The sequence below is a fragment of the Burkholderia sp. MSMB1588 genome (assembly GCF_001546925.1).
GTDB lineage: Bacteria > Pseudomonadota > Gammaproteobacteria > Burkholderiales > Burkholderiaceae > Burkholderia > Burkholderia humptydooensis.
This window is the reverse complement of sequence record NZ_LNJS01000001.1, coordinates 392590-623275: the sequence shown is the minus strand read 5'-3', so window position 1 is coordinate 623275 and position 230686 is coordinate 392590. Positions and strand designations below refer to the sequence as shown.

Below are 230686 nucleotides of genomic sequence, written 5' to 3'. Positions count from 1 at the left end.
AACGCCTGGCCGCCCATCGCGATCGCGCTGCCAAGATCGCCGCTGCGCGCGAGAATGCCAGCGAGCACGCCGAACAGCATCGTCGCGAGCGCCGCGTAGCCGCTCTTCTCGCTTGCGCTGATCATCCGCGCGATGTGCCGCTGCAGCACGTGCCCCATCTCGTGGCCGATCACCGACGCGAGCTCGGACTCCGTCTGCGTCGCCGCGACGAGCCCGCTGTTGATTCCGATGAAGCCGCCCGGCAGCGAGAACGCGTTGATCTGCGGATCGCGCATCGCGAACAGATCGAAATCGGGCATGTAGCCGCCGATGAACTGCGCGGCGGCCGCCGCCGAAAGCTTCGTCGCGACCGAATTCAGGTAGTCGCGCACGAGCCAGTCGTCGAGGTAGTCGGGGTCGCGGCGCACCTCGCGCATCACGCGCTCGCCGAGACGGCGCTCCGCCTGCGGCGTCAGAGAGCCGCCCGAGCCGTCGCCGAGATCCGGCAGTTGCAGCGAGCGAAGCGGCGCGCGCAAACTGGGCGTGCCCGACGCCGGATCGGCGAGCCGGCTGTCCGCGCCGCCATACGTGCCGAACACGCCGGCCGCGATGCCGGACGGCATGATGGACAGCGCGTCTCGCGTGAGCAGCGCGGCGTCCGCAGCGCCGGTGGAGCGCGCGGGCTCGAGCGGCGGCGCATCGCCGCGCGACTGCGCGTGGCCGCCGGGCGGCAGGGCGAGCGCCGCGGACAACAAAACGGCAAACGACGATTTGACGCGCATGGACAAGGATCTGGGCGGCCGTGGCGTAATGGCTCGATGGGGCTGCGTCATTGTAACGGCGCGCCGGCCTCCGCTCGCGCGACGCCGAAGCGCGCCGGACGGGCAGGCGAGCCGCGCTGCTATGATAGACGCCCTCTAACGGAGCACGACATGTCTGGATCAGGATTCACCCACTTCGACGCCGCCGGCCATGCGCACATGGTCGACGTCGGCGGCAAGCAGGAAACGAAGCGCATCGCGGTGGCGCGCGGCGCGATCCGGATGCTGCCCGACACGCTCGCGCTGATCCGCGAGGGGCGCGCGAAGAAAGGCGACGTGCTCGGCGTCGCGCGAATCGCGGCGATCCAGGGCGCAAAGCGCACCGCCGATCTGATTCCGCTCTGCCATCCGCTCGCGCTCACGCGCGTCGCGGTCGATTTCGAATTCGACGACGCGCTGCCCGGCGTGCGTTGCAGCGCGCAGGTCGAGACGCTCGGGCGCACGGGCGTCGAAATGGAAGCGCTGACCGCGGTGCAGGTCGGGCTGCTGACCGTCTACGACATGTGCAAGGCGGTGGATCGCGGAATGACGATCACCGACGTGAGCGTGCGGGAAAAGCGCGGCGGGAAGTCGGGGGACTGGAAGGCGGACGAAGCCGGCGCGTGATGCGGCCGGTCGGCCGCTGATCACGCGCGCCTGGCCTGGTCCAGGCGCACGCGTCGCTCGCGACGTTCAGCGCGCTCGAAGCTTCGAACGACGGTTGCGCCAAGCCGGGACAGCGCCGGATGTCGTTCGCCCGTCACCGCCTGCGTCGGCGCGCTCAATGCGCTCCGACATGCGTCACCGCGACGCCCTCGCCTGCGGCTCGAACACGAACGGCCGCGTCAGCGTGAACGGATACGGCTCGCCGCCGCGCGCGGGCGTCTGCGAGCATGCGATCTTCGACATCGCGTCGACCGCCGCACGGTCCGCCGCGGCGTTCCGGCTGCTCGTCGTCACCGTGACGTTCTCCGTGTTGCCCGACGCCGTGATCATCGCGCGCACGAGTACGGTCGCCCGGCGCTCGAGCGGCTTCGCATTCTCCGGATATGCCGCGACGGGCATCGTGCATTCGAGCTTCGCCGCATCGCGCGGCGCGAACGCCGCACAGCCGGCGAACAGCGACGCGGCAAGGGGAAGCGCCAGGTACGTCGAGTAGGTCTTCATGTTCGTTGCGGTCCGTCTACAGCGTCCGTCGCGCGAATCGACAGCATGCGCGTCACGCGCCGCCGTGCGATTCCGCACCCCGTTACTCGTGGATGTTTCGTCCGCGCGGAGCGCCGGTGTCGGGCGCCGCGCGCGGTCCCAGGCGTTCGCCGCGTTCTGCCGACAGCGCTTACAACAGCGACTTCGCTTGCGACAACACCTTGTCGCACACCTGCTTCGTCAACTGCTGCTTGAAGCTTTGCCCGCCGGCCAGATCGAGCGTACGGCCGTTGCCGGCATCGAGAATCCCGTTCGCGCCGCTCGCATATGCGCTGTCCGACGTGACGCCGCCGCCCAGCTTGCTCATCAGCGCATCCTTGACCGACGATGCGCCGCCGTCGCCGAGATAGTTGTTCTTGATGCAGAACTGCAGCAGGCCCGCGACGTTACCGGTGCTGCCGGGCGTCAGCAGCGCGCCGGCCGACGCCGCGCCGCCGGCGCCGCCGAGATTGCCGAGCGCGCCGGCGATACCGCCCGCGCCGTTGCCGGCGTCGGCGCCTTGCTTGAGAAAATCGCCGAGTTGCGCATGCGCGGTCGAAAACGACAGGATGCTGGCAACCAGGATGCCTGCTGCGGCAATACGATGAGTACGCGTTTTCATGGGCTTTCTCTCAGGGCAGGAAATCGGTCCGGTCGATGGATACCGCGCCCAAGCATACCCGAACGACATCGCGCGCATCCGCTCGCGGCGGCTGGCGAGGCGCGAATGCGGCGAGATTTAACACTGGTTAACGTCATCTGCCATGAGGCGGCGGCGAGGCGGGATGCTCGCGGCGATTTCCAGCCGTGGTCTTGCTGCGATTGCTCGCGTCGGTCGTCCGTAGCGGCAAGGCCGTGCCGCCGCATGCGGCGGTTTCTCGATCGAGCGACGCGTTTCGAGCCGGCCGGCGATCAATCGTCGCTGTCGTCCTCCTCGTCGTCGACCGACAGGTTCGAGGCAGGCGTTCCGTACTTCACGACGAGCGCCGCCTTGAAGGGTTTCAGCGACGGCTGGTCGTCGAGCAGCTTGTACAGCGCGGCGAGCTGCACCGGCCAGTCGTGCAGTTCTTCCGCGAACACGCGCAATCGCTCGACCGTATCGAGCGCGTCGGCCTCGCGGCCGTCGAGCGCCTGCAACACCGCATAGCGGCGCAGCACCGTCTCGCCCGGCAGCAGCGCGATCGCGCGTTCGTGCGCGGCCAGCTTCGCCTGCAAATTGTCGCGCGAGATCGCGAGCAGCGTCGCCGCACCGTAATCGCCCCAAGCACCGAACAGGAACGACGGCTGCTCGCGGTACTGCTCGGCCGGATTCGTGCCGTAATACAGCACTTCGGCGCGCTGGTAGTCGCGCAGCACCGGGTACAGCGACGCGAGCCCCGCCACCGACAGCACCGCGAACAGCGCGAACGCCGCACGGCCCCGCAACACGCGCAGCGGCTTCGTCTCGAGCAGACCGATCACGAACATCACGGGCAGCAGGAAAAACGTGTACTGCTGCGGATACTCGACGAGCGCGTGCATCAGCACAATGCCGACGAGCGCGAAGCCAAATACGCGGCTCTCGGTATGCGGCACGCGCAGCGCGCGCACGAACCACGCAACGAGCGCGACGAGCAGCACGCCGAGGCCGAGCAGGCCGGATTTCGCAAGAAGATCGATGAAGATGTCGTGCGAGTTGTTCGCGATCTCGACGCCGCCCAGCCTGCGCACGAGCTCGAACTGGTGAATCGGGAATTCGCCCCAGCCGACGCCGAGCAGCGGATGCTCGCGGAACATCGTGAGGCCGTACTTCCAGAGCGCGAGGCGCGGCGCGATCTGGCCGGCGTCGCGCATGCGATCGGCGGCGGATTCCGCGAGACCGAGATGGTAGTGGACATTCGCCCAGCGCACCGCGACGTTGACCGCGACGAACAGCGCGCCCAGCACGACGGGAATCGCCCATGCGCGCGCGCGGCTCGCGGCCGGATCGCGCCGCGCCTGCGTGAACGCCATCCAGAAGCCGGCGACGACCATCACGCCGACCTGCAGCCACGGCCCGCGCGACACGGTGAGCGCAAGCCCGGCGGACAGGAGCGCCGACAGCGCCGCCCACGCAAGCGCCGGCATCCGCCGCGTCTGCACGAGATAGAGCGCGCCCGCGAGCGCGAACGCGATATAGGTCGCGAGGTGATTGGCCTGCGCCATGTTGCCGTACGGACGGCGGTCGACGGTCACGCCGTACGACACGACGAACGGCGAGAACGCCGTCTCCAGATGGAACAGTTGCACGAACTGGCAGGCGACTGCGACGATGCCGCCGACGATCGTCGCCCCCGCGATCATCCGCGCGGCCATGTCGACCATGTTCGCGCGCGCGAGCGCATAACCGGCCTGCATCGCGCCGAGCGCGCCCAGCAGGTAGCCCATCGCGAGCCAGTTCATCGAAGGCTGGCGCAGCGGCAGCAGCGCGATCTGCGCAAGCAATACCGCGCCGAATCCGAGCGGCGCGACGAGCGCCATCGGCGCGGCGAACGACTGCTCGGCGCGCTCGGCTTTCACGAGCAGCACGACGCTCGCGCCGAGCACCCAATACAAGGCGAACGCGGCAAACTCGGAATAGAAGGTCGGAATCGGGTACGTGTGGTTCGTGACCGCATACGGCAGGATCAGGGCGACGGCGAGCGCGATCAGCGATAAAGAACGCAGAAAAGAAGAAGGCATGAGCGAACCGGGTATCAGCAACCGGCGCACTATACAAAAAAAACCTCCCGCTGTGCGGGCGCGGACGCCCGACACGCACGGACATCATGCGACGCACCATCGCGGTGCGCGGCCGTCGCCGGACGGCCGCCAGTTCGCGCAAGGCCCGTGCCCGGCAATCGCGCCACTGCGCCGCCGCCCCTTCACGCGCGGCAATCGGGCGGCGCGAGCTTGCCGGCCAGCGTCGGCGCGTCGGTCGGCATCGGTCCGGCGCCCGGCGCGGGCAGCGACGACGACGCCTTGCCGTCCGCAAAGCACTCCCACGTGATCGCCCCCGCCTGAACGACGCCCTTCGACAACGCGACACGCGCCGTCGGCACGTCCGGCTGATCCGGCGACGACGGCACGAGCACGAGCGTATTCGCGCCCGCCGCCGCGACGCGCGTCGTGAAGGCGACGACGATCTGTCCGGAGTCGTCGTCGATCCGGATCGATTCGACGTTGCGCGTGGCGGGCGGCGACACATAGCCGCCCGAGAATCCATTGCCGCTCGCCGCATTCTCGGCGACAGCGAGCCGCGCGGATGCGGCGAGCGCGAGCCCCTCGCCGACCCGGCTGCGCGCGAGGTAATCCTGATACGCGGGGATCGCGTACGCGGCGACGACGCCCACGATCGCGAGCACGATCATCAATTCGATCAGCGTGAAGCCGCGGCCGCGCATCGCGCGCATCGACGCTCGCCGCGCGCGGCGCAGACCGCTCGTCACGCCCTTTTGCCGCCACACGAGCGGCGAAAGCGGCGAAAGCGGCGCAACCGGCGGTAAAACGGAAAGAACTTCGCTCATGACAGGCTCCGAAAACGAAACACGCCTGCCGGATCAGGCAGGCGTGTTGATCGTAGCCAGCGGACGGCAACGCGGGCAGTCGGCCGAACGGCCGACGCCGCGCGTTCGCGTCCGTCAGTGGGAATTCGTCGCGCTCGATACCGCGCGCCGCTTCTTCAGCGCATAGCCGGCGATCACGACGAAGAGCGCGCCCGCGGCGCTCGCGCCATAGATCGCGGCGGGCGTGTCGAGGAGCGGCCAGCGGTCGCCCGCCGGATCGTTGACCATCAGCCCGCCTGCGATCCAGCCGAGCAGCGCCGCGCCGAACGTGATGAAGATCGGTAAGCGGTCGAGCAGCTTGAGGACGAGCGTGCTGCCCCAGACGATGATCGGAATGCTGACGAGCAGGCCGAAGATCACGAGCGCGATCCGATGGCCTGGGTCCGCCTGTTCGGCCGCGCCCGCGATCGCGATCACGTTGTCGAGGCTCATCACCGCGTCGGCGATCACGATCGTCTTCACTGCATCCCACAGCTTGTCGGCGGGCTTGACGTTGTCGTGCGCGTCCTCGGCGGGCGCCATCAGCCGCACGCCGATCCACAGCAGCAGCACGCCGCCCGCAAACTTGAGAAGCGGCACGTCGAGCAGCAGCACCGCGAACGCGATCAGCACGACGCGCAGCGCGATCGCGCCGGCCGTCCCCCACAGCACGCCGCGCACGCGCTGCTGCGCGGGCAGATTGCGGCAGGCGAGCGCGATCACGACCGCGTTGTCTCCGCCGAGCAGGATATCGATGATGACGATCTGGAGAACGGCGCCCCAATGGAGCGAGGCAAAGAATTCGAGCATGAGAGCGAAGCAAAGGGGGTGAGACCGGCGGGCGTCGGCATGCGTTCGCCCGAGCCGGACCGCCCGGCGCGAGCCTGACGAAACGCTTGCGCGAGCATAACAAAAAACGCCGGCGGAACCGGCGTTTTTCGTGGCGATGAAACCGACGTTGCAGCGCGATGCTTACAGCGCCGCCTTCAGCAGGCGGCCCATTTCCGACGGATTGCGCGTGACCTTGATGCCGCACGCGTCCATGATTTCCAGCTTCGCTTCGGCCGTGTCCGCACCGCCCGAGATCAGCGCGCCGGCGTGGCCCATGCGCTTGCCCGGAGGCGCCGTGACGCCCGCGATGAAGCCGACGACAGGCTTCTTCATGTTGTCCTTGATCCACTGAGCCGCCGTGGCTTCGTCCGGACCGCCGATCTCGCCGATCATCACGACTGCGTCCGTATCCGGATCGTCGTTGAACATCTTCATCACGTCGATGTGCTTCAGACCGTTGATCGGGTCGCCGCCGATGCCGACCGCCGACGATTGGCCAAGGCCAAGCGCCGTCAGTTGCGCGACCGCTTCGTACGTCAGCGTGCCCGAGCGCGACACGACGCCGATGCGGCCCTTGCGGTGGATGTGGCCCGGCATGATGCCGATCTTCAGCTCGTCCGGCGTGATCGTGCCCGGGCAGTTCGGCCCGAGCAGCAGCGTCTTGCGGCCTTCGCGGCGCATGCGGTCCTTCACTTCGATCATGTCGCGCACGGGAATGCCTTCCGTGATGCAGATCGCGAGATCGAGATCGGCCTCGACCGCTTCCCAGATCGCCGCGGCGGCGCCCGCGGGCGGCACGTAGATGACCGACACGGTCGCGCCGGTTTCCGCCTTCGCTTCCTTGACGCTCGCGTAGATCGGAATGCCTTCGAAATCTTCGCCGGCGCGCTTCGGGTTCACGCCCGCGACGAACGCTTCGCGGCCGTTTGCGTACTCACGGCAGGCGCGCGTGTGGAACTGGCCGGTCTTGCCGGTGATGCCCTGCGTGATGACCTTCGTGTCTTTGTTGATCAGAATCGACATGTAATGACCTCTGTTCGATCGGCGTCGCGAGAAAAGCCGCGCCGCCATGCGTGTTCAATGTTGCGCTCGGAAAAACGCGGGGCTGCCCCGAGTCCTCCCGCCCCGCTTCGGGGGCCTGGCGCGCAGCGCCAGGTCGCGGGCGCTCGTTACTTGCCCGCAGCAGCCGCGACGACCTTCTGCGCGGCTTCTTCCATGCTGTCCGCCGAGATGATCGGCAGGCCGGATTCCGCAAGCATCTTCTTGCCGAGGTCTTCGTTCGTGCCCTTCATGCGCACGACGAGCGGCACGTTCAGGTTCACGGCCTTCGAGCCCGCGATCACGCCTTCCGCGATCACGTCGCAGCGCATGATGCCGCCGAAGATGTTCACGAGGATCGCCTTCAGGCCCGGGTTCTTCAGCATCAGCTTGAACGCTTCGGTGACTTTCTCGGTCGTCGCGCCGCCGCCGACGTCGAGGAAGTTCGCCGGCTCGCCGCCGAACAGCTTGATCGTGTCCATCGTCGCCATCGCGAGGCCCGCGCCGTTCACGAGGCAGCCGATGTTGCCGTCGAGCGAGATATACGCGAGGTCGAACTTCGACGCTTCGATTTCAGCCGGATCTTCTTCGTCGAGATCGCGGTACGCGACGATTTCCGGATGACGGAACAGCGCGTTCGAATCGAAGTTGAACTTCGCGTCGAGCGCGATCACCTTGCCGTCGCCCGTCAGCACGAGCGGGTTGATTTCGGCGAGCGACGCGTCCGTTTCCCAGAACGACTTGTACAGGCCCTTCAGGATTTCGCGCGCTTGCGGGATCGATGCATCCGGCACGCCGATCTTCTTCGCGAGATCGTCGGCTTCGGCGTCCTGCAGCCCCAGCGACGGCTCGACGGCGACCTTGTGGATCGCTTCCGGCGTCTTTTCCGCAACTTCCTCGATGTCCATGCCGCCTTCGCTCGACGCCATCACGACGACCTTCTGCGACACGCGATCGATCACGATGCCGACATACAGTTCCTTCCTGATGTCCGCGCCTTCCTCGATCAGCAGACGGTTGACCTTCTGGCCTTCCGGACCCGTCTGGTGCGTCTTCAGTTGCATGCCGAGGATCTGGTCCGCGTACTCGCGCACTTGCTCGAGCGACTTCGCGACCTTCACGCCGCCGCCCTTGCCGCGACCGCCCGCATGAATCTGGGCCTTGACGACCCAGACCGGGCCGCCCAGCTCTTCCGCCACCTTGACGGCCTCGTCCACCGAGAACGCCGGCTTGCCGCGCGGGACCGCGACTCCGAATTTCCGCAGGATTTCCTTACCCTGGTACTCGTGAATCTTCATGCGTGATTCCTTCAGTCTGTGAGTTGGCTAAAAAAAGTCGATTGACGATCGCTTCTTCTGACGATTCAAGCGCTCGCCCTCATTCCTTCGCACTGTCCGAGCCCTCGCGCGCGGAGCCGCTCGCGCCGTACCAGCGCGGATAGAACTGCCGAACCGCCTCCCCGTCGAACCGCAGCGCGTGACAGCGGCCGAGCTGGAACGGCGGCTCGTCGGCCGCGCGGTCGCGCCCGGTCGCGCCATCGCCCGACAGCTCGTGCACGTTCCATACGTCGCCCGCGAACGCCTGAATCGCGGCCGTCGGCAACACCGCGCACAGCTCGGTCAGATGCGAGCAGCCGGCGACGCCGGACAGCAGCCGGGACACGTCGCGACGGAAATGGCGGAAGAGATTGAGTCCGATGAGGACGCGGTAGGCGGGTTTGGCTGCTTCGCATTGACCGGGATAGGGCACCCAGTCCGACGACGTGTCGGCGTCGACGATATTCAGCTCCCGATCGATCGTCACGCGCAGCCAGAGTTCGTGGATCGGCAGGCCGTTCGGCCTGACGCTCGACGCAAGCGTCACGTCGCGAGGCTTGTGATCGGTCAGGCAGGCTTCGATGTCCCACAAGCCGTCGGCGCGCTCGTAGGCTTCCGCTCGAATTGCGCGGCGATGGCGCAACTGTCGGGGGACGGGCTCGGGTAGCGGCATGCGGAAAGTGAAGCCGAAGAGGAAACTCGGCGATTCTAGCATATCGTCCACACCGGCCCGGTCTGGCCCCGTGCGGGGTTTCGAGGGTTTTGGGGGGATTGGACGGGGCCTGCAATCGGCAAGGCATCGTGGCCGCTCGCCCGGCCGTTGCAGGACATTCTTGCGAAATTCCCACACCGGCTCGATGTCAGGCCGGCGACGAGAGCCCGCGAGAGCCCGCAAAAACGAATCAGCGAAAACGAGCCGGCGAAGTGGGCTCGCCCCGCTCAATCGCCACCGAATTCGTCGACATCGCCTTTCAGCAGCTTCGCGATCGTCGCACTCGAAAAACCGCGCATCGCGAGAAAACGCGCCTGCTTCGCGCGTTCCGCCGGCGTTTGCGGCGCCGTGCCGAACTTCTTGCGCCAGACCGCCTGCGCGCGCTCGAACTCGCTCTCGCGCAGCCGCGAGCCAACGGACTCGACGAGCGCGTCGCCCACCGCGTGGCGCTTCAGTTCGCTGACGATGCGCGCCGAACCGACGCGCGACGCGCGCCGATGCACGAGACTTTCGGCGAACCGCGAATCGGACAGCCAGTTTTCCCGCTCGAGCGCGTCGAGCAGCGATTCGATATCGTCGCTTTCGTCGGCATACGGCGCGAGCTTGCGCGCGAGCTCCGCGCGACTGTATTCGCGGCGCGACAGATAGGCGACCGCACGCCCTTTCAGCGTGCGTGCCGGACGTTGCGATGCCGACGAGCGTTCCGCATCATCCACATCCGATGTGGACGAATCGGAATGGAAAGGCGATGCGCGCCGCCGCGGCCGGGGCCCGGCCTGGCTCGTGCGCGTATAGACGTCGCCGGCAACCGCCCCCCGCGCCGCGGCGGACGAAACACCCACCGGCGCACGCTGCCGCGCGTCATCGTGCGCATCGAACGATTCATATGGATCGAACGGCTCATCCGATTCGGACGCAACCGATCGCCGAAACGAAACGAGGGCATCGCCGGATGCCCTCGCTGCCGGGCGGCCAGACGGCCGCCCTTCGCCCGAAACCGTCGTGCGCGTTTCGCATTCGGCGTGAGGCTCGCCGGCGGACACCGCCCGCGCACCGCGCGCTGTCTGCTGCGAATCCGCGCCCTGCCGGTTCTTGCGCATTACTCCTCTTCGTCCATGATCTCGGCTGCGGAATCGGCGCCCTGCGGCATCGCGGCGACACCGAGCGACTCGCGAATGCGATTCTCGATATCGCGCGCGATTTCCGGATTCTCGCGCAGGAATTCGCGCGCGTTGTCCTTGCCCTGGCCGATCTTCTCGCCGTTATAGCTGTACCACGCGCCCGCCTTGTCGACGATCTTCGCCTGGACGCCGAGATCGATGATCTCGCCCTGGCGCGAGATGCCTTCGCCGTACAGGATGTCGAAGATCGCTTCGCGGAACGGCGGCGACACCTTGTTCTTGACGACCTTCACGCGCGTTTCGTTGCCTATCACCTCGTCGTTCTTCTTGATCGAGCCGATCCGGCGGATATCGAGACGCACCGACGAATAGAACTTGAGCGCGTTGCCGCCCGTCGTGGTTTCCGGGTTGCCGAACATCACGCCGATCTTCATCCGGATCTGGTTGATGAAGATCACGAGGCAGTTCGTGCGCTTGATCGAGCCCGTCAGCTTGCGCAGCGCCTGGGACATCAGGCGGGCCTGCAGGCCGGGCAGCGCGTCGCCCATCTCGCCTTCGATTTCGGCCTTCGGCACGAGCGCCGCGACCGAGTCGATGACGATCATGTCGATCGAGCCCGAGCGGACCAGCGCGTCGACGATTTCGAGCGCCTGCTCGCCCGTGTCCGGCTGCGAGATCAGCAGCTCCGGCACGTTCACGCCGAGCTTCGACGCATACTGGACGTCGAGTGCGTGCTCCGCGTCGATGAACGCCGCGGTGCCGCCCAGCTTCTGCATCTCGGCGACCACCTGCAGCGTGAGCGTCGTCTTGCCGGACGATTCCGGCCCGTAGATTTCGACCACACGGCCGCGCGGCAGGCCGCCGACGCCGAGCGCGATATCGAGACCGAGCGAGCCCGTGGACACCACCTGGATATCCTCGACTGCCTCGCCGTCGCCGAGCCGCATGATCGACCCTTTGCCGAACTGCTTCTCGATCTGCGCGAGCGCGGCAGCAAGCGCCTTGCTCTTCTCTGCAGTCAGCCCGGAGCCTTTCTTGCTTTCTTCCATGAATCGTCCTTTGCTATGATGAGCAGCGTCTGATACGGACGCACCGGCTTCGACACGGCCAGCAAGCCGTTAGGTGCGCGAATGCAGACACTGTATAAAAAAACAGTGGTTTATGCAAGCCCGCGTTGCAGGCAGGCATCGCCGCATATTTCGGAGACAGCCGCGCGCAGCGTCATTGCCGCGGAGCGGCAATCGGTTGCGCATCATGCGAATTCTCATCGCCGAAGACGACAGCATACTCGCGGACGGCCTCACCCGGTCGCTCCGCCAATCGGGCTATGCCGTCGACCACGTGAGGAACGGCGTCGAGGCCGACACGGCCTTGTCGATGCAGACTTTCGACCTGCTGATCCTCGATCTCGGCCTGCCCAGGATGTCCGGCCTCGACGTGCTGCGCCGCCTGCGCGCGCGCAATTCGAACCTGCCCGTGCTGATCCTGACGGCCGCCGACAGCGTCGACGAGCGCGTGAAGGGGCTCGACCTCGGCGCCGACGACTACATGGCGAAGCCGTTCGCGCTCAACGAGCTCGAAGCGCGCGTGCGCGCGCTGACGCGGCGCGGCGCGGGCGGCGGGCCGACCGTCGTGCGGCACGGCTCGCTGTCGTTCGACCAGGTCGGCCGGATCGCATATGCGAACGGCCGCGTGCTCGACCTGTCCGCGCGCGAGCTCGGGCTGCTCGAAGTGCTGCTGCAGCGCATCGGCCGGCTCGTGTCGAAGGAGCAGCTCGTCGACCATCTGTGCGAATGGGGCGAGGAAGTCAGCAACAACGCGATCGAGGTCTACGTCCACCGGCTGCGCAAGAAGATCGAGCCGAGCGGCGTGCGGATCACGACCGTGCGCGGCCTCGGCTACTGCCTCGAGAAAGCCGCGCCCGCGAGCGACGCGCCGAACGCCGCCGCGCCGCAACCGGCCGAAACCGCCGCGAGCCAGCCGCTGCGCTAGCGCCGTCGACGAGCGAGCGGCCGATGGCCACGCCAGTCCGTTCCGTCCACGCCGCGCGACGCGCGGCCGCCGCGGAGCCCGATACGGACGCCGCGCGCGACGCGCGTTACGAGAACCCGTTCGCGCCGCCGGACGAAACCGACGCCGCCGAAGGCCCCCGCCCCCGCTCGCTATTCGGCGAGATTCTCGACTGGATGCTCGCGCCGCTCCTCCTGCTGTGGCCGATGAGCATCGCCGTCACCTATCTCGTCGCGAAAACGATCGCGAACGGCCCGTTCGATCGCGCGCTCGAGACCGACGCATACGTACTCGCGCGGCAGATCACGCCGGTCAACGGCGTCGCCGAGCTGAGGCTGCCGCAGGCGACGCTCGACTTCCTGCGCGCCGACAACGTCGACAGCCTCTACTTCCAGGTGCTCGGCACGCGCGGCGAGCTCGTCGCGGGCGAAGCCGACCTGCCGCTGCCGCGCGACGACGACCGGCCGCCGCCCGGCGTCGTCGTGTTCCGCGACGATCTGCTGCGCGGCAACGACGTGCGCGTCGCGTACACGACCGTCGCGCTGCCGGGCGCGACGGGCTCGCAGCCCGTGCTCGTGCAGATCGGCGAAACGCTCGACAAGCGCAACGCGCTTGCGAACGACATCATCAAGGGCGTGATCCTGCCGCAATTCGTGATCCTGCCGCTCGCGATCCTGCTCGTCTGGTTCGGGCTGTCGCGCGGGCTCGCGCCGCTCACCGCGCTGCAGGCGCACATCCGCGGCCGGCGCCCGGACGACCTGTCGCCCGTCGAGGCGCGGCGCGCGCCGCCCGAGATCGAGCCGCTCGTCACGTCGTTCAACGATCTGCTCGCGCGCCTCGAGCAGAACATCACGCTGCAAAAGCGCTTCATCGCCGATGCCGCGCACCAGATGAAGACGCCGCTCGCGGGCCTGCGCACGCAGGCCGAATTCGCGCTGCGCCACGAGGTGCCGAACGACGTCGCGCGCTCGCTCGAGCAGATCGCGACGAGCTCCGAGCAGGCGGCGCGGCTCGTCACGCAACTGCTCGCGCTCGCGCGCGCGGAAAACCGCGCGACGGGGCTCACGTTCGAGCCCGTCGAGATCGCGACGCTCGCGCGACAGGCCGTGCGCGACTGGGTGCAGGCCGCGCTCGCGAAGCAGATGGACCTCGGCTACGAAGGCCCGGACGCCGACTCGGAGCCGCTTCGCATCGACGGGCATCCGGTGATGCTGCGCGAGATGCTCGGCAACCTGATCGACAACGCGATCCGCTACACGCCGGCGGGCGGCCGCATCACCGTGCGCGTGCGCGCCGATCGCGCGGCGCGCGTCGTGCATCTCGAAGTCGAGGATACGGGCCCCGGCATTCCGGCAAGCGAGCGCGAACGCGTCGTCGAGCGCTTCTACCGGATACTCGGCCGCGAAGGCGACGGCAGCGGGCTCGGCCTTGCGATCGTCCGCGAGATCGTCGCGCAGCACGGCGGCACGCTGACGATCGGCGACAACGTGTATCAGACGTCGCCGCGCCTCGCGGGCACGCTCGTGCGCGTGAGCGTCGGCTTACGGCGCGAGGCCCCGGAATAACCCTAAGCGAAGCCGCCGCCCGCCTCTCGCCAGAGGCACAGTATCGAAATTTGACAGCAAGTTAAAAGAAGATGAAAGACAAACCAAGATGTAATGCGCAAATTGCCGGCGCGCGATTTTGACGCGGCGAGTCAGTGCGCCGTAAGTTTGCCCTCCAATAATCGACTCGGAGCCGCCCTCCCGAGAGGACGCGCGACCCTATATCAAAATTGGAGACATTCATGGCAACGGTTGGCGGACAAATTGCGCACGCGCCGATGACGGGCGACGAAAAGCGCGTGATCTTCGCATCGTCGCTCGGCACCGTGTTCGAGTGGTACGACTTCTACCTGGCCGGCTCGCTCGCGGCCTACATCAGCAAGAGCTTCTTTTCCGGCGTCAATCCGACCGCGGCGTTCATCTTCACGCTGCTCGGCTTCGCGGCGGGCTTCGCGGTCCGGCCGTTCGGCGCGATCGTGTTCGGCCGCCTCGGCGATCTCGTCGGCCGCAAGCACACGTTCCTCATCACGATCGTGATCATGGGGATCTCGACCTTCGTCGTCGGCTTCCTGCCGGGCTACACGTCGATCGGCATCGCCGCGCCCGTGATCTTCATCGCGATGCGGCTGCTGCAAGGCCTCGCGCTCGGCGGCGAGTACGGCGGCGCGGCGACCTACGTCGCCGAGCACGCGCCCGGGCATCGCCGCGGCTTCTACACGGCGTGGATCCAGACGACCGCGACGCTCGGCCTCTTCCTGTCGCTCCTCGTGATCCTCGGCGTGCGCACCGCGATCGGCGAGGAAGCGTTCGGCACCTGGGGTTGGCGCGTGCCGTTCGTCGCGTCGATCCTGCTGCTCGCCGTGTCCGTGTGGATCCGGCTGCAGTTGAACGAATCGCCGGTGTTCCTGCGGATCAAGGCCGAAGGCAAGACGTCGAAGGCGCCGATCAAGGAAGCGTTCGGCCAGTGGAAGAACCTGAAGATCGTGATTCTCGCGCTCGTCGGGCTGACGGCCGGCCAGGCGGTCGTCTGGTACACGGGTCAGTTCTACGCGCTCTTCTTCCTCACGCAGACGCTGAAGGTCGACGGCGCGAGCGCGAACATCCTGATTGCGCTCGCGCTCCTGATCGGCACGCCGTTCTTCGTGTTCTTCGGCTCGCTGTCGGACAGGATCGGTCGCAAGCCGATCATCCTCGCCGGCTGCCTGATCGCCGCGCTCACCTACTTCCCGCTCTTCAAGGCGCTTACGCACTTCGCGAATCCGGCGCTGGAGGCGGCGACGCAGAAAGCGCCGATCACGGTGATCGCGAATCCGGGCGAATGCTCGTTCCAGTTCAACCCGGTGGGCACCGCGAAGTTCACGTCGTCGTGCGACATCGCGAAGAGCGCGCTCGCGAAGGCGGGCCTCAACTACGAAAACGTCACCGCGCCGCCTGGCACGCTCGCGAAGATCAAGATCGGCGACTCGGCGATCGACACGTACGACGGCAAGGCCGCCGACGCGAAGGACAAGGCGAAGGCGTTCGACAAGACGCTCGCGTCGACGCTGAAGGCGGCGGGCTATCCGGCGAAGGCCGATCCGGCGCAGCTCAACTGGCCGATGACGACGGTGATCCTCGCGATTCTCGTGATCTACGTGACGATGGTGTACGGGCCGATCGCGGCGATGCTGGTCGAGATGTTCCCGACGCGAATCCGCTATACGTCGATGTCGCTGCCATATCACATCGGCAACGGCTGGTTTGGCGGCTTCCTGCCGGCGACCGCGTTCGCGATCGTCGCGGCGAATGGCGACATCTATTCGGGGCTCTGGTATCCGATCGGCGTCGCGCTCGTCACGTTCGTGATCGGGCTGCTGTTCGTGAAGGAAACCAAGGATTCGAATATTTACGCGCAGGATTGAGGAAGGGCGGGCCGGGGCGCGGGTAGTGCCGTCGTGAAGTGGCGGGACGCGGCCGGACGATGACGAAGCGCGCCCGCCCTCGCCGCGACACCCTCCACTTTTTTGAGGAGGTCGACAAAAAGGGCTTGACACGCCCTGGGCCGACCTCCATAATTCGCTTTCTGTTGGCGAATTAGCTCAGTCGGTTAGAGCGACGGAATCATAATCCGCAGGTCCGGGGTTCGAGTCCCTGATTCGCCACCAAATCTCGAAAGCCCTTTGCAATCAGCAGGTTGCAGAGGGCTTTGTCTTACTGGTTTGCCTGTTGGTGTACCTGACCACCAACGATGAACCTGCCAAACCTCACGCAGTCACGACACGCTACCTTCTATCTTCGGCTACAGCGGAACGGTGTAGATTGTCGGGTCAGCCTTTGGACCAAGATCAGTTCAAACGAGAAGGGGGTATGCAAATTGTGGATAATTAGCTGGTTTTCCCGCCCACTCATTGTTGGAATTACTCAGGACGACGGCCAAACCTTCCGCCAGAGCCTTGGGCTGGCATATGGGTGGGCAGGTGCAGCTATTCTGTGTATGTTCTTCTTGCATTTGTCAATCGATACTGCGCCAGGAAAATTCTTCTTGATATTTTTTACCGTATGCGCATTGCCGTGCTTCCTACTGATACGCAAAGTACGGAAGGTTTCTGCGGACCATTCTTACTGAGCACTCGATAAAAAAGCACCCTCGAGGTGCTTTTTTGTTCTTCACAGCCCACTCAAGATGATGGCATTTTTCTTCCTCGTTTTTACAGGTCTATTGGGATCTTTCACCAATTTTGGGCGAACAAAACCCGCCGAACCTTCTGGAAGCCAAATCACCTCACCATGCCTCATGACATAAGTAAGGGGAATCTTTGGATTATTAATATCTTTCCCTCCCCTATCATGCCACTTCTTTTCCCAACTTGAATAATAGAACTCCAAGTGCTTGGGCTTCAAACGATAAATAACCTGCAGCTCAATATTCTTGAATGCCGCAAAATACCAATCCACTTTGCGATACTTTTCAATAATAGCAGGATTCAAGTGGTGGTGGGTCGTGAATTGGTGTTGCAAATCCAAATTCACAGTTTTAATTTCATACTCATTTCCATCTTTATCAACGGCGTCATTCCCTTCCCGAGCCCCGTCAGTGCTAAGCCCAAGAATCATTAGCAACTGGAGATACTTTCCTCCGTTGTCCTGAAAAATGTCGTTTATCTTGTATTTTGACGCCAGGGCTTGGTATTCCCGAATATATGGGAAAAGTCTGTCGAATTTCTGTTTATCAGCTTCTTCTACGGGACTATTCATTTGGCGTCAGTAGCTCTCTGATATCAACACCAAGAGCCACTGCCAGCCGTTCCATGTTATCGACCGTGATGTTTCGCTCTCCTCGCTCCACCGAGCTGACATAGGTGCGGTGAAGATTGCAGAGCTCGGCCAGCTTTTCCTGGGAAATCCCCTGAGAAATCCTGACCTCTTTCATTCGTTTGGCAAAAATGAGTCTGGCTGACATGCTTATTGGTGCATGTTGGAAAGCACCGAGTGTCAGCACTTGACAACTTTGAGTCTACAGACTATAAGTTTCTCCTTGCTCATGTTTCCCCTCTCAGCCACTGATGTTCACAACCCTCAAACAGCCCCCCTTGTACACCACTTCGCTGGGACAGGCCTACCTTGCTGATTCGCTGGACATGCTGGCACAGCTACCAGACAACTCGGTCAATCTGGTGCTGACCTCTCCCCCGTTCGCGCTGCAACGAAAAAAAGAGTATGGGAACAAAGACGAGGTCGACTATGTCGATTGGTTGGCTCAGTTTGCAAAGCTCGTTTTCCAGAAGCTGACTCCTGACGGTTCATTTGTGGTTGACCTTGGCGGAGCATATCGCAAGGGTGTTCCTGTTCGTAGTCTTTACAATTACCGCGCTTTGATTAAATTCTGCGATGAAATTGGCTTTCACCTTGCAGAAGAATTTTTCTGGTTCAATCCAAGCAAGCTACCCTCACCCATTGAATGGGTAAATAAGCGAAAAATTCGCGCAAAGGATTCTGTAAACACCGTCTGGTGGTTCTCCAAGACGGAATGGCCCAAGGCTGACGTTTCTAAGGTTCTGACTGAATATTCAGAACGGATGAAGAAGCTGATTAAAGACCCGGAGGCTTACTACTCCCCTGCCAAGAGACCGTCAGGTCACGATATTGGCTCTGGCTTTGGCAAAGACAACGGTGGGGCGATACCCTCCAACTTGCTTCAAATTCCCAATTCAGAAGCAAGTTCAAAATATTTGAAACTCTGCAAGGAAATTGGAATTCAAGCTCACCCAGCAAGATTTCCAGCCAAGCTACCCGAATTCTTTATTCGTTATTTGACGGAACCGAACGACTTGGTCGTAGATATTTTTGCTGGCTCGAATACAACGGGATTCGTATGCGAACAGGAAGAACGCCGCTGGTTGGCTTTTGAAGAAATACCAGAATACCTGTCCGCTTCTGTATTCCGATTTATGCAAGACGAGCCACTAGATAAAATAAAAGCGGCCTATGAAGATCTAATGGCAGGAAAACCAAGAAATCTTCATACTACCGAACACCAACCTTGGTTAATATGAGAGAAAGCTCCTTCAGGGGCTTTTTTATTATCTATGCACTCAATCGCCGTGCAGGCTCTTCAAGAAGTCTGCCTGTCAGCATCGCACTACGTGCTACGGTACGATAAATTGGTGTCAGGTGTACCTGATGGTGCACCTCTTTTTCATTCCACCATACGAGATGAACTCAGTAAGGCACTGATTTACAACTTGTTTTTTGAGGCAGTGAGGGCTAACTCCTGATTCGCCACCAAATTCTGGAAGGGCTTAGTGCTAGCTAAGCCCTTTTTCTTTACTCCGCAAAAGTAGCTGAAACACCCCTCCGCCATCTCAAAGTCACCTCAATTCATGCCGAGAACTGGGGTCCATACGACCTAAGCGAACCGCTTTCTCGATAGCACCCAAAGCGCGCTACTAGCAAGTCTCGTCAAGCTGGCCTTCCCCCGTTTTCCCGGACGGATTCACTAGCCCCCGTAATACACAGCTCGAACTGAACCGGGCCAAGGAAGTTCAGCGTTGAATGTCGACGGTGCGGGTTATAGAAGCATTCGATGTAGTCAAACACATTGGCCGGTGTCTCGTCGCGGGCGCGATAGACGCTTCGGTTCACGCAATCTGTCTTCAGGGTGCTAAAGAGGCTTTCCATTGCAGCGTTGACCGAGTGTCCCAACAATCGCCTCGACGGCTCATGCCACAGGTAATGCCCTCCTGCCTGAGTAGCGTTTGGAAGTCTTCGCTGGTGTACTGGGCGGATTCAACCGGTTGTCATGGTGTATCAGCCCAACTGGCCGGCCGCGTCGCCAGTGCGCCATCAGCAAGGCGTCTGCAACCATCCGACGCGCACTTCACTCCGGGCCCGTCGCGAAGTAGCCGAGCGCATTTTTAGAATGTCGCGCTCCATCGGGACTCGTTTCAGTTCGCGCTGTAGGCGCTGGACTGCCGAGAGCGCTTCCGTGCGTAACGGCTTGCTAGCGTCCATTCCCATCGCGCCATCTCGCATCAGCCCGACCCAGCGGCGCAACGGGTTGTCGCCGACGCCCAGGTCACGTGCAATTCCGCGTGACGGTCGCACCGAGCTCGTTACACAGCCGCGCCGCTGCGCGCTTAGCTCAAATTCATCAGTGAAGTGTCTTCTTGTTCTGCTCATTTTGTCCTCTTCGAATTACAACAGCTTAGCTGATGCATCCGGGAGAACGGGGGCCAGCCCCATTGCCTTCGAGCATTACAACGAACAGCATCCTCATAGCGCATTGAAATATCGCTCGCCACGCGAGTTCCGACGCAGGACCGAATCATCGACTCAAGTGTAAGGCCGCGTCCGGAGGTACGGGGACAAATCCACCATCGACGATGACACGCTCCCCGGCCATCCGATCCTCGGGAAGCGACCACACCGTATAGCCGATCCCTGCAGAACGACGTGAGGACAGTCGGCACCGACTCATATTGCATATCAGCCTGGCTGTATCGCAATAAATAGGCTCCATTCTGGTGCAGAACGAGTGAATGGATCGGAATTTTCCGCCTTAATCCCACTCTCCATCAAATAGCCGCCAAAAAAATTACTGACCATATCCATTGGCGTTCCTCGATTTCATGACGCCATATACCTTCGGATATCTTCACTCCATCGATTAGATGAATATTATGGCCTTCATGGTTTCGCTGTTATTACCAGATAAGAGCGATAGCGCAAACTCGCCGTGATCAGGCGATTCCCGCCCTTACCCAAATTCAGCAAGCACTAAAAACAAGGTTTCCCCGGCAGATTCCAGAGACGCCAACCGATCACACGTCTACGAGCGAGGTATCTCCATTCGAGTTGTTCCCGCAATAGCGCGGTCGCCGACCGCCCGTCCATTTCACCGAGCTTCATTTCTCGCGATCGTTACCGGAGGCATCCAATGAACCGAGTCCGCAATTCCGGCATCATGCATCCCGCACCTTTCTTCTCCGAATCGGAAGGACTGGAACGCAAGACAAAAATCGACCGATATCTCGACAAAAAAATGGAGGAATGGCGTCAGTCGATTCCCTATGCGTCACACATGAAAGACAAGAATATCAACATGAATTACTATCGCCGCACGTTGATCGAACATGTGTGGCGCATTCGCCTGTCGCGCGCGAGCCAAGCCAAGGCCATCTACAAGATCGCGCAGATTTCGCCGTCGGCCGCCCAGGACTATGCGCACTATCAAGCCGACGAAATGCTGCACGACAGGCTCTACATCCGCGATTGCGAGGCAGCCGGCGTATCGATCGAGGAAATCCTGAACACCGAGCCGTATCTGTCGACCAAGCTCTTCGAAGGCTTTTTCTACTACACCCTCGAGCACGAACACCCGATGGCGCCCGTGGTATCGAACTACCTCGTCGAATACACGCAAGCCAAGCTGCAACCGGACATCGTGAGGAATCTTCAGTCGACGCTCGGTCACGATCTGATCAAGGGGCAAGAGGCACATCTCGTCGTCGACACGCGAGACGATCATTCGATGGAGATGTGGAAGATCCTCAACCAGCTCATCCTCAGCGAAGACGATTACGAGGCCGTATTCAAGTACATCGATGACGTTCAGGAGATTCTTGCGATGTTCTTCCGCGAAATCTACGAAGACACCGTGCTGGCGCCGCAGAAGTCCGCGGCCTGACCGCGACCGGGCGGCAGTGCGCGCCCCGGATGCCGGTTCGTCGGCATCGTCCCTTCCGCCTGCCGGTGCGCCGGCAGGCGGATCGCGTACGCGTTTCCAGAACCGATTCCTCGTTACAAGATCCGTGAAATTCAGATCAATTGGAGGAAGTATGTACTTACGTGTCGAACCGATTAAGACGTTGGGGCGGGATATGAGGGTTCCCGCCTCGAAACCGGAGACCCAGCGCGCAATCGTCGCCGCCAGTCTCGCCCACGGCACCTCGGTCGTGCACAACGACCTGCGCTGCATCGAAACGGAAACGATGAAGGCCGCGTGCCGCAAGCTCGGCGCAACGATCGACGAAACCCCCGATACGCTGACGATCACGGGCATCGGTGGCCGCTTCAGCACCGACGTTCACGTCATCGACGCAAAAGGCTCCGGCCTCGTGTTTCGAACGATGATGGCGTTAAGCAGCATGCGCGGCATTCCGACGATTCTCACCGGTGATGCAACGCTGCGCCGGCGTGTGATGAAGCCGCTGTTCGACGCCCTTCACGCGCTCGGCGCAAACTTCACCTATCTCGGCGACGACGGCAAAGCACCCGTGATCAACTGGGGCAAGGCGCTCGACGGCTCACATTGCACGCTGGCGGGCGACATCAGCTCACAGTTCGTCACCGCGTTGCTGATGACCACCCCGCTCGGGCAGCGCGGCGTCGACATCCGGATCACGCCGCCCGTCCTGTCCCAGTCGTATATCGACCAGACGCTCGATTTCATGAGACTCGCCGGAATCGACGTGCAAGCCAGCCCGGACTACACCGCATACCGCGTATCACCGGGCGGATACCGGGCCTTCGACACGCATATCAACGCCGACTTCACTTCGCTATCCTACCTTCTGATGGCCTGCGCGCTCTTTCCGGGCGTCTATCGGATCGCCGGCATTCAGGAAAAGACATTGCAAGGAGAAAGACTCTTCGTCGACATCGTCGAGGCGCTCGGCGTCCGTCTGCGCTATGCGTCAGGCCACATGCTCGACGTGGACAGCTCGAATGCCGATCTTGAGGGGAATTTCGAATTCGACGTCAGCAGCGGACCTAACATCATTCCGACGCTCGTCGCACTGAGTCTCTTCGTCAAGGGGAAACTGACCGTGCGGGGCGGCTCGGTCACTCGCTTTCATAAATCGTCGCGCATCGAATCGATGGTGGGAGAAGTTCGCAAACTGGGAGCGGATATCGAGATCATTCGTCACCCTGACGGCCACACGGACGGCTTCGTCACGCGCGGCAGGGATCGCTACGCGGGCGGCGTTTCGCTCAGCAGCAACGGCGACCACCGGAACTTCATGTCGCTTTTCGTCGCCGCCTTGCGCTTCGACAACGCTTGCAGCCTCGACGGATATGCCGACGTGTCGTGCTCGTTTCCGGATTTCATCGACCAATTCCGCAAGCTCGGCGTGGAAAGTCTCGCTGCGGCCCACTACTACGTCGCCGCCGCGGACGACTGAATCGACGTTGTTGGACGGCGCCTCACGCGTCGTCATACTTCCTCCCCACCACCTCGGAGATGCCCGTGGACAATCGATTCAAACTCGACGGCAACGATACGCATGCGTCGCAAGCCGACAGCCGCGCCCGATCGCAACGCCACGCGATGCCGTCGGAAAGTTCGTGTACGTCTCCCAAGCACCGTTGGCAACCCACCTCGCAGCCGACGCTGGACAGCGAATCCGGCCAGACTCCTCCGAAACTGTCGTCCCGGCAGCAACAAATCCTGACCTACATCATCCAGGGCTACCAGAACAAGGCCATTGCACGTCTGCTCGGCATCGAAATCGTGACCGTCAAGATGCACATCGGCGTGCTGTTCAAGAAGCTGGGTGTCCGGAACCGCACCACGGCGGCCGTGCGCGGCATCGATCTCATCCGGGACAAAATGGGTGAAGAATCGACCAACGTGTACTGAGCGAGCGCGAGGCTTGCGCCGTCTGCGAATCGTACACACCGTCATCCCTATTTCCCCGAACCCCGACAGACTCGTCCGAGTCATCGCCCGGCCTTCCGCCGAAAGGCCGGATCATTCGAGCCCGGCTTCGACTTCCCATATCGTCGACCACGCGGGGACGAGGCGGCGGCGCGCGGTCCGCCGGGTGCCATCCGACATCGCCCGCCGCGCGCCCCGAACTCGATGCCGCCCCTCGCATGGAATTCACGCAATCCGATAGCGAGCGAGCGCCGCCTGGTCCCATTCGACGCCGCTTCCGGGCGTTTCGCCCGGAAGCGCATTCCCGTCGACGATCCGCATCGGCTCGGCAAGCACGGGATCAGCGTAGTCGTAGTACTGCAACCAGTGCGCGGTCGGCGTGACCGCCATCAGGTGCGCGCTGAATTCCTGATAATTGTGCGTACTGACCGACAGTGACGCCGCATCGGCCAACGCCGCGCCGTGCAGCCAGCGCGACACGCCGCCGATCTTCATCAGATCGAACATCAGCAGATCCGATGCGCCGGCGGCAATGCACTTCGCAAGCTCGCTCGTCCCGAAGCAATTCTCGCCCATCTGGATCGGCGTGATCGTTTCGCGCGCAATGCGCGCATGCCCTGCGTAGTCATCCTGTCGGGTCGGCTCCTCGATCCAGCCCAATCCGAACTCGTCGAGCGCGCGGCAACGGCGAATCGCCTCGTCCAGCGTCAATCCCTGGTTGTAGTCGACGCATAGCATCGACTGCTCTCCGAGCACGGATTTCACCGCTCGGACGACTTCGAGGTCCTGTTCGAGCGTCACGTAGCCGATCTTGATTTTCATCGCGCGGAAACCGCGCGCCAGCGATTGCTCCGCGAGCCGGCAGCTAGCGTCGACGCCGAGCATGCCGATGCTCGAATAAGCCGGAACGGGCTGTGGCGCGCCGCCGAGCGCACGGACGAGCGGCACGCCGAGCGCGCGGGCGTGCGCATCCCAAAGCGCCATCTCGACGCCGGCCACCGCCATGCTGACGAGCCCGGTATTGCCGACCAGATGGAAATACGACTCGAGCAGATCGCGCGCATCAAGCGGGGCGAGCCGCTTTCCTTCGAGCAGCTCGCCGAACGACGCGATCAGCGTCGACAATGGCTTGAGCACGATCGGCGTGAATACGAACAAATAGGCATGGCCCGTCACCCCCTGCTCGGTATGCAGGTCGATCAACACGAACGGCGCGTCCGCGATCAGGCCGCTCGCCGTGCGGATGGGGTTCGACATCGGCAACCGCACCGCGGTGGCCGTCAACTCGCGAAACGTCAATACAGACGACATGCCCCCCTCCCTCGTCTTGCGCGTCGGCCCCGGCTTGGCGACGAGTCACCATGCGCCGGGCGCCGCCGCCCGAACCGTCAGAACTGCGCGCATACGACGATGAGCCCGGAGGTGACGAGCGTCAGCCCCCAGCGCTCGAACGCGCCGAGTTTTTCGCGTAGCAGCTTGCGCGACACCAGATAACTGAACAGCACCTCGATCAGCCCGAGCGTGCGCACATCCGCCGCGCCGTGCAACGCGAGCGCGGTCAACTCCCCGATCGTCGCGAGCGCGCCGACCGTTCCGACCGTCAGCGAAAAACGCCAGATCCGAATGATCGTGAGCAACCCCGAGCGATTCGTCAGCACCAGATATCCGCCCAGCAGGACCGACTGGATCAACTGCGCCCACAGCACACCCCATGCGCCGTTCAGCCACGGCGTAATGCCCGGTTGGTGCAGCGCCGCTGCGCGATAGCCGACCGCCATCAGCGCGAACGACGCCCCCGCGCCCAGACCATAGACGGCGGACAGGCCCAGCCGGCCGCCCGCACTCGCAGCCGCTGCATGCTGCCCAGGTTTCGGACAGGTCAGCAGGATCACGCCGAACATCGCGATCAGCATGCCGAGCATCGAGATCCGGCTCGGCGCTTCATGCAGGACCAGCAGCGAGAACAACGCCACTTGCAACGGTTCGGTCTTCGAGAAAGCCACCGACACGACGAAATTTCGCTGCTTCATCGCCATCAGCAGCAACGCGGTGCCGCCCAGTTGCGCGACCGCGCCGAGCGTCAACCAGCCCGCCCAGGCAGGCGTGACGATGGGCAGCCCGCCCGCCGCCCGCCATAACAGCAGCACCCAGAGCAGCGAAAACGGCAAGCCGTACAAAAAGCGCACCAGCGTCGCCGGCAACGTTCCCGCCTGCTCGGTCAGGCTGCGCTGCGCGGCATTGCGCACGGTGCGCCCGAACGCGGCGCACAGCACGATAGGCACCCACGCCCATTCCCATACGGTCGAGACTTGCAACGGCATCTCCATAGTTATCCGCATGACTCGATCGACGATCGGGTCGTGCAGACAGCCACACCCGCCCGCGTTCCGCATGCTTGCGAACCACGAAACCCGCGTCTTGCGAACGGACTCATTGCGCCCGCTTCCACACCGATATCGGCACGTCGCCGTTCGGACGCGCGACGACGCGATAGCTCAATTCGTCGCCGTTCAGTTCATACGTGCGCATTTGCCGTTCGCCCTCCCAGTTCGGAAATGACGCATGCTGAACATGAAAAGCCAGCGAGTGCGCGGCATGGTCGATTTCGATCGTGCCGAAGTGCGTGCTCGATCCCATCACCGCATCCCTGTATTCGGCATTCGTTCCCGAGCGCTTGTCGCCCGAAACGAAGCGCTTGCGTTCCGCCTTGAATATCTGCACCGAATAACGTCCCTCGCGATCGATCATCATGAGGCCGGACGGCGCGGTGCCGTAATCCCTGGCACGCGTGCCGTCCGGATGTTCGACGTCCGCTGCGACAAGGGTCCAGGTGCCGGCAAGCGACGCCGCAGAATCGCCCGCGGCGAATGCCGCCGGCGTCGCGAATATCCCTGCGGAAATTGCCAGCGCCATTGCCGATTTAATCAGCGTTCGCCCTTCTGTCATGTTCAAACTCCCGAATCGTCATCCAGTCAATCAAAAATCATGTTTCATTCGCACAAAACCGGCTTCCGTTTTTAGACGCAACCATCGCCTCGATAATAGCCAAACGGTTCAGGAAGAAATGCGATAATTCTGCATCGACGCTGCGGGAAAACTGAATCATGTCTCCACCGAATCTCGATATGGATGTGATGCGAACGCTGCTGGCCGCTCATCAATTGGGCAGCCTGAATCGCGCGGCGGAGCGCGTCGGCCGATCCCAATCTGCAATCAGTCAGCAAATCCGCAAGCTCGAGGAGCAAGTCGGCCTGCCGCTGTTTCGCCGCCAAGGGCGCGGACTCGTGCTGACCGACGCGGGCGACGTGATCCTCTCCTATGCGAAACGCATTCTCGACCTCAACGACGAAGCCATACGCTCGGTGCGCGGCGCCGTGCTCGAAGGCAGCGTACGTTTCGGGCTGCCGGGCGATTTCGCGGAAACCTGGCTGCCCGCCGTCCTCGGCGCATTCAAGAAAACCCATCCCGCCGTGCGCGTCGAAGTTGCGGTCGAACCCAATCGCCTGCTGCTCGAACGTCTCGACAAAGGGGAGCTCGATCTGGTCCTCGCCCTCGATCATCAGACGCGCCCCGACGCCGAGCACGTCGCGCGGCTGCCGATGACCTGGATCGGTCCGGCGAACGTCGAACCCCTCTCGAGCTCCGACGGCCCGCTGGACCTCGCGCTCTACAATCCGCCCTGCCTGTTCCGCCGCATAGGCGTGCAGGCGCTCGACGACGCAAACGTCTCGTGGCGGCTTGCCTACACCACCGCGAGCCTGAACAGCCTGTGGGCGGGCGTCGCCGCGGGCCTCGGCATCACGCTGCGCACGGCCGCGGGCATTCCGTCCGCGCTGCGGCGGCTCGGCACGCAGGACGGCCTCCCGGAACTGCCTTCGGTCGACCTTTGCCTGCATGGTGCCCACCGGAAGCTGTCGCCCGCGCTCGATCAGCTCAAGCAGGTCGTGTTGAAAAGCGCCGCCGAGCATCTTGCAGCGTAACGCCCGGCATGGCGACAAGCCGCCGCCATGCCGTCCGCGCGGGCCGCGCCGGTTCCAGGCAGCGCTGTCATGCCGCACCGGCTACCGCTGCCGCGACGGCGGGCATGACCCGCTCGTCGAAGATGTCCGGAATGATGCAGCCGGCGTCGAGTTGATCCACGTCGACGAGGCCTGCCAGCGCGTGCACGGCGGCCAGTTTCATCGCGTCTGTGAAAGCCCGCGCGTGGCTGTCCAGCACGCCGCGGAAGAGCCCCGGATAGGCCAGCCCGCCGTCGATCTGGTTCGGCAGGTCGCTGCGGCCCGTCGCGACGATGGCCGGCGTCGTCCGCAGGTCCGCCGGCAGAATTTCCGGCTCTGGATTCGCCAGCGCAAAGACGATCGGATCGCGCGCCATCGAGCCGATATCACCCGCCGTCACCACCCCCGGCCCCGACACGCCGAGAAACACGTCGGCCCCCGCCAGCAGGTCGCGCAACGTGCCGGTCTCGCACGCGTCGTTCGTATGCTCGGCAAACCACGCCTTCGCGATATTGAGATCGGCCCGTTCGCGATGGATCGCGCCGGCGCGGTCGCACGCGATCAGCCGCGCCACCCCGAGCTGCTTGAACAGCTTCGCGCAGCCGGTGCCGGCCGCTCCTGCCCCCACCATCACAACCTTGATTTCATCGATCCGCTTGCCAATTCGCTTCAGCGCATTGAGGAGCGCGGCACCCGCCGAAATCGCGGTCGCGTGCTGATCGTCGTGCAATACCGGAATGCCGAGCATCGACTCGAGCCGCGCCTCGATCTCGAAGCAGCGCGGCGCCGCGATATCCTCGAGCATCACCGCGCCGAAAGCCGGCGCGATGCGGGCCACGGTATCGACGATCTCGCCGCTGTCACGCGTGTCGACGCAGATCGGCACCGCGTTGATGCCTGCGAAACGGCGGAACACGAGCGACTTGCCTTCCATCACCGGAAGCGCGGCCTGCGGCCCGACGTCGCCGATGCCGGATACGGCCGTGCCGTCAGTCACGATCGCGACGGTGTTCTGGCGAATCGTATAGCGCCGGATCAGTTCCGGGTCGCGATGAATCGCTGCGGCGACTCGGGCGAAACCGGGCGTATAGACACGGGCGAGGTCTTCGCGGGTCTCGATGCCCACTCTGCCCGTCACCTGCAGCTTTCCACCGAGATGCGCCTGAAACGCCGGATGAGATAGATCGATCATGAGCATGAGCTCTCGACTGGATTTGGACTGGATTGAGAAAAAACGCACCCTCCGGCGGCAAGCCGGCGGGCATCCGCTATTCGCGATAGCTGATCCGGAAACGCGCATCTGATTCGCGCTCGAGCAGTTCGACCGATTGCGCGAGCGTCTGTCTGTCGACTGCCCAGAGCGCGTCCATCACGCAGATCGCTCGATCCGAATCCTCGAGGGTGAGCCCCGGCTTGCCGTGCAGCTCGATCAAGTCGGGCGCGCATCCGGCCGGGTCATAGCCGATCGACTCGATCGTGCGGCCTTTTTCACCGTACTTGCTGACGAATACGGTGGCCCGCTGCTCGGCGGGATCGTCGAGGCGCGCGAGCTGCGACACGCGATCGATGAACGCGTGAAGCACCGCGCGCTCGGCGTCGTCCTTCAACAGCAGCGCCCGCAGCCACATCTCGAGCATCGACACGCCGGTCACGCGCTCGGTGCTGGCGTTGATCAGACTGCCGCCCATGCGCGGGTTGACCTCGATGATTTCCCAGCGCTGCTTCGCCTCCCAGTACTTCATCTCGACGTGATACGCGCCCTCCGTCAGACCGATGCGCGTCAGGCATTCGCAGACGAATCGCGCGCCTTCCAGCAAGGTGTCGCGCGGCAATGAAATCGGCGGCGAAATCGACATGCTTTCGAGCGTCGTTCGCCGCCGCCGTTCGACCCGAGCCTTCTCGTGAATGCAAACGACGCGCGGCTGCCCGGACGCGACGAGCTCGAAGCTGAATTCCGGCCCCTCGACGTATTCCTCCGCGAAGAAGCCGTACTTGCCCATGAAGATGGCCGACAGCTTTCGGTCGCCAAGCATCTGCGCGCGCATTCTCGGCAGATCGTCGAGATCGCGCGCGCTATCCAGAATGAAGCATCCGAACGACGCGGCGCCGCGCACCGGCTTGACGAACCAGCGGCGCGACGGGTCCAGATCGAGCCGCGCCGGGTCGCCGTCGGCGTCGGCGTCGGCGTCAAGCGGAATGCACTCGACAGCGCTCAATCCGGCACGGCGGAGAAAGTCCCGGCAGCGAAACTTGTCGAGCCCGAGCTCCAGCGCCTCGCGCGGCGCATCGCGCGTACCGAGCGCGCGATTCAAATCGGCCATCAGCAAGCGATAGCCCTCGAAAGTCGCGATGGCCGCCAGCAGCCGGTATCCGCGCCGCTCGAACGTCCGGACCGCCTCGTCGATGTCGGCCTGCGCAAGCTCGGCGCGCTCGGCGAGCACCCAGTCGTCGAGCAGCGGCTTGTTGCGATCGAACACATCCTGATCGGGCGGCAGCGAACTGATCGCGACGATCGCGATGTCGCGCGTGGCGAGCAGCGCATTCAGCTCGCGCGTAAACGAATTGCCCTGGTGCATCAACAAGACGATCGCGTCCTTCATTGCGCGGCCTCCCCAACCGGCCGACGCGCATCGTGCATTTGCTGATACGCGCGCAGCGCATCGACGAGCAGGCCAGCTCCGTCACGGCACGGATCGACGACGGGCAATCCGGTCTGTTCTTGCAACCGCCGCACTTCGCTACGGTACGCGTCGTCGCTCAGGCCCGCGCTGTTGACGCTGATCGCCACGACCTTCGCTGGCCGTTCGAAAACCGTCAGCGCCTCGTTCAGACGGATCAGCTCCGGAAGCGGCCGAATCTTCGTATTCCAGACTTTCGTGCGCTCGAGCCCGAGCCGGTGGCAAAAGATCAACGCATGCGGCAAACCGCCATGCAGCAGCGCGAGCGCAATGCCGCTCGCGCCGATGTGATTGAGCGATCCCTGCCCTTCGAGCACGACCCAGTCGTTCCCGACGGCCGCGTCGAGCACCACCCGTTCCGCGGCGCCGGCGACGAAATCGCTCGGAATGCAATCGACGACGATCCCGGTGCCGGAGATCAGCATGCCGGTCTGCCCCGTCGCCGCGAATCCGGTGCGAATACCCCGTCGGTTCGCCTCGCGGGTAATCTCGAGCGCCGTGGTCTTTTTCCCGATATTCGAATCGCTGCCGCACGTGTGCGCAACGAAACAGTTCAGCTCGAGCACGCGCGCCTTGTTGAGCTCGAGCGGAACCGGCTCCTTCGTCTCCCAGATCGCGATACCGGCCTCGTCCGCGGCTTTTGCGAGATCGGGATCGGTACGCAGTCTGAAATGGATGCTGTTGATCACATGCAGGCCGCACTGCATCGCGATGCGAATCGGCTCCTTCCAGCCCGGCGGCAATTGCGCGGAATGCAGCCCCTTGCCGATGAACAGCACCTCCGGATCGAATTCCAGCGCGCGCTCGATGTCCGCCACGATCGGGATGTCGCCGCCGTAGCCGATCACCTCCTCCACGCGCTTGCCGGCCTGGGTGCTATCGATCACGGCGAGGCAGCGGTCGGGCCGGTAGCGAAGATACGACGCCGCGACCTTGCTCGTGAACAGTCCGAAGCAACCTTCGGCAAAAACCACGCACTTCTTCGCGAGCAGTTCGGCATGAGATAAGGTTTGCATCCAGAGCCTCCATTGAACGGTCAAACGGAAAAGCGCTTTACGCGGGGACAGTTTCCAGCACGTATTGCGCCCTGATCGCGCTCATCGAAGCGAGCACCTGCGCTTCGCTGTCGCCTTCGACGAGAAAACGCCCGCCCTGCAGGTGCGTATAGCCGCCGCCGGTGTCGGCCAGCATCTCGCCCGCGGCGGGAACCAGCTCGCGATAGAGTCCCGGCACGCGTCCGATCAGGGAAGGTGCCGCGATCACCTTGCGCGGCAGCGGGCCCGGGCGCGGAATCGTCAGCCAGCCGCCGCTCGTGGCCGCCGGCCGCGGCGGCTGTATCGGGCGACCGAGCACGACGTCGACCCACATCCGGAACAGATTGACGCCGAAAACGCGATGCAGGACGTACGGCACGTCGGCGCCCGGCACGCGCGCGCCGATTTCGAGAAAGGTGAGCTCGCCGTTGCGGTCGAACAACTCGAGATGGAATGCCGAACTGCGCAATCCGAGCGCCTGCAGACAGGCGGCCGCAAACGAGCGGCACGCGGCCGTCGCGGGCGATTCGGTCTGCACGATCGAGCCGAGCGGCGCGCCGGATTCGAAATCGAGGCAAGACGAGACATACCGGCTGACCGACGCGAACACGCTCCGCCCGGCGGCATCGACCACGCCGTCCACGTGGAGAATGTCGCCGTCGATATACTCCTCGATCTCGAACCCGCGAAGATCGCTCGTTTCGACGACGCGGCGCCACGCATCAGCGGACGCCACTTTCAGCACGCCTTTGCTCGACGCGCCGCGCACCGGTTTCAGAATCAGCGGGAATCCCAGTTCGAGCGCGCGCGCATCGACGTCGTCCGCTCCGTCACATGCGAACCACGCCGGCACGCGAATGCCCGCCGCCCGCAGCAACCGCTTCATCTCGGTCTTGTCGCGAAACCGGTCGACGTCGTCGGGCCAATGCCCCGGAATGCCGAAATGCGCCCTGACGACTGCCGCCGAATCGAGCAAATATTCCGAAAACGCCAGCACGTGCGTAATCGGCCCGTGGATGTCGATCACGCTCGCCACCCGCTCGAGCAACGCGCCGATATCGTCGAAATCGGCGACGGCATGCACGCGGCTGGGATCGGCCGTAGCCGGCACGCCGCGACGGCCCTCATCGTCGCACAGATAGCTGACATCGCAATGCGGCGCAACGATGTCGTCGTAGCGGCAGAGTTCATGATCCCACTGACGATCGTTCCGATACTGCGGCCAGCGGTTCATCACCAGGACATGCGGATTCATCGCGCCCTCGTCACTTTTGCGCTGCGGCCTGCACGTGCGTCGCGTATCCGCTCGAGCGAGTGTGCAGTTCGTCGGCGAGCAAGTGCTCGCCTTGCTGAAGCGCATAGAGCGAGTTGAAGGCCTTCTCCGTGATCGGCAGCGGGTATTCCCCGGCCTCGCTCAGCGCGACCGGACGGCGCTGCCCGCGCAGCAGATAGGTTCCCGGCTCGTTGTGCGCGGCATGCGGCCCGTAGTAGATCGGCAGCGCGTCGGCGGCGCGGTACGCGGGAATGAAGCAGCGGCGATAGTGTTCCGAGCGATTCGAATCGGAACGATGCAAAGCCTTGCAATGCAGGAAGACCACCGTGCCAGCGCCGCCGGAGGCCGTCATCTCCGTACACCCCGCCGGCAGATTCGCGAGGGCGACCTTGCCGCGAAAATAGCCGTGCTCCGTATGATCGTAGATCGACGCGCGATGCGAGCCGGCCAACACGCGCAGGCATGCATTGTCCTCGCCGGCGTCGTCGAGGTAGACGAGACACGCGACCAGTTTCGGGTTCGTATGCGGATAATAGGAAAAATCCTGGTGCCACTCGACAGGTGAACCAACGCGCGGCCCCTTCATGTTGAGCTTGCTGTGGTGAAAGACGATATCCGGCCCGATCAGCGATTCGAGCCGATCGACGATGCGCGGGTCCTCTTGTATCGCACGAAAGGCGGCGTGGCGCTTCGACGGTTCCCAGATGCGCCGGATGATCGACGGATCATCCGGCTCCAGTTCCGCGACTTCGCGCAAGTCGTTGGCAGCGCCAATGATCTCGGCGATCGCCGCATGCATCGACGCGAGTGCTTCGGCGTCCAGCAAATCGCGGACGACGAGAAAACCGTTCTCGTCGAACGCGGCCACTTCTTCATCGGAAAGGTGAAATGACATGTCGCGCCCTCGCTGAGTAATCGAATCTGACTGTTTGTCCGTCTCGCTGCTTGCCTGCTGGAACCCATCGTATCGCCGCGCCCACCACGCCGACAGCTAGACGAAGGTATAGCGCGCCCGCCGGCACGCAAGCGGGCGGCGGAGAACCGCGTGCAGTCACACGCGCCAAAGACCGCCGAGTCGAGCCGTGGCTTCGCACTCGTCACCCGTCTTTACGAATCGAATCGTGATGAAGCGCCGACGCGCGATGCGCGGGCCCTCAGCCGCGCAAGCGCTGCGGGCCGATAGGCCGATTCGCGGCACACGCGCGAGGCGATGGAGGATCACCCGTGCATGTAAGGTGGCAAGATGCCCGCTTCTTCGAGACGATTGGCGAAACGGCGAAAGCTTGCGCGGGACACTGCGCGCTATATCGCCGAGCCCGTCTCCCACCCGTTTTCGGACCGTAACCGACGAGCGACCGGAGCGCGGAGCTTGGGCGAGCGCCCCGTCACGCGCCGAATCAGAATTCGTCGCGCCGGGCTTTCAACCCACCCACTCCCCCAAAATCAAAGCCCCTGGAATCGACCGATTACCAGGGGCTTCATCTTCACTACTTAGCCAGCCACTTGGCGCAGCTTCTCCGCGCACAAGTCACCACCACCTGGCCGGCATCCATCGAAGCGCCCGCCTGCCGTCATCACTGCCAGCATTCGCGCGATCCGAACCGAACAAGAAGCCCACGCCCGCCACGAGCCCGAACCCCTTGCCAAGCCGGAATCCCGGTCCCCGTACCGGATTCTCGGCTTGCAATGCCGCCCCCCCTCGCCTTCGACCTCGCCCGCAAGTCGCCGCAGGCAAGACGGCAGCGCGCCGCCGCCTCTCTCCAATCGAAGACGAAAGACCTTGCGCGCCGTCGCCGATCGTCGCCCGAAGCGAGCCCGCCGGCGGCGCGCGCACCCCGCGTCAGTTGACCTGCAATTGCCCGCCGCGCCCGAGCCCGCCCTTCACGTCCTGCGCCTTGCAATTGCGCACCGCGACGACGAACTTGTTCCATGCGTCGATGAGAACGCGACCACGGTCGCCTTGCCTTCTGGCGTCGTCGAACTCCCCTCGGCCGCCGCGATCCACACCGCCGAGCGGATGTCGAACAGCGTCAGCATGACGACCGACGCTTTCGTCTTCACACTGCCCGCAAGCATCGACACCGCGCTGTCGCCGGTCAGCCCGCCGATCATGCTGCCGATGCCGCCGACCGGCGAATCGTCGATCGCGATCTGCGGGTCCATGCAGTAATCGGCCGCGACGCGCTGCCCCTTGTGCTGCTTCGAGCCCGCGCGGTATTCGCCGGAATTGCGCTGCAAGCCGGTGATCCGCATCAGGCGCGCGTCGCGCTTCGGATTGCCGATCGACGTGATGACGAAGCGGCTCGACCGCTGCACGGCGAGGCGCAGCAGCGGATCGATGCTCGTCACCTTCGTCGCGCTGCCGAACGGCCCCCACCAGTCCGCATTGCGCCCGCCGTCTTGAGAATGAGTGGGGGGAAAAGATGGTCTTCATGTCGTTATCGATGTCGCTGGTCTTTATTTTCGGCTTGCGCGTTCGTGCGAACCCCGTTAAGCCACCCCGGCAAAGCGCGCGATGAGTTGGTCTCCTGCGATCGCCCCGTTGACGCCGGCACACGGTCAATACCAGGACCAGTCCGTCTGTCGCCAGACGCCGAGGTACGGATAGCCCGAATACCAGTAGCCGTATAGACGTCACGCCATTGCGTGCGTCACTTGCAATCCTCTTCGTCCGCGCGCGTGCGCGCCCATCTCTTCGAGGCCGAACAGATAGAAGACGCCGAGCGCCTGGTAGCTGTCCTGCCGAACGCCGTCGCCGCGGAAGTAGCGCAGGCTCAGGTCGTAAGCCGCCTTCGGCTCGGTTTTCGCGCGCTCCTTCAGCGCCGCGATCCGCGGGCCCTCCTGCTCGGCATCGTCCTTTTTCGACTCATAGGACATCTGATTTTTAAGGCCGATCGAAGCAGCCGTGATCGGCGCATATCCGTGCCATGTCGCTCGCGGACGGATTCTGCGCATACGCGGCCAGCCACAACAGCAGCGACGACGCGAACAAACGGCAGCGCATTTGGGCGTGACCTCGAGTCTTTTTTGAGTTGCAAATTGAAATCGCTCGAACCCGCACCAAGCCATACCGCCCGACGCAGCGGATGCGACGCCGCCGTCATCGGACGCTATTGCACAAGACCTCTCTCAGGTTCCCCTTGTCTAGTCGTTCGGCCCGACGCACCCGTTTTTTCTTTCGCGTCGGAAGCCGACATCGCCATGTATCGCCCGTCATCGGACATGACGCATCGAACAATGGTGACGCAGAACGTCATAATAATGCAGAAAATTGGCATGTCAAGCCAATTCAAACGAAACAAATTTGCATATCACGTCACTTTTGTTATTCTTCCACCAAAATCCACCGAGGAGCGCACCGAAATGACCCATCCCGATTCGGCCAACGCCGACTTGATCACCGCCACCAAAGTCCGCGATCTCCTCACTCGGACGGGCATTGCGCCGCGCAGTCACAACACGACGATCGCCAACATCCTCGGCCTGAGTTTTTCCGTCGTCACGCGCAAGATGAAAGGGCAGATTCCGTGGAATCTGTCGCAGCTTCAGGACATCGCGTCGTACTTCGGCGTGCCGCCCGCGATCCTGCTCGACGACAAGGGCGCCTCGCCGAATCCGGCCGTCGACATGCACGACGCGACGCTCGTCATCGAGACGCGCCGCTTCCGGTGTCGCGCGGCGATCGCGACGAGGACGAGCAGCCAGGCCGATTCGGATTTCGTCGCGCTCCAGTGGCAGGACAGTTGGGTCGTCTACGAAAGGAAGCACGCGCCCGAAGGCCGCGCTTATCCGGTCGACGTGATCGAGCTGCGCTCGAGCGAAAGCAGCACGTACGAAGTGCGGATCGCGGTCGTCGACGACTCGCCCGACGTCGCCGAAACGATCTGCGAGTACTTCGCCGAAAAAGGCGTCGCCGCGATCGCGTATTACGACAGCGCTTCGTTTCGCCAGGCGCTGGCAGTCGAGGACTTCGACGGATACATTCTCGACTGGATGCTCGGCGCGGAAACCGCCGCGCATCTCGTGCGCGGCATCCGCGCGAGCGAAAATGCCGATGCGCCGATCTTTCTGCTGACCGGAAAGATCTCGACCGGCGAGGCGAGCGAAGACGAGATCGCGGAAATCGTGTCGAGCTTCAATGCCCGCTGCGAGGAGAAGCCGGTCAGGCTGCCGATCCTGTTCGCCGAGGTCGCGCGCGCGCTGAAGATTGCGTATCCGCCCAATGCGCAGGCGAGTTGAACCACCACTTTGCGAGGAGAAACCATGCGGATTTCGACGAACTGGATAAAGAGCCTCGCGCTGGCGCTGCTGCTTGGCGTCGCGCTCTCGTCTCACGCTGCCCCGTTCAAGTTCACCGTCGACGGCAACATCAAGCACGCCAATCAGACGGGACGCCGTGCGTATGTCTTTTCCGAAGCGGCGCTGCTGGCGCTGCCGCAGCATTCGATCACGACGTCCACGAGCTGGACGCCGAAGGCGACGTTCACCGGCCCGCGCCTGAGCGACATCCTGAAGACCGTCGGCGCGACCGGCACGCAAATCGAGTTCCATTGCATCGACGAATACACGTTCACGATTCCCGCCTCCGACGCCGACAAATACGGCGTGATCCTCGCGCGGACGATGAACGGCAAGGTGCTCGACAACAACAACTACGGGCCGCTGTGGATCATGTATCCGCGCGACCAGTTCCCCGATGAGCTGAAGACGCCGATCAGCGAAGCGAAGTTCGCATGGCAGATCATCGGACTCACGGTGAAATGAACCAGGTCAAATGGCGAAACGAAAAAATCATCATCACCCTGGGATCCTTGTGGATTCTGGGCTTCGCCGCGTGGGCGTTCCTGCTGTACGACCTGCTCGGAACGTCCGTCAAGGAAGGCATTCTGGAAGGCCCGCGCGAAGGCGTGTTCTGGACCGCCGCGCAATACCGGAACTCGTTCAGCCGGTTCGACCGGCAACTGATTCTCTATGCGGCCCGCCAGGATCGCGACTTCGACAACGTGCTGCTTCAGCTCGACAGCCTCGAGGCGTCGTTCGGCTTCCTCGAGCGGCCGTCCGAAGTCTCCGCGTACTGGCTGAGCATCCCGAAGGCCCGTGACGACATCGCCGGGTTGTCCCGCTTCATGGCGAGCCTGCGTCGCGACGTTCCGGCGCTGCGCGAGCGTCCCGACGAGGCGAAGCGCGTGCAGGAAGACCTCGCCCGGCACTGGCCCAAGGTGAACGCGCTCGCGAATTATTTTCGCGCGATCGAAATGGAGCAGCGCGACTTCACGTTTCATCAATTGAAGGAGAAGCGCCGCGCGATCGTCATGCTGGGCGGCGTGCTCGGCGTCATTCTCGGCGCGCTGTTCCTGCTGCTGTTCTACACGATACGCACGCGCGGCAGTCTGCTCGAGCAGCAGCAGGCGGCGCTCGACGCGGAACGCAAGGCGTCCGATCGCGCATTCGAGATGATCGCCGCGAAGAACGCGTTCCTCGGCATGGTCAGCCACGAACTGCGCACGCCGTTGCAGGCGATCTGCGGTTCGATCGAAGTGTTGCTCGCACGGCCCCAGTCCGACGCGAACATGAAGACGATCAAGCGCCTGCAGAACTCGGCCGCATCGCTCGAAGCGCAGGTGAAGGACCTGACCGACTACATCAAGCTCCGGTCGACGAATCGGTCGGTTCAGTCGGAGACCGTCGAGGTCGCGCCGCTGCTCGCCGACGTTCTCGATCCGCTGCGCGGCAGGATCCGCGACAAGCACCTGGGCGCGGCGCTGCGCGTCGAGCCGCCCGGGCTCGTCGTGAAGTCGGACCGCAAGCTGATCCAGCAGATCGTGTCCAACCTCGTCGAAAACTCGATCAAATACACGCACAGCGGAACGATCGCGATCTCGGCGGAGCTGGCCGGCACGCCTGCCAGTCGAACGATGAAAATCACGGTGCGCGACACCGGCGTCGGCATCGCGAAAAATCTGCTGTCGAAGATCTTCGAGCCGTTCTTTCGCGTGAACGATCCGGGCGTGCGTCATGTCGACGGCATCGGGATGGGGCTCGCGGTCGTCCAGGAGCTCGTCGTCGCGCTGCGCGGGCATGTCGACGTTCGCAGCGCCGTCGGCGAGGGCAGCGAATTCGTCGTCACGCTGCCGGTCGAGCTGCCCGGCAGCGCAGACGCGCCCGATAACGACGCGCAGCCGTCATTGCAGATGCCGCATCGCGATCTGCGCGCGCTCGTCGTCGACGACAACGAGAACGCGCGCGAAACGCTCGGCGCGATGCTGACGGCGCTCGGCATCCAGGTGGATTTGCGCGCCACCGGTAGGGACGGTCTGCGGTGCTTCGGCGAATGCCGGCATGACATCGTCGTGCTGGATCTGGAATTGCCCGACATCAGCGGCTTCGAAGTGGCCGAGCAGATTCGCTGGGCGACGTCGCCCGACGCGGCGGCGAAGACGGCGATACTCGGCGTGAGCGCGTATGAATCGGCGATGCTTGCGGGCGACCACGCGATCTTCGATGCATTCATCCCCAAGCCGATTCATCTGGACACGCTCAGCGGCATCGTGAACCGGCTGCGGCGCTGAAAAGCCGGGCCACCCGCGCCAACGCCCGGCTCCGCCACGCCGCGACGCGCCACTACGCCGCGACCTGCCTGCGCCGCGCCGGCTTCTCGCGCGCCGCGACGCTGCTGCGCCAGTCTTCGCCGCCTTCGAGCGCGGGCGTCGAGTCGAACAGCTCGGCGATCCAGTCGGCGAACACGCGGACCTTCGCAGACAGATGCCGGTTGTCCGGATAGACGATCGAGATCGGCTTCGGCTTCGGATTGAAGCCCGGCAGCACCTCCAGCAGCGTGCCGTCGAGCAGGTGCGGCAGCACCATGAAGAGCGTCGGCTGGATCATCCCGAAGCCTTCGACGCCGCAGGTCACGTAGGCATCCGAATCGTTGACCGTCACGGCGCCGTTCATCCTGACCTCGACCGGTCTGCCGTCGATCACGAACACCCACGGCACAGGCCGCGAACCGTGGCTCGCGCGGAAATTCACCGCATGATGCGCGGCCAGCTCCGCGATCTCCGCGGGCTCGCCGAAGCGCTTCAGGTAGTCGGGCGACGCGCAGGTGACGCGCTTGAGCATCCCGATGCGCCGCGCGACCATCGACGAATCCTCGAGCGGCCCGACGCGGATCATGCAGTCGATCCCCTCTTCGACCGGATCGACGGGGCGATCGGACAGCCCCAGATCGAGCACGATGTCCGGGTAGCGCTGGCGGAAGATCGGCAGCGCGGGAATCACGAGCCGCCGGCCGAGCGAGCTCGGCATGTGCACGCGCAGCGCGCCGCTCGGCTTGCGGTTGCCGACCTGAAAGCTCGCGTCCGTCTCCGCGATCTCGGTGATGATCTTGATGCAATGCTCGTAGTACGCGGCGCCTTCCGGCGTCAGCGACAGCCGGCGCGTCGTCCGATGCATCAGGCGCACGCCGAGCAGCGCCTCGAGATTCTGGATGATCGTCGTCACCGACGCGCGCGGCATCCCGAGCGTCTCCGCGGCCCGCGTGAAGCTGTTCGCATCGACCACGCGGGTGAAGACTTCCATTGCCTGAATGCGGTCCATGCCCTTCCCCTTCGAATCGCCAACGGAACAGAATAGAGCACGCGACGGCCCGGATTCAAGCCGCTTCGCGACTATTCGCTTTCGCCGAATAGTCGGACGTTTCGCACGCCGCGCGTTCGCAACGCACGCGCCGGCTCGGGCGTCGGCGTCGACCTCGGCGATGCTGCGGGCGCGCGCCCGCCCGATCGTTCGCATCTCGAATCAACGCACGAAGCGTAACGTGTGCTCGGCCGGCCCCGGCAGCAGCGGCAGCGGCTCGCCCTTCACCCATGCGTCGTGCCCCGCGAGGAAGAACGGGCTGAGCGGATGCCCGCTCTGTCCGCCCGGCATGTTGAAGAGGCCGCGCTCCTCGTGCCCCGGCGACACGACCATCCGCTCCGATTGCCCGAACTTCGGCGCGGCGACGCGCGGCATGTTCGCGTCGCCCGGCACCGGATCGGCGGGCGCGGACAGCCAGCGTCCGACGAGCGGCACGCTGCGCGCGAACGGATGCGCGATCCGCAGCGTGTTGCGCTCGCCCCAGGTTGCGTCGGCGAGCGGCGCGCCCTTCGCGGTCAGCGCCGCGATCGTCCGGTCGATCGCGGCGAGCTGCACGTCGCGCCAGCTCGCCGCGTCCGCGGGCAGCCACGCGGCCGGCTGCTCGTCGAGCAGCCGCGCGATCACGGCAGGCCAGCGCGGATTCGCCAACGCGTAATCGGCGTCGCGCTGCTGCTTCAGGCGCGCGTCGAGGCCGCCGAACAGCACGTCGTAGAGCCGATACAGATAGCCGCGCGCGAGCGTGTAGCCGACCGAGTCGACGCTCGCCCGCCCCGTCCAGCCGCTCGCGAGCAGCCGGCGGAATTCCGCGCGCGCCGGATGGCCGGCGAGCGCCGCTTCGTCGAGCACGCGCAGCGCCCGATCGCGCCAGGGTGACATGAAAAGCGCGCGATCGTCGAGATCGAGCCGGTACGCGGCGCGCTCGCCGGTGCGCCCGAGCGCCGTCAGGCCGTCGCGCAACTGGCTCGCGCGCGCGCCGAGATCCGCGCCGCCGTCGCCGATCAGCCGGTATGCGTCGCCCGCGAGCTGCCGGTTGTTCGCGGTCCACAACTGGCCGGCCGCCGGATCGACGATGCGTGGATGCGCGTCGGGCGGCAATACCGTCTGCCACGACGGCGCGCCGCCGTTGCCGGACGCGTCGGCCCCGCCCCGCCCTCGCCCTCGGCGATCGGGCAGCGCGCCCGCGACCGTCCAGCCGATGCGCCCCGCGCTGTCGCCGATCACGATGTTCTGCGCGGGCAGGCCCGCCGCGGCGGCGACGCCGATCGCGTCCTCGACGCCCGCCGCATCGATCATTTTCGCGAAGGCGAGATTCGCCGCGCCGCTCGCCTGCGCGATCCAATGCGCCGCGTAGGCCTTGCCGCCGATGTCGCGCACGGGGCCCGCCGTCGTGTCGAGCACGGTCAGCGCGACGGGCGCCGCGCCGTGCACGCGTATCGTCTCGACGGTCTCGCGCGCGGTCTGCCATGCGCCGCCGAGCCTGAAGCGATTCGGATCGCGAACGTCGCGCTCGAGCGGCAGCAGTTCGAGGCAGTCCGCATAGCCGTTCGTGAAGCCCCACGCGATGCGCCCGTTGCTGCCGACGACGACGGCGGGCAAGCCGGGCAGCGTCACGCCGACGACGCGCATGGCCGCCCCCGCGCCGCCGCCCAGCTTGAACATCGCGCGGTACCAGATGTTCGGCAAGCCGAGCGACAGATGCATGTCGTCGCCGACGATCGCTGCGCCGCTCGCCGTGCGGCCGCCCGCGATCACCCAGTTGTTGCTGCCGACCAACGTTTGCGCGTCGACCGACACGCTGCTGATCGACGCCGCCGGCCGCGCGTCGCGCAGCCAGGCCGGCGCGGTCGCGCTCACCGGCGCACCCGGCACGGCGATGCCCGGCGCATCAAGCGGCGCATCAAGCGGCGCGTCGAGCGGCGCATCGAAGCGGCTCGACGCCGGCAGCAGAAACGCGAGCTGCTCGGGCGTCGAATGCGCTTGCAGCCAGCGTCGCGCGAACGCGCGCGACGCGAGCTTGCCCTGCAGGTCGAAGTACATCGCCCAGATCACGAGCAGCGAATCCTCGGGCCGCCATCGCTGTGGCTGCATGCGCAGCAGCGCGTATTCGAACGGCCGCGCGCGCAGCGCGGCGAGCCCGTCGTTCACGCCCTGCGTGTAGCGTTGCAGCAGGCGCAGATCGTCGGGCGGCAAATGCGCGACGGCGGCGGCCGCAAGCGCGCGGAAGCGGTACAGGCGATGGTCGCGATCGACGTCGAGCGCGATCGGCCCGAACAGCTCCGACAGCTCGCCCGCACCGCTTCGGCGCAGCATGTCCATCTGGAAGAAGCGGTCCTGCGCATGCAGGTAGCCGATGCCGTAAGCGGCGTCGAACCGGTCGCGCGCGGCGATCGTCGGCACGCCGAGCGCGTCGCGCTCGGCCGTCATCGGCGCGCCGAGCATGGGCGCGCGAACGTCGCCGTCGAGCTGCGGCAGGCTCGCGCGCAGGTAAGCGGCGGCGCCCGCGATCACAAGCAGCAGACAGAGCAAGATCAGGCCCGACAGGATCTTCAGGCGGCGCTGCATGCGGTTCCGGGTCGAAGCCATGATTTGCGCGAGTCCGTGGGTTGCGCCGGCGCGCCGGCAGGTTGGGCGGCCTTCACCGCTCGTCGATATCGGTCGTCTCGAACCGCTCGATCGCGTCGCGTGCCGTCCGCGCGACCTGCCCCCGAATATTCTGCAGCGGCGGCGCTTGCGTCAAGGCGTCGCGTGCGTTCGCCGCCCGCTTCCGCCCGCCGCGAATATCGGCATTCGACGTTCGCGACCGGTTTCGCATTCGCGCGCCAATCGGACGATAGATAATCAATCGCCGTCTCCGGATGTTCCAATTCGATGACCGCCGCCGGCGCGCTTCGATACCGGCGGAATAACGGTTGCGATAATTCGTGATTGCGCAGACAATCTGCCGGACATGAATCCGGGCCGGACAGCGTCGCCTCCACGATTGCCGCGACGACTGTTTTCAGACATTAAAAATACCTTTCACATCATGCGGCTGCACGATTACGCGGAATGTTCATCCTCGTCGCCCGCCAATCCTGGTTTGATGAAGCGCGTGAAACGCATGCCGATTCGAGCGCGAGGCGGCAATGATGCGGCCATTTGGCGCGTATCCCGGCGATGACGGCAAGGATTTCCCGTTCGCTGCGCCGCGATGCGCCGATGCGATGCGCGCCGACCGGCCTCACCCGGACCGCCTCTTGCCGATGAACGACCTCCTTCCCTACTACGAACGCGAAATCGCGCTGCTGCGGCACTCGGTGCGCGAATTCGCGATCCGCCATCCGAAGATCGCGACGCGCTTCGGCATCGCCGACGGCCAGACCGACGACATGCACGTCGAGCGCATGCTCCAGTCGTTCGCGCTCCTCGGCGCGCAGATCGGCGAGGCGCTCGACGACGAGTATCCGGAGTTCACCGAGGCGCTCGTCGAAACCGTGTGCCCCGACTATCTGCGCCCGTTTCCCGCGTGCTCGATCGCGCAGTTCGACGCGGCTTCGCTGTTCAGCCAGTTGACGGAGGGCGTGACGATCGAGCGCGGCACCACGCTCGAGAGCCGCATCGGCGCGAACCGGTTCCGCACCGCCTACGACGTGGCGCTCGCGCCCGTGTCGATCGTCGACGCGCGCTTTCGTCCGGCGTCGGCCGCGCCGTCCGCCGCGCAGATGCCGCCGTCGTCGGCAGGCATCGTGTCGATCACGTTCGATGCGCTGACCGCGCAGCCGGTGCTCACGGCGCTGCGCGCGCGCAGCCTGCGCGTGCACCTGCACGGCGACGCGCCGCTCGTCGCCGCGCTCGCCGACACGCTCGCGATGCGCACGCCGGCCGCGTTCATCGAGCTCGACGGCGACGGGCGCTGGAAGCCGCTATCGAAGGTGCCGCTCGCGCCCGTCGGATTCGCCGACGAGGACGCGCTGCTCGATCCCGGTCGCAGCGCGTCGCCGTTCCGGCTGCTGATGGAATATTTCGCATTCCCGGCGAAATTCGATTTCGTCGACATCGACGTCGCGCGCATCGCACGCGCGGCGGGGCCGTGCCGGCGCCTGTCGCTGCACTTGCCCGTCGTCGACGTCGCGCCGGATTCGCAGCACGCGCGCGCGCTCGACACGCTCACCGCGTCGAACCTGCGCCTGTTCTGCACGCCGATCGTCAATCTGTTCAGCCAGGACGCGATGCCGATTTCGCTGCGCGACGCCGCGACCGCGTACCCCGTCACGCCGCAGGCGCTGAAATCGAACGGCATCGAGGTGCGCTCGATCGACGCGGTGCGCATCGCGCGCGAAGGCGAGCAAGGCGCGAGCGTCGACGTGACGCCGTACCGCTCGCTGCTGCACGGGCAGCGCGGCCGCAAGGAGCCTGTCCATTGGGTCGCGGCGCGCGACCGCTTCGCGCACGGCGCGCAGCCGGCGGCGCCCGCGGCGCTTGCGCTCGTCGACGCCGACGGCGCGCCCGTCAGGCCGCGCGCCGATCAGTTGAACGTCGAGCTGACCTGCACGAACGGCGACTATCCGCAGACGCTGCCGATCGGCGACGCCGAAGGCGATCTGCTCAACGAGAAGGACAATCTGCCGGGCCGGATCGCGCTCCTGCGCCGGCCGACGCCGGCCCGCCGGTTTGCGCGCGACCACGGCGCGCTGTGGCGCATGATCGCGGCGATGACGCCGCACGCGCTGCTGCTGCAACCGTCGGGGCTCGGCGCGCTGAAAGCGCTGCTCGTCCAGTACGCGACGCGCTCGTCGGGCGCGGTGCCGCAAATCGACGCGATCGCGAATCTCGATCACAAGGCCGCCGTGCGCTGGATGGCCGTGAAACCGATGCCGACGTTCGTGCGCGGCATCGAAATCGCGCTGACGCTGAACGAGGCCGCCTTCGTCACGAGCAGCCTGAAGGCGTTCGTCGACGTGATGGACAGCTTCTTCGCGCTGCATGCGCCGCCGAACGGTTTCATCCAGCTCGTCGTGTATTCGCGCGACACGGGCCGCGAGCTGCATCGATGCGAGCCGCGCAGCGCGATCGCGCAGCTCGTGTAGCGGCGCGTCGTCGCCCGCGCGGCCCGGTCAAGCCGTCACGGCCGTCACACGCGCGCAAACGGCGCCACATCGCGTCCGTTCGCCCGGATCGCGCGCGACGCCCCACTTCCGGGCGCAGCGGCCCTTCAAGCCGCAAGCCGCGCGAAAGCGGAAACGTTGCCGGCGACTGTGGTTTTTCAGAGTCAACCCGTACAGTGACTTGCGCGATTCGGTACTAAACTTATCGAAATGGCCGCGGCACGTGCCGCGGCCCGCCGGGAGACGCCGCCATGAATCGGCCGCTGATTCGGATTGCGCTTCGCCCGACCGGAACGCTGTCGTTCTGGAAGGGATTCAAATGGTCAGTGATCGTGATCGTCGCGATCGCGCTTGCGATCGTCGCACGCCTGGTCCAGATCGAAATCGAAACCTCCCGGCTGCAGGCGCGCTTCTTGTCTGAACTGACGCGCGACGTCGGCTATAGCGTCGACGAAGGCGCGAGCAACCGCATCCGCTTCCCCGACAACGGCCCGTACGACCTGCGCCTCGGCTACGCGCTGCTGCCGTCGTTCCAGGCGCGGCTGCTGTCGCGCGGCTTCGTCGTCGCGGCGCAGGCGCGCGCGTCCGACCGGATGCTGTCGCTCGCCGACGAGCGCCTGTTCCTGCCATACGACGAAAAGGATCAGGCCGGCCTGTCGATCGTCGACTCGACGGGCTCGCCGCTCTTCGACGTCACCTATCCGCACCGCGTATACGGCGACTTCGAGACGATCCCGCCGCTCGTCGTGCAGTCGCTTCTCTTCATCGAGGATCGCTACCTGCTCGACCCGAGCCAGCCGAACCGCAATCCGGCGATCGACTGGGGGCGCTTCAGCCGCGCGCTCGCCGACCAGGGGCTGCGCTTCGTGGACCGCCATCAGGCGACGCCCGGCGGCAGCACGCTCGCGACGCAGCTCGAGAAATTCCGCCACTCGCCCGACGGCCGCACCGCGACGCCGCCCGAGAAGCTCCGGCAGATCGCGTCGGCTTCGGTGCGCGCGTATCTGAACGGCCCGCAGACGATGGGCGCGCGCCAGGCGATCGTCGTTCACTACCTGAACTCGGTGCCGCTCGCCGCGCGCGCGCGCGTGGGCGAAGTCACGGGCATCGGCGACGGCCTCGCCGCGTGGTACGGGCGCGACTTCCACGAAGTGAACCGCCTGCTCGCCGCGCCGGCGACGCCCGAGAACCTCGCCGCGCAAGGCACCGCGTTCCGGCAGGTGCTCTCGCTGATGATCGCGCAGCGCGCGCCGTCGTACTTCCTGAATCGCGGCTACCCGACGCTGCAGCGCCTCACCGACAGCTACCTGCGCCTGCTCGCGACGGGCGGCGTGATCACGCCGGCGCTGCGCGACGCGGCGCTTGCCGCGCACATCGAGCGCAGCGCGGCGCCCGCCGACGCCGACGCGCGCTCGTTCGTCGCGCGCAAGGCGGTGACGTCCGCGCGCTCGCACCTGCTCGGCGCGCTCGGCATCGACAACGTCTATCAGCTCGACCGGCTCGACCTGCGCGCGACCGACACGCTGAACAACAAGGTGCAGCAGGCGGTCGCGGCGGGCCTCGCGCGCGCTGCGACGCGCGACGGCGCACGCGAAGCGGGCCTCTACGGCTTCGAGATGCTGCGCTCGGGCGACGATCCGTCGAAGATCCAGTACAGCTTCACGCTGTACGAACGCCGCAACGGCGCAAACCTGCTGCGTGTGCAGACCGACAGCGTCGACCAGCCGTTCGACATCAACCAGGGCGCGCGCCTGAATCTCGGTTCGACCGCGAAGCTGCGCACGATCGTCACGTATCTGCAGATCATCTCCGAGCTGCACACGCGCTACGCGAACCTGAGCGCGGCCGAGCTCGCGAAGGTGAAGCCCGATCCGACCGACGCGCTCACGCGCTGGGCACTCGACTATCTCGCGCACACGCAGGACCGCTCGCTGCAGGCGATGCTCGCCGCGTCCGTCGAGCGCAAGTACTCGGCGAGCCCGGGCGAGACGTTCTACACGGGCGGCGGCGCGCAAAGCTTCACGAACTTCGACAAGTCGGACAACGGCAGAATCCTGACCGTGCACGTCGCGTTCCAGGCCTCGGTGAACCTCGTGTTCGTGCGGCTGATGCGCGACATCGTCCATTACGAGATGATCCGCACGAGCGGGCCGTCGTCGTCGTGGCTCGACGATCCCGCGCAGCGGCAGCGCTATCTGATGCGCTTCGTCGATTCCGAGAGCCGCGTATACGTGAAGCGCTTCTACGCGAAGTACGCGGGCAAGCCCGACGACGACGCGCTCTCCGCGATGCTCGAGAACGTGCGCAAATCGCCGCCGCGCGTCGCGACGGTGCTGCGCAGCGTCGCGCCCGAAGCGCCGCGCGCGTGGTTCGACGCGAAGATGCGCGGGACGCTGCACGGCACGCCGGCCGCCGCGAAGCTGTCGGACGACGCGCTCGACAAGCTCTACACGAAGTACGCGATCGACCGCTTCAACCTGAACGACCGCGGCTACATCGCGGGCATCCACCCGCTCGCGCTGTGGACGCTCGCGTATCTGCGCAAGCATCCGGACGCGTCGCTCGACGACGTGCAGAAGGCGAGCCGCGACGCGCGGATCGCCTCGTATTCGTGGCTCTTCAAGACGCGCTATCACGCGACGCAGGACCGCCGCATCAAGCGGATGGTCGAGCTGCGCGCATACGACGCGATCGGCGATTCGTGGCGCGCGCTCGGCTATCCGTTCGATCACCTGACGCCGTCGTACGCGGCCGCGATCGGCGCGTCGGGCGATCAGCCGGCCGCGCTCGCGAAGCTCGTCGGCCTGATCGCGAACAACGGCGCGAAGGTGCCGAACGAGCGGATCTCGTCGCTCGAGTTCGCGCACGGCACGCCGTATGAGACGCGCTTCGTCCGCGCGGCCGCGCAGCCGCAGCCGCTGCTGTCGCCGGAGATCGCGAATCAGGTGCACATGCTGCTCGGCGACGTCGTGCAGAAAGGCACGGGGCGCCGCCTCGCGCAGGGCCTCACGTTCCCGGACGGCGAGACGCTGCCCGTGTACGGCAAGACGGGCACGGGCGACCAGCGCTTCAACGTCTACGCGCGCGGCGCGCGCCTCATCGAATCGCGCAAGGTCAATCGCAGCGCGACGTTCGCGTTCTCGCTCGGCGACCGGTTCTTCGGCGTGCTGACCGCCTACACGCACGAGCCGTATGCGGCGCGCTACGACTTCACGAGCGCAATGGCGGTGCAACTGCTGAAATCGCTCGCGCCGGCGCTGCAGCCGCTGATGGCCGCGCCCGCGCAGCCGAGCGCGAACGCCGCCCCTAACGGCTCGCCCGCGCAGGCGGCCGCCCACGGCTGAGCGGCGCAAGACGGCTCCACGCCGCGCCGCGCGCCGCCTTCCGCTGCCTTCAATCGTCAGGACCGGCTTCGGCGGGCGGCGCGTCCTTTCCGCCCGGCTGCGCCCGCTCGCGCGCGCGGCCGAGCAGCGCGCGCACCTCGTCGTCGCTCGTCTGATCGAAGTTCAGATAGAACTGGCCGATGCCCATCAGCCAGTCCGGCCGCATCACGCAGACGATCGCGTCCGCCGCCGCCCTCACCTTCTGCGCGCTGCCCGGCGACGCGACGGGCACCGCCGCGACGAGCTTCGCCGGCTTCCGCGCGCGCACCGCCTCGAGCGCGGCGAGCATCGTCGAGCCAGTCGCGATGCCGTCGTCGACGACGATCACGGTCCGCCCTTCGAGCGCGGGCGGCGCGCGATCGCCGCGATACGCGGCTTCGCGCCGGGCGAGTTCGTCGCGCTCGCGCTCGATCGTGTCGGCGAGCTCGCGCTCGGTCACGCGCATCGCGCGCAGCACCGACTGCTCGAGCAGCACGACGCCGCCCGTCGCGATCGCGCCCATCGCGAGCTCCGGATTGCCGGGCGCGCCGAGCTTCCTCACGATCAGCACGTCGAGCGGCACGCGCAGCGCCTTCGCGACTTCGAACGCGACCGGCACGCCGCCGCGCGGCAGCGCGAGCACGACGACGTCGTCGCGGTTCGCATAATCGGCGAGATGCGCGGCGAGCTGTCTGCCGGCATCGACGCGATCGCGAAAATAATCGTTCATCACGCCTCCTTCGCCGCGGCGCGGACGACGATCTCGCCATCCCGCGGCTCGTTCGATTGCATGCCGACGCGTGCCGACGCATGCCGGCACATGCCTGCGCATGCGACGATCTGCGTCGATGCGCGGCGATTCGCGCAGCCCGTGCGCGCCGCGCTACGCGAGCGACGCGTCGCTCGCCGCCTGTGCGTCGAGCCGTTGCGCGAGCGCCGACAACGCGTCGGTCACGGCGACCGGATACTCGGCCGCGCGCGTGAGATCGCGCAGCGCCGCGGGCAGCGCGTCGAGCTGCGCGCTCGCATGCGCGCGAACGTCGGCGAGGCTCGGCGGCGGCGCGACGCGCTCGCCGTCGATCATCACCGGCTCCAGCAGCGCGACGCCCGCATGCGCCTCGTCGTGCAGCGCGAGGCAATCGCCGTCGAGCACGCCATCGTCGCGATAGCGGCGGAACACCTGCTTGCGTCCGGGCCACGTCGCCTTGCCCTCCGAGCGCTTGCGGCGCGGCACACCCGCGTATTCGGTCAGCTTGTACGCGCAATCCGCATACGGCGCGTCCGCCGACGTGTTCATCCGCGTGCCCACGCCGAAGCCGTCGATCGGCGCGCCCTTCCCGATCAGCTCGGCGAGCCGGTACTCGTCGAGATTGCCGCTCGCGAAGATCGTCACCCGGACGAGCCCCGCGCGATCGAGCAGCGCGCGCACGCGCATCGCGTGCTGCGCTAGATCGCCGCTGTCGAGCCGCACGCCCTTCACTTCGACGCCGTCGCGCGCGAGCTTCCCCGCGACGGCGATCACCTTGCGCACGGCCGCTTCGGTGTCGTACGTGTCGACGAGCAGCATCGCGTTGCGCGGAAACGAACGCGCGAAATGCTCGAACGCGAGCGATTCGTCGTCGTGCGCCTGCACATACGAATGCGCCATCGTGCCGTACGTCGGAATCCCGTAGCGCAAGCCGGCGAGCAGCGTCGCCGTGCCCGCGAAGCCGGCGACGTAGCTCGCGCGCGCCGACAGCAGCGCGGCCTCCGCGCCGTGCGCGCGGCGCAGCCCGAAATCGACGAGCGTCTTGCCCGGCGCCGCGAGCACCGCGCGCGCGGCCTTGCTCGCGACGATCGACTCGTAATGCAGCAGGTTCATCACGCGACTCTCGATCAGTTGCGCCTCGCGCATCGGCGCGGTGATCTGCAGGATCGGCTCGTCGGCGAAGAACACCGTACCCTCGCGCATCGCGCGCACCGAGCCCGTGAAGCGCAGCGATTCGAGCGACGCGAGAAAGCCGCCGCTGAAGAGCCCCGTGCTCGCGAGCGCTTCGATCTCGTGCGCATCGAGCGTGAGGTCCGCCAGATAATCGAGCGCCTGCTCGAGCCCCGCCGCCATCAGGAAATTTCGATGCGCGGGCAGCTTGCGCACGAAGAGCTCGAACGTCGCCGTGCCGTTCATCCCGCAGTCGAAGTACGACTGCAGCATCGTGAATTCGTACAGGTCGGTCAGCAGCGCGCTGTCGCACGCGGGCTTCGTCATCTTCGGGCCCCTGCGGCCGGCCGCCGGCCGTCGCCGAGATGCACGACGAACCACTCGGCCGCGACGCGCGCGACTTCGTCGAGCGTGCCCGGCTCCTCGAACAGATGCGTCGCGCCCGGCACGACGACGAGCTTCGATTCGCCGATCAGCCAGCCGGCCGCGACGCGGTTCAGCCGGAGCACTTCGTCGTCGCGCTCGCCGACGATGAGAAGCGTCGGCACGCGCACGCGCGGCAGCGCGTCGCCCGCGAGATCGGGGCGGCCGCCGCGCGAGACGACCGCGCGCACGACGCGACCGCGCGCGTTCGCCGCGATCAGCGCGGCCGCCGCGCCCGTGCTCGCGCCGAACAGGCCGACGGGCAGCTTGCCGACGTCCGGCCGCTCGCGCAGCCAGTCGAGCGCGCTCACGAGCCGGCGCGCGAGAAACGCGATCGCGAACCGGTACTCGGCCGTCACCGCGTCGCGCCGCTGCTCCTCGATCGTCAGCAGATCGAACAGGAGCGTCGCGAGCCCCGCGCGCTGCAGCACCGCCGCGACTTCCTGGTTGCGCGGGCTGAGCCGGCTGCTGCCGCTGCCGTGCGCGAACACGACGATGCCCGACGCATGCTCGGGCATCGCGAGCATGCCGTTCAGCTCGACTTTTCCGATGGGTATCCGTACTTCCTGAATCTGCATTGCATTCTCCACGTCCGCCTCGCCGTCACGGCGCGGACACCGGCGCCTCGCGCGGATGCCACGCACCGGGCGGCGCGAGCGGTTCGAGCGAGTTCGTTTCGTCGAGATGGAACAGCGCGTCGAACTGTCCCGTGATCGACGACATGAAATAGTGACTGTCGCGCTCCGTCTCCGGCAGATAGATCACGCCGATCGCGCGCTCGAGCAGCGCTTCGCGAAGCGGCTGCGCGACGATCTCGCGCAGCGGCAGGAAAAAGCGGTCGAGCCGCGTCACATGAAACAGATGTTCGTAGCTGTCGGGCAGCGCCGGGCGCATCCATTTCCGCTCGACGTCGCCGTCCCAGCGCGATGCGGCCGATACGTGCCCCGTGTACGCGGTGAAGCCGATCGACAGCGCGCGCTCGCCGAGCGCTTCGCGCACGAGCTGGCCGAGCGTCCATTCGCCGCGCAGATGCATCTCGGTCGCGCGCGCGTCGCCGACGTGCGAGTTGTGCGCCCAGACGACCGCGCGCCCGGCGCAGCCGCAACGCGCGCGATGGCGGCGTAGCGCGAACAGCGTGTCGCGCATGTGCGCATCGCGCAGATTCCACGTGTTCGCGCGCGATCCGAACATCGCGCGGTAATAGTTCTCCGCGTTGACCACGACTTGCGCGTTGTGCTCCGCGAAGAACTGCGCGTCGAGCGCGTCGATGCCGTCCTGCGCGAGATACGCCGCTTCGCGCTCGCGCAATTGCCGCAGTTGCGCGAGCACGTCGGCCGTCGCGGCAGGCCGCGCGCCGGAGGCGACCGCGTGGCCGTATGCGCCCGGCTCGCGCACGTGGTCGAGCGCCGCGTAGCGCTGCCGCGCGAGCTCGGCCTGACCGGGATCGACATCGTCGAGATAGCGGATCACCGCGTCGGCGCAGCGGTACAGGCTATACAGATCGAGCCCGTAGACGCCCGCGCGCGATTGCCGCGGCAGCGTCGCGTTGCGATCGCGCAGCCAGCCGACGAATTCGCGCATCGGGCGATTGCGCCACATCCATGCGGGAAAACGCGTAAAGTCCGCGAGCGCCGCGTCGGCATCGGCCATCGCGGCGTCGCCCTGCACATAGCGATTCACGCGCCACGCGTCGGGCCAGTCGCCCTCGATCGCAATGGTGTCGAAACCGCATTCGTCGACGAGGCGCGCGGTGATCCGCGCGCGCATCCGGTAGAACTCGTCGGTGCCGTGCGTCGATTCGCCGAGCAGCACCACGTCGGCATCGTCCGCCATGTCGATCAACGCATCGAAATCGGCCGCGTCGCCGCGCAACGGGCGCGCGAGATCCCGCACAGCGAGAAAGGGCGTTTTCGCAGGATGCATGAATCGTCTCCGGACGACCGCCGCCCCGTCGCGCGCGTTCGCGGCGGGCCGTCGCGCGACGCCGCGCAGGGCGCGCTGATCGATCATTGTCGACCGCGGTTTCGCCGAAACCTTGCGTTGAGTCAACGATTGCGGCCGCGATCGCGCCGCCGCTCCTGGACGACGCGTCTCTTTCAATTTACGCGCTCCGCGCAGAAGTTGCAGTGCGAATAACCCGATCCGCACACATGCGCCCGCGTCATTTCCGAAGCGCGGTGCGGCGGCCCCGATACGTTTGACGCACATCAAGCCCGCGCGCCGGGCTTTCGCCGACGATGGAGCGCGGCCATTCGAACCGAGGTGGACATGGCGCATCATGCCGACCTGCTCGCCGGCGGACGCCGGCATCTGCGCACGCTCGGGTGGCGCGACGCGGTCGCGCTGCTGCTCGTGCTCGCGCTCATCGTGCTGCTCGGCTCCGGCGTGCGCCAGATGTCGCTGCCGCTCGACATCGCGCGCCCCGAGGCGATTTCGCTGTCGCCGCTCGCGTTGCCGGGTTACGTGCTGCGCACCGTGCTGCGGATGCTCGCCGCGCTCGGCGCGTCGATCGCGTTCACGTTCGCGTATGCGCCCCTTGCCGCGAAGAGCCGCACGGCGGAGACCGTGCTGATCCCGCTCCTCGACGTGCTGCAGTCGGTGCCGATTCTCGGCTACCTGTCGTTTACCGTCGTGTTCTTTCTGTCGATCACGCCCGGCACCACACTCGGCGCGGAACTCGCGGCGATCTTCGCGATCTTCACGAGCCAGGCGTGGAACATGGCGTTCAGCTTCTACCAGTCGCTGCGCACGGTGCCGCACGATCTCGACGAGGCGAGCCGCAGCTTGCGGCACACCGGCTGGCAGCGCTTCTGGCGGCTCGAGGTGCCGTTCGCGATGCCGGGCCTCGTCTGGAACGCGATGATGTCGATGTCGGGCGGCTGGTTCTTCGTCGTCGCGTCGGAAGCGATCTCGGTGGGCGGTCTGCACATCGCGCTGCCGGGCGTCGGCGCCTATGTCGCACGCGCGATCGCGGAGCGCGACCTCGCCGCTGTCGGCTGGGCGATCGCGGCGATGACGATCGCGATCACGCTCTACGATCAATTGTTGTTCCGGCCGATGGTCGCGTGGGCGCACAAGTTCCGCTGCGATCAGACCGTAAGCGGCCCCGCGCCGCGCAGTTGGCTGCTCGATCTGCTCCATCGCGCAAGCCTGCCGCAGCGCGTCGGCGCACCGCTCGGCGCGACGCTGCATCGCGCGGCGCGCGCCCGTCTGTCGCTCGGCGCGCTGCGGCTGTCGACGCGCGAACGCGCGCTGTCGCGGCGCATCGCGCGCATCGTGTGGTTGTCGCTCTGCGCGGCGCTCGCCGTCTATGCCGGCGTCGCGCTCCTGCGGATCGCGGCGCCCGCGCTGTCGTGGTTCGACGTCGTCGACGTCGCGCGCAATGGCGCGCTGACGCTCGCGCGCGTGCTCGTGCTGATCGGCGTCGCGACCGTCGTGTGGGTGCCAGTCGGCGTGCTGATCGGACTGCGGCCGCGCGCGACCGCGCTCGTGCAGCCCGTCGCGCAGTTCCTCGCGGCATTTCCCGCGAATCTGCTGTTTCCGCTCGCGGTGTTCGCGATCGTGCGCTTCGGGCTCGCGCCCGCGATCTGGCTCAGTCCTCTGATGATTCTCGGCACGCAGTGGTACATCCTGTTCAACGTGATCGCCGGCGCGACCGCGTTCCCCGACGATCTGAAAGAAGCCGCGGCGAGCCTGCGCGTGCGCACGCCGACGTGGTGGCGCGAGGTGATGCTGCCCGGCATCCTGCCGTACTACGTGACGGGCGCGATCACCGCATCGGGCGGCGCATGGAACGCGAGCATCGTGTCTGAACTCGTCGTCTGGGGACACACGACGATCGACGCAGCCGGCCTCGGCGCGTACATCGCGCGAACGACCGCGGCGGGCGACTATCCGCGGATCGCGCTCGGCGTCGCGGCGATGTCGCTGCTCGTGATCGCGATGAATCGTCTGATCTGGCGGCCGCTCTATGCGTTCGCGGAACGCCGCTCCCGCCTCGACTAGGTGAGCCCATGCCCGAGCCGACACTCCCCGCCTACGCCCCGCCGCCCGCTTCGGCGGACGATGCGCAGCACGACGCCCGTGCGCCCGTGATCGCGCTGCGCGGCGTCAGCATGTCGTTCGCGAAGCCGTCGGGCGAGCCGCTGCCCGTGCTCGCCGGCATCGATCTGACCGTCCGCGAAGGCGAGATTCTCGGACTGCTCGGCCGCTCCGGCTCCGGCAAGTCGACGCTGCTGCGCGTCGCGGCCGGGCTCGTGAAGCCGACGAGCGGGCGCGTCGAATATCGCGGCGCGCCGCTCGACGGTCCCGCCGCCGGCATCGGGGTCGTGTTCCAGACCTTCGCGCTCTATCCGTGGCTCACCGTCGAGGAGAACGTCGAGCTCGGGCTCGACGCCATCCGCGTGCCGCCGTCGGATGCACGCGCACGCGTGATGTCGGCAATCGAGCTGATCGGGCTCGACGGGTTCGAATCCGCGTATCCGCGCGAGCTGTCGGGCGGCATGCGCCAGCGTGTCGGCTTCGCGCGCGCGCTCGTCGGCGATCCGGCGCTGCTGTTGATGGACGAACCGTTCTCGGCGCTCGACGTGCTGACGGCCGACACACTGCGCACCGATTTCCTCGATCTCTGGCACGCGCGCCAGTTGCCGATCGACGCGGTGCTGATGGTCACGCACAACATCGAGGAAGCGGTGCTGATGTGCGACCGGATTCTCGTGCTCGGCGCGCATCCGGGCCGCATCCTCGCCGAGGTGCCGATTCCGCTCGGCTATCCGCGCAATCGGCTCGATCCGGAACTGCAGCACATCGTCGACGACATCTACGCGGCGCTCACGTCGCGCATCGCCGATGCGGTCGCCGCCCGAAACGGCAAGCCGGGCGTTCCCGCGCAGCGGTTGCCGAACGTGTCGAGCCATCGGCTCGACAGCTTCGTCGACGCATTCGTTGCGCATGCTCGCGACGGCTGCGCGGAATTGCCGCGGCTCGCATCCGCGCTCGCGATGCCGGTCGGCGATCTGCTGCCGCTCGCCATCGCGCTGCACGTGCTCGAGTTCGCGGAGCTGCGCGACGGCGCGCTGCGGCTCACAGCCGCAGGCCGCGTCTACGCGCAGGGCGACGCGAGCGAGCGCAAGCGGCTGTTTCGCGAGCATCTCGAGCACTTCGTTGCGCTCGCCGCGCACATTCGTCAGGTGCTCGACGAGCGCGCCGGCCATCAGGCGCCGCGCGAGCGCTTCGAGCTCGAACTGCTCGACCGGTTGAATCCGCTCGACGCGGCGAATACGCTGCGCGTCGCGATCGATTGGGGACGCTTCGCGGGCCTCTACGACTATGACGACGACGCGCGCGTGTTCCGACGCGACGGGGACGACGCGCGCGGCTAGCGCCTGCTCGCGCTCATGACGCGCTTGCGCCGTCGCTTCGCAGTCCGAGCGTTTTTCGGCCCGATTGAGTTCGATCAAAAGGCGGCGCGGCGTTGCTCGTACAGTGGTTGCAGTGCCTCGTCGCGCGAGTTGCGCCGAGCGGGCCGACGTTCACCATGCCGCCATGCGCGCGGCTCGCACGCATCCGAACGCGGCATCGATGCGCGCACCGGCGCCGCGCGATTCTTCTGGAGATCGATCATGGTTGCAGGTGTCGTGCTGTGGGTCGCCCTCGCGGTGATCTTTCCGACCGTCGTCGTGCCCGCCGCGCAACATGCGGTCGAACACACCATCAGGAAGCAGGACAGGAGCGCGTCAGCGCCGGGCGCATCCGCCGGCGGCGGTGCGCCGGCACAGCCCGCTTCGCCCGACGGCGGCGATTCGATCGGGCATTGACGAATATCGGCTGCGAACGGGTAGCGCCAGCGACGCGAACGCCGCGCGGCCGCACGCAATGCGCGGCAACGCAACGGCGGCCGGCTCGCCGGGCGCGCCGCCCCTCGCAGGCCGCGCGCGCCGCGCCGTTCAGGCCCGCTTGCTGCAAGCGCTAGCGCCCGCCGCATCGAGATGCGCGAGCAACGCCCGCGCCTGCTCGACGACGTCGCTCGCGGTCGGCCGGAACGGAAAGCGCTCGGCCTGCGGCAGGCGAACGAAGTGCGCGCCGCTGCTGCGCGCATAGGCGGGATCATAGTGAACGTCGACGAGCTCCTCGAACAGCTCGCTGCGCAGCCCTGCGTCGAGCATCTCGTGCCACTTGCGGATCCGCGCATGCCCGTGCAGCGGCACGAGCTTCTCGAGCTGGATCTTGAAGAACGCGGTCTGGTCGAACAGATGCCCGTAGTCCTGCAACAACAGCGCGACGCGCTCGTCGCGTTCGGTCTCGATGTTCACGCAATCCGCCGCGTGCATGCCGGTCAGCAGCGCGAGCGGCAGCATGATCGCGCCGATGCGCCGGCTCTCCGCTTCGATGAACACGGGCCGCTCGCGGTCGAAGCCGCGCAGCGCGCCGACGAGCGCCGTGTCGAATGCCTTCTGCGACGGCTGCTCGCTGCTCGGCAGCGCGCCCAGCAGCGAGCCGCGATGCGCGGCGAGCGCCTCGAGATCGAGCGTCTGCGCGCCCGCCTGCGCGAGCGCGTGCAGCAGCCGGGTCTTGCCGCTTCCCGTGTGCCCCGTCAGGACGACGTAACGAAACCCGGCGGGCAATTGGCCGAGCGCGTCGACGACCGAACGGCGGTACGACTTGTAGCCGCCGTCGAGCTGCCGCGCGCGCCAGCCGATCATGTTGAACCAGACCGTCATCGATCCGGAGCGCTTGCCGCCGCGCCAGCAATAGATGAGCGGCCGCCAGTTGCGCGGACGGTCGGCGAACGTCGTGTCGAGATGCGCGGCGATGTTGCGCGCGACCATCGCCGCGCCGACGCGCGTCGCCTCGAACGGCGACACCTGCTTGTACATCGTGCCGACGATCACGCGCTCTTCGTTGCTGAGAACCGGCGCGTTCAGCGCGCCCGGAATATGGTCCTCCGCGTATTCGAGCGGCGTGCGCACGTCGACGATCTCGTCGAAATCGTCGATCTGGTCGAGGGAAACGGGCTGGAGATTCAACGTATCGGGAGCGGCGGGGCCGTATCATCGCTGACGGTGGAAGCGCGATTATCTCACGCGCGGCGCGGCGTCCCGCGCGCCCGCCGGCTGACCGCCCGCCGGCGCCGGCGCGCCCAGGCGCGCGACGAGAAAATCGATCAGCGCGCGGGCGCGAGCCGACTCGCGGTCGCTCGCTGGGAGCGCGCACTCGACATCGAGCGCGCGCGGTGCTGGGCGGGCAAGACGCGGCGGACAGCGAGCCTGCGCCGCAAGCGCGCGACGCGGGCGCCGAGCAAGCGCCCGTCGCGCCATGCGCCGTTGCGGGCCTGCGCGCGCCGCGAACGCACATCGCGCATACAAACCGTGTCTTCCTGCCAGGAGCGCGCGCCGCGGCAGAACCGGCGGCGGCACGCGCTGGCCGATTCACCCCAATCCACGCCGAGTCGATGCGGTCGCCCCGCCGTTCCTCCACCCGCTTCTTTCCCCGCGCGATCGATGCTTCGATTCGCTTGACGCATGCACGCGGCCACCTATCATCCAATGGCTTTCGGTCGGCCGGCCACGATCTTTTCAAAAACAATGACGCGCTTCGAACAACATGCACGCAGTCAAAGAGGGAAACGTATTTCGATTCACGGAAAAGTTTCACTCCTTCATTGCGCAATCAACCAACTTTCGAGAAGCCCATGAAAAAGATCCTCGGAGATCCCGCTTCGCGTGTTCGTCGCCGCGCGTTTCTCGGCGACGTCGCGCGTCTCGCCGGCGCAGGCATCGTCGCCGGGTGGACGCCGATCCGGCCGATTGCCGCACACGCGCAACCCGCGGGCGCGACGCCGCCGAATTTTCCTTCCGGCATCCCGCTCTACAAGCAGGCGTTTCGCAACTGGAGCGGCGAGATCGCGGTCGCGGACCTGTGGACCGCCGCGCCCACGATGCCCGCCGACGTCGTCGCGATCGTCAACTGGGCGGCCGACAACGGCTATCGCGCACGGCCGCTCGGCCACATGCACAACTGGTCGCCGCTCACGGTCGCCGCCAACGATGCGCACGAGCGCACGATTCTCGTCGACACCACGAAGCATCTGAGCGCGGTGTCCGTCGACGCGTCGGCGACGCCCGCGCGCGTCATCGCGCAAGCGGGCGTTTCGCTGGACACGCTGCTCGCGACGCTCGAGCAGCACGGGCTCGGGATGGCGGCGGTGCCCGCGCCCGGCGACATCACGCTCGGCGGCGCGCTCGCGATCGGCGCGCACGGCACGGCGCTGCCGGCGGCGGACGAAACGCGCCCGCCCGGGCATACGTACGGCTCGCTCAGCAATGCGGTGCTCGCGCTGACCGCGGTCGTCCACGATGCATCGTCGGGCCGCTACGCGCTTCGCACGTTCGATCGCGCCGATCCGGACATCGGCCCGTTCCTCGCTCACGTCGGCCGCGCGTTCATCGTCGACGCGACGTTGCAGGTCGGCGCGAATCAACGGCTGCAATGCGAGAGCTTCGTCGATATCCCCGTCAACGAGCTGTTCGCGCCGCCGGGCAAGCGAGGCCGAACCGTCGAATCGTTCGTGCGGCGCTCGGGCCGCATCGAGGCGATCTGGTTTCCGTTCACCGATTATCCGTGGCTGAAGGTCTGGACCGTCCGGCCGAATCCGCCGTCCGGCGCGCGCGTCGTCGATCAGCCGTACAACTATCCGTTTTCCGATTCGACATCGCAGGAATTGTCCGATCTGGTGAGCCGCATCGTATTGAACGGCGAAGTCCAGTTGGCGCCGCTCTTCGGCAAGACGCAGTACACGATCACGTATCTCGGCCTGACGAATCTCTTCGGGCCGCTGACGAATCTGTGGGGATGGTCGCGCTCGGTGCTGCACTACGTGCGGCCGACGACGCTGCGCGTGACCGCGAACGGCTATGCGGTGCTCACGCGCCGCGAGAACGTGCAGCGCGTGATCAACGAGTTCGTCGGCGCGTATCGGCAGCGGATCGCCGACTATCGCGCGGCGGGCCGCTATCCGGTAAACGGCCCCGTCGAGATCCGCGTGACGGGCGTCGATGCGCCCGACGACGTCGGCCCGGGCGCGGTGCCGCCATCGCTGTCCGCGATCCGGCCGCGGCCCGACCATCCCGACTGGAACGCAGCGATCTGGTTCGACATCCTGACGATACCGGGCACGCCCGACGCGAACCGCTTCTATCGCGAAAACGAGCAGTGGATGCTGTCGAACTACAGCGGCGACTACGCGACCGTGCGGCCGGAATGGTCGAAGGGCTGGGGCTACGCGGACACCGCCGCGTGGAGCGACGGCACGATGCTCGGCACGACGATTCCAGATCTGTTCCGGCAGGGGCTGTCGCCCGCCGACAACTGGGACGCGGCGCTGCGCACGCTAGAGCGCTACGATCCGCGGCGCGTATTCTCGTCGCCGCTGCTCGACCGGTTGATGGGCTGACGCGACCCGACGCGCCGTCGGCGCGGGACTCGACATGAAGGCCGCGAAAGCGGCGAGCGGCCCCGTGCTGCAATCGTCGTTCATCAAGCTGCTGCTCGTGCCGCTGCTGACGCTCTGGATCGGCGTGAGCCTCGGCATTCGGCGTCAAGGGCCCTGCGCTCACGATCATCGTGCTGTTCAACTCGCTGCCGTGCACGCCGTCCGCCTACATCATGGCGAAGCTGCTCGGCAAAGACCATCGTCGCGCGGCTGACGCGCAGGCCGCCGCGCGTCCGGCCGCTTCGCTTAGCGCAGACAATATGGAATCCGATCATTTTCTTTCGCCTCCGCGTCGAACCGCAAACGATTGCGCACGCGTTGACCCACATCAAGCAAGCATCATGGATTCCACCCACTCAGCTCTCGCGAAATCGTCCGTAAACCCGATCATGTCGCCGGACTGCGCATTCGCCGCATTCGCGACATACGACGTTCCGGATCTTTTGGAGAAAGCCTTTCATGCGCGCCAATCTTCCAGTGACCCAGCGGGAATACGATTTTCCCGACGATGCGACGCTGATGTCGACGACCGACCCCCAGAGCTACGTCACATACGCGAACGCCGCGTTCGTCCAGGTGAGCGGGTTCGAGCGCGACGACATCCTCGGCGAGCCGCACAACATCGTTCGGCATCCTGACATGCCGGCCGAAGCGTTCGCCGACATGTGGACGACGCTGAAGGCCGGCCGCTCGTGGACCGCGATCATCAAGAACCGCCGCAAGAACGGCGACCACTACTGGGTGCGCGCGAACGCGACGCCCGTGATCCGCAACGCGCAGCTCGTCGGCTACATGTCGGTGCGCACGAAACCGTCGCGCGACGAAATCGAGCGCGCGGAAGCGCTCTATCGCGACTTTCGCGAGCATCGCACGCGCGGCCGGAAGTTTCATCAGGGCCTCGTCGTGCGCACCGGGCTCCTCGGATGGATGTCGCTGCCGCAGACACTCAGCGCGCGCTGGCGCGTTCGCGCCGCGCTGCTCGCGCTCCTCGCCGGCTCCGTATCGACGGCGTTCCTCTTCGGGTTGCACGGCGCGATGCTCGACGGCTTCGCCGCCGCCGAAACGGCGCTGTTGCTGCTCGCGGAGTTCTGGCTCGCCGCGCAGATCACGGCGCCGCTGCAACGCGTTCTGAAGCAATCGCTCGCGGTCGCCGCAGGCCAGGCGGGCGACAACGTCCATTTGAACCGCGTCGACGAGATCGGCATGATCATGCGCGCGGTCAATCAGGCCGGGCTCAATCTGCGCTCGCTCGTCGACGACGTAAGCGATCAGTTGTCCGGCCTGCAGAGCGCGAGCGGCAAGATCACCGCGGGCAACGATGATCTGAGCAGCCGCAGCGAGCAGGCGGCCGCGAGTCTCGAGGAAACCGCCGCGTCGATGGAACAGATGACCGCGACGGTGCGCAACAACGCGGATACCGCGACGCGGGCGAGTCAGCTCGCCGGCTCGACGAGCGACGCAGCCGAAAAAGGCGATGCGGTGGTCGGCAGGGTGGTGACGACGATGGGCGAGATCAGCGCGTCGAGCCGCAAGATCAGCGAGATCATCGGCGTGATCGACAGCATCGCGTTCCAGACGAACATCCTTGCGCTGAACGCGGCCGTCGAGGCGGCCCGGGCGGGCGAGCAAGGGCGCGGCTTCGCGGTCGTCGCGGCCGAAGTGCGCACGCTCGCGCAGCGCAGCGCGAACGCGGCGAAGGAAATCGCGGCGCTGATTCACGACAGCGTGCAGAAAACCGCGGCGGGCAGCGCACTCGTCGATCAGGCGGGCGAAGCAATGAACGATATCCGTTCGCAGGTCGCGCGGGTCGCGGGCCTGATCGTCGAGATCAGCTCGGCGACGCGCGAGCAGTCCGACGGGATCGCCCAGGTCAACGTCGCCGTCACGCAGTTGGACAAGATGACGCAGCAGAACGCCGCGCTCGTGCAGGAATCGGCGGCGACCGCAGATGAGCTGAAGCGCCGCACGCAGCGGCTCGTCGATGCGGTGGCCGTGTTTCGCATGAACGGACGCGCGCATTCGCGCAGAGATGATGCGCGTGCGCCGCAAGCCGGCGCCGAGCACGCGATGCGCCACCGCGCGAGCGTCGCGCGGCCCCGGCCCGCGATGCGCGCGACGCCTGCCCCGTCGCTCACGCCGGCGAGCGCGTCGCCGGCGGACGCCCCCGCACGAGCGACGACGAACACGGAGACGGATTGGCAGACGTTCTGACCGGCGTGCGCCGTGCATTGCGGCGTCGATACGAAAACAGGCGGCGCTCACGCGCCGCCTGTTCGTTTGCGGTCCCGCGCGCCGGATGCACGGCGCGCGGCGAGCAGGCTCGTCGCCACGGCGCGTGCCGCCGCGAGCGCGGCGGCGCCCGGCGATCGATCGCCGTCACTTCGACGCGTCGCTCGCCAGGTGCTTGCGGCTCGCGAGTTCCTGAGCCTGCTGGTAATGCGCCTGGATCACCGGCAAGCCCTTGCGCGCGGCGTTCTTCAACTGCTCGTTGCGGCCCGACGCGATCTCGGCCTGGAACACCGACAGCGCCTTCCGGTTGCCTTCGAGCGCGACCTGCTCGATGTATACCTTGTCGAACGCGTCGCCGCGCAGGTTCTTGATGCTGTCGAGCACGGCCGGGTCCGGATCGTTGTGCGGTACGTCGACGCCGCGCGGGCTCGCGGCGCGCAACGCCTGCGACAGCTTCTCGTTGTCGCTCGCGACGCGTTCGGCGAATGCCTTCACGGCGCGATCGCTCGAGCGCGAATCCGCGATGCGCGCGGCGTCGCGCTGCGTCGACACGGCCTTCGTCGCATCGGCGACGAACGCCTGATCGGCTTCGTGCAGTCGCGTGCCGGCATCGGCGGCCGCCTCGGGACGCGGCTGCGTCGGCGCGGGCGACGGTGCGTTTTGTGCGGATGCGGCGGTCGCGAAGACGAACAGCGCGGCGGCACACACGCCGGCGAGAGAAAAAGCGGAACGGCGAGTCATACGTTCTCCTTAGGGTGAAATTCATCAACGGATCGACGATCGGGGCTGCGATGCTGCGGCCGGGCACGGCGCGGCGAGACATGCGACGCCTTCGTCGCGCGCACCGGCTGCGGACTCGGATGCGGCGCAACCCGTCGAGTGCATTCTAGGAGGTGCGTCGCGACCGAGGTGCAACGATGGTGTCGATTGTGTAACGGGAGGTAAGACGAAAGGCTGCGCGAGCATGCGCGCACCATCTCGGTCGAAATTGTCCTGAAATCGACACGCGCGGAGCCGATGCGCGCGTCCGAAACAGTCGACCCGATTCTTTCGGCTCGCACGCTCCGTTCGCGCGCATCGCGGGGCGCCGCGGGCACACGCTCTAGGTAGGTACGCTAACGCCCCGTTTTTTTAGCTCAAGCGCGCACGCGCGCACGCCGATATCGCAGCTAGCCGATGACAAAAATTGAAGCGGAGGCTTCGTGAACGGACCCGAGGAATCGACAACGACGATCGCGCCGGACGCGCCGCACCCGCGCGGGGCCGATCATGCGCGCAGCGCCGGTTCCGCGCCCGCGGGCGTGGACGGCGGCGCGCCCGCCGCGCCCGTGATCCTGATCGTCGACGACGAGCCGAGCATCCTGTCCGCGCTCAAGCGCCTGCTGCGCACCGCGCGCTACCAGGTCGTGACGGCCGGGAGCGGCGCCGCGGCGCTCGACGTGCTCGCCGCCGGCGAGGTCGACCTCATCGTCTCCGACATGCGGATGCCGGGCATGACGGGCGCCGAATTCCTCGCGCGCGCGCAGACGCTCCATCCGGACACGATGCGCATCCTGCTGACGGGCTATTCCGAGATCGACGCGGTCGTGAGCGCGATCAACGAAGGCGGCGTGTATCGCTACCTGAACAAGCCGTGGGACGATCACGACCTGCTGCTGACGGTCAAGCAGGCGCTCGAGCAAAGACGGCTGCGCCAGGAGGCCGCGCGCCTCTTCGCGCTCACGCAGAAGCAGAACGGGGAGCTCGTCGCATTCAGCACGGAACTCGAAGCGCAGGTGCGCGCGCGCACCGAGGAGATCCGGCAGACCGTGATGTTCCTCGAAGATGCGCAGCGCGACCTGAAGCGCAATTTCATGACGATGATCCAGGTCGGCGCGAACATGATCGAGCTGCGCTGCGGCGTGATGGGCGGCGAATCGCGGCGCATCGGCGAACTCGCGAAGCGGCTCGCGCTCGCGTTCGACATGAGCGAGCTGCAGGCGCAGGATCTGCATTTCGCCGGCCTCCTGCACGGCATCGGCAAGCTGTCGCTGCCGGACGAGCTGCTGCGCAGATCGATCGACCGGATGAGCGCGGAAGAGAGCCGGCTGTTCCATCAGCATCCGTTGCGCGCGCAGATGGTGCTCACGCCCGTCGCGCAACTCAATCACGTCGCGCACATCATTCGCCATCAGTACGAGCGCTTCAACGGACGCGGCACGCCGGACGGCCTCGCGGGCGACGACATTCCGCTCGGCTCGCGCATCCTCGCGATCGCGCGCGACTACGAGGGATTGCAGCGCGGCGGCGTGGTCAATCAGCGCCTGCAGCCCGAACAGGCGGTCGCGCTCATCAAGTCGCAGGCCGGCCTGCGCTATGACCCGCAGATCGTCGATCGCTTCGCCGCGCTCGTGAAGGATCTGGCGACGCTCGGCTGCAACACGCCGTATGCGCGGATCACGGGCGGCCAGTTGCTCGAAGGCATGCGGCTCGCCGACGATCTGCGCACGAGCCGCGGCGTGCTGCTGATGACGAAGGGCAGCGTCGTGTCCGCGCACCAGGTCGCGCTCGTGCGGCGCTACGAGGCGCAGGAGAGCACGCCGTTCACGATCCTGATCCAGACGACGCCGCTCGCCGAAGCCGCGGCCGCCGCCGGGCGCGAACGCTGACGCGCGCGCCGCGCCCGCCGCCCGCCCGCACGCACCAGGAAAGACCGACGCCCATGCACGGAACCTTCGACCTCCCGCTCGTCGCGCTGTCGCTCGCGATCGCGACGCTCGCGTCGTACACGGCGCTCGACCTGAGCGCGCTCATCACGCTCCTCGATCAGTCCCGGATGCGGCGCGCATGGCTCGCGGGCGGCGCGGCCGCGATGGGCACGGGCATCTGGGCGATGCACTTCGTCGGGATGCTCGCGTTCTCGCTGCCGATCCCGCTCGGCTACGACTTCGGCCACACGTTCGCGTCGCTCGCGATCGCGGTGGTCGTGTCGTACTTCGCGCTCAGCGCCGTCACGCGCGCCGCGCTCACGCGCGAGCGGCTCGCGATGGGCGGCGTGCTGATGGGGATCGGCATCGCTGGCATGCACTACACCGGCATGAGCGCGTTGCGGATGCAGCCCGCGATCGCCTACGACTTCACGCTTTTCGTCGCGTCGATCGCGATCGCGATCGGCGCGTCGACGACCGCGCTATGGATCGCGCACCGCCTGAGCAGCGAGAACGAACCGCGCGTGTTCGCGAAGCGGATCGCTGCGGCGGGCGTGATGGGCATCGCGATCACCGGCATGCATTACACGGGGATGGCGGCCGCGCATTTTCCGGCGAACGCGGTGTGCGGCGCGGCGGGCGAGATCAGCGGCGCCTGGCTCGGCGCGACGATCGCGCTCTTCACCGCGACGATCCTGAGCGCGACGCTCGTCGTATCGCGCTTCGACGCGCGCACCGCGTTCCTGCGCGGGATGACCGACGCGCTCGAGGAACTCGTCACGAAGCGCACGAGCGAGCTCGAAGGCGCGCTGCGGCAGTACGAGCGCACGACGCACGTGCTGCAGCGAACGCGCAGGAAGATGGAGCAGGAGATCGACGAGCGCAAGGCCGCGCAGGCGCGTCTCGAGCACGAGAAGGACGAGCAGCGCCGCCTGATTCGGCGGCTCGAGGAAACGCACGTGCAGTTGCTGCAATCGGAAAAGCTCGCGTCGATCGGCCAGCTCGCGGCGGGCGTTGCGCACGAGATCAACAACCCGATCGGCTTCGTCAACGCGAATCTGAACACGCTGAAGAGCTGGGTCCGGGGCCTCCTCGACGTGATCGCCGCGCAGGAAGCGCTGACGGGCACGCTCGCGGCCGACGCGCGCGCGCCGCTCGCCGCGGTGGCGCGCGACGTCGATCTCAACTACGTGCGCGGCGACATCATCGCGCTCATCGACGAATCGATCGACGGCGCGATGCGCGTGCGGCGCATCGTCTGCGACCTGCGCGACTTCTCGCGGCCGAGCGGCGACGCGTGGGCATTCGCCGATCTGCATGCGAGCCTCGAAAGCACGCTGAACGTCGTCCACAACGAACTCAAGTACAAGGCGGACATCGTGCGCGAGTACGGCAGCCTGCCGCTTGTCGAATGCAACGCCGCGCAGTTGAGCCAGGTGTTCATGAACCTGCTCGTCAACGCCGCGCAGTCGATCGGCACGCACGGCACGATCACGATTCGCACGACGCACGACGACCACACCGTGTCGATCTCGATCGCCGACACGGGCGCGGGCATTCCGGACGACGTGATCGGCAGGATCTTCGATCCGTTCTTCACGACGAAGCCGGTCGGCCAGGGCACGGGGCTCGGGCTGTCGATCTCGCACGGCATCGTCGAGCATCACGGCGGGCGCATCGACGTCGAGAGCCGCGTCGGCCGCGGCTCGACGTTGACGGTCACGCTGCCGATCCGGCGCAAGCCCGGCCCGGCCGCGCAGGCAGCCGCGCGCGACGGGGCGTGCGGCGCGGCGCGCGCGGCCGAGCACGCCGCCGCGCCGGCGGCGCCGCTTACGCGCGGTGCGGCTTGCTGAGCACGATCGTCTCGAACAGCTCGTATTCGGCCGTCGGCTTCTGGTCTGCGCCCGGCGCGTGATAGTAGTTCACGGTGATCGTCGAGTGACCGCCGTGCTCGCCCGGCTCGTAATCGAACACCGCGATCCCGTAGCCCGTGCCCGTGTCGCGCCGCGCGGACCAGATCGCGTCCTCCACGGCGTCCGCGCCGTGCCGCACGAACGTGTTCGGCGCCGTGCCCGGCACCGGCCGGTTCGGCTTCGTGAACACGCGCGCCTGCGGCAGGCCGGTCGCCGGATTCTCGCCGTACACGTCGAGCGGCGCGCTCGTGCCGCCGCCGCCGAGGATCATGTGGATCGTGCCGTGCGACGTGTCGAACTTGCCGTCGGCCGGGTCCGTCGTGACGATGGGGCGCGGCTGCAGCGTGTCGACGACCTCGCCCGTCGCCGCGTCGACGCCCGCGCGATGATTGCACCCGCGCACCGGGAAGCTGCGCTCGTAGTCGTGATCGTGGCCGCACAGCACGAGGTCGACGCCGTAGCGGTCGAACAGCGGCAGCCACGCTTCGCGAATGCCCTTGTCCGAGCCGTTGCCCGTCTTCGACGAGCTGAGCGCGTCCTGATGCATCTGCACGACGATCCAGTCGACGTCGCGATCGTGCGACGCGCGGCGCAGCGTTTCCTCGAGCCAGCGCGTCTGCTCGCCGCGGCTGTAGCCGCGCACGTAGAGCGACGTGCCGGGGGCGATCGCCTCGTTGCCGGTGCTCGCCGCCGGCACGAGCGGGTTCGGGCCAGCGACGAACGCGGCCGCGTCCTGATAGACGACGTCGTCCGCGTCGAGCGACACGAACAGCACCGCGCCGACGCGGAAGCTGTACCAGCGGCCCGAAAAGCGCGTGCCGTTCTCCGGCAGCGTGTAGCGCGCGAGATACGAATCGAGGCCCTGCGCACCGTTGTGGAACTCGATCTCGTGATTGCCGGGGCACGGCATCCACGGGCGGTTCGCGGCGGACGCCTGGTTGTTGTTGCCGAAGTCGCGCCACACGGCCGGCTGATGCGCGGGGTTCAGGTTCGCGTAGCAGAGATCGCCGTTCAGCAGATGAAAGAGCGGCTGGAAGCGCTCGACCGCCTGCACCGCGAAGCGGCTCTGCGGCGACGACAGCACCCAGCCCGTGTTCGGCGTGGCCAGGTCGCCGTAGCTCGTCCAGCGAAACGGCGCGCGGCCGTGCGGCGCGGCCTCGAAGCGCGCGGCGAACGGCTGCGCCGCGTTGCTGTCGTTGTCGGCCGTGACCTCGTAGCGATAGACGGCGCCCGGCTTCAGGCCGCGCAGCCGCGCGTGATACGTGAACACGACTTCGCCGTTCAGGCCATCCGTGTACGTGCGCTGCACGCCGTGGACGGTTCGCCACGCCTCGTTCGGACCCGCGAAGCGCACGCGCGGGTTCGTCGCGGCCGCGAGCGACGCCCACGACACGACGATCTCGTGCGCGTCGGCGTCGCCCCAGGTCAGATGAATCTGCTCGGGGGTGCCGTCGGGCGCGGCGGCCGCCGCGCGCGTGGCCGCGAGTCCGCTCGCGGCGGTCGCGAGCCCGGATACGCCCGCGAACTTGAGAAAGCCGCGGCGCGAGACGGCGCAAGTATGCTCGGTCGGCGGTGCATCGGGGGCTGGCTTGTTCGGCATGGTTTCGTCCGATTGTCGGGGGTCTGCGGGGAAGGAACGACAGCGAACGGCGGTTGCCGCGCGCGTCAGCGCCGACACCTTATGACGGGATGCGTGACGCGACGATGTCAGCGCATCGCGCGAGCGCGGAGCGCGTCCGCGCGCGGCGAACGTGACGAACGTGACGAACGTGACGAACGCGACGAACGCGCCCGCCGCGCAGACGGCCGCGCCGCAAGCCGCGCCGAAGACCGTCTACGAAGACCGTCTACGTCGCGCCGATGGATTGCCTGCAGGTGCGCACGAACCCGAACGAGCCGTGGCGGCATTGGTACAGCGGCATCGAAGGCAACGATTACCGCCCCGGCTACGAATACCGGCTCGAAATCGCCGAATGCAGGGCGCCGAATCCGGCCGCCGACGGCTCGTCGATTCGCTGGGTGCCCAAGCGCATCGTCCGGCAGCAGCCGCGTTGGGCCGGACGATGCGAGACCGCGGGCGCGGCGCGCGTCGAAGCATGCCGCGCGCGCCGCCCGATGCGCTCAGAGCGCGCGTCCGTCGAAATGCCGGACGCTCACCGCGTCGAGATCGATGCCGTCGACGCAGCGAAGGTTGACGGCCGCCATCGCGTTGCCCTTCGGGTCCGTGCCTTCCGCAAACGGATGAATCCCGCAGGTCGGGCAGAACCGATGGCGGATCACGTGCTTGTTGAACAGATAGGTCGCGGCGTCTTCATCAGGCGTCTTCAGGCGAAACGCGTCGCGCGGCACGAACCACAGCAGCGAGCCCTTGCGCATGCACATCGAGCAGTTGCACGCACACGCGCCGTCGATCTCCCCTTCCACCTCGAACCTGACCTTGCCGCAATGGCAACTGCCGGTGTAAAGCATGATCGCCTCCCTGGATCGGTTCCGACGCGGCGGCGCGGCGGCGCCGCGTCCGGACGACCGGCCGGTGGCGTACGGTAACGCCCGGCCGGGCGAATCGCAACCGCTGAACGACGTGCGACGTGCGCGAAAGCGACAATTCGCACCCGACCCGAGTCGCGCGATCCCGCGCAAACCCGCGAAGCGCCGCGCCGCCGCGCTCACTATGTGCACAACGGCGCGATCGATACTACTTTCGCGCGACGTCGCTGTACGATTCACGCATGATTCAAGCCGACAGACAGGAGACACCCGCCATGAAAATCACCCGCCTCGAAACCTTCGTCGTGCCGCCTCGGTGGCTGTTCCTGAAGATCGAGACCGACGCGGGCATCGTCGGCTGGGGCGAGCCGATCGTCGAAGGCCGCGCGCACACGGTCGAGGCGGCCGTGCACGAACTCGCCGACTACCTCGTCGGCCAGGACCCGCTTCGCATCGAGGACCACTGGCAGGTGATGTACCGCGCGGGCTTCTACCGCGGCGGCCCGATCACGATGAGCGCGATCGCGGGCATCGACCAGGCGCTGTGGGACATCAAGGGAAAGCACCACGATGCGCCGGTGCATGCGCTGCTCGGCGGCCCGGTGCGCGACCGGATCAAGGTGTACTCGTGGATCGGCGGCGACCGGCCGAGCGACGTCGCGAACAACGCGCGCGCGGTCGTCGAGCGCGGCTTCCAGGCGGTGAAGATGAACGGCTCGGAAGAGCTGCAGATCATCGACACGTTCGACCGGGTCGACAAGGTGATCGCGAACGTCGCGGCGGTGCGTGACGCGGTGGGCCCCTACGTCGGCATCGGCGTCGATTTCCACGGCCGCGTGCACAAGCCGATGGCGAAAGTGCTCGCGAAGGAGCTCGATCCGTACAAGCTGATGTTCATCGAAGAGCCCGTGCTGTCGGAGAACGCCGAGGCGCTGCGCGACATCGCGAACCACACGAGCACGCCGATCGCGCTCGGCGAGCGGCTCTACTCGCGCTGGGATTTCAAGCGCATCCTCGAAGGCGGCTACGTCGACATCGTGCAGCCCGACGCGTCGCACGCGGGCGGGATCACCGAGTGCCGGAAGATCGCGGCGCTCGCGGAAAGCTACGACGTCGCGCTCGCGCTGCACTGCCCGCTCGGGCCGATCGCGCTCGCCGCGTGCCTGCAGCTCGACGCGGTCAGCTACAACGCGTTCATTCAGGAGCAGAGCCTCGGCATCCACTACAACCAGGGCAGCGATCTGCTCGACTATCTTCGCAACCCCGAGGTGTTCCGCTACGCGGACGGCTTCGTCGCGATTCCGCAGGGGCCGGGGCTCGGCATCGACGTCGACGAAGAGAAGGTGCGCGAGATGGCGAAGACCGGGCACCGGTGGCGCAATCCGGTGTGGCGGCACGCGGACGGCAGCGTCGCCGAGTGGTGACGATGCGAGCGGTTGATCGGTTGATCGACTGATCGGCAAATCAGCGGATCGCATTTCGGCGGCGGGCGACACGCCTCGCTGCCGATGGCCGATGGCCGATGCCCACCCTGCCCGCCCCGCCCTCGCTCCAGGCGAGCGCTCCGCGTCAGCCCGCCGCGATCGGCGCGGTGAACGACAGCACCGCCGCCGCGACGAACACGCCGATCATCGCGAGCGCCTCGAGATGCAGCACGTTGCGGAACGTGTGCGCGTCCTCGGTCGATGCGGTGCGGCGCAGCCGCGGCAGCGCCGAGAAGCGATTGAGCGCCGCGAGCACGAGCGCGAGCGCGACGAGCGCGAGTTTGAGCAGCAACACTCGGCCCCACGTGCTGCCGTCGAGCGCGGCGAAATCGCCGCCCGTGCCGCGGATCGTGTTGAGCGCGCCCGTGACGACCACGAACGCGAGCGCCGCGATCGACGCGCCCGACAGCCGCTGCGCGATGCGGATCATCGCGCCGCGCGCGATCGACGAGCCGAGCGCCGGCAGCACGGCCATCCCGCCCGCGATCACGAGCCCGCCCCAAGTGGCCGTCGCGGCGACGTGCACTGTCTGCACGCCGACCGCGGCCGAGAACGCGCCCGAATCGGCCGCGTGCCCGAGCGACGCCTTGCCCGCCGCGACGACGAGCGTCGCGAGCGCGAGGAGCGCGCCCGCGAGCGGGCCGCCCGGCCGCGCGAGCGCGACGACGAACAGCAGCAGCGCGCCGCCGCACAAGACGGCCCACGCATGCCCGACGTGCGTTTGCGCGAGCACGACCGGAATCGCGCCGAACGCGCCGCGCAGGCCCGCGCCGCTCATCGACGCGGCCTGGTAGACGAGCCAGCCGACGTCGGCGAGAACGAGCACGGCCGCCGCGACGGCGAGCGAGCGCAGCGACTGGCGCCACGCGGGATGCGACGGCGCGATCACGCTCTTCGCGCCGTCGTTCGCGAGCCACGCGCCAAGGAGCGCGGAGCCCACCGCGACCGCGAACGCGACGTCGCCGAGCGCGGCGAGCGCCGCCTGGCCGAACCAGAGGCTGTCGAGCTTCATCGCGCACCGCCCGCGCCGCGCGCACCGGATACGGCCCCGACGCGCCGCGCGCGCAAGGCATGAAAGGATTGGCCGTTGTTTTCAGGCAAACAGGAAAAAGAAGACTTCATCGACTCGCATGAAAGGAAAGAAATCGGCGGCGGCGCATCGGCCATCCGCCCCGATGCCGCGCCCCCCGGAAGTGTACGGGCTTCGCCGCCCGCTGCGCAGCTTGTCCGGCATTCGGCCGGGTCCCGAGCGCCATTCGCGCGTCATATTGTCGCAACCCGACCACGGCTTGGAACCGTGCCCTCCGCGTCAAATAGCCGCCATTACCCATCGATGATAGAATTCCGCGTCGCAGCAGCCCGGCTGCCTGCCCCTCGTTAGTTCTTGCCGTCATGCCGAGCCGATCGGAGCCCGGTCAGGTCCCCGACGAATAACAATGGAGTCCCGTGTGTCTTCTAGACGCCTTTTCCGTCCGCTGCTCGCCGTTGTGTTGATGGGCGCAGCGGGCCTTCTGAGCACTGCGCACGCGCAGACCAAGCCCACCGAGCCGGCCGCCGCGAAGGCGCCCCTGAAGGCGCCCGACTCGATGGCGGAGCGCGTGCGCGGCTGCACGGCCTGTCACGGCACGCACGGGCAGGGCACCGACAACGATTACTTCCCGCGTCTGGCAGGCAAGCCGGCCGAGTACCTGTACAACCAGCTCGTGAACTTCCGCGACGGTCGCCGCAAGTACCCGCCGATGAACTATCTGCTCACGTACCTGAGCGACGATTACCTGCGCGAGATCGCCGAGCACTTCTCGGAACAGCGTCCGCCGTACCCGGCGCCGACGAAGCCGACGGCGCCCGCCGCCGTCGTCGAGCGCGGCAAGCAGCTCGCGCTGCACGGCGATCCGGCGCGCAAGCTGCCCGCGTGCGTCGCGTGCCACGGCACCGCGCTGACCGGCATGCAGCCCGCGATTCCAGGTCTCGTCGGCCTGCACAGCGACTACCTGAGCGCGCAGATCGGCGCGTGGCGCTCGGGTACGCGTCATGCAAAGGCGCCCGACTGCATGCACGACGTCGCGAGCAAGCTGTCCGACGAGGACGTGACCGCCGTGACCGCGTGGCTCGCCGCGCAGCCGGCGCCCGCCAACCCCGTGCCGGCCCCGGCCCGCTCGATGAAGACTCCGCTCGCCTGCGGCAGCGAACCGCAATAAGGCAAGGGAGACAGACACAATGAAACGCAAGTCCCTGTTTGCACTCTCGGCTGTCGCGATCGTCGCGGCAGCGGCCCTCGTGCCCGTCCTGTGGCCGGGCAACGACACGCTGCACGGCAATGCCGCCGTCGCCGCGACGCCCGCCGACCAGGCCGCGCTCATCAAGAAGGGCGAATACCTCGCGCGGGTCGGCGACTGTATCGCGTGCCACACCGTGCGCGGCGGCAAGTCGTTCGCGGGCGGCCTGCCGATGGCGACGCCGTTCGGCACGATGTACACCCCGAACATCACGCCGGACGATCAATACGGGATCGGCAAGTGGACGTCGGACGACTTCTACCGCGCGATGCACACGGGCCGCTCGAAGGACGGCAGCCTGCTCTATCCGGGCTTCCCGTTCGCGAGCTACACGAAGGTCACGCGCGCGGATTCGGACGCGATCTACGCGTACCTGCGCTCGGTCGCGCCCGTCAACGCGCCGAGCCGTCCGCACGAGCTGCGCTTCCCGTTCAACAACCGCAACCTGCTGATCGGCTGGCGCACGCTGTTCTTCAAGGAAGGCGAGTACAAGCCGGACCCGACGAAATCGGTCGAATGGAACCGCGGCGCGTATCTCGTCGAAGGCCTCGGCCACTGCTCGATGTGCCACACGTCGATCAACATGATGGGCGGCCCGGTGAGCTCGGCTGCGTTCGCGGGCGGCCTGATCCCGCTGCAGAACTGGTACGCGCCGTCGCTCACGAACGACAAGGAGCTCGGCCTCGGCGACTGGCACGTCCAGGAGCTGTCCGACCTGCTGCAGGCGGGCGTGTCGCACAAGGGCGCGGTGTTCGGCCCGATGGCGGACGTCGTCCACAACAGCCTGCAGTACATGACGGACGAGGACACGCGTGCGATGTCGACTTACCTGAAGTCGATCCCGCAGAAGGCCGAAGCGCCGAAGAACATGCAGTACGAGCCGTCGCAGCAGTACGGCACGACGCTCCTCGAGCACGGCAAGAAGATCTACGCGGACAACTGCGCGACTTGCCACGGCGCGCAGGGCGAAGGCAAGCCGACCGCCTACCCGCCGCTCGCGCAGAATCGTTCGATCATGATGGAATCGGCCGTGAACCCGATCCGCATGGTGCTGAACGGCGGCTATCCGCCGAGCACGCTCAAGAATCCGCGCCCGTATGGGATGCCGCCGTTCGCACAGTCGCTGTCGAACCAGGAAGTCGCGGCGGTCGTCACGTACATCCGGATGTCGTGGGGCAACAACGGTTCGCCGGTTTCACCGCAACAGGTGAGCGACCTGCGTTCCGCGCCGCTCGACTGAGTATCGGGTGACGCTAACGGGGCGCGGCTGCGGGAAACCGCGGCCGCGCCCTTTTGTTTTTCCGGCGACGTCCGCTTTCCGCGCGGGCCGCGCGAGGACGCCGCCTTACCAATAATCAAGAGTTTCTATGTCTTTCGCTTCTCTCGGACTCGCCGAACCGCTCGTGCGGGCCGTCAACGAGCTGGGCTACACGCAGCCCACGCCGATCCAGGCTCAGGCCATTCCCGCCGTGCTGGGCGGCGGCGATCTCCTCGCCGGCGCGCAGACGGGCACCGGCAAGACGGCCGGCTTCACGCTACCGATCCTGCAACGCCTGCACGCGTTCTACGCGGAGAACCGCAGCGCGCGCCGCGCGGTGCGCGCGCTCATCCTCACGCCGACGCGCGAGCTCGCCGCGCAGGTCGAGGAAAGCGTGCGCGCGTACAGCAAATACGTGAAGCTGCGCTCGACCGTGATGTTCGGCGGCGTCAGCATCAATCCGCAGATCGACGCGTTGAAGCGCGGCGTCGACATCGTCGTCGCGACACCAGGGCGCCTGCTCGATCACATGCAGCAGAAGACGATCGACGTGTCGAGCCTCGACATCCTCGTGCTCGACGAAGCCGACCGGATGCTCGACATGGGCTTCATTCACGACATCAAGCGCGTGCTCGCGAAGCTGCCGGCGAAGCGCCAGAACCTGCTGTTCTCGGCGACCTTCTCCGACGAGATCAAGTCTCTCGCGGACAGCCTGCTCGATTCGCCCGCGTTGATCGAAGTCGCGCGCCGCAACACGACGGCCGAGACGATCGCGCAGAAGATCCACCCGGTCGATCGCGACCGCAAGCGCGAGCTGCTCACGCATCTGATCCGCGAGCACAACTGGTTCCAGGTGCTCGTGTTCACGCGCACGAAGCACGGCGCGAACCGGCTTGCCGAGCAACTGGCGAAGGACGGCATCAGCGCGATGGCGATCCACGGCAACAAGAGCCAGTCGGCGCGCACGCGCGCGCTGTCTGAGTTCAAGAACAGCACGCTGCAGGTGCTCGTCGCGACCGACATCGCCGCGCGCGGGATCGACATCGATCAATTGCCGCATGTCGTCAACTTCGATCTGCCGAACGTTCCCGAGGACTACGTGCACCGGATCGGCCGCACCGGCCGCGCGGGCGCGAACGGCGAAGCCGTGTCGCTCGTGTGCGTCGACGAGAAGCAGTTGCTGCGCGACATCGAACGGCTGATCAAGCGCGAGATTCCGCAGGAAGTGATTCCGGGCTTCGAGCCGGATCCGAACGCGAAGCCGGAGCCGATCCAGCGGCGCGGGCAGCGCGGCGGAAACGGCGGCGGCAGCAGCGGCGGCGCGGGCAGCGGCGGTCGCGGCAATCGCCCGCCGCGCGCGGCGGGCCAGCCGCAGGCGCAGCAGGGTCAGCCCGCCGCGCGACGCGACGGCGGCGCGCAGGCGAAGCCCGCCAAGCCGCAACAGGCGCGCGGCGGCAGCGGCCGCCCGGCGGGCAACGGCAATTCCGGCAATTCGAACGGCGGCGGCGCGCATGCGAACCGCAACCGTCCATCGCGCAGCGGCCAGCGCGGCCACTGAGCATCGTGCCGGGCGGGCCGCGCGTCGTTCAGCGCCTGAGCTGCGCGATCTGGCGCGCCCAGCGCGCGAGCACGGCCGGCGCGTCGGCTCCGGCGAGCTCGAACGCGATGCCGGACGTCAGGCGCGCATAGCCGACCCGCTGCGCTTCGCCGCCGACGAGCGTGGCCGTGAAGCGCGCAAGCCTGTCGTCGGACGAATCGGACGAATCAAACGAATCGATGTGCAGGCGCGCCTGATGGAATGCGTCGTCCGCGACGAACGCGAGCGTCGCGTCGGGATGCACGGCGAGCGCGCGCGCGGCACGCGACTGCGGCCATAGCGAGAAGCGCAGCGACCGCGCGTCGGGCGCATACAGCTCGCCCGCGCTCAGCAGCGTCGTGCGCGGTTGCGGCGGATCGTTGCTGCGATCGACGACGACGAGCGACGCGGTGAAGCCCGCCTTGCCGGCGAGATCGTCGCCGTCGAACAGCGCCAGCGCGGCGCGCGGCCACGCGTCATACGTCGTCCGTTCGAGGGTGCGTCGGTCCGGATCGGTCACGGGGTTCTCTCCTGCTGCGCGTCGCGTCGAGTGAAACCCGCAGCATACCGCGCGACGCGCCGCCGGCATTCAGCGAAAGAACACGTGCTGCGTGAGCTTCGTCAGCGGATAGTGAACGCCCGGCTGGATCTTCGCGGGCAAGTCGAGCGGCTTGAGCAGCATCTTCACGCACATGTCGGCGGAAAGATAGCGCCGCACGAGCGCGTTCACGCGCGCGGTGCGCTCGCGGCAATACGCGGAATCGCCCACGCGGTCCGGATAGCGGATCGCGAACACGTGCCGCAGCGCGATCTCCGAATCCTCGCTCTTGATCTCGAGCACGCGCCGCGTCAGCGCGCCCAGCACCGCGAGCCGGCCATTGCCCTCGACCTTGTTGTACTTCTTGAAGTAGCGGAAGAAATGCTTGTAATGGCGGACTTCGTCGGTGCGGATGTTATCGGTGATCTCCTTGAGCACGGGCTCGTCCGAGCACTCGTTGATCGCGCGATAGAGCGTCGCCGTGCCCGTCTCGACGACGCAGCGCGCGACCATCTCGAGCGCGCGCGTCTTCTCGAACGCCTCGACCGAACAGGTTTTCGAATACTCTTCGAAGAAATTCGCGAATGCGAGATCCCAGTCGAATTCGGGCCACACGTGCGCGATATACGCCTTCAGCGCGCGGCCGTGCTGCAATTCCTCGTGTTCCCATTCGGCGTTGAGCCACGCCGACACTTCGGGATCGTCGTCGAAGAATTGGCTCAGATTGCTCGTGTAAAGATCGGAGCCGCTTTCGATGAACGACGCCGCGCACAGCAGCAGCAGCAGATCCTCGTTCGCCGCGGCGCGCTGACGGTCGATACGCGTCAGGTCGATGTCTTCGATGCGCCAGGGCATCTCTCGCGTGGTATCGGAATCAGCCAGCATGTTTCGCGCTCCCAAACGCTGCTTCGCATCCGGACGGATCGCGCGGCGCTCGGCTCGCGATCCCGCCGCATGCGGCGCGTTGAAATCGGTTATTCGACACGTCCGGCCATCTTAGCCGGACTTTTTTGATCGTGCTTCAAAGCACTGACCTTAACCGGCAATCGCAGTTCCACAGCAATCATCACGCAATATTAGACCCGTAGTTCGAAAAGGCGAACGAAATCGAAAGCCTCCTTTGAAATGCCTTTCGATATCGTTTCGCCTGCAACGAACCGCGCGCGCCGGTACGCGTCAAAAGCCCGCCGCGAGGCCGTCGCGCCGGCTGTCGCTCGCCGCGACATAGCCGCGGTCGGGCTCGTCGCGATCGAGCCGCCGGATGAACTGGCCGGCGCCGAAGTCCATGTAGGGATCGTCGATCGCCTGGATCGCATGGCCGCGCGCGGCGAGCGCAGCGACGACGGACGCATCGAGCGTCGCCTCGACGTCGAGCGAAAACGACCGGCTCACCTTCCAGCGCGGCGCGTCGCACGCGGCCTGCGGCTGCTGGCCGTAGCCGAGCATCCGCACGATCGTCTGCAGATGGCCCTGCGGCTGCATGTCGCCGCCCATCACGCCGAAGCTCATCACCGCGTGCCGCACGCCGTCCGCCTGCTGCGTGACGAACGCCGGAATGATCGTGTGGAACGGCCGCTTGCCGCCTTCGACGACGTTCGGCGACGTCGGGTCCATCGAGAACCCGCAGCCGCGGTTCTGCAGCGCAATCCCCGTACCCGGCACGACGAGGCCCGAGCCGAAGCCCATGTAGTTCGACTGGATGAAGCTCACCATCATCCCGCGCTCGTCGGCCGCCGACAGATAGATCGTGCCCCCCGCGCGCGGCAGGCCGAACGAGAAATGCGTCGCGCGATTGACGTCGATCAGCTTCGCGCGCGCGTCGAGATACGCGTCGTCGAGCATCTGCGCGGGCGTGACCGCCATCGCGCGCGGATCGGCGACATGGCGATGGATGTCGGCGAACGCAAGCTTCATCGCCTCGATCTGCACGTGCTGCGCATCCGCCGAATCGAGCGGCAGGTCGTCGAGACCGAAGCGCTCGACGATGCCGAGCGCGATCAGCGCGGCGATCCCCTGCCCGTTCGGCGGGATCTCGTGCACCGTGTAGCCGCGAAAGTCCTTGCCGATCGGCTCGACCCACTCGGGCCGGTACGCGCGCAGGTCGTCGGCCGTCAGCGCGCCGCCGCCGTCGCGAAAGAACGCGGCGATCGACTCGGCGATGCCGCCTTCGTAGAACGCGCGCGCACCTTCGGCGGCGATCGTGCGCAGCGTCTTCGCGTGGCCCGGCAGTCTAACCAGTTCGCTCACCCCGGGCGCGCGGCCGCGCGGCATGAAGGTTTCCGCGAAGCCCGGCTGGCCGTTCAGATCGGGCACGGCGGCCGCCCACTTGTGCGCGACGATGGCCGCGACCGCGTGCCCGCGCTCCGCGAGCTCGATCGCCGGCTCGAGCAGACCGGCGAACGGCAGCGAGCCGAACTTCGCGTGCAGCGCTTCCCAGCCGGCGATCACGCCGGGCACCGTCACCGTATCCCAGCCGCGCATCGGCTGCCGCGCGAGGCCGTTGCCCGCCTCGCCGTGCCGCCGGCGAAAGTAGTCGACGCTCCATGCGGCGGGCGCGACGCCCGACGCGTTCAGGCCGTGCAGCTTCGCGCCGTCCCAGACGAGCGCGAACGCGTCGCCGCCGAGGCCGCACGACACCGGCTCGACGACGGTGATCGCGGCCGCCGCGGCGATCGTCGCATCGACCGCATTGCCGCCCTTCCACAGCATCCTGAGCCCCGCCTGCGCGGCGAGCGGATGCGATGTCGACACGACGTTGCGCGCGAACACCGGCACGCGCGTGGTCGGATACGGATTGCGCCACGAGAACGGCGCGCCGGACATGTTCGAATGAAGATTCATCGCACGCACACTGTAAACAGGACCGAAACGGACATTCCAGCGCGATTGCGCGGTCCCGACAAATTCATTTGTCACATGAATCGATGCATGGACAGCATGAATCGAGTCTAGACCGAGACCGGCGCGAACAGCCCTTACAATGCGGATTGGCCGTCCCCGTTTCCCGTCCCACCGAGCCGAATCGAAATCCGCGAACATGACACGAGACCCCCGCCTCACCCTGAATGCGCGTCAACAGGAATTGCTCGAATGGGTGCAGCGCGACGGCTTCGTCACTGTCGACGATCTCGCCGCCCATTTCAACGTGACGCCGCAGACGATTCGCCGCGACGTCAACTGGCTCGCCGACCTGAACCTGCTGCGCCGCTACCACGGCGGCGCGAGCCTGCCGACGAGCTCGGAGAACGTGTCGTACACCGCGCGCCAGCGGATGTTCCACGACGAGAAGCGCCGGATCGCGGCGCTCGCCGCGTCGCACATCCCCGATCAGGCGTCCCTCTTCATCAACCTCGGCACGACGACCGAGGAAGTCGCGCGCGCGCTGAACCGGCATCGCGGCCTGCGCGTGATCACGAACAACCTGAACGTCGCGAGCATGATGAGCGGCTATCCGGAATGCGAGGTGCTGATCACGGGCGGCATCGTGCGGCCGTGGGACAAGGGCATCGTCGGCGAGCTCGCGATCGACTTCATTCGCCAGTTCAAGGTCGACTACGCGATCATCGGCACGTCGTCGATCGAAAGCGACGGCACGCTGCGCGATTTCGACACGCGCGAGGTGCGCGTCGCCGAGGCGATCATCCAGCATGCGCGCACCGTCTATCTCGTCACCGACCATTCGAAGTTCGGCCGCCCGGCGCTCGTGCGGCAGGGGCATCTGAGTCAGGTCCACGCGCTCTTCACCGACAAGCCGCTGCCCGACGTGATGGCCGAGACGATCGCGCAGGCGGGCACGCAGGTCTACGTCGCCGACTGAGCGGCCACCCGCGCGAACGGCGCCGCGTGATGCTGCGTCGCACCCAAAACTTCAAGTGAAATCAAGAAATTGCCGCATCGGTGCAACCGCCTGAGGATTTCCTTGATGTCAATCAGAAAATTATCGGGGTGCGATTTGTAGATGCCGGCGCGCTTGACTACACTCCAAATCCCCGGCGCGGTTGCGCGCGCGCGTGCAACCGGGGCGACGTCAATAACGCCAAGGCCGGGACAGCGGCTTTTCCCCCCACGCCTTCCCTTGCTGGGTCACTCGACCGGACATTTGCGCCCGGGACAGTACGGTTGTCATGGAGAGAACGATGCTAAGTCCGCATGAATTCGCCACGCTGTTGCTTGTGAAGGATGCGCCCGACCAAGCCGACATGGACCGCGACGAACTCGACGCGTTGCTCGAGCAGCAACTCGTGAAGCTGGAAGCGCTCGGCTCCGGCAGGAAATACTGCGTCACCGAAATCGGCGACGCGGCCCTGCGATCGATCAAGCTCCGCTATTCGTGATGTTCCGGGCGCAAGGGCGCGGCCCGTGCCAGGCAGCGCCCTTGCGGCCCACTCCTCTCCCGCCTTTCAACCGCCGCGCAGCGACGGGTCCACCGCCGCGCGCCAACTGAGCGCCTGTGCGCGCGCGTCGTTGAGATAGCTCACCCAGCGGCCGCGCTTGGCCGGGTCGGTGCTCGTCCCGAGCACCGCGTGACGTTGCGCGAGTTCGTTTTCGAACGCGCAGAAACGCGCATCGGTCAGCTTGCCGTGGCGCTTCGCGACCCACGCATCGAACACCGCCGAATAGACGGACCGCGCGTCGTCCCCGTAATCGCGCACGTCGCCGCAACCGCGCTGCAGCTCCGCGAACGACGGTCCGCCCCAGCTACCGAATCCGGCCGGTACGCCCGCACATCCGGCCAGCAGCGCGAGCGCGCCGGCCGCGATCATCGTACGCATCAGTATCCCCTCGCTCGTTGGTCAGCCGCCAGTATCGTCCGGGAACGTGCGCGGCGCCACCCGACCCTCAAAAGCGAACTTTACTTTTTCGATTATGTTCGTTAAATTTCGAATACGAACATTTCTGGTTCGCTCATTTTCTGTCATACGAACGTTAGGATCAGCGGGTGACTCAACAGAATCGTTACGATCTGCTCGTCGTCGGCGGCGGAATCAACGGCGCAGGCATCGCGCGCGACGCGGCCGGCCGCGGCCTGTCGGTACTCCTTTGCGAACAGGACGACCTTGCGTCGCACACGTCGTCTTCGAGCACGAAGCTGATCCACGGCGGTCTGCGCTACCTCGAGTACAAGGAATTCGGGCTCGTGCGCAAGGCGCTGCAAGAGCGCGAGACGCTGCTGCGCGCCGCGCCGCACATCATCTGGCCGCTGCGCTTCGTGATGCCGCACATGCCGAACCTGCGCCCCGCGTGGCTCATCCGGATCGGCCTCTTCCTGTACGACCATCTCGCGAAACGCGAGCTGCTGCCCGGCTCGCGCGGCATCGACATGCGCCGTCATCCGGCGGGCGCGCCGCTCGTCGATTCGATCAAGCGCGGCTTCGTCTACTCGGACGGCTGGGTCGACGACGCGCGGCTCGTCGTGCTGAACGCGCTAGACGCGCAGGAGCGCGGCGCGCGCATCCTCACGCGCACGAAGCTCGTATCGGCCGAGCGCCACGACGGGCAATGGCATGCGCGGCTGCAGCGCGCCGACGGCTCGACGCTCGACGTGCGCGCCCGCGCGGTCGCGAACGCGGCGGGCCCGTGGGTCGGCGAAGTGCTGCACGGCGCGCTCGGCCGCGGCGCACAGCACAGCGTGCGGCTCGTGAAGGGCAGCCACATCGTCACGCGGCGCCTGTTCGATCACGACCACGCGTACATCTTCCAGAATCCGGACAAGCGGATCATCTTCGCGATTCCGTACGAGCACGACTTCACGCTGATCGGCACGACCGATGTCGAATACCGCGACGATCCGTCGCGCGTCGCGATCGACCGCGACGAAACGCGCTACCTGTGCGAGTCGATCAATCGCTATTTCAAGCGTAAGATCTCGCCCGCCGACGTGTGCTGGACCTATTCGGGCGTGCGCCCGCTCCTCGAGGACGAGAACGCGGACAACCCGTCCGCCGTCACGCGCGACTACCGCCTCGAGCTAGACGGCGGCGATGGCGCGCCGCTCCTGTCGGTGTTCGGCGGCAAGATCACGACGTTCCGCAAGCTCGCCGAAGAGGCGACCGACATGCTGGACGACGCGCTCGGCGCGTCGCGCGGCGCATGGACGGCGGGCGTGCCGCTGCCGGGCGGCGACATCGCGAACGCGCGCTTCGCGCCGTTTGCCGAAGCGTTCGCGAAACGTCACCCGTGGCTGCCCGCCGCGCTCGCGCGCCGCTATGCGCGCGCGTACGGCACGCGCGCCGAGCGCGTGATCGGCCAGGCGAAGTCGCTCGCCGGGCTCGGCGCCGAGCTCGCGCCCGGTCTCTACGAAGCGGAATTGCGTTATCTGCGCGACGCCGAATGGGCGAGCTGCGCGGACGACGTGCTGTGGCGGCGTTCGAAGCTCGGCCTGCATGTCGCGCCGGGCACGCTCGAGCACGTGACGGCCGCGCTCGACGCCTGGTTCGGCGCCGCGCGCGAAGCGGCGAGCGCCGCGCACTGACCGGCGCGCACGACGCCGGCAACGACGCGCGACGCACGACGGCAGGGAAGCATCAGGAATGCGCCGCGCCCGCGGCGCCAATCACAACTACGTACGGATGGAGATGAGACACATGCAGGATCAGTACATCCTCGCGCTCGACCAGGGCACGACCAGTTCCCGCGCCATGTTGTTCGACCGACAAGGCAACATCGTGTCGATCGCGCAGAAGGAGTTCGAGCAAATTTATCCGCAGCCAGGCTGGGTCGAGCACGATCCCCAGGAGATCTGGTCGACGCAGGCGGGCGTCGCGGCCGAGGCCGTCACGCGCGTCGGCCTGAACGGCACGGCGATCGCCGCGATCGGCATCACGAACCAGCGCGAGACAACGATCGTCTGGGATCGCGAGACGGGTCATCCGATCTACAACGCGATCGTCTGGCAGGACCGCCGCACCGCCGATTTCTGCGACCAGTTGAAGGCGCAGGGGCTGAGCGAGAAGGTGCGCGCGAAGACGGGCCTGCCGATCGATTCGTATTTCTCGGCCACCAAGATCCGCTGGATTCTCGACAACGTCGAAGGCGCGCGCGAGAAGGCGCGCCAGGGCAAGCTCGCGTTCGGCACGGTCGATAGCTGGCTCGTCTGGAACTTCACGAAGCACGAGCTGCACGTAACCGACGTGACGAACGCGTCGCGCACGATGCTCTTCAACATCCACACGCTCGACTGGGACGACGAGCTCCTCGACGCGCTCGAGATTCCGCGCAGCATGCTGCCGGAAGTGCGCGCGTCGTCGGAGATCTACGGGCCGACGAAGACGACCGTGTTCGCATCGAAGATCCCGCTCGCCGGCATCGCGGGCGACCAGCAGGCCGCGCTCTTCGGCCAGATGTGCACGAGCTCCGGCATGGTGAAGAACACCTACGGCACCGGCTGCTTCCTGATGATGAACACCGGCGAGACGCCGATCGAATCGCAGAACAACCTCGTCACGACGATCGCATGGCAGGTCGACGGCAAGGTCAACTACGCGCTCGAAGGCAGCATCTTCATCGCGGGCGCGGTCGTGCAATGGCTGCGCGACGGGCTCGGGATCATCAAGAGCGCGGCGGAGATCGAGGCGCTCGCGGCCAGCGTGCCGCACACGGACGGCGTCTATCTCGTGCCGGCGTTCGCCGGCCTCGGCGCGCCGCACTGGAACGCGCGCGCGCGCGGGTCGCTCTTCGGCGTCACGCGCGGCACGACGTCCGCGCACCTCGCGCGCGCGGCGCTCGATTCGATCGCGTACCAGTCGCTCGACGTGCTGAAGGCGATGGAAGCCGACTCGGGCATCCGCATCGGCGAGCTGCGCGTCGACGGCGGCGCGAGCGCGAACAATCTGCTGATGCAGTTCCAGGCCGACCTGCTCGGCGTCGACGCGGTGCGCCCGCGCATCACCGAGACGACCGCGCTCGGCGCCGCGTATCTAGCTGGCCTCGCGATCGGCTACTGGCAGAACGTCGACGAGCTGCACAGCCAATGGCAGCTCGAGCGCCGCTTCGCGCCTTCGATGCAGCGCGAACAGGTGGGCTCGTGCCTCGCCGGCTGGCAGCGCGCGGTGCGCGCGGCGAAGGCGTGGGCGGACGACACGCAGTAAGCCCGTTCGTTCGGCATCCGTATCGATCACATTTCAACGACACATTCACAACAATCAGGCGGGCCGCGCGACGCAAGCCGCGAGCCCGCCATACCGGTAGAGAGACACATCATGTCACCATATATCGCGGAGTTCATCGGCACGGCTCTCCTCGTGCTGCTCGGCAACGGCGCCGTTGCGAACGTGCTGCTCGCGAAGACCAAAGGCAAAGGCGCGGACCTCATCGTCATCGTGATGGGTTGGGCGATGGCGGTATTCGTCGCGGTCTACGTGACCGCGTCGTTCTCCGGCGCGCACCTGAATCCGATCGTCACGATCAGCCTCGCGCTCGCGGGCAAGTTCGCCTGGGCGAAGGTGGGCGGCTATATCGCGTCGCAGATGCTGGGCGGCATGGCGGGCGCGTTCCTCGTGTGGCTCGCGTATCGCCAGCACTTCGCGAAGGAAGCCGATCCCGATCTGAAGCTCGCCGTGTTCTGCACGGCGCCCGCGATCCGCAGCGTCACGCACAACGTGCTGACGGAGGCGATCTGCACGTTCGTGCTGATCCTCGGCGTGCTGTATCTCGCGTCGCCGCAAGTCGGCCTCGGCGCGCTCGACGCACTGCCCGTCGGCCTGCTCGTGCTCGGCATCGGCATCTCGCTCGGCGGCCCGACGGGCTACGCGATGAGCCCCGCGCGCGACCTGTCGCCGCGCATCATGCACGCGCTGCTGCCGATTCCCGGCAAGCGCGACAGCGACTGGCGCTATGCATGGGTGCCGGTGCTCGGGCCGCTCCTCGGCGGCGTGCTCGCGGCGAACCTGTACCTGTATCTGCATACGACGCACTGAACGCCGCGCGGCCGCGCGCCGCGCCGCAACCCTTCCGCCGCAGGTCGGCGGCACCCCGGCCCCCTCGCTCGGCGACGCGCGAGGGGGTTTTCGTTTCCGGCGCGCGCCGCGCCGAAACGATTCGAAATCGTTTCAAAGACCTCGCCCCGATTTGACATTCAATTACATTCTTATAAAAAAGGGTTTTATATCGCCCAATCCGAACATTATGTCGCCAAATCAAATATACAAAATCCATCTGAAGTAAAGTTAATCCTGGCATTTTTATCAGTTGTCAATTTCCCTAATTGAACTGATCCCCCGCCATCAAAATAATCAGCAAACCAATCGATACCAATATTTCCGGCCTGCGCACGTCGATCGATTTGCGCAGGCCGGCGTGAATCGGCCCGGACAAAATCAGTGTCGCATCGATTCCAGTGTTCGCGATGACCCGGTAACCCCTATCCTGAAGGATTGCCATGATCGCAAGACCCGTTGCATCGAATGTGATTTGCCGTCCCCTCGGCTCGCCACGCGAGCCGGCCCTCGCAATCGCGCCGCCCGCCGCGCGCACGCGCGCCGCGTCCCGGCGCGCCAGCCTGCCACCATCCTGATCCCGTCGATTTCGCCTGGCTTCGCCGTGCTGTTCGCGTGAACGCGAACGGCTGGCCGTGTTGCGGCACGGCGAATCGGCTGCCGGTTTCATTCAAGGCCCGCTTCGATACGCGGGAAGGCGGCGCTCGTCCTCAATGATTCAACTCACGCGCCGCACAAGCCTGACATTCGGAAAATCGTCAAAGGAGGCCATTAGTCACCTCGACTCAATCAATCACGCGATATCGCGCCCATCCATTCCTGTTTTCACGCCATTCATTTGCGAGCAAAAACCATGTCCACCATCGATACGAGCGAATTCCGGAAAACCGTCTTCAGCCCCTCCTTCTGGGAGGACAAGATGGGCTACGCGCGCGGCAAGCGGGTCGGCAATCACGTATACATCGCGGGCTGCGTCGCGTCGGACGGCAGCGCCGCCGTGATCGGCAACGACGCGTACGAGCAGACCGCGTTCATCATCGACAAGATCGAAAAGTACCTGAACGAGCTCGGCGCCGAACTGAGCGACGTCGTCAGCACGGTCACGTACCTGACGGGCTTCGAGCACTTCGACGACTACTGCCGCGCGTTCAGCGAGCGCTTTCGCGACATCCGCCCGGTCAACACGACGGTCGCGGTGAAGTCGCTCGTCGAGCCCCGGCATTACGTCGAGATCACCGCGACGGCGATCGTCGGCGACTGACTTTCCGATACGAGGCAGCCATGAGCCACGCAACCGTCTACCCGAGCGGCGCACTCAAGGGCGCCGCGACGCTTCCCGCGTCGAAGCCGCACGTTCAGCGCGCGCTGCTGCTCGCGCTCCTGAACGGCAGAACGACGCGGATCGAGAACGTATCGTGGTGCGCGGAGACCGAACTGCAGTTCGCCGCGCTGCGACAGTTCGGGCTCACCGTCGTCGAGCGCGGCGACACGTCGCTGACGCTGCGCGGCGTCGGCGGCGACGTCGAGGCGAGCGGCACGATCGACGCGGCCGGCTCCGGCATGCTCTTCAGGATGAGCGCGGCGCTCGCCTCGCTGTCGGACAGGCCCGTCACGATCCGCTGCAACGATTCGCTGTTCAGCCGCGACAGCGTGTTCGACGACAGCTTCTTCTCGCATCTCGGCATCGACGCACGCCGCCAGGCGGGCAATCTCGTCACGATCTCGCGCCAACCGCATCCGGAGCGCCTTGCGCTCACGACGCGCAAAAGCACGCAGTTCATCTCGTTCGCGCTGTTCGTCGCGCCGTTCTCGGCCGAGCGGACGCTGCGCGTCGCCGACGACGGCAGCCAGGCCGGCTACATCGACATGACGATCAAGGCGATGTCGCTGCTGCACGGCACCGTGGTTCGCGCGCCGGGCAGGCTGGTAGCCGGCGAGTATCGCGCCGACGACATCGTCATCGGCATCCCGACCGATTTCACGTCGCTCAGCTATCTGGCATCCGCCGCGCTGAGCGTCGGCGCGCCGAGCGCGATCGACATCGCGAATTACCGGCCGGGCGATACGCTCAACGAAGAGGCGCTGTTCGACGTCTATCGCGCACTCGGCATCCGGCTCACCCGCGACGACGTCCGCCATACGCTGCGGATCGAATGCGAGCGGGACCGCGCCGCGCGGCGCGCGCCGCGCGAGCTGTCGCTGCACGAGCTGCCGTCTGCCGCGACGAACATCATCGCGGCCGCATCGAATCTCGGCGATTCGATCCGCTTCGGCGGCGTCGACGGCATCAACAACCACAAATGCCAGCGCGCGTTCGTGATCAACGAGAACCTTCGCGCGATGGGCGGACGCAGCGCGCTCGTGTTCAACGACGTCGGCCGCTTCGACAAGATCGACGTGATGAGCGACGGCCCGCTGCAAGGCGGCGCCGAGCTGCCGAGCTATCGCGATCACCGGATCTGCGCGGCGAACATCGTCGCGGCGCTCGGCGCGCGGCGCAAATCGGTCGTCCGCGACACCGACAAGCTCGACGACGGATTTCCCCGATTCATCGACACCCTGAGGACGTTGGGCGCCGAAATCGCCTAGCCGGCCGGCCCCTCGCCCATTCACGATTACGGAGTAGCCATGACCACCAGCGAACGTCTCCAGCCGTCGTTCGTCGAAGTGAAGAACACTTCGACGCTGAGCGGCACCATCGACCTTCCCGCGTCGAAGAGCTCGTCGACGCGCGCGCTCCTGACCGCGGCGCTCACGCCCGGCATCAGCACGATCCGCAACGTCGCGACGGGCTTCAACTCGAACGCGATGAAGCACAACTGCGAGCGGCTCGGCGCGTCGTTCTCGAGCGAGGGCGACACGACGGTCGTCAAGGGCGTCGACGTGGTGCACGTCGATCGCAAGATCGTCTTCGATCCGGGCAACTCCGGCGTCGTGCTGCGCCTGCTGATGGGCGTCGCGGGCTACCTGCCGGACACCGAGTTCGTCACGCAATACCGCTATTCGCTCGGCGTGCGCTCGCAGGCGGAGATGGTCGCCGCGCTGCGCCGGCTGAACGTCGAATGCGAAGCGGTCGGCCCCGAGGCCCGGCTGCCGATCAGCATCCGCTCGACGCGCGAGCTCGGCAGGCATACCGAAGTGTCGTGCAAGAAGAGCTCGCAGTTTCTGAGCGGCCTGCTCTATCTCGGCGCGATCGGCGAGCGCGATCTCGAGATCGACGTGGTCGATCACATCACCGCGCCGTCGATGGTGCACACGACGATCAACAATCTCGCGCACGCGGGCGTCGCCGTCGAGTACGACGCGCCCTTTCGCCGCTTCTTCGTGCCGGGCCGCGACCGCTTCGAGCCGTCCGAATTCACGGTCGGCGCGGACCCGGCGAGCACGGCCGCGATCCTCGCGCTGTGCGGCTCGCTCGCGTCGGACGTCACGCTCAATGGCTTCTTCGAGGAAGAGCTCGGCAGCGGCGCGGTGATCCGCTATCTGACCGATACCGGCACGCTGATCGACGAGCTGCCCGGCAACCGTATCCGCATCCGCGGCGGCGCGTCGATCCGCGCGCAGGACTTCGACGGCTCGCTCGCGCCGGACGCGGTGCCCGCGCTCGCCGGCCGCGCTGCATTCGCTGACGGCACGAGCACGTTCTACAACATCGAGCACATCCGCTACAAGGAATCGGACCGCATCTCGGATTTCCGCCGCGAGCTCGACAAGCTCGGCGTGCGCTCCGAGGAGAAGGTCGATCAGTTGATCATCCACGGCAATCCGCGCGGCTACCGCGGCGGCGCGGTCGTCGACGGCCACTACGACCACGGGCTCATCATGGCGCTCACGACGATCGGCCTGCACTGCGAGCATCCGGTGCTGATCAAGGAGCCGCATCACGTCGGACAGACGTATCCCGACTACTTCGCCGACATCGGCTCGATCGGCGCGAACGTCGACGAGCTGATCTATCCGAACGTCGCCGCGGCGCGTGCGTGAGCGCCGGCCGCGCCATCGAATCCACTCACGAGAGAAAAGACATGTGCGGAATTGGGGCAATTTTCAGCACGCAGCGCGCGGCGGTCGACGGCATCGAGCGTTCGCTGACCGCGTTGATGTCGAAGATCGCGCACCGCGGAGACGCGTCGCGCTTCAACGAGAATCTGATTCGCGAACGCTTCGGACTGGCGACGAACCGCCTTGCGATCGTCGAGCGCGACCATGCGCGCCAGCCGGTGTCCGATCACGAGCGCGACCTGCACGTCGTGCTCAACGGGCAAATCTACAACTACAAGGAATTGCGCGACGAGCTCGCCGCGCGCGGCCACCGCTTCAGCCACGCGGGCGACGCCGAAGTGCTGCTGCGCGCGTACATCGAGTACGGCCCGTCGTTCGCGACGAAGCTCGACGGCATGTTCAGCTTCGTGCTGTTCGACAACCTGAACGGTAGATTCCTGATCGGGCGCGACCACGTCGGCATCAAGCCGCTCTATTACGCGCAGCGCGACGGCGTCTGGCACGTCGCGTCGGAGCTCAAGGCGCTCACGCACGTGAACGCGCGGATCGAAACGCTCGCGCCCGGCACGCTGTTCGACGGCCAGGAAACGATCAGGTACGTGTCGTACGACAACAGCCATCCGGTGAGCCGCGACAGCTTCGACGAAGCGAAGGCGCGCGTGCGCGCGCTGCTTGAGAATTCGGTGCGGCGCCGCGTCGACACGGACCTGCCGATCTGCGTGATGTTCAGCGGCGGCATCGACAGCGCGATCGTGCTGCAGCTCGCGCATCGCCATCATCCGGACGTGACCGCGATCTCGTTCGGCCTGCCCGGCTCGAACGACATCGAGATCGCGCACCGCTACTGCGCCGAGCACGGCATTCGCCACGTGATCTACACGTTCACGAAGCAGGACCTGCTCGAGAACATCGACGACGCGGTCTATTACGGCGAATTCTTCGAGAAGATCGACGCAATCGATTCGACAATCGCGCATTTCGGCTACTACATCGCGAACAAGCTCGGCTTCAAGGTGGCGCTCTGCGGCGAGGGCAGCGACGAGATCTTCGGCGGCTACGATCTCTTCAAGACCCACGCGCAGCCCGGCGCGCTGTCGCTCTATCGGCTCAACAACCTGCACCGGACCGATCTGCAGCGCGTCGATCGCGCGAGCATGCGCAACACGGTCGAGGCGCGGGTGCCGTTCATGGACGCCGAGCTGATCGATTACGTGCTGAGCCTCGACTTTTCCTACAAGCTGCACCGCGGCGTCGAGAAGCACATCCTGCGCGAGGCGTTCCGCGACGTGCTGCCGGACTACATCATCGATCGCCCGAAAATCCGGATGCCAGACGGCAGCGGCGTGAAGAACGTCATCATCGATCACATCGACAGTCTCGGCGACGCCCCGCCCACCGACGCGGCGAGACGGCTCGGCGAAATCGGGCTGTCCGACCGCTCGGCGCTCTTCTTCGCGCAGAAGTATCTGGACTGTAACTTCCCGTTTCCGACGCAGCGGTTCAAGCAGGCCGGCAAGGATTTTTCGGAATCCGGATATTTCAACTTCATCTCGTGACGCACGGGCGCGGAGAACCGCGCGCCGCCCGCGTCGCGGCGGCGGCCGCGCCGTCGCGCCCGCCCGGGGAATGCCCATGAAGACCTTTCTGTTCGTCGAAGCCCGCCCGATCGAATGCGCGGGCATCGGCTACATCCGTTCGCTCGGCTACGCGCCCGTGCTGTTCACGTCGATGCACGCGAGGAACAAGGTGCTGTTCGACGACCTCGATCTGAATCTCTTCGACGCGGTCCATCACGTCGACACGCGCGACGCCGGCGCGATGCGCGAGCGCATCGACGCGTTGCGGCTGCCGGTGGGCGCCGTGCTCGGCTGCTACGACGACGTGATGATTCCGGCGTCGGAGCTCGCCGACGCGCTCGGTCTGCCGCATCCGTCGCTGGCCGGGCTGCGCAACGCATACGGCAAGGCGCGCGTGCGCGACAAGCTGCGAGAGCACGGCTACCGGCAGCCGGGATACCAGGTGCTGTCGGCCGACCGCTTCGCGCCGCGCCCCGACATCGGCTTTCCATGCGTGCTCAAGCCGCTGCGCGACGCGGGCGCTTACGGCGTCAGCCTGTGCACGAACGAGGCCGACTATCGCGCCGCCGTCGAGCGCTTCCGCTCGGGCGAGGGCGTGTCGATGCTCGGCACCCGGCACCGCGAGTTCCTCGCCGAAGCCTTCGTCGAAGGGCCCTTCTACGGCGCGGAGCTGCTGCACAACGGCGGCCGCTGGCACGTGCTCGGGATCAACCGGATCTTCGTGTCGCCGCACGACAGCCTGTGCATGACGGGCATCTCGCATCCGTCCGATCTGCCCGCCGTCGACAAAGAAGCGATCGCGGACGAGATCGTCGACTGGGTGAACCTGCTCGGCCTCGCGGGCGGCGCGCTGAACGTCGAATTCATCCTCGCGGAAGCCGGGCCGGTGCTCGTCGAGATCAACCTGCGGATCGCGGGCGCGCGCGCCGTCAGGCAGATCGCGCTGACGACGGGTATCGACATGGTCGGGCATCTGATAGATTTCGTCTGCGGAATCGATCGGCCCGTCGCGCCGCGAGAGCCCGCTCGCTACGACTTCGTCGCGGACGCGTTCGTGTTCGCGCCGGCGGCGGGCGTCGTGCGCGACGTGACGTTCGCGCCGGGCAATGCGCATTACGTCGCGAGCGGCTTCCGGAAGCTGCCGCTCGAATCGACGTGCGCATCGAGGAATTTCGGCTCGGTGATCGGCTACGTGCTCGCGCACGGCCGAACCTGCGACGAAGCGATGCGCCACGCGCGCGCGCTCGCCGACGCCGTGCGCGTCGAGCTCGGCTGAGCCGCGCGACGCGCAAGCGCCGGCACGACGATGGAAGATCGAAAGACACACGATAGACAGACGAGGGAACGACATGGCGATTCTGATGGGCTTGCTGTCGGCACTGTGCTGGGGCAGCACCGATTTTCTCGCGGGACACGCGGCGCGACGCGTCGGCGTCACGAAGTCGCTGTTCTACAGCCAGTCGTTCGGGTTCCTGATCCTCACCGCGTCGCTCGCGCTGCATCCGTCTTCGCTGCGCATCGCGACGATCGACGCGGGCTTCGGCGTCGGCATCCTCGCGGCTGTCTGCAACCTGATCGCGATGGCCGCGCTGCTCAGGGCGCTCGCGATCGGCAAGGCGTCGGTCGTCGCGCCGATCGTGTCGCTGTACGGCGCGGTGACGACGATCCTGTCGCTCGCGACCGGCCAGTCGATCACGCAATTCGCGATCGCGGGCCTCGCGCTCTGCATCGTCGGCGCGAGCCTCGCGAGCATCTCAAAGTCAGCGGACGGCAAGACGGAATCGCCCGCGTCGATCGGCTTCTCGCTGCTGTCGGCCGCGATGTTCGGGCTCGGCTTCTGGCTGCAGGGCGCGTTCGCGGTCAAGAGCCTGGGCGTCGTCAGCGCGCTGTGGATCTATTACCTGACGGCCGTCGTGATCCTGTTCGCGGCGCTCGCCCGCGCGCGCAACCTGTCCGCGCCGCCCGGCTCGATCGTCCTGCTGATCCTGTCGATCAGCGTGTTCAGCCTCGTCGGCTTCTTCTCGCTCGCATACGGCTCGACGACGGGACACGTCGCGATCGTCACCGTATTGAGCTCGCTCGCGAGCGGCGTCACGGCGCTGCTCGGCTTCTTCGTGCGCGGCGAGCGGCCGAGCGCGCTGCAATGGGTGGGCATCGCGACGATCATCGCCGGCGTCGTGATGCTGAAGATCACGCCGCAAGCGCTCGCGGCGGGCGTAGCGGCGTAGCGGCGGCGCGCGCGAACGAGCGCGCCGCACCGCACGCCGCGCGGCCCCTGCCCCCGCCGCCTTCGACAAACCGCGCCCGCCGCCGGCAAAGCACGTATCATGGCGCTTCGTCGCCTCACCCTTTTTGTTGTCCCTATGCTCGACCACCTCATTTGCGACTGCGACGGCGTGCTCGTCGACAGCGAAGTGATCGCCGATCGCGTGCTGTTCGACACGCTGTCGGCCACGTTCCCCGCGATCGATTTCGCGGCCGACGCGAAAGCCGCGTTCGGCCAGCAGACATCGCGCTTCCTCGCGGGTCTCGAAGCGCGCCACGGCATCGCGATGCCGGCGGATTTCCTCGATACGATCGAGCACAACATCGAGATCGGACTCGCGCAATGGCTCGCGCCGATCGCGGGCGTGCGCGACGCGCTGACAAGAATCGCGCTGCCCGCCGCCGTCGTGTCGAACAGCCGGCTCGAACGCGTGCGCAACTCGCTCAAGCGCGCGGCGCTCACCGACGTGTTCGGCGAGCGCGTGTTCAGCGCCGAGCAGGTCGCGCGGCCGAAGCCCTATCCGGACGTGTATCTGCACGCGGCGCGCACGCTCGGCGTCGAGCCGGCGCGCTGCGTCGTCGTCGAGGACAGCGTATCGGGGCTGAACGCGGCGCGCGCGGCCGGCATGAAGACGATCGCGTTCGTCGGCGCGAGCCACATCCCCGGCGGCTATGAAGACGCGCTGCGCAAGATGGGCGTCACACGGATCATGCGCTCGATGGACGAGCTGCCCGCGCTCGTCGAGGCGGGCGTGCGCGGCGAATTCGGCGACGCGCAGTCGTAGCTGGGCGGAGCCGCTTCGCGTGCGGCGCGGCTCGCGCGCCGCACGCGGATCGCGTATCGCCCGCCGAACCGGAGCCGATCAGGCAACATCCTCGCAGCACGCGTCGCGTTCCCGCTCGCGCTCGCGCAACGACGCGAGCCGTTCGCGAAACTCGACGAGCTCGGCGATCGTCAGCATCGGCAGCCCGTGTTGCGCGGCGAACCGCTCGACATCCGCGCCGCGCGTCATCGTGCCGTCCGGATTCATCAGCTCGCACAGCACGCCGGCGGGCCTCAGCCCGGCGAGGATCGCGAGATCGACGGTGCCCTCGGTGTGGCCGCGCCGCGCGAGCACGCCGCCCGGCGCCGCGCGCAGCGGAAACACGTGGCCGGGGCGCACGATGTCGTGCGGCTTGGCATCGTCGGCGATCGCCGCGCGGATCGTCGTCACGCGATCGGCGGCCGACACCCCCGTCGTCACGCCGGCGCGCGCCTCGATCGACACCGTGAACGCGGTGCCGTTCTTGCTCTCGTTCAATTGCGCCATCGGCGGCAGCTCGAGCGCGCGCACCTTTTCGTCCGTCAGGCACAGGCAGACGATGCCGCTGCACTCGCGGATCAAAAGCGCCATCGTCTCGTCGGTGAGCCGCTCGGCGGCGACGATCAGATCGGCTTCGTTCTCGCGGTCGTGATCGTCCTGCAGCACGACCGCGCGCCCTTCACGCAGCGCGGCGAGCGCGGCGGCAATGCGCGGCGGCGGCGGTTCGGCATCGAGCAACGGGAAATCGGAGAAAGCGTCGGCAGGCGCCGACTTCGAAGGCAACGGAAACGACATGATGTGAAACGCTCCTCGCGGAAAAGATTGGGGCGAAAAACGTTTCAGGGCTCAGCAAACAGACAGCGCGACGCCGCTTCCGCACCGCGCGCATGACATCGCGCGCGCCGCGGACGAGGCTGGGCGCACATGACTATCTGCACATCTTCTTTCATCCGGACTATGACCGTCGGCTCTGGCATCGGACCAGATCTGCTGACCCCGCGCATCGCGCGGGCGCTCGCGGGCTCGCCGGCAACATGCCGGCCTACCGCCGGTGGGGAATTTCGCCCCGCCCTGAAGACGCACTGATTGCCGGACGAACCGGCCGGTGAAGCATACAACAGCTACGGATTCGCCGCAGCGGGAACCCGACAAGGCCCTACTGACGAATCCGTCTAAACCGCGCCGCGCGCAGGCGCGCTGCGAATCGCGACATCACGTCACGCCGGCACGTGCCAGCGCGGCGGCACTTCGGCGTTCACCGTCACGCGGAACGCGCGCGCCTCGGTGTCGCCCGGGTTGCGCAGCGCGTACGGCTGATCGGCGTCGAAGACGATCGCGTCGCCCGTCGCGAGCAACTGGCGGCGATCGTGGATGCTGACTTCGAGCGTGCCTTCGCTGACGACGAGATTCACGCTGGTGCCGGGCGCGCGCGGCGCGCCGGGCTCGGTGTGCAGGGGCGCGATCCGCAGTTCGTGGAACTCGGCGACTGCGGGCTCGCCTTCCGGATACAGCGCGCGCGCGGAGAAGCGCCCGTTCGAGCTGACGACGCGCACCGCGCGCTCGGCGCTCAGATGCTCGAAGCCGTTGACCGCATGGCGGCGCAGGAACGCGGCGACCGACACCTTCAGCGCGGCCGCGACCTTGCAGAGCACCTTGATCGACGGCACGCTGCGCGCCGATTCGATCTGCGCGAGCATCGCGCGGGACACGCCGGAGAGCCGCGCGAGCGCGTCGAGCGACAATTGGCGTTCCGCGCGCAGCCGCGCGAGATTCACGCCGACGAGCCGCTCGAGCGCATCGAACGACGCGTGCGACGCATCGGCGTCGGCCGCCGCAGCGGCATCCGGTGAAGACACATCGCGCACAAGCGCCAACGGTGAATGCATGACGTCGCCTCCAGGGCCCGAGCGGGCCCAGCGGTTTCAGGTGAGGCAAAGACTAACATCCGCTACGGGGCCATCAAACAAAGTTATCTTCACACTGTTATCAGGATCGCAGAGGACCGCGTTTTGCAATGCGTCATTGCGCTGTTGCAGCCGCACCCGATGAGACGCGCGTATCGAGCCGCGCGGCGAGCACCGTGACCGCGAGCGCGGCGAGCGTGACGACGGCCGCCACCCAAGGCAGCGCGTCGAGCGGCACCCCGTGCGAAAGCGCGACGCCGCCCAGCCATGCGCCGCCCGCATTGCCGACGTTGAACGCGCCGATGTTGAGCGTCGACGCGAGATTCGGCGCGTGCGCGGCCTTCTCGACGACACGAGACTGTAACGGAGGAACCGTCGCAAAAGCAGCGCCTCCCCAGACGAACACGGTGACGGCGGCCGCGGCGGGCAGATGGCTCGTCTTCGCGAACACCGCCATCACGGCGATCAGGGCGACGAGAATCGCGATCAGCGACGGCATCAGGGCGCGATCCGCGAGCCGGCCGCCGATCATGTTGCCGACCGTGAGCCCGGCGCCGAACAGCACGAGCACGAGCGACACCGCGTGCGGCGAGAAGCCCGTCACGTCCTCGAGGATCGGCGCGATGTAAGTGAACACGACGAACACGCCGCCGAAGCCGAGCACCGTCATCGCGAGCGCGAGCCACACCTGCGGCTCCTTGAGCACGCGCAGCTCGCGGCCGAGCGCCGCGCCCGCCGCGTCGCGCTGCTTCGGCACGAGCGCGGCAATGCCGGCGAGCGCCGCGACGCCGAGCGCCGCGACGATCCAGAACGTCGCCCGCCAGCCGAGCGTCTGACCGACGAAGGTGCCGAACGGCACGCCGAGCACGTTCGCGAGCGTGAGCCCCGTGAACATCAGCGCGATCGCGCTCGCGCGCCTGTCGACGCTCACGAGTGACGCGGCGACGACCGCGCCGATGCCGAAGAACGAGCCATGCGCGAACGACGTGACGACGCGCGCGATCATCAGCATCCCGTAGCTCTGCGCGAGCGCGCACAGCACGTTGCCGGCGATGAAGATCGCCATCAGCAGTTGCAGTGCGGCCTTGCGCGGCATCCGGCTCGTCAGCACGGCGAGGAGCGGCGCGCCCGCGGCGACGCCGAGCGCATAGCCGCTCACGAGGAGGCCGGCGGACGGCAGCGTGACCGCGAGGTCGCGCGCGACGTCGGGCAACAGGCCCATGATGACGAATTCGGTGGTGCCGATGGCGAACGCGCTGATCGCGAGCGCGAGTAACGGTAGAGGCATGAGACGCTCCGGTGCGGGACGGACGCGGCGCGACCCATGCCGCACCGCATCAAAAAATCTGACGAGCGCGCATTGTCCCGAATCCGAAGATTTTTGATAATTGGCGTAGCATTTGAATCATTTTCAAAAATTATCTGGAAATAGCATGGATCAACTGGGCGACATCCGCTTGTTCGTCGAGGCGGCGGAGCTCGGCAGCCTGTCGGCCGCCGGGCGCAAGCTGAACCTGACGCCCGCCGCAGCGAGCGCGCGGCTCGCGAAGCTGGAGGCGCAAGTGTCGACGCGCCTGTTCGAGCGCTCGACGCGGCGGCTGCGGCTCACCGACGAGGGCCGCCTATACCTGAACTGCTGCCGGCAAGCGCTGCGGGCGCTCGACGACGCGGACGCGATGCTGCAGGAAGGGCGCAACGTCGTGAGCGGCAAGGTGCGGCTGTCGTCGACGGCGGATTTCGGGCGCAATCAACTGCTCGACTGGCTCGACGAATTCAACGCGCGCTATCCGGACGTGACGTTTTCGGTGACGGCATCGGATTCGTCGTCGAATCTGTGGCAAGACGAGATCGATCTCGCGATCCGCTTCGCCGCGCCGCCCGACGGCGCGCTGATCGCGCGGCGGCTCGCGGCGAACCGGCGCGTGCTGTGCGCGTCGCCCGCGTTCGTCGACAAGTACGGCTCGCCGAAGGAGCCGCTCGATCTGGCCCGCTTTCCATGCAACGTGATCACGGTCGCGTCGGGACCGATCAACGTGTGGCGCTTCACGCGCGGCGACGACACGCAGACCTACACGGTGCCGCTCGCAACCGCGCACGAGACGAACGACGGCGGCCTCACGCGCGAATGGACGATCCGCGGTTACGGAATCGCGCTGGAATCGATCTGGGACATCGCGCGCGACGTCCGCGCGGGCCGGCTCAAGGTGCTGCTGCCCGAGTGGCGGCACCACGACGCGCCGCTGCACGCGATCTATCACAGCAAGCGTTACATGGCGCCGCGCGTGCGGGTGCTGCTCGATTTTCTCGTCGAGCGCTTCGCGCGGGAGGAAAAGGCGCTCGAGGATCTGTTGAACGCGTGCCGGTGACGCCGGGCCAGCCTGCCCCGCCCGGCGGGGCCTGAAAAGCTATAATGGAAAGCTTTCCCGGCGGCATCTTCCCGTACGCAGCGCGCGCATCGCGCGGCTGGCGGCGCGCTGATCCGTCCCCCTGATTCATTTTGAACGACGCCCCCAGGTCAACCACTGCGAACGGCGAATCCTCATGACCAAGAAAGTTTACGTAAAGACCTTCGGCTGCCAGATGAACGAGTACGACTCCGACAAGATGGTCGACGTGCTCAATGCGGCCGAAGGGCTGGAGAAGACCGACACCCCGGAAGACGCGGACATCATCCTGTTCAACACCTGCTCGGTGCGCGAAAAGGCGCAGGAGAAGGTGTTCTCCGATCTCGGCCGCGTGCGCGAGCTGAAGGAGGCGAAGCCGGATCTGCTGATCGGCGTGGGCGGCTGCGTCGCGAGCCAGGAAGGCGCGTCGATCGTCGCGCGCGCGCCGTACGTCGACCTCGTGTTCGGCCCGCAGACGCTGCACCGCCTGCCGCAGATGATCGACGCGCGCCGCGAAAGCGGCCGCGCGCAGGTCGACATCACGTTCCCGGAGATCGAGAAGTTCGATCACCTGCCGCCCGCGCGCGTCGAGGGCCCGAGCGCGTTCGTGTCGATCATGGAAGGCTGCTCGAAGTACTGCAGCTACTGCGTCGTGCCGTACACGCGCGGCGACGAAGTCTCGCGCCCGCTCGACGACGTGCTGACCGAGATCGCCGGCCTCGCCGATCAGGGCGTGCGCGAAGTCACGCTGCTCGGCCAGAACGTGAACGCCTACCGTGGAAAATTCGGTGGCGCGCTGCCGGCGGGCGCGCACGACGTCGCCGATTTCGCGACGCTGATCGAATACGTCGCCGACATCCCCGGCATCGAGCGGATCCGCTACACGACGTCGCACCCGAAGGAATTCACGCAGCGCCTGCTCGACGTCTACGCGAAGGTGCCGAAGCTCGTCGACCATCTGCACCTGCCCGTCCAGCACGGCTCGGATCGCATCCTGATGGCAATGAAGCGCGGCTACACGGTGCTCGAATACAAATCGTTGATCCGCAAGCTGCGCGCGATCCGCCCGAACCTGTCGCTGTCGACGGACATCATCGTCGGCTTCCCCGGCGAGACCGAGGCCGACTTCGACAAGACGATGGCGCTCGTGCACGAGATGAGCTACGACACGAGCTTCTCGTTCATCTACAGCCCGCGCCCCGGCACGCCGGCCGCGAACCTCGCCGACGACACGCCGCGCGGGGTCAAGCTCGAACGCCTGCAACATCTGCAGGCGACGATCGAGGAGAACGTCGCGCGCATCAGCCAGTCGATGGTCGGCAGGGTCGAGCGGATCCTCGTCGAGGGGCCGTCGCGCAAGGACCCGAACGAGCTCGCGGGCCGCACCGAGAACAACCGGGTCGTGAATTTCCCCGCGCCGCTCGCGGCGCACTCGCGCCTGATCGGCCAGATGATCGACGTGAAGATCAATCACGCGTATCCGCACTCGCTGCGCGGCGAGCTCGTGCTCGCGCACGACGGCGCGAGCGCCGCCACGCACTGACGCTACAGGAACCCGACGCCACTTTGAAAACTGCTCAAGCACTGGAATTCACCGCGCCGCGCGACGACAACGCGCGCCTCGCGAATCTCTGCGGCCCGCTCGACGAAAATCTGCGGCAGATCGAACAGGCGCTCGACGTGACGCTCTCGCGGCGCGGCCACCGGATCGCGATTCGCGGCCGCGGCGCGAGAACCGCGCTCGTGGCGCTCGAGAACTTCTACAACCGCGCGCGCGATCCGCTGTCGGTCGACGACATCCAGCTCGCGCTCGTCGAGGCCCGCCATCCGGGCAATCCGCGGCGCAGAGGCAACGGCGAAGGCGAAGGCGAAACCGAAGCGCTCGACGTGCGCTTTCGCGGCGATCCGGACCATCCGTTCGACGAGCCCGTCGTGCACATCGGCGAAGAGCCGCACGCCGACGAAGCGGCGCCGAAGCTCTACACGCGCCGCGCCGATCTGCGCGGGCGCACGCCCGCGCAGCGCGAGTATCTGAAGCAGATCCTGTCGCACGACGTCACGTTCGGCGTCGGGCCGGCGGGCACCGGCAAGACGTATCTCGCGGTCGCGTGCGCGGTCGACGCGCTCGAGCGCGACCAGGTCAAGCGCATCGTGCTGACGCGCCCGGCCGTCGAGGCGGGCGAGCGGCTCGGCTTCCTGCCGGGCGACCTCGCGCAGAAGGTCGATCCGTACCTGCGGCCGCTCTATGATGCGCTGTACGACCTGCTCGGCTTCGACAAGACCGCGAAGATGTTCGAGCGCCAGATGATCGAGATCGCGCCGCTCGCGTACATGCGCGGCCGCACGCTGAACCACGCGTTCATCATCCTCGACGAGGCGCAGAACACGACGCCCGAGCAGATGAAGATGTTCCTCACGCGGATCGGCTTCGGCTCGAAGGCGGTCGTCACGGGCGACACGAGCCAGGTCGACTTGCCGCGCGGGCACAAGAGCGGGCTCGTCGAGGCGCAGCAGGTGCTCTCCGGCGTGCGCGGCATCGCGCTCACGCGCTTCACGAGCGCGGACGTGGTCCGGCATCCGCTCGTCGCGCGGATCGTCGAGGCTTACGACGAGTTCCACGCGCAGCACAAGGACGAATAAGCGGGGCCGAGACGGGCGAGCCGGTCCGGTCGGGCGGCCGACGCGGTCGGCGGACGGCCGCGGTCGCGCGACGCGCGCGACGCGCTCGGCGGGCCGCGCGTTCCATGCGCCGTGTCCGCTTTGCGCCGTTCGTTCAGGCGCTTGATCATCGGAGCACGGGCCCATTTGGGCCCATTGGGCCGATAGGGCCAATGGGTCACTTTGATCGCCGGGATGTCCGATCGATCGTTCGCCGTTCGCATTGCAACAGCATCGATCAGAACCGCGCAGCCGTGGGTGATCATCGGATTCCGAGCTACACGGCGCCATGCTTGCCGATCCCGCGTCGTTCCTTCGACAACCGCGCGCCGGCCGGCGCCGCGCCCGGGCGATGCTCTCCAGCCGGGCGACGCGCACGCGCGACGCATATCGGCGAACCGTCGACCGCGCATCGGCCATTCGCGTCGCAAAAAGCCTGCCGCCACACCGCCCGCCGGCATCCCGAACGGCCCCGCGCCGGTCGCTCGCCGGCCTGCGGCGATCGGCGAAACGCCCTCCGGACGCTCGTCCGTTTGGTGTATCCTCAACCGCGTTCAAACCGACGTCAGCGTGATGAAATCGTCCCGTTCCTCCAAGTCCGTACGCGCCGAAGCGGCGCAACCCGAGTTTCCCCGCCTGTCGCTGTTCGATGCGAAGGGCAAAGTCAGGACGGTCGAAGCGCAGGCGCTGCGCGTCGATTTCGCCGACGGCCGCAGCCTGACGTTCGACCTGTCCGGCAGTTCGGGCGACGCGGCCGTCGCGATCGTCGCGCAGCACGCGGACCCGTCGCGGCGCGCGACGATCGCGCTGCGCCCCGAGCACTACGATAGCGTGACGGTCGAAGCCGGCGCCGACGAGAACCCCGGCTTCGCGCACGACGAGGCGGGCGACATGGGCGAGGCGGGCGAAGACGCGCCGGACCGCGAGCCCGAGCTCGATCTCGCGGTTCAGTACGGCGACGAGATCGGCGACGCGCAGCGCAAGCCGCTGCCCAAGCGCAAGGTGATCGCCGAATGGCTCGAACCCGCGATCTTCTCCGACGCTCAGTTCACCGTGCGCTTCGTCGGCGCCGACGAAGGGCGCGCGCTCAATCACAGCTATCGGCACAAGGACTACGCGACGAACGTGCTGACCTTCGCGTACGGCGAGGAGCCGGACGGCGTCACGGTCGCGGATCTCGTGCTGTGCTGCCCCATCGTCGAAAAGGAGGCGCGAGAGCAGGGCAAGACGCTCGTCGCGCATTACGCGCATCTGCTCGTGCACGGCGCGCTGCATGCGCAGGGCTACGACCACGAGCGCGGCGAAGAAGACGCGGCCGAGATGGAAGCGCTCGAAATCGACATCCTCGCGAAGCTCGGCTTCCCGAATCCGTACCGCTGATTGGCGCCGCGCTGACCGCTCCGCCGCCGTGAACCGCTCCGCCTCCACCCGCTGCCCCTATCCTCCGTCGCTCGGCGAGGCGCGCCACCTGAGCGACGACGAGCTCGCGGCATCGCTCGACGCGACGCTCGCCGGCTGGGATCGCACGAGCGACCTGTGGCTGTTCGGCTATGGCTCGCTGATCTGGAACCCGGGGATGCCGGCCGTCGAGGCACTGCGCGCGAAGGTCCACGGCTACCACCGCGGGCTCTACCTGTGGTCGCGCGTGAACCGCGGCACGCCCGAGCAGCCTGGGCTCGTGCTCGCGCTCGACCGCGGCGGCTCGTGCACGGGGCTCGCGTTCCGGCTCGCCGGCGGCACCGCGGTGGCGCACCTCGAAGCGCTCTGGCGGCGCGAGATGGCGATGGGCTCGTACCGGCCCGCATGGCTGCCGTGCGCGCTCGTGGGCGGCGAGCGGGTCCGCGCGCTCGCGTTCGTGATGCGGCGCGACGTGCCGACCTACACCGGCAAGCTGACCGACGACATCGTGAGAGCCGTGTTCGGCTGCGCGAGCGGCCGCTACGGCACGACGCTCGACTACGTGAGCCGCACCGTCGATGCACTGCGCGACAGCGGAATGCCCGACCGCGCGCTCGAAGCGCTGCTCGCGCGCTGCCGGTAGGTGCCGGTAGATGCCGGTAGCCGCCGGAGGCTGAAGCGTTCGAAGCCATCGGCCGTCGGCGAACGCGAACGCGGACGGCCAGTGCGACGAGCGGCCGCGCGCGCCGCATCGCATCCGCCGCTTTTTTTCCAACGCTGCCCGCGCAGGCGTTTCTGCGCTACGATGGAAGCGCGCCCGAGGCCGCGCCGCCCGGCCGGAACCGCGCGACACGCCGCTTCGGCCAGCGCGCCCGCCCGTCGACACGGACGCGCCACGACCTTGGTGTATCCTTGCCTATTCCGTGACAGCGCGCTCCCGATTCGCGGGGCGCACCACCATGAACGATTCGTATCCCAGTCGAAAATCCGCCGACAAACCGCCTGAAAAACGCTCACTGCTCGAGCGTCTGACCGACTTCATCTCGCCCGAGCCCGATTCGCGGGCCGAGCTCCTCGAAATCCTGCAGGATGCGCACGAACGCAACCTGATCGACGCCGATTCGCTGTCGATGATCGAGGGCGTGTTCCAGGTGTCCGACCTGTGCGCACGCGACATCATGGTGCCCCGCGCGCAGATGGACGCGCTCAACATCGCCGACAAGCCCGAGGACTTCATCCCGTTCGTGCTCGAAAAGGCGCACTCGCGGTATCCGGTATACGAAGACAACCGCGACAACGTGATCGGCGTGCTGCTCGCGAAGGATCTGCTGCGCTTCTACGCGGAAGAGGAATTCGACGTGCGCGGGATGCTGCGCCCCGCCGTCTTCATCCCCGAATCAAAGCGGCTGAACGTGCTGCTGCACGACTTCCGCGTGAACCGCAACCACCTCGCGATCGTCGTCGACGAATACGGCGGCGTCGCCGGCCTCATCACGATCGAGGACGTGCTCGAGCAGATCGTCGGCGACATCGAGGACGAATACGACTTCGACGAGGAAGCCGGCAACATCATCGCCGCGCCCGACGGCCGCTACCGCGTGCGCGCGCTGACCGAGATCGAGCAGTTCAACGAAACGTTCGGCACCGATTTCCCCGATGACGAAGTCGACACGATCGGCGGCCTCATCACGCACCATTTCGGCCGCGTCCCGCATCGCGGCGAGAAAGTGCGCCTGGGCGACCTGCTGTTCGAGATCCAGCGCGGCGACGCCCGCCAGATTCACGTGCTGCTCGTGCGCCGCGCGCCGCTCGCCGGCCGGCGCAGCGGCTCGGCTGGCGAAGACTGACGCGCCCACGCCTCCCCACCCGCTCCTTCGACGCAACGCATGGCCGAACCGATCTCGACCCGCTCGCAATCGAGCGTCTCCGCAACGGCCGCCGGCCGTGCGCTGCCCGTCTGGCACTATCCGGCCGCGCTCCTCGCCGGCGCGGCCAACACGCTGACGTTCGCGCCGACGCCGCACGGCGGCTGGCTGCAGCTCGTCGTGTTCGCATGGCTGTTCGCGCAACTGACGCGCACGACGAGCTGGAAGCACGCGGCGGCCACGGGCGGCGCGTTCGGCTTCGGCAACTTCATCACCGGCATCTGGTGGCTCTACATCAGCATGCACGTGTACGGCGAGATGGCCGCGCCGCTCGCGGGCGGCGCGCTCGTGCTGTTCTGCCTGTACCTGTCGATCTATCCGGCGTTCTCGGCGGGGCTCTGGTCGTTCTGCGCGGGGCACGCGCGAAACGGCAAGGCGGCCGACCCGCGTCCGTTCTCGCCGACCTGGCACGGCGCGTTCGCGTTCGCGAGCGCGTGGGCCGTCGGCGAATGGCTGCGCGGCAACGTGCTCACCGGCTTTCCGTGGCTCGCGAGCGGCTACGCGCAAGTCGACGGGCCGCTCGCCGGCTACGCGTCGATCGTCGGCGTCTACGGGATCGGCTGGGTGCTCGCGCTCGTCGCGGCGCTCGTCGTGCAGGCGATCGTCCGCGCGCGTGAAAGCGGCCGCAGCCGCGGCAACGATCGCAACAGCGGCGGCGGAAACAGCCGAATCGACGCGCCGGCCGGCATCGCGCCGCATGCGCTGCGCGCGCCGCGCGTCGCGGCGCCGGCGCTCGCGGCCGCCGCGCTCGTCGCGCTCGGCCCGCTGCTCGCGCTCGTGCCGTGGACCGTGCCCGCGAACGCGCCGCTCACGGTGCGCCTGCTGCAAGGCAACGTGAAGCAGGACATCAAGTTCGAGGAAGCGGGCATCAAGGCGGCGATCGCGATGTACCAGAAGATGATCACCGAGAAGCCCGCCGATCTCGTCGTCACGCCCGAGACCGCGATCGCGGTGCTGATCCAGGAACTGCCCGAGCCGTTCGCGCGCGCGGTGCGCAATTTCAGCGACGCGACCGACACGGCAGTGCTGTTCGGCGCGGTCGGCGGCACCGTGACGGACGACGGCAGGATCGTCGACTACACGAACAGCCTGTACGGCGTGACGCCGCATTCGCGCGACATCTACCGCTACGACAAGCATCATCTGGTGCCGTTCGGCGAGTTCATCCCGTGGGGCTTTCGCTGGTTCGTCGACCTGATGAAGATGCCGCTCGGCGATTTCGCGCGCGGCGCGCCCGTCCAGCAGCCGTTCATCGTGCGCAACCAGCCGGTGATGGCCGACGTCTGCTACGAGGACATCTTCGGCGAGGAGATCGCGGCGACGATCCGCGACAACCCGGTGTCGCCCGGCGTGCTCGTCAACGTGACGAACCTCGCGTGGTTCGGCGACACGATCGCGCTCGACCAGCACCTGCAGATCGCGCGGATGCGCTCGCTGGAAACGGGCCGGCCGATGCTGCGCGCGACGAACACCGGGATGACGGCCGCAATCGACGCGCAGGGCCGCGTGATCGGCCGGCTGAAGCCCTTCACGATCGGCTCCCTCGACGTGCGCATCGAGGGCACCGCCGGCCGCACGCCGTACGTGACGAGCGGCAACGCGACGGTGCTCGCGCTGTCGCTGCTGCTGCTCGCATTCGGCTTCGCGTTCGGCCCGGGGCTGCGCCGGCGCGGCTGACGCCTGCCGCACGAGCCGCGCGCCGCCGCTCCGCGTTCGACGCCCGCGTGTTTTCCGGCGATTTCCCCGCCCGCGCACGCGCATGGAGGCGGCCCCACCCCGTTGCGGCCGCACCCGCCCGCCGATCCGGTAAAATTACGCGTTTCAGCACAGACCCAAGCCGCGCGCCGCGCGAGCTGCCGGCGCGGCGCTCACCGCCGCCGCCGTCTGCCCGAAGCGGAGCGCCCGGCGCCACGAAGGCCTCTCATGCTTACGTTTCAGCAAATCATCCTGACGCTCCAGTCCTATTGGGACAGGCAGGGTTGCGCCCTGCTCCAGCCGATCGACATGGAAGTCGGCGCCGGCACGTCGCACGTGCACACGTTCCTGCGCGCGATCGGCCCCGAGCCGTGGCGCGCCGCGTACGTGCAGCCGTCGCGCCGCCCGAAGGACGGCCGCTACGGCGAGAACCCGAACCGCCTGCAGCACTACTACCAGTATCAGGTGGTGCTCAAGCCGGCGCCGGAGAACATCCTCGACCTGTACCTCGGCTCGCTGGAAGCGCTCGGCTTCGACCTGAAGCAGAACGACGTGCGCTTCGTCGAGGACGACTGGGAGAACCCGACGCTCGGCGCGTGGGGCCTCGGCTGGGAAGTGTGGCTGAACGGGATGGAAGTCACGCAGTTCACGTACTTCCAGCAGGTGGGCGGCCTCGACTGCAAGCCCGTGCTCGGCGAAATCACGTACGGCCTCGAGCGCCTCGCGATGTATCTGCAGAAGGTCGAGAACGTCTACGACCTGATCTGGACCGAGTGGGAAGAGCCGGGCCCGAACGGCCCCGAGTTGCGGCGCCTCACCTACGGCGATGTCTACCACCAGAACGAAGTCGAGCAGTCGACGTACAACTTCGAGCACGCGAACGTCGAGCTGCTGTTCACGTTCTTCAACAGCTACGAATCCGAAGCGAAGCGGATGATCGAGGCACAGCTCGCGCTGCCCGCGTACGAGCTCGTGCTGAAGGCCGGCCACACGTTCAACCTGCTCGACGCGCGCGGCGCGATCTCCGTGACCGAGCGCGCCGCGTACATCGGCCGCATCCGCGCGCTGTCGCGGCTCGTCGCGCAGGCGTACTACGATTCGCGCGAGAAGCTCGGCTTCCCGATGATCGGCAACCCGGTGCCGGGCGTGCCGGGCCTGACCACCGACGCGCAGGAGGCCGCGCAGCCCGCGTGGGCGCCGCCGCTGAAAGCCGAACGCAAGATCGATCAGGACTGACGAGATTCTTCACACCATGACGCAAAACCATTCCGCATCCCTGCTCGTCGAACTGCTGACCGAAGAGCTGCCGCCGAAAGCGCTCGCGCGCCTCTCCGACGCGTTCGCCGAAGGCATCGCGCAGCGCCTCGCCGCGCGCGACCTGATCGAAGGCGAGCTCGCGTTCGAACGCTACGCGACGCCGCGCCGCCTCGCGGTCGTCGTCCAGAACGTGCGCGCCGTCGCGCCCGAGAAGCAGGTCCGCGAAAAAGTCCTGCCGGTATCGGTCGCGCTCGACGCCGAGGGCAAGCCGAGCGCGCCGCTCGCGAAGAAGCTCGCGGCGCTCGGCCACCCGAACCTGTCGATCGCCGATCTCGAGCGCGCGCACGACGGCAAGGCCGAAGCGTTCTTCGTCAATTACGCGGCGCCCGGCGCGACGCTCGCCGACGGCCTGCAGGCCGCGCTCGACGAAACGCTCGCGAAGCTGCCGATCCCGAAGGTGATGACCTATCAGCGCCCGGACGGCACCGACGTGCAGTTCGTGCGCCCCGTGCACCGCCTGACCGTGCTGCGCGACGATCGCATCGTGCCCGTCACCGCGTTCGGCATCGACGCGGGCGACACGACGCTCGGCCACCGCTTCCTGTCCGACGGCCTCGTCGCGATCCAGCACGCGAGCGCCTATGCGGACACGCTGCGCGAGAAAGGCCGCGTGCTCGCGCACTTCGCGGGCCGCAAGGAAGCGATCCGCACGCAGCTCGAAGCGAACGCGAACGGCGACCAGGTCGTGATGCCCGAGGCGCTCCTCGACGAAGTGACGTCGCTCGTCGAGTGGCCGGTCGTCTATCCGTGCCGCTTCGAGGACGAGTTCCTGCAGGTCCCGCAGGAATGCCTGATCCTCACGATGCAGACGAACCAGAAGTACTTCGCGCTCACCGACGCGGCGGGCAAGCTGCGCTCGCGCTTCCTGATCGTGTCGAACATCGGGACGAAGACGCCGAGCGAGATCATCGAGGGCAACGAGCGCGTCGTGCGCCCGCGTCTCGCCGACGCGAAGTTCTTCTTCGAGCAGGACAAGAAGAAGCCGCTCGCCGAGCGCGTGCCGCTCCTCGCGAACGTCGTCTATCACAACAAGCTCGGCTCGCAGCTCGCGCGCGTCGAGCGCCTCGAAACGCTCGCGGGCGAGATCGCGCCCGCGATCGGCGCCGACGCGACGGTCGCGATCCGCGCGGCCCGCCTCGCGAAGGCCGACTTGCTGACCGACATGGTCGGCGAATTCCCCGAGCTGCAAGGCACGATGGGCACGTACTACGCGCGCCACGACGGCGAGCCGGAAGACGTCGCGATCGCGTGCAGCGAGCACTACCGGCCGCGCTTCTCCGGCGACGCGCTGCCGGCGACGCCCGTGTCGACCGCGGTCGCGCTCGCCGACAAGCTCGAGACGATCGTCGGCATCTGGGGCATCGGCCTCGCGCCGACGGGCGAGAAGGACCCGTTCGCGCTGCGCCGCCACGCGCTCGGCGTGCTGCGCCTGCTGCTCGAAAAGCAGTTGCCGCTCGATCTCGTCTGGCTGCTGCGCACCGCGTACGAACGCTTCGCGGCGGTGCCGGGCGTCGCCGAATCGACCGACGCGATCTACGCGTTCTTCGTCGACCGCCTGCGCGGCCTGCTGCGCGAGCGCGGCTACACGGCGGGCGAAGTCGACGCGGTGCTGAGCCTGAACCCGACGCGCCTCGACGACATCGTCGCGCGCCTCGACGCGGTGCGCGAGTTCACGCGCCTCGCGGAGGCCGAAGCGCTCGCGGCCGCGAACAAGCGGATCTCGAACATCCTGAAGAAGTCGGAAAGCAGCGCGAACGGCGCGGTGCAGCCGGCGCTCTTCGTCGAAGCGGCCGAGAAGGCGCTCGCCGAGCAGCTCGCCGACGTGACGCCGCGCGTGCAGTCGCAGCTCGAGGCGCGCGCGTACACGGGCGCCCTGTCCGCGCTCGCCGCGCTGCGCGCGCCCGTCGACGCGTTCTTCGACGGCGTGATGGTCAACGCCGAGGACCCCGCGCTGCGCGCGAACCGGCTCGCGCTCCTGTCCGCACTGCATCAGCAGATGAACTGCGTCGCGGACATCTCGAAGCTCGCCGCCTGAAGGCCCGGAGCCACGCGATGCCGATCAGTCTCAGCAAGAAGCTCGTCGTCCTCGATCGGGACGGCGTCATCAACGTCGATTCGGAGGCGTTCATCAAGTCGCCCGACGAATGGGTCGCGCTGCCCGGCAGCCTCGAGGCGATCGCGCGGCTCAATCACGCGGGCTACCGCGTCGTCGTCGCGACGAACCAGTCGGGCATCGGCCGGGGCCTGTTCGACATGGCGACGCTGAACGCGATGCACCTGAAGATGCATCGCGCGGCGGCCGCGGTCGGCGGCCGGATCGACGCGGTGTTCTTCTGCCCGCACACGGCCGACGACCATTGCGATTGCCGCAAGCCGAAGCCCGGGATGATGAAGCTGATCGCCGAGCGCTTCGAGATCGATCCGGCGTATACGCCGGTCGTCGGCGATTCGCTGCGCGACCTGCAGGCGGGCGCGGCGCTCGGCTTTCGGCCGCATCTCGTGCTGACGGGCAAGGGCAAGAAGACGCTCGCCGCGGGCGGGCTGCCGGAAGGCACGCGCGTGCACGACGACCTGCGCGCGTTCGCGCTCGATTTCCTTTCCGAAGAACACGAGTGATGCCAGCCCGCGCGCATCCTCCCTCACCGTAACGTCACGCCGATGCGCTTCGTCCGCTCCCTGCTGCTGCTCGTCTATTTCATCGTCTATACGGTGCCGTACGCAACCGCGTGCTTCATCGCGTTCCCGTTCCTGCGCCCGAACGCGCGCTACTGGATGGCGGTCGGCTGGTGCAGGTCGACGCTCTTCGCCGCGCGCTGGCTCACCGGCATCCGGTACCGCGTCGAAGGCTACGAGAACCTGCCCGACGGCCCGGCCGTGCTGCTGCCGAAGCATCAGTCCGCGTGGGAAACGATCGCGCTGCCCGCGCTGATGCCGAAGCCGCTCTGCTACGTGTTCAAGCGCGAGCTGCTGTACGTGCCGTTCTTCGGCTGGGCGCTCGGGATGCTGCACATGGTCCACATCAACCGCAAGGACGGCAAGAACGCGTTCGACTCGGTGATCCGCCAGGGCCGCAAGCGGATGGCGGACGGCGCGTGGGTCATCATGTTCCCCGAAGGCACGCGCACGCCGGTCGGCCGCCAGGGCAAGTACAAGACGGGCGGCGCACGCTTCGCGCTCGGCGCGGGCGCGCCCGTCGTGCCGATCGCGCACAACGCGGGGCGCGTGTGGCCGCGCAACTCGTTCACGAAGTACCCCGGCACCGTCACGGTGTCGATCGGCAAGCCGATCGACACGCAGGGCCTCACCCCCGACCAATTGAACGATCGCGTCGAGAACTGGATCGAAGCGGAAATGCGCCGCATCGATCCGGACGCGTACCGGCACGAGCGCGACGGCGCACGCGGCGCCGAGCGCGCGTCCGACGCCGCGCATCCCTGAAGTCAAGCGAGTTTCACCCATTGCGCACTGCCAAACGAAGCGAACTGATGCCGAAGCGTCCCAGGCCACGGCCGGCCGTCGTGGCTCTCGATCACCGCCAGCTCGACCTGCCGCTCTTCGACGGGCCGGCCGCCGCGCCGCCCCCCGCTTCCCCTTCCGCCGCGCCGCCCGCCTCGCCCGTCCCGCCCGCGACGCCGCCCGAGGCCGACCGCTCCCGCCGCCGCACGCTCGCGCTCGACGGCCGCGTGCTCGAATACAAGCTGAAGCGCTCCGCGCGCCGCACGATCGGCTTCGCGATCGACGGCAACGGTCTCACGATCACCGCGCCGCGCTGGGTGACGCTCGCCGACATCGAAGCGGCGATCGCCGAGAAGCGCCGCTGGATCTTCAACAAGCTCGCCGAATGGCAGACGCGCGCCGAGCAGCGCGCGCTGCCGCAGATCGACTGGAAGGAAGGCGCGCAGATTCCGTATCTCGGCAGGCCCGTCAGCATCGTGCTCGCGTCGGCGAAGGGCGCGCTCAGCTTCGATCCGGTTGCCGCGACGCTGGAGCTCGGGCTGCCCGCGCACGCGAGCGAGCAGCAGATCAAGGATCGCGTGCAGGGCTGGCTGCAGGGCGAGGCCAAGCGGATCTTCGGCGAGCAGCTCGCCGTGTATGCGCAGAAGCTCGGCGTCACGTATTCGATGTATGCGCTGTCGTCGGCCGCGACGCGCTGGGGCAGTTGCTCGAGCGACGGCAAGATCCGCCTGAACTGGCGGCTCATCCACTTCCCGATGTCGATCGTCGACTATGTCGTCGCGCACGAGCTGTCGCATCTGCGCGAGATGAACCATAGCCCGGCGTTCTGGCAGACGGTCGAATCGATCTTCCCGGAATTCCGCGAAGCGCGGCACACGCTGAAGCACCATCCGCCGGAGCTGCTGCCGGCGCTCTGAGCAGCGCGCGCATGCATGAGCGCACGCGCGCCCAAACGCAGGCCGGCGCGGGGCGCCGCGGCGCCCCGCGCGGCGAGACAGCGCTCAGTGAGCCTTGCGCTGGATGAACTCGATCTTGTAGCCGTCCGGATCTTCGACGAACGCGATCACCGTCGTGCCGTGCTTCATCGGGCCGGCTTCGCGCGTGACCTTGCCGCCTTGCGCCTTGATCTGCTCGCACGCCTTGTACGCGTCTTCGACCTCGAGCGCGAGATGGCCGAAGCCCGTGCCGAGCTCGTACGATTTCGTGTCCCAGTTGTGGGTGAGCTCGATGACCGTGTGGTCCCGCTCGTCGCCGTAGCCGACGAACGCGAGCGTGAATTTCCCGTCCGGATAGTCTTGGCGGCGCAGCAATTTCATGCCGAGCAGCTCGGTGTAGAACTTGATCGAGCGGTCGAGATCGCCGACTCGCAGCATCGTGTGAAGCAAACGCATGATGGGTACTCCGTGGGGACTTGCTTGAACGTGCGAATGTACCAGACCCGCGCGATTTCCGCCGGGCGCCGCATCGCCCATCCGCGCGGCAGGGACGATGCGCGGCGCGCATGTCGATCGGTTAAGATCGTCGCGTCGGGCAGCCCGGCAGCGCATGCGCGCCGCCCGGCGCGCCACGCGACGAGGCCGCAGGGCGCGCGCCCGCGGCGAATCGAACCGCTCTTTCCACCACTCTTTCCGACAGCCGAGTCCGTCGGCTTGCAAACCGTGCGAACCTGCTTCCTGGTCTTCCTGAAACCGAGCCTGCCCACCGGGCGCCCGGCCGCCGGCACGTCCGCGGCTCGCGCCGCCTTCGGGAGCGCCCGATGAGCGCCGTCGCCGGCGCGCCGGCGCGTCCGTCGCTCGATCTGCGCGCGATCGGCGTGATGGTCCTGCTGTGCGCGATCTGGGGCTTTCAGCAAGTCGCGATCAAGAGCGCGACGCACGCGATCCCGCCGATGCTCCAGGCCGGACTGCGCTCGGCGATCGCGGCGCTCGGCGTATGGGCGTGGGCGAGCGCGCGCGGCACGTCGCTCTTTCGCGCGGACGGCACGTTCGCGGCCGGCATCGTCGCGGGCACGCTGTTCGCGGGCGAATTCGTCTGCCTGTTCTTCGGCCTCACGCTGACGAGCGCCGCGCGCATGGCGATCTTTCTGTACACCGCGCCGTGCTTCACCGCGCTCGGCCTTCACCTGTTCGCGCCAGGCGAGAAGATGCGCCGCCTGCAATGGTCGGGCGTCGCGATCGCGTTCGCGGGCATCGCGGTCGCGTTCGCCGACGGTTTCGCGCGGCCGGCCGCCGGCGGCGCATCGGCGCTCGCCGGACTCGCGGGCGACGCGCTCGGCGTGCTCGGCGGCGTGATGTGGGCGGCGACGACGGTCGTCGTGCGCTCGACGCCGCTCGCGCGCGCGAGCGCGAGCAAGACGCTGTTCTATCAGTTGACCGTGTCGTCGGCGGTATTGCTCGGGCTCGCCGTCGTCACCCGCCAGACGACGTTCGCGAACGTGACGCCGCTCGCCGTCGCGAGCCTTGCGTATCAGGGCGTGATCGTCGCGTTCGCGAGCTATCTCGCGTGGTATTGGCTGCTCACGCGCTACAGCGCGGCGCGGCTCTCCGTGTTCACGTTTCTCGCACCGCTCTTCGGCGTGAGCTTCGGCGTGCTGCTGCTCGGCGACGCGATCGGCCCGCGCTTCGTCGCGGCGGCGGCGCTCGTGCTCGCGGGCATCGCGCTCGTCAACGCGCCGCCGCGCGGCGGTCGCAAATAGGCATAGGCGAAGCGGGAAACGGCGGCGCGATCGCCGACGCCGGACGAGCGATCCCGCGACGCGTCGCCCGCGCGGCGGCCCATCGCTTTCAGCGGCCCGCCCGCGCCGCGCCCGCCGCCTGCGCGACGCGCACGTACTCGTCGACCCCGACGTCTTCCGCGCGGCGCGCGAGATCGAAGCCGAGCGCATCGAAATCGACGAGATCGCGATAGCCGCCGAGCGTGTTGCGCAGCATCTTGCGGCGCTGCGAGAACGCGGCCGTCACGACTTCGCCGAGCACCGCCGGATCGACGGCCGGCAGCTCGTGCGGCGCATGCGGGATCATCCGCACGATCGCCGAATCGACCTTCGGCGGCGGCTGAAACGATTCGGGCGGCACGTCGATCAGCTTGTCCATCACGTAGCGGTACTGGAGCATCACCGACAGCCGGCTGAACGCCTTCGTGCCCGGCTCGGCGACCATCCGCTCGACGACCTCGTTCTGCAGCATGAAGTGCTGGTCGATCACGACGGGCGCAAACGCCATCAGATGGAACAGCAGCGGGCTGGAAATGTTGTACGGCAGGTTGCCGATGATCCGCAGGGACGGCTGGTCGCCCGGCCGCGCGAGCGAGCCGAAATCGAATGCGAGCGCATCGCCCGCGTGCAGCTCGAGCAGTTCGCCGAAGCGCGCCTTGAGGCGGCCGATCAGATCGCGGTCGAGCTCGACCGCATGCAGCGGCGAATCGGGCGTCGCGAGCCGCGCGATCACGGGCCCCGTGAGCGCGCCGAGGCCCGGCCCGATCTCGACCATCCGCTCGCCGCGTTCGGGACGAATCGCCGCGACGATCGCGTCGATCACGCCGTGATCGACGAGAAAGTTCTGCCCGAAGCGCTTGCGCGCGAAATGCCCTTGGTGCTGTCTGCTGTTCGACATCGAAAGATAGAAAAACGGATGACGCGAAAACTCAGGCCGCGCGCCGATGGCGCGCCATCGTCACCGCGGTGTCGATGGCCGCGACAAGGCTGCCCGGATCGGCGCGGCCCGTGCCGGCGAGATCGAGCGCCGTGCCGTGATCGACCGACGTGCGGATGATCGGCAGGCCGAGCGTGACGTTGATGCCCTCGCCGAACGTCGCGTACTTGAGAACCGGCAGCCCCTGATCGTGGAACATCGCGAGCACGCAATCCGCGTGCTCGAGGTGGCGCGGCTGGAACAGCGTGTCGGCCGGATACGGGCCGCGCGCGTCGATGCCCGCCGCCCGCGCGCGTTCGAGCGCAGGCCCGATCACGTCGATTTCCTCGCGGCCTAGATAGCCGTTCTCGCCCGCATGCGGATTGAGGCCCGTCACGAGGATGCGCGGCGCGGCGAGGCCGAAGCTGCGGCGCAGGTCGCGATCGACGATCGAGAGCGTGTCGACGAGGCCGTCGATCGTCAGCGCGGCCGGCACGTCCTTGAGCGGCAGGTGCGTCGTCGCGAGCGCGACGCGCAGCGGCCGCTCGCCCGTGCCCGCGAGCATCATCACGACGCGCGGCGTGTGCGTGCGCTCGGCGAGATATTCGGTGTGGCCGGTAAACGGCACGCCGGCGTCGTTGATCGTGCTCTTTTGCAGCGGCGCGGTGACGATCGCGTCGTATTCGCCTGCGAGCGCGCCGTCGATCGCCGCATCGAGCAGATCGAGCACATAGCGCCCGTTCGCCGGATTCAGCTTGCCCGCTTCGGCGGGCGCGGCAAGCGCGCGATGCGCGACGGCGACATGCGCGTTCGCGACGTGCGCGTTCGCGACATGCGCGTTGGCGACATGCGCGTTCGCGCCGCCCGCCGTCACGCGCGCCCAGTCGACGCCCGCCGCCGCCGCGCGCTCGGCGATCAGGCTCGCGTCGCCGAGCACCGTGAAGTGCGCATCCGGCCAGCGCGCCGCCGCGTCGGCGAGCGCGCGGGCCGTCAGCTCGGGGCCGACGCCGGCCGGCTCGCCGGTCGTGATCGCAATGCGCAGCGGCTGCGGACGGGCGGACATGATGCGCCTATGTGCCTACTGGACGACGGGCAGCTTGATCTGCACGTACGACGAGTCGCGCAGCTCGCGCAGCCAGTCGGAATACGCCTGCTCGGCCTTGCGCTGGCCGATCGCCTGGCGCGCGATGTCCATCTGCTGCTGCACCGAGCCCTCCGCGTCGCGGCGGCCGAGCACCTGGATCAGGTGGTAGCCGTACTCGGTGCGCACCGGGTTGCTGACCTGGCCGTCCTGCAGCGTGTTCATCGCGCGCTCGAATTCGGGCACCGTCTCGCCCGGGCTGATCCAGCCGAGATCGCCGCCCTGCGACGCCGAGCCGTCCTGCGAGTAGGTGCGCGCGAATTTCTCGAAATCGCCGCCCGCCTCGATCTGCCGGCGGATGTCGATCAGTTGCTGGCGCGCCTGCGATTCCGACTTGCCTTCGCCGACGCGCAGCAGGATATGGCGCACGTGCGTCTGCACGATCTTCGGCGACGCGGCCGGATTCTGGCTCGCGCGGCGCTCGACGAGGCGCACGATCTCGAAGCCGTCCGGCACGCGGATGAGCGTCGGGTTGACCTCGCCGGGACGCAGCTTCGACACGGCGTCGACGACGTCGGACGGCAACGACGACGGCGACTTGAAGCCGAGATCGCCGCCCTTCTTCGCATCGTCGGCTTCCGACTGGCTCTTCGCGAGCCGCTCGAAATTGGCGCCCGACGCGAGCGCCTGCTGCAGCAGGCCGTCAGCCTTCTTCTGCGCGGCGTCGATGTCGGCCTGCGGCGCGTTGGTCGGCGCCTTCACGAAGATGTGCTCGAGCCGCAGATCCTGCTGCGAGCCCGCGTTCGGGCCGCGCTGGCTCGCGATGTAGCTCGCGACCTCGGCGTCCGACACGGTGATCTTGCTGTCGACCTCCTTCTCGCGCAGCTTCGAGAGCATCAGCTCGGTGCGCGCGTCGCGCACGAACAGGTCCCACGGCACGCCCTGCGCCTCGATGCGCGCCTTGTACTGGTCGAGCGGCATGCCGTTCGCCTGCGCGAGACGGCCGAGCGTCGCCTGCACGGTCGCGTTGTCGACGACGATGCCGTCGTCCTTCGCCCGCTGGACCTGGATGCGCTCAAGCACCATCTGGTTCAGCACCTGCGCGCGCAACTGGTCCGTCGGCGGCACGGGCGCCTTCTGCTGCTGCAGGCGGCGCGCGATCAGGCCCACGCGCTGATCGAGCTCGCGCCCGGTGATCACGTCGTTGTTGACGACGGCGACCACCTCGTCGGCGAGCGACGCGCCCTGCGCGCGCAGCGCCTGCGCGGACGCCGGCGGCGCGACCGTGATGAGCGACGCGACCAGACCGGATGCGACAGCCGCGAAGCGAAGGGTTTTCTTCATTGCCACAGGTACTCCATTGAAAGCGGGCTGCGCAAACGCCGCTCGCCGCGAACGCCTCGTCGGCGGTTAATCGTAATTGCTGAAACGCGACAGCGGCGCAGGCGCGGGCGGCAGCGGCGTGTAGCCCTGCACGCCGGCGCGGAACGCCGACACGAGGCCGTTGTCGATGCTCGTCAGCCCCTTGAGCACGAGTTGCGCGAGCACGCGGGTCGACGAATGCTGCTGCCCCGACGAGTTCACGCCGTTCGCGTAGCGCTGGATGCCGACGCCGAACGCCCAGCAGTCGGCATCGTACTGGAAGCCGACGAGACCGTCGACAACCCGGCTGCTCGCGAGATCGTAGTTGAAGCGGCCCACCGTGTAGAGCCGCCGCGTGAGCGGCCACTGCGCGGACACGAGGATCTGGTTGATCGGCTCGTTGCTGAGCGTCGGATTCTGCCGCGTGTAGCGGTAGCCGACGTTGATCACGCGCCGCTCGCCCGGGCTGTAGCCGAAGCCGACGCTCGACTTCACGAGCTGGTTGTTGTCGACGTTGTACTGGAACGCCGTCTCCGACGCGAAGCCCGCGCCGAGCTTGACCGACGCGCCGAGGATCAGGTCCGAGTGCCGCGCGGTCGCGGGCGCCTCGGTCGGCAGAAGCGTCACGCGCTGATCGGTGAAGTAGTACTGCTGCGCGATCACGAAGCGCGCGCGCTCGTCGCCCGTCGTCGGATTGATGAAGCGGGTCGTGAGCGCGGCCGTCAGGCGGTTCGCGTCGGCGATCCGGTCGTTGCCGACGAACGTGTTCGGCGTGAAGATCTCCGCGAGCCCGAAGTCCGACACGGCCGTGTCGAAGAGCGGCGCGTTCGACTGGTTCCGGTACGGCGTGTACACGTAGTACAGGCGCGGCTCCAGCGTCTGGATGAAATCCTGGCCGAACAGGCGCACCGAGCGGTCGAACACGAGCCCGGTGTCGAGGCTGAGCGTCGGAATCGAGTACGTGAAGCGCTTCGCCTGATCGGGCACGCCGCCCGTCGTCGTCGTCAGGTCGTACGACGCGATGTGCAACTGCGCCTTCGGCACGAAGAAGTAGCCGGGACCGTAAAGCCCGTACGACACGTACGGGTTGAACATCACGCGGTCGCCTTCCGGCTGGTCGGCCGTCGTGATCCGGAAGCGCGAATAGTCGGCTTCCGCGCCGAAGTCGAAGCCGCCGACGTTGTATTTCGTGTACTTCACGTTCAACTGCGGCTCGCGCCCGTACGGCGCGATCGACGGCGCGAGCGTCTGCCAGTGCTGGTAGCGCCCGAGCACCGACCACGGCCCGTTGTTGTACGTGAGGCCGGCTTCCTGCTGGTAGACGGTCTGGATCCCGTTCAGGAACTGGTTCGTCGAGCCCAGATCCTCCGGATACGTGTTGTCCGAGACCTTGTTGTAGTAGATGTAGCCCGCGAAGCCGTTGCCGAAATTCTGCTGGTGCTGCCAGTAGATCGCGTAGCGGTTGCGCTTCGCGACACGGTCGTCGGGCAGGTATTCGCCCGTCAGCGTCCCCGAGTAATTCGTCGACAGGTAGCGGAACGTCGCCTGCGTGAAGATCCCGCGCTTCGAGATGACGTGCGGCGTGATCGTCAGGTCGCGGTTCGGCGCGATGTTGAAGTAGTACGGCAGCGCGAGCTCGAAGCCGCTCGACGAATCGAGCGAGAACGTCGGCGGCAGGAAGCCGCTGCGCCGCTCGCCCGACAGCGGAAACGTGAGCCACGGGCTGCCGAAGAGCGGCACGCCCTGGAAGAACAGCACGCCGTTGCGCGCGACGCCCTCGTCCGCGCCCGTATCGAAATCGAACTCGCTGCCCTTGATGTACCACGCCGGATTCGTCGCGCACTGGCAGCCCGTGTACGTGCCGTTGGTGAACACCGAGCGCTCGCTGTCGAGGAGCTGCACGCGCTCGGCGCTGCCCGAGCCGCCCGTCGCCGTGAAATGGTACTTCGGCGTCGTCATGAAGCCCTGGTTCGCCTCGACCTTCAGATGCGCCTCGGGCCCCGAGAACGTCGTGCCGCCGTTGGCCACCGTGACCTTGCCGTACGCGTCGGCCATGTCGGTGTCCTGATCGTAGTGGATCGCATCCGCCTTGACGACCGCGTTGCCGCGGCGGATCTCGGCCGAACCCTTCGCGGCGAGATCCTGGTCGGCGGTGCCGCCCGTGTGATCGGCGAGCACGAACGTCGCGGGCTTGCCGCCCTGTTTTTGCGGATGCTCGTCGAGCTGCGGCGCGAGGCGCAGGTCCCACGGCGAGCCGAACGTCTGCGGCTCGGCCGCGACGCCCGACAACTGGGCCTGCGACACCGCCGGCACGAGGCCCGGTACGGCCAAAAGCGCGACCGCGAGCCGTTTTTTGCGCGGCGCGGCATCGCAAGCTGGGACGAGCGGGAATAACGTTTTAGGCGGCATCTATCGTTCGGCGAATCGCCCCCTGTCAAGCCCGGCCTCCGCATGCCGCGCCCGCGCAATCGAACCGTGACTGCGGCTTCGCGCATACCGGGGGAAACGGGCAAACGGACGGCGTGGCGGGCTGCGGGCCCGCGCCGGCGGGAATTGACACGGGACGCGTCAAAAAAGTCGTGGGGTATTATATGGCAAGACGTTCCCCCTCCCCGACTTTCAATGACGCAGCCCCCAGCCGATCCCCGTCTCGCCCGCCTCGCCGCCTGGCTCGCCACTTTCGCCGACCGCTACGCGCTCGACCTCGCGTCGCTCGCCCCGGCGTCCGCCGACGCGAGCTTCCGCCGCTATTTCCGCGTCGCGAGCGCGGCCGCGCCGGGCGGCACGGCGATCGCCGTCGACGCGCCGCCGCCCGAGAAATGCCGCGAGTTCGCGCAGATCGCGCAACTGCTCGACGCGGCCGGCGTCCACGTGCCGAAGGTGCTCGAGCACGACTTCGATGCGGGCTTCATGCTCGTCACCGATCTCGGCACGCGCCCGTACATCTCGGCGCTCGACCCGGCGGCGCCCGCCGCCGCGCGGCCGCTGATGCGCGACGCGCTCGACGCGCTGATCCGCTGGCAGCTCGCGTCGCGCGAGGGCGTGCTGCCGCCGTTCGACGAAGCGTTCCTGCGCCGCGAGATGGAGCTGATGCCCGAATGGTACGTCGGCCGGCATCTCGACAAGACGCTGTCCGACGACGCGCGCGGCGTGCTCGAGCGCACGTTCGCGCTGCTGATCGCGAGCGCGAAGGCGCAACCGCAGGGCTACATGCTGCGCGACTTCATGCCTCGCAACCTGATGATCGCGGAGCCGAACCCGGGCGTGCTCGACTTCCAGGACGCCGTGTACGGGCCGCTCACGTACGACGTGGTGTCGCTCATGCGCGACGCGTTCATCAGTTGGGACGAAGCGTTCGAGCTCGACTGCTTCGCGTACTACTGGGAAAGAGCGAAGAAGGCGGGGCTGCCCGTCGAGCCGGATTTCGGCGAGTTCTACCGGCAGCTCGAATGGATGGGCCTGCAGCGCCACATCAAGGTGCTCGGCCTGTTCGCGCGCATCAACTACCGCGATCACAAGCCGCACTATCTCGCCGATCTGCCGCGCTTTCTCGGCTACGCGCAGCGCGTCGCGCTGCGCTACCGGCCGCTCGCGCCGTTCGCGCGGCTCCTCGACGATCTCGAAGGCAAGACGGCCGACGTCGGCTACACGTTCTGAACGATGACGCACACACTCGATACGGCGATGATCTTCGCCGCCGGGCGCGGCGAACGGATGCGCCCGCTTACCGACACGACGCCGAAGCCGCTTCTCGTCGCGGGCGGCAAGCCGCTGATCGTCTGGCAGATCGAGCGGCTCGCCGCGGCGGGCATTCGCACGATCGTCGTCAACCATGCGTGGCTCGGCGCGCAGATCGAGGCCGCGCTCGGCGACGGCTCGCGCTGGGGCGTGCGGCTCCTGTATTCCGCCGAGCGCGAGGCGCTCGAGACCGCGGGCGGGATCGCGCAGGCGCTGCCGCTCATCGAGGGCGGCGGCGGGCCGAAGGTGTTCGTCGGCGTCGCGGGCGATATCTATGCGGACTTCGATTACGCGGCGCTGCGGGAGCGTGCAGCCGCGCTCGCCTCGGCATCCGAGCCCGGCATGCATCTCGTGATGGTGCCGAACCCGCCGTTCCATCCGGCGGGCGATTTCGCGCTCGACGGCAGCGGCCGGCTGTCGCTCGACGGCGCCGCGCGCGTCACGTTCGGCAGCATCGCGCTGTACGACACGCGGATGTTCCGCGATCTGCCCGCCGGCACGCGCCGCGCGCTCGCCCCCTATTACCGCGAGACGATCGCCGCGCGCCGCGCGACGGGCGAGCTCCACACCGGAGCGTGGGAGAACGTCGGCACGGCCGCGCAACTGGGCGAGCTCGATGCGGCGTTGAAGGCCGCCCGCTGAGAGCGCCGGCCCGGTCGCTTCGCCGCCGGATCGACCGGCTCGCCGAAACGCGCGGCGTCGTCGCCCGTCCCGCCCCGCTTCGTCAAACCTCTTCCGCCGCCGCGCCGTCGGCCGCCGCGCGCTGCTGCTGCAACGCCCACATCTGCGCGTAGAGGCCGTCCGCGCGCAGCAGCTCCGCGTGCGTGCCGCGCTCGACGATGCGCCCGTGGTCCATCACGATGATCTGGTCCGCATGCACGACGGTCGACAAGCGGTGCGCGATCACGAGCGTCGTCCGGTGCCGCGCGATCTGGTCGAGCTCGTGCTGGATCGCGCGCTCGGAACGCGAATCGAGCGCCGACGTCGCCTCGTCGAACACGAGGATCGGCGGATTCTTCAGGATCGTCCGCGCGATCGCGACGCGCTGCTTCTCGCCGCCCGACAGCTTGAGCCCGCGCTCGCCGACGGGCGTGTCATAGCCCTTCGGCAGACTCTCGACGAACGAGTGGATGTGCGCGGCGCGCGCGGCCGCGATCACCTCGTCGCGCGTCGCCGACGGCCGGCCGTACGCAATGTTGTAGTAGATCGTGTCGTTGAAGAGCACGGTGTCCTGCGGCACGATGCCGATCGACGCCCGCAGCGAATCCTGCTTCACGTCGCGAATGTCCTGGCCGTCGATCGTGATCGCGCCGCCCGTCGCGCGATCGAGATCGTAGAAGCGGAACAGCAGGCGCGACAGCGTCGACTTGCCCGAGCCGCTGTGGCCGACGACCGCGGTCGTCGAGCCCGCCTCGATCGTGAAATCGACGCCGCGCAGGATCTGCCGCGACGGCTCGTAGCTGAAATCGACCCGCTCGAAACGCACTCGCGCGCCGCTCACCTTCAGCGCGCTCGCGCCGGGCGCGTCGTCGACTTCGCGCGCGGCCGACAGCAGCCCGAACATCCGGTCCATGTCGGTCAGGCTCTGCTTCAGCTCCCGATAGACGACGCCGAGGAAGTTGAGCGGAATGTACAGTTGCAGCATGAACGTGTTGATGAGCACGAGATCGCCGAGCGTGAGCCTGCCCGCGAGCACGCCCTGCGTCGCGCGCCACAGGATGAACACGAGCCCCGTGCCGATGATCGCCTGCTGGCCGAAGTTCAGGAACGACAGCGAATTCTGCGAGCGGATCGCCGCCTTCCGGTAGCGCTTCAGGTTTTCGTCGTAGCGCTGCGTCTCCCATTCCTCGTTGCCGAAGTACTTGACGGTCTCGTAGTTGATCAGCGAATCGATCGCGCGCGAGTTCGCCCGCGAATCGAGCTCGTTCATCGTGCGGCGGAAATGCGTGCGCCACTCGGTCACCTTCACGGTGAATGCGATGTAAGCGACGAGCGCGGCGAACGTCACGTACGCGTAATACGCCTCGTACTTGACGACGAAGAAGCCGAGCACGAGCCCCACTTCGACGAGCGTCGGCAGGATGCTGTACAGCGAATACGAGATCAGTTGCTGGATGCCGCGCGTGCCGCGCTCGATGTCGCGCGACATGCCGCCCGTCTGCCGCTCAAGATGAAAGCGCAGCGACAGGCCGTGCAGATGCCGGAACACCTGCAGCGCGAGCCGCCGCACCGCGCTTTCCGTCACCTTCGAGAACAGGATCTCGCGCAGCTCGGTGAAGAGCGACGTCGACAGCCGCACGAGCGCATAGGCGATCACGAGGAGCCCGACGCCGCCCGCGAGCACGACGGTCGCCGACTGCTCGGCGCGGCCGAGCGCGGTCAGATGCTGGACGGCCGCGAGGCTGTCGACGATCCGCTTCATCACGACGGGCACGCCGAGGTTCGCGACCTTCGCGCCGATCAGGCACGAAAGCGCGAACGCGACGCGCCATTTGTAGGCGCTCAGGTACGGCAGCAGCGAGCGGATCGTCTGCCAGTCGTTGCGCGGCCCGGTCGCGGCGGGCGCGGGCTCGGAGGAAGCGGGATAGCGGCGCATGGGGAGTTCGTGGGTTCGCTTCGTCGGTGAAAGTGGGCGTGTCGGGCTTTCCTGGCCGGCCGTCGATGCGGCGCGCATCACGCTACGCGGCGGCGCGTGCGCGGCGAGGCCCGGCCTGCGAGGCCCGGCCTACGCGGCCCGGCCCAAATCCACACTTTCTCGTACAATTTCAGAACTCTGTATTGTCTCAGAAGCCGGTTCACGCCGCTGTCCGCCGCATCTCCGGCGACGGCCGCCGAATACGCGCAAGCCGGCCGCTTTTCTTACAAGATGGAAGCTTCAACCATGACCGATTCGCCCATGCAACTCCCGCAAAAACCGCCCGCGCTGCGCGTCGTCCCGCAACCGTCCGACGCGAACGTCCACGGCGACGTGTTCGGCGGCTGGATCATGGCGCAGGTCGACATCGCGGGCTCGATCCCGGCGAGCCGCCGCGCGAACGGTCGGGTCGCGACGGTCGCGGTCAATTCGTTCCTGTTCAAGCAGCCGGTGTTCGTCGGCGATCTGCTCAGCTTCTACGCGAGCATCGTGAAGACGGGCAACACGTCGGTGACGGTCGACGTCGAGGTCTACGCGCAGCGGATGAGCCTGATGAGCGAGATCGTCAAGGTGACGGAAGCAACCCTCACCTACGTCGCGACCGACGCCGATCGCCGCCCGCGCGCGCTGCCGCCGCTCGAATAAGCGCGGCGCACGCACGCGCGCATCGCAAGGCGGCGCTTGCCGCCGCCCCTCGCCCGCTCAGTGCGCGGCGAGGCCGAACTCGCGCATCGCGGGAACGAAGTCGTGGTTGAGCTTCGGCTTGCGCGACAGCTTCGCGAGCACGTAGCGCTGAAACGGCGTGAGCGTCGACCACTGCGAGGCGGACGGCGCCGGCAGGCCGGCGAGCCCGCTCTGCGCGACGAGCGCGTCCGGCACGGCATCGGCGCTGCGCCATGCCGGATGCTCGTCCGGCTGGAACCAGGTCGGCTCGACGTTCGCGTGCGTGCGCAACATCTCGAACAGCGCATGATCGAAATTCGGCTCGATCACGACGTCTTCGTCGGCCGGAAAGCGCGCGAGCAGCCTGCGATCCTCGAGCGGCAGCATCTGCCACTGCTCGAGCGAGATCCTCAGCCCGAAACGGTCGAGGTTGAAGCGGACGATCATCGGAATGTAGGTCAGATCCTCCGACGATTCGATTTCGAAATTGAACAGCAACGGCGCGTCGCTCAGTCCCATGTTTGCACCCACTATGACGTTTGCCGGCACGTTTGGCCCGTGTGGAGTATTTTAGAACCTTCGCAGGCATCGAGCGTGCCGCCCGGCGTCGCGCCCCGCTCGCCCGTCCAGCCGTCCCATCGAAGGAGCCCCCCGTGAGTCTGTCCGAAACCGTCGAACCCAGCGGCATCGTCGAGCTTTCGGTGCGCAGGCGGCGCGGCGACGCGATCGAGGCGGCCGTCGACCGCGTCGGCCAGGAATGGCCCGTCGCGCTCGTGTTCAACGGCATCTCGCACGCGGTGATGATGTGCACGCCGCGCGATCTGGAAGCGTTCGCGGTCGGCTTCGCGGTGTCGGAAGGCATCGTCGGGCGCGGCAGCGACGTGAAGGACATCGAGGTCGCGCTGCACGGCGACGCGCCGCTGCCGCACGCCGAAGTGCAGTTGACGGTCGTCCAGCAGGCGTTCGCCGCGCTGAAGGAAAAGCGCCGCGCGCTCGCGGGGCGCACCGGCTGCGGCGTTTGCGGGATCGAAAGCATCGATCTGCTCGATCTCGTGCCGCAGCGCCTGCCCGATACCGGCTTTCTCGCGCGCCTCGCGCCGGATGCGATCGCACGCGCGGCGCGCGAGCTTCCCGCGCATCAGGCGCTCACGCGGCAGACGGGCGGCCTGCACGCGGCCGCGTGGTGCGATGCGTCGGGCGCGATCGTCCATGCGTTCGAGGACATCGGCCGCCACAACGCGCTCGACAAGCTGATCGGCACGCTGACGCTCACGCGCGCCGACATGACGAACGGTTTCGTGTTCCTGTCGAGCCGCGCGAGCTACGAGCTCGTGCGCAAGTCGGCGCGCGTCGGCATTCCGATGGTCGCGACGATCTCCGCGCCGTCGTCGCTCGCGATCGAGATCGCGCGGCAGGCCGGGCTGCGGCTCGTGAGCTTCTGCCGCGAGGCGGGTTACGTCGATTACGGCACCGCGTAGCGCGCCGCCGCCGCGATCGCGCTCAGTCGAACTGCCGGAAATCCGGCTTGCGCTTCTCGAAGAACGCGGTGATCGCCTCGCGCACTTCGGGCGAGCGCAGCATCTCGCCGAACTGATCGCCTTCTTCCGACATCCGCGCGGCGATTTCCGCGCCGCTGCCCTTCTTGAGGAACGCCTTCGTCGCGCGCAGCGACGAAGCCGGCAGCGCGACGAGCTTCGCCGCCTGCTGCGCGGCGAACGCGTCGAGGTCCGCGGCGGGCAGCACGCGGTTCACGAGGCCGATCCGGTGCGCCTCGAGCGCGTCGAACGGCTCGCCGAGCAGCAGCTTCTCCGCGGCGACCTGATGGCCGGCGAGGCGCGGCAACAGCAGGCTCGACGCCGCCTCCGGGCACAGGCCGAGTTGCGTGAACGGCAGCGACAACTGCGCGGTATCGGCCGCGTAGACGAGATCGCAGTGCAGCAGCATCGTCACGCCGATGCCGACCGCAACGCCCGCGACCGCCGCGACGATCGGCTTCTGCGCGCTCGCGATCTGGCGCAGGAACTGGAACACGGGCGCGTGCTCGTCCTTCGGCGGCGCCTTCATGAAATCGTCGAGATCGTTGCCCGCGCTGAAGTTGCCGTCGCTGCCGCGAATCAGGATCGCGCGCACCGACTTGTCGTCCTGCGCCGCCGCGAGCGCATCGGCCATCGTCTGGTACATCGCCGCCGTGATCGCGTTCTTCTTCGCTGGGCGCGCGAGCGTGATCGTCAGCACGCCGCCTGCGTTTTCGACCTGGATATCCATTTGAGCCGTCTCCATGACTGTTTTCATTCGATCGACAAAAAAACGGTGCGCGAGCCCGCCGCCCGCGCACCGTCGTCATGCGTCGCGCGCGCCGATCAGAGCCGCTCGATGATGCCCGCCGCGCCCATGCCGGTGCCGACGCACATCGTCACCATCCCGTACTTCAGGTTGCGGCGGCGCAGGCCGTGCACGACCGTCGACGCGCGAATCGCGCCCGTCGCGCCGAGCGGGTGGCCGAGCGCGATCGCGCCGCCGAGCGGGTTGATCTTCGACGGATCGAGGCCGAGATCGCGGATCACGGCGAGCGATTGCGCGGCGAACGCCTCGTTCAGCTCGATCCAGTCGATGTCGTCCTGCTTGAGGCCCGCCGCCTTCAGCGCGGCCGGAATCGCTTCCTTCGGGCCGATGCCCATGATCTCCGGCGGCACGCCGCGCACGGCGAAGCTGACGAAGCGCGCGAGCGGGGTCAGGTTGAACTGCTTGAGCACCTTCTCCGACACGACGAGCAGCGCGCCCGAGCCGTCCGACGTCTGCGAGCTGTTGCCCGCCGTCACCGAGCCCTTGTTCGCGAACACCGTCTTCAGCTTCGCGAGCCCTTCGAGCGACGTCTCCGCGCGCGGACCTTCGTCGAGCGAGATCTCGCGCGTCTTCGTTTCGATTTCGCCCGTCGCGAGATTCGGGAAGCGCTCGACGATCGCGTACGGCGCGATCTCGTCCTTGAACTCGCCCGCCTGCTGCGCCGCGAGCGCCTTCCGGTGCGATTCGACCGAGAACGCGTCCTGGTCTTCGCGGCTCACCTTCCACTGCTCGGCGACGCGCTCGGCCGTCAAGCCCATCCCGTAAGCGATGCCGAAGTCTTCGCTGCGATCGAAGATGTGCGGCGACATCGACGGCTTGTTGCCCATCATCGGCACCATGCTCATCGATTCGACGCCGGCCGCGAGGATCGCGTCCGATTCGCCGACGCGGATGCGGTCCGCCGCCATCGCGAGCGCGGTGACGCCCGACGCGCAGAAGCGGTTCACCGTCACGCCGCCGACCGTGTTCGGCAGGCCCGCGAGCAGCGCACCCATCCGCGCGACGTTCAGGCCCTGCTCGGCCTCGGGGATCGCGCAGCCGACGATCGCGTCTTCGATCAGCTTCGTGTCGAATTGCGGCACTTGCGCGATCGCCGACTTGATTGCGTGGACGAGCAGTTCGTCCGGGCGCGTGTTCCTGAATGCACCGCGGGGCGCCTTGCCGATCGGCGTGCGGCTTGCGGCGACGATGTATGCGTCTTGCAACTGTTTGCTCATTTCAAGCTCCTGTCGACCGGAGTGGTGCTTGAGCGCTCACTCCGCTCCCATGCAAAGTTGTCCGCTCGGCTCGATCAGTTGCGAACCGGCTTGCCGGTCTGCAACATGCCCATGATCCGCTCCTGCGTCTTCTGCGTGCCGAGCAGCTCGACGAACGCGCGACGCTCCAGCGCGAGCAGCCATTCCTCGTCGACCGTGCTGCCGGCCTCGACGTCGCCGCCGCAGACCGCTTCCGCGATCCGGCTCGCGATCAGGAAGTCGTGATCGCTGATGAAGCGGCCGTCGCGCATGTTGACGAGCTGGGCCTTGATCGTGGCGATCGCCGAGCGGCCGGCCACCGGGATTTCCTTCGCCTTCAGCGGCGCGCGATAGCCCGCCGCCGCGAGGCCGCGCGCTTCCTTCTTCGCGACGTCGAGCAGCTCGAACACGTTGAACACGATCGTGTCCGACGGCTTCACGTAGCCCATCGCGCGCGCTTCGTGCGCGGACATCGACACCTTCGCCATCGCCGCGTTCTCGAACGACTTCGTCAGGAACTTGAGCAGCTCGCTCGTCATGCCCGCCGCCGTCGCCGCGTCCGCCGCGCGCAGCGCCGCTTCCTTCAGGCCGCCGCCCGCCGGCACGAGGCCGACGCCCACTTCGACGAGGCCGATGTAGCTCTCGACGTGCACGACGCGCTTCGCGCTATGCAGCATCAGCTCGCAGCCGCCGCCGAGCGCCAGGCCCGACACCGCCGCGACGACCGGCACGTTCGCGTACTTCACGCGCAGCATGCCTTCCTGGAACTTCTTCACGAACGGCTCGATGCCCTTCGCGCCGCCCATCATGAACGCGGGCATCGCCTCTTCGAGGTTCGCGCCAGCGGAGAACGGACCGCCCGGATTGCCGAGCTTGAGCGAGCTCGGCTGCCAGATCACCACGCCCTTGTAGTCCTTCTCCGCGAGCGTGATCGCCTGCACGAGGCCGTCGATCACGCTCGGGCCGATCGTGTTCATCTTCGACTTGAACGACACGATCACGACGTCGTCCTCGCCCGCGCGGTCGTCGACCCATGCGCGCACCGAGTCCGTCTCGAACAGCGTCTTGCCGAACGTCTTCGGGTCGCGCCCCGCTTCGCCGAACACGGGCGCGCGGAACACCTGCCTGTCATAGACGGACAGCGCCGAGCGCGGCACGAAGCGCTTCGCCGCTGCCGACCACGAGCCTTCGGCCGCGTGCACGCCGCCCTTCTCGGCGACGGCGCCTTCCAGCACCCACGCGGGCAGCGGCACGGTTGCAAGCGACTTGCCGGCCGCGATGTCTTCCTGCACCCACTCGGCGATCTGCTTCCAGCCCGCCGCCTGCCAGTCCTCGAACGGGCCCTGGCTCCAGCCGAAGCCCCAGCGGATCGCGAGATCGACTTCGCGTGCGTTGTCGGCGATCGATTCGAGGTGGATCGCGATGTAGTGGAACACGTCGCGGAAGACCGACCACAGGAACTGCGCGTGCGGATGCTGCGTCTCGCGCAACAGCTTCAGGCGCTCGGCGGGAGGACGCTTCAGGATGCGGCCGACGGTCTCGTCCGCCTTCGCGCCGGAGTCGACGTAGGTCCCCGTCTTCGCGTCGAGCACCTTGATCGCCTTGCCTTCCTTCCGGTAGAAGCCGGCGCCCGTCTTCTGGCCGAGCGCGCCCTGCTCGACGAGCTTCGCGAGCACGGCTGGCGTCCGGTAGACCGGGAAGAACGGATCGTCGGCGAGGTTGTCCTGCATCGTCTTGATCACGTGCGCCATCGTGTCGAGGCCGACCACGTCCGCCGTGCGGAACGTCGCCGACTTCGCGCGGCCGAGGCGGCTACCCGTCAGGTCGTCGACTTCGTCGAAACGCAGGCCGAATTTCTCGGCTTCGACGATCACGGCGAGAATCGAGAAGATGCCGACGCGGTTCGCGATGAAGTTCGGCGTGTCCTTCGCGCGCACGACGCCCTTGCCGACGACGCTCGTCAGGAACGTCTCGAGCTGGTCGAGGATGTCGGCTCGCGTGTGCGCGGTCGGGATCAGCTCGACCAGGTGCATGTAGCGCGGCGGGTTGAAGAAGTGCACACCGCAGAAGCGCGCCTTCAGCTCGTCGGCGAAGCCGTCGGACAGCGTCGTGATGGACAGGCCCGAGGTGTTGGTCGCGAAGATCGCGTGCGAAGCGATGTGCGGCGCGACCTTCTTGTACAGGTCGTGCTTCCAGTCCATCCGCTCGGCGATCGCCTCGATCACGAGATCGCATTCGGCGAGCTTCGCGATGTCGTCCTCGTAGTTCGCGGCTTCGAGATACTTCGCGTCGTCCTTCACGCCGAACGGCGCGGGCGACAGCTTCTTCAGGTGCTCGATCGCCTTCAGCGCGATGCCGTTCTTCGGGCCTTCCTTGGCGGGCAGGTCGAACAGCAGCACGGGCACGCGCGCGTTGACGAGATGCGCGGCGATCTGCGCGCCCATCACGCCGGCGCCCAGCACGGCGACCTTGCGAATGTTGAAATTGCTCACGGGACTCCTCCGGATTGAGCCGCGCGGCGCCGGTCGTAAGGGCGCGCGCGGCGTGTGAGTGCGAATAATCGGTCGTTCGGACGGCGCGCGTCAGAACAGCGCTTCGTCGATTTCCATCATCGTCTTCGCGCCGGCGCGCGCGAGACGAATCGACGACGCCGTTTCGGGCAAGAGGCGCGCGAAGTAGAAGCGCGCGGTCGCGAGCTTCGACTTGTAGAACGGATCGCCCGACGCTTCCTTGTCGAGCGCGATGCGCGCCATCCGCGCCCAGAAGTACGAGAACACCAGGTGACCGACGGTGCGCAGATACGGCACGGCGGCCGCCCCCACCTCGTCCGGGTTCTGCATCGCCTTCATGCCGATTTCCATCGTCAGCTTCTGCACCTTCTCGCCGATGTCGGCGAGCGGCGTGATGAATTCGGACATTTCGGGCTTCACGCCTTCCGCTTCGGCGAACTCGGCGACGATCTTGCCGAACTTCTTCAGCTTCGCGCCCATGTCGCCCAGCACCTTGCGGCCGAGCAGGTCGAGCGCCTGAACCGAGTTGGTCCCTTCATAGATCATGTTGATCCGCGCGTCGCGCACGTACTGCTCCATGCCCCACTCGGAGATGAAGCCGTGGCCGCCGTAGATCTGCATCGCGTGGTTCGTGCACTCGAACGCGTTGTCGGTCAGGAACGCCTTGATGATCGGCGTGAGGAGCGCGACGAGATCCTCCGCTTCCTTGCGCACCGCTTCGTCGGCGTGCGACAGCGCCTTGTCGATCTGCAGCGCCGACCAGTACGTGAACGCGCGCGCGCCTTCCGCGTACGCCTTCTGCGTGAGCAGCATGCGGCGCACGTCCGGGTGGACGATGATCGGATCGGCCGGCTTGTCCGGCGCCTTCGGGCCCGTCAGCGAGCGCATCTGCAGGCGCTCCTTCGCATACGTGAGCGAGTTCTGGTAAGCGACTTCGGTGAGGCCGAGCCCCTGCATGCCGACGCCGAGGCGCGCGGCGTTCATCATCACGAACATCGCGTTCAGGCCCTTGTTCGGCTCGCCGATCATCCAGCCCTTCGCGTTGTCGAGGTTGATCACGCAGGTCGCGTTGCCGTGGATGCCCATCTTGTGCTCGATCGAGCCGCACTTGACGCCGTTGCGCTCGCCCGGCTCGCCCGACGCGTCGGGGACGAACTTCGGCACGATGAAGAGGGAGATGCCCTTCGTGCCCTTCGGCGCGTCCGGCAGGCGCGCGAGCACGAGGTGAACGATGTTCTTCGAGAAGTCGTGTTCGCCGCTCGAGATGAAGATCTTGGTGCCGCTGATCGAATACGAGCCGTCGCCGTTCGGCTCGGCCTTCGTGCGCAGGATGCCGAGGTCGGTGCCGCAGTGCGGCTCGGTCAGGCACATCGTGCCCGTCCATTCGCCCGACACGAGCTTCGGCAGGTAGAGCTTCTGCAGCTCGGGCGCGCCGTGCGCGTGCAGGCATTCGTACGCGCCGTGCGACAGGCCCGGATACATCGTCCATGCCTGGTTCGCCGAGTTCAGCATTTCATACAGCGCGTTGTTGACGAACGCGGGCAGGCCCTGGCCGCCGTAATCGGGATCGCAGCCGAGCGCGGGCCAGCCCGCCTCGATGTACTGCTGGTACGCTTCCTTGAAGCCCGTCGGCGTCTTCACGACGCCGTCGCCGACATACGTGCAGCCCTCGCGGTCGCCGACCTGGTTGAGCGGGAAAAGCACCTCCGAGCAGAACTTGCCCGCTTCCTCGAGCACCTGGTTGATCGTGTCGGCGTCGAGATCAGCATGCTTGGGCATCTGCTTGACCTCGGCTTCGACGTTCAGAAGCTCATGCAACACGAATTGCATGTCGCGCAACGGCGCGGCGTACTGTCCCATGACTCTCTCCAAGATATGGCAATCGGCTCGAGCTCCCCCGACGGCGGTCGTGCCGCCGCTAACGGCTCTCGCTCTGGTACGAAACAATCGTCTTTTCAAGCGCGGCCCACGTGAGCCGCACCGCATCCGGCTGATGCAGGAAGCGTGCGTCGTGGTGCAGGCCGAGCGTGAAGCTGTACAACTCGAAGAGCATCAGGTTCGGATCCGTGTCCGGGCGCAGATGCCCCTCCTCCTTCGCTTGCGAAATGGCGCGCAGCAGCGCGGCGCGCCACGCTTTCACGCTCGCGATCAACTGCTCGCGCACCGCGCTGTCCGGGCGATCGTCGTATTCGACGGCGCCGCTGATGTAGATGCATCCCGTCGTCACCTCCTGGATGCGCTTCTCGATCCAGCGCGCCAGCATCGCCCGCAGGCGCGGCAAACCGCGCGGCTCGCGCAGGCTCGGAAAAAACACCTCGTTCTCGAAACGATGGTGGTACTCTCGCACGACCTCGACCTGCAAATCGTCGCGCGACCCGAAGTGCGCGAACACGCCGCTCTTGCTCATCTGCATGCGCTCGGCCAATAGGCCGATCGTCAGACCCTCGAGCCCGTCACGGCTGGCAAGGTCCAATGCTGCTTCGAGTATCGCGGCACGCGTCTGTTCGCCTTTTCGCATAGCTTTTAATAACCGTTCCAGGTGATCGAATAAAATCGAACGGCCGTACTATTATTGAGTGCGGCCGGCGGCGAAACAAGGAAATTATTAGAAATCGGTTTCTAACCGTCCCCGCTATTTTGCAGGGTCGCGCGCCTTTGGAGGAGGCCCTGTGCAGGCCGCGGCGCGCCGCATGTGTAAGCGAATGCTTAGTCGTATCCGCCGACCGTCAGCAGCTTCATCGCACCCCGGTACGCGTTGTACGCGAACCAGTTCAGAAACCGCTCGACGGCGGGCCGCGCCGCGTAGAGCGCGGGGTCGATCTCGCGGCCGTCGGCGAACGCGACGCCGATTGCGTCGCGCAGCGCGGCCGTCTCCTCGCGGTGGCGCACGAGCACGACGTTCGCCTCGTTGTTCAGCATCAGGCTGAGCGCGTCCAGATTCGACGAGCCGACGGTCGCCCAGTGATCGTCGATCACCGCGACCTTGCCGTGCAGCATCGTCTTGTCGTATTCGGCAACGCGCACGCCCGAGCGCAGCAACGCATGATAAAGGAACGGCACCGCCATATCGAGCGACGCGAATTCGTTGCGCCCGAGCAGGATCCGCACGTCGACGCCGCGCCGCGCCGCCCCGGCGAGCGCGCGCCGCAGCTTGCGCCCCGGCAGGAAGTAGGGATTGGCGAGCAGGATCGACCGACGCGCGCGGCCGATCGCCGCGAGATACGCCTTCTCGATCGTCCTGCGGTTCACGACGTTGTCGCGCGCGACGAACGCGACGCTCGGCTCGGTCACGACGCGCAGCGCGCCCGCCTTCACCCAGCGGTGGCTGCGCATCCAGCGGCGAAAGCGCGCGGCGAACGCGGAGCCGTCGACGCCATGCGGCAGGTATTGCGCGTAGCGCTTGTGGCCGACGGCGATCCGTTGCCACTGCACCTCGAACGCGGCGCGCACGTCGGCGACGGCGGGCCCGTTCAGCTCGAGCGCGAAATCCCAGCGCGGATACGGCAGGCGCTCGCCGTTCTGCTCGAAGTCGTCGACGATGTTGATGCCGCCGCAGAACGCGTAGGCGTCGTCGATCACCGCGAGCTTGCGGTGCGTGCGCGAGAAACCGAAGCGGCCGAACAGATAGGGGTTGTAGATCCGGTGCTCGACGCCCGCGTCCGGCCACGCGCCGAAGAGCGGCAGGCGCTCGGTGCCGATCCCGTCGGTGATGACGCGCACGTGGACGCCGCGCGCGGCCGCGCGGATGAGCGCGTCGGACACCGCGCGGCCGACGGCGTCGTCGCAGAAGATGTAGGTTTCTAGCGCGACGCGCTCGCGCGCGGCGTCGATCCGTTCGATCAGCGCGGGGAAGAACGCCGCGCCGCCGTCGCAGAGGCGCACCGCGTTGCCGGACGTGAACGCGAGCCGCGCCGCGGAACCGCGCTCCTGCAGGAACATCTGCCGCAGTTGCGCGAGACGGTGCCGGGTCCGGCCACTCATGCGGCGCGCGACGCGAGGCGCTCGGGCAGTTGCAGGATCGCTTCGGCGTTCGACGGCGAGTAGCAGCGCGCGGCCGCTTCGCGGTAAGGCAGCCACAGATGATCGGTGTGCTCGCGCGGCGACAGCGTCACGTCGACGCGCGCCGGCACTTCCAGGCTGAACCAGTGCTCGGTGTTGCGGGTGACGCCGGGCGCGTAGCGGTGCAGGTACTGCGGATAGATCGTGTACTCGATCGCGTGATGCCAGTCGACGAGCGCGGCCAGCGCAATGCCGGGGCTGCCGACGACGATGCCCGTCTCCTCCGCGACCTCGCGCGCGGCGGCCTGCGCGATCGGCTCGTCGGGCGCGTCCTTCGAGCCGGTCACGGACTGCCAGAAGTCGGGCTGATCGGCGCGCTTGATGACGAGCACGTCGAGCGCGGGCGTATGGATTACGACGAGAACGGATTCGGGGATTTTCGGTGGTTTCGTCATCGGGATGTCATCGGCGCCAGCCCGCCCGACGCGGCGGACGGCGCGGCATCGTCAAGAAAACCATGGGTCGACTGTACCGCAAAAAACGAAAAGGGCGCGCGCGCCCTTTTTTGTGGTCCTTTTCGGCGTCGGCCGAAGCCGGCCGTCGCGCCGAGCGCGAGCCGAGCCGGCATCCCGATTCGGCCGCAGCCGGCGCGCGGCGGCGTTACGCCTTCGGCTGCTCCGGCTGGCGCAAGCGGATGTGCAGCTCGCGCAACTGGCGCTCGTCGACTGGGCTCGGCGCCTGCGTGAGCAGACACTGCGCGCGCTGCGTCTTCGGGAACGCGATCACGTCGCGGATCGAATCGGCGCCCGCCATCATCGTGACGATGCGATCGAGGCCGAACGCGATGCCGCCGTGCGGCGGCGCGCCGTACTGCAGCGCGTCGAGCAGGAAGCCGAACTTCGCCTGCGCCTCCTCCGGGCCGATCTTCAGCGCGCGGAACACCTTGCTCTGCACTTCTTCGCGATGGATACGCACCGAGCCGCCGCCAATTTCCCAGCCGTTCAGCACCATGTCGTACGCCTTCGCGAGGCAGCGGCCCGGATCGGTCTCGAGGTATTCGAGATGCTCGTCCTTCGGGCTCGTGAACGGGTGGTGCGCGGCGACGTAGCGCGCATCTTCGTCGTCGTACTCGAACATCGGGAAGTCGACGACCCACAGCGGCTTCCAGCCCGCCTCGACGAGGCCGTTCGCGCGGCCGAACTCCGAATGGCCGATCTTCAGGCGCAGCGCGCCGAGGCTGTCGTTGACGACCTTCGCGCGGTCCGCCGCGAAGAAGATGATGTCGCCGTCTTCGGCGCCCGTGCGCTCGAGGACCGCCGCGATCGACGCGTCGTGCAGGTTCTTGACGATCGGGCTCTGCAGGCCGTCGCGCCCCTTCGCGCGCTCGTTGACCTTGATCCACGCGAGGCCCTTCGCGCCGTAGATGCGCACGAATTCGGTATAGCCGTCGATGTCGCCGCGCGTGAGCTCGCCGCCCTTCGGCACGCGCAGGGCCGCGACGCGGCCGTCCTTCGTGTTGGCCGGCGTGCTGAACACCTTGAAGTCGACGTCCTTCATCGCATCGGTGAGCTCGGTGAACTCGAGCTTCACGCGCAGGTCGGGCTTGTCCGAGCCGAAGCGCGCCATCGCCTCCGAGTGCGGCATCACCGGGAATGTCGCGGCGAGCTCGACGCCGATCGTCGTCTTGAAGATGTGACGGATCATGTCCTCGAACAGATCGCGGATTTCCTGCTCGCCGAGGAACGACGTCTCGCAGTCGATCTGCGTGAATTCGGGCTGGCGGTCCGCGCGCAGGTCTTCGTCGCGGAAGCACTTCGTGATCTGGTAGTAGCGGTCGAAGTTCGCGACCATCAGCAGTTGCTTGAACAACTGCGGCGATTGCGGCAGCGCGAAGAACTGGCCCGCGTTCACGCGCGACGGCACGAGGTAGTCGCGCGCGCCTTCCGGCGTGCTCTTCGTGAGCATCGGCGTTTCGATGTCGATGAAGCCCTGTTCGTCGAGGTACTTGCGCGCCTCGATCGCGACGCGGTAGCGCAGCCGCAGGTTGTGCTGCATCTGCGGGCGGCGCAGGTCGAGCACGCGGTGCGTCAGGCGCGTCGTCTCCGACAGGTTGTCGTCGTCGAGCTGGAACGGCGGCGTGACAGACGCGTTCAGCACGTCGAGCTCATGGCACAGCACTTCGATCTTGCCGCTCGTCAGGCCGGCGTTGATCGTGCCTTCCGGACGGCTGCGCACGAGACCCTTCACCTGGATGCAGAACTCGTTGCGCACGCCTTCGGCGGCCGCGAACATTTCGGCGCGATCCGGATCGCACACCACCTGCACGAGACCCTCGCGATCACGCAGGTCGATGAAGATCACGCCGCCGTGATCGCGGCGACGATGGACCCAGCCGCACAGCGACACCGTCTGGCCCAGCAGGTGTTCGGTCACGAGACCGCAGTATTCAGTTCGCATCGACATGATGTTTGCTTTCTTTCGTAGTGATCAACGGGAAGAGCCGCACTCTCTCCCGGGCATTACATCGGCGGCTCGACGGGACGGCGCGCCGGCGCGGCAACGGGCGCCGGGGGCGCGACGACGCCCATCGAGACGATGTACTTGAGCGCGGCGTCGACCGACATGTCGAGCTCGACGACCTCGCTTTTCGGCACCATCAGGAAGAAGCCGGACGTCGGATTCGGCGTCGTCGGCACGTAGACGCTCACGTGCTCTTCCTTCAGGTGATTGACCACGTCGCCGCCGGGCGTGCCGGTCAGGAACGCGATCGTATAGGAGCCGCGGCGCGGATACTCGATCAGGAGCGCCTTGCGGAATGCGTTGCCGCTGCTCGACAGCAGCGTGTCCGACACCTGCTTCACGCTCGTGTAGATCGGCCCGACGACGGGAATGTGCCGCACCACCGCGTTCCACCAGGTGACGAGCTTCTGGCCGATGAAATTCTGCGTCGCGAGCCCGACGACGAAGATGAACGCGAGCGTGAGCACCGCGCCGATCCCCGGCAGCCGGAAGCCGAACAGCCGCTCCGGCTGCCACGCCGCGGGCAGCAGCAGCAGCGTCTGGTCCATCGTGCCGATGATGAGCCCGAGCACCCACAGCGTGATCGCGAGCGGAACGAGAACCAGGAGTCCGGTCAGAAACACCGATTTGAGGGTCGTCTTTTTCATCATCTGCCGTCGAAAAATCGCGCCGGTGCGTCAAGCGCGGGACGCGCCGCCGACACGGGCGGCGCGGCGGTCACGTACTGCTCGCGGGCGCGGCGGCAGGCGCGGGCGCGGACGCCGCCGGCGCGCTCGCCGCGCTGTCCGCCGCGGCGGCGGGCGCCGCCGACTGCTCGCCGCCGGCCTTCTCGCCGCTCGCCTTCTCGCCGCTCGCGGCGGGCGCGCCCGCGCCGCCGCGGAAGTCGGTCACATACCAGCCCGAGCCCTTCAATTGGAACCCGGCGGCCGTGACTTGCTTGCGAAACGCGTCCTTCCCGCATTCCGGGCACTGGGACAGCGGTGCGTCGCTCATCTTCTGAAGCACATCTTTCGCGTAACCGCACGCTTCGCAACGATAGGCGTAGATCGGCATGGTATTTTCCCGCAGAAACAATAACCGGTATAAAAGGCTTGCAAAGCCTTGAATTATAGCCGAAAGGCGGACGCCTTCCCCGGTCCGCGCGGGCGCACCGCTACGAGCGGCGCCACGCGAGCCAGCGCTCGCGTCCGGCGAATACCGGCAGCGAATCGGCGGCGGGCTCGTCCTCGACGAGCGCGAAATTCGGCGAAAGGAGCGCGTCGAGCTCCGCGCGCTCGATTCCGAACGGCGGCCCCTTCGGCGTCGCGCCGACGAAGAAGAAGCCGGCGAGGAAGCCGCCCGCCGGCAGCAGCTCGGCCATGCGCCGCGCGTAATCGGCGCGGCGGCTCCTCGGAATCGCGCACAGGAACGCGCGCTCGTAGATCCATTGCGGGACGAACGGCGGCGCGTACGCGAAGAAATCGGCCTGCTCGACGAGCGCGGCGTCTTCGCCCAATTCGCGGCGCGCGGCCGCGACCGCCTGCGCGGAAAAGTCGATCGCGCGCACGGGCCAGCCGGCGCGCGAGAGCCAACGCGCCTCGTACGCGCTGCCGCAGCCGGGAATCAGCACCGGGCACCGCGGATGCCGTGCGGCGAACGCGGCGAACGCTTCCGGCACGCGCGCGCTGTCCCACGGCGTCACGCCCTGCTCGAAGCGCTCGTCCCAGAACGACGCTTCGCCCGGATCGCGCGACGTGAAATTCGCGACGGACGGGGCAGGCGCCACGGAAGACGGTGCCATCGCGGCCTGCGCGGCCGCGGACGGCGGATTTGCCGATTGCGCATCGCCCGCCGCGTGTCCGGCCGCATCACGTTTGTTCGCTTCGCTCGTCATGCCGTCGCTTCGCCTCGCAATTCGTCCTTCATTCGCTCTTCGCCCGCCCACCGCGCGCCGCTCATCGACGGCGTCCGCGTTCCGGCGGCCCGCGTCGCGCGCTCCGCCGCGATCTCCCCCGCTGCTTCAGCCGCGACATCAGCCACCATACGCGACGATGATCAGCACCCGCGCGATCACCGCGCCCGCGCCGACCGCGATCCCGAACACGAGCAGCGCCTGCAGCAGCCGATTGGTCCGCCGCTGCTCGACGAGAATCTGCCGGATCAGATCGTCGCTGATCGCGCGCGGCGTCTCATGGTGCGAGACGAGCGCCTGATGCACGAGGCGCGGCAATTGCGGCAGCGTCTTGCTCCATTGCGGCGCCTCGACCTTGAAGCGCTCGTACCAGCCGCGCAGCCCGATCTGCTCGGTCATCCAGCGCTCGAGGTACGGCTTCGCGGTCTTCCACAGATCGAGCTCCGGATCGAGCGAACGGCCGAGCCCTTCGACGTTCAGCATCGTCTTCTGCAGGAGCACGAGCTGCGGCTGGATCTCGACGTTGAAGCGGCGCGACGTCGAGAACAGCCGCATCAGCACCTGGCCGAGCGAGATGTCCTTCAGCGCGCGATCGAAGTACGGCTCGCAGACCGCGCGGATCGCGCTTTCGAGCTCCTCGACGCGCGTATCGGGCGGCACCCAGCCGGATTCGAGGTGCAGCGTCGCGACGCGGTGATAATCGCGCTTGAAGAACGCGAGGAAGTTCTGCGCGAGGTAGTTCTTGTCGAAATCCGACAGCGCGCCGACGATCCCGAAATCGAGCGCGATGTAGCGCCCGAAGTGCTTCGGATCGAGGCTCACCTGGATGTTGCCGGGATGCATGTCCGCGTGGAAGAAGCCGTCGCGGAACACTTGCGTGAAGAAGATCTCGACGCCCTCGCGCGCGAGCTTCGGAATGTCGACGCCCGCCGCGCGCAGCGTGTCGACCTGGCTGATCGGCACGCCCGTCATCCGCTCCATCACGAGCACGGCGGGCGTCGAGTAATCCCAGAACATTTCCGGCACGAGCAGCAGATCGAGCCCCGCGAAGTTGCGGCGCAACTGGCTGCCGTTCGCCGCCTCGCGCATCAGGTCGAGCTCGTCGTGCAGGTACTTGTCGAATTCGGCGACGACCTCGCGCGGCTTGAGCCGCCGGCCGTCCGCCCACAGGCGCTCGGCCCAGGTCGCGATGTCGCGCATCAGCGCGAGATCGGAATCGATGACGGGCAGCATGTTCGGCCGCAGCACCTTGACCGCGACCGCCCTGCCCTTGTGCTCGCCCTGCTTGAGCTTGGCGAAGTGCACCTGCGCGATCGATGCGCTCGCAACGGGCTCGCGCTCGAACTCGTCGAACAGCGCGTCGATGCGCGCGCCGAGCGACTTCTCGACGATCGCGATCGCGACGGCCGAATCGAACGGCGGCACCTGATCCTGCAGCTTCGCGAGCTCGTTCGCGAAATCGACGGGCAGCAGATCGCGCCGCGTCGACAGCACCTGGCCGAACTTCACGAAGATCGGCCCGAGGCTCTCGAGCGCGCGGCGCAGCCGCACCGCGGGCGGATCGGCGAAGCGCCGGCCGATCGTCGTGATGCGCAGCAGGAACTTCACGCGAGGGTTCTCGATGCGCGACAGCATCACCTCGTCGAGGCCGAAGCGGATGACGGTAAAGACGATTTTGACGAAACGGAAAATGCGCATGCCTTCCGGCCCTCAATGCGCGCGTCGCGAGCTGCCGCCCGCGCGCGCGTCGATTTTTTGCTCCAGTCGTTCGATCCGCTTCTCGACGCGCGCTAGCGCGTCGCGAGCCCGCGCGAGCCCGGCGTCGAAATCGGCGAGCTCGCTCGTGCGCACGACCTGCGGGTTCTCGTCGAACCAGTATTCGGCGATCGAATCAAGTACGTTGCGGCCCGTGCGGCGCGCATGCGCGCCCGCCGAACGGGCGACCGTCGCGATCCGGTACGCGGCCGCGTCGCCGACGATCTTCGCGAGATCCTCCTCCGGCTCCCAGCGCAGGTGCTCGGCGAGCTTCGCGATCTGCGTCGCGAACTCCGCGTCGCCGTCGATCTTCACGTGCTTCATCACGGCAGCCTGCCCCCCTTGCAGGAACGCGGCCACCGCGTCGAACGCGCCGCCGCCGGCGCTGCTCGACAGCGCGATTGACACGTCGAACTGGCGCGCGTCGTGCGCCTCGACGGCGGCGAGATAGCCGTCCGGCTGCACGAGCAGCACGAGCGTCACGGGCGGGACTTCGAGCCGGGCGGTCTTGCCGGCATAGGGAATCAGACGATCGCGCGCCCAGGATTCGCGGGCGAGCAGGTGATTGACGGCGGCTGCAAAAGGCTTGGCGGCAAAGGTCATCTGGGTGGCAATGAAAAGCCCGCGCAGGCAGGGCGCCGGCGCGGGCTTCTATTGTAACGTCGGTTCGGGCGCGACCTCGCGAGGCGCAACGCGCGGCACGACTTCCGTCAGTGCGCGCTCACCTGCTGAATGCCCGCGAGGAGCCAACCCTGGCTGCCCGCCTTCGACAGATTCCACACCTCGTTGAACGGCTCGGCCGCCGCGCCCTGCGTCTCGCGGATCAGGCCGTGGAAACGCACGCTCGCGAAGTGCTCGCCGCCGCGATCCTCCACCGCGAGCAGCTCGGCGCCGAGCTGCACGACGTCCGTCTGGTTCGCGCCCGCGCCGCGGCCGTCGAGGTCGATCTTCACTTCGGCGAACATCTCAGGCGTCGTGAACTCGCGGATGTCGGCGAGGTTGCCCTCGTCCCACGCGGCCTGCAGGCGCACGAAATAGACCTTCGCGTTGCGCAGGAACGCTTCGGTGTCGAAGCCCGCCGGCACCGCGGGCGCAGCAGCAGCCGCCGCCGTCGTCGCCGCGGCCGCGCCGCCGAACACGCGCTGCGCTTCGCCTGCGTACGCGCTGCCCGAGCCCGGGAACGCGTCGTTCTGCGCCGCCTGGCGCTGAACGCCCGCGTCCTGGCGGTAGCCGTCATGGCCGTGGTTCAGCGACGGCTGACCGCCCGCGTAGGCCGGCTGCTGCGCGCCGCGCCGGTTCATGAACTTGCGGACAAGCCAGATGCCGACCATCGCAAGGAGCGCGATCACGATGACGTTCGCCATTATGCTGGCGAACGCGCCGCCGAGACCGAGGTGCGACAGCAGCGCCGCGATGCCGAGGCCGGCCGCGAGACCGGCGATCGGGCCGAGCCAGCGCGAGCGGTTCGGCTGCGCGGCGGGCGCCGGCTGCTGGCGCGGCGCCTGCGTGGGCGCGGCCTGCTGCATCGGCTGCTGCGCGGGCGGCGTCGCCTGGCGCTGCTGCAGCGTCTGCGACTGGCGGCCGAAGCTGCGGCCGCCGCCCATGCGCTTCGCTTCGGCGTCGAGCGACGCGAACGTGCCGGCGGCGAGAAGACCGACCATCAAGAACGTGCCGATTCGTCGCGCCAACGACTTCGGCTCTTTGCTGCGGTTGAACGACGAACGCGATACGAACATCCCGGCCTCCAAGCTGAAAGTAAAATGTATGGATGGAACCCCTTAATACTTGGTTCCCACGTGTAAAGCTACCACGCCACCTGACAAATTGTAATATTTGACGGCATCGAGGCCCGCTTGTTCCATCATCGTCTTCAGCGTCTCCTGATCCGGATGCATCCGGATAGATTCAGCAAGATACCGGTAACTGTCGGCATCTTTCGCGAACTTGTCGCCAAGCCACGGTAATACTTTGAAAGAATAGACGTCGTACGCTTTCTTCAGCGGCGCCCAGACTTTCGAGAATTCGAGCACCATCACGCGGCCGCCCGGCTTCGCGACGCGGCGCATCTCGGCGAGCGCCGAATCCTTGTGCGTCATGTTGCGCAGGCCGAACGCGACCGTGACGACGTCAAAGTAGTTATCCGGGAACGGCAGCTTCTCGGCGTCGCAGAGCAGCGACGGCGTGACGACGCCCTTGTCGAGCAGGCGGTCGCGGCCGACGCGCAGCATCGATTCGTTGATGTCGGTATGCCAGACCTCGCCCGTCGGCCCGGCGGCCTTCGCGAACGCCTTCGTCAGATCGCCCGTGCCGGCCGCGATGTCGAGCACCTTGCCGCCCGGGCGCACGTTCGCCTGCGCGATCGTGAACGCCTTCCACGCGCGATGCAGGCCCGCCGACATCAGGTCGTTCATCAGATCGTAGTTGCTCGCAACCGAGTGAAACACCCCCGCGACCTTCTTCGCTTTTTCGTTTTCCTCGACGGTCTCGAAGCCGAAGTGGGTTTTGCTCATCGCGTTGATCCTCTATCAATGGCAAACGGCGCCGCCCGGCGCCGTCGTTCAGTGGTGGTGGCCTCGCGGTAGCGAGTCCGCCGGCATCGGCGCGTCTCGCTCGACGCCCGCCGCCTTCAATTTGTCGAAATATTCGCGCCAGAGCGCGTCCTGCCGGGTCGCGAGTTCGTACAGCAGCTCCCACGAGTAGATACCCGTCGAATGGCCGTCGGAAAACGTCGGCTTGAGCGCGTAGTTGCCCACCGGCTCGAGGGCGGTGATCGTCACGTCGCGCTTGCCCGTCTGCAGCGTCTCCTGGCCCGGACCGTGGCCGCGCACCTCGGCCGACGGCGAATACACGCGCATCAGCTCGAACGGCACGCGAAAGCACTCGCCGCTCGGATACTGCAGCTCGAGCACGCGCGACACCGCGTGCACGACGACGCCGGACGGCACGGGCGCCGCCGCCTGCCCGCTCATGCCCGCCCCCCGTTCACCGCCTGCTCGATTTCCTCGTGCACGGCGTTGTGCAGGAGCGTCGCCTGCGCGGCGCGCAGCCGCAGCAGCGCATCGGACACCGACCGCTGGCGCGGCGCCCAGATCGGCTGCGGGAAGTGCGCGTCGTTCGAGAAGCGCGGAATCACGTGCCAGTGCACGTGCGGCACCTGGTTGCCGAGGCTCGCGAGATTCACCTTCGCCGGCTGCATCACGCGCCGCACCGCCTTCTCGACCGCATAGACGATCCGCATCAGATGCGCGCGCCCGGCCTCGTCGAGATCGGAAAACTCGGCGACGTGCGCGTGCCAGATCACCCGGCAGAAGCCCGGGTAATCGGTCTCGGTCGTCGCGAGGACGACGCGCACCGCATCGTCCTTCCAGAGCACTTCGCCGCCGTCTTCGCGGCAGAATACGCAATCCATCGTCAATTCCTTCACTGGTGGAACGTTCGTCACCTTACACCAGCACGCGCTCGATCCCGCCGTTGTTCGCGCGCGCGACGTAGTCGGCCATCCAGTTTTCGCCGAGCATGTGACGCGCGATCTCGACGACGATGTAGTCGGCCTCGATGTCCGCGTCCTCGTTGTAGCGCGACAGGCCCTGCAGGCACGCCGGGCAGCTCGTCAGGATCTTCACGTCGGACGCGCCCGCGGCCGCACCGTTCGCGCCATTCGCGCCGTTGCCCGACACCACCGGAATGTTACGCAATTTGGCGGCGCCCTTCTTGATCTCTTCCTCCTTTCGGAAGCGGACCTGCGTCGACACGTCCGGGCGCGCGACGGCAAGCGTGCCCGATTCGCCGCAGCAGCGATCGTTCTTCTCGATCCGGTAGCCGTCGTGCTGCGCGCCCATCAGCTCGTTGACGAGCTTGACCGGGTCCATCGTCTTGATCGGCGTGTGGCATGGATCGTGATACATGTAGCGCGTGCCCGTCACGCCGTCGAGCCTCATTCCCTTTTCGAGCAGGAACTCGTGGATATCGATGATCCGGCAGCCCGGGAAGATCTTGTCGAATTCGTAGCCGGCGAGCTGGTCGTAGCAGGTGCCGCACGACACGACCACCGTCTTGATGTCGAGGTAGTTCAGCGTGTTCGCGACCCGATGGAACAGCACGCGGTTGTCGGTGACGATCTTTTCGGCCTTGTCGTACTGGCCCGAGCCGCGCTGCGGATAGCCGCAGCAGAGGTAGCCCGGCGGCAGCACGGTCTGCACGCCCGCCTCCCACAGCATCGCCTGCGTCGCGAGCCCGACCTGCGAGAACAGCCGCTCGGAGCCGCAGCCGGGGAAGTAGAACACCGCCTCCGAATCGACGGTCGTCGTCTTCGGATTGCGGATGATCGGCACGATCTTGTTGTCCTCGATGTCGAGCAGCGCGCGCGCCGTCTTCTTCGGCAGGTTGCCCGGCATCTTCTTGTTGACGAAGTGGATCACCTGCTCGACTGCGGGCCGCTTGCCGGTGGTCGACGGCGGGTGCGCGGTCTGCTTCCGCGCGACCTTCTTCAGCACGTCGTTCGCGAGGCGCTGCGCCTTGTAGCCCAGGCCCATCATCACCGCGCGCGTCGCGTTGATCGTCTGCGGGTTCGTCGCGTTCAGGAAGAACATGCCGGCCGCGCTGCCCGGGTTGAACTTCTTCTTGCCCATCTTGCGCAGCAGGTTGCGCATGTTCATCGTCACGTCGCCGAAGTCGATCTTGACGGGGCACGGCGTCGCGCACTTGTGGCAGACGGTGCAATGATCGGCGACGTCGTTGAATTCGTCCCAGTGCTTGATCGACACGCCGCGGCGCGTCTGCTCCTCGTACAGGAACGCCTCGACGAGCAGCGACGTCGCGAGGATCTTGTTGCGCGGGCTGTACAGCAGGTTCGCGCGCGGCACGTGCGTCGCGCACACCGGCTTGCACTTGCCGCAGCGCAGGCAGTCCTTCACCGATTCGGCGATCGCGCCGATGTCGGACTGCTGCATGATGAGCGATTCGTAGCCCATCAGGCCGAAGCTCGGCGTGTACGCGTTGCGCAGATCCGCGCCTTCGAGCAGCTTGCCCTTGTTGAAGCGGCCCTGCGGATCGACGCGCTGCTTGTATGCGCGGAATTCGGCGATCTCGTCGTCGGTCAGGAACTCGAGCTTCGTGATGCCGATCCCGTGCTCGCCGGAGATCACGCCGTCGAGCGAGCGCGCGAGCCTCATGATCCGCGCCACCGCCGCGTGCGCGTCCTGCAGCATCGCGTAGTTGTCGGAGTTCACCGGGATATTCGTGTGAACGTTGCCGTCGCCTGCGTGCATGTGCAGCGCGACGAACACGCGGCCGCGCAGCACCTGCTTGTGGATCGCCTGCGCCTCGTCGAGGATCGGCTTGAACGCGCCGCCGTTGAAGATCTGCCGCAGCTCCGCGCGGATCTCCTGCTTCCACGACACGCGCACCGTGCGGTCCTGCGTCACGTGAAAGACGGCCGCGTCCGGCTGCGCGTCGACGCGATCCGCGAACTTTTCCGCGAGCGCCTCGTAGCCGAGCGTGACGAGATAGTGCTGCGCCTCGCGCAGCGGCATGTCGAGCTTCTCGCGCAGGAATTCCCAGCGCGCGCGCACGCGCTTGAGCAAGTCGAGCGCCTGCTGCACGCGGTCCTCGAGCAACTCGGCGCTCGGAATCTCGCTCGCGTCGTCGCTCTTGCCGAGCGGCAGGTTGCCCGCGGTGAAGAACGCCTCGAGCGCGTCGACGAGCTGCAGCTTGTTCTTGATCGACAGCTCGATGTTGATCCGCTCGATGCCGTCCGTGTACTCGCCCATCCGGTTCAGCGGGATGACGACGTCCTCGTTGATCTTGAACGCGTTCGTGTGCTTCGCGATCGCGGCGGTGCGGCTGCGGTCGAGCCAGAAGCGCTTGCGCGCCTCCGCGCTGACGGCGACGAAGCCTTCGCCGCTCTTGCCGTTGGCCATCCGCACGACTTCGGACGTTGCATGCGCGACCGCGTCGGCGTCGTCGCCGACGATGTCGCCGATCAGCACCATCTTCGGGAACGCCTGGCGCTTGCTCTTCGTCGCGTAGCCGACCGCGCGCAGATAGCGTTCGTCGAGGTGCTCGAGGCCCGCGAGGATCGCGCCGCCGCGCTTCGACGTCTCGAACAGGTAATCCTTGATCTCGACGATGCTCGGAATCGCCTCGCGCGCCTGGCCGAAGAATTCGAGGCAGACGGTGCGCGTGTGCGCGGGCATCTTGTGCAGCACCCAGCGCGCGGACGTGATGAGGCCGTCGCAGCCTTCCTTCTGCACGCCCGGCAGGCCCGCGAGGAACTTGTCCGTCACGTCCTTGCCGAGGCCTTCCTTGCGGAAGCGCCGGCCTTCGATGTCGAGCGTCTCGGCGCGCAGCAGCTTCTCGCCCGGCGCGCGCGCGCCGTCGAACCACTTGAGCTCGAAGCGCGCGACGGGGATGTCGTGGATCTTGCCGAGGTTGTGCTCGACGCGCGTGACTTCGAGCCAGTTCCCTTCCGGATCGACCATCCGCCACCATGCGAGGTTGTCGAGCGCGGTGCCCCAGAGCACCGCCTTCTTGCCGCCCGCGTTCATCGCGATGTTGCCGCCGATGCACGATGCGTCGAGCGACGTCGGATCGACCGCGAACACGTAGCCCGCCGCCTCGGCCGCCTCGGTCACGCGGCGCGTGACGACGCCCGCGCCGGAGAATATCGTCGGCACCTTGTGCGCGACGCCCGGCAGCTCGGTCAGCTCGACGGCGCCCAGTTGCTCGAGCTTCTCGGTGTTGATGACGGCCGAGAACGGCGTGAGCGGCACCGCGCCGCCCGTGTAGCCCGTGCCGCCGCCGCGCGGAATCACGGTCAGGCCGAGCTCGAAGCACGCCTTCACGAGGCTCGCGATTTCCGCCTCGGCATCGGGCGTCAGCACGACGAACGGATATTCGACGCGCCAGTCGGTCGCGTCCGTCACGTGCGACACGCGCGCGAGGCCGTCGAAACGGATGTTGTCCCTTTGCGTGCAGCGGCCGAGCACCTTCGTCGCTCGGCGGCGCAGCTCCGCCATCTTTTCGAACTCCTGCGCGAACTCGTCGACCGCGCGCTGCGCGGCCGCGGCGAGCATCTCGACGCGCGCGGCGCGTTCGCGGCCCGCCGTGTCGCCGTGCTCGGACAAGTCCGCGCGGCGGCGCTTCTCGATCTCGGACAGCCGGTGGTTCAGCGCCTCGACGAGCAGCGCGCGCCGCTTCGGATTGTCGAGCAGGTCGTCCTGCAGATACGGATTGCGCCGCACCACCCAGACGTCGCCCAGCACCTCGTACAGCATCCGCGCCGAGCGGCCCGTGCGGCGCTCGGCGCGCAGCTCGTCGAGCGCGGCCCACGCTTCGCCGCCGAGCAGGCGGATCACGATCTCGCGATCGGAGAACGACGTGTAGTTGTAGGGAATTTCGCGCAGGCGCGGAGCGGGGTCGGCGGCGACGGCGGCTGCCGCGCCGTGCGGATCGAAAACTTGCGGTGCGTTCATGTTCGGACGATTCGGAGGCCGGCGCGCGACGAAGAGGCGCGAAACCGGCAAGCGCGTGGCGCGCGATTTTGGGGAAATCTTCTGTTACCAGGCGCGCGGAGGCCTGGCGGCGCTCGGTACCGTCACCACGATCGCGCGCAGCGCGCGTGCCGTTGCGCCGCGGGACACGCTGCGCGCGGCGACGGCTTCAAAAGGACGATCCGAGACTGCCTTTGCATCTTCCGATCCTTGATTCAAAACGAAATTCTAACTCAGGTTGGACGAACGCGTTAATCGTTGGCGCGGCAGTCGAATGGCGCGTCGAACCGGCCGGCGCCCCCGAGCGGCGGGCATTTGCGACGGATCGCGCAGCGCGGCGCGCCGGTCTTTCAGTCCGCCGACGGCGCGCCGCGCGCGCCCGATTCGCCGTCCGGCCGGTCGCTAGCCGTTCGGTCGAGGCCGAAACAGCGAGGGTTGGCGCTATCATTGCCTTTTTTCTGCCGCATCCACGCTTTTCGCACCCTCTCATGGCTTCCCACGATTATCTGAAGAAAATCCTGACCGCCCGGGTGTACGACGTCGCGCTCGAAACCGAGCTCGAACGCGCGCGCAACCTCTCCGCGCGGCTCAACAACGCCGTCTACCTGAAGCGCGAGGACAACCAGCCGGTGTTCTCGTTCAAGCTGCGCGGCGCGTACAACAAGATGGCGCACATCCCGGCCGGCGCGCTCGCGCGCGGCGTGATCACCGCATCGGCGGGCAACCACGCGCAGGGCGTCGCGTTCTCGGCCGCGCGAATGAACGTGAAGGCAGTGATCGTCGTGCCGGTGACGACGCCGCAGGTCAAGGTCGACGCGGTGCGCGCGCACGGCGGGCCGACCGTCGAGGTGATCCAGGCGGGCGAATCGTACAGCGACGCGTACGCGCACGCGGTGAAGGTGCAGGCCGAGCGCGACCTCACGTTCGTCCATCCGTTCGACGATCCTTACGTGATCGCGGGCCAGGGCACGGTCGCGATGGAAATCCTGCGCCAGCATCAGGGGCCGATCCACGCGATCTTCGTGCCGATCGGCGGCGGCGGGCTCGCGGCGGGCGTCGCCGCGTACGTGAAGGCGGTGCGCCCCGAGATCAAGGTGATCGGCGTGCAGACCGACGATTCGTGCGCGATGAAGCAATCGCTCGCGGCGGGCAAGCGCGTCGAGCTCGCCGAGGTCGGGCTCTTCTCCGACGGCACCGCGGTCAAGCTCGTCGGCGAGGAGACGTTTCGCCTCTGCGCCGCGTATCTCGACGACGTCGTGACGGTCGACACCGACGCGCTCTGCGCGGCGATCAAGGACGTGTTCCAGGATACGCGCAGCGTGCTCGAGCCGGCGGGCTCGCTCGCGGTCGCGGGCGCGAAGCGATATGCGGAGCGCGAGGGGATCGAGGGCGAGACGCTCGTCGCGATCACGTCCGGCGCGAACATGAACTTCGACCGGATGCGCTTCGTCGCCGAGCGCGCCGAGGTGGGCGAGGCGCGCGAGGCCGTGTTCGCGGTGACGATCCCCGAGGAGCGCGGCAGCTTCAGGCGCTTCTGCTCGCTCGTCGGCGAGCGCAACGTGACCGAGTTCAACTACCGGATCGCCGATGCGCGATCGGCGCACATCTTCGTCGGCGTGCAGATCCGGCGGCGCGACGAAACGGACGAGATCGCGCGCAACTTCGCCGCGCACGGCTTCACGACCGTCGATCTGTCGGGCGACGAGCTGTCGAAGCAGCACATCCGCTACATGGTGGGCGGCCGCTCGCCGCTCGCGCGCGACGAGCGGCTGTTCCGCTTCGAATTCCCGGAGCGGCCGGGCGCGCTGATGAAGTTCCTGTCGTCGATGGCGCCCGACTGGAACATCAGCCTGTTCCATTACCGGAACCAGGGCGCCGACTATAGCTCGATCCTCGTCGGCCTGCAGGTGCCGCAGGCGGACCACGCGGAATTCGACCGCTTCCTCGCGGCGCTCGGCTATCCGTTCTGGGAAGAAAGCGGCAACCCGGCGTATCGTCTCTTCCTGTCGTAATCCGTCCATTCCATACGATATGAACCCCGACCACTCCCCGCTCGGCAAGGCGACCGTCTACTCGAACCAGTACGACGCGTCGCTGCTGTTTCCGATTCCGCGCGCGCGCGCGCGCGAGCAGATCGGCATCGGCGCGCAGTTGCCGTTCTTCGGCACCGACATCTGGAACGCATACGAGCTGTCGTGGCTCAATGCGCGCGGCAAGCCGCAAGTCGCGATCGCGACGTTCTACGTGCCGGCCGAATCGCCGAATATCGTCGAATCGAAGTCGTTCAAGCTGTATCTCGGCTCGTTTGCGCAGACCGCGTTCGAATCGCTCGACGCGGTGCGCGACGCGCTCAAGCGCGACGTGTCGGCCGCGTGCGGCGCGAACGTGACCGTGCGGCTCGCGACGCCCGCCGAATTCCGCAAGCTGCAGATGGACGAGCTCGACGGGCTGTCGCTCGACCGCCTCGATCTCGAAGCCGACGTCTACGAGCCCGATCCGTCGTTCCTCACCGCATCGCACGACGAAGCGCCCGTCGAGGAAACGCTCGTCACCGATCTGCTGAAGTCGAACTGCCCGGTGACGGGCCAGCCCGACTGGGGCAGCGTGCAGATCCACTACGTCGGCGCGCCGATCGATCACGCGGGCCTGTTGCGCTACATCATCTCGTTTCGCAACCACACGGGCTTTCACGAGCAATGCGTCGAGCGGATCTTCGTCGACATCCTGCGCGCGTGCAAGCCGGTGAAGCTGGCCGTCTACGCGCGCTACACGCGCCGCGGCGGACTCGACATCAATCCGTTCCGCACGAACTACAACCAGCCGATGCCGGACAACGCGCGCACCGCGCGGCAGTGACGCAGACGGCGCCCGCCGCGCGCCGCATCACTTCGCCGGCGTCTTGTACGCGATGCAGTCGACCTCGACCTTGCAGTCGATCACCATGCTCGACTGCACGCACGCGCGCGCGGGCGGATGCTCGCCGAAGTACGAGATGAAGACCTTGTTGAACGACGCGAAATCGCGCGCGTCGTCGAGCCACACGCCGCAGCGCACGACGTGCTCGAGGCCGTAGCCGGCTTCCTTCAGGATCGCGATCACGTTCTCGATCGCCTGCTTCGATTGCGTGACGATCCCGCCCTCGACGACCTCGCCGTTCACCATCGGCGTCTGGCCGGACACGTACAGCCACCCGTCCGCCTCGACCGCGCGCGCGAACGGCATCACCTGGCCGCCCGTGCCCTTCGCTTCGCCCACGCCATATCGCTTCATCGTTTCACTCCTTCGTTTCGTTTGCCAACACGCGCCGCCCGCGCGATGCGGGCGACGCGCGACGTTTGGTCACGCTCGCGCGCCGAATCGACCGCGCGCGCCGAATCCGTCGATCGACGAGCCCGCTCAGAACGCGTCGTGCGCCGTCGCCGCGGCCCGCGCGCCGCGCGCGACGAAGCGGCCCGCGCGCTCGCCCGTCGGCGCGCCGTCGCAATACGACAGCACGCCGTTCACCCACACGGCCTCGATCCCGTGCGCCGGCTGCTGCGGCTGCTCGAACGTCGCCGCGTCGCGCACGCGGTCCGCATCGAACAGCACGAGGTCCGCGTGATAGCCGACCCGCACTTCGCCGCGCTGCGCGAGCCCGAAGCGCCGCGCGGACAGCGACGTCATCTTGCGCACCGCCTCTTCGAGCGAAATCAGTTGCTCGTCGCGCGCGTAGTAGCCGAGCACGCGCGGGAATGCGCCCCAGAGGCGCGGATGCGGCAGCGGATCGTTCGGCAGGCCGTCGGAGCCCACCATCGTCGCCGGATGCAACAGGATTCGCCGCACGTCGTCCTCCGACATGTTGTGATACACGGCGCCCGCCGGCTGCAGCCGGCGGGCCGCGTCCCGCTCGGGCACGCCCCACTCCGCCGCGATCGCCTTCAGCAGCTTGCCCGCCATTTCCGGATGCGGGTCGGACCACGTGATCGTGATGTCGATGTCGCCCGTCGCCTGCTTGATGTCGAGCGTCGACGAGCTGCGGCTGTACGGATAGCAGTCGCAGCCGACGGGCTGGATGCGCCGCGCGCGTTCGAGCGATGCGAGCACGTCGGCGCTGCGCCCCCAGTTCGCCGGCCCCGCGCACTTCAGATGCGAGATCACGACGGGCACGCGCGCGTGCCGGCCGACGCGGTATGCCTCGTCCATCGCGTCGAGGATCGCGTCGAACTCGGTGCGCATGTGCGTCGTGTAGACGGCGCCCGCGTTCGCGAGCGGCTCGGCGAGCGCCATCACTTCTTCGGCCGGCGCGGCGAACGCCGAGCCGTACGCGAGCCCCGAGCTCAGGCCGAGCGCGCCGTGCGCGAGCGCTTCTTCGAGCTGCGCGCGCATCGCGGCGATTTCGGCGTCGGTCGCCGCGCGGTCGAGCCGGTCCATCTGGTTGTTGCGCAGCGCGGTATGGCCGACGAGCGCCGCCACGTTGACGGCCGGCTTCGCCGCGCCGAGCGCGTCGACGTAGGCGGCGAACGTCGGATAGCGGAACGCCGCGCGCGCGCCGAGCAGGTTCATCGGATCGGGCGGGTCGCCATTCAGCGCGACGGGCGACGCGCTGATTCCGCAGTTGCCGACGATCACCGTCGTCACGCCCTGCGAGATCTTCGGCAGCATCTGCGGCGCGTCGATCACGTGCGTGTCGTCGTGCGTGTGCACGTCGACGAAGCCCGGCGCGAGCGCGCGGCCGTTCGCCTCGACCACCTGCTCCGCGAGCCAGTTCGTCAGGTTGCCGATCGCGACGATCCGGTCGCCGCGAATCGCGACATCGCGCTCGACGCGCGGCGCGCCCGTGCCGTCGTACAACTGCGCGCCGACGATCAGCGTATCGGCCGCTTCGGGATGCGAGTGCATGTCAGTCTCCTAACGGTTGGCGGTCGCCGCCGCCGCGGTGCAGGTCGAGCGCGTGCTTCATCCGGCGCAGCGGCTCGCGGCAGTCGTCGCCCAGGCGCAGCGCGACTTCGGTGACGAGCACGTCGAGCGCCATCAGCATCGCGTAGCGCGACGTCGACGGCTTGAAGATGAAATCGGTTTCGAACGCGACGACGGGAATCAGGTGATCGGCGAGCTGCGCGAGCGGCGACGCGGGCGCGGTGAGCGCGACGAGCGTCGCGCCGTAGCGCTTCGCGAGCGCGCAGCTTTCGAGCTGCTCGGGGACGCGCCCCGACACCGACAGCGCGACGACGACGCAGCCGGGCGCCGCGGTGGCCGCGACCATCCGCTGCAGCAGCGCGTCCTGGTAGGTCGCGACCGGCCGGCCGAAGCGCACGAGGCGAAAGCGCAATTCGTCGGCGAGCGCGGTCGAGCCGCCGCCCTGCCCGTACACGTAGATCATGTTCGCCGTGGCGAGCGCGGCGGCGGGCGCGTCGAACGACGTCTGGCGCAGCAACCGGTGGTTGTGCTCGAGCGCCACCTGCACGTCTTCGTACACGCGCGAAACGGGCGTCTCGTCGCGCCGAGCATCGGCTGCGGCCGGGGTCAGAAAGCGCTGGCCGACCGCGGCGGCCTGCGCGAGCCGCAGCTTGAGCTCGCGCACGTCGCGGCAGCCGACCGCCTTCGCGAAGCGCGTGACGGTGGCGACGCTCACGCCTGCTTGCGCGGCGAGCGCGCCGATGCTCGCGTGCGCGGCCTGCGTCAGATCGCCGAGGATCAGCGCCGCGACCTTGCGCTCGGCATCGCGCAACTCGGGCGCGCACTCGGCGATCCGGGCGACGATGTCGAAGGCGGGCTGCTCGGCGGACGGCGTCATGAGGCGGCGATCGGTTGAGATCGGTTGAGGGTGACGGCCGGTGCGAACCATCGCGTTAATAAATAACATTACCGAGGCGATGCTACTTTCTGTACTATCGCGAAGTCAACTTCGCATCGATACATATGGACGATGGAGCGAGATAAGATGAAAGTTACAAACTATCAGGAAGCGACGATCGATCCCTTCGGCAAGGGTCTCGGCAACGTGCCGAGCGCGAGCGTGCCGCTGTCGGACGCGGGCCGCCTCGAATGGAACCTGCTCGCCGAGGACGTGAGCCTGCCCGCCGCCGTGCTGTACGCGGACCGGATCGAGCACAACCTGAAGTGGATGCAGGCATTCGTCGCCGAATACGGCGTGAAGCTCGCGCCGCACGGCAAGACGACGATGGCGCCGCAGTTGTTCCGCCGCCAGCTCGAGACGGGCGCGTGGGGCATCACGCTCGCGACCGCGCATCAGACGCGCGCCGCGTACCACGGCGGCGTGCGGCGCGTGCTGCTCGCGAACCAGCTCGTCGGCCGGCACAACATGGCGATGATCGCCGAGCTCTTGACCGACCCCGATTTCGAGTTTTTCTGCCTCGTCGATTCGGTCGACGGCGTCGAGCAGCTCGGGCGCTTCTTCGGCGCCGCGGGCAAGCCGCTCAACGTGCTGCTCGAGCTCGGCGTGCCGGGCGGGCGCACCGGCGTGCGCGACGACGCGCAGCGCGACGCGGTGCTCGCCGCGCTCGCGCGCCACGCGGGCGTGCTGAAGCTCGCCGGCATCGAGCTGTACGAAGGCGTGCTGAAGGAGGAAGGCGAGATCCGCGCGTTCCTGCGGCGCGCGGTCGAGCTCGTGCATGAGCTCGCCTCAGCCGGCCGCTTCGCGCACGCGCCGGCGCTGCTGTCGGGCGCGGGCTCCGCGTGGTACGACGTCGTCGCCGACGAATTCGCGCAGGCGGCCGCGGCCGGCGTGATCGACGTCGTGCTGCGCCCTGGCTGCTATCTGACGCACGACATCGGCATCTACAAGAAAGCGCAGACCGACATCTTCGCGCGCAACCCGATCGCGCAAAAAATGGGCGAAGGCCTGCTGCCGGCGCTGCAGTTGTGGGCGTACGTGCAGTCGATCCCGGAGCCCGAACGCGCGATCGTCGCGCTCGGCAAGCGCGATTCCGCGTTCGACGCGGGCCTGCCGGAGCCGGCGCGCCACTTCCGCCCGGGCGCGGGCGGCCTGCCGCGCGACATCGCGCCGGGCGAAGGCTGGGAAGTGACCGGCCTGATGGACCAGCACGCGTACCTGAAGATCCCGGCGGGCGCGGACCTGAAGGTCGGCGACATGGTGTCGTTCGACATCTCGCACCCGTGCCTCACGTTCGACAAGTGGCGGCAGTTGCTCGTCGTCGATCCGCAGTACCGCGTGACCGAGGTGATCGAGACGTACTTCTGACGTCGGCGCTCAGGCGGCGCGGGCGGTCGGGCGCACGAGCGGCCGACCGCCCGCGCGACGCGGCCGCGCCCTCCGTCACACCCGCTTCACGCACCCGTCATCAGCAGCCCGGCAGCCCGGAGTACACTGCCCGTTCGTCCTGGATCATCCGATGTCGTTCAACAGGAGAAGGTCATGGCAGCAAAGAAGATTCTGTTTCTGACGGGCGATTTCGCCGAAGACTACGAGACGATGGTGCCGTTCCAGGCGCTCCTCGCGGTCGGCCATCACGTCGACGCGGTATGCCCCGGCAAGCGCGCGGGCGACAAGGTGAAGACGGCGATCCACGATTTCGAAGGCGACCAGACCTACACGGAAAAGCCCGGCCACCAGTTCACGCTGAACGCGACGTTCGACGACGTCGACGCGACGGGCTACGACGCGCTCGCGGTCGCGGGCGGCCGCGCGCCCGAGTATCTGCGGCTCGACCCGAAAGTGATCGCGCTCGTGCGCGCGTTCGCCGAAGCGAAGAAGCCGATTGCGGCAATTTGTCACGCCGCGCAGTTGCTCGCGGCGGCCGACGTGATCCGCGGCAAGCGGATCTCGGCCTACCCGGCGTGCGCGCCGGAAGTGCGGCTCGCGGGCGGCGAGTATGCGGACATTCCGGTCGACGCGGCCGTCACCGACGCGCCGTTCGTCACCGCGCCCGCGTGGCCCGCGCATCCCGCGTGGCTGTCGCAATTCCTCGCGCTGCTCGGCACCCGCATCGAGCTCTGAGGGCCGGCACGCGCGGCGGCGGCATGTCGCCGCGCGGCCCGCGCTCTCCTTCACTTCGCGCCGGCTTCGGCGACGCGCGCCTCCAGCATCGTCAACGCGCCGGACAGCGCATTGAGCGCGTCGTCCGGCAGCGACGCCATCGTATCGTGCAGGAACGCGTTGCGGCGCGGCAGGCACGCCTCGAACGCCGCGCGCCCGGCCTGCGTGAGCTTCACGTTCGTCACGCGATTGTCGCGCGCATCGGCTTCGCGCTCGATCCAGCCGAGCGTCTCGAGCGTCTTCAACTGGCGTGTGAGCGCACCCGGATCGACGCGCAGCAGCTCGACGAGCCGCTTCTGCGACGACGCGCCGCCGTGCTGCTCGAGCGCGACCATGATGCGCCAGCGCGGCAGCGGCTGGCCGACGTGCGCCTCGAACGCGGACATGAACGCGCGGTACGTGCGTCCGAACTGCTGCAAGATCGCGATGCGGTCCTGTTCTTCCATGCGCTGACTTCGGCTCCGGTAGGCGTGAATGAGGTAACGAAGCGCCCGCTCACTCGGCGACGACGGTCGGCTCGAGCTTGCGGCGCAGCTCGACGGGCGGCACGCGGCGGCTTTGCCACACCGCCGCGAGCGCGACGAGCGCGCCGACCGCGATGCCGATATGGATCGCGCCGACGAGCGATTCGCGCGCCGCTTCGAGCAAATGGGCGCCATGATGCCCGGCGCGCACGAGTTCGTCCACCACGCGCGACTGCGCGGCGCGGTCGATCAGCACCTGCGGATCGGCGAGGCGCGCCTGCCAGCGCAGCGCGCCGTCCGCGGCGAGCGCGTCGCGCACGCCGCTCGCGTAGAGCTGGTTGACGAGCGTGCCGGTGAGCGCCGTGCCGACCATCCCGCCCACCATCCGCAGCGACTGCAGCAGCGCGGTCGCGATCCCGAGATGCTCGCGGCCCGCCGTCTGCTGCGCGAACACGGTCAGGTTCGGCAGCACGAAGCCGAGGCCCACGCCGCCCGCGACCATCAGCGCCATCAGCGCCCAGCCGGGCGTCGCATGCGTCGACGCGACGACGCCCGCGCACGCAATCGCGAACAGCAGGAAGCCCGCGTGCAGCATCGCGTTCGGGCGGCGGATGCGCGTGATCACGCGGCCGTTCATGATGCTGCCGATCGTGATGAACACGACGAGCGGCGTGATGACGACGCCCGCCTGCTGCGGCGACATCCCGAAGCCGCCCTGGAACAGCAGCGGCGCGTAGAAGAGCAGCGAGAACATCGCGAAGCCGGCGAGGATCGCGAGGATGAAGAGCGCGGACAGCGCGCGGTTCGAGAACATGTCGAACGGCAGAATCGGCTGCGCGCAGCGCTTCTCCCAGCGCCACAGCGCGGCGGCGCCCGCGAGCGCGACGACGATCAGGAGCGTCGGCCAGCCGCCGATGCCGTACTTCGGCAGCCATTCGACGAACAACTGCATCGCGCCGAGCGTCGCCGCGATGAGGAGCGCGCCCGGCCAGTCGAGCCGCATCCTGGCCGTGTGCTCGACATGCCGCAGGTGCGGCAGATAGCGCCAGACGAAGAGGAGCGACAGCAGGCCGACCGGCAGGTTCACGTAGAACACCGCGCGCCAGCCGTAGTGCTGCGTCAGCACGCCGCCGAGCGACGGCCCGACCGCGTTCGCGATCCCGAACGCCGAGCTCATCAGCACCTGCCAGCGCAGCCGCACGACCGAATCGGGAAAGAGGTCCGGAATGCACGCGAACGCGGTGCCGACGAGCATCCCGCCGCCGACGCCCTGCAGCGCGCGCGCGAGCACGAGCGACAGCATGTCGTGCGCCATCCCGCACAGCATCGACGCGCCCGTGAACACGGCGAGCGATGCGATCACGAACGGCTTGCGCCCGTAGTAATCGCCGAGCCGCCCGAAGATCGGCACGGTGATCACCGACGCGAGCAGATACGACGTCGCGACCCACGCGTACAGGTCGAAGCCGCGCAGCTCGGCGACGATCGTCGGCAGCGCGGTGCCGACGACGGTCTGGTCGAGCGCGACGAGCATCGTGACGAAGGAAATGCCGAGCATTGCGAGCAACGATTCGCGAAACGGAAGGACTTGCCCGCTCGAATGGTGGGCGGCGGTATGGACAGCCATCTTTTGTTCGTGCAACTTTTGATGCGTCAACGAATCGAAAATTCTATCATGCATCAGGTAATCTAGCCGGCGCCCCCATGCGATGCGCGCGCCGCGAAGGAGTCAGATGGAACCGCTCACAATCGTTGCCGGGCCGACGCTGTCGGCCGCGGATCTCGACACGCTGCGGCGCGCGAAGCTCGCGCTCGAAAGCCCGTCGCTGACGATCAAGCTGACGAGCGTCGTCGGCGCGCCGGTCGAGAAGATGATCGGCAAGCTGCCCGGCTTCGCGACCGACAAGATCAACGACGCGACGCAGCTCGCGCTGCGCAAGTGCCTGCACATCGCGCTGCGCACGCTCGGCAAGTCGGGCGGCGTCGCGAGCGAGGGCGAGACGCCGGGCAAGCCGAGCAACCTGCTGCACAAGCTCGCCGTCGCGACGACGGGCGCGGCGGGCGGCGCGTTCGGCCTCCTCGCGCTGCCCGTCGAGCTGCCCGTCACGACGACGCTGATGTTCCGGTCGATCTGCGACATCGCGCGCAGCGAGGGCGAGGATCTGTCGAGCGCCGAGGCGCAGTTGCAATGCCTCGCGGTGCTCGGGATGGGCGGCGGCTTCGGCCCGCTGCCGGGCGCGGGCAAGACGGGCGGCAAGACGGCCGGCGAGCCGCGCGAGCGCGACGGGCACGAGAGGCACGGCGAGCACTGGGAACACTGGGAGCACGACAAGGAGGAGGAAGACGCCGACATCGGCTATTTCGTGCTGCGCGGCGCGCTCGCGCAGGCGGTGTCGAAGGCGTCGTCGGAAATCGCGTCGAAGGGTTTCGCGACGCACGGCTCGGCCGCGCTGCTGCGCCTCGTGCAGTCGATCGCGTCGCGCTTCTCGGTGCAGGTGACTGAGCAGATCGCCGCGAAATCGATTCCGGCGATCGGCGCCGTGCTCGGCGCGACCGTCAACACGCTCTTCATCGACCATTTCCAGCAGGCCGCGCACGGCCACTTCGCGGTGCGCCGGCTCGAGCGCAAGTACGGGCAGGCGGCCGTGAAGGCGGCGTATCAGGCGATCGACGCGTCTGCCGTGCGCTGAGTCGCGCGCTCAACCGCGATGCGCCGCACGAACGCGGCCGCGCGCTCGAGCGCGCGCGCCGATTCGGGCACGAACGGCACATAGATCTGCCAGACGTGCGGCATCTGCGGCCATATCTCCAGTTCGACGTGCACGCCCGCCGCGCGCGCCTTGTCGGCGACGCGCCGCGAATCGTCGAGCAGCACCTCGGTGCTGCCCGCCTGGATGAAGAGCGGCGGCAATCCCGTGAAATCCGCGTACAGCGGCGACGCATGCGGATGCGTGCCCGGCGTGTCGCCGAGATACAGGCGCGCCGCGCGGCCGAGCGCCGCGCCTGCGAACATCGGGTCGAGCCCGTCGTGCGAGCGCAGCGTGTCGCCCGTCGCGGCGAGATCGGTCCAGGGCGAGAACAGCACGGCGCCCGCGGGCAGCGGGTCGCCCGCGTCGCGCAGCGCGACGAGCGCCGCAAGCGCGAGGCCGCCGCCCGCCGAATCGCCGCCGAACACGATCGACTCCGGCGGCGTGCCGGCGGACACGAGTTGCCGGTACGCGGCGAGCGCGTCGTTCAGCGCGGCCGGAAACGGATGCTCGGGCGCGAGCCGATAGTCGAGCGAGAACGAGCGCACGCCGGCGTGCTTCGTCAGCGCGAACACGAGCGGGCGGTGCGTCTGCGGCGAGCAGAAGTAATAACCGCCGCCGTGGAAATACAGCAGCATCCGGCTGTGCTGCGCGCGGCCCGGCATGGCGTCCGCGCGCTCAAGCCATTCGCCGCGCAGCGGCGCGTCGCCGGCGCCGTAACGCTCGCGCAGCCGCCAGCCGGCGGGCGGACGGCGCGGCACGCGCATCCGCAGCTTCGTCAGCCGCCGCGCGCGCGCCGGATCGATCACGGGACGCTGCGTCTCGGGATGAAACTGCCGGCGCAGCAGCCAGCACGCCACTTTGCTCTGCCAACTCATCGAACGCACTCCCAACCGGAAGAATGTGACGATACTACGTGCGTTCCGGCGCGCGCCCGTCGACCGGGTCCTCTAAATCCGGCCGCGCGGCTCAGTTCGCCGGCTGCACCTGGCCGCGAATCTCGCCGCCCGGATGGGCTTTCGTATGCACGTTGAAATACCACTTGCCCGCCATCAGATCGCCGACCTGCTCGTCCGTCAGCGCCTTCTCGCCGACGATCGGGCTCGCGAGCGCATCCTTCGGGATCGGCACCTGCACGCCCGCGTTCTGCCCGACGGGCGCCGGGCCGTGGAAGTGCGCGGCGGTCGCGGGCCCCGTCAGATCGCGGTATGTGGCGTGCCAGCGCAGCGTATGGGCTGCCGTGTCGTAGGTCGCGTCGAGCGCGCCCGATCCCTTGCTCGTCGTCGGCGGCACTTCGCTCGACGGCTGCAGGCTCGCGACGAGCTTCACCGTTTCCGCCCGCGCGACGCCCGCCGCGCACGCGCACACGAGCACCCCGAATCCGATCCTGCGCAATGTCAACATGAATCCTCCTTGCGATCGCCGAACAGGTTGCGCGAACGGGCATGCCGTCCGCTCGACACCCGATGGTAGACGATCTTGCACGCGCGGCACCCGGCGCGAAGCGCTTCGCCGTTCGCGACGCGGCGGCGCGACGTCGCGCCGTGCCGCTTCCGCCGGCCGTTGCACGGATGCCGGCGGGCGGCACACCACGGCCAAGAATAGAGCTTTGCACGAAACCCTCTGAATCCGCATCCGGCGTTTCGCTACACTGCTTCGCACACAGTTGCTTGTTTCCTTCCGTCCGAAGGAATATCTGCGAGTTTGAAAGCGGCCTTCGGGCCGCTCTTTTTTTGCGCGGCGCGGACAGCCCGCGTGGCGGCTGCTCGGCGTGCGCGATCCGCGGTTTCGTCGCATCGCGCGCGATGAGCGAGATCAGCCCCGGCGCGCGCGCATCAACGCGCATATCACCGATTTACGAGACAATCGGCCTGTTCGGATCGAAACAATGCGAAAAACCGTGCCGTTTCTTCGTTCGCTCTCTCCGCTTCTTCGCGTCGCCCCGCCCTGTCGGCTGCTACTTGGAAGCGCGTCGTGCGTGTGCGCGCTGGCGGCAACGCCTGCGCACGCGCAGGAATTCGCGCTGTTCGGCGGCCTGCTCACGGGCGGCGGCGGTCACAGCTACGCGTGGGCATTCGACTATCAGGAAGGGCTCGGCCGCTACGCGGCCGCGGGCTTCGCCTGGTACAACGAGGGACATATTCCGAATCACCATCGCGACGGCCAGGCGGTCCAGCTCTGGGGGCGGCTGCCGCTGCGCGAGAACCGCTTCGTGATCTCGGCGGGCGTGGGCCCTTACCGGTATTTCGACACGATCCCCGCGACGGAAGGTCGCGGCTATTCGAACTCGCACGGCTGGGGCATGCTGATGAGCGTGCGCGCCGCGTACTACACGTCGCATCGCTGGCTCGCGCAACTGCAGGTGAACCGGACGCAGGTATTCAGCGGGCCGAACACGACGTCGCTGATGTTCGGCATCGGCTATCAGCTCGACGCGCCGGACACGCCAGGCCCGCGCGACTACGCGGCGAGCCGCGCGGGACGCGTCACCGCGAACGAAGTCACCGCGATGCTCGGCGAGACGATCCTCAACAGCCGGCGCTCGCCGACCGCGCTCGGCGGCAGCATCGAATATCGACGCGGCGTCGCGAAATACGTCGACTGGACGGCCGCCTATCTATACGAAGGCTCGAAGCAATCGGTGCGCCGCAACGGCATCGCGTCGCAATTCTGGCTCACGCGCGCGTTCCTCGACGACAAGGTCGCGCTGTCCGCCGGCGCGGGCGCCTACCTGCCGCTCAACGAGCGCGACATCCGCGGCCGCTCCGGCGAAGGCGGCGGACGCGTGTCGGGCATCGTGTCGATTTCGGCGAGCTACCGCTTCGACGATCGCTGGCTCGCGCGCATCACGTGGAATCGCGTCGTCACGCGCTACGATCGCGATACCGACGTGATTCAGGCCGGGCTCGGCTACCGCTTCTGAAATCCTGCCCGGCTCCCGCGGCGCGACGTCAATCGAGCGCGCGCAGCACGCCGATCAACTGCTTCGCGGCAACGTCCCAGCGATACCGCGACGCATGCCTTCGCCCTTTCTCCCGCATCTCGCGCCGCAGCTCGGCGTCGCCCATCAGTTGCACGATCGTCGCCGCGATGTCGACCGCGTCGTGCGCGTCGCAATACAGCGCGGCGTCACCGCACGCCTCGGGCAGCGACGCCTCGCGCGACACGATCACCGGACACCCGCAATACATCGCCTCGAGCGGCGGCAGGCCAAATCCTTCGTATAGCGAAGGAAACACGAAACAACCGGCGTTCTCGTACAGCGCCTTCAGCTCGCCGTCGCTGACATATCCCGCCCACGCGACGTTGTGCGCGCTCGCGCGCTCGCCGAGCGCCGATGCGCCGAAGATCCTCACGTTGCTGCCGCCCGCGATCACGAACCTGAGCTCGGGGCGCATGCGCTCGAGCCGCGCGATCGCGTCGAGCGTGCGCACGAGATTCTTGCCGGGCGCAAGCGAGCCAACGATCAGCACGTAGCCGTCGTAGGCAAGGCCGAGCCGCTCGAGCACCGCCGGATCGCTCGCGATGCGGCCGAAGTGATCGACGCCGGACACGATCGTCGATACGTCGGTCGGCGCAACGCCCAGACGCGCGACGATCCGTTCCTTCGAGAAGCGCGACACCGTCAGGATGTGCCGCGCGCGGCGCTTGAGCATCCAGAACGCGAAGCGATACCAGAGCCTGAACTTGAGCGAGTAGCCTTGCGGAAAGTCAAACACGGCGACGTCGTGAATCATCACGACCTGATTGCGCTTGAAGAGCGGCCCGACGTTGCACAGGCTCACGAGCGTCTGCCCGCGCGTCGCGAACGGCAGCGCGAGCTGCTCCCACAGCGCGCCGCGCAGCCGCGGCACGACGCGGCGCGCAACCGCGGGCGGCAACGCGTCGCTCGCATGATCGCGCGGCACGACGAGCGTCGGGTTGCGCTCGCCCGGCAGCAGGCGCGCGAGCGCCGACGTGAATTCGTGCGCGACGCGCTGCACGCCCGTCAGACGCTGCGACGTGAACTTGCCGTTGATCGCGACGGGCTTCGGCAACGCCGCCATGCCCGAACGGTCGCCGGCGAACGCGGCGCGCGGCGGCGCATCGCGCAACGCGCCCGCTGCCTGCGACGCGCTCGTCGTCATTGCATCGAAGTCCTGATGATTGCGCCGCACGTTCGGCGACGGCCTGGATAACGGGGAAGACAGCTTCATGGCGGCAGCAGCGGCGTGACGGCACCCGGTTGACGGGCGCATCCGCGACGTTCGCGGATGCGCGCTCTATGCGTTCAAGTGTCGCCATTCCCCCGCGCGCAGTCTGTGCGCTCCGTCGCACAACGCGGCGCGCGGCGCGCGTATGACGCCGTGCGCCGCGATCGCGCGCGTCAGCGGCCGCGGCTCACCGACCAGATCAGATAGAACGATTCTGCGGTCGGCAGGATCTGCGAGAGCATCCGGTTGAAGCGCGCGGCGGGCGCCGTGCCGACATACACGACGTCGAGCGGCTTCATGTCGAACTCGGTCGCGAGCATCAGTGCGTCCACCTGCGTCATGTCGAGACGGAACACTTCGGGCTTGTTGCGCTCGGGCGCGTAGCTGACCTTCTTCAGGCCCTCCTGCAACGCGCTCTGCACGCCCGGCGCCTGCGCGAGCGGCGGATTCGGATGGCGAATCACGATCACCTGGCGCGGATTCGCTCCCATCGGGTCGATGCTGCCCGCCGCGCTCAACGCGTCCGCGAGCGAGAGCTGCCCCTGGTTCATGTAGACGGTTTGCGGCTTCGGCACCTCGCCCATCACGAATACGCGGTTCTGCGTGCGATCGGGCACGTGGACGATGTCGTTCGCCTGCAGCACGATGTTCTGGCGCAAGTCGCCGCGATTCAGGATGCGGTTCACGTCGATCGTCATCACCTGATCGCCGCGCGTGACGAGCACGCGCTGCAGATCCGCGTCCGGGTTGCCGCCGCCCGCGCGGTTGATCGCATCGACGACGCGCAGATGCGAGCCCGTCAACGACAGTTGCCCAGGGTTCTTCACGTCGCCCGTCACCTGCACGCGCTGACTGCGATACTGCGTCACGCGCACGTCGATCTGAGGATTCCTGATCTGTTTGTTCAGGCGCCGAGACAGCAGTGCGGCGATCTGCACGGGGCTCATCCCTTCGACACGCACGCGGCCGAGCGTCGGAAAGAAGATCGTGCCGTCGGCGGCGACGCGCTGGCCCGGCGAGTCGACCTCGCCTTGCCCGTTCGTGCCGAATGCGCTGACCTGCTGCGGCAGCACGCCGCCCAGGCCGCCCGATGCCTGCAGCGTGCCGATGTCGGCGAGCGGCGACGTATCGGCGAGCGTGCCGTTGCCGCTGCCGCGCGTGAGCTCGGGGTGATCCCACACGACGATGCCGAGCACGTCGTCCGGGCCGACGCGATAGTCGCCGGGAGCGGTGGGCAGGCTTTGCGCGATCCCCGCTTCCTTCGCGCGCGTATCGGCCTCGTCGGCCTGCTTGAGCGTATAGACGAGCTGCGGCGTGATCAGCCTGACGTCGTACACCGTCGAATCCGTCGGTGCGCTCAAATTGTCGTTCATGCGGCTCGAATCGAGCGCCGGTCCCGGCGCCAGCGCACAGCCCGACAAGGCGAGCGCCGCGGCGCTCGCCCATGCTAGGGTCTGTTTACATACGGAACGTGCATGCGAATGCCCGAAATCGCCCGTAGGGCAAGAAGCGAGGAGCGCGGTTTGGCCGAGCCAAACGCCCCGAAGGAAGTCCCCTTGGGGGACAAGCGACGAGCGACGCCGCCCTACGGGCGATTTCGGGCATTCCCCTGGAATGGATTCCAAGTTTGGGGTTGCCACGAGAACGGCCGCTCGCCGCGTTGCGCTCCTTGCGAATACGTCCAGTATTCGCAGCGTCGCGCGCCTCGCGAGCGGCCGTTCTCGTGGCAACGCATGCACGTTCCGTATGTAAACAGACCCTAGGGGCTTGAACATCTTGTCGTTTCTCCTTGGTAGCGTGGTCGTCGAAAAAGGATGCCGCGCGTTCGCAGCGAACGCGCGCCGGCTCAGAACGCGTTGCGGCCGACGAATCCCTTGACGAGCGTGATCAGGATGATCTTGATGTCGAACCAGAAGGTCCAGTTCTGCATGTAGAAAAGATCGAACTTCACGCGCGCGGCCATCTTCTCGACCTTGCGCGTCTCGCCCCGATAACCGTTCACCTGCGCCCAGCCGGTGATGCCGGGACGCACGCGATAGCGGTACATGTAGCCGTCGACGAGCTCCTTGTAGATGTCGTCGTGCTCGATCGCGTGCGGACGCGGACCGACGACGGACATCTGGCCGAACAGCACGTTGAAGAATTGCGGCAGCTCGTCGAGCGACGTGCGGCGCAGGAACGCGCCGACCTTCGTGATGCGCGAATCGTTGCGCGACGCCTGGCGCACGACGCCCGCCGCCTCGGCATGCACGCGCATCGTGCGGAATTTCAGGATCTCGAACTCGCGGCCGTCGACGCCCTTGCGCTTCTGCCGGAACAGCACAGGCCCCGGCGACGAGAACCTCACCGCGAGCGCGAGCGCCGCGAGAATCGGCGACAGCGGAATCAGCACCGCGAGCGCGAACAGGCGATCGAAGATGAACTTCGGCCAGAGCTGCGGAATCGACAGCGGGCTCGTCGCGAGATTGATCGCGGGCATGCCAACGACCTGCGTGACCGAGCGGTTGAAGAACGTGATCCCGCGCACGTCGGGCAGGAAGCGCAGGTTCACGAAATCGTGGCGAAACTCGCGCACGATCCGCTGAATCTGACGCTCGTGCGACAGCGGCAACGCGAGCCAGATCTCGTCGATCGCGCCCGCGCGCACGCGGCGCTTCAACTCGCGCAGATCGGAGACGCAGGACACGCCGCCCACGCGCGCCTCGGCATCGGCCGTGCGCACGCTGTCGTCGAACACGCAGACAGCCTCGTAGCCGTGCGACGGCGACGCCCGAAGCTGCTCGAGCACCGCGCGGCCGTAGACCTCGGAGCCGACGATCGCGACCGCGCGCGGCTTCGCGCCCGTGCGACGCAGGCCGTTCAGCACGCCATGAATCGACGCCTTGCCAAGCAGCAACACCGCGCCCGACATCAGCATCGTCCGGCCGAGCCACGCGAGCGACACGTCGGCGTCGCGCTGCAGCAGCAGCGTGAAAGCCCCGGCGATCGCCGCGACGCCGAGCCAGCCGAGCAGCACGCGCGACAGCGTGCGATACGACATCTGCTCGCGCGCGCCGTCATAAACGCCGATCGCCGGAAAGACGAGCAGCGTCAGCGCGCACAGCAGCGCGATGGCCGTGCGCTGCTCGTCCGACACGGCGAGGACACCGCCGTCGTACAGCATCTGTGCGAGCAGCGCGCCCGCCGCGGCCAGTGCGACATCGAGCAGTTTGTTCAAGAGTCCCGACATTACCGAATCTCCGCGTTCCGTGTTCCGCCGTCTCAAGCCGCTGAGCGCACTGCGCCGTGATAGCCCGCGACGCGCAGCGGCCGGCCTTCCGCCGGAATCGGCTGCGGCGCGTGCGCATCGCGCCTCGCCTCGAGGATGAGGCGGTTGAATTCGCCGCGTATCACGCCGTAGCACTCGCACGCGCGCGCTTCGAGGCCCTCGCGGTCGAGCACCGTGATGTGGCCGCGGCGCTGGCGAATGAGCCCCGCCTCCTGCAGCTTGCCCGCCGCCTCGGTGATGCCCTCGCGCCGCACGCCGAGCATGTTCGCGATCGTCTGCTGCGTGACCGCGAGCTCGTCGCCTTCGACGCGGTCGTGCGCGAGCAGCAGCCAGCGGCTCAACTGCTCGCTGACGGAGTGATGACGGTTGCAAAGCGCGCCGCGCGCGATCTGCGTCATCGCGGCTTGCCAATAGCGCAGCATCAATTGGAAGGTATCGAGCGAACGGTCGAACTCGCGGCGGAATACCTGCGTCGGCACGCGGTACGCGTAGCCGCCGCTGCGCACTTCGATGCGGCCCGACGCGCCGCCGCAGCCGTAGTCGGCGAGCGTCGACACGCCGACGACGCCTTCGCAGCCGACCGCGGCGACTTCGACCATCGCGCCATCCTCCATCAGATACAGCACGGACATCATCGCGGTGGTCGGGAAATACAGGTGGCGCATCGGCTCGTCGGTTTCGCAGAGCAACTGAGCGCTCTTGATCTTCACGAGCTCGAGATGCGGCGCGAGTGCGCGAAGGCTGTCATCGGCGAGCGAACCCAGCAGTGCGTTGGCATGAAACCCATTGTTCTGATGAAGCATGATCGTGTCCCGGTTTGTCGGCGCCGCTCCACTACGGCGCAGGATTCCGTTTCGCAAGACACGGTCACGGCAAGAATCGATGTTCCCCGGAATCGTGTCGGCGGCCCTTCTGGTCGTCCTCTTACACACTGACGCACCACCCTCTTGGCGGGGGCGAAAACCCTTAAGCGATTAACGTGCCAATTGGTACGGTTCCTTAATATGCAAAGGCATTGGCCGGACAATTCTTATCCAGATATTTATTCGCCAATCGAAAACGTCTCATTCGCGGACACTTTGATACAGATCAAGCGACAGCAGGTGTCTCATCTAACAGTTTCGTAATCTTTACGTCACCCTTGCCGCTTGACGCTTAGCCCTTCAGGCTCAACGATTGGCGCACCTTTACAGACGGCGATGGAATGACGCGACCATTTCATCTCAATAAAACCCGCGTTCGCAGCGGTTCTTTTCAAACTGTCTCAAAGGTGAGCCAGCGAAAATCGGACACATTCTGTCATCCAGCCCACACAACGCTCGCAAGGCATTGATTAAAAAAGATTTAACAAAAACACAAAAACCTGACCAGGCACCTCGGCCATGAAGTAGCAAAAATTTCCCCTCACTCCATCACAATCGGAAATAAATACCGAAAAGCGAGTGTCGACGACATTGAAAAGACACAAACCCGCTTATTCCTTTGCAGGCATTTAAATCTTCGTGCTGAAATTTAGGAAAACTCCTAAATGTCAAAATTTGTGAGATTCGCATTTCACGCAAACCTCAAAAAATCCACCGTGATAATCTGAAACAGGATTTTCAACGTCAAGCAGAATTAACAAATAAAAATCGTACCTGTCTAGTCGGGCAGGTGTGGTTGCGCGCGGCGCCGGCCAGGCGCGGCGCAGTTGCTCCGGATCGTCGATCCGGGAAGGACAAGCCGTGACTTACCGTGAACACAAAGAACCGGCGACGAGGGCCGGAGGCATCATCGAACTGCCGCACCGCACCGACGCAAACCGCTTCCTCGCGTCGCTCTGCGCCGCCGAGCGCGCGACGCTCGCGAGCCATCTGCAACTCGTGCACGTGAAGTCGGGCCAGGTGCTGTGCGAACCGGGCATGCCGCTCGAGCACGTCTATCTGCCCGTCACGACCGTGATCTCGATCCAGTACGCGTCATCCGACGGCATGACGCTCGAGATCGCGGAGATCGGCAACGAAGGGATCGTGAGCCCGCAGCTCGTCGGCACCGACGGCGCGACGCCGTGCCGCGTGATCACGTGCCGCGACGGCTTCTCGTACCGGCTCGGCGCGCGCGTCCTGTCGAACCTGCTCGAGGAATCGGCGCAGATGCGCCAGGCGATCTTCCGCTGCACGCACCTGCTGATGGCGCAAGCGAAGCAGATCTCGTTCTGCAGCCGCCACCACGTGCTGAAGAACCAGCTTTGCCGCTGGTTCCTGCTCGCTTACGACCGCTCGCGCAGCGTCGAGATCCAGGTCACGCACAGCATGCTCGCGCAGATGCTCGGCGTGCGTCGGGAAACCGTCACGGACGCGGCCGGCGACATCCAGAAGATGGGACTGATCCGCCAGTACCGCAGCTCGATCATCCTCGTCGACCTGGGTGGGCTCGATGCGCAATCGTGCGGATGCCATACGATCATCCGCGAAGAAATGAAGAAGATCCTGTCCGCGCCGACGGACGCATCCGGCGCGCTCACCGAATTGCGCAGCTAACCCCGCTTCACATTCCGCTTCACACCCCGCTGTGCGCCGCGCGCTCGCAGCGGCGCGCACCTTGCACGACACCTTCCGCGGCACCGCCGCCGCATGCGCGGCGCACGGCGTGGCGCTTGCGCGCGGCACGCGACATCGTCGGTTAGGTGCCGAACAGAACCCGCGCATGCCCGATGGTCTACTAGACGCTATACGCCACGCGGGCGTCTTGTGTCTCGCCCGCAGGTACGGGGACCCTCATCCAAGCCGGAGCCGCCAGATGAAAAACGAATTGAGAACAATCATCAAGGACGTCGCGCATCTCGAAGCGTCGATCGATCACATCGCGGACAGCGACGATCTGTACGAAGCAGGTCTGTCTTCGCTGAACACGATCCAACTGATGCTCGCCATCGAAAAGCACTTCAACATCGAAATTCCGGACGAAATGCTGAACCGTCAGCTATTCCAGAGCATCGACTCGCTCGCCGGGGCCGTCACGCAACTGCAGTGTGCCGAGCAATCCGCATGAAGCGCTTCGATGCCGAAACCGGCAACGCGCACGTTGCCGCCGTCGAATCCGTGCTCGCCGACGATCACGCGTTGAACGAAGCCGCGCGCCGCGTCGCGCAGGTCGCCGCGCGCTTCGCCGACGCGGTCGACCGTGACGCGCGCTTTCCGACCGAAGCGGTCGATGCGATGCGCGAGGAGCGCCTGCTCGGCGCGCTCGTGCCGGCCGAGCTGGGCGGCCGCGGCGCGTCGCTCGCGGCCGTGGCCGCCGCATGCCGGATCATCGGCCAGGCGTGCTCGTCCGCCGCAATGATCTATGCGATGCACCAGACGCAAGTGGCGAGCATCGTCGATCACGCGCTGTCGAGCGACTGGCATCGCCGCTTCGCCGAGCAGCTCATCGAGCGCGAATGGCTGCTCGCGTCCGCGACGTCCGAAGAGGACGTCGGCGGCAATCTGCGCAACAGCCGCTGCGCAATCGAAGCGGACGGCGACATGTTCACGCTCGCGAAGCTCGCGCCGACGATCTCGTACGGCGCGCAAGCCGACGCGATCCTCGTGACCGCACGGCGCGATCGCGAAGCTCCCGCCGCCGAGCAGGTGCTCGTCACGCTGCTGAAGGAAAATGCGACGCTCACGCGCCGCAACGGCTGGGACACGTTCGGCATGCGCGGCACCTGCAGCGAAGGCTTCGCGCTCGACGCGCGCGGCTATTGCGAGCAGATCTTCCCGGTGCCGTTCGCGCAAATCGCCGAGCGGACCATGGTGCCGACGTCGCACATTCTGTGGGCCGCCGTGTGGACCGGCATCGCGAACGACGCGTTCCTTCGCGCACACCAGTTCTTCCGCGCGCAGATGCAAAAGCAAGGTGGCGCGCTGCCGCCGTCCGGCCGCCGGATCGCGGATGCGCTCGCGCTGCTGCAGGCGATGCAGGCGCGCATCGACGGCGCGCTGCGTCTGCACGAGCACAGCGCGTCGCGCTCGTGGACCGCGACGATGGCGCAGGCGGCAGAGATCAACACGCTGAAGACCTATGTGTCGACGACCGCGCTCGACGTGGTCAGGCACGCGGCGATGATCTGCGGGATGGCGTCGTACAGGAACGGCACGCCGTACACGCTCGGCCGCCACATTCGCGACCTGCATTCGGCGCCGCTCATGATCAGCAACGACCGCATCGAGGCGAACACGGCCAACCTGCTGCTCGCGCTGCGTCCCGCCACGCTTGAGAGAGAGATTTGAACGACATGACCCATCCTTCCGTGCGCGCGGCCGACGCGGCCCACGCGCCCATCGATCGCGACGGCGTGAACAAGCTGCGCGACGAGCTCGTCGAAGCGGGGCTGCTGATCTCGACGGGCATCCAGGGCCTGTTCGGCCGCAGCGAGAAGTTCGAGCGCGTCGTCGACGCGCTCGATGCCTACATCACGCGCCTCGGCGCCGACCAGCATGCGGAAGTGCTGCGCTTTCCGCCTGCGATGAGCCGCCCCGAATTCGAGCGCAGCGAATATCTGAAGAGCTTCCCTCAGCTCGCGGGCACCGTGCACAGCTTCTGCGGCAACGAGCACGATCATCAGCGCGTGCTGCAATGCCTCGACCGCGGCGACGACTGGACCGAGAGCCAGAAGCCGACCTACGTCGTGATGACGCCCGCCGCCTGCTATCCCGTCTATCCGGTCGTCGCGCAGCGCGGCGCGCTGCCCGCGGACGGCCGGATCGTCGACGCGTTCTCGTACTGCTTCCGGCACGAGCCGTCGCTCGATCCGACGCGCATGCAGTTGTTCAGGATGCGCGAGTACATCCGGATCGGCACGCCCGAGCAGATTCTCGCGTTCCGCCAGGACTGGATCGAGCGCGGCACGCGGATGATCGACTCGCTGCGGTTGCCGAACAGCATCGACCTCGCGAACGATCCGTTCTTCGGCCGCGGCGGCAAGATCGTCGCGAGCAGCCAGCGCGACCAGAACCTGAAGTTCGAGCTCCTGATTCCGATCGAATACGACGGCCGCCTGACCGCATGCCTGAGCTTCAATTACCACATGGACCACTTCGGCCTGCTGTGGGGCATCAAGACCGCGGATGCCGCGGTCGCGCACACGGGCTGCGTCGGCTTCGGCCTCGAGCGCCTGACGCTCGGCCTCTTCAGGCATCACGGCCTCGATCCGCACGCATGGCCGCAGGCGGTGCGCGACGTACTGTGGGGACATCGATGAGCAGCGCCCTGCTCGACGCGCCGGCAAACGGCGCGTCGCTCGAAGAAATCTTCACCGACATCCGGCATCGCGTGCGGCACTACCGTCCGCACGCGCTGCACGGGCCGCAGATGGTCTGGAAGCAGACGAACTGCTACGTCGATCTGTGGATCGAGGTGCTCGGCTGGTGGGGATTCAATCCGTATGCGGCGCTGCCGTTTACGATCACACTCGACTTCGAGGGCGACCAGTTCTCGTTCTTCAAGTTTCCGTTCGAGGATCTCGAGACGCTGTACGGGATCGTCGTGCAGGAACACGCGATCTTCGAGCCGGCCGACGTGCACGTCGAGCACCAGGTCGCGCGCGGCAACCTGATGCTCGTCGAAGTCGACGCATGGTATCTGCCCGACACGCGCGGCAACAGCTACCAGGCCGAGCACACGAAGACGACGATCGGCATCGACGCGATCGATCGCGAACGCCACCGCGTCGGCTACTTCCACAACAGCGGCTACTACCTCGCCGAAGGCATCGATTACGACGGCCTGTTCGGCAAGCATGGGCCGGCTCACCTCGTGCCGTACGTCGAACGCGCGAAGCGGCAGTTCAAGCCGCTCGAAGAGCGCGAGCTGTGCGACGCGTCGCTCGCGCTGCTCGCGCGCCATCTGAAGCGCCGGCCGGCGTCGAATCCGATCGCCGCGTTCCGCGAGCAGCTCGCGCGCGACGCGAAGACGATCGCGTCGCAACCGATCTCGTACTTCCACGCGTATTCGTTCAACACGCTGCGCCAGCTCGGCGCGAACTTCGAGCTGTTCGGCCGCTATCTGCGCTGGCTCGAAGCGAGCGGCTGCGGCGGCCCGATCGACATGCTCGTCGCCGCATGCGACACGATCGCCTCCGAATCGATGGTGCTCGAATTCCGCCTCGCGCGCGCGAGCGCACGCGGCAAGGAGGAGCGCGGCGAAAGCAGTCTCGACATCCTCGAGCGCGCATACGCGTCGCTCGTCGACGGTGTCGCGCGAATCGCGCCGCCCGGCAGGGCCGAGCCGAATCCGCCGTTCGGCACGCTGTACGTGCCGCCGAGGCCCGTCACCGCGGTCCGATGAAATCCGCGCCGGATCGCATGGCGCGCGGCGCCGCCCAATGGACGTTGATCGCGACGCCCGCCGGCGCGATCGCGCGACCGAGCGAGCTCGGCGAAGCCGGCTGGTGCGCCGCGAGCGTACCCGGCACCGTCGCGCAGGCGCTCGCCGCCGCGCGACGCTTCGATCCCGCGCATCCGTATCCGCTCGGCGACAGCGACTACTGGTATCGAACGACGCTGCACGGCGCCGGGCCGCGCATCGTTCGCCTGAACGGCCTCGCGACGATCGCCGAGGTCTGGCTCGACGACACGCTGCTGCTCTGCTCGGACAACATGTACGTCGCGCACGATGTCGCCGTGACGCTCGGCGGCGCGAACCGTCTCGCGATCTGCTTTCGCTCGCTCGACCGCCATCTCGCCGCGCACCCGCCGCGCGGCCGTGCGCGCTGGCGCACGCGCCTCGTCGATGCGCCCGCGCTGCGCGGCGTGCGCGCGACGTTCCTCGGCCGGATGCCGGGCTGGTTTCCGGCGATCGAGCCGATCGGTCCGTGGCGCCCGATCGACATCGTGAATCCGGCCGGCGCGCCGACGATCGTGCGCGACACGCTGCGCGCGACGCTCGACGGCCGCGACGGCGTGCTCGACGCGACGCTCGAATTCGCCGCGCCGCTTCCGGGAACGACGCGCGCGCAGCTCGTCTGCGGCGCATACGCGGCCGCGCTCGAAGCAACCGGCCCGCGCAACGCGCGCGCAACGCTCAGGATTCCAAACGTCACGCCGTGGTGGCCCCATACGCACGGCGAGCCCGCGTTGTACGACGTCGGCGTCGAAATCGGCGGCGCGACGATTCCGCTCGGGAAAACGGGCTTTCGCACGCTCGCCGTCGAGCGCGGCGACGACGGCCGGGGCTTCGCGCTGTCGATCAACGGCACGCCGTTCTTCGCGCGCGGCGCGTGCTGGACGAGCGCCGACCCGGTCGGCCTGCACGCCGATCCGGCCGCCTACCGCCGCGCGCTTTCGCTCGCGCGCGACGCGGGCTGCAACATGATCCGCGTCGGCGGCACGATGACCTACGAAGCCGACGCGTTCCATGCGCTCTGCGACGAGCTGGGCCTGCTCGTGTGGCAGGACTTCATGCTCGCGAACTTCGACTACCCGTCGGACGACCCGCGCTTCGCCGAAGCGCTCACGCGCGAGGCCGAGCAGTTCCTCCGCCGGCACGCGGCGCGCCCGTCGATCGCCGTGCTGTGCGGCGGCAGCGAGATCGCGCAGCAGGCGGCGATGGTCGGGCTCGCGCCCGACGAGCGCCGCGTGCCCGCCACCGAGCAATGGCTCGCCGAACTGTGCGCCGCGCATCGGCCCGATGCGGTCTACGTCAGCGATTCGCCGCACGGCGGCGTGCTGCCGTTCGCGCCGCGCGAAGGTCTGACGCATTACTACGGCGTCGGCGCGTATCTGCGGCCGCCCGAGGACGCACGCCGCGCCGGCGTGCGCTTCGCGAGCGAGTGCCTGGCGTTCGCGAACGTGCCGTGCGATGCGACGCTCGCGTCGATCGGCTCGCCCGCCGCGCACGAGCCGGCCTGGAAACGCGCGGTGCCGCGCGATCCGGGCGCACCCTGGGATTTCGACGACGTGCGCGATCACTACCTGCGCACGCTGTACGGCGTCGAGCCCGCGCGTCTGCGCAGCTTCGATCCCGCCCGCTATCTGACGCTGTCGCGCGCGATCGTCGCCGATCTCGTCGCAGAGACGCTCTCCGAATGGCGGCGCGTCGGCTCGTCGTGCGCGGGCGCGCTCGTCTGGCAGTTCCAGGACGTGATGCCGGGCGCGGGCTGGGGCCTCGTCGACGCGCACGGCCGGCCGAAATCCGCATGGCATGCGTTCCGGCGCGTATCCCGGCCGCGGCAGATCCTGCTGACCGACGAGGGGCTCAACGGCCTCGACGTGCACGTGCTCAACGACGCGCCGGCGCCGCTCGACGCCCGCATCGAGCTCGTCGCATTGCGCGACGGCAAGACGCCGATCGCGCGCGCGAGTCGCACGTTGCACGTCGGCGCCCACGCGGGCGAATGCGTGAATTCCGCCGACCTGCTCGGCCGATTCTTCGATTTCACGTATGCGTACCGCTTCGGCCCGCGCGAGCATGACGTCGTGATCGCATCGCTATACGCGGCCGACGGCGCACTGCTGTCGCAGGCGTTCCACTTCCCCGAGCGCACCGCGCCGACCGTGTTCGAGCGCGGCGACATCGGCCTCGAAGCGAGCGCCGCGTACCGAGACGGCCGCTGGCACGTCGACGTGCAAACGCGCACGTTCGCGCGCTACGTGCACGTATGCGCGCCGGGCCTCCTGCCCGACATCGACTGGTTTCATCTCGCGCCGGGTGCCGCCGCGCGGATCGAGCTCGCCGCCGACCCTCATTCCCCCGCTTCCGACAACAGCCTGCCCGACGCGTCCGCGCTTCGCCCCGCGCCGCCCGCGATCGAGGTGCGCGCACTCAATTCCAACAAGACCATTCGCCCAAGGATAGAAAATTGAGACCAGTTCGATTCGACGATTGCTTAGGATGGCTTCATGAAGGGCGCACGCGACGCGGCGCCGTGATCTGCGAGGCGCTCGGACACGAGTCGCTGTGGACGCACAAAGTGGTCCGCGCGCTCGCCGAGCGCCTCGCCGGCGAAGGCATGTGGGTGCTGCGCTTTCATTACCCGTGCACTGGCGATTCGGCGGGCGACGATCTCGCGCCGGGGCGGCTGCCCGCGAGCGTCGCGAGCGTGCGCCGCGCGCTTGCGGTGCTGCGCGAGCACGCGCCGCTCGACGACGTCACGCTCGTCGGCCTGCGCGCGGGCGCCGCGTTCGCGATGCTCGCGCTCGCGGGCGAAGACGCGCCCGAGGTCGACGCCTTCGTCGCGCTCGCGCCCGTCGTGCGCGGGCGCGCCTATCTGCGCGAGCTGTCGGTCGTGCAGAAGCGCTGGCTCGACACGACGCCGCCCGCGATTCGCGAGCAGCACCATGAGGAGCCGTGGCTGAACATCCTCGGCCATCGCTACCCGGCCGATTTCGTCGCCGATCTGAAGCACGTCGATCTGAGCGATGCAGCCGCGACGACGGCCGCACCGCCGCGCGCCGCGCTGCTTGTCGACACCGGCTACGGCGACAGTCCCGCGCTGCGCGATGCGCTCGTCGCGCGCGGCGTGCCGACGAACATCGAGCCGTTCCCGGAATGGGCGAACGCGTTGCAGGAAGGCGCGCGCTCGCGCGTGCCGCTCGCGGCGCTCGAATCGGTCGCGCGCTGGATCGGCCATCGCGAGCGGGCGGCAACGCCGGAGCCGATCGCGGCCGATCGCGGCGCGCACGCGGCCGCCGCGCGCGCGCCGGAAGCCGCGCCGCCGATCGTGTTCGCATTCGACGGCATCACCGAAACGCTCGTCCACGTCGGCGCGAAGCGGCTCGTCGGCACGCTGTGCGAGCCCGTCGTGCCCGCGCGCGCCGGCACGCCGTGCCTGCTGATCGCGAACACCGCGGCCAATCCGCGCAGCGCGGACGGCCGCATCGGCGTGCGGCTTGCGCGCACGCTCGCGCAGCGCGGCATCGCATCGCTGCGAATCGACATCGAAGGCATCGGCGACAGCGGCGCGCGTGCGCCCGACGATCAGGCCGACGTGCTGTATTCCGATCGCGCGATCGCGGACGTCGCCGCGGCCGCCGACTGGCTCGGCGCGCACTGTCGGCGGCCGGTCGTCGCGTTCGGCGTGTGCTCGGGCGCGTTCGCCGCGCTGCACGCGGCCGCGCACGCGCATGTGGCCGCAGGCGTGATCGCGGTCAACCTGCCACGCTTCATCTGGCCGCACGGGCTCACCATCGCCGAAGCCCGCAAGCAGCAGACGAACTCCGCGCGCGGCTATCTCGCGTCGATGCGCGACTGGAACAAATGGCGCCGCCTGCTGCGCGAAGGCCGCGACCTGCGCCCGGTGCTGAGCGCGCTGCGCCGCCATCTGACGTCGCGCCTGAGCGAGCCGGCCGCACGCCTCGCGGAGCGGTTCGGCCGCCGTCCGAAACCCGATACGCCGCGCGGCCTCGTCAGGACGCTCACCGACCGGAACGTCCACACGATGCTCGTCTACGGCGAGTTCGATCCCGGCGTCGACGAGCTGAGCCGTTACTTCGGCTCGCCGCGCCGCGCGTTCAGGCGTTCGCCGCTCGTGAGCGTCACGATGATCCGCCTGCTCGATCATTCGGTGTACGGCGCGTCGGCGGCCGACATGATCATCGGGCTCTGCATCGATACGTTGACGGAATGGAACGACCGGACGCGCGGCCCGCAGCCGCGGCAGCGGCCGGCCGGCGCGCGGCGCGGCGCGGCGCACGCGGCCTCCGCCGATGCGGCCGCGTCGCCCTGACGGCGACGCTCGCGCGCCGCTTTCGCCGCGACGCGCCGGCGTTTCAATTGGTGGACGTTGCAGCGCTGCGCGGACGCTCGATGCCGTATGCCTGCATCCATCGATACAGCGTCGCGCGCGAGATGCCGAGCTCGCGCGCGGTGCCCGCGAGGCGCCCGCGATTGCGCAGCAGCGCGAGCTCGATCACTTCCCGCTCGATCGATTTGCGAATCGCGGCCACTGACAGCGGCGCGACCTCGGTGCAATGGTCGAGCTCGAGATCGTGCGCGGTGACGAGCCGCCCTTCCGCCATCACGAGCGCGCGGCGCACGCGATTGATGAGCTCGCGCACGTTGCCCGGCCAGTCGTGCTTGTAGAGCGCCGAGATCGCATCGGTCGAGAAGCCGCGCACGCGGTGCCGCGCGTCGGCGCGAAAGCGCTCGAGCATGTGCCGCGCGAGCAGTTCGATGTCCTTGCCCCGCGCGCGCAGCGGCGGCTGATCGACGCGCAGCACGCACAGCCGGTGATACAGGTCCGCGCGAAAGCGCCCTTCGGTCATCGCGCCGCGCAGATCGACGTGGGTTGCCGACACGATGCGCACGTCGACGGGCACCGGCTCGCTGCCGCCCAGCCGATGGATCGTGCGCTCCTGCAGGAAGCGCAGCAGGCTCGCCTGGCTTTCGAGCGGCAGATCGCCGATCTCGTCGAGCAGCAGCGTGCCGCCGTTGGCCGATTCGACATGGCCGATCTTGCGCGTGGTCGCGCCGGTGAACGCGCCGCGCTCGTAGCCGAACAGTTCGGATTGCAGCAAATGCGGCGGAATCGCGCCGCAGTTCACCGCGACGAACGGGCCCGCGCGGCGCGCGGAATGCTGATGGATCGCGGCCGCCGTGAGCTCCTTGCCGGTGCCCGTCTCGCCCGACACGAGCACGGGCGCGTCGGTGCGCGCGATCCGGCGCACCGCGTCGAACAGTTGCAGCATCGCGTCGCAGGTGCCGATCATCCCCTGATCGGCGGACGCGATGGGCGCCGTGCTCGGCGCGAACAGGCACTCCATCCCGTACGCATGGCCGACCGCGTCCGCGATCCGCTGATGCGACGCAGGCAGCGTGATGTAGTCGAAGCAGTAATCGCGCAGCAGCGTGCGCACGTCCGGCGCGCTCGCCTGATGCGCTTCGACGAGCGCGACCCACGCGACGTTGCGCAGCGACGCACAGACGGCCGCGACCGCGTTCATCTCGTCGATCGACACGGCGCTCAGATCGAGAATGCCGCCCGTAACCTCGCCCGCCGTCATGCGCACCTGGTTCGCGTTCGTGACGACGGAGATCTTCCACTCGCGGCGCGCGAGCTCCTTGCGCAGCAGCGTCGATGGCTGATGCGTCCAGTAAATCAATGGTCGCTGTCGGATAGATCCCCGGGAGAGACCTCCGATGATCGCGCTAGTCGTCATTGGCGCCTCCGATCATGAACTGACTGTGTGACTCGACGAATTCGTGTATGGGCGAAAGCCGACGATCGTCTGCCTACCGGCAATGCAGCGCGAGATGGGAGGGTGTCGCGCCCCGCCCGTACACGATGCCGGGACGCGCCCGCTCGTATCGTTCGGGAGCGCACGTGAGATGCCTCGCTGGTCTCTGATTGAAGGTTAGATTTCGCAAAGAAAGCGGCGACGTATCGTATCGGCCGCGTTTCTGCACATGCGGCGCGCCGCGAGATCGGCAAGCAGCCTCGGACAAGCGGCGCAAGGTCCGCTCCGACAGCCGCGACACGCGTCGAATCGCCCGCGTCGCCGGGCTCGTTGAACTCGTCCGGTCGGATTGCGCGGCACGCCGCGCGATCTTTTTCACCTCGCTCTCTCAGGATGGCTTTACTGCGCTTACTGCGTCGCGCTCAAGAAGCGGACTGTCGAAGTCACTCTACCATTCACGCTCTTTTGCCATCGAATTCCCGCCCGTGATTTGACCATCGTTGACCATTTATTGGGCAACCGCCACGGTTCGTATTGGACATTTTCACCCTGTTTAGTCATTGTCGCGCAGCCGCTCCGTAATGTTTGTGTATGAATGAAACAAATCCTCCAGACCAGCCGTTTCCTGCCCGGCATTATTGAGATAAGACGCGTGTGCGATTCGCCGGGTCGAATTCGTCGAATGCTTGCGTCAGCGTCCAAGACGCGGTTCGTCTACATCGCTTGAACGAGGCCCTCGGGGTCAGCGCGCATCGTCGAGCCAGACGCGGCTCCATTCAGCGACCTTCGGCGCCGCATGCGAGATCCACGCGCTCACGGGCGCGCTGCGCCCGTAGCACGACACGGCGATCGTGCAGGCCACCGCGGCGAACATGATCGTCGATCGCGAAACGCGCGCCGCGCGCCGCGCAGCAACGGCACTTGCACTTGCACTTGCACTTGCACTTGCACTTGCACTTGCACTTGCACTTGCACTTGCACGCGGATGCGCTATGCCGATGCCGCACTCACGCCGCGACATCGGAACATTCCGAGCCGCATGCGCGCTGCCCGCCTGCATGCCGCCGGTGCCGCGCAGACATCTCGCCGTCGACACCGCGACAGCCGCACCAAGCAGCCAGCCGGTCACGATCTCGGACCACGAATGAAAGCCGAGCAGCACGCGCGATATGCCGATCGCGAGCGCGAACGCGAGCCCCGCCGCGATCGCGCGCCGCACATGCGCATCGCGCACGCAGATCGCCGCAACGAGCGGATACACCGCCGCGCCGAGCATCGTGTGCCCGCTCACGCCGGTAAAGCGCCAGGCGGCGATGCCGATTCCCCAGCCCGCGTAGACGAATTTCGTCATCGCGACCACGCCCACCGCGCAAGCGAAGCCGAACGCCCAGGCGAGCGCGGCGCGACGGCGGCCGGTCGCCGCGAGCCAGCTCAACACCGCGAAGGCGAGCGGCGCGGTGAGAATCGGATCGCCGAAATTGGTCAGCAGAAAGAGTAATCGCATCACGTCAGATCGAAGAGACGCCCGTGCTCAGATGCGCGCGAGCGTTTCGTTCCGGGAAGCGCCGTGCGGCACCGTCGTCGCATCGCGTTCGGCGGGTGCGTCGCCCGCCGCGACGCGCGATTCGAGCGGCGCGTCCCGCATCGTCTCGCCCAGTTCCGCCTGCAACGCGGCGTAGCCCTCGAGCACGAAGCGCGAGAACGCCGAGCGGAACCGCGCCGCGCTGAACCGCTCCGCGTTCGCGCGGCACGCATGCGGATCGAACGTGCCCGCCGGCATCGCCTCGAACCGGTCGATCGCATCGATCAGCGCGCCGCATGTCTGCTTCGCATAGAAGAGGCCCGTCGGCGCCGCGCCCGTCGCACGCACCGATTCGCAGACGCCGCCCTTGCCGTACGCGATCACGGGCGTGCCGCACGCCTGCGCTTCGACGGGCGAGATGCCGAAATCCTCTTCCGCGGCGAACACGAACGCTTTCGCGCGCTGCAGATGGTCGTGCAGCACGTCGAACGGCTGGTAGCCGAGCAGCGTGACGTTCGGGCCCGCGAGCGAGCGGATCTTCGCCGCCTCCGGCCCGTCGCCGATCACGATGAGCCGGCGCGACGGCATGTGCGAAAACGCCTCGACGATCAGGTCGATCCGCTTGTACGGCACGAGGCGCGACGCCGTCAGGTAGAAGTCGTCCTTCGTGTCGCGCAGCGCGAGATGATCGACGTCGACGGGCGGATAGATGACCGTCGCGTCGCGCCGATACGTCTTGCGAATGCGTCGCGCGACGAAGCGCGAATTCGCCGCGAGCAGATCGACCCCGTTCGCGGAGCGCGCATCCCAGTTGCGAATGTAGTGCAGCAGCGTGCGCGCGAGCGCCGACTTCACGCCGCGCGCGAGCCCCGCCTCGTTCAGGTATTGATGCTGCAGATCCCACGCGTAACGCACGGGCGAATGCACGTAGCTCGCGTGCAACTGGTCCGGGCCGTTCAGCACGCCCTTCGCCACCGCATACGAGCTCGACAGGATCAGGTCGTAGCCGGACAGATCGAACTGCTCGATCGCGAACGGGAAAAGCGGCAGATAGCTGCGGTATTTGCTGCGCGCGAACGGCAATGTCTGGATGAACGACGTATGCACCGGCCGGCCGCGCAGGCATGAGCGGTCGTCGAGAAAATCGACGAGGCTGTAGATGTCGGCCTGCGGAAAGCAGTCGATCATCTGCGCGAGCACACGCTCCGCGCCGCCATACACCACCAGCCAGTCGTGAACGATTGCTACCTTCAAACAGAAAGTCCTTTCGATGTGCGCTTGGGCGCGTCGGATCGAACGCGGGTTGCGTCGTCAGCGAGCGTCGCGAGTGGCACGGTGGCGCGTCGTCATCGCATCGCGGCCATTATCCGAACAAGCATGCACGCCCTATGTGCGCGAGCGCACATTACGCAAGGATCGACGCCGCGGCTCGTGTGCGCCGCACACATCGGCGGCGCGCCGCACGCCGCGCTTCGCTCGTCACGCGCACGGTACGCTTTCGAACAGAACGGCCCAGGGTCCGCTCGTATCTTTGCGATCATAGGCCGCATCGGAAACATCTCTCATGTCGCGGCGCACCAAACCCGCGCCGCACGACGCGGCACGCGGCCCAGAAACGAGGAATCTCCATCATGGACTGGACATGCTGCGAATTCAGGCATCTGAGTTCGAACGAGCTTTACATGATCCTTCGCGCACGCAACGCAGTCCTCGTCGTCGAGGATGCGCACACGCATCTCGACATCGACGGCAAGGACGAATTCGCGATCCACGTGTTCGCCGCCGACAAGCGCGGCGAGCAGCCGTCGATCGCCGCATACGCGCGCCTGCTGCCCGGTGACGACATCGACCCCGAAACGACGATCGACAAGATCCTGACGAGCGCCGCGCATCGCGACGATCGCACGATCGACGCGCTGATCGAGCACGTGCTGGCGGCCGCGCACGCGCGCTGGCCGGATGCGCCGGTGCGCGTGCAGGCGCCCGCCCAACACGAAGGCTTCTACAACCGCTTCGGTTTCCGCAAGGTCGACGGGCCGTATCTCGAGCATGGCGCGCCTTACGTCGGCATGCTGCGCGCGGCGAGCAGCCCGTCGGAGGCCGTGCGCAATCTGCTCGATCTCGTCGGCACCGCGCCGAATGCGAGCGCCGTCGCCGCGACCGCGGCGCGCAAGGCGCGCCAGGCCGACGCCGAATCCACCACCGAAGGCGAGCGCTACGCGTTCGCCGGCCGGCTGCCGGCCGATTCCGGAATGAACCGATGACCGATCTCGCCACGAACCCCACTTCCACCGCGCCGCGCGACGCGCTGCCGCGCATCCTGCCCGTGATTCTCGCGGGCGGCTCCGGCACACGCCTCTGGCCGCTGTCGCGCGAGCACCATCCGAAACAACTGATCGACCTGATCGCCGACGAATCGCCGCTGTCCGCAACCGCGCGCCGCCTCACGGGCATCGCGAACGCCGAGCTCGCCGACACGCTGCTGCTCGTCTGCGGCGAGCAGCATCGCTTCACGAGCGCCGCGCAAGTGAGCGCGCGCGGCCTGAACGCGCGCATCCTGCTCGAGCCGGACGCACGCAACACGGCGCCCGCGCTCACGCTCGCCGCGCTCGAAGCGCTCGCGCATCACGACGACCCCGTGCTCGCGGCGATGCCCGCCGATCATGCGGTGTCCGATGCGCGCGCGTTCCAGGACACGGTCGCGCAGGCGGCGCGCTACGCGCAGGACGGCGCGATCGTCACGCTCGGCGTGCTGCCGCGCCGCGCGGAAACGGGCTACGGCTACATCAAGGTCGGCGCGCCGCTTGCGGACTCGAACGGTGCCGAAGGCGGCCACGCGATCGACAGCTTCGTCGAGAAACCGCACCAGGAACTCGCGCAGCAATACCTGCAATCCGGCGACTACTGGTGGAACAGCGGCATCTTCGTCGTGCGCGCATCGACGTGGCTCGCGGCGATCCGCGCGCTGCAGCCGGACATGCACGCGGCCTGCGAAGCGGCGTGGCGCAACGGCGCGAACGACGGAGCGTTCTTCAGGGCGGATGCGGCGGCATTCGCCGGGTGCCCGTCCGATTCGATCGACTACGCGGTGATGGAGCGCCTGACGGGCGCGCGCTCGCTCGGCATCCCGGGCGTGATCGTGCCGCTCGCGGCCGGCTGGTCCGACGTCGGCTCGTGGGATGCGATCTGGGAACTGCTGCCGAAGGACGAAGCGGGCAACGTCGCGCGCGGCGACGTGCTGTTCGAAGGCACCGAAGACAGCTTCGCGCGCTCCGAAGGCCGGCTCGTCGCGTGCGTCGGGCTCAAGGACGTGGTCGTCGTCGAGACGCCGGATGCCGTGCTCGTCGCGAACAAGCATCGCGTGCAGGACGTGAAGACCGTCGTCGCGCGCCTGAAGTCCGGCCAGCACGATCAGGTGCGCGATCACCGCAAGGTGCAGCGCCCGTGGGGCTACTACGATTCGATCGATCGCGGCGAGCGCTTCCAGGTGAAGCGGATCGTCGTCGATCCGGGCAAGCAGTTGTCGCTGCAGATGCACTATCACCGCGCCGAGCACTGGATCGTCGTGCGCGGCACCGCGAAGGTCACGCGCGGCGACGAGACGTTCCTGCTGAGCGAGAACGAATCGACGTACATCGCGGTCGGCGCGGTTCACCGCCTGGAGAACCCGGGCAAGATTGCGCTCGAGATCATCGAGGTTCAATCGGGCGACTATCTCGGCGAAGACGACATCGTTCGCTTCGACGACCGTTACGGCCGCGCGAGCGCGCAACCCGCGCCCGATGCGGCGAAGCCGGCAGAGGCCGGGCCCGCGCCATCCGCCGAGCCTGCGCGCGCGCTCGGCGAGCACTGAAAAGCGCGGGCGGACCCGCCCGCGCCGTTTCGCATGAAAGTACTCGTCATCAACGATTTCGCCCGCAAGGGCGGCGCCGAAGAGGTCTACCGGACATCGGTCGACGTCCTGCGCGCGCAGCCGGGCGTCGAAGTCGCGACGTTCGACGAGCGCGCGTTCGAAGGGGCCGCGAGCGGCGCGGCGCGCGCGTGGAATGCACCCGCCGCGCGCGCGCTCGCGGCCGTGCTCGAACGCGAGGCGCCGCAGCGCGTGCTCGTGCACAACTATCACAACCTGCTGTCGCCTTCCGTCGTGCCGGCGATCGCGCGCTACAAGCGGCGCACGGGCTGCCGCGCGTACCTCACGTGCCACGACTACCATCTCGTCTTCTACAACCCGAACCTGCTGACCTACCCGCGCGGCCGCGCGACGCCGCTGCCGCTCGACGCGCTCGCGCGCGGCGCTCGGCTCTTCGAGCGATCGAGCCCGCGCGGCGCGCTGCACGACGCGATCAAGAAGCTGCACTGGCACGCGATCGACGCGCTCGTGCAGCCCGCCGACGCGTTCGATCTGCTGCTCTGCCCAAGCCCGTACATGCGCGACGCGCTCGCGCAGCGCGGCATCGCGCGCACCGCGCTGCTGCACAACCCGGTCAGCACCGCGCTCGCGCCGCGCGAGCCGAAATGCGCGGACCGCGAGCGGCTCGATCTCGCGTTCGTCGGCCGCATCGATCCGGAAAAGGGCCTCGACGAATTTCTCGAACTCGCGAGCGCGTCGCGCTTCGAGCGCATCGCGAGCGTGACCGTGTACGGCGACGGCGCTCAGCGCGCGATGCTCGAGCACAAGTACGCGGATCTGATCGCGGCCGGCCGGTTGCGCTTCGCCGGCCGGCTCGATCACGCGCGGCTCTTCGTCGCGCTGCGCGAGCACGATGCGCTCGTGCTGCCGTCGGTGTGGGCGGAAAACGCGCCGCTCGTGATCGTCGAGGCGGCGATGATCGGGCTGCCCGTGCTCGTCCACGACGTCGGCAGCCTGTCGAGCTTCGGCGACGAGATCGGCAACAAGATCCGCTACGCGCGCAACGACGCGAGCCTCGCGCACGCGCTCGACGCGTTGCGCGCGCATCTGCGCGACCCGCGGCGCCGTTACGACTGGTCGCTCTACACGCGGCAGCATTACGCCGAACGCCTGGCCGCGCTGCTGCAACTGAGCGCCGACGAAGCACGGGAACTCGCGCCGCAATGCGATTGATCGATCCGGTTCACCTCGCCGCGCGCGCCACGAGCGCGCGCGGCACGATGTCGCCCATGCGACGCGAAGGCCACGCATGACGACCGTCCGCAAGAACTTCCTGCTGCTGATGACGCTGCAGATCTCGACCTATGTCGTGCCGCTCGTCACGCTGCCGCTCCTCACGCGCGTGCTCGGCCCCGAGGCATACGGGCAGTTGTCGTTCGTGCTCGCCGTCATCACGTACTTCATCAATTTCACGAACTACAGTTTCGATCTGACCGCGACGCCGCGCGTCGCGCTCGCGCACGACGATCTCGCCGCGCGCTCGAAGATCTTCTGGGCGACCTTCGCCGCGCAGGCCGCGATCACGGTGGCCGGCTTCGCGATCCTGCTCGCGCTCACGTTCGCGATCGGCCGGTTCGCGATTGACCGCACGCTGCTCGTGATCGGCTTCGGCATGACGGTGGGCGCCGCGCTCACGCCCGGCTGGTATTTCCAGGGCATCCAGAAGCTGCGCATCTACAGCGTCACGCTGTTCGCGTGCCGCGCGCTCAGCGTGCCGGCGATGTATCTGTTCGTGCGCTCGCCCGCCGACCTGATCGACGCGGTCGCGATCAACGCGGCCGTGCCGCTCGTGTGCGGCGCGCTCGTGTTCGGCTATCTGATCGCGCGGCGCGAAGTGGCGTTCGTGCGCATCGGCGCGGCCGACGTCGCCGCGTCGCTCAAGGGCGGATGGCAGGTGTTTCTCGCGTCGACATCGGTCGCGTTCTATGCGTCGACGAACACCGTGCTGCTCGGCTTCGTGTCGGGCAACGTCGCGGCGGGCTACTTCGCCGCGGGCGACAAGCTGATCCGCTCGGCGATCAGCCTGCTGCAGCCGCTGAAGGCGGCCGCATATCCGCACGTCAGCTATCTGATGCATCACGCGCGCGAGGACGCGATGTCGTTCCTGCGCAAGCTACTCGTCGTGCAGGGCGCCCTGGTGCTCGCGATCTCGCTCGCGATCTTCGCGCTCGCGCCGCTCGCCGTGCACATCCTGTACGGCCCGACCTATGAGCCGACCGTCGGCGTGCTGCGCTGCATGGCGTTCATTCCGTTCATGGCCGGCATGACCGACCTGTTCGGCGTGCAGACGATGCTGCCGCTCGGCATGAAGAGCGCATTCAGCCGCGTGCTGATTTCATCCGGCGTGCTGAACGTCGCGCTGCTGCCGCTGCTCGCGAAGTTCTTCGCCGAGCAGGGCGCGGCGGCCGCCGTGCTGATCGCGGAGACCGCGGTTGCCGCGACGCTCGCATACGTGCTGTATCGCAAGCGCGTGTCGATCTTCGCGCGGCCTGCGCCGCGTCCCGCGTCCCGCGGGTGACGGCTGTCGGCTGGCAATCGGCAAGCGGCAATCTACAACCAGCGCACGATAACCGCTCGCGCCTCCGAGCGCGGCGCTACGAACGCGCCGCCTCGCGCCACGGCACGGGCCGCCCGATGTAATAGCCCTGCGCATAATCGACGCCGAGCGCGGCGAGCTTGCGCAGCGTCGCCGCGCTGTCGACGTACTCTGCAATCGTCTTGCAATTCATCGCATGCCCGATGTCGTTGATCGACGCGACGATGTCGAGTCTCGCGGCGTCGTTCGCGATGCCCGTCACGAAGCTGCCATCGATCTTCAGGTACTCGACGGGCAGTTGCCTCAGATAGCTGAGCGACGCCATCCCGGAGCCGAAATCGTCGAGCGCGAACCGGCAGCCGAGCGCCCTCAGTTCGTGCATGAAGCGCAGCGCGCCGGCCAGGTTCGCTATCGCGGCCGTCTCGGTGATCTCGAAACAGATCAGCGCGGGCGCGACGCGCGTCCGCGCGAACTGTTCGAGCACGTAATCGAGGAAACGCTCGTCGCCGATCGAGATCCCCGAAAGATTGATCGCGTATTCGCTGAAGCGCCGGCTGCGCGTGCGCGCGAGCGCGTCGAGCACCGTGCGCACGACCCAGCGGTCGATATCCGTCACGAGCCCGTAGCGCTCGGCCGCGCGAATGAAAAGGCCGGGCGGCGCAACGCCTTCGCGCTCGCCGAGCGAGCCCATCCGCAGCAGCAGCTCGCCCCGGTTCGCGCGTGGCAGGCTGCTCGCGCCCTGTGTCGCGGTATCGATGATCGGCTGCACGTACAGGCAGAAATCGTCGTATTCGAGCGCCTGCCTCACGCGCGCGCACCACGACACGTCGCTGATGTGGTGCGCGAGCGCGCGATCGTGCGGATCGGCCAGTTGCACGCGGTTGCGTCCGCGCGCCTTCGCGACGTCGCACGCGATGCCGGCGAGACGCACCGCATCCTCGACGCGCGGCGCGCGGTCCGGCGCGCCGAGCAGCGCGACGCCGACGCTCGCCGTCACCGAGAACGGCTGACCGTCCCAGACGAACACGAAGCCGTCGACGCTCGCGCGCAGGTGCTCCGCCGCGCACACGGCCGATGCTTCGTCACCCGCGTCGAGCAGCACGCAGAATTCGTCGCCGCCGAGCCGCGCGACGACGTCGGCCGACGCCGCGCACGACACGAGGCGCGCGGCGAGCGCGGCGAGCATCGCGTCGCCCGCCGCATAGCCGCACGTGTCGTTGACGATCCGGAAGCAATCGAGATCGACGAACAGCAGCGCGACCGGCCTGCGCACGTTTGCCGCGCGCGCGAAAGCGACGTGGCGTTCGAACTCGGCGCGATTCGGCAGACCGGTGAGCGGATCGTGCGTCGTCTGCCACGCGAGGCGGCGCACGAGATCGTGCTCGGTCGCGAGGCTCTTCAGCACGAGCACGCGGCCGCGGCCGCACGCGCGCGGCGCTCGCCCGGACGGCGGCGCGATCGACGACGCGGTCGCGCGCACGGCGATCGCGCCGCCGTCGGCGCGGTACAGCGTCGCGTCGTAACTGCCGCCGTCCTCGAGACCGCCGAGCGGCGCGTCGGCCGATGCGGCCGAGCCGGATGCATCGAACGAATCGAACGAATCGGACGCGCCTGACGAACCGGCCGAGCCGGCCGCATCGCCGCATGTGCGCGACAGCCGCAGCGCCGACACGAGCGGACGGCCGCGGCAATCGTCGGCGAGCATGCCGATCAGCCGCTCCGCCGCCGGATTCAGGCATTCGACGCGCCCTGCCCGGCCGGTGAAGATCACGCCGTCGCCGACCGCGACGAGCGCCGCGCGCGCTCGCGCTTCGCTCATCGCGAGCGCGCCCTCCGCTTCGCCGAGGCGAAGCGCGAGCCGCCTGATCCGGAACACGGGCAGCAGCGCGAGCGCGATCATGCCGAGCAGGCTCAAAGCAAGCACGATGGCTGCCGGTTCGCGAAACGTCGAATCGATCATGTCCAGGTACGATTGCGATTGTGGGACCGCCGCGGCGCCGGCTTCGGACGGTCGCGGCGTCGTGTTCTGCGCAGCGTGCGGCGCGTCCGCCACGCTTGCATCCGCCGTGCACGTCGCGTCGTGCGCGCGCCGTTCGCGCATGCCGATCGGGCCGAACACGCGCTCGATCGCATCGAAGTCCGGCGGCGCGTCGCCGCGCGCCGCTTCGGCGGATGCCTCGCCGACGCCCTCGGCAATGAACGCGCAACCTGTCAAGCGCGCGCCGATGCTCGTCGGGATCGCGACCGGCGCACGGCTGCGCGCGATGCCGTGCAACCCGGCGGACAGCAGCGCCGCGCCGAGCAGGGCCGCCGCCAGCGCGCTCGGTCCGCAAGACAGTCGACTGGGGACGGAAGCCATCGATGCATCACCGAAAGCGATAAGCCGCGAACATTTCGAGCGCGCATTCGATTAATCGATTCGAAATTCCGATGCCAAATCGATTCCGATTTGCGCCGATTCAACCTGATTCGATCATCCACGACATCGTGATGCGAGTGTGTGGGCTGGATGACGCAATTCATTTCGGATCGATGCGCGCCCTACGTGGCGCGCGCCTTTCACGACTAAGCGTTTCAGGCTTGCCGTTCCGGCATGTATCGAATGAAAATGAAGCGTCGGGTTAGTCCTTGCCCATGCCTGTTCATAATCGAGCGAAATCGAAATTCAAAACACAAATCATCAAATTTCGATTCCGAATGCAGGCGCTCCGGATCAATTGATTCCTGATATTTGAAGTCAATCCGGCGAACGATTTTGATCAGAACAATCGCCGCATCCGCATTCAGCTCCGGTAACCCGGATCGATCCAGTCGACGATCCGCCTGCCTTCGTCGGGCAGCGCCGCGTGAAGCGCCCTCGCGCGGCGCGCGCAAGCCCGGCGGCGGGCCCGCGCTACAGGAACAGCAGCGAGCGGTTGAGTTCATCCTCGTCGCGCGGCCGCTCGCACCAACGCTCGGCGACGGGCACCGAATACAGCCGCTGCGCGCCGAAGCGCGGCCAGAAGTGGCACAGGCCGGGCGCGATCACCTGCACGACCGGCAGGCCGATGTCGGGCCGCGTCTTGTCGACGACGAGCGTATCGATGCCCGCCGCGGACAAGCGCGCGACGCAATCCTCGATGTCGCCCTTCAGATCGCTGGCGCCGTGCGACGCCCGAGAAGGCGCACGCGTCGGCGGCAACGCGGGATCGGGATGAAGGAAGGCGTCGCCCGGCAGCTTGTCGACATCCCAGGGCGGCGGCGCCGACGCGCCGACGTCGAGCAGTTGATTCACTTCGGTGAGCGCGCGCTGTAACGCGATCCGGCTGTCAAGCTGACAGCCGAAGCCGATCGAGTAGCGCCCTGTCGCCGTTTCTCGCGCCAGCGCGACGAACACCGGAATGCGCAGGTCGTGCGTGATGTCGAGCGCCCACAAGCGCCAGCCGAGCGATGCATAGTCGGCGACGAGCGCGTCGAAGTACGGATCGCCGAAGCTTTCGATGTCGACGGCCGGCCGGCGCAGCATGTTGTACCACCAGATCGCGACCGCATCGCGCTCGACGAGTTCGAGCAGGCCCTGCAGGATCGCCTCCTCGATGCACGCGCCCGCCGCGCAGCCGTTCGGGTTGTGTATGCAATACGCGGTGCCGCTCGCCGCGGGCGTTTCCGCATAGCAGTACGCAAGCGGCACGAGCCGCCGCGCGCCCGTCGCGATCGACCAGGCGGGCGTCCAGTCGATCACGCTGTCGCGCGCGAAGCGCCGCGGCACCTGCTTGCGCGGGTCGTCGGTCGTCGCGTTGTGGCGCTCGCGCCGCTCGAACTGGCGATCGCTGTATTGCTGCAGCGCGTTGACGTCGATCGGCCCGCCGCCCGGCGGCGCGTGCGCGGAAAGCTCCGCGAGGCTGCCGCGCAGCGTCGCTTCGTCGCCCTGATACACGCCGCTGAAGCGTTCGAGCGCCTCGGCGAGCGCGCTTGCGCGCGCCTGTGCGTCGCTCGCGCCCTTGCCCGAGCACAGCTTGTCGAAACGGTTCTCGCGCGGCGCGCTCGGCGGGCACACCAGGTAGCCCGCCACATAGACGTGCCGCATGCCGGCGTTGCGCCCGGGCATCGGATGCAGATACGCGATCGGGCCGCTCACCGGAGAAATCAGATGTCCGTAGCGTTTGAAGAGCTCGGCGGCGGCGAGCGTCCGATAGCCGCCTTCGCGGCGCGCGCCCGCATCCGCCGATGCAAGCGCCACCGGGCGCTCGGCCTGCTCGCGCATCCATCCCGCCTTGCCGCAACGCGGACACTGCGGCCGCCTCACGACGCGATGCGCGGCGGTGGCAAGCGTATCGACGCGCAGCGACACGATGTGCGCGCCCGCATGGCGGCGGCGCTGCGCATTCACTGCGATCTGCTCGACGAACGACGCGACGACGGCCGCGACGGCGGCGGCGCTTGCGCGGCTATGCGCGCCCGGCAGGCGCGCCGCGTCGCTGCCGTGCAGGCGCGCGAGCAGCGTCTCGACCGGGTGGTTCAGCGCGGTCCAGTAGCGCACGCATTCGATGCAGGGCGGCGCATCGGCGCCGGCATCGGCGTCCGCCGCCCGCGCCGGTGCCGGTGCCGCGGGCGCACCGAGCAACGGCCCCAGCAGCGGCTCCACGCGATCGGGAACGGCGACGAGCAGCGCGCCGCCGCGCGCCGCCGCGCGTTCGGCGGCCTCGACCAATTCGGCGCGCTCGTAGCTGTCCGCGAGCGCGACCGTCAGCGGCGCGTCGGGCGCGACGCCGATGCCGCAAGCGGCGAATGCGTCGAGCTGCGCGCGCGGGTCCACGCCGAACGCCTCGACGGCGACCGAGAGTCGCGATTCGAGCTCGCACGCCGCATCGCCGTCGACGCCCGTGCGCTCATAGAAGCCGATGGCGGCATCGCGCTCGCCGGGCGCGTCGGCGCGCACGTAGCCGCGCCGCACGAGGTGATCGAGCGCGGCGAGCACCTCCCATTGAGAAAACCGCGCGGCGAGCGCCGCGAACGTCTGCGCGATCGTCAGGCGCTCGCGCATGCACGCGGCGAGCGCGGGAAACACGTCGCCCGGCAACACCGAGCGCCTGAATTCGTCCACCACATACAACGCGCCGGAACCGGCGTCGCGCACCAGCAGATGCGGCTTGAAACGCAGCACGCGCGAGAAGTCGTCGAGCATCGTCCCCCCGTAAGGGATACCGCGATTGACATGCGCGGCCCGGCCCGCGCGCGCGATGCGCCGGGCCGCGCCGCAGGCCGCCGTATGAACGGCTCAGCAGCAGGTGAAGAGATAGGCGGGCCCGGCGTCGTTGTATGCGGCGAGCGCGATGCCTTCTTCGGCGAGGTTCGCGGGCTGCTTCGGAATGCCGACGCTCAACGTGTTGGCGGGCAGATTCCAGCGCTGCCGTTTGGCATCCCAGCCATAATGAGGCTCGCTCGCCGGGACTTCGGCGACCTTGAGATTCAGGATCCACGGGCAGCGATAGTCGAGATAGCGTTCGAGCGCATCGAGCGGATCGGCGAGCAGATCCCGCTTGAATTCCTCGTTCTCCCACGACAGCGCGATCGCGCGCAGATAGACCTCAGGGAATTCGAGCAGCGATTGGTGGGTAGGGACGGCGTTGTTGTCGGCCATGTCAGATCTCCTTGCGGTCCGGTCCAAACAGACTGATGTGCCTCGCGTTGTACGCGGCGAGCGCGGCCGCGCGCTGCTCCGGCGGCGGCGCCGGCGGCAGCACGAGATCGAGGCCGTTGACCTCCTTCGTCGTCCACCCGCCGTTCGTGAGCGGCGTCCACGTCGCGCTGTCGTCGTGCACCTTCAGATGCATCTTCATCGGGAACCGGTAGTCGAAACGCTTGTACAGCGCGTCGACCGGATGCGCGATCAGATCCTTGCGAAACTGGGGATCGTGCCACGCCGCCGCGATCGCCTGCACGATCACCGCGCGGTACTCGAGAAACTGGTCATACGTCGGAATACTGGGGCTTCGGTCTGTCATTGCTCTTCTCCAGTGGTTGATCGGAGTCCTCGTTGCAGCTCGCGCAGCTCCGCCTGCGCTTTCTTCACGATTCGAGCCATGCCGCTCTGCCGCGCGACGGCGGCGGCCCGCGCGCACAACGCATCGACCTCGTCGGCCGCGCGGCGGCCGTGCGCGTCGCGCACGCAGCGCGCCTTCTTGAGCAGCAGCTCCGCGACGTAATGGCGCTCGTCCATCGATTCGGCGAGCGCGAGACATTCGTCGAGCGTCGCGATCGCGGCGCGCGCGTCGCCGCGATCGGCTTCGATGTCGGCGACGACCGACACGTAATACGTGAGACCGAGCAGGCATCCCGACACGCGCAGCGCGTCGACGTTCGCGCGCGCCGCGTCGCGATCGCCGTCGCACCACGCATGCAGGACGGCCGCGTAGCGCTCGACCGCGTTGAGCCCGTAGCAGCGCGACAGCCGCAGCACCGCGTCCGACGTCGTGCGCGCGCCGTCGCGGTCGCCCGCGCATTGCTGCATTCGCGCGAGATACATCATCGTCAGGCCAATCGTCGGCAGATGATCGCTGCAGGTCGCGAGTTCAACCGCGTCGTGCGCGAGCGCGAGCGTGCGCGGGACGTCGTCGTCGATGCCCCACAGCACGCACGCGCGCGCGGACAGCGCCCACGCGCGCGTATCGAGGCCGAACGTGCGCCGATGATCGCCGTCGCGGCGCGGGTCGTACGCGGCGAGCGCCGCGTCGAACGCGTCGAGCGCGGGCGTGTAGTGGCCGTCGATCCAGAGCGCCATGCCGCGCAGCGTATCGGCCGCGACGCCGAGATCGGCGCGCGCCGACGCGCGCGCGAGCGCCGACAGTTGCGCGCCGATACGGCGCACCGCCTCGCGATCGCCGGCGACGTGGTGATACACCGCGACCGTCCACAACGCGCTCGCGGCCGCCTTCGCGTCGCTCAGCTCGCCGACGCGCGCCAGCACGCGGTCGGTATGCTCGCGCACGCGCGGATCGCCCCAGCCGTCGCGCGCCATCTGCGCGTGCGCGAGCGTCAGGTCGATCGAGACGGCGTCCTCCTGCTGCCCCGGATAGTCGCAATGCAGCAGCCAGCCGCGCACCGCGCTCGCGTAGCGGATCGCGTCGTCGTGCAGCGCGCGAGCGAGCGCGTGGCGCGCGGCCTCGATGCCGTGCGGCACCGCGTCGGCGAACGCGTGCGCGCGCGCGAAATGGTCGGCGATGTTCGCCGAGCGCGCCGCCGGATCGCCGGCCGCGGCGCGCGCGAGCAGCGCGTGCGCGACGCGCCGGTGGTGCTCGCGGCGCATCGCGGCCGGCATCGATTCGTACGCGGCCTCGCGCAGCAATGCGTGGCGGAACACGTACGTCGCGCCGCCGATCCGGTGCTGCGCGTACAGCACGCGGCCTTCGAGCAGCCGCCGCAACCGGTCGTCGAGTTCCGCGCCCGCGTGCGGCGACGCATCGGCGAGCAGCCGCGCGTCGACTTCGAGGCCGATCGTCGCGGCGAGCTGCACGGTGTCGAGCGCGTCGTCCGCGCGTTCGAGCGCAAGCTCGAGCGTCTCGCGCAGGCTGCCCGGCAGCGGGCAGCGCCCCGCTTCCGCGAGATCCGGCAGACGTCCGCTCGCCGTCGGCACGACGCCGCCCTCGGCGAGCGCGCGGATCGTTTCCTCGACATACAGCGGCACGCCGCCCGTGCGCTTCACGAGGAAGTCGAGCGCCGCGCGGTCCGCGCCCGCGTCGGGCATCAGCGACACGATCAGATTGCGCGTCGCGGCGGCCGGCAGGCGGCGCAGCATCAGCCGCTCGGTGCCGCGCCGCCAGCGCTCGAGCTGCTCCGGCCGCGACGTCAGCACGACGCACACCGCCGCGCACGCCGGATGACGCGCGAGCGCGTCGAGAAAATCACCCGTCGCGCTGTCGCACCATTGCACGTCGTCGACGATCAGCAGCACCGGGCCACCGCCGCCGAGCGAGCCGAGCAGTTGGCACAGCACGTCGAAGAGCGCCTGCTGCTGCCGCGCGCCCGACCAGCGCAGCGTATCCGCGCCGCCCGGCAGGCCGAGCCACGCGGCGAGCGTCGCGCGCGCGGACGCGCGATCGCCGTCGAACGCTTCGAGCATCCGGTCGAGCGCGTGCGGATCGCCCGCGTCGAGCTGCCAGTGCGCGCGCACGAAGCGCAGGATCGGAAAGAGCGCATGGTTCGTCTGCTCGGGCAGGCACACGCACGCCGCGCACGCGCCGCGCTGCGCGCGCACCATCTCGCGCAGCGCATGCACGAGCCGCGACTTGCCGATGCCCGGCTCGCCGACGATGAGCGTCGCGCGCCGCCACCCGCGCGTGCCGCCCCCCGCCGCGCGCATCGCATCGCGCCACGCGCGCGCGAGCGCCGCCTGCTCGCGGTCGCGGCCAACGATGGGCGCCGCGTCGCCAAGCTCGAGCGATTCGAACGGCCCGCGCTCGTAGCGCTCGCCGAGCAGCTCGCGCACCGGCTGCGGCGCGGCGCCGGGCGCGGCGAACACGAGCGGCGTCGCCGCGGCGTCGACGTGGCGCTCGAGCGCGCGCGCCGCCTCGTCGCTCAGCAGAATGCCGCCCGGCGGCGCGATGCGCTGCAGGCCGACCGCCGCGCTCGCAATCGCGCCGCCAGACGCGCCGCGCGCGTTCGCGAGCGCGGTGCCGACGTGGATCGCGCCCGCGATCTCGATCCGCCACGCGGGCGCGGGCGCGGGCGCACGCGCGCCGTCGTCGTCGTTGTCGTAGGCGGACGAGCGCGGCGCGCCCGTCGGCGGCCCCGCATGCCGCGTCATTTCGAGCGCCGCGCGACACGCGCGCTGCGCGGGACGATCGATGCCTTCCGGGTAGCCGAAGTAGAACAGCAGCGTGTCGCCGAGCGCGCCCGCGACGTGGCCGCCGTAGCGCACCGCGATGTCCGAGCAGCGCGTGAGCCACTGCGCATGGTAGGCGTCGAGCGCTTCCTCGGCCGCCGCCGCGTCGTCCGGCTGCGCGCCGGTCGCGACGATCGCGACGCGGCAGCAAAGCGCCGTGACCTGCCGGCGCCCGACGGGCGCGTCGAGCGCGATCGTCCTGCCCGGCTCGCGATACGCGGCGCCCGGCTCCGCCTGCGCGCGCCGCCCGTAGCGCAGGCCGCCGACGAGCGCCGGAAAGTGGATCGCGCGAAACCGGCCCGCGAGCGCCTGCGCGGATTCCGCGCGCTGCCGGGGGTCCTTGTTCAGCGCATCGCGCAGCACGTCGCCGAGCGGGTGCGCGGCGATCGCGGGCGGCAGCGCGACGTCGACGGGGCTCAGATGCTGATACAGGACGTCCGCGATGCTCGCGCCCTGCATCACCGGGTGCCCGGTCAGGCACTCGATCACCATCAGGCCCCACGCGTAGAAATCGCTCTTCGCCGTCGGCGGCTCGCCGCGCAACTGCTCCGGCGCGCAATACTGCGGCGAGCCGAGCACCTCGGCCGTCGCGGTGAGCGTCAGCTCGTCGGCCGCGTGCGCATCGGGCAGCAGCGCGCCGATCCCGAAGTCGAGGATCTTCGCGCACGGCTCGCCGTCGAGCGTCGTCACCATCACGTTCTGCGGCTTCAGGTCGCGATGCACGACGCCGTTCGCATGCGCGTGCGCAAGACCGTCGAGCACCTGCGCCATCAGCGTGCCCGTCGTCTCGGCGGGCAGCGCGCCGTCGGCCGCGAGCAGCGCGCGCAACGTGCGGCCCGCGACGTGCTCGAACACGGCGAACAGCAGGCCGTCCGGCGTCTCTCCGCTGTCGAGCAGCGCGACGACGTGCGGATGCGACAGCCGCGCGCACAGCGCCATCTCGCGGCGAAAGCGCGCGCGCAGCCGGGTGCGCTCGCGCGCGCCGCTCGGCGCGTCCTCGCGCAGCAGCTTGATCGCGACGCGCTGCGACGTGTCGAGCCGGATCGCCTCGTGCACGCGGCCCGCGCCGCCTTCGCCAAGCACGGCGCCGAGCCGGTAGCGATGCTCGCCTTGCAGTTCGTCGCCGTCGCCGGGCAGCAGCGGCGCAAGCGCGCGCGGCGAACGGCGATTGCCGGTGCGCGCGCGTTCAGCCAGAACGGGAGCAGACATGTAGCGCCGCTCAGCCGAGCGCGGCGGGCGAGACGAACGCCACCGCGCCACGCACGAGCGGATCGGGCAGCGGCGCTGAAGCGTCGGCCTCGGCTGACTGGCATTCGAGCCGGTCGCCGCGCACGACGCGAAATGCGAGCGCGCCGAAACGCACGCTGCCCCGGCGGCGCTCGACGAGTTCGGGAGAGCCCGGAGACAGGAGCGGCAGGAACTGCGTGCGGGCGCGGTGAATCTGCACGTTGACGTGCGATTCGTCGAGGCCGAGCATCCGCGCGAGCACGTCGAGCTCGATCCAGCCTTGCGACGCCGCGTCGTAGCCCGCTTGCGCGTCGGCGAAGCGCGCGCGGGCGAGCGTCACGAGGCAATAGTGATGGGCGCGCGCGCCGAGATCGACCGCGCCGCCGCGCGCGTGCAGCGTCGCCGTCACGTGCTCCTCGTCGCGGCTCACCGTGAAGTCGACGCGCTGCGGCAGCGTCGCGATCTGCGTCGCACGCGGCAGCGCGGCCGTCACGTTGCGATGCGCGAGCACCAGTTGCCACGCGAATTCGCCGCAGATCACCGCATCGCCGTCGTGCAGCACGCGCGCGGGTGTCGTGTCGTTGCAGAGCCAGTCGCCCTGCGCGGAGCGGCTGACGGTGAGCGCGGCGCCCGGCAGCGCCTGCGCGCGATCGAGCGCGATCGGCTGCGCGGGCGAGCGCAGCGGCCACAGCATGTCGACGGGCTCGCCCAGCTCGCGCGCGCGCCAGCGAACCGAGCTGGCGCTGCCGAACTGGATCAGATCGCCGTCGCGCAGCACCACCCATTCGCCTTCGCCGACGAATCGCCCGGACACGAACGTGCCGTTGCGGCCGTGATCGTGCAGTTCCCACCGCCCCGCCGTCCAGCAGATGCTCGCGTGAATGCGCGACACATACGGATCGGCGATGACCGTGTCGCAGCGCTGCGGATCGCGACCCAATACGTGGCGTGCGCGCAGCAAACCGGCTTCCCCGGAAAAACCGTTTTCCAATAGCGCCATTTCGTCGACCCGCGTAAAAAATGCACGACGTCCGGCGGCACCTCCAAAGGACGTCGTGCGTGTTTTATGTGAATGATTGATGGTCGAATATCAGATTCTGTTGAATCATAGGCAAGCGCCGCATCGCCGACAAGACGTAATTGGGTGTAATGGATTTTGGCGATCGTCTCGCCTAGTTTTTGTTTCACCGGTACATCCGTATGCCGGTCACGATTCAATATTCCGAAAATGTTACGGATATCTAGCGTTTGGAGACCGCCATGGGATTCTATGGACCCGAGCCGTTCGAAAAAGCGACCGCCACCTACGTGTGGCTGGGCCTGCGCGTACCCGGCGCCCTCATCGTCGAGGTCGACGGCAACGCGCCGCGCTTCACGACTGGCATTCAACTGGTACGCGATCCGCGCTTCGTCGGCGGACTGAAGATCGACGTGATGGGCTGGACGGGACCGCTGTCGAGCGGCACGCAGCCGTACAGGGTGCGACATACGTTCCAGGGCGTATTCCACCCGACGATCGTCGTGCACGGCAGCAACAAGACCGAGGTCGTCGAGGTCAGGCAGATCCCGCACGAAGAAGCCGACGCGTTCCTGCAGGCGCTCGACGCCGCGTGAACGCGGCGCGCCGGCCGAATCGGAGCCGGCCGACGCAGCCCCACCGCACTCCGAATCGTTTGCACGACAACTGAAGACGAATTCCGTCGAAACCAGAAAATCGTCAGACAACAACAAGCGAACGAAAGCGCCCGGCATCCGGAAACGGATCGCCGGGTCTTTTTTTATCGATTTCCGATTACATTCGCAGCTCGTGAATGCCGCGCTCGAATATCGAGATAAGAATGGAAGTCGTGCGTCGTCATATTTAAATGCGTTTCGATCCCGATGCCAAACGGCTGAATGCGCCGGTCAAATCGAATTCATTGTCGACTGTCACAGTCAATGAATTTGGCAATCCAAAGCGGAAGTTGCGCGTCGATATATCCGACTGCGTTACGGCGCGAGACAGCGAAAGCGATTTCGAATCGGACCGAAGTCGCGGCGTGCGCCGCCTGGCTCGACGCCAAAGAATAGCCGCCGTCCGCGATCCGCCGCACGCCGCACACCGCCCGTAATCGCCTGTAATGGATTTCGCCCCGCCGCCGCCATACCGTTCGTTTCACCGGCACCGCCGCATGCCGCCAACGACGCTTCTTTCGACTGATGACGCTGCGCCCAGCAGCGCGCGGAGACCAACATGAGTTCGTCGGACATCATCCAGCCACGCCAGGTCCTCGTCTCGATCGCGAGCGCAACGGCCACGTATACGGCGTTGAGCCCGCACGTGCCGGGATTCCTGCACATTGTCGCGGAAGGCGAGGCGCCGCTTCACGTGGGCAACATCCATCTCGCGCACGATCCCGGTTTCATCGGCGGGGTGCTGCTCGAGGTCGTGGGCATTGCGGGGCGCCCGTCGCCGACGGTGAAGAAGTACCGGACGCCGGCTTGCTCGTTCGAAAGCCGGTATCACAAGGAGATCTTCATTCGCGGTGCGAACGGAATCATTCCCGTCAAGGTCGGGCTGTTTCGCCACGAAGCCGTGCAGGCGGCCGAGGCGACGCTCGACGCCGAGTGAGCGGACGAGCGCCGCCCTTGCGCTTCGATTTCCAACAGGGAACAAAACATGAACCAGGAGCTGCTCACGCACATTCGGGCCGACCAGCTCGACGGCAGCATTTTCGCCGTGTCTTGCCAAGCGGTGACGATCGGCCCGGTCACGGTGGAGTTCCGCACCAGTGCGGAGCCTCCTTCCGCGACGGCCGAGCTGCACATCTCGCGGCAGTTGGTCGGCGGCTGCACGGTGAACGCCGCGCATCCGAGCGGCAAGTGCGGGGGCTCGGTCGGCAAGTTGAAAGCCGAAGTCGATCTGACGCTCGACGTGCCGGGTGGAAAGCTTGACTACAAGCTGACCGTCTGCGCGCCGATCATAGGAGGCACGAGCAAGAGCGGCACGCTCAGCCTGTGACCCGTCGAACGAGGGCCGGCTGACTGCGAACCGGCCGCCGCGGCGATCCGCGGCGGCGGCAAGCGGAGCGCGCGCGACGGACATCGGCTTCGGCAAATCGTGCGCCGTCGATTCGAAACGGCGCCCGGCGGACAGCGTATCGTCCGGCCGGAATAAAAATGCGTTCGGTAGCACCTTGGAGTCGTTTCGCGATAACGCAAGCATTCCCGATCGAATGCGACGGGATCGACAGAACAACAAGCGCGCAAACGAGAAACCCGGTGGTCCGGTCGGGCCGCCGGGTTCTGTTTTGGGGCGGGCGGCGACGCGATGCGCTGCGGCTCATGGATGACGGCGTGCGCTCCTGGTTTCGCTTCGCCGCTTGGGCCGCCGGATGGCGAGCGACCCGATCCGTTCGGATGCCGATCGAATGCACGCGACTGATTGCGGCAGATCAAATCGTCGCGGGCGAGCTTTCTTATGCTCGATGTCGAGTGCGATCCGGTGATGCGATCCGATCTTGCGCGGGTTTGCGCAGTCTCGCCGGATAGATCAGACGAAATGCCCGCATCGATGCGAACGCTCGAACCCGGACGAATGAGGTCCGCGGTTTCGGTCGACCCGCGCGATTGCGCATCGAGCCGGATTCGAATGGATTCGAGCCGGAATAGAACCGGATTCGCGGATGCGAGCTATCGGCATCGCCTCGCTCATCACGTGCGACCGGAGAAACATCATGGCTCTGCCACGAAGCTATCGGGAATTGACCGGCGAAGTCGCGACGCAAATGCGCGCGCTGCGCAAGACGCAACCGGGTCTGATGTCGGCGTTCGGCGCGCTCGCGGCGGCGGGAACGAAAGAAGGCGCGCTCGGGAAGAAAACGCGCGAACTCGTCGCGCTCGGCATCGCGATCACGTCGCGCTGCGACGATTGCATCGGGTTTCACGTGCAGACGCTCGTGAAGCTCGGCACGACGCGCGAGGAATTCGAGGATCTGCTCGCGACGGCGGTTTATATGGGCGGCGGGCCATCGATGATGTATGCGGCGCATGCGCTGACGGCGTTCGAGGAATTTGCGGCTTGATGGCGGCAATCGGCGGGAGCGGCCGCCCGAATACGCTTCGGCTACGTCGTCCGTATCCGCGCGGATCGTCCATTCGACAATGAGCGCGGAACGATCGGGAGTCGGTAATTGCCGCCCGACAATACGCACGCCAACCTGCGCGTCTCGGCTCGGCATCGACGCCGTGCGAGCGACGTCTCCGCATTGGATCGAGTGGACAGCGAATGGCTGCTTTGGATCGGTCACAGTCTTGCATTCACACTAAACACGGCCTCCACAAAAAACCCATCGCCTGCTCCGCCAAGAAAGAACACGAGAAGAAGCCACCCGCGGCCACGATTTCCGATACCCACCTCCGACAATCATCAAGCTCCCCTATCCCCCGGACCGCCCCACAGCGCTAAACTAGGGTTGCTTACGCCGGAGAACACACCATGATTCCTCCCGACCCTGAAAGCACCTTCCGCGGCTTGCCGTTGACGCCCGAGCAGAACGCTGAAGTAAGGCATTACATCAAGGTTCGCGCGCAGCGCGGTCAACCGTGGGATACGCCGGAATTGGAAGCGATGATTCGCGACATGATGCTGCCGCCGGAGGACGACTCCAACGAATCCGATTTCCTGTCGGACGAGACGCGGGCCGTTGCCGAACGCGCGATGTCGTCGGTGGATGACGAGATGGACCCCATCGAGGCGCGCGAGGAATGGCGAGCGGCAATGGAAGCGGAAAGCATGAAGGGCTTGCGTCGATAACGGCTTTTCCCGCTTCGCGAAGTCATCGGGCCATGACATGACGCACGGCGCGCCGCCATGCGAGTCGGCGAACATCGATCGTCGGCCGCTGCCGGCGCGCACCCATCGAACGTAGAGCGTCGAACGCACGGGAGGAAGACCATGCGACTGATCGAAACGAGCGAGCACCACGCCTATCTCGCGGCGCTGCACAGCCGCGGCCTGTCGGGCAACGACTTCGCGCTTCGCGAAACGGACACGACGGACCCGAAGAGCGACGAGAACATTGGGCAAATGGGCTTCGTCACGATCACCCGGCGCTCGACGCACGTGACGAAGGAATACCCGCTCGGCGACGCGAGCGATTGGCTTCGGCACTTCAAGCAGGATCTCGAAGCGGGCGCGTTCGACTGAAGGGGCGAACGGGCGTCGCCGTCGCGCGACGGCGGCCCCTTCCCGCATCGATCGGCTCGCCGCCACCGCTTCGGGCCGCCGGCCAACCGGCCATCGACCATTACCCGTCCGCTCGGCCGAACGCTCCCGCGACGTCACCGTCCATCCCGCCGGAACACCAGCACGCCCATCGGTCCCGCGAGCCGCGGCGGATGCTCGCTGGCCGCGCGCACGACATGAGCGCTGGATGCGAACGACCTCATTCGGGCAGGCGGATCGGACACCGGGTGAGGCATACTTCGCGACGCCGCCCGCGATCCAATCGGCAGCATGATCGCCCACGACGCTCCGCTCATGAAATCCCGGGAGACCGCTCGGACGAGCGAGGCCCCCTTACTACCGCGCAAGGAATTCCGACAATGGAAATACGCTCGATAGCCTACGAATGTGAAGGGACCAAGCTGACGGGGTACTTCGCCGACGGCGCGCCAAGCACGAAGAAGCCCGCCATTTTGATCGCACACGAGGCTTTCGGAATCAACGACCATGTACGGGCAAGAACGAGACGCCTGGCCGAACTCGGCTATGCCGCGTTCGCCCTCGATATGTATGGCGCCGAGGGATTTTCGATGCCGGAGGCGATCAGACGGCATATCGCATTGATGTCCGCGCCGGGACTCATGTACGCCCGCGCAAACGCTGCGCTCGGGGTCCTGATGGAACAGCCCGGAGTGGATCGGGAGAGGGTCGCGGCAATCGGCTTTTGCCAGGGCGGCATCAGCGCTCTCGAACTCGCGCGTGGCGGGGCCCCGATTCGATGCGCGGTCGGCTTCCATCCTGGTTTGATGCGTCCGGCAGGCAGCCAGGATCAGCCGCTCCACGCCAAGGTCCTGATGATGATCGGCGACCAGGACCCCGATGTGCCGGCGGAGGATCGGGCCGCGTTCGCCGCGGAAATGCAGGGAAAGCGGGTGGACTGGCAGCTTCATCTCTTCGGCGGAATTGGGCACGCTTACACGAATCCGGACTCGGACCGGTGGAACAAACCCGGCTACGGCTACAGTCCCGCCGCAGACAAGCGGGCGTGGGCGATGATGCTCGCGCTTTTCGACGAAGTGTTCGGCGCGGCCGCCATCGGCAAGGCGTGAATTCCGGGGCTTTGAGGCGCTGCCGAGTTCGTGTCGCCCATTCGAACAACGCGGACCGGAACGACGTGGCGCGCGGGGACCCGCTCCATCCGTGGTCGGGCGTCCCGCAAGCCCGTCCCGTCCGTATCCCGCCCAAGCCCAAGCGTGATGTTCTTCGGCAGGCCGATCACCGCGAGACGGGCGACCGCGGCCGCATGATATGAATACTTCGGCGTCGGCTCCAATATGTTTCGAGCGAACGAGGTTATTCACTTGAGCGTCGATCAGAATGCCGTTTCGATATTTGGAGTCGCCGGTTCAGCCGTCTCTCTTCTAGCGGCCATTCCGTATGGGCTCGCGATATACAGGCGTGAAATTCGCCCCCATCTTTTCACGTGGCTGATCTGGTCGATCGTAACGGCCATTGCCGCCGCCGGGCAATTCGTTGCGGGCGCCGGCCCGTCCGCGTGGTGTACGGCGGCAATTGCCGCCACATGTTTTCTTACCCTCGTGGCCAGCATTTTTCGCGGCGACAAAAACTGGACGCAATCGGATTGGTTTTTTCTTGCCGCCGCCTGCTCGGCTGTTCCGATTTGGGTATTGGCCAAAGACCCGACGGTTTCGATCTGCCTCGTGACGCTCATCGAGCTTGCCGGCCTCGGCCCGACGATCCGCAAGACTGCCCGGGCCCCGTGGAGCGAAAGCCTCACCTATTTCGCATTGTGTGTCGTCAAATATGCGCTGGCGGTGATGGCCCTGGAAAAGTGGACTGTCGCGGTCGCGTTTTATCCGGTCGTCAACATCGTGGCGTCGGTCAGCATCTGCATGCTGATAATCGCGCGGCGCCGCTCGCTGCCGAGAGCAACGGCGAAAACCCGCGGGTGATCGGAAGCGCATTGCCGGTTGTCCATCCCGCGTGCAACAGGGCAACCGATGCCGCGCCAATCCGTGACGGGTTCCACGATCTTCATCAGCCGAGCCCTCGCGATTCAGCGCAGGCGATGTTGACGATTTCTTCGCGACAACGCCCGCCCTGAGCGGCCCGCCGGTCGAGGTTGCGGGTCGAACGACGCCCTGAAACTGAAATACAAAAAGAAAACCCCGCCAAAAGGCAGGGTTGAGCTTTACAGCGTTTGGTTAACGAGACCTCAGAACGGAATATCGTCATCCATCTCGTCGAACCCGCCGCCCGCCGGCGCGCTCGGCCGGCTCGCGCCGCCGCCGCCACCACCACCACCGCCGCTGCGCGCACCCGTGCCGCCGCCGCCCGACGCGCGGCCACCGCCGCCGCGCTCAGTGTCGCGGCCGCCGCCGTAACCGCCGCCGTAGCCGTCGTCACCGCCGCCGCCCGAGCCGCCGCGGCCGCCGAGCATCTGCATCTGGTCGGCGACGATTTCGGTCGAGTAGCGGTCCTGGCCGTCCTGGCCTTGCCACTTGCGCGTGCGGATCCGGCCTTCGATGTACACCGACGAGCCCTTCTTCAGATACTCGCTGACGATCTCCGCGAGGCGTCCGAAGAACGCGACGCGGTGCCATTCGGTCATTTCCTTGAATTCGCCGGACGCCTTGTCCTTGTAGCGGTCGGTCGTCGCAAGGCGGATGTTCGCCACCGCGTCGCCGCTTGGCAGATAACGCACTTCGGGATCGGCGCCGAGGTTGCCGACGAGAATGACCTTGTTGACGGATGCCATGTGTTTCTCCAGTTGATTCGATGCCAAACAGCGCGGCAAAACCGTTCACGGCTTCATCGGCCCGGCGTGTGCCGGACCGGAGCACGCCGCGCGCTTCGAAGGGCGTTCGCGTGTCAGGCTTTGCGCGGCGGCTGTTTCATGCCGGCCGCGATTATAAGCCACACGGCTACCAGCGCCGAACACGCGAAAAACACCGCGTTCGCGCCGCCGTGCTTCAGCAGCACGCCGCCCACGACGCCGCCGAGCGCAAGCCCGATCGACTGCGTCGTGTTGTAGACGCCCGTGGCCGCGCCCTTGCGCGAACCGGGCGCGAGCTTCGACACGAGCGACGGCTGCGACGCCTCCAGAATGTTGAAGCCCAGGAAGTAGACGAACAGGATTGCCGCGACAATCAATATCGTATGCGTTGCCACGCCGAGCAACAGTTGACCGATCAGGATAGCCGCAATTCCGCCCATTAGCACGGGCTTCATCTTGCCCTGTTTTTCCGCGACGATGATGGCCGGCACCATCATCACGAACGCGAGCCCCATCACCGGCAGATAGACCTGCCAGTGCGACGCGACGGGCAGCCCGCCGTCGACGAGCAGGCGCGGCACGACGAGGAAGAGCGCGGTCTGCGTCGCGTGCAGCACGAGCACGCCGAAGTTCAGGCGCAGCAGCTCGACGTTGCGCAGCACCTCGGCGAACGGCGCGGGCACGTGCACGGGTCGCGGCGCATCCGGCACGACCCACAGCACGACGCCGATCGCGACAACCGACAGCGCGCCGACGATCGCGAAGAGCCCGCTCATCCCGACCCAGTGGAACACGATCGGCGCGCCGACGATCGCGACCGCGAACGACATGCCGATCGAGCCGCCCACCATCGCCATCGCCTTGGTCCGGTTGTGCTCGGACGTCAGATCGGCGATGAACGCGAGCACCGCCGACGATACCGCCCCCATTCCTTGAATGACCCGGCCGACGATGATCCACGTGATGTCGTGCGCGAACGCCGCGACGAAGCTGCCGAGCGCGAAGATCAAAAGGCCCGCCGCGATCACCGGCTTGCGCCCGAACTTGTCCGACGCCCAGCCGTAAAAGATGTAAAGGAGCGATTGCGTGACGCCGTAAGCGCCGAGCGCGACGCCGACGAGCACGACGTTCTCGCCGCCGGGAATCGTCTTCGCGTAGACGGAGAACACCGGCATGATCATGAAGAGACCGAGCATGCGCAGCGCAAAGATCGCCGCGAGCGACGTGGTCGCGCGCAACTCGGGCGCGCTCATGCGAGTGGAGGTAGCGGACGGATTGGACATCGGGCGTGTGTTCGATTGAATCGGTGGTCCGCCCGCTGCCGGACGGCGGAAGATCCGGGGCCGGCCGCCTGCCGCCGCGCGCCGCCCCGCTGCGGCCCGGGCGTCGCGAAAGCCCGCTGCCGGAGGGCGCGGGAATTGGTTGGGAGCCTGAAACGACGGACTCGAAAAGTCGTTATAGTAGCAGGTTTGGTTCTCTCGTCTTCCGCCGGGTTCATGGAACAAATTCGTATCCGTGGGGCGCGCACCCACAACCTGAAGAACGTCAATCTCGACCTTCCGCGGCACAAGCTGATCGTGATCACCGGCCTCTCCGGCTCGGGCAAATCGTCGCTCGCGTTCGACACGCTGTACGCCGAAGGGCAGCGGCGCTACGTCGAAAGCCTGTCGGCGTACGCGCGCCAGTTCCTGCAGTTGATGGAGAAGCCCGACGTCGACCTGATCGAGGGCCTGTCGCCCGCGATCTCGATCGAGCAGAAGGCGACGTCGCACAATCCGCGCTCGACGGTCGGCACCGTCACCGAAATCCACGACTACCTGCGGCTTTTGTACGCACGCGTCGGCACGCCGTACTGTCCGGACCACGAAATTCCGCTCAAGGCGCAGAGCGTGTCGCAGATGGTCGACGCGGCGCTCGCGCTACCCGAGGAAACCAGGCTGATGATCCTCGCGCCCGTCGTCGCGAACCGCAAGGGCGAGCACGCGGAGCTGTTCGACGAGATGCAGGCGCAGGGCTTCGTGCGCTTTCGCGTGCGCTCGGGCGGCGGCGCGGCGAACGAAGGCGTCGCGAAGATCTACGAAGTCGATTCGCTGCCGAAGCTCAAGAAGAACGACAAGCACACGATCGACGTCGTCGTCGATCGCCTGAAGGTGCGCCCGGACATGAAACAGCGGCTCGCCGAATCGTTCGAGACCGCGCTGCGGCTCGCCGACGGCCGCGCGATCGCGCTCGAGATGGATACGGACCACGAGCACCTGTTCAGCTCGAAGTTCGCGTGCCCGGTGTGCTCGTACTCGCTGCAGGAGCTCGAGCCGCGCCTCTTCTCGTTCAACAACCCGATGGGCGCGTGCCCGGAATGCGACGGCCTCGGCCAGATCACGTTCTTCGATCCGAAGCGGGTCGTCGCGCACCCGTCGCTGTCGCTCGCCGCGGGTGCGGTGAAGGGCTGGGACCGCCGCAACCAGTTCTACTTCCAGATGCTGCAAAGCCTCGCGGCGTTCTACGATTTCGACATCGACACCGCGTTCGAGGACCTGCCCGAGAAGATCAGGAAGATCCTGCTGTACGGCTCCGGCAAGCAGACGATCCCGTTCTCGTACATCAACGAGCGCGGCCGCACGACGATCCGCGAGCACGTGTTCGAGGGGATCATCCCGAACCTCGAGCGCCGCTACCGCGAGACCGATTCGGCCGCCGTGCGCGAGGAGCTCGCGAAGTACCAGAACAACCAGCCGTGCCCGTCGTGCGACGGCACGCGCCTGCGCCGCGAGGCGCGCTTCGTGCGCGTCGGCCAGGGCGACTACGCGCGCGCGATCTACGAAGTGAGCAGTTGGCCGCTGCGCGACGCGCTCGGCTACTTCGACGGCTTGACGCTCGACGGCGCGAAGCGCGAGATCGCCGACAAGGTGATCAAGGAAATCGTCGCGCGGCTCACGTTCCTGAACAACGTCGGCCTCGATTACCTGTCGCTCGAGCGCAGCGCCGAGACGCTGTCGGGCGGCGAGGCGCAGCGCATCCGGCTCGCGTCGCAGATCGGCTCGGGCCTCACGGGCGTGATGTACGTGCTCGACGAGCCGTCGATCGGCCTGCACCAGCGCGACAACGATCGCCTGATCGCGACGCTCAAGCACCTGCGCGACCTCGGCAACTCGGTGATCGTCGTCGAGCACGACGAGGACATGATCCGCACGGCCGACTACGTCGTCGACATGGGCCCCGGCGCGGGCGAGCACGGCGGCAAGGTCGTCGCCGAAGGCACGCCGAAGCAGGTCCAGGCGAACGGCGATTCGCTCACGGGCCAGTATCTCGTCGGCAAGCGCACGATCGAATATCCGGACGAGCGGATCGCGCCCGATGCGCAGCGGATGCTGCGCATCGCCGACGCGCACGGCAACAACCTGAAGAACGTCGATCTCGATCTGCCGGTCGGCCTGTTGACCTGCATCACCGGCGTGTCGGGCTCCGGCAAGTCGACGCTCATCAACGACACGCTGTACAACGCGGTCGCGCGCCACCTGTACGGCTCGGCGACGGAACCCGCGCCGCACGAGTCGGTCGAGGGCCTCGAGCACTTCGACAAGGTGATCAACGTCGATCAATCGCCGATCGGCCGCACGCCGCGCTCGAACCCGGCCACCTACACGGGCCTGTTCACGCCGATCCGCGAGCTGTTCGCGGGCGTGCCCGCGTCGAAGGAGCGCGGCTACGATCCGGGCCGCTTCTCGTTCAACGTGAAGGGCGGCCGCTGCGAGTCGTGCCAGGGCGACGGCGTGCTGAAGGTCGAGATGCACTTCCTGCCGGACGTCTACGTGCCGTGCGACGTGTGCCACGGCAAGCGCTACAACCGCGAGACGCTCGAAGTGCAGTACAAGGGCAAGAACATCAGCGAAGTGCTCGACATGACGGTCGAGCACGCGCACGAGTTCTTCAACGCGGTGCCCGTCGTCGCGCGCAAGCTGAAGACGCTGCTCGACGTCGGCCTCGGCTACATCCGGCTCGGTCAGTCGGCGACGACTCTGTCGGGCGGCGAGGCGCAGCGCGTGAAGCTGTCGCTGGAGCTCTCCAAGCGCGACACGGGCCGCACGCTCTACATTCTCGACGAGCCGACGACCGGCCTGCACTTCCACGACATCGCGCTCCTGCTCGAGGTGATCCACCGGCTGCGCGACCAGGGCAACACGGTCGTGATCATCGAGCACAACCTCGACGTGATCAAGACGGCCGACTGGGTGATCGACCTCGGGCCGGAAGGCGGCGCGGGCGGCGGCCGGATCATCGCGCAGGGCACGCCCGAGCAGGTCGCGAAAACGAAGGCGAGCTTCACGGGCAAGTACCTCGCGCCGCTCCTCAAGCGCCAGAAGTAAGCGGGATGCGGCCGTCCGGGCGAACGCCGGCGGCCGCTCCGGGCGCGCGACGCCAAATTCCTCCTTACAAGATCCTAATATTCAGGTCGATAATCGTTGCTATACTCGCGGCGATACAAGGTTACGCCCGCTTGCGGCCACAAGCGCGCCGAGTAGCCTCCGAATACAGGGATAGTCATGGAGAAGCAATCTGAGCCGACGCGCGAGCCGCAAACGCGGGAACCGCACTTGCGCAGCGTCCGGCTGACGAGCGATTTCAGCCTGCCGAAGCTTTCGGCAATCGAGATCGGCAGCTACCTCCTCGCCCTCCTCGGCCTGTGGCTCGTCCTGCACCTGAAGCTGCTCGGCGGCCTCCTCGCCGGCCTCCTCGTCTATCAGCTCGTCCACATGATCGCGCCCGCGATCGAGCGCCACATGTCGAGCCAGCGCGCGCGCTGGCTCGCGGTCGTGCTGCTGTCCGCCGCGATCGTCGGCGGCCTCGCGGGCCTCACGATCGCGGTCATCGAGCACTTCGAGCACACGGTGCCGAACGCGCAGAACCTGCTCGGCCAGGTGATGCAGATCATCGACCAGGCGCGCACCCGCACGCCCGAGTGGATATCGAACCTGCTGCCCGTCGACGCCGAGCAGATGCGCGCGAAGGCGACGGGCCTGATGAGCAAGCACATGGATCAGTTGCAGCAAGGCGGCAAGAGCGTCGCGCGCGGCTTCGGGCACGTGCTGTTCGGGATGATCATCGGCGCGATGATCGCGATCGGCGTCGATCGCCACAAGCTGCGCCAGCCGCTGTCGACCGCGCTCGTCACGCGGATCTCGCGCTTCTCCGACGCGTTCCGCCGGATCGTGTTCGCGCAGATCAAGATCTCGGCGCTCAACGCGTTCTTCACCGCGCTCTACCTGCTCGTCGCGCTGCCGCTCTTCCATCAGCGGCTGCCGCTGTCGAAGACGCTCGTGCTCGTCACGTTCATCGCGGGCCTGTTGCCCGTCGTCGGCAATCTGATCTCGAACACGCTGATCGTCGCGGTGTCGCTGTCGGTCAGCATGGGCACCGCGATCGCGTCGCTCGTGTTCCTCATCGTGATCCACAAGCTCGAATACTTCCTGAACGCGAAGATCATCGGCGGCCAGATCGAATCGCGCGCGTGGGAGCTGCTGCTCGCGATGCTCGTGATGGAGGCCGCGTTCGGCGTGCCCGGCGTGATCGCCGCGCCGATTTTCTACGCATACGTGAAGCGCGAGCTGATCTACCTGCGGCTCATCTGAGGCGCGGCGCGCGCCGCGCGGCCTCGCTCAGCGAAACACCACCGTCTTCGTGCCGTTCAGCACGATTCGGTGCTCGACGTGCCACTTGACCGCGCGCGCGAGCGTCACGCACTCAACGTCGCGGCCGACGGCCGTCAGCTCGTCCGGCGTCATGCTGTGATCGACGCGCTCGACTTCCTGCTCGATGATCGGGCCTTCGTCGAGATCGGTCGTCACGTAGTGCGCGGTCGCGCCGATCAGCTTCACGCCGCGATCGAACGCCTGGTAGTACGGCTTCGCGCCCTTGAAGCTCGGCAGGAACGAGTGATGGATGTTGATCGCGCGCCCCGCGAGCCGCTCGCACATGTTCGGCGACAGGATCTGCATGTAGCGCGCGAGCACGACGAGATCGGCGGCGTGCTCGTCGATCACCTCGAGCACGCGCGCCTCCTGCGCGGCCTTCGCGTCGGCCGACGCGCCCGCGGCGAGCGGGAAGTGATGGAACGGGATGTCGTAGCTCGCGGCGAGCTGGTAGAAGTCCTTGTGATTCGACACGATCGCCGGAATCTCGATCGGCAACTGGCCCGTGCGGTAGCGGAACAGCAGGTCGTTCAGGCAATGGCCGATCTTCGACACGAGGATCACGACGCGCGGCTTCACCGATGCGTCGTGCAGCTCCCAGCGCATCGCGAACTGCTCGGCGAGCGGCGCGAACTCGGCGCGCAGGCCATCGAGCGCCGCCGCGGCATCCGCGCCGCCCGCCTGCCCCGCATGCACGCGCATGAAGAATTCGCCGGTGCGGCTATCGCCGAACTGCGCCGAATCGAGGATGTTGCTGCCGCGTTCGAGCAAAAAGCCCGAGACCGCGTGAACGATGCCGCGCCGGTCCGGGCACGACAGTTTCAGGATAAAGCTGTGATCGGTCGACATGACCGCTACTCCCTTCTCAAATCTTCTGAACAATGCGATGCGCGCGCGCCGCGCTCAGCCGGGCGGCGGCGGCGCGAACAGCGCGTCGATTCCGTGCGCGTCGTCGGGCGAAAGCGCGCGGTGGCGCAACAGGCTGTCGAGCATCGCGAGACTCGCGTCGACGGTGGCTTCGCCCGCGCGCAGCCACGCGACGATCTCGCCCACGCCGGCGAGCAGGTGCTCGGCGACTTCGCCGTCCTGATTGCGGGGCGCGAAATCGCGCGGCAGCGGCAGGTCGTAGACAAAGATCTGCTCGGCCTGCGTGCCTTCCGGCAGCGAGCACAGCACGTACGCGACGCGGCCGGGAATCGCGCGCGCGGCGAGCTCGGCCGGAATGCCCGCTTCTTCCCAGCATTCCTTCGCGATCGTGTCCTCGATGCCGAGCCCCCAGCCGATGCCGCCCGCCACGACGTTGTCGAGCATGCCCGGATCGGTCGCCTTCGTCGCGCTGCGGCGGCCAAGCCACATCGCAAGCGGCGCCGAAGGCGCATATTCTACGACGCCGTTCAGATGCACCGCGTACGTCATCGTACCGAAGAAGCGCGACGCGGCCCGCTCGATGTAAGCGAGCGGCGGATCGTCGAAGCGGTTGCGGATCGCGTAGATCTCGTCGCGCCAGCCGACGATCGCGCCTTCGGCCGCGAGCGCGCCGATCGGGCTCGCGAGCGCCATGCTGCGCGCGTCGACGCTGTCGTAGCGCGCGGCGAGCTCGACGCGCCCCGCCGGAAACTCGAACACGTCGGGCCAGCGCGCGAGGCGCGCGACGTCGCCGCGGCGCAGCCAGCCCACCTGCCGGCCCGCGATCCAGAACGGCACGTGCGCGGCCGGATCGAAGCGGCGCGCGGCGGCAATGCACGGAAACGTCATCGCGCCGCTCCTCAGTCCTTCAGCGCGACGCGCAGGCCGAGCGCGACGAACGTCGCGCCCGCGAGCCGGTCGAGCCACACGCCAACCCGCGGCCGGCGCTTGAGCCACACGCCGATCGCGCCCGCGCCGACGCCGAACACCGAGAACACGACGGCCGTCTGCGCCATGAAGAGCGCGCCCAGCTCCAGCATCTGCAGCGCGACGGGCTGCGCGCCGCGCGGATCGACGAACTGCGGCAGGAACACAACGAAGAACAGCGTCACCTTCGGATTGAGCAGATTGCCGATCACGCTCTGGCGGAAGATCGTCGACAGCGGCTGCGGCGCGCGCTCGTGCGCGGTCGCGAGGCCCTTGCTGCGCAGCGCCTTGAGGCCGATCCAGATCAGATACGCGCCGCCCGCGAGCTTGAGCAGGTGAAACGCGACGGGCGACGAGCGCAGCAGCGCGGCAACGCCGAACGCGGCGAGCGTCGTATGGAACAGCACGCCCGACGCGAAGCCGAGCGCCGCGACGATGCCGGCCGCGCGGCCCTGCGAGATGCCGCGCGCGAGCACCTGCAGGTTGTCGGGGCCGGGCGCGACGGTGATCGCGATCGACGTCGCGAGGAACAGCATGAAGTTCGGCATCGTGAGCTCGCTTGAATCGGTGGATGAGTAGGCCGCGTTCGGGCGGGCGCGGGATGGAACCGCGGCCGGGCATCCGGTGCGCGGTGGCGCGCCGCGCTCAATGTCCGGCGAATCCGGTGACCGTGTAGAGCGACAGGCCGGCCCCGCGCAGCAGCGCCGAGCCGCCGAGATCCGGCAGGTCGACGATCGCCGCGCCCTCGACGACCACGGCGCCGAGCCGCTCGAGCAGGTTCTTGCCCGCCATCATCGTGCCGCCCGTCGCGATCAGGTCGTCGACGATCACGACACGGTCGCCCGGCTTGCACGCGTCTTCGTGGATCTCGACGGTCGCGGCGCCGTATTCGAGCGCGTACGATTCGCGCTGCGTCCGGTACGGCAGCTTGCCGACCTTGCGGATCGGCACGAAGCCGACGGACAGCTCGTACGCGACGATCGGCGCGATGATGAAGCCGCGCGCGTCGAGGCCCGCGACGTAGTCGAGCTTCGCGTCGACATAGCGCTCGACAAACAGATCGACGAGCACGCGCAGCGCCTTCGCGCTTTGCAAGAGCGGCGTGATGTCGCGGAACATCACGCCCGGCTGCGGCCAGTTCGGCACCGTGCGGATGCGGCTGTGAATGAACTCGACGGGATCGAGCTGCGCGTCCGACGACGTGGACATCATGGAACTCTCCGAAAAAAACGGCGCCGGAATCTCGCGCCGTTCGTCGATCGCTCGACAACTCAACAATCAGCGGCCGCGCGGCGTCACGCCACCACGGTCGATCCGCCTTCGCGCCGATGGCGCGACAGCCGCTCCTCGGCCTCCGCGAGCGCCTCGGGCAGCCCGCGCAGCACGACGATGTCGCTCGCGCGCAGCTTCGTCTCGGGGTCGGGTTCGACGCCGCGAATCCCGTGCCGGCGGATCGCCGTCACCTCGAGGCCGAGCGCGAAAAGCCCCAGCTCGGCGAGCGAGCGGCCGACCGCGTCCGAACGCGCGTCGACGGGCACCGATTGTAGCCGCACCTGCTCGTGGTCGTCGTCGTCCGCGTCGTCGGCGCCGCGGAAGTAGCCGCGCAGCAGGCTGTAGCGCGCGTCGCGCATCTCCTCGACGCGCCGCACGACGCGCCGCATCGGCACGCCCATCAGCACGAGCGTGTGCGACGCGAGCATCAGGCTGCCTTCGACGATCTCCGGAATCACCTCGGTCGCGCCCGCGGCGAGCAGCCTCTCGAGATCGGCGTCGTCGACCGTGCGCACGATCGCGGGCAACGTCGGCTCGAGCTCGTGCACGTTGTGCAGCACGCGCAGCGCGGACGGCGTGTTCGCATACGTGACGGCCACGGCCGCCGCGCGATGGATGCCCGCCGCGAGCAGCGACTCGCGGCGCGCGGCGTCACCGAACACGACCGATTCGCCCGCCGCGGCCGCCGCCGTCACGCGGTCCGGATCGAGGTCGAGCGCGACGTACGCGATCCCCTCCTGCTCGAGCATCCGCGCGAGATTCTGCCCGGCGCGGCCGTAGCCGCAGACGATCACGTGGCCCTTCTGCTTGATGCTCTGCGTCGCGATCCGCGTCATCTGCAGCGATTGCTGCATCCATTCGGCGGCGGACAGCCGCATCACGATCCGGTCCGCATTCTGGATCAGGAACGGCGCGGCGAGCATCGACAGCAGCATCGACGCGAGGATCGACTGCAACAGCGTCGCGTCGACGAGATGCCGGTCGAGAATCAGGTTCAGCAGCACGAAGCCGAATTCGCCCGCCTGCGCGAGCCCGAGCCCCGTGCGCATCGCGACGCCGGGCGTCGCGCCGAACGCGCGCGCGAGCGCCGTGATCATCACGCTCTTGAGCAGCACCTGGCCGGCGAAGAACGCGAGCACGAGAAACGGATGCCGCCAGATCACGCTCGGATCGAGCAGCATGCCGGTCGTCACGAAGAACAGGCCGAGCAGCACGTCGCGGAACGGCTTGATGTCCTCCTCCACCTGATGCCGGTACGGCGTCTCGGAGATCAGCATCCCCGCGATGAACGCGCCGAGCGCGAGCGACAGGCCGAAGCGGTCGGTGATGAACGCGGCACCGAGCGTGACGAGCAGCAGGTTCAGCACGAACAGCTCCTGCGAGCGCCGCCGCGCGACGACGTTCAGCCACCGCGTCATGAAGCGCTGGCCGACGATCAGGAGCAGCGCGAGCGCGACGACGATCTTCACGGCCGCGAGCCCGAGCGACATCGCGAGATCCCTGGACGATTCGCCGCCGAACGCGGCGATCACGATGAGCAGCGGCACGACGGCGAGATCCTGGAACAGCAGCACGCCGAAGATGTTGCGGCCGTGCTCGGTCTCGATCTCGAGCCGCTCGGCGAGCATCTTCGAGACGATCGCCGTCGACGACATCGCGAGCGCGCCGCCGAGCGCGACGCTGCCTTCCCACGTGATATGCATCCAGCGCTCGAAGAGCGCGCCCAGCGCGAGCGCGATCGCGATCGTGCCGAGCACCTGCGCGAGCCCGAGCCCGAACACGAGCCGGCGCATCGCGCGCAGCTTCGACAGGGAGAACTCGAGGCCGATCGAGAACATCAGGAACACGACGCCGAACTCGGCGAGATGCTCGGCGCGCTCGAGGTCGGCCGCGAAGCCGAGCGCATGCGGGCCGACCACGATGCCGACCGTCAGATAGCCGAGCATCGGCGGCAGGTTCAGCGAACGGAACACGACGACGCCCGCCACCGAGGCAAGCAGCAGCAGAAGCGTCATTTCGAGCGGGGAAATCACGGGCAAAGCGTCCTCGTTCGTCGACGGCGCCGCGAAACGGACGCCGGGTTGGGCCGGGAGACTACTCGAAAAGGTGGGCGCAAGGGGCCCGGCGCGGCGAACAAACGCCTTTGCTATACTCCGCGCATGATAGCGAAAATCAATGATGATCGGGCGCTCGCGCTCGCCCGCGACGTGCTCGACATCGAGGCGAACGCCGTGCGCGCGCTCGCCGGCCAGCTCGACGGCGAATTCGTCGCCGCGGTCGGGCTGCTCCTGAATTGCCGGGGACGCGTCGTCGTGTCCGGCATCGGCAAATCGGGGCACATCGCCCGCAAGATCGCGGCGACGCTCGCGAGCACCGGCACCCCCGCGTTTTTCGTCCATCCGGCCGAAGCCAGCCACGGCGACCTCGGCATGGTCACGAAGGACGACGTGTTCATCGCGATCTCGAACTCCGGCGAATCGGAGGAGCTCGTCGCGATCCTGCCGCTCATCAAGCGGCTCGGCGCGAAGCTGATCGCAATGACGGGCCGCCCGGCATCGAGCCTCGCGACGCTCTCGGACGTCCATCTGAACGCGGGCGTCGCGAAGGAAGCCTGCCCGCTGAACCTCGCGCCGACGGCCAGCACGACGGCCGCGCTCGCGCTCGGCGACGCGCTCGCCGTCGCGGTGCTCGACGCGCGCGGCTTCGGCTCCGACGATTTCGCGCGCTCGCACCCCGGCGGCGCGCTCGGCCGGCGCCTGCTCACGTATGTGCGCGACGTGATGCGCACGGGCGACGAAGTGCCCGCCGTGCCGCTTGGCGCGACGCTCTCCGACGCCCTCTTCCAGATCACCGCGAAGCGCATGGGCATGACGGCCGTCGTCGACGACGCGGGCCGCGTGGCCGGCATCTTCACCGACGGCGACCTGCGCCGCGTGCTCGAGCGCGACGGCGATTTCCGCCGGCTGCCGATCATCGACGTGATGACGCACGATCCGCGCACGATCGCGCCGGATCACCTCGCCGTCGAGGCGGTGGAACTGATGGAGCGCCACCGGATCAACCAGATGCTCGTCGTCGACGAGCACGGCGCGCTGATCGGCGCGCTCAACATGCACGATCTGTTCTCGAAGAAGGTGATTTGATGTCCGCGCCCCCTGCCACGGCGGCCGAACGCGCGAGCCGCGTGAAGCTGATGATTTTCGACGTCGACGGCGTGCTGACCGACGGCGGCCTCCATTTCACCGCAGCGGGCGACACGACGAAGTCGTTCAACACGCTCGACGGCCACGGCGTGAAGCTCCTCGGCGAAGCGGGCATCGCGACCGCGATCATCACCGGCCGCCGCTCGGAAGCCGTCGCCGCGCGCGCGCGGGAAATGCGCATCGCGCACCTGCATCAGGGCGTCGAGAACAAGCTCGCCGTGTTCGGCGAGCTGCTGCGCACGCTCGGCCTCGAGCCCGCCGAGTGCGGCTACATGGGCGACGACTGGCCCGACCTCGCGGTGATGCTGCGTTGCGGCTTCGCGGCCGCGCCGGCGAACGCGCATCCGGACGTGATCGCGCGCGCGCACTGGGTCGCCGAGGCCCGCGGCGGCCACGGCGCGGTGCGCGAAGCGTGCGACGCGATCCTGCGCGCGCAGCGCCGCTACGACGCGCTGCTCGCCGCCGCCTGCGGAGCCTGAGCGGATGGACGGCAAATTCCGGCTGACCTCGCTGATCCCGCTCGTCGCGATGGCGGCGCTCGCGGGCGGCACGTACTGGCTGCTGCAGGCCACGCTGCCGCCGCCCGGCGAGGCGCTCGTGCGGCCGAAGTCGCACACGCCCGACTATTTCGCGAACAATTTCTCCGTCACCGAGCTCGACCAGACGGGCTCGACCCAGTACCGGCTGACGGCGGCGGGCCTCGTCCATTACGAAGACGACGAGACGAGCGAGCTCGCGCAGCCGGCGCTGCGCGCGTTCCAGCCCGGCAAGCCGACCGTGACCGCCACCGCGAAGCGCGGCGCCGTCAACGGCGACGTGTCGATCGTCGATTTGTATGACGATGCGCGAATCCTGCGCGCGGCGGGCGCGGGCGACCCGCCGATGCAGGCGGATTCCCAGCATTTCCGGGTGTTGGTCAACGACGATGTGATCGAGACCGAAAAGCCGGTTAAACTTCAGCGCGGCCTGTCGATCGCGAACGCCGCCGCCGGGATGAAGTACAACAACGTCACCCGGGTCATCGAACTTTACGGCAACGTGCGCGGCACGATCGCCGCTTCCGACACGTCCGGCGGCGCTGCTGGCCAACCCAAGTAACTCACCACGCGGGACTGCATGAACGAATCGTTCCCTTGTTTATTTCCGAGCGGCGCACGCCGCGCCGCGCGCGCGTTGGTCGCGGCGGCGCTCGTCGCGGCGCCGCTCGCGGGCGTCGCGCCCGCAGCCCACGCCGAGAAGGCCGACCGCGACAAGCCGATCAACGTCGAAGCGGACAACCTCACCTATGACGACCTGAAGCAGGTCACGGTCGCCACCGGCAACGTCGTCATCACGAAGGGCACGATCCTGATCAAGGGCGATCGCGTCGAGGTGCGCCAGGACCCGCAGGGCTACCAGTACGCAACGGCGACGGCCTCCGGCAAGAAACACGCGTCGTTCCGCCAGAAGCGCGAGGGCCTCGACGAGTACATCGACGGCGACGCCGAGCGCATCGACTACGACGGCAAGCAGGATCTGACCACGCTCACGACGAACGCGACCGTGCGCCGCCTGCAGGGCCAGTCGACCGTCGCCGACACGGTCCACGGCAGCGTGATCACGTACGACGGCCAGCGCGACTTCTACACGGCGCGCGGCGGCAAGGACGTCGCCGGTCCGGGCAACCCGGGCGGCCGCGTGCGCGCGATGCTGACGCCGAAGAACGGCGGCCCCGCGCCGCTGTCAGGCGGCCCCGCGCGGCTCGCGCCGTCGAACGACGTCCAGGGAGCGCCGAACCCGTGAACGCGCTCCCCAATCGCCAACCGGCCGGCACGTCGAGCTCGCTCGTCGTGCGCAACCTGAAGAAACGCTACGGCTCGCGCACCGTCGTCAAGGACGTGTCGCTCGACGTGAAGAGCGGCGAAGTGGTCGGCCTGCTCGGTCCGAACGGCGCCGGCAAGACGACGTCGTTCTACATGATCGTCGGCCTCGTGCCGCTCGACGCGGGCGACATCTCGCTGAACGGCAGCCCGATCAGCCTGATGCCGATCCACAAGCGCGCGTCGCTCGGCCTGTCGTACCTGCCGCAGGAAGCGTCGGTGTTCCGCAAGCTGACCGTCGAGCAGAACGTGCGCGCGGTGCTCGAACTGCAGCACGACGACAACGGCAAGCGGCTGTCGAAGGACGAGATCGGCGCGCGCACGGAAGCGCTCCTCGAAGAGCTGCAGATCGCGCACCTGCGCGAGAATCCGGCGCTGTCGCTGTCGGGCGGCGAGCGCCGCCGTGTCGAGATCGCGCGCGCGCTCGCGAGCAACCCGAGCTTCATCCTGCTCGACGAGCCGTTCGCGGGCGTCGACCCAATCGCGGTGCTCGAAATCCAGAAGATCGTGAAGTTCCTGAAGCAGCGCAACATCGGCGTGCTGATCACCGATCACAACGTGCGCGAGACGCTCGGCATATGCGATCACGCATACATCATCAGCGACGGCTCGGTGCTCGCGTCCGGCGCGCCGAAGGAAATCATCGAAAACGAAAGCGTGCGGCGCGTCTACCTCGGCGAGCACTTCCGCATGTAGGCGGCGCGGGACACGATCCCGCGGCCGCCCGCTCCCCGGCGCGATCCGCGCCGCCTCACCGCACGCCCGGCTCGCGCCGCGCGCGCTCGCCCCGCGCGCCGAGCGTCATCCCGAATGCCTCAACGCGCCGCCCTCGTGGCAAACTTCCGGTACGACTCCCTTTTTGCCATGAAAGCCAGTCTCCAACTTCGCCTGTCGCAGCATCTCGCGCTCACGCCCCAGCTTCAGCAGTCGATCCGGCTGCTGCAGTTGTCGACGCTCGAACTGCAGCAGGAAGTCGCGACGGCGATCGCGCAGAACCCGCTGCTCGAAAGCGACGACGACTGGATCGCGAGCCCGTTGCGCGTCGCGGCCGACGGCTCGGTGATCGCGCAGACGCCCGCGCCGTCCGCGCCCGAGCCGATGGCGGGCGCGTCGAACGGCACGACTGCGACGAATGAGCGCACCGAGCGCGACGAAGCCGCCGGCGTCGACGAATACGACAGCTATTCGGCCGACAGCGGCGACGCGAACCAGTGGAACCTCGACGATTTCGGCCGCTCGCCCGCCGCGTCCGACGACGACGATCTGCCGCCGATGCAGATCCACGAAACGTCGACGTCGCTGCGCGATCATCTGATGGCGCAGTTGCGCGTCACGCAGGCGAGCCCGCGCGATCGCGCGCTCGTCACGTTCCTGATCGAATCGCTCGACGACGACGGCTATCTGACCGCGTCGCTCGAGGAAGTGCTCGCCGATCTGCCCGAGGAGCTCGAAGTCGACGTCGACGAACTGAATGCGGCGCTCGCGCTCGTGCACAGCTTCGATCCCGCGGGCGTCGGCGCGCGCTCCGCATCCGAATGCCTGAAGCTGCAACTGCTGCGCCTGGATCCGTCCCCGACGCGCACGCTCGCGCTCGATATCGTGTCGCAGCATCTCGAGCTGCTCGCCGCGCGCGATTTCACGCGCCTGCGCAAGCAACTGAAGGCGACCGACGACGAGCTGCGCGACGCGCACGCGCTGATCCGCTCGCTCGAGCCGTTCCCCGGCGCGGCATACGGCAAGGCCGAAGCCGATTACGTGGTGCCCGACATCATCGTGAAGAAGACCGGCCAGAACTGGCAGGCGGAACTCAATCCGGAAGTGGTGCCGAAGCTGCGGATCAACCATCTTTACGCGAACATCCTGCGCAACAGCCGGGGCGATCCGAGCACGGGATCGCTGAAGCAGCAGCTTCAGGAAGCGCGCTGGCTGATCAAGAATATTCAGCAACGATTCGAGACGATCCTGCGCGTCGCGCAGGCGATTGTCGAACGTCAGAAGAATTTCTTTGCGCACGGCGAAATCGCGATGCGCCCCTTGGTTTTGCGGGAAATAGCTGATACGCTGGGCCTACACGAATCGACTGTCTCCCGTGTGACAACCGGCAAGTACATGCTGACCCCGTTCGGCACGCTTGAATTTAAGTACTTCTTCGGATCGCACGTATCGACAGACACCGGAGGCGCCGCGTCGTCGACAGCGATCCGCGCCCTCATCAAACAACTGATAGGAGCCGAAGACCCCAAATCCCCTCTTTCGGACAGTCGCATAGCCGAGCTGCTAGCGGAACAAGGGTTCGTGGTCGCGCGCCGCACGGTTGCCAAATATCGCGAAGCCCTCAAGATCCCGGCGGTGAATCTGCGCAAGTCTCTGTAGCCCGTCGCCACACGGCGGGCGTTTTCCGGCCGCCGCATCGTCGACGGCAAAGCCGGCCGACCGATGCTTGCTCACCACGAGCGTCGGCAACAGAATCGGCAGGCATGCCGCCTCTATGCGGAAGGTGGTCATTAGCTTGGAGAAGCACTATGAACCTGAAGATCAGTGGACACCATCTCGAAGTCACGCCTGCTATCCGCGAATACGTGATCACCAAGCTCGACAGGGTGCTACGCCATAGCGATCAGGTCATCGATGGCGCAGTGATCCTCACGGTCGACAACCACAAAGAGAAGGACAAGCGGCAAAAGGCGGAAATCACGCTGCATCTGAAGGGCAAGGATATCTTCGTCGAAAGTGCGAACGGCGATTTGTACGCGGCGATCGATCTGCTGATCGACAAGCTCGACCGCCAGGTCGTCAAGCACATGGAGCGCCTGCAGACGCACACGCACGAGCCGATCAAGCACCAGCAGGCTGCCGAACAGATCGAGCTGCCGCCGCAATGATCGCGGCGCGACAGCGCCAGCCGAACCGCCCGCCTCGACGGGCGGTTTTTTATTGTGCAAACCGCTGCGGCGCGACGCGGATGCGCCGCGCCCCGAGCGATTCCCGACGTTTTGCGCGGTGCGCGGCGCCGTCTGCAGTGCTCTATAATGTCTCGGTTATTATCGGGGGCGATGAGCCGGTTCGCCGCGCTTCACAGGTCTCCGTCGCCTAACGCCGTCCTTTTTGACCGACATGGAAAATCAGTCCGCCGCGAGGAGACCCCAGGCCGCCCCTACGCCTGCCAACATGAATCGCCTAGCCAAAATCCTGCCTCTGGAGAACGTCGTCATCGATCTCTCCGTCACCAGCAAGAAACGCGTCTTCGAACAAGCCGGCCTGATCTTCGAGAATCAGAACGGCATCGCCCGCAGCACCGTCACCGACAATCTGTTCGCGCGCGAGCGTCTCGGTTCGACGGGCCTCGGCGAGGGCGTCGCCATTCCGCATGGCCGGATCAAGGGGCTCAAGCACCCGCTCGCCGCTTTCGTGCGGCTCGCCGAGCCGATCCCGTTCGAAGCGCCGGACGGCCAGCCCGTGTCGCTGCTGATCTTCCTGCTCGTGCCCGAGCAGGCGACGCAGGCGCACCTCGAAATCCTTTCCGAAATCGCCCAGTTGCTGTCCGACCGCGACACGCGCGAGCGTCTGCATACCGAACCGGACCGCGACGAGTTGCATCGACTCCTGACTCAGTGGCAACCTTAGGCTGATCGGGGCGGTTCGTTCCCCATTGCGTCGCGGCCCGCGCCGCCGAGCCGAGCCGCCCGCCGCCGGGCCGGCGCCGCAACCGTCGTTGCAGCGCCAGGGCGCCGGCTCCTTGGAGTGACGGACTCATGGATACGTCCAGCATCAACGCCCAGAGCATCTTCGACGACAACGCAGCCATGCTGAAGCTCAGTTGGCTGACGGGGCATGAAGGCTGGGAACGCGGCTTTTCCGCCGACACGGTGGCGAACGCGACGTCGAGCGCCGATCTCGTCGGCCACCTGAACCTGATCCACCCGAACCGGATCCAGGTGCTCGGCGAGGCCGAGATCGACTACTACCAGCGCCAGACCGACGAAGACCGCTCGCGCCACATGGCCGAGCTGATCGCGCTCGAGCCGCCGTTTCTCGTCGTCGCGGGCGGCGCCGCCGCGCCGCCCGAGCTCGTCCTGCGCTGCACTCGCTCGTCGACGCCGCTCTTCACGACGCCGATGTCGGCCGCCGCGGTGATCGACAGCCTGCGCCTGTACATGTCGCGCATCCTCGCGCCGCGCGCGACGCTGCACGGCGTGTTCCTCGACATCCTCGGGATGGGCGTGCTGCTGACGGGCGATTCGGGCCTCGGCAAGAGCGAGCTCGGCCTCGAGCTGATCAGCCGCGGCCACGGGCTCGTCGCCGACGACGCGGTCGACTTCGTTCGACTTGGCCCCGATTTCGTCGAAGGGCGCTGCCCGCCGCTGTTGCAGAACCTGCTCGAAGTGCGCGGCCTGGGCCTTCTCGACATCAAGACGATCTTCGGCGAAACCGCGGTGCGCCGGAAGATGAAGCTCAAGCTGATCGTCCAGCTCGTGCGCCGGCCCGACGGCGAGTTCCAGCGGCTGCCGCTCGAAAGCCAGACCGTCGACGTGCTCGGCCTGCCGATCAGCAAGGTGACGATCCAGGTCGCGGCGGGCCGCAACCTCGCGGTGCTCGTCGAGGCGGCGGTGCGCAACACGATCCTGCAACTGCGCGGCATCGACACGCTGCGCGATTTCATGGATCGCCAGCGCCTCGCGATGCAGGACCCGGACAGCCAGTTCCCCGGCAAGCTCGTGTAACCCGCGCCGGCCTCGCGCCCGCCACGCTCGCGCAACGAGCCGGTGCTATGATGAAACGTCAGGATTTCCTCTTTCCATGCGCATTGTCCTCATCACCGGCATCTCCGGCTCAGGCAAGTCCGTCGCGCTGAACGCGCTCGAGGACGCGGGCTACTATTGCGTCGACAACCTGCCGCCGCACGTGCTGCCCGAGCTCGCCCGCTACCTCGCGAACGAAGGCCAGAACCGGCTCGCCGTCGCGATCGACGCGCGCTCGAGCGCGTCGCTCGACGAAATGCCGGGCCTCATCCGCGCGCTGTCGCGCGAGCACGACGTGCGCGTGCTGTTCCTGAACGCGAGCACGCAGGCGCTGATCCAGCGCTTCTCCGAGACGCGCCGCCGCCATCCGCTGTCGGGCTCGCCGTCGCACGACGCGGACGTCGGCCTTCTCGTGTCGCTCGAAGAGGCGATCGAGCGCGAGCGCGACCTCGTCGCGCCGCTCGCCGAATTCGGCCATCAGATCGACACGAGCAATCTGCGCGCGAACGTGCTGCGCACGTGGGTCAAGCGCTTCATCGAGCAGAAGAACGACGATCTCGTGCTGATGTTCGAATCGTTCGGCTTCAAGCGCGGCGTGCCGCTCGACGCCGATTTCATGTTCGACGTGCGCGCGCTGCCGAACCCGTATTACGACCATGAGCTGCGCCCGCTCACCGGGGTCGACCAGCCGGTCGTCGCGTTTCTCGACGCGCTGCCCGTCGTCCATCAGATGCTCGACGACATCGAGTCGTTTCTCGTCAAGTGGCTGCCGCATTTCCGCGAGGACAACCGCAGCTACCTGACGGTCGCGATCGGCTGCACGGGCGGCCAGCATCGGTCGGTGTTTCTCGCGGAGACGCTCGCCGCGCGTCTGTCGCGGCAGGCCAACGTGATCGTGCGGCATCGTGACGCGCCCGTCGCCGTGGACGCGTCGTCGCGGCTCGTGACCTAGCGCCGCTCACTTTTCCCGGGCCCGCCATGTCCTCTCTGTCGACCACGCTCATCGATTTGCCGCTCTTCCCGCTGCATACGGTGTTGTTCCCGGGCGGGCTGCTGCCACTGAAAGTCTTCGAGGCGCGTTATCTGGACATGGCGCGCGCATGCCTGCGCGACGACGCGCCGTTCGGCGTGTGCCTGCTGAAGAGCGGCCCGGAAGTCGCTCAGGAAGGCGAAGTATCGGTGCCCGAAACGATCGGCTGCATGGCGCGGATCATCGAATGCGATACCGGCGAATTCGGCATGCTGTTGCTGCGCACGATCGGCACGCAGCGCTTCGAGTTGCTGTCGCACCGGGTCGAGGCGAACGGCCTGCTCGTCGGCATCGCGGAGCCGATGCAGGACGACATCCCGCTCGAAGGCGACGACGCGCTCGCGCAGTTCGGCGCGTGCGCGGAGGCGCTCGACCGGATCGTCGAAGTGCTGCGCAAATCCGAAGCCGAGCTGCCGTTCGCGGAGCCGTTTCGGTTCGACGACCCTACGTGGGTGTCGAACCGGCTCGCCGAAGTGCTGCCGCTCGATCTGCGCGCGCGGCAGAAGCTGATGGAATTCCCCGATGTCGGCGCGCGCATCGATGCGGTTCATCGGGAGTTGAATCGTCACGGGTGGTTGTAGGCGCGCCGCGCCGGAAACGGCGGCGCCATTCGCTTCCACTTCGGCCCCCGCGCGGCCACCCCGCCTGCCGCAGTTACAGCGCCTACAGCAACGACCCGCTCAACCCGTCGAGCAATTTGCGCACGGGCGCGGGCACGCCGTACGCGTCGAGCTTGTGGAGCGCGACCCATGCGGTCTCGTCGTCGGCCGCTTGCAACGCGCCGCCCGCTGCGCCGTCGAGCTCAGCGAGCCGCGGCTCGATCTCGAGCTTGAAATGCGTGAACGTATGCGTGAACGGCGCGAGCGGCACGAGCGCCGCGCCGCCGAATTCGCGCGCGCGCCGCGCGAGCGCCGCGTCGCCGTCCGCTTCGGGCAGGCTCCATAAGCCGCCCCAGATGCCCGCGGGCGGGCGCCGCTGCAACAGCACCGCGTCGCCGTCGCGCAGCACGAGCATCCACGTGCGGCGCGTCGGCACCGCCTTCTTCGGGCGCGCGGCGGGCAGCTCGCGCTGCCGGCCGCTGCGATCGGCAACGCAATCGCCCGCGAACGGGCAGCGCGCGCAATCGGGCTTGCCGCGCACGCAAAGCGTTGCGCCGAGATCCATCAGGCCCTGCGTGTACGCCGTGACGTCGGCCTGTTCGGCCACATCCGGCAAGAGCGCCTCGGCAAGCGCCCACATCTCGTTCTCGACGCGCTTGTCGCCCGGAAAGCCTTCGACGCCGAACACGCGCGCGAGCACCCGCTTCACGTTGCCGTCGAGGATCGTCGCGCGCGCGCCGAACGCGAACGACGCGATCGCCGCGGCCGTCGAGCGGCCGATGCCCGGCAGCTCGGCGAGCGCTTCGGGCGAGCCCGGGAACGCGCCGCCGTGCAGCTCGACGACCGCCTGCGCGCAGCGGTGCAGATTGCGCGCGCGCGAGTAGTAGCCGAGCCCGGCCCAAAGCGCCATCACGTCGTCGATCGGCGCGGCCGCGAGCGCGGCGACGTCCGGATAACGCTCGAGAAAGCGCACGTAGTACGGCACGACGGTCGACACCTGCGTCTGCTGCAACATGATCTCCGACAGCCAGATCCGGTACGGATCGCGGGTGTTCTGCCACGGCAGGTCGTGGCGGCCGTGCTTGCGCTGCCAGGCGATCAGCGTCGGCGCGAAGGCCGCGTGAAGCGGCGTGATGACGGGCGGCGCGGGAGGAATGCGGGGCGGTTTCAAGTTCTTAACGCTGACAATTCGGACAGAAATAGGTGGATCGCTGCCCCTGGACGATCTGGCGGATCGCCGCGCCGCAGACGCGGCACGGCTCGCCCGCGCGATCGTAGACGAAGCAGTCGAGCTGGAAATAGCCGCTCTCGCCGTTGCTGCCGACGAAGTCGCGCAGCGTGCTGCCGCCGCGCTCGATCGCGGCGGCGAGCGTCGCGCGCACCGCGTCGGCGAGCCGCTCGTAGCGCGGCAGCGATACGCGCCCCGCCGCCGTGGTCGGCCGGATGCCGGCGCGAAAGAGGCTTTCGGACGCATAGATGTTGCCGACGCCGACGACGATGTCGCCCGCGAGCAGCGCCTGCTTGACGGACACCGTGCGCCCGCGCGTGCGCTTGAAGAGGAGCGCGCCCGAGAACGCGGCCGAGAACGGCTCGACGCCGAGGCTCGCGAGGAGCGGATGCGCGTGCACGTCGCCCGCGTCGCGCGGATGCCAGAGCACCGCGCCGAAGCGGCGCGGATCGCGAAAGCGCAGCACGAACTCGTCGAAGATCCAGTCGACGTGATCGTGCTTCGCCGGCGCGGGCGGCGGCGCGTCGTTCGGCAGCACGCGCAGCGTGCCCGTCATGCCGAGATGGACGATGAACCATCCGGCGTCGACTTCGAACAGCAGGTACTTGCCGCGCCGCTCGACGCGCAGCACCTCGCGCGACCTGAGCAGCTCGGCGAAGCCGGCGGGCACGGGCCAGCGCAGCATGGCGGTGCGCACGTCGACGCGCTGCACGCGCCGCCCGGCGACGAACGGCTCGATGCCTCGGCGCGTAACCTCGACTTCCGGCAACTCTGGCATGTTTTACGGGTCTCTATCTGGCTGATGGCGATGGTGCGCGTATTGTAGCGAGCGCGTTACAATCGGCTGAAACATTGAACGGATTTCCATGACCTTGCCCTCGAAGCTGTCCCAGAAGCGCCTTGCCGCTGCGCGCGGCCCGCGCGCCGTTCCGGTGCGCCGCGCGATCGGCGCTGCGCTCGTCGCGGCGTGGGCGCTCGCCGCATTCCCCGCTCACGCGCAAGACGACGCAGGCGACGAAGCCCCTCAGGGCGCATTCGCGTCGACGCTGCCGGAAGAGCAGAAGGATCTGCCGAACGTCGCGCTGACGAGCCAGATCGTCTACCAGGTGCTCGCGGCCGAGGTCGCGCTGCAACGCAATCTTCCCGCGCCCGCGTACCAGACCTACCTCGCGCTCTCGCGCGACACGCGCGATCCACGCATGGCCCAGCGGGCGACCGAGATCGCGCTCGCCGCGCAGAGCCCGGCGGACGCGCTGACGGCCGCGAATCTGTGGCGCGAGTATTCGCCGGGCTCGCAGCGCGCCGCGCAGGTCGACGCCGCGCTCCTCGTGCTCGGCGGCAAGCCGGCCGAGGCGCAGCCGATGCTCGCGCAGGAACTCGCGCGCGCGACGGGCGACAGCCGCGGCCAGGCGATCATCGCGCTGCAGGCGCTGCTCGCGCGCGGACCGAACCGCGTCGGCGGCCTGACGGTGCTTCAGGATCTGCTGAAGAACGACATGAACCGGCCGGAGGCGCGGTTCGCGATCGCGCGCCAGCAGCTCGCGACCGACGACAAGGACGGCGCGACGCAATCGCTGAAGGAAGCGCTGCGCATCAAGCCCGATTATCTGCCGGCGGCGCTGATGCTGTCGCAGATGGGGCCGGACGAGCGCGCGGCCGGGGTTGCATCGTTCGAGAAGTTCGTTCAGCAGAATCCGAAGTCGCGCGACGGCCGCCTCGCGCTCGCGCAGTTGTATCTCGCCGACGATCGCCTCGACGACGCGCAGAAACAGTTCGACGCGATGCGCCGCAACGATTCGAGCGACCCGACGCCGCTGATGGCGATCGCGCTCATCAAGATCCAGCAGAAGCACCTCGACGACGCGACCGCGTATCTGAAGCAATACGTGAAGGTCACGCAGAAGAAGCCGGGGGCGGACGTCGGGCAGGCGTACGTGTATCTCGCGCAGATCGCGCTCGACCAGAACAACGAGGCGCTCGCCGCGCAATGGCTCGACAAGGTCGACGAATCGAGCCAGCAATACGTGCCCGCGCAGGTCACGCGCGCGCAACTGCTGCAGAAGCAGGGCAAGACCGACGAAGCGCGCAAGCTGCTCGCGAACCTGCAGGCGTCCGATCCGCGCGACGCCGCGGTGATCGCGCGCACCGATGCGTCGATCCTCTTCACGTCGAGACGCTACAAGGAGGCCGCGGACCGGCTCGCGCAGGCGGTCGAGGATTTCCCGGACGATCCCGATCTGCGCTACGACTACGCGATGGCGTGCGAGAAGATCGGCCAGTACACGATGATGGAACAGCAGTTGCGCCTGCTGATGCGCGCGCAGCCGGACAATCCGCAGGCATACAACGCGCTCGGCTATTCGCTCGCCGACCGCAACCTGCGCCTGCAGGAAGCGAGCAAGCTGATCGAGAAGGCGAGTTCGCTCGCGCCGAACGACGCGTTCATCATGGACAGCCTCGGCTGGGTCAAGTACCGCCTCGGCGACACGGCAGGCGCGACGACGATCCTCAAACGCGCTTACGACCTGCAGCCAAACGCTGAAATCGGCGCGCATCTCGGCGAAGTGCTGTGGAAGAGCGGCTCGCGCGACGAAGCGCGCGCCGCGTGGCGCGCCGCGCAGAAGCTCGAGCCCGACAACGACACGCTCGTGCAGACGCTCAAGCGCCTTGAGGTAAACGGACTTTGATGACGATGCCGCGTTTTGCCCGGCCGCATGCGCGCAGCGCGCGCGGCTTCGCCCTCGCCGCTGCGGCCGCGGCCGCCGTCGCGCTCGCCGGCTGCGCGACGCAGCCGCAGCGCGCGCCCGTCACCGCGCCGAACGCGCTGCAGACCGAGCAGAATCGCGCGTACACGGGCCGCTTCGCGGTCCAGTACCACGATCAGCTCGGCTATCCGCGCAACGTCTACGGCAATTTCGACTGGCAGCAGCAAGGCACGAACGTGTCGCTCGAACTGCGCAACCCGCTCGGCCAGACGCTCGCGATCGTGAAGTCCGCGCCGGACGGCGCGTCGCTCGAATTGCCGAATCGTCAACCGCAATTCGCGCCCGACGTCGGCGAGCTGATGCAGCGCGCGCTCGGCTTCGCGCTGCCGCTCGACGGCCTGCGCTACTGGCTGCTGCCGACGCCGTCGCCCGCAACGCCCGCGACGACGGTGCGCGATCCGCAGGACGGCACGCGAATCAAGGAAATCCGCCAGGACGGCTGGACCATCGATTACCTCGCATACGCCGACGCGCCGGCCGCCGGCGTGAAACGCATCAACCTGGTGCGGCAGACGCCGCCCCTCGACATCAAGCTCGTGCTCGACCGCTGAACACGCGCTTTTGCCCGACCAAGCTGCCTTAGCATGACCGATACGACCCGCTCGCTGCGCGACTGCCTCGCCCCGGCGAAACTGAACCTGTTCCTGCACATCACGGGCCGCCGCCCGGACGGTTACCACGAGCTGCAAAGCGTGTTCCAGCTACTCGACTGGGGCGACACGTTGCATTTCACGCTGCGCGACGACGGCAAGGTGTCGCGCAAGACCGACGTGCCGGGCGTGCCCGAGGAAACCGATCTCGTCGTGCGCGCGGCGTCGCTGCTGAAAGCGCATGCGGGCGTCGCGGCGGGCGTCGACATCGAGATCGACAAGCGGCTGCCGATGGGCGCGGGCCTTGGCGGCGGCAGCTCGGACGCGGCGACGACCTTGCTTGCGCTCAACCGCCTCTGGAAGCTCGACTTGCCGCGCGCAACGTTGCAATCGCTCGCAGTGAAGCTCGGCGCCGACGTGCCGTTCTTCGTCTTCGGAAAAAATGCATTCGCAGAGGGTATCGGGGAAACGCTACAAGCTGTAGAATTACCGGCTCGCTGGTTCCTGGTTGTGACACCACGGGTTCACGTTCCGACAGCAGCGATTTTTTCCGAAAAATCGTTGACAAGAAATTCGAAACCCATCACAATTACGGACTTTCTTGCACAGCGAAACTGCACTGCAGGATGGCCAGACAGCTTCGGCCGGAATGACATGCAGCAGGTTGTGACAAGCAAGTACGCGGAAGTTGCAAAGGTGGTCGAGTGGTTTTATAATCTGACCCCCGCGCGGATGACCGGCTCTGGAGCAAGTGTGTTTGCGGCGTTCAAGAGCGAGGCTGAAGCAGAAGCGGCGCAAGCCAAACTGCCGGCCGGCTGGAATAGCGCAGTTGCCGAGAGCTTGGGTGAACATCCATTCTTCGCTTTCGCGTCATAAAGTTTCGCTTCACCGGATGGCCTACACTTCCGATGGAGCTAAAAGTTTAGTGTAGGGGAGTCGCCAAGTTGGTCAAGGCACCGGATTTTGATTCCGGCATGCGAGGGTTCGAGTCCTTCCTCCCCTGCCAAAATTTCTTTCCCGCATTTCCCGCCTAAGCCTGAAGCAGGTGCACGATGAGCAGCCATGACGGCCTGATGGTTTTTACTGGCAACGCCAATCCCGCGCTTGCTCAGGAAGTCGTCAAAATTCTTGGTATTCCCCTCGGCAAAGCGATGGTCAGCCGTTTCTCCGACGGCGAGATTCAGGTCGAAATCCAGGAAAACGTGCGCGGCAAGGACGTCTTCGTCCTGCAATCGACGTGCGCGCCGACGAACGACAACCTGATGGAACTGATGATCATGGTCGATGCGCTCA

At 67.4% G+C, this 230686-nt stretch carries 196 protein-coding genes, 2 tRNA genes, 7 pseudogenes and 1 riboswitch (2 of these 206 running past the window's edge); of the genes and pseudogenes, 102 read left to right on the top strand and 103 right to left on the bottom strand.

Features of this window, described 5'->3' with window-relative positions; all coding sequences use genetic code 11:
- Nucleotides 1-761 carry the 5' portion of a M48 family metalloprotease gene (locus tag WS92_RS14545; protein ID WP_059931263.1) on the bottom strand. The gene continues 958 nt to the left of window position 1, outside the view, so the window shows 761 of its 1719 coding nt (coding positions 1-761); the start codon lies at nucleotides 759-761; its stop codon lies beyond the left edge, outside the window.
- A gap of 150 nt (nucleotides 762-911) precedes the next feature.
- Between WS92_RS14545 and moaC the strand changes: the two genes are divergently transcribed.
- A complete protein-coding gene (gene moaC / locus WS92_RS14540; protein ID WP_009911355.1) occupies nucleotides 912-1406 on the top strand; it encodes a cyclic pyranopterin monophosphate synthase MoaC in 495 nt (164 codons plus the stop codon).
- A 174-nt stretch (nucleotides 1407-1580) separates the two neighbouring features.
- On the opposite strand, the gene WS92_RS14535 is transcribed toward moaC, so the two are convergent.
- From WS92_RS14535 to recA, 10 genes are all read right to left on the bottom strand, one after another.
- Nucleotides 1581-1946 (bottom strand): TonB family protein, encoded by a 366-nt coding sequence (locus WS92_RS14535; RefSeq protein WP_059931261.1) that lies wholly within the window; start codon nucleotides 1944-1946, stop codon nucleotides 1581-1583.
- 169 nt (nucleotides 1947-2115) lie between these two features.
- Nucleotides 2116-2586: a YjjA family protein gene (locus tag WS92_RS14530; RefSeq protein WP_015601045.1), complete on the bottom strand. Its 471-nt coding sequence runs from the start codon at nucleotides 2584-2586 to the stop codon at nucleotides 2116-2118.
- 290 nt (nucleotides 2587-2876) lie between these two features.
- A complete protein-coding gene (locus tag WS92_RS14525) occupies nucleotides 2877-4664 on the bottom strand; it encodes a PglL family O-oligosaccharyltransferase (RefSeq protein ID WP_059931259.1) in 1788 nt (595 codons plus the stop codon).
- Between the two features lie 182 nt (nucleotides 4665-4846).
- Nucleotides 4847-5365 carry a type IV pilus assembly protein PilA gene (gene pilA / locus WS92_RS14520; protein ID WP_061083893.1) on the bottom strand — a complete coding sequence of 173 codons (519 nt, stop codon included), beginning with the start codon at nucleotides 5363-5365 and terminating at the stop codon, nucleotides 4847-4849.
- 237 nt (nucleotides 5366-5602) lie between these two features.
- Complete coding sequence (locus WS92_RS14515; protein WP_059931254.1) at nucleotides 5603-6316, bottom strand: TerC family protein; 714 nt, start codon at nucleotides 6314-6316, stop codon at nucleotides 5603-5605.
- A gap of 162 nt (nucleotides 6317-6478) precedes the next feature.
- Complete coding sequence (sucD, locus tag WS92_RS14510) at nucleotides 6479-7360, bottom strand: succinate--CoA ligase subunit alpha (protein ID WP_009911351.1); 882 nt, start codon at nucleotides 7358-7360, stop codon at nucleotides 6479-6481.
- Between the two features lie 146 nt (nucleotides 7361-7506).
- Complete coding sequence (gene sucC, locus WS92_RS14505; protein WP_258006876.1) at nucleotides 7507-8688, bottom strand: ADP-forming succinate--CoA ligase subunit beta; 1182 nt, start codon at nucleotides 8686-8688, stop codon at nucleotides 7507-7509.
- Between the two features lie 64 nt (nucleotides 8689-8752).
- Nucleotides 8753-9364, bottom strand: coding sequence for a DUF2889 domain-containing protein (locus WS92_RS14500; RefSeq protein ID WP_059931252.1), 612 nt, complete (start codon nucleotides 9362-9364; stop codon nucleotides 8753-8755).
- A gap of 266 nt (nucleotides 9365-9630) precedes the next feature.
- Nucleotides 9631-10503 carry a recombination regulator RecX gene (gene recX / locus WS92_RS14495; RefSeq protein ID WP_059931250.1) on the bottom strand — a complete coding sequence of 291 codons (873 nt, stop codon included), beginning with the start codon at nucleotides 10501-10503 and terminating at the stop codon, nucleotides 9631-9633.
- Nucleotides 10503-11573 carry a recombinase RecA gene (gene recA, locus WS92_RS14490; protein ID WP_015600328.1) on the bottom strand — a complete coding sequence of 357 codons (1071 nt, stop codon included), beginning with the start codon at nucleotides 11571-11573 and terminating at the stop codon, nucleotides 10503-10505. Before recA ends, recX begins: the two co-directional genes overlap by 1 nt.
- A 205-nt stretch (nucleotides 11574-11778) precedes the next feature.
- On the opposite strand from recA, the gene WS92_RS14485 reads away from it, so the two are divergent.
- From WS92_RS14485 to WS92_RS14470, 4 genes are all read left to right on the top strand, one after another.
- Nucleotides 11779-12516, top strand: coding sequence for a response regulator transcription factor (locus tag WS92_RS14485; RefSeq protein ID WP_015601581.1), 738 nt, complete (start codon nucleotides 11779-11781; stop codon nucleotides 12514-12516).
- 23 nt (nucleotides 12517-12539) lie between these two features.
- Entirely contained in the window at nucleotides 12540-14099 is a 1560-nt protein-coding gene (locus tag WS92_RS14480) for a sensor histidine kinase N-terminal domain-containing protein (protein ID WP_059931248.1), read from the top strand.
- 221 nt (nucleotides 14100-14320) lie between these two features.
- Nucleotides 14321-15979, top strand: coding sequence for an MFS transporter (locus WS92_RS14475; RefSeq protein WP_015600611.1), 1659 nt, complete (start codon nucleotides 14321-14323; stop codon nucleotides 15977-15979).
- Between the two features lie 166 nt (nucleotides 15980-16145).
- Nucleotides 16146-16222, top strand: a tRNA-Met gene (locus WS92_RS14470).
- Nucleotides 16223-16724: 502 nt separating this feature from the next.
- On the opposite strand, the gene WS92_RS32195 is transcribed toward WS92_RS14470, so the two are convergent.
- Both WS92_RS32195 and WS92_RS35820 read right to left on the bottom strand, forming a co-directional pair.
- Nucleotides 16725-17312 carry a restriction endonuclease gene (locus WS92_RS32195; RefSeq protein ID WP_171845222.1) on the bottom strand — a complete coding sequence of 196 codons (588 nt, stop codon included), beginning with the start codon at nucleotides 17310-17312 and terminating at the stop codon, nucleotides 16725-16727.
- Nucleotides 17305-17517 carry a helix-turn-helix domain-containing protein gene (locus WS92_RS35820; RefSeq protein ID WP_061083862.1) on the bottom strand — a complete coding sequence of 71 codons (213 nt, stop codon included), beginning with the start codon at nucleotides 17515-17517 and terminating at the stop codon, nucleotides 17305-17307. Before WS92_RS35820 ends, WS92_RS32195 begins: the two co-directional genes overlap by 8 nt.
- A gap of 103 nt (nucleotides 17518-17620) precedes the next feature.
- On the opposite strand from WS92_RS35820, the gene WS92_RS32190 reads away from it, so the two are divergent.
- Complete coding sequence (locus WS92_RS32190; RefSeq protein WP_082743646.1) at nucleotides 17621-18610, top strand: DNA-methyltransferase; 990 nt, start codon at nucleotides 17621-17623, stop codon at nucleotides 18608-18610.
- A gap of 406 nt (nucleotides 18611-19016) precedes the next feature.
- On the opposite strand, the pseudogene WS92_RS36590 reads toward WS92_RS32190, so the two are convergent.
- Nucleotides 19017-19425, bottom strand: a pseudogene (locus WS92_RS36590) (IS3 family transposase); the annotation flags it as partial.
- 372 nt (nucleotides 19426-19797) lie between these two features.
- On the opposite strand from WS92_RS36590, the pseudogene WS92_RS37180 reads away from it, so the two are divergent.
- The 4 genes and pseudogenes from WS92_RS37180 to WS92_RS14450 all read left to right on the top strand — a co-directional run.
- Nucleotides 19798-19899, top strand: a pseudogene (locus tag WS92_RS37180) (integrase core domain-containing protein); the annotation flags it as partial.
- A 594-nt stretch (nucleotides 19900-20493) separates the two neighbouring features.
- Nucleotides 20494-21243, top strand: a complete 750-nt coding sequence (locus WS92_RS14460; RefSeq protein ID WP_006024676.1) for a hypothetical protein — start codon at nucleotides 20494-20496, stop codon at nucleotides 21241-21243.
- A gap of 151 nt (nucleotides 21244-21394) precedes the next feature.
- A complete protein-coding gene (locus WS92_RS14455) occupies nucleotides 21395-22741 on the top strand; it encodes a 3-phosphoshikimate 1-carboxyvinyltransferase (RefSeq protein WP_043282023.1) in 1347 nt (448 codons plus the stop codon).
- A gap of 65 nt (nucleotides 22742-22806) precedes the next feature.
- Nucleotides 22807-23199: a response regulator transcription factor gene (locus tag WS92_RS14450; protein WP_059931293.1), complete on the top strand. Its 393-nt coding sequence runs from the start codon at nucleotides 22807-22809 to the stop codon at nucleotides 23197-23199.
- 243 nt (nucleotides 23200-23442) lie between these two features.
- On the opposite strand, the gene WS92_RS14445 is transcribed toward WS92_RS14450, so the two are convergent.
- The 4 genes from WS92_RS14445 to WS92_RS36995 form a co-directional block, all read right to left on the bottom strand.
- Complete coding sequence (locus WS92_RS14445) at nucleotides 23443-24528, bottom strand: enolase C-terminal domain-like protein (RefSeq protein ID WP_059931246.1); 1086 nt, start codon at nucleotides 24526-24528, stop codon at nucleotides 23443-23445.
- Nucleotides 24529-24605: 77 nt separating this feature from the next.
- Complete coding sequence (locus tag WS92_RS14440) at nucleotides 24606-25544, bottom strand: EamA family transporter (RefSeq protein ID WP_009916521.1); 939 nt, start codon at nucleotides 25542-25544, stop codon at nucleotides 24606-24608.
- A gap of 103 nt (nucleotides 25545-25647) precedes the next feature.
- A complete protein-coding gene (locus WS92_RS14435; protein ID WP_141668035.1) occupies nucleotides 25648-26169 on the bottom strand; it encodes a lipocalin-like domain-containing protein in 522 nt (173 codons plus the stop codon).
- Between the two features lie 31 nt (nucleotides 26170-26200).
- Nucleotides 26201-26323, bottom strand: coding sequence for a hypothetical protein (locus tag WS92_RS36995; protein ID WP_268907190.1), 123 nt, complete (start codon nucleotides 26321-26323; stop codon nucleotides 26201-26203).
- Here WS92_RS36995 and WS92_RS14430 point away from each other — a divergent pair.
- The gene (locus WS92_RS14430) at nucleotides 26322-27197 is read left to right on the top strand and encodes a LysR substrate-binding domain-containing protein (RefSeq protein ID WP_015601957.1); all 876 of its coding nucleotides are present in this window, start codon (nucleotides 26322-26324) and stop codon (nucleotides 27195-27197) included. The two genes, WS92_RS36995 and WS92_RS14430, sit on opposite strands and share 2 nt — an antisense overlap.
- Nucleotides 27198-27264: 67 nt before the next feature.
- Here WS92_RS14430 and WS92_RS14425 read toward each other — a convergent pair whose 3' ends face one another.
- From WS92_RS14425 to WS92_RS37175, 7 genes and pseudogenes are all read right to left on the bottom strand, one after another.
- Nucleotides 27265-28413, bottom strand: coding sequence for an NAD(P)-dependent malic enzyme (locus WS92_RS14425; RefSeq protein WP_059931242.1), 1149 nt, complete (start codon nucleotides 28411-28413; stop codon nucleotides 27265-27267).
- Nucleotides 28414-28483: 70 nt separating this feature from the next.
- On the bottom strand, nucleotides 28484-29815 hold the full coding sequence (locus WS92_RS14420; RefSeq protein ID WP_059931240.1) for an ATP-grasp domain-containing protein: 1332 nt from the start codon (nucleotides 29813-29815) through the stop codon (nucleotides 28484-28486).
- Nucleotides 29812-30909, bottom strand: a complete 1098-nt coding sequence (locus tag WS92_RS14415) for an N-acetyltransferase DgcN family protein (protein ID WP_059931238.1) — start codon at nucleotides 30907-30909, stop codon at nucleotides 29812-29814. Before WS92_RS14415 ends, WS92_RS14420 begins: the two co-directional genes overlap by 4 nt.
- Before the next feature lie 37 nt (nucleotides 30910-30946).
- A complete protein-coding gene (locus WS92_RS14410; protein ID WP_059931236.1) occupies nucleotides 30947-32182 on the bottom strand; it encodes an ATP-grasp domain-containing protein in 1236 nt (411 codons plus the stop codon).
- Between the two features lie 10 nt (nucleotides 32183-32192).
- The gene (locus WS92_RS14405; protein WP_006024663.1) at nucleotides 32193-33095 is read right to left on the bottom strand and encodes a phytanoyl-CoA dioxygenase family protein; all 903 of its coding nucleotides are present in this window, start codon (nucleotides 33093-33095) and stop codon (nucleotides 32193-32195) included.
- Nucleotides 33096-34040: 945 nt separating this feature from the next.
- Nucleotides 34041-34594, bottom strand: a pseudogene (locus WS92_RS14400) (hypothetical protein); the annotation flags it as partial.
- A gap of 165 nt (nucleotides 34595-34759) precedes the next feature.
- Nucleotides 34760-35204: pseudogene (locus tag WS92_RS37175) on the bottom strand (sel1 repeat family protein).
- A 359-nt stretch (nucleotides 35205-35563) separates the two neighbouring features.
- Between WS92_RS37175 and WS92_RS14390 the strand changes: the two are divergent.
- The 3 genes from WS92_RS14390 to atsR are packed head-to-tail and all read left to right on the top strand — an operon-like array spanning nucleotide 35564 to nucleotide 38769.
- Nucleotides 35564-36439 (top strand): helix-turn-helix domain-containing protein, encoded by an 876-nt coding sequence (locus WS92_RS14390; RefSeq protein WP_059931230.1) that lies wholly within the window; start codon nucleotides 35564-35566, stop codon nucleotides 36437-36439.
- Nucleotides 36440-36463: 24 nt separating this feature from the next.
- Complete coding sequence (locus WS92_RS14385) at nucleotides 36464-36964, top strand: putative pterin-binding protein (protein ID WP_006024658.1); 501 nt, start codon at nucleotides 36464-36466, stop codon at nucleotides 36962-36964.
- On the top strand, nucleotides 36961-38769 hold the full coding sequence (gene atsR / locus WS92_RS14380; protein ID WP_059931228.1) for a hybrid sensor histidine kinase/response regulator AtsR: 1809 nt from the start codon (nucleotides 36961-36963) through the stop codon (nucleotides 38767-38769). Before WS92_RS14385 ends, atsR begins: the two co-directional genes overlap by 4 nt.
- 52 nt (nucleotides 38770-38821) lie before the next feature.
- Here atsR and WS92_RS14375 read toward each other — a convergent pair whose 3' ends face one another.
- From WS92_RS14375 to WS92_RS35810, 3 genes are all read right to left on the bottom strand, one after another.
- The gene (locus WS92_RS14375) at nucleotides 38822-39796 is read right to left on the bottom strand and encodes a LysR family transcriptional regulator (protein WP_059931226.1); all 975 of its coding nucleotides are present in this window, start codon (nucleotides 39794-39796) and stop codon (nucleotides 38822-38824) included.
- A gap of 201 nt (nucleotides 39797-39997) precedes the next feature.
- On the bottom strand, nucleotides 39998-42418 hold the full coding sequence (locus WS92_RS14370) for a penicillin acylase family protein (protein WP_059931224.1): 2421 nt from the start codon (nucleotides 42416-42418) through the stop codon (nucleotides 39998-40000).
- A gap of 52 nt (nucleotides 42419-42470) precedes the next feature.
- Complete coding sequence (locus tag WS92_RS35810; RefSeq protein ID WP_156442988.1) at nucleotides 42471-42677, bottom strand: hypothetical protein; 207 nt, start codon at nucleotides 42675-42677, stop codon at nucleotides 42471-42473.
- Nucleotides 42678-43077: 400 nt separating this feature from the next.
- Here WS92_RS35810 and tssF point away from each other — a divergent pair, with 400 nt between their 5' ends.
- Nucleotides 43078-44901 carry a type VI secretion system baseplate subunit TssF gene (gene tssF, locus WS92_RS14365; protein ID WP_059931291.1) on the top strand — a complete coding sequence of 608 codons (1824 nt, stop codon included), beginning with the start codon at nucleotides 43078-43080 and terminating at the stop codon, nucleotides 44899-44901.
- A gap of 269 nt (nucleotides 44902-45170) precedes the next feature.
- Entirely contained in the window at nucleotides 45171-48263 is a 3093-nt protein-coding gene (locus WS92_RS14360; RefSeq protein ID WP_059931222.1) for a transglycosylase domain-containing protein, read from the top strand.
- A gap of 49 nt (nucleotides 48264-48312) precedes the next feature.
- Here the strand turns inward: WS92_RS14360 and WS92_RS14355 are convergent, their stop codons facing one another.
- The 4 genes from WS92_RS14355 to WS92_RS14340 all read right to left on the bottom strand — a co-directional run bounded on the left by WS92_RS14355 (nucleotide 48313) and on the right by WS92_RS14340 (nucleotide 52545).
- Nucleotides 48313-49011 carry a phosphoribosyltransferase gene (locus WS92_RS14355; protein ID WP_009911333.1) on the bottom strand — a complete coding sequence of 233 codons (699 nt, stop codon included), beginning with the start codon at nucleotides 49009-49011 and terminating at the stop codon, nucleotides 48313-48315.
- A gap of 153 nt (nucleotides 49012-49164) precedes the next feature.
- Nucleotides 49165-50526, bottom strand: coding sequence for a nicotinate phosphoribosyltransferase (locus tag WS92_RS14350; protein ID WP_059931220.1), 1362 nt, complete (start codon nucleotides 50524-50526; stop codon nucleotides 49165-49167).
- Nucleotides 50523-51200 carry a dienelactone hydrolase family protein gene (locus WS92_RS14345; RefSeq protein ID WP_015601239.1) on the bottom strand — a complete coding sequence of 226 codons (678 nt, stop codon included), beginning with the start codon at nucleotides 51198-51200 and terminating at the stop codon, nucleotides 50523-50525. Before WS92_RS14345 ends, WS92_RS14350 begins: the two co-directional genes overlap by 4 nt.
- A 25-nt stretch (nucleotides 51201-51225) precedes the next feature.
- Nucleotides 51226-52545, bottom strand: a complete 1320-nt coding sequence (locus tag WS92_RS14340; RefSeq protein WP_059931289.1) for an erythromycin esterase family protein — start codon at nucleotides 52543-52545, stop codon at nucleotides 51226-51228.
- 345 nt (nucleotides 52546-52890) lie between these two features.
- Here WS92_RS14340 and WS92_RS14335 point away from each other — a divergent pair, with 345 nt between their 5' ends.
- Nucleotides 52891-54627, top strand: coding sequence for an ABC transporter permease (locus tag WS92_RS14335; protein ID WP_059931218.1), 1737 nt, complete (start codon nucleotides 52891-52893; stop codon nucleotides 54625-54627).
- A gap of 110 nt (nucleotides 54628-54737) precedes the next feature.
- Complete coding sequence (locus tag WS92_RS14330; protein WP_059931287.1) at nucleotides 54738-56003, top strand: ABC transporter ATP-binding protein; 1266 nt, start codon at nucleotides 54738-54740, stop codon at nucleotides 56001-56003.
- A gap of 74 nt (nucleotides 56004-56077) precedes the next feature.
- Here WS92_RS14330 and WS92_RS35805 read toward each other — a convergent pair whose 3' ends face one another.
- Nucleotides 56078-56245, bottom strand: coding sequence for a hypothetical protein (locus tag WS92_RS35805; protein ID WP_171845221.1), 168 nt, complete (start codon nucleotides 56243-56245; stop codon nucleotides 56078-56080).
- Between WS92_RS35805 and WS92_RS14325 the strand changes: the two genes are divergently transcribed.
- Nucleotides 56244-56438 carry a hypothetical protein gene (locus WS92_RS14325; RefSeq protein WP_015600233.1) on the top strand — a complete coding sequence of 65 codons (195 nt, stop codon included), beginning with the start codon at nucleotides 56244-56246 and terminating at the stop codon, nucleotides 56436-56438. The genes WS92_RS35805 and WS92_RS14325 overlap by 2 nt on opposite strands.
- Nucleotides 56439-56567: 129 nt before the next feature.
- Here the strand turns inward: WS92_RS14325 and mnmH are convergent, their stop codons facing one another.
- Entirely contained in the window at nucleotides 56568-57647 is a 1080-nt protein-coding gene (mnmH, locus tag WS92_RS14320; RefSeq protein ID WP_006024643.1) for a tRNA 2-selenouridine(34) synthase MnmH, read from the bottom strand.
- A 48-nt stretch (nucleotides 57648-57695) separates the two neighbouring features.
- Nucleotides 57696-57806: pseudogene (locus WS92_RS36580) on the bottom strand (LysR family transcriptional regulator); the annotation flags it as partial.
- A 506-nt stretch (nucleotides 57807-58312) separates the two neighbouring features.
- Between WS92_RS36580 and WS92_RS14310 the strand changes: the two are divergent.
- Nucleotides 58313-60073: a cholesterol oxidase substrate-binding domain-containing protein gene (locus WS92_RS14310; RefSeq protein ID WP_059931216.1), complete on the top strand. Its 1761-nt coding sequence runs from the start codon at nucleotides 58313-58315 to the stop codon at nucleotides 60071-60073.
- Between the two features lie 498 nt (nucleotides 60074-60571).
- A complete protein-coding gene (locus tag WS92_RS14300) occupies nucleotides 60572-62323 on the top strand; it encodes a methyl-accepting chemotaxis protein (RefSeq protein ID WP_059931212.1) in 1752 nt (583 codons plus the stop codon).
- A 165-nt stretch (nucleotides 62324-62488) separates the two neighbouring features.
- Here the strand turns inward: WS92_RS14300 and WS92_RS14295 are convergent, their stop codons facing one another.
- Nucleotides 62489-63082, bottom strand: coding sequence for a DUF4142 domain-containing protein (locus WS92_RS14295; protein WP_009911317.1), 594 nt, complete (start codon nucleotides 63080-63082; stop codon nucleotides 62489-62491).
- 461 nt (nucleotides 63083-63543) lie between these two features.
- On the opposite strand from WS92_RS14295, the gene WS92_RS14290 reads away from it, so the two are divergent.
- Nucleotides 63544-64989 carry a response regulator c-di-GMP phosphodiesterase, NosR family gene (locus WS92_RS14290; protein WP_059931210.1) on the top strand — a complete coding sequence of 482 codons (1446 nt, stop codon included), beginning with the start codon at nucleotides 63544-63546 and terminating at the stop codon, nucleotides 64987-64989.
- Nucleotides 64990-65042: 53 nt separating this feature from the next.
- Nucleotides 65043-66881 (top strand): histidine kinase, encoded by a 1839-nt coding sequence (locus WS92_RS14285; RefSeq protein ID WP_059931208.1) that lies wholly within the window; start codon nucleotides 65043-65045, stop codon nucleotides 66879-66881.
- Here the strand turns inward: WS92_RS14285 and WS92_RS14280 are convergent.
- Nucleotides 66859-68541, bottom strand: coding sequence for a purple acid phosphatase family protein (locus WS92_RS14280; RefSeq protein WP_059931206.1), 1683 nt, complete (start codon nucleotides 68539-68541; stop codon nucleotides 66859-66861). The two genes, WS92_RS14285 and WS92_RS14280, sit on opposite strands and share 23 nt — an antisense overlap.
- 178 nt (nucleotides 68542-68719) lie before the next feature.
- Here WS92_RS14280 and WS92_RS32155 point away from each other — a divergent pair.
- Nucleotides 68720-69005, top strand: a pseudogene (locus tag WS92_RS32155) (DUF4377 domain-containing protein); the annotation flags it as partial.
- A gap of 57 nt (nucleotides 69006-69062) precedes the next feature.
- On the opposite strand, the gene WS92_RS14275 reads toward WS92_RS32155, so the two are convergent.
- Nucleotides 69063-69410, bottom strand: coding sequence for a GFA family protein (locus WS92_RS14275; RefSeq protein WP_015602258.1), 348 nt, complete (start codon nucleotides 69408-69410; stop codon nucleotides 69063-69065).
- 293 nt (nucleotides 69411-69703) lie between these two features.
- Between WS92_RS14275 and dgoD the strand changes: the two genes are divergently transcribed.
- Complete coding sequence (gene dgoD, locus WS92_RS14270) at nucleotides 69704-70852, top strand: galactonate dehydratase (RefSeq protein ID WP_009911311.1); 1149 nt, start codon at nucleotides 69704-69706, stop codon at nucleotides 70850-70852.
- 145 nt (nucleotides 70853-70997) lie between these two features.
- Here dgoD and WS92_RS14265 read toward each other — a convergent pair whose 3' ends face one another.
- Together WS92_RS14265 and WS92_RS35800 are read right to left on the bottom strand one after the other, a co-directional pair.
- Nucleotides 70998-71924, bottom strand: a complete 927-nt coding sequence (locus WS92_RS14265) for a CopD family protein (protein ID WP_015600761.1) — start codon at nucleotides 71922-71924, stop codon at nucleotides 70998-71000.
- Between the two features lie 81 nt (nucleotides 71925-72005).
- Nucleotides 72006-72146, bottom strand: coding sequence for a hypothetical protein (locus WS92_RS35800; RefSeq protein WP_167359303.1), 141 nt, complete (start codon nucleotides 72144-72146; stop codon nucleotides 72006-72008).
- Nucleotides 72147-72348: 202 nt separating this feature from the next.
- Between WS92_RS35800 and WS92_RS14260 the strand changes: the two genes are divergently transcribed.
- From WS92_RS14260 to WS92_RS14250, 3 genes are all read left to right on the top strand, one after another.
- Nucleotides 72349-73110: a c-type cytochrome gene (locus WS92_RS14260; RefSeq protein WP_009911308.1), complete on the top strand. Its 762-nt coding sequence runs from the start codon at nucleotides 72349-72351 to the stop codon at nucleotides 73108-73110.
- A 19-nt stretch (nucleotides 73111-73129) separates the two neighbouring features.
- On the top strand, nucleotides 73130-74428 hold the full coding sequence (locus WS92_RS14255) for a c-type cytochrome (RefSeq protein ID WP_015600703.1): 1299 nt from the start codon (nucleotides 73130-73132) through the stop codon (nucleotides 74426-74428).
- Between the two features lie 127 nt (nucleotides 74429-74555).
- A complete protein-coding gene (locus tag WS92_RS14250) occupies nucleotides 74556-76004 on the top strand; it encodes a DEAD/DEAH box helicase (RefSeq protein ID WP_059931204.1) in 1449 nt (482 codons plus the stop codon).
- A gap of 28 nt (nucleotides 76005-76032) precedes the next feature.
- Here WS92_RS14250 and WS92_RS14245 read toward each other — a convergent pair whose 3' ends face one another.
- The 3 genes from WS92_RS14245 to WS92_RS14235 form a co-directional block, all read right to left on the bottom strand.
- Nucleotides 76033-76542, bottom strand: coding sequence for a hypothetical protein (locus tag WS92_RS14245; RefSeq protein ID WP_059931202.1), 510 nt, complete (start codon nucleotides 76540-76542; stop codon nucleotides 76033-76035).
- Nucleotides 76543-76611: 69 nt separating this feature from the next.
- A complete protein-coding gene (locus tag WS92_RS14240) occupies nucleotides 76612-77445 on the bottom strand; it encodes a ferritin-like domain-containing protein (RefSeq protein WP_009911302.1) in 834 nt (277 codons plus the stop codon).
- Between the two features lie 291 nt (nucleotides 77446-77736).
- Nucleotides 77737-79383, bottom strand: a complete 1647-nt coding sequence (locus tag WS92_RS14235) for a gamma-glutamyltransferase family protein (RefSeq protein ID WP_059931285.1) — start codon at nucleotides 79381-79383, stop codon at nucleotides 77737-77739.
- Between the two features lie 214 nt (nucleotides 79384-79597).
- Here WS92_RS14235 and WS92_RS14230 point away from each other — a divergent pair, with 214 nt between their 5' ends.
- Entirely contained in the window at nucleotides 79598-80377 is a 780-nt protein-coding gene (locus tag WS92_RS14230; protein ID WP_009911299.1) for a DeoR/GlpR family DNA-binding transcription regulator, read from the top strand.
- Between the two features lie 319 nt (nucleotides 80378-80696).
- Nucleotides 80697-80894, top strand: coding sequence for a phage tail assembly chaperone (locus WS92_RS14225; RefSeq protein ID WP_009911297.1), 198 nt, complete (start codon nucleotides 80697-80699; stop codon nucleotides 80892-80894).
- A gap of 66 nt (nucleotides 80895-80960) precedes the next feature.
- On the opposite strand, the gene WS92_RS14220 is transcribed toward WS92_RS14225, so the two are convergent.
- Nucleotides 80961-81332: a hypothetical protein gene (locus WS92_RS14220; protein ID WP_059931200.1), complete on the bottom strand. Its 372-nt coding sequence runs from the start codon at nucleotides 81330-81332 to the stop codon at nucleotides 80961-80963.
- Between the two features lie 167 nt (nucleotides 81333-81499).
- Between WS92_RS14220 and glpD the strand changes: the two genes are divergently transcribed.
- The 3 genes from glpD (at nucleotide 81500) to WS92_RS14205 (ending at nucleotide 85475) form a co-directional block, all read left to right on the top strand.
- Complete coding sequence (glpD, locus tag WS92_RS14215; RefSeq protein ID WP_059931198.1) at nucleotides 81500-83032, top strand: glycerol-3-phosphate dehydrogenase; 1533 nt, start codon at nucleotides 81500-81502, stop codon at nucleotides 83030-83032.
- 112 nt (nucleotides 83033-83144) lie between these two features.
- Nucleotides 83145-84647 carry a glycerol kinase GlpK gene (gene glpK, locus WS92_RS14210; protein ID WP_059931196.1) on the top strand — a complete coding sequence of 501 codons (1503 nt, stop codon included), beginning with the start codon at nucleotides 83145-83147 and terminating at the stop codon, nucleotides 84645-84647.
- Nucleotides 84648-84758: 111 nt separating this feature from the next.
- Nucleotides 84759-85475, top strand: a complete 717-nt coding sequence (locus tag WS92_RS14205) for an MIP/aquaporin family protein (protein ID WP_006024617.1) — start codon at nucleotides 84759-84761, stop codon at nucleotides 85473-85475.
- A 283-nt stretch (nucleotides 85476-85758) separates the two neighbouring features.
- Here WS92_RS14205 and WS92_RS32140 read toward each other — a convergent pair whose 3' ends face one another.
- Nucleotides 85759-86163, bottom strand: coding sequence for a hypothetical protein (locus tag WS92_RS32140; RefSeq protein ID WP_231755910.1), 405 nt, complete (start codon nucleotides 86161-86163; stop codon nucleotides 85759-85761).
- A gap of 183 nt (nucleotides 86164-86346) precedes the next feature.
- On the opposite strand from WS92_RS32140, the gene WS92_RS14195 reads away from it, so the two are divergent.
- The 7 genes from WS92_RS14195 (at nucleotide 86347) to WS92_RS14165 (ending at nucleotide 94122) form a co-directional block, all read left to right on the top strand.
- Complete coding sequence (locus WS92_RS14195) at nucleotides 86347-86754, top strand: RidA family protein (protein ID WP_059931192.1); 408 nt, start codon at nucleotides 86347-86349, stop codon at nucleotides 86752-86754.
- 20 nt (nucleotides 86755-86774) lie between these two features.
- Nucleotides 86775-88082, top strand: a complete 1308-nt coding sequence (locus WS92_RS14190; protein ID WP_006024613.1) for a 3-phosphoshikimate 1-carboxyvinyltransferase — start codon at nucleotides 86775-86777, stop codon at nucleotides 88080-88082.
- Between the two features lie 39 nt (nucleotides 88083-88121).
- Nucleotides 88122-89477, top strand: coding sequence for a 3-phosphoshikimate 1-carboxyvinyltransferase (gene aroA, locus WS92_RS14185; RefSeq protein ID WP_059931190.1), 1356 nt, complete (start codon nucleotides 88122-88124; stop codon nucleotides 89475-89477).
- Nucleotides 89478-89518: 41 nt separating this feature from the next.
- Nucleotides 89519-91051, top strand: coding sequence for an asparagine synthase (glutamine-hydrolyzing) (asnB, locus tag WS92_RS14180; RefSeq protein ID WP_059931188.1), 1533 nt, complete (start codon nucleotides 89519-89521; stop codon nucleotides 91049-91051).
- A gap of 76 nt (nucleotides 91052-91127) precedes the next feature.
- The gene (locus tag WS92_RS14175; RefSeq protein ID WP_015601288.1) at nucleotides 91128-92348 is read left to right on the top strand and encodes an ATP-grasp domain-containing protein; all 1221 of its coding nucleotides are present in this window, start codon (nucleotides 91128-91130) and stop codon (nucleotides 92346-92348) included.
- A 73-nt stretch (nucleotides 92349-92421) separates the two neighbouring features.
- Nucleotides 92422-93300, top strand: coding sequence for a DMT family transporter (locus WS92_RS14170; protein WP_059931186.1), 879 nt, complete (start codon nucleotides 92422-92424; stop codon nucleotides 93298-93300).
- Nucleotides 93301-93435: 135 nt separating this feature from the next.
- Nucleotides 93436-94122, top strand: a complete 687-nt coding sequence (locus WS92_RS14165) for an HAD family hydrolase (protein WP_006024608.1) — start codon at nucleotides 93436-93438, stop codon at nucleotides 94120-94122.
- A gap of 78 nt (nucleotides 94123-94200) precedes the next feature.
- Here WS92_RS14165 and ribB read toward each other — a convergent pair whose 3' ends face one another.
- The 3 genes from ribB to WS92_RS14150 all read right to left on the bottom strand — a co-directional run bounded on the left by ribB (nucleotide 94201) and on the right by WS92_RS14150 (nucleotide 97332).
- Nucleotides 94201-94935: a 3,4-dihydroxy-2-butanone-4-phosphate synthase gene (gene ribB / locus WS92_RS14160; protein WP_059931184.1), complete on the bottom strand. Its 735-nt coding sequence runs from the start codon at nucleotides 94933-94935 to the stop codon at nucleotides 94201-94203.
- A 139-nt stretch (nucleotides 94936-95074) separates the two neighbouring features.
- Nucleotides 95075-95223: riboswitch (FMN riboswitch) on the bottom strand.
- A 134-nt stretch (nucleotides 95224-95357) separates the two neighbouring features.
- Entirely contained in the window at nucleotides 95358-96026 is a 669-nt protein-coding gene (locus tag WS92_RS14155; RefSeq protein WP_009911291.1) for a helix-turn-helix domain-containing protein, read from the bottom strand.
- Nucleotides 96027-96159: 133 nt separating this feature from the next.
- Nucleotides 96160-97332 (bottom strand): MFS transporter, encoded by a 1173-nt coding sequence (locus WS92_RS14150; protein ID WP_015601882.1) that lies wholly within the window; start codon nucleotides 97330-97332, stop codon nucleotides 96160-96162.
- A 145-nt stretch (nucleotides 97333-97477) separates the two neighbouring features.
- Between WS92_RS14150 and WS92_RS14145 the strand changes: the two genes are divergently transcribed.
- The 12 genes from WS92_RS14145 to WS92_RS14090 all read left to right on the top strand — a co-directional run bounded on the left by WS92_RS14145 (nucleotide 97478) and on the right by WS92_RS14090 (nucleotide 111794).
- Nucleotides 97478-98410, top strand: coding sequence for a LysR family transcriptional regulator (locus WS92_RS14145; RefSeq protein ID WP_009911288.1), 933 nt, complete (start codon nucleotides 97478-97480; stop codon nucleotides 98408-98410).
- A 175-nt stretch (nucleotides 98411-98585) separates the two neighbouring features.
- Complete coding sequence (miaB, locus tag WS92_RS14140; RefSeq protein WP_059931182.1) at nucleotides 98586-99971, top strand: tRNA (N6-isopentenyl adenosine(37)-C2)-methylthiotransferase MiaB; 1386 nt, start codon at nucleotides 98586-98588, stop codon at nucleotides 99969-99971.
- A gap of 23 nt (nucleotides 99972-99994) precedes the next feature.
- On the top strand, nucleotides 99995-101068 hold the full coding sequence (locus WS92_RS14135; protein ID WP_015600092.1) for a PhoH family protein: 1074 nt from the start codon (nucleotides 99995-99997) through the stop codon (nucleotides 101066-101068).
- 591 nt (nucleotides 101069-101659) lie between these two features.
- Nucleotides 101660-102466, top strand: a complete 807-nt coding sequence (gene ybeY, locus WS92_RS14130) for an rRNA maturation RNase YbeY (RefSeq protein ID WP_059931181.1) — start codon at nucleotides 101660-101662, stop codon at nucleotides 102464-102466.
- Between the two features lie 28 nt (nucleotides 102467-102494).
- Nucleotides 102495-103127, top strand: a complete 633-nt coding sequence (locus WS92_RS14125) for a gamma-glutamylcyclotransferase (RefSeq protein ID WP_059931179.1) — start codon at nucleotides 102495-102497, stop codon at nucleotides 103125-103127.
- Between the two features lie 316 nt (nucleotides 103128-103443).
- Entirely contained in the window at nucleotides 103444-104331 is an 888-nt protein-coding gene (locus tag WS92_RS14120; protein WP_015600400.1) for an HlyC/CorC family transporter, read from the top strand.
- Nucleotides 104332-104370: 39 nt separating this feature from the next.
- On the top strand, nucleotides 104371-106086 hold the full coding sequence (gene lnt / locus WS92_RS14115; protein ID WP_059931177.1) for an apolipoprotein N-acyltransferase: 1716 nt from the start codon (nucleotides 104371-104373) through the stop codon (nucleotides 106084-106086).
- A 246-nt stretch (nucleotides 106087-106332) separates the two neighbouring features.
- A complete protein-coding gene (gene glyQ / locus WS92_RS14110) occupies nucleotides 106333-107340 on the top strand; it encodes a glycine--tRNA ligase subunit alpha (RefSeq protein WP_006024596.1) in 1008 nt (335 codons plus the stop codon).
- 16 nt (nucleotides 107341-107356) lie between these two features.
- Nucleotides 107357-109456, top strand: a complete 2100-nt coding sequence (gene glyS, locus WS92_RS14105; protein WP_006024595.1) for a glycine--tRNA ligase subunit beta — start codon at nucleotides 107357-107359, stop codon at nucleotides 109454-109456.
- 17 nt (nucleotides 109457-109473) lie between these two features.
- Nucleotides 109474-110037 carry a D-glycero-beta-D-manno-heptose 1,7-bisphosphate 7-phosphatase gene (gmhB, locus tag WS92_RS14100; protein WP_059931175.1) on the top strand — a complete coding sequence of 188 codons (564 nt, stop codon included), beginning with the start codon at nucleotides 109474-109476 and terminating at the stop codon, nucleotides 110035-110037.
- Between the two features lie 42 nt (nucleotides 110038-110079).
- Nucleotides 110080-110859, top strand: coding sequence for a lysophospholipid acyltransferase family protein (locus WS92_RS14095; protein WP_059931173.1), 780 nt, complete (start codon nucleotides 110080-110082; stop codon nucleotides 110857-110859).
- A gap of 47 nt (nucleotides 110860-110906) precedes the next feature.
- The gene (locus tag WS92_RS14090; protein ID WP_043282012.1) at nucleotides 110907-111794 is read left to right on the top strand and encodes a M48 family metallopeptidase; all 888 of its coding nucleotides are present in this window, start codon (nucleotides 110907-110909) and stop codon (nucleotides 111792-111794) included.
- An 84-nt stretch (nucleotides 111795-111878) separates the two neighbouring features.
- Here the strand turns inward: WS92_RS14090 and gloA are convergent, their stop codons facing one another.
- Complete coding sequence (gene gloA / locus WS92_RS14085) at nucleotides 111879-112268, bottom strand: lactoylglutathione lyase (RefSeq protein ID WP_009911274.1); 390 nt, start codon at nucleotides 112266-112268, stop codon at nucleotides 111879-111881.
- Between the two features lie 365 nt (nucleotides 112269-112633).
- Here gloA and WS92_RS14080 point away from each other — a divergent pair, with 365 nt between their 5' ends.
- Nucleotides 112634-113572, top strand: coding sequence for a DMT family transporter (locus WS92_RS14080; RefSeq protein WP_006024590.1), 939 nt, complete (start codon nucleotides 112634-112636; stop codon nucleotides 113570-113572).
- Between the two features lie 88 nt (nucleotides 113573-113660).
- Here the strand turns inward: WS92_RS14080 and rsmA are convergent, their stop codons facing one another.
- The 4 genes from rsmA to WS92_RS14060 all read right to left on the bottom strand — a co-directional run bounded on the left by rsmA (nucleotide 113661) and on the right by WS92_RS14060 (nucleotide 119358).
- Nucleotides 113661-114488, bottom strand: coding sequence for a 16S rRNA (adenine(1518)-N(6)/adenine(1519)-N(6))-dimethyltransferase RsmA (gene rsmA / locus WS92_RS14075; protein WP_059931171.1), 828 nt, complete (start codon nucleotides 114486-114488; stop codon nucleotides 113661-113663).
- Nucleotides 114489-114519: 31 nt separating this feature from the next.
- Nucleotides 114520-115569, bottom strand: coding sequence for a 4-hydroxythreonine-4-phosphate dehydrogenase PdxA (gene pdxA / locus WS92_RS14070; RefSeq protein ID WP_059931170.1), 1050 nt, complete (start codon nucleotides 115567-115569; stop codon nucleotides 114520-114522).
- Between the two features lie 15 nt (nucleotides 115570-115584).
- Nucleotides 115585-116931: a peptidylprolyl isomerase gene (locus tag WS92_RS14065; RefSeq protein WP_059931168.1), complete on the bottom strand. Its 1347-nt coding sequence runs from the start codon at nucleotides 116929-116931 to the stop codon at nucleotides 115585-115587.
- A 66-nt stretch (nucleotides 116932-116997) separates the two neighbouring features.
- Nucleotides 116998-119358 carry an LPS-assembly protein LptD gene (locus tag WS92_RS14060; protein ID WP_015600383.1) on the bottom strand — a complete coding sequence of 787 codons (2361 nt, stop codon included), beginning with the start codon at nucleotides 119356-119358 and terminating at the stop codon, nucleotides 116998-117000.
- A gap of 213 nt (nucleotides 119359-119571) precedes the next feature.
- Here WS92_RS14060 and WS92_RS14055 point away from each other — a divergent pair, with 213 nt between their 5' ends.
- Both WS92_RS14055 and murU read left to right on the top strand, forming a co-directional pair.
- Nucleotides 119572-120606, top strand: coding sequence for an aminoglycoside phosphotransferase family protein (locus WS92_RS14055; protein ID WP_015600743.1), 1035 nt, complete (start codon nucleotides 119572-119574; stop codon nucleotides 120604-120606).
- A 3-nt stretch (nucleotides 120607-120609) separates the two neighbouring features.
- The gene (murU, locus tag WS92_RS14050) at nucleotides 120610-121329 is read left to right on the top strand and encodes an N-acetylmuramate alpha-1-phosphate uridylyltransferase MurU (RefSeq protein WP_015600985.1); all 720 of its coding nucleotides are present in this window, start codon (nucleotides 120610-120612) and stop codon (nucleotides 121327-121329) included.
- A gap of 82 nt (nucleotides 121330-121411) precedes the next feature.
- Here murU and WS92_RS14045 read toward each other — a convergent pair whose 3' ends face one another.
- The gene (locus WS92_RS14045) at nucleotides 121412-123283 is read right to left on the bottom strand and encodes an ABCB family ABC transporter ATP-binding protein/permease (RefSeq protein WP_006024583.1); all 1872 of its coding nucleotides are present in this window, start codon (nucleotides 123281-123283) and stop codon (nucleotides 121412-121414) included.
- Between the two features lie 285 nt (nucleotides 123284-123568).
- On the opposite strand from WS92_RS14045, the gene WS92_RS14040 reads away from it, so the two are divergent.
- Nucleotides 123569-123967, top strand: coding sequence for an acyl-CoA thioesterase (locus WS92_RS14040; protein ID WP_009892921.1), 399 nt, complete (start codon nucleotides 123569-123571; stop codon nucleotides 123965-123967).
- 57 nt (nucleotides 123968-124024) lie between these two features.
- Here WS92_RS14040 and WS92_RS14035 read toward each other — a convergent pair whose 3' ends face one another.
- Complete coding sequence (locus WS92_RS14035) at nucleotides 124025-124504, bottom strand: nitrate reductase associated protein (protein WP_009911269.1); 480 nt, start codon at nucleotides 124502-124504, stop codon at nucleotides 124025-124027.
- A 134-nt stretch (nucleotides 124505-124638) separates the two neighbouring features.
- Here WS92_RS14035 and fdhD point away from each other — a divergent pair, with 134 nt between their 5' ends.
- Nucleotides 124639-125463 (top strand): formate dehydrogenase accessory sulfurtransferase FdhD, encoded by an 825-nt coding sequence (gene fdhD / locus WS92_RS14030; RefSeq protein WP_059931166.1) that lies wholly within the window; start codon nucleotides 124639-124641, stop codon nucleotides 125461-125463.
- Nucleotides 125464-125485: 22 nt separating this feature from the next.
- Here fdhD and WS92_RS14025 read toward each other — a convergent pair whose 3' ends face one another.
- From WS92_RS14025 to WS92_RS13940, 18 genes are all read right to left on the bottom strand, one after another.
- Nucleotides 125486-126250, bottom strand: coding sequence for an enoyl-CoA hydratase (locus WS92_RS14025; protein ID WP_009911268.1), 765 nt, complete (start codon nucleotides 126248-126250; stop codon nucleotides 125486-125488).
- Nucleotides 126251-126345: 95 nt separating this feature from the next.
- Complete coding sequence (locus WS92_RS14020) at nucleotides 126346-127545, bottom strand: acetyl-CoA C-acyltransferase (protein WP_059931164.1); 1200 nt, start codon at nucleotides 127543-127545, stop codon at nucleotides 126346-126348.
- 74 nt (nucleotides 127546-127619) lie between these two features.
- Nucleotides 127620-130055, bottom strand: coding sequence for a 3-hydroxyacyl-CoA dehydrogenase/enoyl-CoA hydratase family protein (locus tag WS92_RS14015; RefSeq protein WP_015601101.1), 2436 nt, complete (start codon nucleotides 130053-130055; stop codon nucleotides 127620-127622).
- Between the two features lie 90 nt (nucleotides 130056-130145).
- Nucleotides 130146-131933: an acyl-CoA dehydrogenase C-terminal domain-containing protein gene (locus tag WS92_RS14010; RefSeq protein WP_006024576.1), complete on the bottom strand. Its 1788-nt coding sequence runs from the start codon at nucleotides 131931-131933 to the stop codon at nucleotides 130146-130148.
- 58 nt (nucleotides 131934-131991) lie between these two features.
- Nucleotides 131992-132591, bottom strand: a complete 600-nt coding sequence (locus tag WS92_RS14005; protein WP_004189774.1) for a TetR/AcrR family transcriptional regulator — start codon at nucleotides 132589-132591, stop codon at nucleotides 131992-131994.
- A gap of 188 nt (nucleotides 132592-132779) precedes the next feature.
- Nucleotides 132780-134054, bottom strand: a complete 1275-nt coding sequence (gene clsB, locus WS92_RS14000) for a cardiolipin synthase ClsB (protein ID WP_059931162.1) — start codon at nucleotides 134052-134054, stop codon at nucleotides 132780-132782.
- Entirely contained in the window at nucleotides 134051-134527 is a 477-nt protein-coding gene (nudB, locus tag WS92_RS13995) for a dihydroneopterin triphosphate diphosphatase (RefSeq protein WP_015600145.1), read from the bottom strand. Before nudB ends, clsB begins: the two co-directional genes overlap by 4 nt.
- A gap of 205 nt (nucleotides 134528-134732) precedes the next feature.
- The gene (gene aspS, locus WS92_RS13990) at nucleotides 134733-136535 is read right to left on the bottom strand and encodes an aspartate--tRNA ligase (protein WP_006024571.1); all 1803 of its coding nucleotides are present in this window, start codon (nucleotides 136533-136535) and stop codon (nucleotides 134733-134735) included.
- A gap of 56 nt (nucleotides 136536-136591) precedes the next feature.
- The gene (locus tag WS92_RS13985) at nucleotides 136592-137242 is read right to left on the bottom strand and encodes a DUF502 domain-containing protein (RefSeq protein ID WP_006024570.1); all 651 of its coding nucleotides are present in this window, start codon (nucleotides 137240-137242) and stop codon (nucleotides 136592-136594) included.
- A gap of 67 nt (nucleotides 137243-137309) precedes the next feature.
- Entirely contained in the window at nucleotides 137310-137645 is a 336-nt protein-coding gene (locus tag WS92_RS13980; protein ID WP_059931159.1) for an FmdB family zinc ribbon protein, read from the bottom strand.
- A gap of 100 nt (nucleotides 137646-137745) precedes the next feature.
- A complete protein-coding gene (locus WS92_RS13975) occupies nucleotides 137746-138465 on the bottom strand; it encodes a methyltransferase domain-containing protein (RefSeq protein WP_059931157.1) in 720 nt (239 codons plus the stop codon).
- Between the two features lie 138 nt (nucleotides 138466-138603).
- Nucleotides 138604-140181, bottom strand: coding sequence for a ubiquinone biosynthesis regulatory protein kinase UbiB (gene ubiB / locus WS92_RS13970; RefSeq protein ID WP_006024566.1), 1578 nt, complete (start codon nucleotides 140179-140181; stop codon nucleotides 138604-138606).
- Between the two features lie 12 nt (nucleotides 140182-140193).
- Nucleotides 140194-140841 carry a ubiquinone biosynthesis accessory factor UbiJ gene (locus WS92_RS13965; RefSeq protein ID WP_015600432.1) on the bottom strand — a complete coding sequence of 216 codons (648 nt, stop codon included), beginning with the start codon at nucleotides 140839-140841 and terminating at the stop codon, nucleotides 140194-140196.
- 107 nt (nucleotides 140842-140948) lie between these two features.
- Complete coding sequence (locus tag WS92_RS13960) at nucleotides 140949-141974, bottom strand: TIM44-like domain-containing protein (protein WP_059931155.1); 1026 nt, start codon at nucleotides 141972-141974, stop codon at nucleotides 140949-140951.
- Between the two features lie 42 nt (nucleotides 141975-142016).
- Nucleotides 142017-142748: a bifunctional demethylmenaquinone methyltransferase/2-methoxy-6-polyprenyl-1,4-benzoquinol methylase UbiE gene (ubiE, locus tag WS92_RS13955; RefSeq protein ID WP_006024563.1), complete on the bottom strand. Its 732-nt coding sequence runs from the start codon at nucleotides 142746-142748 to the stop codon at nucleotides 142017-142019.
- Nucleotides 142749-142796: 48 nt separating this feature from the next.
- Nucleotides 142797-143207: a gamma-butyrobetaine hydroxylase family protein gene (locus WS92_RS13950; RefSeq protein ID WP_006024562.1), complete on the bottom strand. Its 411-nt coding sequence runs from the start codon at nucleotides 143205-143207 to the stop codon at nucleotides 142797-142799.
- Nucleotides 143204-143647 carry an HIT family protein gene (locus tag WS92_RS13945; RefSeq protein WP_009911259.1) on the bottom strand — a complete coding sequence of 148 codons (444 nt, stop codon included), beginning with the start codon at nucleotides 143645-143647 and terminating at the stop codon, nucleotides 143204-143206. The genes WS92_RS13950 and WS92_RS13945 overlap by 4 nt, the downstream gene beginning before the upstream one ends.
- 34 nt (nucleotides 143648-143681) lie before the next feature.
- On the bottom strand, nucleotides 143682-147710 hold the full coding sequence (locus WS92_RS13940; RefSeq protein WP_059931283.1) for a DUF3683 domain-containing protein: 4029 nt from the start codon (nucleotides 147708-147710) through the stop codon (nucleotides 143682-143684).
- Between WS92_RS13940 and WS92_RS32125 the strand changes: the two genes are divergently transcribed.
- From WS92_RS32125 to queF, 3 genes are all read left to right on the top strand, one after another.
- The gene (locus tag WS92_RS32125) at nucleotides 147681-147983 is read left to right on the top strand and encodes a hypothetical protein (RefSeq protein WP_009911257.1); all 303 of its coding nucleotides are present in this window, start codon (nucleotides 147681-147683) and stop codon (nucleotides 147981-147983) included. The genes WS92_RS13940 and WS92_RS32125 overlap by 30 nt on opposite strands.
- A 233-nt stretch (nucleotides 147984-148216) precedes the next feature.
- On the top strand, nucleotides 148217-149740 hold the full coding sequence (ilvA, locus tag WS92_RS13935; protein ID WP_061083861.1) for a threonine ammonia-lyase, biosynthetic: 1524 nt from the start codon (nucleotides 148217-148219) through the stop codon (nucleotides 149738-149740).
- A 19-nt stretch (nucleotides 149741-149759) separates the two neighbouring features.
- On the top strand, nucleotides 149760-150584 hold the full coding sequence (gene queF / locus WS92_RS13930) for an NADPH-dependent 7-cyano-7-deazaguanine reductase QueF (protein WP_015601476.1): 825 nt from the start codon (nucleotides 149760-149762) through the stop codon (nucleotides 150582-150584).
- Between the two features lie 27 nt (nucleotides 150585-150611).
- Here the strand turns inward: queF and WS92_RS13925 are convergent, their stop codons facing one another.
- From WS92_RS13925 to WS92_RS13915, 3 genes are all read right to left on the bottom strand, one after another.
- Nucleotides 150612-150998 carry a RidA family protein gene (locus WS92_RS13925; protein WP_059932549.1) on the bottom strand — a complete coding sequence of 129 codons (387 nt, stop codon included), beginning with the start codon at nucleotides 150996-150998 and terminating at the stop codon, nucleotides 150612-150614.
- Between the two features lie 126 nt (nucleotides 150999-151124).
- Nucleotides 151125-152606: an N-acyl-D-amino-acid deacylase family protein gene (locus WS92_RS13920; RefSeq protein ID WP_059932551.1), complete on the bottom strand. Its 1482-nt coding sequence runs from the start codon at nucleotides 152604-152606 to the stop codon at nucleotides 151125-151127.
- Nucleotide 152607: 1 nt separating this feature from the next.
- A complete protein-coding gene (locus WS92_RS13915; protein WP_006024554.1) occupies nucleotides 152608-153501 on the bottom strand; it encodes a MurR/RpiR family transcriptional regulator in 894 nt (297 codons plus the stop codon).
- Between the two features lie 147 nt (nucleotides 153502-153648).
- Between WS92_RS13915 and WS92_RS13910 the strand changes: the two genes are divergently transcribed.
- On the top strand, nucleotides 153649-154929 hold the full coding sequence (locus tag WS92_RS13910) for an amino acid deaminase (protein ID WP_015600704.1): 1281 nt from the start codon (nucleotides 153649-153651) through the stop codon (nucleotides 154927-154929).
- A 174-nt stretch (nucleotides 154930-155103) separates the two neighbouring features.
- Nucleotides 155104-155685 carry a DJ-1/PfpI family protein gene (locus WS92_RS13905; protein ID WP_006024552.1) on the top strand — a complete coding sequence of 194 codons (582 nt, stop codon included), beginning with the start codon at nucleotides 155104-155106 and terminating at the stop codon, nucleotides 155683-155685.
- Between the two features lie 50 nt (nucleotides 155686-155735).
- Here the strand turns inward: WS92_RS13905 and WS92_RS13900 are convergent, their stop codons facing one another.
- Nucleotides 155736-156170, bottom strand: a complete 435-nt coding sequence (locus tag WS92_RS13900; RefSeq protein WP_059932553.1) for a MarR family winged helix-turn-helix transcriptional regulator — start codon at nucleotides 156168-156170, stop codon at nucleotides 155736-155738.
- A 49-nt stretch (nucleotides 156171-156219) separates the two neighbouring features.
- Nucleotides 156220-157815, bottom strand: coding sequence for an MDR family MFS transporter (locus WS92_RS13895; RefSeq protein ID WP_059932555.1), 1596 nt, complete (start codon nucleotides 157813-157815; stop codon nucleotides 156220-156222).
- 106 nt (nucleotides 157816-157921) lie between these two features.
- On the opposite strand from WS92_RS13895, the gene WS92_RS13890 reads away from it, so the two are divergent.
- The gene (locus tag WS92_RS13890; protein ID WP_015602457.1) at nucleotides 157922-158878 is read left to right on the top strand and encodes an EcsC family protein; all 957 of its coding nucleotides are present in this window, start codon (nucleotides 157922-157924) and stop codon (nucleotides 158876-158878) included.
- Here the strand turns inward: WS92_RS13890 and WS92_RS13885 are convergent.
- Both WS92_RS13885 and WS92_RS13880 read right to left on the bottom strand, forming a co-directional pair.
- On the bottom strand, nucleotides 158848-159813 hold the full coding sequence (locus tag WS92_RS13885) for an alpha/beta hydrolase (RefSeq protein ID WP_043282010.1): 966 nt from the start codon (nucleotides 159811-159813) through the stop codon (nucleotides 158848-158850). The two genes, WS92_RS13890 and WS92_RS13885, sit on opposite strands and share 31 nt — an antisense overlap.
- Nucleotides 159814-159904: 91 nt before the next feature.
- Nucleotides 159905-160339, bottom strand: a complete 435-nt coding sequence (locus WS92_RS13880) for a CHRD domain-containing protein (protein ID WP_059932556.1) — start codon at nucleotides 160337-160339, stop codon at nucleotides 159905-159907.
- A 496-nt stretch (nucleotides 160340-160835) separates the two neighbouring features.
- On the opposite strand from WS92_RS13880, the gene WS92_RS13875 reads away from it, so the two are divergent.
- Nucleotides 160836-161858, top strand: coding sequence for a hypothetical protein (locus tag WS92_RS13875; RefSeq protein ID WP_171845250.1), 1023 nt, complete (start codon nucleotides 160836-160838; stop codon nucleotides 161856-161858).
- 28 nt (nucleotides 161859-161886) lie between these two features.
- Here the strand turns inward: WS92_RS13875 and WS92_RS13870 are convergent, their stop codons facing one another.
- From WS92_RS13870 to WS92_RS13855, 4 genes are all read right to left on the bottom strand, one after another.
- Nucleotides 161887-163131, bottom strand: coding sequence for a glycosyltransferase family 4 protein (locus WS92_RS13870; RefSeq protein ID WP_059932560.1), 1245 nt, complete (start codon nucleotides 163129-163131; stop codon nucleotides 161887-161889).
- Between the two features lie 170 nt (nucleotides 163132-163301).
- On the bottom strand, nucleotides 163302-164501 hold the full coding sequence (locus tag WS92_RS13865) for a polysaccharide biosynthesis/export family protein (RefSeq protein ID WP_231755949.1): 1200 nt from the start codon (nucleotides 164499-164501) through the stop codon (nucleotides 163302-163304).
- Nucleotides 164502-164974: 473 nt separating this feature from the next.
- Nucleotides 164975-166357 (bottom strand): undecaprenyl-phosphate glucose phosphotransferase, encoded by a 1383-nt coding sequence (locus tag WS92_RS13860; RefSeq protein WP_015600433.1) that lies wholly within the window; start codon nucleotides 166355-166357, stop codon nucleotides 164975-164977.
- Nucleotides 166358-166389: 32 nt separating this feature from the next.
- Nucleotides 166390-167199: a Crp/Fnr family transcriptional regulator gene (locus WS92_RS13855; protein WP_006024541.1), complete on the bottom strand. Its 810-nt coding sequence runs from the start codon at nucleotides 167197-167199 to the stop codon at nucleotides 166390-166392.
- Between the two features lie 921 nt (nucleotides 167200-168120).
- Here WS92_RS13855 and WS92_RS13850 point away from each other — a divergent pair.
- From WS92_RS13850 to WS92_RS13820, 7 genes are all read left to right on the top strand, one after another.
- The gene (locus tag WS92_RS13850) at nucleotides 168121-168915 is read left to right on the top strand and encodes a Crp/Fnr family transcriptional regulator (RefSeq protein WP_015600345.1); all 795 of its coding nucleotides are present in this window, start codon (nucleotides 168121-168123) and stop codon (nucleotides 168913-168915) included.
- A gap of 259 nt (nucleotides 168916-169174) precedes the next feature.
- Nucleotides 169175-169426, top strand: a complete 252-nt coding sequence (locus tag WS92_RS13845; protein WP_006024538.1) for an acyl carrier protein — start codon at nucleotides 169175-169177, stop codon at nucleotides 169424-169426.
- Nucleotides 169423-170646 carry an acyl-CoA dehydrogenase family protein gene (locus tag WS92_RS13840; protein WP_059932564.1) on the top strand — a complete coding sequence of 408 codons (1224 nt, stop codon included), beginning with the start codon at nucleotides 169423-169425 and terminating at the stop codon, nucleotides 170644-170646. Before WS92_RS13845 ends, WS92_RS13840 begins: the two co-directional genes overlap by 4 nt.
- Nucleotides 170643-171617 (top strand): amino acid--[acyl-carrier-protein] ligase, encoded by a 975-nt coding sequence (locus WS92_RS13835; RefSeq protein ID WP_082743764.1) that lies wholly within the window; start codon nucleotides 170643-170645, stop codon nucleotides 171615-171617. The genes WS92_RS13840 and WS92_RS13835 overlap by 4 nt, the downstream gene beginning before the upstream one ends.
- The gene (locus WS92_RS13830; RefSeq protein ID WP_059932568.1) at nucleotides 171614-172702 is read left to right on the top strand and encodes a DUF1839 family protein; all 1089 of its coding nucleotides are present in this window, start codon (nucleotides 171614-171616) and stop codon (nucleotides 172700-172702) included. Before WS92_RS13835 ends, WS92_RS13830 begins: the two co-directional genes overlap by 4 nt.
- Entirely contained in the window at nucleotides 172699-175218 is a 2520-nt protein-coding gene (locus WS92_RS13825; RefSeq protein ID WP_059932570.1) for a glycoside hydrolase family 2 protein, read from the top strand. The genes WS92_RS13830 and WS92_RS13825 overlap by 4 nt, the downstream gene beginning before the upstream one ends.
- The gene (locus WS92_RS13820) at nucleotides 175215-177080 is read left to right on the top strand and encodes an alpha/beta hydrolase family protein (protein ID WP_059932572.1); all 1866 of its coding nucleotides are present in this window, start codon (nucleotides 175215-175217) and stop codon (nucleotides 177078-177080) included. The genes WS92_RS13825 and WS92_RS13820 overlap by 4 nt, the downstream gene beginning before the upstream one ends.
- A gap of 43 nt (nucleotides 177081-177123) precedes the next feature.
- On the opposite strand, the gene WS92_RS13815 is transcribed toward WS92_RS13820, so the two are convergent.
- The 3 genes from WS92_RS13815 to WS92_RS13805 form a co-directional block, all read right to left on the bottom strand.
- Complete coding sequence (locus WS92_RS13815; RefSeq protein WP_009911221.1) at nucleotides 177124-178512, bottom strand: sigma-54 dependent transcriptional regulator; 1389 nt, start codon at nucleotides 178510-178512, stop codon at nucleotides 177124-177126.
- A gap of 760 nt (nucleotides 178513-179272) precedes the next feature.
- Nucleotides 179273-180034: a phosphatase PAP2 family protein gene (locus WS92_RS13810; RefSeq protein ID WP_059932574.1), complete on the bottom strand. Its 762-nt coding sequence runs from the start codon at nucleotides 180032-180034 to the stop codon at nucleotides 179273-179275.
- A 27-nt stretch (nucleotides 180035-180061) separates the two neighbouring features.
- Entirely contained in the window at nucleotides 180062-181306 is a 1245-nt protein-coding gene (locus tag WS92_RS13805) for a glycosyltransferase family 4 protein (protein WP_059932576.1), read from the bottom strand.
- Nucleotides 181307-181324: 18 nt separating this feature from the next.
- Here WS92_RS13805 and WS92_RS32105 point away from each other — a divergent pair, with 18 nt between their 5' ends.
- From WS92_RS32105 to WS92_RS13785, 5 genes are all read left to right on the top strand, one after another.
- Nucleotides 181325-181717, top strand: a complete 393-nt coding sequence (locus tag WS92_RS32105) for a hypothetical protein (protein WP_167359312.1) — start codon at nucleotides 181325-181327, stop codon at nucleotides 181715-181717.
- Nucleotides 181684-182316 (top strand): GNAT family N-acetyltransferase, encoded by a 633-nt coding sequence (locus tag WS92_RS13800; protein WP_009911218.1) that lies wholly within the window; start codon nucleotides 181684-181686, stop codon nucleotides 182314-182316. The genes WS92_RS32105 and WS92_RS13800 overlap by 34 nt, the downstream gene beginning before the upstream one ends.
- Entirely contained in the window at nucleotides 182313-183905 is a 1593-nt protein-coding gene (locus WS92_RS13795) for a mannose-1-phosphate guanylyltransferase/mannose-6-phosphate isomerase (protein WP_059932578.1), read from the top strand. The genes WS92_RS13800 and WS92_RS13795 overlap by 4 nt, the downstream gene beginning before the upstream one ends.
- 33 nt (nucleotides 183906-183938) lie before the next feature.
- The gene (locus WS92_RS13790; protein WP_059932580.1) at nucleotides 183939-185135 is read left to right on the top strand and encodes a glycosyltransferase family 4 protein; all 1197 of its coding nucleotides are present in this window, start codon (nucleotides 183939-183941) and stop codon (nucleotides 185133-185135) included.
- 76 nt (nucleotides 185136-185211) lie between these two features.
- Complete coding sequence (locus WS92_RS13785; RefSeq protein WP_006024526.1) at nucleotides 185212-186480, top strand: flippase; 1269 nt, start codon at nucleotides 185212-185214, stop codon at nucleotides 186478-186480.
- A gap of 79 nt (nucleotides 186481-186559) precedes the next feature.
- Here WS92_RS13785 and WS92_RS13780 read toward each other — a convergent pair.
- The 7 genes and pseudogenes from WS92_RS13780 to WS92_RS13755 form a co-directional block, all read right to left on the bottom strand.
- Nucleotides 186560-188857, bottom strand: a pseudogene (locus WS92_RS13780) (EAL domain-containing protein); the annotation flags it as partial.
- A gap of 215 nt (nucleotides 188858-189072) precedes the next feature.
- Nucleotides 189073-189423 carry a hypothetical protein gene (locus WS92_RS35795; RefSeq protein ID WP_171845215.1) on the bottom strand — a complete coding sequence of 117 codons (351 nt, stop codon included), beginning with the start codon at nucleotides 189421-189423 and terminating at the stop codon, nucleotides 189073-189075.
- On the bottom strand, nucleotides 189392-191662 hold the full coding sequence (locus tag WS92_RS13775) for a TOMM precursor leader peptide-binding protein (RefSeq protein WP_059932584.1): 2271 nt from the start codon (nucleotides 191660-191662) through the stop codon (nucleotides 189392-189394). The genes WS92_RS35795 and WS92_RS13775 overlap by 32 nt, the downstream gene beginning before the upstream one ends.
- Nucleotides 191663-191755: 93 nt before the next feature.
- Nucleotides 191756-192118 carry a BMA_0021/BMA_0022 family TOMM bacteriocin gene (locus tag WS92_RS13770; protein ID WP_006024523.1) on the bottom strand — a complete coding sequence of 121 codons (363 nt, stop codon included), beginning with the start codon at nucleotides 192116-192118 and terminating at the stop codon, nucleotides 191756-191758.
- A gap of 1 nt (nucleotide 192119) precedes the next feature.
- Nucleotides 192120-192482, bottom strand: a complete 363-nt coding sequence (locus WS92_RS13765; RefSeq protein ID WP_015601332.1) for a BMA_0021/BMA_0022 family TOMM bacteriocin — start codon at nucleotides 192480-192482, stop codon at nucleotides 192120-192122.
- Nucleotides 192479-196567, bottom strand: a complete 4089-nt coding sequence (locus WS92_RS13760) for a TOMM system kinase/cyclase fusion protein (RefSeq protein ID WP_059932586.1) — start codon at nucleotides 196565-196567, stop codon at nucleotides 192479-192481. Before WS92_RS13760 ends, WS92_RS13765 begins: the two co-directional genes overlap by 4 nt.
- A gap of 10 nt (nucleotides 196568-196577) precedes the next feature.
- A complete protein-coding gene (locus WS92_RS13755) occupies nucleotides 196578-197576 on the bottom strand; it encodes an FHA domain-containing protein (protein WP_015600851.1) in 999 nt (332 codons plus the stop codon).
- A gap of 269 nt (nucleotides 197577-197845) precedes the next feature.
- Between WS92_RS13755 and WS92_RS13750 the strand changes: the two genes are divergently transcribed.
- The 8 genes from WS92_RS13750 to WS92_RS13715 all read left to right on the top strand — a co-directional run bounded on the left by WS92_RS13750 (nucleotide 197846) and on the right by WS92_RS13715 (nucleotide 203764).
- A complete protein-coding gene (locus WS92_RS13750; protein WP_006024519.1) occupies nucleotides 197846-198199 on the top strand; it encodes a hypothetical protein in 354 nt (117 codons plus the stop codon).
- A gap of 619 nt (nucleotides 198200-198818) precedes the next feature.
- The gene (locus WS92_RS13745) at nucleotides 198819-199196 is read left to right on the top strand and encodes a hypothetical protein (protein WP_006024518.1); all 378 of its coding nucleotides are present in this window, start codon (nucleotides 198819-198821) and stop codon (nucleotides 199194-199196) included.
- 48 nt (nucleotides 199197-199244) lie between these two features.
- Nucleotides 199245-199586, top strand: coding sequence for a hypothetical protein (locus tag WS92_RS13740; RefSeq protein WP_006024517.1), 342 nt, complete (start codon nucleotides 199245-199247; stop codon nucleotides 199584-199586).
- A gap of 715 nt (nucleotides 199587-200301) precedes the next feature.
- On the top strand, nucleotides 200302-200649 hold the full coding sequence (locus WS92_RS13735) for a carboxymuconolactone decarboxylase family protein (protein WP_059932588.1): 348 nt from the start codon (nucleotides 200302-200304) through the stop codon (nucleotides 200647-200649).
- A gap of 413 nt (nucleotides 200650-201062) precedes the next feature.
- A complete protein-coding gene (locus WS92_RS13730; RefSeq protein ID WP_059932590.1) occupies nucleotides 201063-201380 on the top strand; it encodes a hypothetical protein in 318 nt (105 codons plus the stop codon).
- A gap of 141 nt (nucleotides 201381-201521) precedes the next feature.
- The gene (locus WS92_RS13725; protein ID WP_006024513.1) at nucleotides 201522-201773 is read left to right on the top strand and encodes a hypothetical protein; all 252 of its coding nucleotides are present in this window, start codon (nucleotides 201522-201524) and stop codon (nucleotides 201771-201773) included.
- Nucleotides 201774-202171: 398 nt separating this feature from the next.
- Entirely contained in the window at nucleotides 202172-202900 is a 729-nt protein-coding gene (locus WS92_RS13720) for a dienelactone hydrolase family protein (protein WP_059932591.1), read from the top strand.
- A 252-nt stretch (nucleotides 202901-203152) separates the two neighbouring features.
- On the top strand, nucleotides 203153-203764 hold the full coding sequence (locus tag WS92_RS13715; RefSeq protein WP_242425357.1) for a hypothetical protein: 612 nt from the start codon (nucleotides 203153-203155) through the stop codon (nucleotides 203762-203764).
- A gap of 263 nt (nucleotides 203765-204027) precedes the next feature.
- On the opposite strand, the gene WS92_RS13710 is transcribed toward WS92_RS13715, so the two are convergent.
- Together WS92_RS13710 and WS92_RS13705 are read right to left on the bottom strand one after the other, a co-directional pair.
- A complete protein-coding gene (locus tag WS92_RS13710) occupies nucleotides 204028-204570 on the bottom strand; it encodes a single-stranded DNA-binding protein (protein WP_059932595.1) in 543 nt (180 codons plus the stop codon).
- Nucleotides 204571-204683: 113 nt separating this feature from the next.
- Nucleotides 204684-205871: an MFS transporter gene (locus WS92_RS13705; RefSeq protein ID WP_015600574.1), complete on the bottom strand. Its 1188-nt coding sequence runs from the start codon at nucleotides 205869-205871 to the stop codon at nucleotides 204684-204686.
- 213 nt (nucleotides 205872-206084) lie between these two features.
- Between WS92_RS13705 and uvrA the strand changes: the two genes are divergently transcribed.
- Both uvrA and WS92_RS13695 read left to right on the top strand, forming a co-directional pair.
- Nucleotides 206085-208952 (top strand): excinuclease ABC subunit UvrA, encoded by a 2868-nt coding sequence (gene uvrA, locus WS92_RS13700; RefSeq protein ID WP_059932605.1) that lies wholly within the window; start codon nucleotides 206085-206087, stop codon nucleotides 208950-208952.
- A gap of 177 nt (nucleotides 208953-209129) precedes the next feature.
- Nucleotides 209130-210215 (top strand): AI-2E family transporter, encoded by a 1086-nt coding sequence (locus tag WS92_RS13695; protein WP_059932607.1) that lies wholly within the window; start codon nucleotides 209130-209132, stop codon nucleotides 210213-210215.
- Between the two features lie 27 nt (nucleotides 210216-210242).
- Here the strand turns inward: WS92_RS13695 and purU are convergent, their stop codons facing one another.
- The 5 genes from purU to WS92_RS13670 form a co-directional block, all read right to left on the bottom strand.
- Entirely contained in the window at nucleotides 210243-211124 is an 882-nt protein-coding gene (gene purU, locus WS92_RS13690; protein WP_006024505.1) for a formyltetrahydrofolate deformylase, read from the bottom strand.
- 54 nt (nucleotides 211125-211178) lie between these two features.
- Complete coding sequence (locus WS92_RS13685) at nucleotides 211179-212030, bottom strand: NUDIX hydrolase (protein WP_006024504.1); 852 nt, start codon at nucleotides 212028-212030, stop codon at nucleotides 211179-211181.
- Nucleotides 212031-212041: 11 nt separating this feature from the next.
- The gene (locus WS92_RS13680) at nucleotides 212042-212656 is read right to left on the bottom strand and encodes a LysE family translocator (protein ID WP_006024503.1); all 615 of its coding nucleotides are present in this window, start codon (nucleotides 212654-212656) and stop codon (nucleotides 212042-212044) included.
- Nucleotides 212657-212753: 97 nt separating this feature from the next.
- Complete coding sequence (locus WS92_RS13675; protein WP_059932609.1) at nucleotides 212754-213320, bottom strand: adenine phosphoribosyltransferase; 567 nt, start codon at nucleotides 213318-213320, stop codon at nucleotides 212754-212756.
- 83 nt (nucleotides 213321-213403) lie between these two features.
- Nucleotides 213404-215413, bottom strand: coding sequence for a monovalent cation:proton antiporter family protein (locus WS92_RS13670; protein WP_006024500.1), 2010 nt, complete (start codon nucleotides 215411-215413; stop codon nucleotides 213404-213406).
- A 126-nt stretch (nucleotides 215414-215539) separates the two neighbouring features.
- Between WS92_RS13670 and kdsD the strand changes: the two genes are divergently transcribed.
- From kdsD to WS92_RS13615, 11 genes are all read left to right on the top strand, one after another.
- A complete protein-coding gene (kdsD, locus tag WS92_RS13665) occupies nucleotides 215540-216523 on the top strand; it encodes an arabinose 5-phosphate isomerase KdsD (protein WP_006024499.1) in 984 nt (327 codons plus the stop codon).
- Nucleotides 216523-217062 (top strand): KdsC family phosphatase, encoded by a 540-nt coding sequence (locus WS92_RS13660; RefSeq protein WP_009911188.1) that lies wholly within the window; start codon nucleotides 216523-216525, stop codon nucleotides 217060-217062. Before kdsD ends, WS92_RS13660 begins: the two co-directional genes overlap by 1 nt.
- Nucleotides 217063-217066: 4 nt before the next feature.
- On the top strand, nucleotides 217067-217681 hold the full coding sequence (gene lptC / locus WS92_RS13655; protein ID WP_006024497.1) for an LPS export ABC transporter periplasmic protein LptC: 615 nt from the start codon (nucleotides 217067-217069) through the stop codon (nucleotides 217679-217681).
- A gap of 18 nt (nucleotides 217682-217699) precedes the next feature.
- The gene (lptA, locus tag WS92_RS13650; protein ID WP_006024496.1) at nucleotides 217700-218365 is read left to right on the top strand and encodes a lipopolysaccharide transport periplasmic protein LptA; all 666 of its coding nucleotides are present in this window, start codon (nucleotides 217700-217702) and stop codon (nucleotides 218363-218365) included.
- Nucleotides 218362-219138 (top strand): LPS export ABC transporter ATP-binding protein, encoded by a 777-nt coding sequence (lptB, locus tag WS92_RS13645; RefSeq protein WP_006024495.1) that lies wholly within the window; start codon nucleotides 218362-218364, stop codon nucleotides 219136-219138. The genes lptA and lptB overlap by 4 nt, the downstream gene beginning before the upstream one ends.
- A 168-nt stretch (nucleotides 219139-219306) precedes the next feature.
- Nucleotides 219307-220815, top strand: coding sequence for an RNA polymerase factor sigma-54 (locus tag WS92_RS13640; RefSeq protein ID WP_006024494.1), 1509 nt, complete (start codon nucleotides 219307-219309; stop codon nucleotides 220813-220815).
- Between the two features lie 149 nt (nucleotides 220816-220964).
- A complete protein-coding gene (gene raiA / locus WS92_RS13635; RefSeq protein ID WP_006024493.1) occupies nucleotides 220965-221324 on the top strand; it encodes a ribosome hibernation-promoting factor, HPF/YfiA family in 360 nt (119 codons plus the stop codon).
- 232 nt (nucleotides 221325-221556) lie between these two features.
- The gene (ptsN, locus tag WS92_RS13630) at nucleotides 221557-222066 is read left to right on the top strand and encodes a PTS IIA-like nitrogen regulatory protein PtsN (RefSeq protein WP_004534308.1); all 510 of its coding nucleotides are present in this window, start codon (nucleotides 221557-221559) and stop codon (nucleotides 222064-222066) included.
- 128 nt (nucleotides 222067-222194) lie between these two features.
- Nucleotides 222195-223163: an HPr(Ser) kinase/phosphatase gene (hprK, locus tag WS92_RS13625; protein ID WP_004195225.1), complete on the top strand. Its 969-nt coding sequence runs from the start codon at nucleotides 222195-222197 to the stop codon at nucleotides 223161-223163.
- Nucleotides 223164-223239: 76 nt separating this feature from the next.
- Nucleotides 223240-224133, top strand: coding sequence for an RNase adapter RapZ (gene rapZ, locus WS92_RS13620; protein ID WP_006024491.1), 894 nt, complete (start codon nucleotides 223240-223242; stop codon nucleotides 224131-224133).
- 26 nt (nucleotides 224134-224159) lie between these two features.
- Entirely contained in the window at nucleotides 224160-224792 is a 633-nt protein-coding gene (locus WS92_RS13615) for an LON peptidase substrate-binding domain-containing protein (protein ID WP_009911186.1), read from the top strand.
- A gap of 82 nt (nucleotides 224793-224874) precedes the next feature.
- On the opposite strand, the gene mutY is transcribed toward WS92_RS13615, so the two are convergent.
- Both mutY and mutM read right to left on the bottom strand, forming a co-directional pair.
- Nucleotides 224875-225981 (bottom strand): A/G-specific adenine glycosylase, encoded by a 1107-nt coding sequence (gene mutY / locus WS92_RS13610; protein ID WP_059932611.1) that lies wholly within the window; start codon nucleotides 225979-225981, stop codon nucleotides 224875-224877.
- Nucleotides 225982-225985: 4 nt separating this feature from the next.
- Nucleotides 225986-226816, bottom strand: coding sequence for a bifunctional DNA-formamidopyrimidine glycosylase/DNA-(apurinic or apyrimidinic site) lyase (mutM, locus tag WS92_RS13605; protein WP_015600791.1), 831 nt, complete (start codon nucleotides 226814-226816; stop codon nucleotides 225986-225988).
- Nucleotides 226817-226904: 88 nt separating this feature from the next.
- Here mutM and WS92_RS13600 point away from each other — a divergent pair, with 88 nt between their 5' ends.
- From WS92_RS13600 to WS92_RS13580, 5 genes are all read left to right on the top strand, one after another.
- On the top strand, nucleotides 226905-228725 hold the full coding sequence (locus WS92_RS13600; RefSeq protein WP_059932612.1) for a tetratricopeptide repeat protein: 1821 nt from the start codon (nucleotides 226905-226907) through the stop codon (nucleotides 228723-228725).
- Nucleotides 228722-229354, top strand: a complete 633-nt coding sequence (lolB, locus tag WS92_RS13595) for a lipoprotein insertase outer membrane protein LolB (RefSeq protein WP_061083860.1) — start codon at nucleotides 228722-228724, stop codon at nucleotides 229352-229354. Before WS92_RS13600 ends, lolB begins: the two co-directional genes overlap by 4 nt.
- A 33-nt stretch (nucleotides 229355-229387) precedes the next feature.
- Nucleotides 229388-230269: a 4-(cytidine 5'-diphospho)-2-C-methyl-D-erythritol kinase gene (gene ispE / locus WS92_RS13590; RefSeq protein WP_015600162.1), complete on the top strand. Its 882-nt coding sequence runs from the start codon at nucleotides 229388-229390 to the stop codon at nucleotides 230267-230269.
- Nucleotides 230270-230322: 53 nt separating this feature from the next.
- Nucleotides 230323-230399 (top strand) — tRNA-Gln (locus WS92_RS13585).
- 46 nt (nucleotides 230400-230445) lie between these two features.
- Nucleotides 230446-230686, top strand: the start of a protein-coding gene (locus WS92_RS13580) for a ribose-phosphate pyrophosphokinase (RefSeq protein ID WP_006024484.1). The gene runs 716 nt beyond the window's last position; only the first 241 of its 957 coding nucleotides appear in the window; the start codon lies at nucleotides 230446-230448; its stop codon lies off the right edge, out of view.

Excerpts from the sequence above, each read along its gene's own strand:
- WS92_RS13855 (WP_006024541.1), bottom strand. The coding sequence starts at position 167,199 with ATGCTTCATCAGAACAATGGGTTTCATGCCAACGCACTGCTGGGTTCG.
- ubiB (WP_006024566.1), bottom strand. The coding sequence starts at position 140,181 with ATGCGCATTTTCCGTTTCGTCAAAATCGTCTTTACCGTCATCCGCTTC.
- WS92_RS13695 (WP_059932607.1), top strand. The coding sequence starts at position 209,130 with ATGGAGAAGCAATCTGAGCCGACGCGCGAGCCGCAAACGCGGGAACCG.
- WS92_RS14415 (WP_059931238.1), bottom strand. The coding sequence starts at position 30,909 with ATGCAAACCTTATCTCATGCCGAACTGCTCGCGAAGAAGTGCGTGGTT.
- WS92_RS13600 (WP_059932612.1), top strand. The coding sequence starts at position 226,905 with ATGACCTTGCCCTCGAAGCTGTCCCAGAAGCGCCTTGCCGCTGCGCGC.
- WS92_RS14025 (WP_009911268.1), bottom strand. The coding sequence starts at position 126,250 with ATGGATATCCAGGTCGAAAACGCAGGCGGCGTGCTGACGATCACGCTC.
- WS92_RS14080 (WP_006024590.1), top strand. The coding sequence starts at position 112,634 with ATGAGCGCCGTCGCCGGCGCGCCGGCGCGTCCGTCGCTCGATCTGCGC.
- WS92_RS13965 (WP_015600432.1), bottom strand. The coding sequence starts at position 140,841 with ATGACCTTTGCCGCCAAGCCTTTTGCAGCCGCCGTCAATCACCTGCTC.
- pdxA (WP_059931170.1), bottom strand. The coding sequence starts at position 115,569 with ATGTCCGCCCGTCCGCAGCCGCTGCGCATTGCGATCACGACCGGCGAG.
- ispE (WP_015600162.1), top strand. The coding sequence starts at position 229,388 with ATGACCGATACGACCCGCTCGCTGCGCGACTGCCTCGCCCCGGCGAAA.
- WS92_RS13735 (WP_059932588.1), top strand. The coding sequence starts at position 200,302 with ATGGCTCTGCCACGAAGCTATCGGGAATTGACCGGCGAAGTCGCGACG.
- WS92_RS13900 (WP_059932553.1), bottom strand. The coding sequence starts at position 156,170 with ATGGAAGAACAGGACCGCATCGCGATCTTGCAGCAGTTCGGACGCACG.
- tssF (WP_059931291.1), top strand. The coding sequence starts at position 43,078 with ATGAACGACCTCCTTCCCTACTACGAACGCGAAATCGCGCTGCTGCGG.
- sucD (WP_009911351.1), bottom strand. The coding sequence starts at position 7,360 with ATGTCGATTCTGATCAACAAAGACACGAAGGTCATCACGCAGGGCATC.
- pilA (WP_061083893.1), bottom strand. The coding sequence starts at position 5,365 with ATGCGCGGCCGCGGCTTCACGCTGATCGAATTGATGATCGTGCTCGCG.
- nudB (WP_015600145.1), bottom strand. The coding sequence starts at position 134,527 with ATGACGAAACCACCGAAAATCCCCGAATCCGTTCTCGTCGTAATCCAT.
- mutM (WP_015600791.1), bottom strand. The coding sequence starts at position 226,816 with ATGCCAGAGTTGCCGGAAGTCGAGGTTACGCGCCGAGGCATCGAGCCG.
- WS92_RS14485 (WP_015601581.1), top strand. The coding sequence starts at position 11,779 with ATGCGAATTCTCATCGCCGAAGACGACAGCATACTCGCGGACGGCCTC.
- WS92_RS14240 (WP_009911302.1), bottom strand. The coding sequence starts at position 77,445 with ATGCTGGCTGATTCCGATACCACGCGAGAGATGCCCTGGCGCATCGAA.
- lptC (WP_006024497.1), top strand. The coding sequence starts at position 217,067 with ATGGACGGCAAATTCCGGCTGACCTCGCTGATCCCGCTCGTCGCGATG.
- WS92_RS13745 (WP_006024518.1), top strand. The coding sequence starts at position 198,819 with ATGAGTTCGTCGGACATCATCCAGCCACGCCAGGTCCTCGTCTCGATC.
- WS92_RS14265 (WP_015600761.1), bottom strand. The coding sequence starts at position 71,924 with ATGAAGCTCGACAGCCTCTGGTTCGGCCAGGCGGCGCTCGCCGCGCTC.
- WS92_RS14170 (WP_059931186.1), top strand. The coding sequence starts at position 92,422 with ATGGCGATTCTGATGGGCTTGCTGTCGGCACTGTGCTGGGGCAGCACC.
- WS92_RS14375 (WP_059931226.1), bottom strand. The coding sequence starts at position 39,796 with ATGGACCGCATTCAGGCAATGGAAGTCTTCACCCGCGTGGTCGATGCG.
- WS92_RS13845 (WP_006024538.1), top strand. The coding sequence starts at position 169,175 with ATGAAAAACGAATTGAGAACAATCATCAAGGACGTCGCGCATCTCGAA.
- WS92_RS14225 (WP_009911297.1), top strand. The coding sequence starts at position 80,697 with ATGCTAAGTCCGCATGAATTCGCCACGCTGTTGCTTGTGAAGGATGCG.
- raiA (WP_006024493.1), top strand. The coding sequence starts at position 220,965 with ATGAACCTGAAGATCAGTGGACACCATCTCGAAGTCACGCCTGCTATC.
- WS92_RS13840 (WP_059932564.1), top strand. The coding sequence starts at position 169,423 with ATGAAGCGCTTCGATGCCGAAACCGGCAACGCGCACGTTGCCGCCGTC.
- WS92_RS13945 (WP_009911259.1), bottom strand. The coding sequence starts at position 143,647 with ATGGATTGCGTATTCTGCCGCGAAGACGGCGGCGAAGTGCTCTGGAAG.
- WS92_RS13770 (WP_006024523.1), bottom strand. The coding sequence starts at position 192,118 with ATGGCCGACAACAACGCCGTCCCTACCCACCAATCGCTGCTCGAATTC.
- moaC (WP_009911355.1), top strand. The coding sequence starts at position 912 with ATGTCTGGATCAGGATTCACCCACTTCGACGCCGCCGGCCATGCGCAC.
- WS92_RS35800 (WP_167359303.1), bottom strand. The coding sequence starts at position 72,146 with ATGCCGGACAAGCTGCGCAGCGGGCGGCGAAGCCCGTACACTTCCGGG.
- WS92_RS14340 (WP_059931289.1), bottom strand. The coding sequence starts at position 52,545 with ATGCATCCTGCGAAAACGCCCTTTCTCGCTGTGCGGGATCTCGCGCGC.
- WS92_RS14035 (WP_009911269.1), bottom strand. The coding sequence starts at position 124,504 with ATGGGACTGAGCGACGCGCCGTTGCTGTTCAATTTCGAAATCGAATCG.
- WS92_RS14020 (WP_059931164.1), bottom strand. The coding sequence starts at position 127,545 with ATGAGCAAACAGTTGCAAGACGCATACATCGTCGCCGCAAGCCGCACG.
- WS92_RS14355 (WP_009911333.1), bottom strand. The coding sequence starts at position 49,011 with ATGAACGATTATTTTCGCGATCGCGTCGATGCCGGCAGACAGCTCGCC.
- clsB (WP_059931162.1), bottom strand. The coding sequence starts at position 134,054 with ATGAGTGGCCGGACCCGGCACCGTCTCGCGCAACTGCGGCAGATGTTC.
- WS92_RS13925 (WP_059932549.1), bottom strand. The coding sequence starts at position 150,998 with ATGAAGCGATATGGCGTGGGCGAAGCGAAGGGCACGGGCGGCCAGGTG.
- WS92_RS13830 (WP_059932568.1), top strand. The coding sequence starts at position 171,614 with ATGAGCAGCGCCCTGCTCGACGCGCCGGCAAACGGCGCGTCGCTCGAA.
- WS92_RS13765 (WP_015601332.1), bottom strand. The coding sequence starts at position 192,482 with ATGACAGACCGAAGCCCCAGTATTCCGACGTATGACCAGTTTCTCGAG.
- WS92_RS14230 (WP_009911299.1), top strand. The coding sequence starts at position 79,598 with ATGACACGAGACCCCCGCCTCACCCTGAATGCGCGTCAACAGGAATTG.
- WS92_RS32140 (WP_231755910.1), bottom strand. The coding sequence starts at position 86,163 with ATGAAACCGGCAGCCGATTCGCCGTGCCGCAACACGGCCAGCCGTTCG.
- WS92_RS13710 (WP_059932595.1), bottom strand. The coding sequence starts at position 204,570 with ATGGCATCCGTCAACAAGGTCATTCTCGTCGGCAACCTCGGCGCCGAT.
- WS92_RS14360 (WP_059931222.1), top strand. The coding sequence starts at position 45,171 with ATGAATCGGCCGCTGATTCGGATTGCGCTTCGCCCGACCGGAACGCTG.
- WS92_RS14055 (WP_015600743.1), top strand. The coding sequence starts at position 119,572 with ATGACGCAGCCCCCAGCCGATCCCCGTCTCGCCCGCCTCGCCGCCTGG.
- WS92_RS13705 (WP_015600574.1), bottom strand. The coding sequence starts at position 205,871 with ATGTCCAATCCGTCCGCTACCTCCACTCGCATGAGCGCGCCCGAGTTG.
- WS92_RS13760 (WP_059932586.1), bottom strand. The coding sequence starts at position 196,567 with ATGTCTGCTCCCGTTCTGGCTGAACGCGCGCGCACCGGCAATCGCCGT.
- ubiE (WP_006024563.1), bottom strand. The coding sequence starts at position 142,748 with ATGAGCAAAACCCACTTCGGCTTCGAGACCGTCGAGGAAAACGAAAAA.
- WS92_RS13910 (WP_015600704.1), top strand. The coding sequence starts at position 153,649 with ATGAAAGTTACAAACTATCAGGAAGCGACGATCGATCCCTTCGGCAAG.
- WS92_RS13905 (WP_006024552.1), top strand. The coding sequence starts at position 155,104 with ATGGCAGCAAAGAAGATTCTGTTTCTGACGGGCGATTTCGCCGAAGAC.
- WS92_RS13870 (WP_059932560.1), bottom strand. The coding sequence starts at position 163,131 with ATGAAGCTGTCTTCCCCGTTATCCAGGCCGTCGCCGAACGTGCGGCGC.
- WS92_RS14260 (WP_009911308.1), top strand. The coding sequence starts at position 72,349 with ATGGAGTCCCGTGTGTCTTCTAGACGCCTTTTCCGTCCGCTGCTCGCC.
- WS92_RS13980 (WP_059931159.1), bottom strand. The coding sequence starts at position 137,645 with ATGCCGATCTACGCCTATCGTTGCGAAGCGTGCGGTTACGCGAAAGAT.
- WS92_RS14385 (WP_006024658.1), top strand. The coding sequence starts at position 36,464 with ATGCGGATTTCGACGAACTGGATAAAGAGCCTCGCGCTGGCGCTGCTG.
- ybeY (WP_059931181.1), top strand. The coding sequence starts at position 101,660 with ATGAAATCGTCCCGTTCCTCCAAGTCCGTACGCGCCGAAGCGGCGCAA.
- WS92_RS14300 (WP_059931212.1), top strand. The coding sequence starts at position 60,572 with ATGCGCGCCAATCTTCCAGTGACCCAGCGGGAATACGATTTTCCCGAC.
- WS92_RS14425 (WP_059931242.1), bottom strand. The coding sequence starts at position 28,413 with ATGCTCATGATCGATCTATCTCATCCGGCGTTTCAGGCGCATCTCGGT.
- WS92_RS13920 (WP_059932551.1), bottom strand. The coding sequence starts at position 152,606 with ATGCACTCGCATCCCGAAGCGGCCGATACGCTGATCGTCGGCGCGCAG.
- WS92_RS13940 (WP_059931283.1), bottom strand. The coding sequence starts at position 147,710 with ATGAACGCACCGCAAGTTTTCGATCCGCACGGCGCGGCAGCCGCCGTC.
- queF (WP_015601476.1), top strand. The coding sequence starts at position 149,760 with ATGAACCCCGACCACTCCCCGCTCGGCAAGGCGACCGTCTACTCGAAC.
- WS92_RS13860 (WP_015600433.1), bottom strand. The coding sequence starts at position 166,357 with ATGTCGGGACTCTTGAACAAACTGCTCGATGTCGCACTGGCCGCGGCG.
- WS92_RS13815 (WP_009911221.1), bottom strand. The coding sequence starts at position 178,512 with ATGACGACTAGCGCGATCATCGGAGGTCTCTCCCGGGGATCTATCCGA.
- WS92_RS14350 (WP_059931220.1), bottom strand. The coding sequence starts at position 50,526 with ATGACGAAGCCCGCGTGCGACAGCGCGCTGCTGACCGACCTGTACGAA.
- WS92_RS13800 (WP_009911218.1), top strand. The coding sequence starts at position 181,684 with ATGGACTGGACATGCTGCGAATTCAGGCATCTGAGTTCGAACGAGCTT.
- WS92_RS14090 (WP_043282012.1), top strand. The coding sequence starts at position 110,907 with ATGCCGAAGCGTCCCAGGCCACGGCCGGCCGTCGTGGCTCTCGATCAC.
- WS92_RS14220 (WP_059931200.1), bottom strand. The coding sequence starts at position 81,332 with ATGCGTACGATGATCGCGGCCGGCGCGCTCGCGCTGCTGGCCGGATGT.
- WS92_RS14010 (WP_006024576.1), bottom strand. The coding sequence starts at position 131,933 with ATGGGACAGTACGCCGCGCCGTTGCGCGACATGCAATTCGTGTTGCAT.
- WS92_RS14175 (WP_015601288.1), top strand. The coding sequence starts at position 91,128 with ATGAAGACCTTTCTGTTCGTCGAAGCCCGCCCGATCGAATGCGCGGGC.
- WS92_RS14190 (WP_006024613.1), top strand. The coding sequence starts at position 86,775 with ATGAGCCACGCAACCGTCTACCCGAGCGGCGCACTCAAGGGCGCCGCG.
- WS92_RS36995 (WP_268907190.1), bottom strand. The coding sequence starts at position 26,323 with ATGATTCAGTTTTCCCGCAGCGTCGATGCAGAATTATCGCATTTCTTC.
- kdsD (WP_006024499.1), top strand. The coding sequence starts at position 215,540 with ATGATAGCGAAAATCAATGATGATCGGGCGCTCGCGCTCGCCCGCGAC.
- uvrA (WP_059932605.1), top strand. The coding sequence starts at position 206,085 with ATGGAACAAATTCGTATCCGTGGGGCGCGCACCCACAACCTGAAGAAC.
- WS92_RS32195 (WP_171845222.1), bottom strand. The coding sequence starts at position 17,312 with ATGAATAGTCCCGTAGAAGAAGCTGATAAACAGAAATTCGACAGACTT.
- WS92_RS13960 (WP_059931155.1), bottom strand. The coding sequence starts at position 141,974 with ATGTTCGTATCGCGTTCGTCGTTCAACCGCAGCAAAGAGCCGAAGTCG.
- ptsN (WP_004534308.1), top strand. The coding sequence starts at position 221,557 with ATGGAAAATCAGTCCGCCGCGAGGAGACCCCAGGCCGCCCCTACGCCT.
- WS92_RS14445 (WP_059931246.1), bottom strand. The coding sequence starts at position 24,528 with ATGTCGTCTGTATTGACGTTTCGCGAGTTGACGGCCACCGCGGTGCGG.
- WS92_RS14370 (WP_059931224.1), bottom strand. The coding sequence starts at position 42,418 with ATGGCTTCGACCCGGAACCGCATGCAGCGCCGCCTGAAGATCCTGTCG.
- WS92_RS14165 (WP_006024608.1), top strand. The coding sequence starts at position 93,436 with ATGCTCGACCACCTCATTTGCGACTGCGACGGCGTGCTCGTCGACAGC.
- glyQ (WP_006024596.1), top strand. The coding sequence starts at position 106,333 with ATGCTTACGTTTCAGCAAATCATCCTGACGCTCCAGTCCTATTGGGAC.
- WS92_RS14515 (WP_059931254.1), bottom strand. The coding sequence starts at position 6,316 with ATGCTCGAATTCTTTGCCTCGCTCCATTGGGGCGCCGTTCTCCAGATC.
- WS92_RS14150 (WP_015601882.1), bottom strand. The coding sequence starts at position 97,332 with ATGCCTCTACCGTTACTCGCGCTCGCGATCAGCGCGTTCGCCATCGGC.
- WS92_RS14040 (WP_009892921.1), top strand. The coding sequence starts at position 123,569 with ATGACCGATTCGCCCATGCAACTCCCGCAAAAACCGCCCGCGCTGCGC.
- recA (WP_015600328.1), bottom strand. The coding sequence starts at position 11,573 with ATGGAAGAAAGCAAGAAAGGCTCCGGGCTGACTGCAGAGAAGAGCAAG.
- WS92_RS14195 (WP_059931192.1), top strand. The coding sequence starts at position 86,347 with ATGTCCACCATCGATACGAGCGAATTCCGGAAAACCGTCTTCAGCCCC.
- aspS (WP_006024571.1), bottom strand. The coding sequence starts at position 136,535 with ATGTCGATGCGAACTGAATACTGCGGTCTCGTGACCGAACACCTGCTG.
- glpK (WP_059931196.1), top strand. The coding sequence starts at position 83,145 with ATGCAGGATCAGTACATCCTCGCGCTCGACCAGGGCACGACCAGTTCC.
- WS92_RS14250 (WP_059931204.1), top strand. The coding sequence starts at position 74,556 with ATGTCTTTCGCTTCTCTCGGACTCGCCGAACCGCTCGTGCGGGCCGTC.
- WS92_RS13795 (WP_059932578.1), top strand. The coding sequence starts at position 182,313 with ATGACCGATCTCGCCACGAACCCCACTTCCACCGCGCCGCGCGACGCG.
- dgoD (WP_009911311.1), top strand. The coding sequence starts at position 69,704 with ATGAAAATCACCCGCCTCGAAACCTTCGTCGTGCCGCCTCGGTGGCTG.
- WS92_RS14045 (WP_006024583.1), bottom strand. The coding sequence starts at position 123,283 with ATGCGCCGCTATCCCGCTTCCTCCGAGCCCGCGCCCGCCGCGACCGGG.
- WS92_RS14535 (WP_059931261.1), bottom strand. The coding sequence starts at position 1,946 with ATGAAGACCTACTCGACGTACCTGGCGCTTCCCCTTGCCGCGTCGCTG.
- WS92_RS14095 (WP_059931173.1), top strand. The coding sequence starts at position 110,080 with ATGCGCTTCGTCCGCTCCCTGCTGCTGCTCGTCTATTTCATCGTCTAT.
- WS92_RS14480 (WP_059931248.1), top strand. The coding sequence starts at position 12,540 with ATGGCCACGCCAGTCCGTTCCGTCCACGCCGCGCGACGCGCGGCCGCC.
- WS92_RS14430 (WP_015601957.1), top strand. The coding sequence starts at position 26,322 with ATGTCTCCACCGAATCTCGATATGGATGTGATGCGAACGCTGCTGGCC.
- miaB (WP_059931182.1), top strand. The coding sequence starts at position 98,586 with ATGACCAAGAAAGTTTACGTAAAGACCTTCGGCTGCCAGATGAACGAG.
- murU (WP_015600985.1), top strand. The coding sequence starts at position 120,610 with ATGACGCACACACTCGATACGGCGATGATCTTCGCCGCCGGGCGCGGC.
- WS92_RS13915 (WP_006024554.1), bottom strand. The coding sequence starts at position 153,501 with ATGACGCCGTCCGCCGAGCAGCCCGCCTTCGACATCGTCGCCCGGATC.
- WS92_RS13725 (WP_006024513.1), top strand. The coding sequence starts at position 201,522 with ATGCGACTGATCGAAACGAGCGAGCACCACGCCTATCTCGCGGCGCTG.
- atsR (WP_059931228.1), top strand. The coding sequence starts at position 36,961 with ATGAACCAGGTCAAATGGCGAAACGAAAAAATCATCATCACCCTGGGA.
- ilvA (WP_061083861.1), top strand. The coding sequence starts at position 148,217 with ATGGCTTCCCACGATTATCTGAAGAAAATCCTGACCGCCCGGGTGTAC.
- WS92_RS13825 (WP_059932570.1), top strand. The coding sequence starts at position 172,699 with ATGAAATCCGCGCCGGATCGCATGGCGCGCGGCGCCGCCCAATGGACG.
- WS92_RS13890 (WP_015602457.1), top strand. The coding sequence starts at position 157,922 with ATGGAACCGCTCACAATCGTTGCCGGGCCGACGCTGTCGGCCGCGGAT.
- WS92_RS14330 (WP_059931287.1), top strand. The coding sequence starts at position 54,738 with ATGTCGTTCGCGAAGCCGTCGGGCGAGCCGCTGCCCGTGCTCGCCGGC.
- WS92_RS13975 (WP_059931157.1), bottom strand. The coding sequence starts at position 138,465 with ATGACGAGCGAAGCGAACAAACGTGATGCGGCCGGACACGCGGCGGGC.
- hprK (WP_004195225.1), top strand. The coding sequence starts at position 222,195 with ATGGATACGTCCAGCATCAACGCCCAGAGCATCTTCGACGACAACGCA.
- WS92_RS14420 (WP_059931240.1), bottom strand. The coding sequence starts at position 29,815 with ATGAAGGACGCGATCGTCTTGTTGATGCACCAGGGCAATTCGTTTACG.
- WS92_RS13680 (WP_006024503.1), bottom strand. The coding sequence starts at position 212,656 with ATGCCGAACTTCATGCTGTTCCTCGCGACGTCGATCGCGATCACCGTC.
- WS92_RS13790 (WP_059932580.1), top strand. The coding sequence starts at position 183,939 with ATGAAAGTACTCGTCATCAACGATTTCGCCCGCAAGGGCGGCGCCGAA.
- WS92_RS13660 (WP_009911188.1), top strand. The coding sequence starts at position 216,523 with ATGTCCGCGCCCCCTGCCACGGCGGCCGAACGCGCGAGCCGCGTGAAG.
- WS92_RS14345 (WP_015601239.1), bottom strand. The coding sequence starts at position 51,200 with ATGCAGATTCAGGAAGTACGGATACCCATCGGAAAAGTCGAGCTGAAC.
- WS92_RS13865 (WP_231755949.1), bottom strand. The coding sequence starts at position 164,501 with ATGAACGACAATTTGAGCGCACCGACGGATTCGACGGTGTACGACGTC.
- WS92_RS13730 (WP_059932590.1), top strand. The coding sequence starts at position 201,063 with ATGATTCCTCCCGACCCTGAAAGCACCTTCCGCGGCTTGCCGTTGACG.
- WS92_RS13775 (WP_059932584.1), bottom strand. The coding sequence starts at position 191,662 with ATGCTCGACGACTTCTCGCGCGTGCTGCGTTTCAAGCCGCATCTGCTG.
- WS92_RS14405 (WP_006024663.1), bottom strand. The coding sequence starts at position 33,095 with ATGTCATTTCACCTTTCCGATGAAGAAGTGGCCGCGTTCGACGAGAAC.
- WS92_RS14280 (WP_059931206.1), bottom strand. The coding sequence starts at position 68,541 with ATGCCGAACAAGCCAGCCCCCGATGCACCGCCGACCGAGCATACTTGC.
- WS92_RS35795 (WP_171845215.1), bottom strand. The coding sequence starts at position 189,423 with ATGAACTCAACCGCTCGCTGCTGTTCCTGTAGCGCGGGCCCGCCGCCG.
- WS92_RS14155 (WP_009911291.1), bottom strand. The coding sequence starts at position 96,026 with ATGCATTCACCGTTGGCGCTTGTGCGCGATGTGTCTTCACCGGATGCC.
- WS92_RS14255 (WP_015600703.1), top strand. The coding sequence starts at position 73,130 with ATGAAACGCAAGTCCCTGTTTGCACTCTCGGCTGTCGCGATCGTCGCG.
- asnB (WP_059931188.1), top strand. The coding sequence starts at position 89,519 with ATGTGCGGAATTGGGGCAATTTTCAGCACGCAGCGCGCGGCGGTCGAC.
- WS92_RS13885 (WP_043282010.1), bottom strand. The coding sequence starts at position 159,813 with ATGAGTTGGCAGAGCAAAGTGGCGTGCTGGCTGCTGCGCCGGCAGTTT.
- purU (WP_006024505.1), bottom strand. The coding sequence starts at position 211,124 with ATGTCGACCGATCACAGCTTTATCCTGAAACTGTCGTGCCCGGACCGG.
- WS92_RS14410 (WP_059931236.1), bottom strand. The coding sequence starts at position 32,182 with ATGAATCCGCATGTCCTGGTGATGAACCGCTGGCCGCAGTATCGGAAC.
- WS92_RS14005 (WP_004189774.1), bottom strand. The coding sequence starts at position 132,591 with ATGCGAAAAGGCGAACAGACGCGTGCCGCGATACTCGAAGCAGCATTG.
- WS92_RS14500 (WP_059931252.1), bottom strand. The coding sequence starts at position 9,364 with ATGCCGCTACCCGAGCCCGTCCCCCGACAGTTGCGCCATCGCCGCGCA.
- gloA (WP_009911274.1), bottom strand. The coding sequence starts at position 112,268 with ATGCGTTTGCTTCACACGATGCTGCGAGTCGGCGATCTCGACCGCTCG.
- WS92_RS14065 (WP_059931168.1), bottom strand. The coding sequence starts at position 116,931 with ATGAAGAAAACCCTTCGCTTCGCGGCTGTCGCATCCGGTCTGGTCGCG.
- WS92_RS13675 (WP_059932609.1), bottom strand. The coding sequence starts at position 213,320 with ATGATGTCCACGTCGTCGGACGCGCAGCTCGATCCCGTCGAGTTCATT.
- WS92_RS14275 (WP_015602258.1), bottom strand. The coding sequence starts at position 69,410 with ATGCTTTACACCGGCAGTTGCCATTGCGGCAAGGTCAGGTTCGAGGTG.
- WS92_RS14335 (WP_059931218.1), top strand. The coding sequence starts at position 52,891 with ATGGCGCATCATGCCGACCTGCTCGCCGGCGGACGCCGGCATCTGCGC.
- WS92_RS35820 (WP_061083862.1), bottom strand. The coding sequence starts at position 17,517 with ATGTCAGCCAGACTCATTTTTGCCAAACGAATGAAAGAGGTCAGGATT.
- WS92_RS13985 (WP_006024570.1), bottom strand. The coding sequence starts at position 137,242 with ATGATGAAAAAGACGACCCTCAAATCGGTGTTTCTGACCGGACTCCTG.
- WS92_RS14205 (WP_006024617.1), top strand. The coding sequence starts at position 84,759 with ATGTCACCATATATCGCGGAGTTCATCGGCACGGCTCTCCTCGTGCTG.
- WS92_RS14525 (WP_059931259.1), bottom strand. The coding sequence starts at position 4,664 with ATGCCTTCTTCTTTTCTGCGTTCTTTATCGCTGATCGCGCTCGCCGTC.
- gmhB (WP_059931175.1), top strand. The coding sequence starts at position 109,474 with ATGCCGATCAGTCTCAGCAAGAAGCTCGTCGTCCTCGATCGGGACGGC.
- WS92_RS14530 (WP_015601045.1), bottom strand. The coding sequence starts at position 2,586 with ATGAAAACGCGTACTCATCGTATTGCCGCAGCAGGCATCCTGGTTGCC.
- WS92_RS14475 (WP_015600611.1), top strand. The coding sequence starts at position 14,321 with ATGGCAACGGTTGGCGGACAAATTGCGCACGCGCCGATGACGGGCGAC.
- WS92_RS14295 (WP_009911317.1), bottom strand. The coding sequence starts at position 63,082 with ATGACTCGCCGTTCCGCTTTTTCTCTCGCCGGCGTGTGTGCCGCCGCG.
- WS92_RS14120 (WP_015600400.1), top strand. The coding sequence starts at position 103,444 with ATGAACGATTCGTATCCCAGTCGAAAATCCGCCGACAAACCGCCTGAA.
- lptA (WP_006024496.1), top strand. The coding sequence starts at position 217,700 with ATGAACGAATCGTTCCCTTGTTTATTTCCGAGCGGCGCACGCCGCGCC.
- WS92_RS14145 (WP_009911288.1), top strand. The coding sequence starts at position 97,478 with ATGGATCAACTGGGCGACATCCGCTTGTTCGTCGAGGCGGCGGAGCTC.
- recX (WP_059931250.1), bottom strand. The coding sequence starts at position 10,503 with ATGCGCAAGAACCGGCAGGGCGCGGATTCGCAGCAGACAGCGCGCGGT.
- WS92_RS13880 (WP_059932556.1), bottom strand. The coding sequence starts at position 160,339 with ATGTTGACATTGCGCAGGATCGGATTCGGGGTGCTCGTGTGCGCGTGC.
- WS92_RS13685 (WP_006024504.1), bottom strand. The coding sequence starts at position 212,030 with ATGACGTTTCCGTGCATTGCCGCCGCGCGCCGCTTCGATCCGGCCGCG.
- rapZ (WP_006024491.1), top strand. The coding sequence starts at position 223,240 with ATGCGCATTGTCCTCATCACCGGCATCTCCGGCTCAGGCAAGTCCGTC.
- WS92_RS13640 (WP_006024494.1), top strand. The coding sequence starts at position 219,307 with ATGAAAGCCAGTCTCCAACTTCGCCTGTCGCAGCATCTCGCGCTCACG.
- WS92_RS13810 (WP_059932574.1), bottom strand. The coding sequence starts at position 180,034 with ATGCGATTACTCTTTCTGCTGACCAATTTCGGCGATCCGATTCTCACC.
- WS92_RS14440 (WP_009916521.1), bottom strand. The coding sequence starts at position 25,544 with ATGGAGATGCCGTTGCAAGTCTCGACCGTATGGGAATGGGCGTGGGTG.
- WS92_RS13750 (WP_006024519.1), top strand. The coding sequence starts at position 197,846 with ATGGGATTCTATGGACCCGAGCCGTTCGAAAAAGCGACCGCCACCTAC.
- WS92_RS14235 (WP_059931285.1), bottom strand. The coding sequence starts at position 79,383 with ATGTCCGGCGCGCCGTTCTCGTGGCGCAATCCGTATCCGACCACGCGC.
- glyS (WP_006024595.1), top strand. The coding sequence starts at position 107,357 with ATGACGCAAAACCATTCCGCATCCCTGCTCGTCGAACTGCTGACCGAA.
- WS92_RS14390 (WP_059931230.1), top strand. The coding sequence starts at position 35,564 with ATGACCCATCCCGATTCGGCCAACGCCGACTTGATCACCGCCACCAAA.
- WS92_RS13720 (WP_059932591.1), top strand. The coding sequence starts at position 202,172 with ATGGAAATACGCTCGATAGCCTACGAATGTGAAGGGACCAAGCTGACG.
- WS92_RS13740 (WP_006024517.1), top strand. The coding sequence starts at position 199,245 with ATGAACCAGGAGCTGCTCACGCACATTCGGGCCGACCAGCTCGACGGC.
- WS92_RS13785 (WP_006024526.1), top strand. The coding sequence starts at position 185,212 with ATGACGACCGTCCGCAAGAACTTCCTGCTGCTGATGACGCTGCAGATC.
- WS92_RS14060 (WP_015600383.1), bottom strand. The coding sequence starts at position 119,358 with ATGCCGCCTAAAACGTTATTCCCGCTCGTCCCAGCTTGCGATGCCGCG.
- WS92_RS14285 (WP_059931208.1), top strand. The coding sequence starts at position 65,043 with ATGCACGGAACCTTCGACCTCCCGCTCGTCGCGCTGTCGCTCGCGATC.
- WS92_RS14455 (WP_043282023.1), top strand. The coding sequence starts at position 21,395 with ATGTACTTACGTGTCGAACCGATTAAGACGTTGGGGCGGGATATGAGG.
- ribB (WP_059931184.1), bottom strand. The coding sequence starts at position 94,935 with ATGTCGTTTCCGTTGCCTTCGAAGTCGGCGCCTGCCGACGCTTTCTCC.
- rsmA (WP_059931171.1), bottom strand. The coding sequence starts at position 114,488 with ATGTCGAACAGCAGACAGCACCAAGGGCATTTCGCGCGCAAGCGCTTC.
- aroA (WP_059931190.1), top strand. The coding sequence starts at position 88,122 with ATGACCACCAGCGAACGTCTCCAGCCGTCGTTCGTCGAAGTGAAGAAC.
- WS92_RS14310 (WP_059931216.1), top strand. The coding sequence starts at position 58,313 with ATGAAAAAGATCCTCGGAGATCCCGCTTCGCGTGTTCGTCGCCGCGCG.
- WS92_RS35805 (WP_171845221.1), bottom strand. The coding sequence starts at position 56,245 with ATGATCGATCTCCAGAAGAATCGCGCGGCGCCGGTGCGCGCATCGATG.
- WS92_RS32190 (WP_082743646.1), top strand. The coding sequence starts at position 17,621 with ATGTTCACAACCCTCAAACAGCCCCCCTTGTACACCACTTCGCTGGGA.
- WS92_RS14325 (WP_015600233.1), top strand. The coding sequence starts at position 56,244 with ATGGTTGCAGGTGTCGTGCTGTGGGTCGCCCTCGCGGTGATCTTTCCG.
- WS92_RS13895 (WP_059932555.1), bottom strand. The coding sequence starts at position 157,815 with ATGGCTGTCCATACCGCCGCCCACCATTCGAGCGGGCAAGTCCTTCCG.
- lnt (WP_059931177.1), top strand. The coding sequence starts at position 104,371 with ATGGCCGAACCGATCTCGACCCGCTCGCAATCGAGCGTCTCCGCAACG.
- WS92_RS14460 (WP_006024676.1), top strand. The coding sequence starts at position 20,494 with ATGAACCGAGTCCGCAATTCCGGCATCATGCATCCCGCACCTTTCTTC.
- WS92_RS13950 (WP_006024562.1), bottom strand. The coding sequence starts at position 143,207 with ATGAGCGGGCAGGCGGCGGCGCCCGTGCCGTCCGGCGTCGTCGTGCAC.
- WS92_RS13615 (WP_009911186.1), top strand. The coding sequence starts at position 224,160 with ATGTCCTCTCTGTCGACCACGCTCATCGATTTGCCGCTCTTCCCGCTG.